At 31.1% G+C, this 230,686-nt stretch carries 214 protein-coding genes, 2 tRNA genes, 1 other RNA gene and 1 pseudogene (1 of these 218 cut by a window edge); 105 read left to right on the top strand and 113 right to left on the bottom strand.

Annotated features, from left to right (window positions below):
• From LPB136_RS01090 to LPB136_RS01070, 5 genes are all read right to left on the bottom strand, one after another.
• On the bottom strand, positions 1-228 hold the 5' portion of the coding sequence (locus tag LPB136_RS01090) for a ComEA family DNA-binding protein (protein ID WP_072554369.1). Its footprint begins 483 nt before the window's first position; only the first 228 of its 711 coding nucleotides appear in the window; it begins with the start codon at positions 226-228; its stop codon lies beyond the left edge, outside the window.
• Between the two features lie 10 nt (positions 229-238).
• Positions 239-1,870, bottom strand: a complete 1,632-nt coding sequence (locus LPB136_RS01085) for an alanine/glycine:cation symporter family protein (RefSeq protein WP_072554368.1) — start codon at positions 1,868-1,870, stop codon at positions 239-241.
• 91 nt (positions 1,871-1,961) lie between these two features.
• Positions 1,962-2,858, bottom strand: a complete 897-nt coding sequence (gene rfbD, locus LPB136_RS01080; RefSeq protein WP_072554367.1) for a dTDP-4-dehydrorhamnose reductase — start codon at positions 2,856-2,858, stop codon at positions 1,962-1,964.
• Positions 2,858-3,859, bottom strand: a complete 1,002-nt coding sequence (locus tag LPB136_RS01075) for a potassium channel family protein (protein ID WP_072554366.1) — start codon at positions 3,857-3,859, stop codon at positions 2,858-2,860. Before LPB136_RS01075 ends, rfbD begins: the two co-directional genes overlap by 1 nt.
• Positions 3,856-4,080: a PspC family transcriptional regulator gene (locus tag LPB136_RS01070; protein ID WP_072554365.1), complete on the bottom strand. Its 225-nt coding sequence runs from the start codon at positions 4,078-4,080 to the stop codon at positions 3,856-3,858. Before LPB136_RS01070 ends, LPB136_RS01075 begins: the two co-directional genes overlap by 4 nt.
• Positions 4,081-4,189: 109 nt before the next feature.
• On the opposite strand from LPB136_RS01070, the gene uvrA reads away from it, so the two are divergent.
• The 4 genes from uvrA (at position 4,190) to LPB136_RS01050 (ending at position 13,207) form a co-directional block, all read left to right on the top strand.
• Positions 4,190-7,015 (top strand): excinuclease ABC subunit UvrA, encoded by a 2,826-nt coding sequence (uvrA, locus tag LPB136_RS01065; protein ID WP_072556865.1) that lies wholly within the window; start codon positions 4,190-4,192, stop codon positions 7,013-7,015.
• Between the two features lie 45 nt (positions 7,016-7,060).
• Positions 7,061-7,768 carry an LOG family protein gene (locus tag LPB136_RS01060; protein WP_072554364.1) on the top strand — a complete coding sequence of 236 codons (708 nt, stop codon included), beginning with the start codon at positions 7,061-7,063 and terminating at the stop codon, positions 7,766-7,768.
• Between the two features lie 59 nt (positions 7,769-7,827).
• Positions 7,828-10,632, top strand: coding sequence for a gluzincin family metallopeptidase (locus LPB136_RS01055; protein ID WP_072554363.1), 2,805 nt, complete (start codon positions 7,828-7,830; stop codon positions 10,630-10,632).
• Positions 10,633-10,753: 121 nt separating this feature from the next.
• The gene (locus LPB136_RS01050) at positions 10,754-13,207 is read left to right on the top strand and encodes an alpha-ketoacid dehydrogenase subunit alpha/beta (protein WP_072554362.1); all 2,454 of its coding nucleotides are present in this window, start codon (positions 10,754-10,756) and stop codon (positions 13,205-13,207) included.
• A 266-nt stretch (positions 13,208-13,473) separates the two neighbouring features.
• On the opposite strand, the gene LPB136_RS01045 is transcribed toward LPB136_RS01050, so the two are convergent.
• The 3 genes from LPB136_RS01045 to LPB136_RS01035 form a co-directional block, all read right to left on the bottom strand.
• Positions 13,474-14,031 (bottom strand): REP-associated tyrosine transposase, encoded by a 558-nt coding sequence (locus tag LPB136_RS01045; RefSeq protein WP_072554361.1) that lies wholly within the window; start codon positions 14,029-14,031, stop codon positions 13,474-13,476.
• 174 nt (positions 14,032-14,205) lie between these two features.
• Entirely contained in the window at positions 14,206-14,517 is a 312-nt protein-coding gene (locus tag LPB136_RS01040) for a transposase (protein WP_072554360.1), read from the bottom strand.
• 218 nt (positions 14,518-14,735) lie between these two features.
• A complete protein-coding gene (locus LPB136_RS01035; protein ID WP_072554359.1) occupies positions 14,736-16,007 on the bottom strand; it encodes a DUF2851 family protein in 1,272 nt (423 codons plus the stop codon).
• Between the two features lie 121 nt (positions 16,008-16,128).
• Between LPB136_RS01035 and LPB136_RS01030 the strand changes: the two genes are divergently transcribed.
• From LPB136_RS01030 to LPB136_RS00990, 9 genes are all read left to right on the top strand, one after another.
• The gene (locus tag LPB136_RS01030; protein WP_072554358.1) at positions 16,129-16,761 is read left to right on the top strand and encodes an NAD(P)H-dependent oxidoreductase; all 633 of its coding nucleotides are present in this window, start codon (positions 16,129-16,131) and stop codon (positions 16,759-16,761) included.
• A gap of 24 nt (positions 16,762-16,785) precedes the next feature.
• Positions 16,786-18,249, top strand: a complete 1,464-nt coding sequence (locus tag LPB136_RS01025) for an aminoacyl-histidine dipeptidase (RefSeq protein ID WP_072554357.1) — start codon at positions 16,786-16,788, stop codon at positions 18,247-18,249.
• A gap of 177 nt (positions 18,250-18,426) precedes the next feature.
• Positions 18,427-19,191, top strand: a complete 765-nt coding sequence (locus tag LPB136_RS01020) for a ParA family protein (RefSeq protein ID WP_072554356.1) — start codon at positions 18,427-18,429, stop codon at positions 19,189-19,191.
• A 1-nt stretch (position 19,192) separates the two neighbouring features.
• Complete coding sequence (locus LPB136_RS01015; RefSeq protein ID WP_072554355.1) at positions 19,193-20,080, top strand: ParB/RepB/Spo0J family partition protein; 888 nt, start codon at positions 19,193-19,195, stop codon at positions 20,078-20,080.
• Complete coding sequence (locus tag LPB136_RS01010; protein WP_072554354.1) at positions 20,081-20,659, top strand: DUF5683 domain-containing protein; 579 nt, start codon at positions 20,081-20,083, stop codon at positions 20,657-20,659.
• On the top strand, positions 20,660-21,361 hold the full coding sequence (gene dapB / locus LPB136_RS01005; RefSeq protein ID WP_072554353.1) for a 4-hydroxy-tetrahydrodipicolinate reductase: 702 nt from the start codon (positions 20,660-20,662) through the stop codon (positions 21,359-21,361).
• Positions 21,362-21,429: 68 nt separating this feature from the next.
• Positions 21,430-23,013 carry a signal peptidase I gene (gene lepB, locus LPB136_RS01000; protein ID WP_072554352.1) on the top strand — a complete coding sequence of 528 codons (1,584 nt, stop codon included), beginning with the start codon at positions 21,430-21,432 and terminating at the stop codon, positions 23,011-23,013.
• Between the two features lie 2 nt (positions 23,014-23,015).
• Entirely contained in the window at positions 23,016-23,633 is a 618-nt protein-coding gene (locus LPB136_RS00995; RefSeq protein WP_072554351.1) for a WbqC family protein, read from the top strand.
• A gap of 25 nt (positions 23,634-23,658) precedes the next feature.
• A complete protein-coding gene (locus LPB136_RS00990; protein ID WP_072554350.1) occupies positions 23,659-24,234 on the top strand; it encodes a Crp/Fnr family transcriptional regulator in 576 nt (191 codons plus the stop codon).
• 137 nt (positions 24,235-24,371) lie between these two features.
• Here the strand turns inward: LPB136_RS00990 and LPB136_RS00985 are convergent, their stop codons facing one another.
• The 6 genes from LPB136_RS00985 to LPB136_RS00960 are packed head-to-tail and all read right to left on the bottom strand — an operon-like array spanning position 24,372 to position 32,015.
• Positions 24,372-25,826 carry a lipopolysaccharide biosynthesis protein gene (locus LPB136_RS00985; protein WP_072554349.1) on the bottom strand — a complete coding sequence of 485 codons (1,455 nt, stop codon included), beginning with the start codon at positions 25,824-25,826 and terminating at the stop codon, positions 24,372-24,374.
• A 1-nt stretch (position 25,827) separates the two neighbouring features.
• Complete coding sequence (gene wecB, locus LPB136_RS00980; protein ID WP_072554348.1) at positions 25,828-26,913, bottom strand: non-hydrolyzing UDP-N-acetylglucosamine 2-epimerase; 1,086 nt, start codon at positions 26,911-26,913, stop codon at positions 25,828-25,830.
• Positions 26,910-28,190: a glycosyltransferase family 4 protein gene (locus tag LPB136_RS00975; RefSeq protein ID WP_072554347.1), complete on the bottom strand. Its 1,281-nt coding sequence runs from the start codon at positions 28,188-28,190 to the stop codon at positions 26,910-26,912. Before LPB136_RS00975 ends, wecB begins: the two co-directional genes overlap by 4 nt.
• Positions 28,187-29,377: a glycosyltransferase family 4 protein gene (locus tag LPB136_RS00970; protein WP_072554346.1), complete on the bottom strand. Its 1,191-nt coding sequence runs from the start codon at positions 29,375-29,377 to the stop codon at positions 28,187-28,189. The genes LPB136_RS00975 and LPB136_RS00970 overlap by 4 nt, the downstream gene beginning before the upstream one ends.
• On the bottom strand, positions 29,377-31,767 hold the full coding sequence (locus LPB136_RS00965; RefSeq protein WP_072554345.1) for a YfhO family protein: 2,391 nt from the start codon (positions 31,765-31,767) through the stop codon (positions 29,377-29,379). The genes LPB136_RS00970 and LPB136_RS00965 overlap by 1 nt, the downstream gene beginning before the upstream one ends.
• A gap of 2 nt (positions 31,768-31,769) precedes the next feature.
• Positions 31,770-32,015 (bottom strand): DUF4834 family protein, encoded by a 246-nt coding sequence (locus LPB136_RS00960; protein WP_072554344.1) that lies wholly within the window; start codon positions 32,013-32,015, stop codon positions 31,770-31,772.
• A gap of 136 nt (positions 32,016-32,151) precedes the next feature.
• Between LPB136_RS00960 and LPB136_RS00955 the strand changes: the two genes are divergently transcribed.
• From LPB136_RS00955 to LPB136_RS00925, 7 genes are all read left to right on the top strand, one after another.
• On the top strand, positions 32,152-33,369 hold the full coding sequence (locus tag LPB136_RS00955) for a transporter (RefSeq protein WP_072554343.1): 1,218 nt from the start codon (positions 32,152-32,154) through the stop codon (positions 33,367-33,369).
• A gap of 9 nt (positions 33,370-33,378) precedes the next feature.
• Positions 33,379-34,497 carry a GTP cyclohydrolase gene (locus tag LPB136_RS00950; RefSeq protein ID WP_072554342.1) on the top strand — a complete coding sequence of 373 codons (1,119 nt, stop codon included), beginning with the start codon at positions 33,379-33,381 and terminating at the stop codon, positions 34,495-34,497.
• Complete coding sequence (locus tag LPB136_RS00945) at positions 34,497-35,204, top strand: 16S rRNA (uracil(1498)-N(3))-methyltransferase (protein WP_072554341.1); 708 nt, start codon at positions 34,497-34,499, stop codon at positions 35,202-35,204. The genes LPB136_RS00950 and LPB136_RS00945 overlap by 1 nt, the downstream gene beginning before the upstream one ends.
• Before the next feature lie 145 nt (positions 35,205-35,349).
• Positions 35,350-36,366, top strand: coding sequence for a helix-turn-helix transcriptional regulator (locus LPB136_RS00940; protein WP_072554340.1), 1,017 nt, complete (start codon positions 35,350-35,352; stop codon positions 36,364-36,366).
• Positions 36,367-36,674: 308 nt separating this feature from the next.
• On the top strand, positions 36,675-37,316 hold the full coding sequence (locus LPB136_RS00935; RefSeq protein ID WP_072554339.1) for a DUF4159 domain-containing protein: 642 nt from the start codon (positions 36,675-36,677) through the stop codon (positions 37,314-37,316).
• Positions 37,300-38,223 (top strand): bile acid:sodium symporter family protein, encoded by a 924-nt coding sequence (locus tag LPB136_RS00930; RefSeq protein WP_072554338.1) that lies wholly within the window; start codon positions 37,300-37,302, stop codon positions 38,221-38,223. Before LPB136_RS00935 ends, LPB136_RS00930 begins: the two co-directional genes overlap by 17 nt.
• 41 nt (positions 38,224-38,264) lie before the next feature.
• Positions 38,265-39,305 carry a lysophospholipid acyltransferase family protein gene (locus tag LPB136_RS00925; RefSeq protein ID WP_072554337.1) on the top strand — a complete coding sequence of 347 codons (1,041 nt, stop codon included), beginning with the start codon at positions 38,265-38,267 and terminating at the stop codon, positions 39,303-39,305.
• Positions 39,306-39,431: 126 nt separating this feature from the next.
• On the opposite strand, the gene LPB136_RS00920 is transcribed toward LPB136_RS00925, so the two are convergent.
• The 4 genes from LPB136_RS00920 to LPB136_RS00905 form a co-directional block, all read right to left on the bottom strand.
• Entirely contained in the window at positions 39,432-42,353 is a 2,922-nt protein-coding gene (locus LPB136_RS00920; protein WP_072556864.1) for a glycoside hydrolase family 3 N-terminal domain-containing protein, read from the bottom strand.
• Between the two features lie 20 nt (positions 42,354-42,373).
• On the bottom strand, positions 42,374-42,859 hold the full coding sequence (locus tag LPB136_RS00915) for an ABC transporter ATPase (RefSeq protein ID WP_072554336.1): 486 nt from the start codon (positions 42,857-42,859) through the stop codon (positions 42,374-42,376).
• 171 nt (positions 42,860-43,030) lie between these two features.
• Positions 43,031-43,858 (bottom strand): 3'-5' exonuclease, encoded by an 828-nt coding sequence (locus tag LPB136_RS00910; protein WP_072554335.1) that lies wholly within the window; start codon positions 43,856-43,858, stop codon positions 43,031-43,033.
• An 88-nt stretch (positions 43,859-43,946) separates the two neighbouring features.
• The gene (locus LPB136_RS00905; protein WP_072554334.1) at positions 43,947-44,801 is read right to left on the bottom strand and encodes a PPK2 family polyphosphate kinase; all 855 of its coding nucleotides are present in this window, start codon (positions 44,799-44,801) and stop codon (positions 43,947-43,949) included.
• 128 nt (positions 44,802-44,929) lie between these two features.
• On the opposite strand from LPB136_RS00905, the gene LPB136_RS00900 reads away from it, so the two are divergent.
• The 14 genes from LPB136_RS00900 to LPB136_RS14050 all read left to right on the top strand — a co-directional run bounded on the left by LPB136_RS00900 (position 44,930) and on the right by LPB136_RS14050 (position 56,539).
• A complete protein-coding gene (locus LPB136_RS00900; protein ID WP_072554333.1) occupies positions 44,930-45,433 on the top strand; it encodes a flavodoxin family protein in 504 nt (167 codons plus the stop codon).
• Between the two features lie 53 nt (positions 45,434-45,486).
• Positions 45,487-46,914 (top strand): helix-turn-helix domain-containing protein, encoded by a 1,428-nt coding sequence (locus tag LPB136_RS00895; protein WP_072554332.1) that lies wholly within the window; start codon positions 45,487-45,489, stop codon positions 46,912-46,914.
• Between the two features lie 112 nt (positions 46,915-47,026).
• A complete protein-coding gene (locus tag LPB136_RS00890) occupies positions 47,027-47,257 on the top strand; it encodes a hypothetical protein (RefSeq protein ID WP_158009580.1) in 231 nt (76 codons plus the stop codon).
• A 69-nt stretch (positions 47,258-47,326) separates the two neighbouring features.
• Positions 47,327-48,145 (top strand): DUF4412 domain-containing protein, encoded by an 819-nt coding sequence (locus LPB136_RS00885; RefSeq protein ID WP_072554330.1) that lies wholly within the window; start codon positions 47,327-47,329, stop codon positions 48,143-48,145.
• 5 nt (positions 48,146-48,150) lie between these two features.
• Entirely contained in the window at positions 48,151-48,609 is a 459-nt protein-coding gene (locus tag LPB136_RS00880; RefSeq protein WP_072554329.1) for a hypothetical protein, read from the top strand.
• A gap of 11 nt (positions 48,610-48,620) precedes the next feature.
• Positions 48,621-49,202 (top strand): hypothetical protein, encoded by a 582-nt coding sequence (locus LPB136_RS00875; protein WP_072554328.1) that lies wholly within the window; start codon positions 48,621-48,623, stop codon positions 49,200-49,202.
• 23 nt (positions 49,203-49,225) lie between these two features.
• Complete coding sequence (locus LPB136_RS00870) at positions 49,226-49,837, top strand: hypothetical protein (protein WP_072554327.1); 612 nt, start codon at positions 49,226-49,228, stop codon at positions 49,835-49,837.
• 1 nt (position 49,838) lies between these two features.
• Positions 49,839-51,521 (top strand): OmpA family protein, encoded by a 1,683-nt coding sequence (locus LPB136_RS00865; protein ID WP_072554326.1) that lies wholly within the window; start codon positions 49,839-49,841, stop codon positions 51,519-51,521.
• Positions 51,522-51,539: 18 nt separating this feature from the next.
• Positions 51,540-52,433: a hypothetical protein gene (locus LPB136_RS00860; protein WP_158009579.1), complete on the top strand. Its 894-nt coding sequence runs from the start codon at positions 51,540-51,542 to the stop codon at positions 52,431-52,433.
• Positions 52,434-52,515: 82 nt separating this feature from the next.
• Positions 52,516-53,358 carry a PD40 domain-containing protein gene (locus tag LPB136_RS00855; RefSeq protein WP_072554324.1) on the top strand — a complete coding sequence of 281 codons (843 nt, stop codon included), beginning with the start codon at positions 52,516-52,518 and terminating at the stop codon, positions 53,356-53,358.
• A gap of 61 nt (positions 53,359-53,419) precedes the next feature.
• The gene (locus tag LPB136_RS00850) at positions 53,420-54,976 is read left to right on the top strand and encodes an NAD(P)/FAD-dependent oxidoreductase (protein ID WP_072554323.1); all 1,557 of its coding nucleotides are present in this window, start codon (positions 53,420-53,422) and stop codon (positions 54,974-54,976) included.
• A gap of 58 nt (positions 54,977-55,034) precedes the next feature.
• Positions 55,035-55,472 (top strand): ATP-dependent zinc protease family protein, encoded by a 438-nt coding sequence (locus LPB136_RS00845; protein ID WP_072554322.1) that lies wholly within the window; start codon positions 55,035-55,037, stop codon positions 55,470-55,472.
• Complete coding sequence (rimK, locus tag LPB136_RS00840; RefSeq protein WP_072554321.1) at positions 55,472-56,347, top strand: 30S ribosomal protein S6--L-glutamate ligase; 876 nt, start codon at positions 55,472-55,474, stop codon at positions 56,345-56,347. The genes LPB136_RS00845 and rimK overlap by 1 nt, the downstream gene beginning before the upstream one ends.
• Before the next feature lie 30 nt (positions 56,348-56,377).
• Positions 56,378-56,539, top strand: a complete 162-nt coding sequence (locus LPB136_RS14050) for a hypothetical protein (protein ID WP_204218353.1) — start codon at positions 56,378-56,380, stop codon at positions 56,537-56,539.
• Positions 56,540-56,717: 178 nt separating this feature from the next.
• Here the strand turns inward: LPB136_RS14050 and LPB136_RS00835 are convergent, their stop codons facing one another.
• The 3 genes from LPB136_RS00835 to LPB136_RS00825 all read right to left on the bottom strand — a co-directional run bounded on the left by LPB136_RS00835 (position 56,718) and on the right by LPB136_RS00825 (position 58,043).
• A complete protein-coding gene (locus LPB136_RS00835) occupies positions 56,718-56,975 on the bottom strand; it encodes a DUF6952 family protein (protein ID WP_072554320.1) in 258 nt (85 codons plus the stop codon).
• Positions 56,976-57,024: 49 nt separating this feature from the next.
• Positions 57,025-57,333 (bottom strand): thioredoxin family protein, encoded by a 309-nt coding sequence (locus tag LPB136_RS00830; RefSeq protein ID WP_072554319.1) that lies wholly within the window; start codon positions 57,331-57,333, stop codon positions 57,025-57,027.
• A gap of 68 nt (positions 57,334-57,401) precedes the next feature.
• Positions 57,402-58,043 carry a peroxiredoxin gene (locus tag LPB136_RS00825; protein ID WP_072554318.1) on the bottom strand — a complete coding sequence of 214 codons (642 nt, stop codon included), beginning with the start codon at positions 58,041-58,043 and terminating at the stop codon, positions 57,402-57,404.
• A gap of 303 nt (positions 58,044-58,346) precedes the next feature.
• On the opposite strand from LPB136_RS00825, the gene katG reads away from it, so the two are divergent.
• Complete coding sequence (katG, locus tag LPB136_RS00820) at positions 58,347-60,521, top strand: catalase/peroxidase HPI (RefSeq protein ID WP_072554317.1); 2,175 nt, start codon at positions 58,347-58,349, stop codon at positions 60,519-60,521.
• A gap of 62 nt (positions 60,522-60,583) precedes the next feature.
• Positions 60,584-61,084, top strand: a complete 501-nt coding sequence (locus tag LPB136_RS00815; RefSeq protein WP_072554316.1) for an ankyrin repeat domain-containing protein — start codon at positions 60,584-60,586, stop codon at positions 61,082-61,084.
• Here LPB136_RS00815 and LPB136_RS00810 read toward each other — a convergent pair.
• The 4 genes from LPB136_RS00810 to LPB136_RS00795 are packed head-to-tail and all read right to left on the bottom strand — an operon-like array spanning position 61,062 to position 65,357.
• Positions 61,062-62,225: a sigma-54-dependent transcriptional regulator gene (locus LPB136_RS00810; protein ID WP_072554315.1), complete on the bottom strand. Its 1,164-nt coding sequence runs from the start codon at positions 62,223-62,225 to the stop codon at positions 61,062-61,064. The two genes, LPB136_RS00815 and LPB136_RS00810, sit on opposite strands and share 23 nt — an antisense overlap.
• Positions 62,226-62,268: 43 nt before the next feature.
• On the bottom strand, positions 62,269-63,093 hold the full coding sequence (locus tag LPB136_RS00805) for a mechanosensitive ion channel family protein (RefSeq protein WP_072554314.1): 825 nt from the start codon (positions 63,091-63,093) through the stop codon (positions 62,269-62,271).
• A 9-nt stretch (positions 63,094-63,102) separates the two neighbouring features.
• The gene (locus LPB136_RS00800; RefSeq protein WP_072554313.1) at positions 63,103-64,422 is read right to left on the bottom strand and encodes an ABC transporter permease; all 1,320 of its coding nucleotides are present in this window, start codon (positions 64,420-64,422) and stop codon (positions 63,103-63,105) included.
• A gap of 5 nt (positions 64,423-64,427) precedes the next feature.
• Entirely contained in the window at positions 64,428-65,357 is a 930-nt protein-coding gene (locus LPB136_RS00795; protein ID WP_072554312.1) for an ABC transporter ATP-binding protein, read from the bottom strand.
• 188 nt (positions 65,358-65,545) lie between these two features.
• On the opposite strand from LPB136_RS00795, the gene LPB136_RS00790 reads away from it, so the two are divergent.
• The 5 genes from LPB136_RS00790 to LPB136_RS00770 all read left to right on the top strand — a co-directional run bounded on the left by LPB136_RS00790 (position 65,546) and on the right by LPB136_RS00770 (position 72,233).
• Positions 65,546-66,004, top strand: a complete 459-nt coding sequence (locus tag LPB136_RS00790) for a MarR family winged helix-turn-helix transcriptional regulator (protein ID WP_072554311.1) — start codon at positions 65,546-65,548, stop codon at positions 66,002-66,004.
• Positions 66,005-66,021: 17 nt separating this feature from the next.
• On the top strand, positions 66,022-68,427 hold the full coding sequence (locus LPB136_RS00785) for a 3-hydroxyacyl-CoA dehydrogenase/enoyl-CoA hydratase family protein (protein ID WP_072554310.1): 2,406 nt from the start codon (positions 66,022-66,024) through the stop codon (positions 68,425-68,427).
• Positions 68,428-68,431: 4 nt separating this feature from the next.
• Positions 68,432-69,622: an acetyl-CoA C-acyltransferase gene (locus LPB136_RS00780; protein WP_072554309.1), complete on the top strand. Its 1,191-nt coding sequence runs from the start codon at positions 68,432-68,434 to the stop codon at positions 69,620-69,622.
• Positions 69,623-69,727: 105 nt separating this feature from the next.
• On the top strand, positions 69,728-71,542 hold the full coding sequence (locus LPB136_RS00775) for an acyl-CoA dehydrogenase family protein (protein ID WP_072554308.1): 1,815 nt from the start codon (positions 69,728-69,730) through the stop codon (positions 71,540-71,542).
• Positions 71,543-71,786: 244 nt separating this feature from the next.
• Positions 71,787-72,233: a KTSC domain-containing protein gene (locus LPB136_RS00770; RefSeq protein ID WP_072554307.1), complete on the top strand. Its 447-nt coding sequence runs from the start codon at positions 71,787-71,789 to the stop codon at positions 72,231-72,233.
• A gap of 123 nt (positions 72,234-72,356) precedes the next feature.
• Here LPB136_RS00770 and LPB136_RS00765 read toward each other — a convergent pair whose 3' ends face one another.
• Both LPB136_RS00765 and trxB read right to left on the bottom strand, forming a co-directional pair.
• The gene (locus LPB136_RS00765; protein ID WP_072554306.1) at positions 72,357-72,899 is read right to left on the bottom strand and encodes a hypothetical protein; all 543 of its coding nucleotides are present in this window, start codon (positions 72,897-72,899) and stop codon (positions 72,357-72,359) included.
• 333 nt (positions 72,900-73,232) lie between these two features.
• Entirely contained in the window at positions 73,233-74,180 is a 948-nt protein-coding gene (gene trxB / locus LPB136_RS00760) for a thioredoxin-disulfide reductase (protein WP_072554305.1), read from the bottom strand.
• 183 nt (positions 74,181-74,363) lie between these two features.
• Between trxB and LPB136_RS00755 the strand changes: the two genes are divergently transcribed.
• The 13 genes from LPB136_RS00755 (at position 74,364) to LPB136_RS00700 (ending at position 84,607) form a co-directional block, all read left to right on the top strand.
• Positions 74,364-74,438, top strand: a tRNA-Pro gene (locus tag LPB136_RS00755).
• A gap of 165 nt (positions 74,439-74,603) precedes the next feature.
• Positions 74,604-74,828, top strand: a complete 225-nt coding sequence (locus LPB136_RS00750; protein WP_072556863.1) for a hypothetical protein — start codon at positions 74,604-74,606, stop codon at positions 74,826-74,828.
• A 4-nt stretch (positions 74,829-74,832) separates the two neighbouring features.
• Complete coding sequence (locus tag LPB136_RS00745; RefSeq protein WP_072554304.1) at positions 74,833-75,312, top strand: glutathione peroxidase; 480 nt, start codon at positions 74,833-74,835, stop codon at positions 75,310-75,312.
• Between the two features lie 61 nt (positions 75,313-75,373).
• Positions 75,374-75,736, top strand: coding sequence for a nuclear transport factor 2 family protein (locus LPB136_RS00740; RefSeq protein WP_072554303.1), 363 nt, complete (start codon positions 75,374-75,376; stop codon positions 75,734-75,736).
• Between the two features lie 119 nt (positions 75,737-75,855).
• A complete protein-coding gene (locus LPB136_RS00735; protein WP_072554302.1) occupies positions 75,856-76,305 on the top strand; it encodes a GbsR/MarR family transcriptional regulator in 450 nt (149 codons plus the stop codon).
• A gap of 83 nt (positions 76,306-76,388) precedes the next feature.
• Positions 76,389-76,769: a hypothetical protein gene (locus tag LPB136_RS14105; protein ID WP_237267407.1), complete on the top strand. Its 381-nt coding sequence runs from the start codon at positions 76,389-76,391 to the stop codon at positions 76,767-76,769.
• Between the two features lie 54 nt (positions 76,770-76,823).
• On the top strand, positions 76,824-77,480 hold the full coding sequence (locus tag LPB136_RS14100) for a mechanosensitive ion channel family protein (protein ID WP_237267406.1): 657 nt from the start codon (positions 76,824-76,826) through the stop codon (positions 77,478-77,480).
• Positions 77,464-78,489: a hypothetical protein gene (locus tag LPB136_RS00725; protein WP_237267405.1), complete on the top strand. Its 1,026-nt coding sequence runs from the start codon at positions 77,464-77,466 to the stop codon at positions 78,487-78,489. The genes LPB136_RS14100 and LPB136_RS00725 overlap by 17 nt, the downstream gene beginning before the upstream one ends.
• A gap of 144 nt (positions 78,490-78,633) precedes the next feature.
• Positions 78,634-80,046, top strand: a complete 1,413-nt coding sequence (locus LPB136_RS00720; RefSeq protein WP_072554301.1) for an FAD binding domain-containing protein — start codon at positions 78,634-78,636, stop codon at positions 80,044-80,046.
• Positions 80,046-82,316: a xanthine dehydrogenase molybdopterin binding subunit gene (locus LPB136_RS00715; protein ID WP_204218351.1), complete on the top strand. Its 2,271-nt coding sequence runs from the start codon at positions 80,046-80,048 to the stop codon at positions 82,314-82,316. Before LPB136_RS00720 ends, LPB136_RS00715 begins: the two co-directional genes overlap by 1 nt.
• Before the next feature lie 133 nt (positions 82,317-82,449).
• Positions 82,450-82,824 (top strand): hypothetical protein, encoded by a 375-nt coding sequence (locus LPB136_RS00710; RefSeq protein WP_204218344.1) that lies wholly within the window; start codon positions 82,450-82,452, stop codon positions 82,822-82,824.
• On the top strand, positions 82,821-83,771 hold the full coding sequence (locus tag LPB136_RS00705) for an XdhC family protein (protein WP_072554299.1): 951 nt from the start codon (positions 82,821-82,823) through the stop codon (positions 83,769-83,771). The genes LPB136_RS00710 and LPB136_RS00705 overlap by 4 nt, the downstream gene beginning before the upstream one ends.
• 125 nt (positions 83,772-83,896) lie before the next feature.
• Entirely contained in the window at positions 83,897-84,607 is a 711-nt protein-coding gene (locus LPB136_RS00700) for an aspartyl/asparaginyl beta-hydroxylase domain-containing protein (RefSeq protein ID WP_072556860.1), read from the top strand.
• 6 nt (positions 84,608-84,613) lie between these two features.
• On the opposite strand, the gene LPB136_RS00695 is transcribed toward LPB136_RS00700, so the two are convergent.
• The 9 genes from LPB136_RS00695 to LPB136_RS00655 form a co-directional block, all read right to left on the bottom strand.
• On the bottom strand, positions 84,614-85,276 hold the full coding sequence (locus LPB136_RS00695; RefSeq protein WP_072554298.1) for an HAD family hydrolase: 663 nt from the start codon (positions 85,274-85,276) through the stop codon (positions 84,614-84,616).
• Between the two features lie 53 nt (positions 85,277-85,329).
• The gene (locus LPB136_RS00690) at positions 85,330-85,962 is read right to left on the bottom strand and encodes a tetratricopeptide repeat protein (RefSeq protein ID WP_072554297.1); all 633 of its coding nucleotides are present in this window, start codon (positions 85,960-85,962) and stop codon (positions 85,330-85,332) included.
• Positions 85,963-86,065: 103 nt separating this feature from the next.
• A complete protein-coding gene (locus tag LPB136_RS00685) occupies positions 86,066-88,222 on the bottom strand; it encodes a TonB-dependent receptor (protein ID WP_072554296.1) in 2,157 nt (718 codons plus the stop codon).
• A 131-nt stretch (positions 88,223-88,353) separates the two neighbouring features.
• Positions 88,354-88,710, bottom strand: a complete 357-nt coding sequence (locus tag LPB136_RS00680) for a hypothetical protein (RefSeq protein WP_072554295.1) — start codon at positions 88,708-88,710, stop codon at positions 88,354-88,356.
• 1 nt (position 88,711) lies between these two features.
• Positions 88,712-89,020 (bottom strand): hypothetical protein, encoded by a 309-nt coding sequence (locus LPB136_RS00675; RefSeq protein WP_072554294.1) that lies wholly within the window; start codon positions 89,018-89,020, stop codon positions 88,712-88,714.
• A 6-nt stretch (positions 89,021-89,026) separates the two neighbouring features.
• A complete protein-coding gene (locus tag LPB136_RS00670; protein ID WP_072554293.1) occupies positions 89,027-90,322 on the bottom strand; it encodes an NAD(P)/FAD-dependent oxidoreductase in 1,296 nt (431 codons plus the stop codon).
• Between the two features lie 232 nt (positions 90,323-90,554).
• Positions 90,555-91,079 (bottom strand): hypothetical protein, encoded by a 525-nt coding sequence (locus tag LPB136_RS00665; RefSeq protein ID WP_072556859.1) that lies wholly within the window; start codon positions 91,077-91,079, stop codon positions 90,555-90,557.
• 74 nt (positions 91,080-91,153) lie between these two features.
• Positions 91,154-93,055, bottom strand: a complete 1,902-nt coding sequence (dnaK, locus tag LPB136_RS00660; RefSeq protein WP_072554292.1) for a molecular chaperone DnaK — start codon at positions 93,053-93,055, stop codon at positions 91,154-91,156.
• Between the two features lie 138 nt (positions 93,056-93,193).
• The gene (locus LPB136_RS00655; protein WP_237267404.1) at positions 93,194-93,799 is read right to left on the bottom strand and encodes an NUDIX hydrolase; all 606 of its coding nucleotides are present in this window, start codon (positions 93,797-93,799) and stop codon (positions 93,194-93,196) included.
• A gap of 10 nt (positions 93,800-93,809) precedes the next feature.
• Here LPB136_RS00655 and pyrE point away from each other — a divergent pair, with 10 nt between their 5' ends.
• Entirely contained in the window at positions 93,810-94,451 is a 642-nt protein-coding gene (pyrE, locus tag LPB136_RS00650) for an orotate phosphoribosyltransferase (protein WP_072554291.1), read from the top strand.
• A 51-nt stretch (positions 94,452-94,502) separates the two neighbouring features.
• The gene (locus LPB136_RS00645; RefSeq protein WP_072554290.1) at positions 94,503-94,892 is read left to right on the top strand and encodes an SRPBCC domain-containing protein; all 390 of its coding nucleotides are present in this window, start codon (positions 94,503-94,505) and stop codon (positions 94,890-94,892) included.
• A gap of 77 nt (positions 94,893-94,969) precedes the next feature.
• Here the strand turns inward: LPB136_RS00645 and LPB136_RS00640 are convergent, their stop codons facing one another.
• Positions 94,970-95,701: a biotin--[acetyl-CoA-carboxylase] ligase gene (locus tag LPB136_RS00640; protein ID WP_072554289.1), complete on the bottom strand. Its 732-nt coding sequence runs from the start codon at positions 95,699-95,701 to the stop codon at positions 94,970-94,972.
• A 98-nt stretch (positions 95,702-95,799) separates the two neighbouring features.
• Here LPB136_RS00640 and rsfS point away from each other — a divergent pair, with 98 nt between their 5' ends.
• The 7 genes from rsfS (at position 95,800) to LPB136_RS00605 (ending at position 106,956) form a co-directional block, all read left to right on the top strand.
• Positions 95,800-96,168, top strand: coding sequence for a ribosome silencing factor (rsfS, locus tag LPB136_RS00635; protein ID WP_072554288.1), 369 nt, complete (start codon positions 95,800-95,802; stop codon positions 96,166-96,168).
• A 24-nt stretch (positions 96,169-96,192) separates the two neighbouring features.
• Complete coding sequence (gene ftsH / locus LPB136_RS00630; protein WP_072554287.1) at positions 96,193-98,151, top strand: ATP-dependent zinc metalloprotease FtsH; 1,959 nt, start codon at positions 96,193-96,195, stop codon at positions 98,149-98,151.
• Between the two features lie 21 nt (positions 98,152-98,172).
• Positions 98,173-98,757, top strand: a complete 585-nt coding sequence (locus LPB136_RS00625; RefSeq protein ID WP_072554286.1) for a hypothetical protein — start codon at positions 98,173-98,175, stop codon at positions 98,755-98,757.
• 2 nt (positions 98,758-98,759) lie between these two features.
• Positions 98,760-99,554, top strand: a complete 795-nt coding sequence (locus LPB136_RS00620) for a phosphatidate cytidylyltransferase (RefSeq protein ID WP_072554285.1) — start codon at positions 98,760-98,762, stop codon at positions 99,552-99,554.
• Entirely contained in the window at positions 99,551-99,829 is a 279-nt protein-coding gene (locus LPB136_RS00615) for an acyl-CoA-binding protein (protein ID WP_072554284.1), read from the top strand. Before LPB136_RS00620 ends, LPB136_RS00615 begins: the two co-directional genes overlap by 4 nt.
• The gene (locus LPB136_RS00610; protein WP_072554283.1) at positions 99,826-100,434 is read left to right on the top strand and encodes a YceI family protein; all 609 of its coding nucleotides are present in this window, start codon (positions 99,826-99,828) and stop codon (positions 100,432-100,434) included. Before LPB136_RS00615 ends, LPB136_RS00610 begins: the two co-directional genes overlap by 4 nt.
• Before the next feature lie 144 nt (positions 100,435-100,578).
• Entirely contained in the window at positions 100,579-106,956 is a 6,378-nt protein-coding gene (locus LPB136_RS00605; RefSeq protein WP_072554282.1) for a T9SS type A sorting domain-containing protein, read from the top strand.
• Positions 106,957-107,152: 196 nt separating this feature from the next.
• Here the strand turns inward: LPB136_RS00605 and LPB136_RS00600 are convergent, their stop codons facing one another.
• The 13 genes from LPB136_RS00600 to LPB136_RS00540 form a co-directional block, all read right to left on the bottom strand.
• On the bottom strand, positions 107,153-108,235 hold the full coding sequence (locus LPB136_RS00600) for an amidohydrolase family protein (RefSeq protein WP_072554281.1): 1,083 nt from the start codon (positions 108,233-108,235) through the stop codon (positions 107,153-107,155).
• Positions 108,236-108,766, bottom strand: a complete 531-nt coding sequence (locus LPB136_RS00595; RefSeq protein WP_072554280.1) for a 3-hydroxyanthranilate 3,4-dioxygenase — start codon at positions 108,764-108,766, stop codon at positions 108,236-108,238.
• A gap of 307 nt (positions 108,767-109,073) precedes the next feature.
• Complete coding sequence (locus tag LPB136_RS00590) at positions 109,074-109,871, bottom strand: SDR family oxidoreductase (RefSeq protein ID WP_072554279.1); 798 nt, start codon at positions 109,869-109,871, stop codon at positions 109,074-109,076.
• 41 nt (positions 109,872-109,912) lie between these two features.
• Positions 109,913-110,230, bottom strand: coding sequence for a GIY-YIG nuclease family protein (locus LPB136_RS00585; protein ID WP_072554278.1), 318 nt, complete (start codon positions 110,228-110,230; stop codon positions 109,913-109,915).
• A gap of 33 nt (positions 110,231-110,263) precedes the next feature.
• Positions 110,264-110,482, bottom strand: coding sequence for a DUF6500 family protein (locus tag LPB136_RS00580; RefSeq protein WP_072554277.1), 219 nt, complete (start codon positions 110,480-110,482; stop codon positions 110,264-110,266).
• A gap of 116 nt (positions 110,483-110,598) precedes the next feature.
• Entirely contained in the window at positions 110,599-112,071 is a 1,473-nt protein-coding gene (locus LPB136_RS00575; RefSeq protein WP_072554276.1) for an aldehyde dehydrogenase, read from the bottom strand.
• Positions 112,058-112,381 carry a GIY-YIG nuclease family protein gene (locus LPB136_RS00570; protein WP_072554275.1) on the bottom strand — a complete coding sequence of 108 codons (324 nt, stop codon included), beginning with the start codon at positions 112,379-112,381 and terminating at the stop codon, positions 112,058-112,060. Before LPB136_RS00570 ends, LPB136_RS00575 begins: the two co-directional genes overlap by 14 nt.
• On the bottom strand, positions 112,381-112,806 hold the full coding sequence (locus LPB136_RS00565) for a RidA family protein (protein ID WP_072554274.1): 426 nt from the start codon (positions 112,804-112,806) through the stop codon (positions 112,381-112,383). Before LPB136_RS00565 ends, LPB136_RS00570 begins: the two co-directional genes overlap by 1 nt.
• Before the next feature lies 1 nt (position 112,807).
• Positions 112,808-113,326, bottom strand: coding sequence for a DUF1697 domain-containing protein (locus tag LPB136_RS00560; RefSeq protein WP_072554273.1), 519 nt, complete (start codon positions 113,324-113,326; stop codon positions 112,808-112,810).
• A 216-nt stretch (positions 113,327-113,542) separates the two neighbouring features.
• The gene (locus LPB136_RS00555; protein ID WP_072554272.1) at positions 113,543-114,937 is read right to left on the bottom strand and encodes an FAD-dependent oxidoreductase; all 1,395 of its coding nucleotides are present in this window, start codon (positions 114,935-114,937) and stop codon (positions 113,543-113,545) included.
• A 191-nt stretch (positions 114,938-115,128) separates the two neighbouring features.
• The gene (gene kynU, locus LPB136_RS00550; protein WP_072554271.1) at positions 115,129-116,406 is read right to left on the bottom strand and encodes a kynureninase; all 1,278 of its coding nucleotides are present in this window, start codon (positions 116,404-116,406) and stop codon (positions 115,129-115,131) included.
• Between the two features lie 69 nt (positions 116,407-116,475).
• On the bottom strand, positions 116,476-118,368 hold the full coding sequence (gene serA / locus LPB136_RS00545) for a phosphoglycerate dehydrogenase (protein WP_072554270.1): 1,893 nt from the start codon (positions 118,366-118,368) through the stop codon (positions 116,476-116,478).
• A gap of 135 nt (positions 118,369-118,503) precedes the next feature.
• Positions 118,504-119,328 (bottom strand): UbiA prenyltransferase family protein, encoded by an 825-nt coding sequence (locus LPB136_RS00540; protein WP_072554269.1) that lies wholly within the window; start codon positions 119,326-119,328, stop codon positions 118,504-118,506.
• A 116-nt stretch (positions 119,329-119,444) separates the two neighbouring features.
• On the opposite strand from LPB136_RS00540, the gene gcvP reads away from it, so the two are divergent.
• Entirely contained in the window at positions 119,445-122,339 is a 2,895-nt protein-coding gene (gene gcvP, locus LPB136_RS00535; protein WP_072556857.1) for an aminomethyl-transferring glycine dehydrogenase, read from the top strand.
• Between the two features lie 105 nt (positions 122,340-122,444).
• Here the strand turns inward: gcvP and LPB136_RS00530 are convergent, their stop codons facing one another.
• Positions 122,445-123,956, bottom strand: a complete 1,512-nt coding sequence (locus LPB136_RS00530; protein ID WP_072554268.1) for an FMN-binding glutamate synthase family protein — start codon at positions 123,954-123,956, stop codon at positions 122,445-122,447.
• Between the two features lie 198 nt (positions 123,957-124,154).
• Complete coding sequence (locus LPB136_RS00525; RefSeq protein ID WP_072554267.1) at positions 124,155-124,406, bottom strand: type B 50S ribosomal protein L31; 252 nt, start codon at positions 124,404-124,406, stop codon at positions 124,155-124,157.
• A gap of 167 nt (positions 124,407-124,573) precedes the next feature.
• Between LPB136_RS00525 and LPB136_RS00520 the strand changes: the two genes are divergently transcribed.
• Positions 124,574-125,614: a glutaminyl-peptide cyclotransferase gene (locus LPB136_RS00520; protein WP_072554266.1), complete on the top strand. Its 1,041-nt coding sequence runs from the start codon at positions 124,574-124,576 to the stop codon at positions 125,612-125,614.
• A gap of 98 nt (positions 125,615-125,712) precedes the next feature.
• The gene (locus LPB136_RS00515; protein ID WP_072554265.1) at positions 125,713-127,212 is read left to right on the top strand and encodes a hypothetical protein; all 1,500 of its coding nucleotides are present in this window, start codon (positions 125,713-125,715) and stop codon (positions 127,210-127,212) included.
• A 139-nt stretch (positions 127,213-127,351) separates the two neighbouring features.
• Here LPB136_RS00515 and LPB136_RS00510 read toward each other — a convergent pair whose 3' ends face one another.
• Positions 127,352-128,632 carry a metal-dependent hydrolase family protein gene (locus LPB136_RS00510; protein ID WP_072554264.1) on the bottom strand — a complete coding sequence of 427 codons (1,281 nt, stop codon included), beginning with the start codon at positions 128,630-128,632 and terminating at the stop codon, positions 127,352-127,354.
• Positions 128,633-128,707: 75 nt separating this feature from the next.
• Between LPB136_RS00510 and LPB136_RS00505 the strand changes: the two genes are divergently transcribed.
• From LPB136_RS00505 to LPB136_RS00490, 3 genes are all read left to right on the top strand, one after another.
• The gene (locus tag LPB136_RS00505; RefSeq protein ID WP_072554263.1) at positions 128,708-129,388 is read left to right on the top strand and encodes an SDR family NAD(P)-dependent oxidoreductase; all 681 of its coding nucleotides are present in this window, start codon (positions 128,708-128,710) and stop codon (positions 129,386-129,388) included.
• A 257-nt stretch (positions 129,389-129,645) separates the two neighbouring features.
• A complete protein-coding gene (locus LPB136_RS00495) occupies positions 129,646-130,245 on the top strand; it encodes a SprT-like domain-containing protein (protein ID WP_072554261.1) in 600 nt (199 codons plus the stop codon).
• Positions 130,246-130,323: 78 nt separating this feature from the next.
• Positions 130,324-131,400: a mannose-1-phosphate guanylyltransferase gene (locus LPB136_RS00490; RefSeq protein WP_072554260.1), complete on the top strand. Its 1,077-nt coding sequence runs from the start codon at positions 130,324-130,326 to the stop codon at positions 131,398-131,400.
• A 75-nt stretch (positions 131,401-131,475) separates the two neighbouring features.
• On the opposite strand, the gene LPB136_RS00485 is transcribed toward LPB136_RS00490, so the two are convergent.
• From LPB136_RS00485 to LPB136_RS00465, 5 genes are all read right to left on the bottom strand, one after another.
• Positions 131,476-132,936, bottom strand: coding sequence for a DUF389 domain-containing protein (locus LPB136_RS00485; protein ID WP_072554259.1), 1,461 nt, complete (start codon positions 132,934-132,936; stop codon positions 131,476-131,478).
• 68 nt (positions 132,937-133,004) lie between these two features.
• Complete coding sequence (locus LPB136_RS00480; RefSeq protein WP_072554258.1) at positions 133,005-135,410, bottom strand: TonB-dependent receptor; 2,406 nt, start codon at positions 135,408-135,410, stop codon at positions 133,005-133,007.
• Positions 135,411-135,523: 113 nt separating this feature from the next.
• Positions 135,524-135,596: transfer RNA gene (locus LPB136_RS00475), tRNA-Lys, on the bottom strand.
• Between the two features lie 68 nt (positions 135,597-135,664).
• Positions 135,665-136,429 (bottom strand): ABC transporter ATP-binding protein, encoded by a 765-nt coding sequence (locus tag LPB136_RS00470; protein ID WP_072554257.1) that lies wholly within the window; start codon positions 136,427-136,429, stop codon positions 135,665-135,667.
• 1 nt (position 136,430) lies between these two features.
• Positions 136,431-137,171, bottom strand: coding sequence for an MlaE family ABC transporter permease (locus LPB136_RS00465; RefSeq protein ID WP_072554256.1), 741 nt, complete (start codon positions 137,169-137,171; stop codon positions 136,431-136,433).
• 93 nt (positions 137,172-137,264) lie between these two features.
• On the opposite strand from LPB136_RS00465, the gene pafA reads away from it, so the two are divergent.
• From pafA to LPB136_RS00440, 5 genes are all read left to right on the top strand, one after another.
• Entirely contained in the window at positions 137,265-138,908 is a 1,644-nt protein-coding gene (gene pafA / locus LPB136_RS00460; RefSeq protein WP_072554255.1) for an alkaline phosphatase PafA, read from the top strand.
• 97 nt (positions 138,909-139,005) lie between these two features.
• On the top strand, positions 139,006-139,470 hold the full coding sequence (locus LPB136_RS00455; protein ID WP_072554254.1) for a MarR family winged helix-turn-helix transcriptional regulator: 465 nt from the start codon (positions 139,006-139,008) through the stop codon (positions 139,468-139,470).
• 10 nt (positions 139,471-139,480) lie between these two features.
• Positions 139,481-140,593 carry an efflux RND transporter periplasmic adaptor subunit gene (locus LPB136_RS00450; protein ID WP_072554253.1) on the top strand — a complete coding sequence of 371 codons (1,113 nt, stop codon included), beginning with the start codon at positions 139,481-139,483 and terminating at the stop codon, positions 140,591-140,593.
• Between the two features lie 4 nt (positions 140,594-140,597).
• Complete coding sequence (locus LPB136_RS00445; RefSeq protein WP_072554252.1) at positions 140,598-143,798, top strand: efflux RND transporter permease subunit; 3,201 nt, start codon at positions 140,598-140,600, stop codon at positions 143,796-143,798.
• Positions 143,785-145,104, top strand: coding sequence for a TolC family protein (locus tag LPB136_RS00440; RefSeq protein WP_072554251.1), 1,320 nt, complete (start codon positions 143,785-143,787; stop codon positions 145,102-145,104). Before LPB136_RS00445 ends, LPB136_RS00440 begins: the two co-directional genes overlap by 14 nt.
• Positions 145,105-145,167: 63 nt before the next feature.
• Here the strand turns inward: LPB136_RS00440 and LPB136_RS00435 are convergent, their stop codons facing one another.
• The 38 genes from LPB136_RS00435 to rpsL form a co-directional block, all read right to left on the bottom strand.
• Complete coding sequence (locus LPB136_RS00435; protein ID WP_072554250.1) at positions 145,168-145,839, bottom strand: PrsW family intramembrane metalloprotease; 672 nt, start codon at positions 145,837-145,839, stop codon at positions 145,168-145,170.
• Positions 145,840-145,894: 55 nt separating this feature from the next.
• On the bottom strand, positions 145,895-146,830 hold the full coding sequence (ctlX, locus tag LPB136_RS00430; protein WP_072554249.1) for a citrulline utilization hydrolase CtlX: 936 nt from the start codon (positions 146,828-146,830) through the stop codon (positions 145,895-145,897).
• Between the two features lie 21 nt (positions 146,831-146,851).
• Complete coding sequence (locus LPB136_RS00425; protein ID WP_072554248.1) at positions 146,852-147,766, bottom strand: dimethylarginine dimethylaminohydrolase family protein; 915 nt, start codon at positions 147,764-147,766, stop codon at positions 146,852-146,854.
• 68 nt (positions 147,767-147,834) lie between these two features.
• A complete protein-coding gene (locus tag LPB136_RS00420) occupies positions 147,835-149,121 on the bottom strand; it encodes a citrate synthase (protein ID WP_072554247.1) in 1,287 nt (428 codons plus the stop codon).
• Positions 149,122-149,303: 182 nt separating this feature from the next.
• Positions 149,304-150,593, bottom strand: coding sequence for a phosphopyruvate hydratase (eno, locus tag LPB136_RS00415; protein ID WP_072554246.1), 1,290 nt, complete (start codon positions 150,591-150,593; stop codon positions 149,304-149,306).
• A gap of 80 nt (positions 150,594-150,673) precedes the next feature.
• Complete coding sequence (gene carA, locus LPB136_RS00410) at positions 150,674-151,792, bottom strand: glutamine-hydrolyzing carbamoyl-phosphate synthase small subunit (protein WP_072554245.1); 1,119 nt, start codon at positions 151,790-151,792, stop codon at positions 150,674-150,676.
• A 104-nt stretch (positions 151,793-151,896) separates the two neighbouring features.
• Positions 151,897-152,379, bottom strand: a complete 483-nt coding sequence (rplQ, locus tag LPB136_RS00405) for a 50S ribosomal protein L17 (protein ID WP_072554244.1) — start codon at positions 152,377-152,379, stop codon at positions 151,897-151,899.
• Positions 152,380-152,442: 63 nt separating this feature from the next.
• Positions 152,443-153,435 carry a DNA-directed RNA polymerase subunit alpha gene (locus tag LPB136_RS00400; RefSeq protein ID WP_072554243.1) on the bottom strand — a complete coding sequence of 331 codons (993 nt, stop codon included), beginning with the start codon at positions 153,433-153,435 and terminating at the stop codon, positions 152,443-152,445.
• A gap of 97 nt (positions 153,436-153,532) precedes the next feature.
• Complete coding sequence (gene rpsD / locus LPB136_RS00395) at positions 153,533-154,138, bottom strand: 30S ribosomal protein S4 (protein WP_072554242.1); 606 nt, start codon at positions 154,136-154,138, stop codon at positions 153,533-153,535.
• An 81-nt stretch (positions 154,139-154,219) separates the two neighbouring features.
• Positions 154,220-154,603, bottom strand: coding sequence for a 30S ribosomal protein S11 (gene rpsK / locus LPB136_RS00390; protein ID WP_072554241.1), 384 nt, complete (start codon positions 154,601-154,603; stop codon positions 154,220-154,222).
• Positions 154,604-154,683: 80 nt separating this feature from the next.
• Positions 154,684-155,049: a 30S ribosomal protein S13 gene (gene rpsM / locus LPB136_RS00385; RefSeq protein ID WP_072554240.1), complete on the bottom strand. Its 366-nt coding sequence runs from the start codon at positions 155,047-155,049 to the stop codon at positions 154,684-154,686.
• The gene (ykgO, locus tag LPB136_RS00380; RefSeq protein ID WP_072554239.1) at positions 155,049-155,165 is read right to left on the bottom strand and encodes a type B 50S ribosomal protein L36; all 117 of its coding nucleotides are present in this window, start codon (positions 155,163-155,165) and stop codon (positions 155,049-155,051) included. The genes rpsM and ykgO overlap by 1 nt, the downstream gene beginning before the upstream one ends.
• Positions 155,166-155,195: 30 nt before the next feature.
• Positions 155,196-155,411 carry a translation initiation factor IF-1 gene (gene infA, locus LPB136_RS00375; protein ID WP_072554238.1) on the bottom strand — a complete coding sequence of 72 codons (216 nt, stop codon included), beginning with the start codon at positions 155,409-155,411 and terminating at the stop codon, positions 155,196-155,198.
• A gap of 4 nt (positions 155,412-155,415) precedes the next feature.
• Complete coding sequence (gene secY / locus LPB136_RS00370; RefSeq protein ID WP_072554237.1) at positions 155,416-156,735, bottom strand: preprotein translocase subunit SecY; 1,320 nt, start codon at positions 156,733-156,735, stop codon at positions 155,416-155,418.
• A gap of 15 nt (positions 156,736-156,750) precedes the next feature.
• Positions 156,751-157,200: a 50S ribosomal protein L15 gene (gene rplO / locus LPB136_RS00365; protein WP_072554236.1), complete on the bottom strand. Its 450-nt coding sequence runs from the start codon at positions 157,198-157,200 to the stop codon at positions 156,751-156,753.
• 13 nt (positions 157,201-157,213) lie between these two features.
• Positions 157,214-157,396, bottom strand: coding sequence for a 50S ribosomal protein L30 (gene rpmD, locus LPB136_RS00360; RefSeq protein WP_072554235.1), 183 nt, complete (start codon positions 157,394-157,396; stop codon positions 157,214-157,216).
• 11 nt (positions 157,397-157,407) lie between these two features.
• Positions 157,408-157,932: a 30S ribosomal protein S5 gene (gene rpsE, locus LPB136_RS00355; RefSeq protein WP_072554234.1), complete on the bottom strand. Its 525-nt coding sequence runs from the start codon at positions 157,930-157,932 to the stop codon at positions 157,408-157,410.
• Positions 157,933-157,940: 8 nt separating this feature from the next.
• The gene (gene rplR, locus LPB136_RS00350; protein WP_072554233.1) at positions 157,941-158,291 is read right to left on the bottom strand and encodes a 50S ribosomal protein L18; all 351 of its coding nucleotides are present in this window, start codon (positions 158,289-158,291) and stop codon (positions 157,941-157,943) included.
• Between the two features lie 11 nt (positions 158,292-158,302).
• Positions 158,303-158,848, bottom strand: a complete 546-nt coding sequence (gene rplF, locus LPB136_RS00345; protein WP_072554232.1) for a 50S ribosomal protein L6 — start codon at positions 158,846-158,848, stop codon at positions 158,303-158,305.
• Between the two features lie 12 nt (positions 158,849-158,860).
• Complete coding sequence (gene rpsH / locus LPB136_RS00340) at positions 158,861-159,259, bottom strand: 30S ribosomal protein S8 (protein ID WP_072554231.1); 399 nt, start codon at positions 159,257-159,259, stop codon at positions 158,861-158,863.
• A gap of 169 nt (positions 159,260-159,428) precedes the next feature.
• A complete protein-coding gene (gene rpsN, locus LPB136_RS00335) occupies positions 159,429-159,698 on the bottom strand; it encodes a 30S ribosomal protein S14 (protein WP_072554230.1) in 270 nt (89 codons plus the stop codon).
• 3 nt (positions 159,699-159,701) lie between these two features.
• Positions 159,702-160,253: a 50S ribosomal protein L5 gene (rplE, locus tag LPB136_RS00330; RefSeq protein ID WP_072554229.1), complete on the bottom strand. Its 552-nt coding sequence runs from the start codon at positions 160,251-160,253 to the stop codon at positions 159,702-159,704.
• Between the two features lie 8 nt (positions 160,254-160,261).
• On the bottom strand, positions 160,262-160,564 hold the full coding sequence (rplX, locus tag LPB136_RS00325) for a 50S ribosomal protein L24 (RefSeq protein WP_072554228.1): 303 nt from the start codon (positions 160,562-160,564) through the stop codon (positions 160,262-160,264).
• An 11-nt stretch (positions 160,565-160,575) separates the two neighbouring features.
• Positions 160,576-160,944, bottom strand: coding sequence for a 50S ribosomal protein L14 (gene rplN, locus LPB136_RS00320; protein ID WP_072554227.1), 369 nt, complete (start codon positions 160,942-160,944; stop codon positions 160,576-160,578).
• A gap of 1 nt (position 160,945) precedes the next feature.
• On the bottom strand, positions 160,946-161,203 hold the full coding sequence (gene rpsQ, locus LPB136_RS00315; protein WP_072554226.1) for a 30S ribosomal protein S17: 258 nt from the start codon (positions 161,201-161,203) through the stop codon (positions 160,946-160,948).
• A 20-nt stretch (positions 161,204-161,223) separates the two neighbouring features.
• Positions 161,224-161,415, bottom strand: coding sequence for a 50S ribosomal protein L29 (rpmC, locus tag LPB136_RS00310; protein WP_072554225.1), 192 nt, complete (start codon positions 161,413-161,415; stop codon positions 161,224-161,226).
• 11 nt (positions 161,416-161,426) lie between these two features.
• Positions 161,427-161,858 (bottom strand): 50S ribosomal protein L16, encoded by a 432-nt coding sequence (gene rplP, locus LPB136_RS00305; protein ID WP_072554224.1) that lies wholly within the window; start codon positions 161,856-161,858, stop codon positions 161,427-161,429.
• Positions 161,859-161,877: 19 nt separating this feature from the next.
• The gene (gene rpsC / locus LPB136_RS00300; protein WP_072554223.1) at positions 161,878-162,597 is read right to left on the bottom strand and encodes a 30S ribosomal protein S3; all 720 of its coding nucleotides are present in this window, start codon (positions 162,595-162,597) and stop codon (positions 161,878-161,880) included.
• 11 nt (positions 162,598-162,608) lie between these two features.
• Positions 162,609-163,013 (bottom strand): 50S ribosomal protein L22, encoded by a 405-nt coding sequence (rplV, locus tag LPB136_RS00295; protein ID WP_072554222.1) that lies wholly within the window; start codon positions 163,011-163,013, stop codon positions 162,609-162,611.
• Between the two features lie 10 nt (positions 163,014-163,023).
• Positions 163,024-163,302 (bottom strand): 30S ribosomal protein S19, encoded by a 279-nt coding sequence (gene rpsS / locus LPB136_RS00290; RefSeq protein WP_072554221.1) that lies wholly within the window; start codon positions 163,300-163,302, stop codon positions 163,024-163,026.
• Positions 163,303-163,305: 3 nt separating this feature from the next.
• The gene (gene rplB / locus LPB136_RS00285; RefSeq protein WP_072554220.1) at positions 163,306-164,130 is read right to left on the bottom strand and encodes a 50S ribosomal protein L2; all 825 of its coding nucleotides are present in this window, start codon (positions 164,128-164,130) and stop codon (positions 163,306-163,308) included.
• A 14-nt stretch (positions 164,131-164,144) separates the two neighbouring features.
• The gene (gene rplW / locus LPB136_RS00280) at positions 164,145-164,435 is read right to left on the bottom strand and encodes a 50S ribosomal protein L23 (RefSeq protein ID WP_072554219.1); all 291 of its coding nucleotides are present in this window, start codon (positions 164,433-164,435) and stop codon (positions 164,145-164,147) included.
• A gap of 6 nt (positions 164,436-164,441) precedes the next feature.
• A complete protein-coding gene (rplD, locus tag LPB136_RS00275) occupies positions 164,442-165,071 on the bottom strand; it encodes a 50S ribosomal protein L4 (protein WP_072554218.1) in 630 nt (209 codons plus the stop codon).
• Positions 165,071-165,688 (bottom strand): 50S ribosomal protein L3, encoded by a 618-nt coding sequence (gene rplC / locus LPB136_RS00270; protein WP_072554217.1) that lies wholly within the window; start codon positions 165,686-165,688, stop codon positions 165,071-165,073. Before rplC ends, rplD begins: the two co-directional genes overlap by 1 nt.
• A gap of 289 nt (positions 165,689-165,977) precedes the next feature.
• Positions 165,978-166,283, bottom strand: coding sequence for a 30S ribosomal protein S10 (gene rpsJ, locus LPB136_RS00265; RefSeq protein WP_024740605.1), 306 nt, complete (start codon positions 166,281-166,283; stop codon positions 165,978-165,980).
• A gap of 18 nt (positions 166,284-166,301) precedes the next feature.
• A complete protein-coding gene (fusA, locus tag LPB136_RS00260; RefSeq protein WP_072554216.1) occupies positions 166,302-168,419 on the bottom strand; it encodes an elongation factor G in 2,118 nt (705 codons plus the stop codon).
• 3 nt (positions 168,420-168,422) lie between these two features.
• Positions 168,423-168,899: a 30S ribosomal protein S7 gene (rpsG, locus tag LPB136_RS00255; protein ID WP_072554215.1), complete on the bottom strand. Its 477-nt coding sequence runs from the start codon at positions 168,897-168,899 to the stop codon at positions 168,423-168,425.
• A gap of 63 nt (positions 168,900-168,962) precedes the next feature.
• Complete coding sequence (gene rpsL / locus LPB136_RS00250; protein WP_072554214.1) at positions 168,963-169,337, bottom strand: 30S ribosomal protein S12; 375 nt, start codon at positions 169,335-169,337, stop codon at positions 168,963-168,965.
• 246 nt (positions 169,338-169,583) lie between these two features.
• Here rpsL and LPB136_RS00240 point away from each other — a divergent pair, with 246 nt between their 5' ends.
• The 7 genes from LPB136_RS00240 (at position 169,584) to rlmB (ending at position 182,270) form a co-directional block, all read left to right on the top strand.
• The gene (locus LPB136_RS00240) at positions 169,584-171,257 is read left to right on the top strand and encodes a POTRA domain-containing protein (RefSeq protein WP_162272271.1); all 1,674 of its coding nucleotides are present in this window, start codon (positions 169,584-169,586) and stop codon (positions 171,255-171,257) included.
• A gap of 133 nt (positions 171,258-171,390) precedes the next feature.
• Positions 171,391-174,624, top strand: a complete 3,234-nt coding sequence (locus LPB136_RS00235; RefSeq protein ID WP_072554211.1) for a SusC/RagA family TonB-linked outer membrane protein — start codon at positions 171,391-171,393, stop codon at positions 174,622-174,624.
• 11 nt (positions 174,625-174,635) lie between these two features.
• The gene (locus LPB136_RS00230) at positions 174,636-176,090 is read left to right on the top strand and encodes a SusD/RagB family nutrient-binding outer membrane lipoprotein (RefSeq protein WP_072554210.1); all 1,455 of its coding nucleotides are present in this window, start codon (positions 174,636-174,638) and stop codon (positions 176,088-176,090) included.
• A gap of 177 nt (positions 176,091-176,267) precedes the next feature.
• Positions 176,268-179,312 carry a SusC/RagA family TonB-linked outer membrane protein gene (locus tag LPB136_RS00225; protein WP_072554209.1) on the top strand — a complete coding sequence of 1,015 codons (3,045 nt, stop codon included), beginning with the start codon at positions 176,268-176,270 and terminating at the stop codon, positions 179,310-179,312.
• Positions 179,313-179,318: 6 nt separating this feature from the next.
• Positions 179,319-180,692, top strand: coding sequence for a RagB/SusD family nutrient uptake outer membrane protein (locus LPB136_RS00220; RefSeq protein ID WP_072554208.1), 1,374 nt, complete (start codon positions 179,319-179,321; stop codon positions 180,690-180,692).
• Positions 180,693-180,710: 18 nt separating this feature from the next.
• Complete coding sequence (locus LPB136_RS00215) at positions 180,711-181,445, top strand: DUF1735 domain-containing protein (RefSeq protein WP_072554207.1); 735 nt, start codon at positions 180,711-180,713, stop codon at positions 181,443-181,445.
• A gap of 78 nt (positions 181,446-181,523) precedes the next feature.
• Positions 181,524-182,270, top strand: coding sequence for a 23S rRNA (guanosine(2251)-2'-O)-methyltransferase RlmB (gene rlmB, locus LPB136_RS00210; RefSeq protein ID WP_072554206.1), 747 nt, complete (start codon positions 181,524-181,526; stop codon positions 182,268-182,270).
• A 3-nt stretch (positions 182,271-182,273) separates the two neighbouring features.
• Here rlmB and LPB136_RS00205 read toward each other — a convergent pair whose 3' ends face one another.
• On the bottom strand, positions 182,274-182,963 hold the full coding sequence (locus LPB136_RS00205) for a rhomboid family intramembrane serine protease (protein WP_072554205.1): 690 nt from the start codon (positions 182,961-182,963) through the stop codon (positions 182,274-182,276).
• 76 nt (positions 182,964-183,039) lie between these two features.
• Here LPB136_RS00205 and LPB136_RS00200 point away from each other — a divergent pair, with 76 nt between their 5' ends.
• Complete coding sequence (locus LPB136_RS00200) at positions 183,040-184,311, top strand: replication-associated recombination protein A (RefSeq protein ID WP_072554204.1); 1,272 nt, start codon at positions 183,040-183,042, stop codon at positions 184,309-184,311.
• A 93-nt stretch (positions 184,312-184,404) separates the two neighbouring features.
• Here the strand turns inward: LPB136_RS00200 and LPB136_RS00195 are convergent, their stop codons facing one another.
• Both LPB136_RS00195 and LPB136_RS00190 read right to left on the bottom strand, forming a co-directional pair.
• A complete protein-coding gene (locus LPB136_RS00195; RefSeq protein WP_083426157.1) occupies positions 184,405-185,178 on the bottom strand; it encodes a hypothetical protein in 774 nt (257 codons plus the stop codon).
• A gap of 29 nt (positions 185,179-185,207) precedes the next feature.
• Entirely contained in the window at positions 185,208-185,891 is a 684-nt protein-coding gene (locus LPB136_RS00190) for a YjjG family noncanonical pyrimidine nucleotidase (RefSeq protein ID WP_072556855.1), read from the bottom strand.
• A 74-nt stretch (positions 185,892-185,965) separates the two neighbouring features.
• Here LPB136_RS00190 and LPB136_RS00185 point away from each other — a divergent pair, with 74 nt between their 5' ends.
• Both LPB136_RS00185 and LPB136_RS00180 read left to right on the top strand, forming a co-directional pair.
• The gene (locus LPB136_RS00185; RefSeq protein ID WP_072554203.1) at positions 185,966-187,102 is read left to right on the top strand and encodes a glycosyltransferase family 4 protein; all 1,137 of its coding nucleotides are present in this window, start codon (positions 185,966-185,968) and stop codon (positions 187,100-187,102) included.
• Position 187,103: 1 nt separating this feature from the next.
• On the top strand, positions 187,104-188,369 hold the full coding sequence (locus LPB136_RS00180) for an MATE family efflux transporter (RefSeq protein WP_158009578.1): 1,266 nt from the start codon (positions 187,104-187,106) through the stop codon (positions 188,367-188,369).
• Here LPB136_RS00180 and LPB136_RS00175 read toward each other — a convergent pair.
• The 3 genes from LPB136_RS00175 to radC all read right to left on the bottom strand — a co-directional run bounded on the left by LPB136_RS00175 (position 188,359) and on the right by radC (position 191,332).
• Entirely contained in the window at positions 188,359-189,264 is a 906-nt protein-coding gene (locus tag LPB136_RS00175) for a hypothetical protein (protein ID WP_072554201.1), read from the bottom strand. The genes LPB136_RS00180 and LPB136_RS00175 overlap by 11 nt on opposite strands.
• 2 nt (positions 189,265-189,266) lie before the next feature.
• Positions 189,267-190,571, bottom strand: coding sequence for a polysaccharide deacetylase family protein (locus LPB136_RS00170; protein WP_072554200.1), 1,305 nt, complete (start codon positions 190,569-190,571; stop codon positions 189,267-189,269).
• A gap of 74 nt (positions 190,572-190,645) precedes the next feature.
• Positions 190,646-191,332 carry a RadC family protein gene (radC, locus tag LPB136_RS00165; RefSeq protein WP_072554199.1) on the bottom strand — a complete coding sequence of 229 codons (687 nt, stop codon included), beginning with the start codon at positions 191,330-191,332 and terminating at the stop codon, positions 190,646-190,648.
• A 213-nt stretch (positions 191,333-191,545) separates the two neighbouring features.
• Between radC and trkA the strand changes: the two genes are divergently transcribed.
• The 3 genes from trkA (at position 191,546) to LPB136_RS00150 (ending at position 195,437) form a co-directional block, all read left to right on the top strand.
• Entirely contained in the window at positions 191,546-192,892 is a 1,347-nt protein-coding gene (gene trkA, locus LPB136_RS00160) for a Trk system potassium transporter TrkA (protein WP_072554198.1), read from the top strand.
• Positions 192,893-192,942: 50 nt separating this feature from the next.
• A complete protein-coding gene (locus tag LPB136_RS00155; protein WP_237267403.1) occupies positions 192,943-194,388 on the top strand; it encodes a TrkH family potassium uptake protein in 1,446 nt (481 codons plus the stop codon).
• Positions 194,389-194,465: 77 nt separating this feature from the next.
• Entirely contained in the window at positions 194,466-195,437 is a 972-nt protein-coding gene (locus LPB136_RS00150; protein ID WP_072554196.1) for a T9SS type A sorting domain-containing protein, read from the top strand.
• 53 nt (positions 195,438-195,490) lie between these two features.
• Here the strand turns inward: LPB136_RS00150 and LPB136_RS00145 are convergent, their stop codons facing one another.
• Positions 195,491-196,843, bottom strand: coding sequence for a UDP-N-acetylmuramate--L-alanine ligase (locus tag LPB136_RS00145; protein ID WP_072554195.1), 1,353 nt, complete (start codon positions 196,841-196,843; stop codon positions 195,491-195,493).
• A gap of 188 nt (positions 196,844-197,031) precedes the next feature.
• Here LPB136_RS00145 and LPB136_RS00140 point away from each other — a divergent pair, with 188 nt between their 5' ends.
• Both LPB136_RS00140 and LPB136_RS00135 read left to right on the top strand, forming a co-directional pair.
• Entirely contained in the window at positions 197,032-203,457 is a 6,426-nt protein-coding gene (locus LPB136_RS00140; RefSeq protein WP_072554194.1) for an alpha-2-macroglobulin family protein, read from the top strand.
• Between the two features lie 37 nt (positions 203,458-203,494).
• Positions 203,495-203,941, top strand: coding sequence for a porin family protein (locus tag LPB136_RS00135; protein ID WP_072554193.1), 447 nt, complete (start codon positions 203,495-203,497; stop codon positions 203,939-203,941).
• 36 nt (positions 203,942-203,977) lie between these two features.
• Here the strand turns inward: LPB136_RS00135 and LPB136_RS00130 are convergent, their stop codons facing one another.
• The 4 genes from LPB136_RS00130 to LPB136_RS00115 all read right to left on the bottom strand — a co-directional run bounded on the left by LPB136_RS00130 (position 203,978) and on the right by LPB136_RS00115 (position 207,645).
• On the bottom strand, positions 203,978-204,334 hold the full coding sequence (locus tag LPB136_RS00130; RefSeq protein ID WP_072554192.1) for a TfoX/Sxy family protein: 357 nt from the start codon (positions 204,332-204,334) through the stop codon (positions 203,978-203,980).
• The gene (locus LPB136_RS00125) at positions 204,334-204,858 is read right to left on the bottom strand and encodes a DUF4136 domain-containing protein (RefSeq protein ID WP_072554191.1); all 525 of its coding nucleotides are present in this window, start codon (positions 204,856-204,858) and stop codon (positions 204,334-204,336) included. The genes LPB136_RS00130 and LPB136_RS00125 overlap by 1 nt, the downstream gene beginning before the upstream one ends.
• Before the next feature lie 190 nt (positions 204,859-205,048).
• Positions 205,049-206,551, bottom strand: coding sequence for a S8 family peptidase (locus LPB136_RS00120; protein ID WP_072554190.1), 1,503 nt, complete (start codon positions 206,549-206,551; stop codon positions 205,049-205,051).
• A gap of 101 nt (positions 206,552-206,652) precedes the next feature.
• Complete coding sequence (locus LPB136_RS00115; protein WP_072554189.1) at positions 206,653-207,645, bottom strand: M28 family peptidase; 993 nt, start codon at positions 207,643-207,645, stop codon at positions 206,653-206,655.
• A 197-nt stretch (positions 207,646-207,842) separates the two neighbouring features.
• Between LPB136_RS00115 and LPB136_RS00110 the strand changes: the two genes are divergently transcribed.
• From LPB136_RS00110 to LPB136_RS00100, 3 genes are all read left to right on the top strand, one after another.
• Positions 207,843-209,015 carry an OmpA family protein gene (locus tag LPB136_RS00110; RefSeq protein WP_072554188.1) on the top strand — a complete coding sequence of 391 codons (1,173 nt, stop codon included), beginning with the start codon at positions 207,843-207,845 and terminating at the stop codon, positions 209,013-209,015.
• Positions 209,016-209,156: 141 nt separating this feature from the next.
• Positions 209,157-209,975 carry a 3-deoxy-8-phosphooctulonate synthase gene (gene kdsA / locus LPB136_RS00105; RefSeq protein ID WP_072554187.1) on the top strand — a complete coding sequence of 273 codons (819 nt, stop codon included), beginning with the start codon at positions 209,157-209,159 and terminating at the stop codon, positions 209,973-209,975.
• 41 nt (positions 209,976-210,016) lie between these two features.
• Positions 210,017-210,973 carry a transglutaminase domain-containing protein gene (locus tag LPB136_RS00100; RefSeq protein ID WP_072554186.1) on the top strand — a complete coding sequence of 319 codons (957 nt, stop codon included), beginning with the start codon at positions 210,017-210,019 and terminating at the stop codon, positions 210,971-210,973.
• A gap of 3 nt (positions 210,974-210,976) precedes the next feature.
• Here LPB136_RS00100 and LPB136_RS00095 read toward each other — a convergent pair whose 3' ends face one another.
• Genes LPB136_RS00095 through LPB136_RS00085 form a run of 3 tightly spaced genes read right to left on the bottom strand, consistent with a single transcriptional unit; the run spans position 210,977 to position 212,772 of the window.
• A complete protein-coding gene (locus LPB136_RS00095; RefSeq protein WP_072554185.1) occupies positions 210,977-211,345 on the bottom strand; it encodes a DUF1801 domain-containing protein in 369 nt (122 codons plus the stop codon).
• Complete coding sequence (locus tag LPB136_RS00090) at positions 211,345-211,560, bottom strand: DUF3820 family protein (protein WP_072554184.1); 216 nt, start codon at positions 211,558-211,560, stop codon at positions 211,345-211,347. The genes LPB136_RS00095 and LPB136_RS00090 overlap by 1 nt, the downstream gene beginning before the upstream one ends.
• 3 nt (positions 211,561-211,563) lie before the next feature.
• Entirely contained in the window at positions 211,564-212,772 is a 1,209-nt protein-coding gene (locus LPB136_RS00085) for an NAD(P)-dependent oxidoreductase (protein ID WP_072554183.1), read from the bottom strand.
• 207 nt (positions 212,773-212,979) lie between these two features.
• On the opposite strand from LPB136_RS00085, the gene ssrA reads away from it, so the two are divergent.
• Positions 212,980-213,372: a transfer-messenger RNA gene (gene ssrA, locus LPB136_RS00080) on the top strand.
• Positions 213,373-213,540: 168 nt separating this feature from the next.
• The gene (locus tag LPB136_RS00075) at positions 213,541-214,623 is read left to right on the top strand and encodes a glycosyltransferase (protein WP_072554182.1); all 1,083 of its coding nucleotides are present in this window, start codon (positions 213,541-213,543) and stop codon (positions 214,621-214,623) included.
• Here LPB136_RS00075 and LPB136_RS00070 read toward each other — a convergent pair whose 3' ends face one another.
• A complete protein-coding gene (locus LPB136_RS00070; protein ID WP_072554181.1) occupies positions 214,624-215,442 on the bottom strand; it encodes a 2OG-Fe(II) oxygenase in 819 nt (272 codons plus the stop codon).
• Positions 215,443-215,498: 56 nt separating this feature from the next.
• Between LPB136_RS00070 and LPB136_RS00065 the strand changes: the two genes are divergently transcribed.
• Positions 215,499-216,611 carry a glycosyltransferase family protein gene (locus LPB136_RS00065; protein WP_072554180.1) on the top strand — a complete coding sequence of 371 codons (1,113 nt, stop codon included), beginning with the start codon at positions 215,499-215,501 and terminating at the stop codon, positions 216,609-216,611.
• On the opposite strand, the gene LPB136_RS00060 is transcribed toward LPB136_RS00065, so the two are convergent.
• Positions 216,604-217,290: a cell division ATP-binding protein FtsE gene (locus tag LPB136_RS00060; protein ID WP_072554179.1), complete on the bottom strand. Its 687-nt coding sequence runs from the start codon at positions 217,288-217,290 to the stop codon at positions 216,604-216,606. The two genes, LPB136_RS00065 and LPB136_RS00060, sit on opposite strands and share 8 nt — an antisense overlap.
• Positions 217,291-217,413: 123 nt before the next feature.
• Between LPB136_RS00060 and LPB136_RS00055 the strand changes: the two genes are divergently transcribed.
• The 10 genes and pseudogenes from LPB136_RS00055 to LPB136_RS00015 all read left to right on the top strand — a co-directional run bounded on the left by LPB136_RS00055 (position 217,414) and on the right by LPB136_RS00015 (position 229,115).
• On the top strand, positions 217,414-220,431 hold the full coding sequence (locus tag LPB136_RS00055) for a tetratricopeptide repeat protein (protein ID WP_072556854.1): 3,018 nt from the start codon (positions 217,414-217,416) through the stop codon (positions 220,429-220,431).
• Positions 220,432-220,487: 56 nt separating this feature from the next.
• Complete coding sequence (locus LPB136_RS00050) at positions 220,488-222,257, top strand: TonB-dependent receptor (RefSeq protein WP_158009577.1); 1,770 nt, start codon at positions 220,488-220,490, stop codon at positions 222,255-222,257.
• Between the two features lie 61 nt (positions 222,258-222,318).
• A complete protein-coding gene (locus LPB136_RS00045) occupies positions 222,319-223,752 on the top strand; it encodes a M20/M25/M40 family metallo-hydrolase (RefSeq protein ID WP_072554177.1) in 1,434 nt (477 codons plus the stop codon).
• A gap of 2 nt (positions 223,753-223,754) precedes the next feature.
• A complete protein-coding gene (locus LPB136_RS00040) occupies positions 223,755-224,117 on the top strand; it encodes a DoxX family protein (RefSeq protein ID WP_072554176.1) in 363 nt (120 codons plus the stop codon).
• A complete protein-coding gene (locus LPB136_RS00035) occupies positions 224,114-225,727 on the top strand; it encodes an amidohydrolase (protein ID WP_072554175.1) in 1,614 nt (537 codons plus the stop codon). Before LPB136_RS00040 ends, LPB136_RS00035 begins: the two co-directional genes overlap by 4 nt.
• A gap of 258 nt (positions 225,728-225,985) precedes the next feature.
• Positions 225,986-226,525, top strand: coding sequence for a sigma-70 family RNA polymerase sigma factor (locus LPB136_RS00030; RefSeq protein WP_072554174.1), 540 nt, complete (start codon positions 225,986-225,988; stop codon positions 226,523-226,525).
• 110 nt (positions 226,526-226,635) lie between these two features.
• Entirely contained in the window at positions 226,636-227,142 is a 507-nt protein-coding gene (locus tag LPB136_RS14095; protein ID WP_237267402.1) for a class I SAM-dependent methyltransferase, read from the top strand.
• The gene (locus tag LPB136_RS14090) at positions 227,079-227,324 is read left to right on the top strand and encodes a hypothetical protein (protein ID WP_237267401.1); all 246 of its coding nucleotides are present in this window, start codon (positions 227,079-227,081) and stop codon (positions 227,322-227,324) included. Before LPB136_RS14095 ends, LPB136_RS14090 begins: the two co-directional genes overlap by 64 nt.
• Before the next feature lie 51 nt (positions 227,325-227,375).
• Positions 227,376-228,825, top strand: a pseudogene (locus LPB136_RS00020) (FAD-dependent oxidoreductase).
• A gap of 71 nt (positions 228,826-228,896) precedes the next feature.
• Positions 228,897-229,115, top strand: a complete 219-nt coding sequence (locus LPB136_RS00015; RefSeq protein ID WP_072554173.1) for a tRNA pseudouridine synthase A — start codon at positions 228,897-228,899, stop codon at positions 229,113-229,115.
• A 1,309-nt stretch (positions 229,116-230,424) separates the two neighbouring features.
• Here LPB136_RS00015 and LPB136_RS14185 read toward each other — a convergent pair.
• A complete protein-coding gene (locus tag LPB136_RS14185) occupies positions 230,425-230,559 on the bottom strand; it encodes a hypothetical protein (protein ID WP_257785993.1) in 135 nt (44 codons plus the stop codon).
• Positions 230,560-230,686: the final 127 nt, after the last annotated feature.

Below are 230,686 nucleotides of genomic sequence, written 5' to 3'. Positions count from 1 at the left end.
ATTGAATGGATATGTTTTTGGTTTTCTCCTTTCAATTTCAATAGCTTTTAAGCTATCAATTTGATTTTGAAATACAAGTAATTCTGAAGTGTTTACATCATGTATTTCTTCAGAAGAAAAATCAACAAATACATATGTTAATTGAAGAACAACAATAAGTATTATTAAAAAGAAAATCCCATTTCTTTGGCTTTTGTTATACCAGAAATGGGATTTAAATATGTTCATAAAATATGTTTTATGCTTTCGCTTCTTTTATAGCGTCTGTATACCTCTTTAATTGTTTTTTAACAACTGGGAATAAGAAATATAATCCTACCATATTAGGGAATACCATTGCAAAGATCATTGCATCAGAGAAATCCCAAATAGATTTCATACTCGCTGCTGCTCCAATAACTACAAATAATAAAAATAATAATTTGTACGTTAAATCTGCTTTTTTACCTCTTCCAAATAAATATTTCCAAGACTGTAATCCGTAATAAGACCAAGAAATCATTGTAGAAACTGCAAATAAAACAACTGCAATAGTTAAGAATACATTAGAAAAAGGAATATATTCTGCAAATGCTGCTGAAGTAATTCCAGCTCCTTCTAATCTTGCTCCGTCAATAAATACTCCACCACTTCCGTCTCCTCCATATTGGAAAACTGTTGCTCCTGAAGCATCACCTCCGAAGTTAAAAATAATAATTACTAAGGCTGTCATTGTACAAATTAATACTGTATCAATAAACGGCTCTAATAATGCCACTAAACCTTCAGATGCTGAATATTTTGTTTTTACTGCTGAATGCGCAATTGATGCAGAACCTGCACCTGCTTCATTTGAAAATGCAGCTCTTTTAAAACCTACTAATAATACACCTATAAAACCACCAACTCCAATAGCTGTTGGATTAAATGCTTCTCTAAAAATTAAAGCAAATGCATCATCAACTAAAGAAAAGTTAGAACCTAAAATATATAAACAAGCTAACACATATAATCCTGCCATAAATGGAACTACTTTCTCTGTAACCTGTGCAATTCTTTTAATTCCTCCGATAATTATAATACCTACTATAATTGCTAAAATAACTCCAATTATTGCTCCAGCGGCAGAACTTTCTAATCCTAATAATTCTTTTAAAACTACAGTTGCTTGGTTAGATTGAGCTGCGTTACCACCACCAAAAGAACCTCCGATACAGAAAATTGCAAAAATTACTGCTGCAATTTTTCCAATCATTTCAAATCCTCTTTCTTTTAAACCTTTACTTATATAATACATTGGACCACCATAAACAGTACCATCTTCTCCTACATCTCTATATTGAACTCCTAATGTACATTCAACAAATTTTGTAGACATTCCTAAGAATCCACAAACTACCATCCAAAATGTTGCTCCTGGACCACCTAAAGCAATTGCTAATGCAACACCTGCAATGTTACCATTACCAACGGTTCCTGAAACGGCTGTTGCTAAAGCTTGGAAGTGTGTAACTTCTCCTTCTGCACTTTCATCTTTAATTGTTTCTCTAATATCTCCTCCTGGAGTACTATCTCCATACGCATCATCTACACCATGACCTTCATCTAAATCATCATATTTACCTCTAACAACATTAATTGCAGTTTTAAAATGAAATAAATTCGGAAACTTAAAATAAATTGTAAAAAATGCAGCACTAAATACCAATAAAAGAAGTACAAATGGAATTTCTACACTTTCATTTTTGTAAATTGGAAAGAAAATTACGCTACTAAAAAAATCTGATATCGGCTTAAATGCCTCGTCTATACGTTGGTCTATACCTTTTTCTTGAGCAAATGTAAACATTGGCGCTAAAATTGCTAGCAACGCTAGTAGTTGTTTCTTCATAATATAATTATTGTGTTAGTTTTTGAATTAGTAGCTCGCAATATCATAAAAAATTGCACTTTTGACAAGTTTTGAGCGTTAAATATGAAATTTACGTTAGGTTTTCTTTAAATTTTTGCAAGTTTTCTTTAAAAGATTTTGACTGAAAACCAAGAACCCTAATAGATTTATCTAAATTAAAACCTGTTTTTGGTGGTCTTCTTGCTTTTTGATTTAAAGTTGCCGTAGAAATGGGTTTTATCAAGTTTTTATCTAACTCAAACACCTCAGTAATTTGTTGTGCCATTTCATAAATACTCAATAGCTTGTTAGATGAAATATTAAAGATTCCTTTAGCTTCTTCTTGCATTGCTAACAAACATGCCCTTGCTAACTCTTCTACATAGGTTGGCATTCTATATTGATCATCAACTATAGTAACTTCATCTTTGTCTTCTAACTTTTCTTTTAGCCATAAAACAAGGTTTCCTTTATTCATTTTTGCTACTTTACCAAAAACTAAAATAGTACGTAAAATAGTATAATCTATAGTTGAGTTTACAATTGCTTCTTCAGCTAATAATTTTGATTTTCCGTAGTAGTTAACTGGGTTAGGAATATCAGTTTCCTTATAATTTCCTTTTGTTCCGTCAAAAATAAAATCGGTTGAGATATGTATTAAATGCGCATTTAATTCTTTAGTAACAGCTACTAAATGTTTTACTGCTTCTACATTTACAGCATCGCACAATTCTTTATTATCTTCACAAAAATCTACATTTGTAACTCCTGCTGCATTAATAATAAAATGTGGTTTTACAGCTTTTATTGTGTTTAATAATAAGTCTGTATTTGTTATATCAATTCCAAAATAATGATATCCATCTTCCGTAGGAAATCTATTTTTACCTTTAGAAATTGCAATAACATTACAACGTGTATCTAACAACTGTTTTAACAGTGTTTGCCCTAATAAACCGTTACTTCCTGTGATGAGTACTTTTATCATTAAAACAATTCTCTAAGTTTTGTAATCTGTTCTGGACGTCCTAAAATAATTAAATTAGAATCTAAAACTAACTCCGTGTTTGCTTCTGGGTTAATTATATATTCTTTACTTGGTGTTTTAAAGCCAATTACTGTACAACCAGTTTTCTTACGCAAGTCTAAATCTAAAATAGTTTTACCAATATACTTTTCTGGAAGGTTATTTACATCAATTTCCTCTAAATTTGTAGTAGTTTCTCCCGAAATGGTTAACTGATCTACAAATTCTATAACATCAGGTGTTACCACCAAAGATGCCATGTGTGCTCCACCTAACTTATCAGGCATAATTACATTTTCTGCTCCAGCAATTTTAAGTTTACTTGAGGATGATTCTTTAGAAGCTCTACTTATAATTTTACATTCTTTATTTAATTGACTTGCTGTTAACACCACAAATAAGTTATCTGCGTCCGAAGGTAAAGCCGTAATTAAATTGGAAGCTTTATCTATACCTGCACGCAACATGGTTTCATCTGTAGTTGCATCTCCTTGGATATTTAAAACTCCTTCAGCATCTAATTTCTTAATAAGTGTTTGATTTTTTTCAACAACAACAAACTCTTTATTATAATTTTTAAGCTTTGCAATAGCTTGTTTTCCGTTTCTACCATAACCACAAACAATAGTGTGTCCATTAAGTTTTGCTATTTTTTTCTCCACTTTTTTATGTTTAAAATGTTCAAATAATTGTCCTGTAATTAAATATTCTGAAAATGATGAAATTGTATAACCAACTACAAGCACACTTGTTAAAATTAAGAATACTGCAAAAATTTTATCTGCATCTGTAAACGGATGTACTTCACTAAAACCAACAGTTGATATTGTAATTACAGTCATGTATAGCGCATCTATAAAACCATAACCAGAAATTACCATAAAACCAAAAACACCCAATAATATTATTATAAAAAAGAGTGTTAAAGCGCGGTATAATTTAGATTCGAATATTTTATTCATAAATCGAAAACTGAACTTCTTTTAGTGTAAATCATATCTTTTAATTTCAATAAAAAAGCCAACGTTAAGTACAAACCAAAAGACAAACCAACGGTTACAAAAGAGATGTAGATAAAGAATATTCGTACATTTTTTGCACGCATACCCAATTTATCTGCAAATCGAGAAAAAACACCAAATCCGTGTTTTTCAAAAAAATGTCTTACTGAATTTACTCCCATCAATACTTTTATTATAACTGCAAGATACTATTTTCAACTGATTTGTTTGCAACATACAAACCAAAACTCAAATCAAATTGGTAACTTTGCTTTTTTCCAAAAAACACCAATGGCTAAAGAGCAAGAATTTATAGAAGTTTATGGAGCAAGAGCTCATAACTTAAAAAATATTGACGTTAAAATTCCGAGAGAAAAACTGGTTGTAATTACTGGTTTAAGCGGAAGCGGTAAATCTTCTTTAGCTTTTGACACCATTTATGCTGAAGGTCAAAGACGTTATATTGAAACCTTTTCCGCCTATGCGCGTCAATTTTTAGGTGGATTAGAAAGACCAGATGTTGATAAAATTGATGGGCTTTCGCCCGTTATTTCCATAGAACAAAAGACTACTAATAAAAGCCCGCGTTCTACCGTTGGTACCATTACAGAAATTTACGATTTCCTTCGTTTATTATTTGCAAGAGCTGCCGATGCTTACTCATATAATACTGGTGAAAAAATGGTGAGTTATGCCGATGAGCAAATTAGAGACTTAATTTTAAAAGATTTTGACGGAAAAAGAATTGCCGTCTTAGCTCCTTTAGTAAAATCAAGAAAAGGACATTATCGTGAGCTTTTCGAGCAGATTTCTAAACAAGGTTTTGTGCGTGTTCGTGTAGATGGAGAAATAAAAGAGATTGAAAAAGGAATGAAACTAGATCGTTACAAAACACACGATATAGAAGTAGTTATAGATAGATTGGTTGTTAATGAATCTGCTGAAAAAAGATTAGAAGAAACCATAAAAACCGCCTTATATTCTGGTAATAATATTTTAATGGTTATTGATGTTGATGCTGAAAAACCACGTTATTTTAGCCGTGAGCTAATGTGTCCAACTTCAGGAATTGCCTATCCAAATCCAGAACCAAATACGTTTTCATTCAATTCTCCAAAAGGAGCTTGCCAAAGCTGTAATGGTTTAGGAATTACAAATGAAATCAACCAACAAAAAGTAATTCCAGATACTTCAATTTCTATTAAAAACGGAGGAATTGTTCCGTTAGGAGAACAAAAAGGAAGTTGGATTTTTAAGCAACTTGAAAATATTGCAGAACGTTATAAATTTAAATTAACCGACCCTATTTCTAAAATTCCGAAGGAAGCAAAAGAAATTATTTTAAACGGAGGAAAAGAAACTTTTAAAATTTCTGCCAAAGCTGCTGGTGTAACTAAAAATTATGAAATTGACTTTGAAGGAATTATTTCTTTCATTGAAAATCAATATAAAAATGCCGAAAGCACCACAATTAAACGTTGGGCTAAAGGTTTTATGGATGAAGTTTCTTGTTCTACCTGCGGAGGAAAAAGACTTAAAATAGAAGCACTTCATTTTAAAATTACAGATAAAAACATCAGTGATTTAGCACAAATGGATGTTACTGAATTGGCTAATTGGTTCAAAAACATTGAAAAAAACTTATCAGAAAAACAACTTACAATTGCTGCTGAAATCCTAAAGGAAATAAGAACTCGTATTCAGTTTTTAGTAGATGTTGGTTTAGATTATTTAACCTTAGATAGAACTTCAAAATCACTTTCTGGAGGAGAAGCACAACGTATTCGTTTGGCAACTCAAATTGGCTCTCAATTAGTTGGTGTTTTATACATTTTAGATGAACCAAGCATTGGTTTACACCAACGCGACAATCAAAAATTGATTGATTCTTTAGTGAAATTGCGTGATATTGGAAATTCAGTTTTAGTAGTTGAACACGATGAAGATATGATTAAAAGTGCCGACTTTGTCTTTGATATTGGTCCTGGCGCAGGAAGACATGGTGGTGAAATTGTAAGTCAAGGAACGTTTGATGAAATAAAGAAAGAGAAAACATTAACAGCAGATTATTTATCGAAACGAAAGCAAATTGAAGTTCCGAAGGAAAGAAGAAAAGGAAACGGCAAAACCATTAAACTTTCTGGGGCTACTGGAAATAATTTAAAAAATGTTTCGGTTGAATTTCCGCTCGGAAAAATGATTTGCGTTACTGGAGTTTCTGGAAGTGGAAAATCGACTTTAATCAACGAGACTTTATATCCAATACTTAACGCACATATTTATAGAGGTGTTAAAAAACCAATGCCGTATAAAAAAATAACAGGTATAGAACATATTGATAAAGTAATTGACATTGACCAATCTCCAATTGGAAGAACGCCTCGTTCCAATCCTGCAACCTACACAGGAACTTTTGGAGAAATTAGAAGTTTATTTGCTAAAATACCTGAAGCAGCAATTCGTGGTTATAAACCAGGAAGATTCTCCTTTAATGTAAAAGGAGGTCGTTGTGAAACTTGTCAAGGTGGCGGAGTTCGTGTTATTGAAATGAATTTTTTACCTGATGTTCAAGTAGAATGTGAAACTTGTCAAGGAAAACGTTTTAACAGAGAAACGCTAGAAATTAGATACAAAGGAAAATCAATTTCTGATATCTTAAATATGACTATTGAAGATGCTACAGATTTCTTTGAACATATACCAAAGATATTCAGAAAACTAAAAACCATTAAAGATGTTGGTTTAGGTTATATAACACTTGGACAACAATCAACCACGCTTTCTGGTGGAGAAGCACAACGAATAAAATTGGCTTCAGAATTATCTAAAAGAGACACCGGAAATACATTTTATATCTTAGACGAACCTACAACTGGACTTCATTTCGAAGATATTCGTGTTCTTATGGAAGTGTTAAATAAGTTAGCCAACAAAGGAAATACAGTACTTATTATTGAGCATAATATGGACGTTATTAAACTTGCCGATTATATTATTGACATTGGTATGGAAGGCGGAAAAAATGGCGGAAAAGTATTAACATCTGGCACACCAGAACAAGTTGCAAAACATAAAACAAGTTATACTGCCGAGTTTTTGAAAAAAGAATTACTTTAGCAGGCTTGCTTTTATGCAAGAAATATTAAATTTAAAAGGATAATTATGACGCAAGAAGACAGAAAAATAAAAGAAAAATTACAAACAAAGACTTGGAACGAAATAAAAACAAATGATTCTTGGGCTATATTTAAAATTATGGCTGAGTTTGTTGAAGGATACGAACGCTTAAGTAAAATTGGACCTTGTGTTTCAATTTTTGGATCTGCACGTACAAAACCAGATCACCCATATTATAAATTAGCAGAAGAAGTTGCTTTTAAATTAACCCAAAACGGTTTTGGTGTTATTACTGGTGGCGGGCCTGGAATTATGGAAGCTGGTAATAAAGGTGCACATAGAGGAAAAGGTGTTTCTGTTGGATTAAATATAGAATTGCCTTTTGAACAACATGACAACCCATGGATTGACCAAGGAAAAAGTTTAGACTTCGATTACTTCTTTGTAAGAAAAGTAATGTTTGTAAAATACTCACAAGGTTTTATTGTAATGCCTGGAGGTTTTGGAACAATGGATGAACTATTTGAAGCAATTACTTTAATTCAAACTAATAAAATTGGACGTTTCCCAATTGTTTTAGTTGGAAAAAAATTCTGGGGTGGTTTGTTAGATTGGATTAAAAACACACTTTTAGAAGAAGGAAATATTAGTGAAAAAGATTTAAACTTATTTAGAGTTGTAGACACTGCAGATGAAGCTGTAGAACATTTAAATAATTTCTACGCTAAATATCAATTAAAGCCAAATTTCTAAAAATAATAAATTATCTAAAAAACTCGTTGTACATTGTGCAACGAGTTTTTTGTTTCCATATGAATTTTAAGAAAGCACTCCTTATTCTTTTATTATTCAGTTGTAAAATACTGTTATCGCAAACAAACGCGATAAAAATTGATGCTCACTTACTAGACAATTCAGACAAGTTGCGTGTTGTTCAAGAAATTACATTCCACAACAAAACAAACACTACACTTAACAATATATATTTACACAACTGGGCAAATAGCTTAGCAAATAATAACACTCCGCTAGCAAAACGCTTTTTAGAAGACTATAAAAACACATTTTATTTTTCAAAGGATAAAGAAAAAGGTTCTACTACTATTCATAATCTTCTAGTAAACTACCAGAAAGTAGAATACAATGAAGTTATAAACCATCAAGATATTCTTAAAATTGATTTAAACACTTCTTTAAAACCCAATGACAGCATTGTAATTACGGCAAATTATACTGTTAAAATACCTGATGCAAAATTTACCAGATACGGAAAAACCAAAACTGGTTTTCATTTACGTTATTGGTATTTAACTCCTGTGGTTTATGAAAATGGTTGGCAAACCATGAGTAATTTAAACTTGGATGATTTGTATATGAACATTGCAAATTATAATATTAACATTTCTGCTCCTAAGCCTTATTTTATAGAAAGTAATTTAAAAAACACTCTTAAAAACAACCAAACGACAACTAATTTTACAGGAAACAACACCAAAGATGTAATTATAAGTATAGATAGTATCAATAAATTTACTACGTTAAAAACTAAAAAAACTTTAGTAAAAACGGATTTATTAGAAGATTTTTTAGACCCAAGAGTTGCCACAGATATTGTTGACAGAGAACTGAATTTTATTGAAGATTTTCTTGGGAAATATCCTAATAAAGAAATATTTATTGATAGAAATTCGGTTGGAAAAAACTCTTTGCATGATATTTATGGTTTACCAAAATGGCTAAAACCGTTTCCTGAAAATTTTAGATGGGAAATGCGTTTTTTCAACTCGCTAACAATTAAATATTTAGACGACGTTTTACTATTCAATAAAAGAAAAGATTACTGGTTAAAAGACGGTATTCAAACTTTTTTAATGATGGAATATGTGAAAAAATATTATCCAGATATTACCATTCTAGGGAAGTATTCTAAATACTGGGGAATAAAAAGTTACAACATTTCAAAATTAAAACAGAATGATAAATATCAATTTGTGTATCAATTTAGTGCTCGTAAATTCTTTGACCAAGCTTTAAATGTTAGAGCAGATTCTCTATCTAATTTCAACAGAAAAGTAGTTAGTAAGTATAAATCCGGTTTAGGTTTTAGGTATTTACAAGATTTTGTTGGAGATAGTATTTTAAAAAATTCATTCAAAGAATTCTATGCTAAAAATCAATTAAAACCAACAAATAGTCTTCAATTTGAAAAAATATTAACCTCAAAAACTGATAAAAATCTTGATTGGTTTTTTGGAGATTATATTTCAACAGACAAAAAAATAGATTATAAAATAAAGAAAGTTGTACAAACTGAAGATTCTTTAAGAATCACCATAAAAAACAAAAGAGAAATGACTGCGCCCGTTGCTTTATACGGCGTAAAAGACAAAAAAATTAAATTTAAAAAATGGATAACTGGAGTAGATTCTACTAAAACTATAACAATTCCTAAAAACGGGTTTGACAAACTAGCCTTAAATTATGAGCAATTATATCCTGAATATAATTCGTTAGATAACTTTAGAAAAACAAACAACAGTTTACTACACAAACCTTTTCAGTTTAGACTCTATAAAGATGTTGGAGACCCTTATTACAATCAACTTTTTTATAGTCCAAACATAAGATACAACCTATATGATGGATTAATTTTAGGTATAAATCTAAACAACAAACCAGTTTTAGCTCATAACTTTGAGTTTAGTTTAACTCCAAATTACAGTACAAAAAGTAAAAATTTAACTGGTGGTTATGCGCTAGGTTACAATCATTTTTTTAAAAGTGATAAAATTTACAAAATTAAATATGGCGTTAGCGGCAGCAACTTTCATTACGCTCCTGAATTAGGTTATAACAAATTTTCTCCATTTGTAAACATTCAATTTAAAAGGAATAGTTTACGAGATGTTGGTACAAAATTTTTACTTACTCGTTTAGTTTACATTAACAAAGATATTCCAGATAGCTTACAAATTTCGGAAAGAGATAAGTACACAATTTTTAATGTTAGATATGTAAATAGCAAACCTAATGTTGTAAAACGTTTTCAATATGCTTTAAATGCTGAATTCGGAAATAACTTTACAAAGTTCTCAACAGACGTTCGTTACAGAAAAGAGTTTAATAGAAATCAAAATTTTGAACTTCGCTTTTTTGGAGGAATATTTCTTAACAACAAATCTAAAGGAGACTATTTTAGCTTTGGATTAAACCGAGGATCAGATTATTTATTTGAACAAAACCTATTTGGAAGATCAGAAAGTTCTGGTTTATTTAGTCAGCAATTTGTGGTTGCAGACGGAGGTTTTAAATCGAATTTTAATCAAGATGTTTTTGCTAACCAATTAGCAACTTCTGTAAACACTAGTATCGGTATTTGGAACTGGCTAGAAGTCTACAATGATGCTGCAATGCTTAAAAACAGGAATCAAAATCCACGTTTTTTCTATGAAAACGGAGTCCGACTCAATTTTATTCCTAATATTTTTGAATTCTATCTTCCGGTTTATACAAACGAAGGATTTCAGCTAAATGACAATTATAGCAGTAAAATACGTTTTGTTATCACCACAAGTTTTGACAGAATTTACAACTATATCAGAAGAGGATTACTATAATATACACAACAAAACACTCTTAAACCACTATAATATTACGATATTCGTAATAAAGCTTTTATATTTCTAAAATTCAACTAAAAAACGTACTTTTGCATTGAAGCAAAAAATATAGACATCTATGGCTACAAAACACGCAAACCTTACCGCTGAACAAATATCTTTTAACGATTTTAAAAACGAAGTCTTAAAAGATTACAAAATCGCAAGACTTAGTAGAGAATGTAGTTTATTAGGACGTAGAGAGGTTTTAACTGGTAAAGCTAAGTTTGGTATTTTTGGAGACGGTAAAGAAGTACCTCAATTAGCTATGGCCAAGTCTTTTAAAAACGGAGATTTTAGATCTGGTTATTATAGAGATCAAACTTTTATGATGGCAATTGGTGAGTTAAATCCACAACAATTTTTCGCTGGTTTATATGCGCATGCCGATATTAAGATTGAACCAATGTCTGCAGGTAGGCAAATGGGCGGTCATTTCGCTACACATTCTCTAGATGAAAATGGCGATTGGAAAAACTTAACTCAGCAAAAAAATTCTTCATCAGATATTTCTCCAACTGCAGGTCAAATGCCTCGTTTATTAGGTTTAGCACAAGCTTCAAAAATTTATAGAAACGTAAAAGGATTAGAAAATTTTACTGATTTTTCTGATAAAGGAAACGAAGTTGCTTGGGGAACAATCGGTAACGCAAGCACATCTGAAGGTTTATTTTTTGAAACAATAAATGCCGCAGGAGTTTTACAAGTACCAATGGTAATGAATGTTTGGGATGATGAGTACGGAATTTCTGTACACGCTAAACACCAAACAACCAAAGAAAGTATTTCAGAAATATTAAAAGGTTTTCAAAAAGAAAAAGACACTAACGGTTACGAAATCTTTGTAGTTAATGGATGGGATTATGTACAACTTATTGATGTATATAACAGAGCTTCAGAAATTGCAAGAACACATCATACACCTGTTTTAATTCATGTTAAAGAATTAACACAACCTCAAGGGCACTCTACTTCTGGCTCACATGAAAGATACAAAACTCCAGAACGTTTAAAATGGGAAAAAGATTTTGACTGTATTACACAAATGCGTAATTGGATTTTAAATTTTGAACTTGGTGATGGAAACGGAGGAAGTTTAAAATTTGTAGATTCTGAAGAAGAATTAATCAATATAGAGAAAAGCGCTAAGAAAGAAGTTTCTGCAGCAAAAAGAAACGCTTGGAACTCTTATTTAAATGAAATTAAAGTAGAATTAATTTCTGCTGGAAACTTATTTGAAAGAATTGCTAAAAAGAGTAGTAACGGTACTTTTATAACAAAATACAAAAACGACCTTGAAGCAATAATAGAACCTGTAAGAAAAGATGTTTTGGTTGCGTGTCGTAAAGTACTACGTTACTTAAGAGAAGAACATTTTGCTGAGAAAATTGAATTACAGAATTTTATTAAAAATGCAACCAAAAACGCCGAAATTAAATACTCTTCACATTTAATCAGTGAAACATCATATAAAACAACCAATGTAACTCCTGTAAAGCCAACCTATGGAGCAGAAGAAAATCTAGTTGACGCTCGTGTAATTATGAGAGACAACTTCAACGAAATTTTATCTAAACACCCAGAAGTATTAATTTTTGGAGAAGATGCAGGTTATATTGGAGATGTAAATCAAGGTTTAGAAGGTTTACAAGAAAAATTTGGAGAACTTAGAGTTTCAGATACCGGAATTAGAGAAGCAACTATTTTAGGTCAAGGAATAGGAATGGCAATGCGTGGTTTACGCCCAATTGCAGAAATTCAATATTTAGACTACTTATTATATGCTCTTCAAATTATGAGTGATGATTTAGCAACGCTTCGATACCGAACTTTCGGAAAACAAAAAGCGCCGTTAATTATTAGAACTCGTGGACATAGATTAGAAGGTATTTGGCATTCTGGTTCTCCAATGGGCGGAATAATTAACAACCTTCGCGGAATCCACGTTTTAGTTCCAAGAAACATGACGCAAGCTGCTGGTTTCTATAATACATTATTAGAAGGAGACGATCCTGCTTTAGTAATTGAGTGCTTAAATGGGTATCGTTTAAAAGAAAAAATGCCAACAAATATTGGTAGGTATAAAACTCCAATTGGTGTTACTGAAACTCTTAAAGAAGGAAGTGACATGACAGTAATTTCTTACGGTTCTACATTAAGAATTGTTCAAGAAACAGCTAAAGATTTATCGCAAGTTGGTATTGAAATTGAAATTATTGATGCGCAAAGTTTATTACCTTTTGATATTAATCATGATACTGTAAAATCTGTAGCAAAAACAAACAGATTATTAGTTATTGACGAAGATGTTCCTGGTGGAGCATCAGCATATTTATTACAAGAAATTTTAGAAAATCAAAATGGTTATCAATATTTAGATAGCAAACCACAAACATTAACAGCCAAAGCGCATAGACCTGCTTATGGTACAGATGGAGATTATTTCTCCAAGCCTTCCGCAGAAGATATTTTTGAAAAAGTATATGAAATGATGCATGAGGTAAACCCTAATAAATTTAAAAGTTTGTATTAAATTATCATTTTTAACTTATTTTAGAATTTCACCAAAACAATTAAAATACGCATTTAAACATCGTTTAAAAGCCTAAATAAGGAGTCATACACAAAACAAAGCACTTTAATTTTTATTAATTGGGCGTTACCTAAAGGTCGGGCTTTCCGTTATATCTTTTTGCAAAAAAAACAAAAAGGATGCCACTTCAATCCCTAACGCGCTTACTCTTATATAATCAACATTTAGTTAATACTAGTATATTTGAGAGTAGTAACCTATTAATTTTATGCTAAAAAACCAGTTTCGTCAATTTGTAAAACGGTATGGTCATCTTGAAAATTTCTTGCACTAGAATATTTCCAATCTATTGGGCTTGTTACAAAACCAAGGGCTACAGGATTTTTATGAATGTAATCTATTTTTTGTTTAATTACTTTCTCACTCCATAATTCTATTGGTTGATTGTTGTGTTGCCAAAATTGATATTTTGAAACATTACCTTTCTTTTTACCAGCTCTTTCAAACAACCATAACAATAATTCTTTTCTACTTTCTTGAGGATTGTTTTGTATAGCTTCTATTAGTTTTTTTGCAGTGTGTTTTTTAAAATCTCTTAATAACTCCATAGGTTGTTCATTAGAAGACCTAAATAAAAGATGGACATGACTTGGCATAAAACAATAGGCATATAATTCCATACCTTTTTTTGATCTACAGAAATCTACACTCTCTGCCAATACATTAAAATAGACTTGTCTAGTAAAAACTTCCATCCAATTTACGGTAGCAAAACTTACAAAATACAATGCAGATTTATTATGAAATTTATATTTTCTACTCATAGCACTTAAAAATACAAAAAAAAATATTTTAAGTTTAATTATTTCACGTAAAAGCTAGTGCTCGTTTGTAACGAGTACCGTTAATGCTTTTTAAGCTAATCTTTATGGTCACTCGTAACAAACGAGCGCTAGCGGGGATATTTAGACACATTACCTTTCTTTTTTCCTACTCTTTCAAACAACCATAACAGTAATTCTTTTCTGCTTTCTTGTGGATTGTTTTGGATAGTTTCTATTAGTTTTTTTTGCAGTATATTTTTTAAAATCTCTTAATAATTCCATGGGTTGCTCATTAGAAGATCTAAATAATAAATGTACATGGCTTGGCATAAAACAATACGCATATAATTCCATTCCTTTTTTAACTCTGTAAAAATTTATACTTTCTGCCAAAACATTAAAATAGACTTGCCTTGTAAAAACTTCTATCCAATTTACAGTAGCAAAACTTACAAGGTATAATGCAGATTTATATTTTCTGTTCATAGAATCTAAAAATACAAAAAAAATAATTTATTGTTTTAAGTTTATTTATTTCACGTAAACGCTAGTGCTCGTTTGTAACGAGTACCGTTAATACTTTTTTAAACCAATCTTTTTGGTCACTCGTTGTAAACGAGCGCTAGCGTTGCGTATAACAAAATACCATTACAGAGATTGTTTAGCCAAAATTAATTCAATTTTAGACCCTAAATAACACATTATTATTTCTTAAGAATAGTTTTTCCTATTGCGCACTGTAAACATTGTTTCGGTGCGCAATAGTTGTTTTTAAGCTCTAACAAAGCCTGACTTTCAAAAGCATTTTTAGCACTAATTTTTAAATCAGAAAACTTAGATATAATTGTGTTTTTCTCAGGTTTTAATTGTTGAATTAACTGTAAAAAGTCTTCTTCATCTACTTCTCCTCTACTGTTTAAGTATTGAAATTTTAACGGAATAATTGTATTAATCAACAGTAAATCTATAAACGATTTTGTTAGTTTTTTGGGCGATTTTTTTGAAGTTGTTTCAAACGTATAATGTGTTTTCCAAAATTCATTTACTTCAACAGAAAGTAAACTGTAGAAATCTTCCATTTTGGTAACTTCAATCAATTTAGAAAACAAATTTTGATGTTTATTGAATAAGGAAACTAATTGTGCAATTCTAATTGTTGGGAAATTATTTGGGCGCATTCTGAAGAACTGAAATTGTCGATTAGCAATTGGAGATAATTTGTGTTTATGTTTTAAATATTCGTATTCTTTCTTTAATTCATTTTGATAATTTTCTTCAGCAACCTCTTCTAAAAAACCAGCTTGCCCAAACAACAACGCCTCCAAACTTTCAGCATTAAACGACTCTTTTCTAACTACAGAAAAATCTAACGAAGTCGCCAAACTTAAAAAAGCTTCTGCATTTGTTTTCAATCCAAAGTTTTTAGCTAATAATTGAAATAAAACAGCTTCGTAATCTGAATTAGATTTATTTAAAAGCTCCTCAATAACACTAGATTTTCGTTCTAAACGTTCAAAATACAAGCGCTCTAACCAATTATTAACAACAAATTTATCGACCTCACTAATTTGATTTTCACAAGGAATCCAACGTTGTTGTTTAGAAAATAAATTCTGATAGCTTTTAAGTAAATTGTTATCAATTAATCCTTTTAATTCTAAAGTTGGTATTGGCGAATTATCCTTCATAAAAACTTCAACATCGTGCTGCCAAACAACATGTAAAATTACAGCGTCATAATTAACATCCTCTTCATGTTTGTGCAAGTACCAATCTGAAGAATTTAAATGAATTTCGACATTACCAACCCAAAGTTGCTTATTAATTTTTAACTGAGTATTCAAAAAATCGGGTCCAGAATTTGTATTATAGACTCCTGGATTTAAAATTTCAATTTCTTCATTTTTAGTAGTTTCAATTTCAGCAGAAGCAATTAATTTATACCGCCAAACGTAGTGCAGAAAATCTTCTTTCATTTTATAGCTTTTTGATAGTCAATTTACAAAAAATAAATTTATAGGCATATCAACTTAAACAATACCAATCTGTTTTTAGGTTGAGTAATATTAGCTTATTTTTGCAGCATAAAATTATACAATGAATAGTATAGAAAGTTTACAATGGCGTTATGCTGTTAAAAAATTTGACGATAAAAAACTGCTTTCTTCTGCACAAATCAATACCTTAAAAGAAGCGTTTAACTTAACGGCAACTTCTTACGGATTACAACCCATTAAGTTAGTTGTTGTTCAAAATAAAGACATTCAGAAAACATTAGTAGCACATTCTTGGAATCAACCACAAGTGGAACAAGCATCGCATGTTTTAGTTTTTTGTATTCCAAAAAAATATTCAAATGCTGCTATTGAAGAATATTTTGATTTGGTAAAAAAAATTAGAAATACGCCAGATGAAATAATAAATCCATTTAAAGAATATTTAATGGGCGATATTGATAAAAAAACACAAGAAGAGCTATTTCAATGGAATAAAAACCAAGCTTATTTAGCTATGGGGAATCTTTTAACCGTTTGCGCTATTGAACAAATAGATTCTTGCCCAATGGAAGGTTTTATTGCAGAAAAATATGACGAAGCTTTAGGCTTAAATCAACAAAACTTAACATCAATCTTAGTTTTACCAGTTGGTTTTAGAGCTGAAGACTGCTATATGAAAGACCTAAAAAAAGTTAGAAAAGAAACGAATGATGTTATCATCGAAATCAACTAAATTTACACGTAAAAATTTATTACAATGAGTTCAGAAATAAGAAATATAGAACCAACAATAGTTTGGAATCACTTTGCAGATTTAAACGCAGTTCCCCGTCCCTCAAAAAAGGAAGAACGTGTAATTGAATTTGCCGTTAACTTCGGAAAAAGTCTTGGTTTAGAAACTTTTACCGATAAAGTTGGAAATGTAATCATAAGAAAACCTGCTTCTGCCGGAATGGAAGACAGAAAAATGGTGGTTATGCAAGGGCATTTAGATATGGTGCACCAAAAAAATTCTGATACCATTTTTGACTTCGACAAAGAAGGAATTAAAATGTTTATTGAGGGAGATTGGGTTAAAGCAAAAGGAACAACTTTAGGCGCTGACAACGGATTAGGAGTTGCAGCAATTATGGCAATTTTATCTTCAACAGACATTGTGCATCCAGCAATTGAAGCGTTATTTACTATTGATGAAGAAACAGGAATGACAGGTGCAATGGGTCTTGAAGCTGGTGTTTTACAAGGTGAAATTTTATTAAACCTTGACACGGAAGAAGACGATGAAATTGGAATGGGTTGCGCTGGAGGAATAGATCTTACAGCAACAAGAAATTACACAGAAGAAGAAACCCCAAAAAACACAACTGCTTTTTCTATTTCTGTAACAGGTTTAAATGGCGGTCATTCTGGAATGGATATTATTAAAGGCTTAGGAAACGCCAACAAAATTATGAATCGTTTATTATACAACGGTTTTGAGCATTTTGGTTTACGTGTTGCTGAAATTAACGGAGGAAGTTTACGTAACGCAATTCCACGTGAAAGCTTTGCTTCCGTAGTAATTGACACGGTTTCTAAAGAACCTTTTTTGTTTGAATTAAATGAACTTATCAACACTATAAAAAACGAGTTCTTAACATTAGAACCAAATCTTTCTGTAGAATTAAAAGAAATTTCTTCACCAGAAAAGGTAATGGATTTAGGAGTTCAAGAAGGGTTTATAAAAGCTATTTACAGCGCTTTAAATGGTGTTTATAGAATGAGTCCAGATATTGAAGGTCTTGTTGAAACTTCGAACAATATTGCACGAGTTATCGTAAAAGATGGAGCAATAAAAATTGGATGTTTAACGCGTTCTTCTTCAGAAACTAATAAATATGATTTAGCAAATTCTCTACGCGCTGCTTTTGAATTGGCTGGTTTTTCTGTAGAACTTTCCGGTAATTATCCTGGTTGGCAACCTAATGTAAATTCGGAAATTGTAAATCTTGTAGCCAATATTTACGAAGAATTACATGGAGAAAAAGCGAACGTTGCTGCATGTCATGCAGGTTTAGAATGCGGAATTTTAGGACAAAATTACCCAAATGTAGACATGGTTTCTTTTGGCCCAAATATAAAAGGAGCTCACTCTCCTGATGAACGCGCTCAAATTTCTTCAACTCAAAAATTTTGGAAATTCTTATTAGAAATTCTTAAAAACATTCCGAAGAAAAATTAAAAAAACAACTCTAAAACCGAAGTTAACACTTCGGTTTTTTTTGTACTTAAATTGTTTACAAATCAACACAACGTGTTGATTTTTAGCACCTTATGTTTTTGTAATTTTATTAACATCTTTCTCTTTAAAAAACTACAATAAATTGTATTTTTACTGTTTAGTAATCGAACTATTTTAATGGGAAAAATAATAGCAATAGCAAATCAAAAAGGCGGTGTTGGAAAAACTACAACTACCGTTAACCTCGCTGCGTCTTTAGGTGTTTTAGAAAAGAAAGTTTTATTAATTGATGCAGATCCACAAGCAAATGCTTCATCTGGGTTAGGTATTGATGTAGAAAGTGTTGAATTTGGAACCTATCAGGTTTTAGAACATACTATTTCTGCAAAGGAAGCTATTATAGAAACTAACTCGCCTAACGTAGATATTATTCCTGCGCATATTGATTTAGTTGCTATTGAAATTGAATTAGTAGATAAAGAAAACCGCGAATACATGCTTAAAAAAGCGGTTGAAGAAATTAAAGACAATTACGATTATATTTTAATAGATTGCGCACCATCATTAGGTTTAATCACTTTAAACTCATTGGTTGCAGCAGATGCTGTTATTATTCCAATTCAATGTGAATATTTTGCTTTGGAAGGTTTAGGAAAATTATTAAACACTATAAAAAGTGTACAAAAAATACACAACCCAGAATTAGACATTGAAGGTTTATTATTAACCATGTTCGATTCTCGTTTACGTCTTTCTAATCAAGTTGTAGATGAAGTTAGGAAACACTTTAGCTCTATGGTTTTTGACACAATTATTAGAAGAAATACACGTCTTGGGGAAGCACCAAGTTATGGAGAAAGTATAATTGCATACGATGCAACAAGTAAAGGTGCTGTAAATTACTTAAATTTGGCAAACGAACTTTTAAAAAAGAACGCATAAAATGGCAAAGGCAACTAAAAAACAAGCTTTAGGAAGAGGATTATCTGCCTTATTGAAAGAAACTAGTAACGTTATTGCAGCTTCAGATGAAAATGCAGATAAAGTTGTTGGAAGTATTATTGAAATAGATTTAAATCTTATTGATGTAAACCCGTATCAACCAAGAACTTATTTTGACGAAGAAGCACTTAGAGAATTAGCGAGTTCTATTAGAGAACTAGGTGTAATTCAGCCAATTACAGTTCGTAAATTAGCAGAAGACAAATTTCAATTAGTATCTGGAGAACGTAGATTTAGAGCTTCAAAATTAATAGGAAACAAAACGGTTCCTGCTTACATAAGAATTGCAAACGACCAAGAAATGCTAGAAATGGCATTGGTTGAAAACATACAACGTAAAAATTTAGATCCAATTGAAGTAGCACTTTCTTACCAACGTTTAATTGATGAAATTAATTTAACGCAAGAAGAAATGAGTGTGCGTGTTGGTAAAAAAAGATCAACAGTAACAAACTACTTAAGATTGTTAAAATTAGATCCAATTGTACAAACAGGAATGCGAGACGGATTTATTTCAATGGGTCATGGAAGAGCTCTTATTAACGTTGAAAGTACGGAAGACCAATTAAATATTTACGAGAAAGTTTTACGAGAAAAATTATCGGTTAGACAAACTGAAGAATTAGTAAAAACTTTAAAAACAGGAAAAGTTACAAAACCAGCTAAAAAGAAACAACTTCCTAAATTTGTTAAGGAAAGTGTAAAAGATATTAGCGAATACTTTGGACACAAAATTGACGTTTCTGTAAGTAGTAATGGAAAAGGTAAAATCTCTATTCCTTTTCATTCTGAAGAAGATTTTAATCGAATTAAAAACTTATTAAAATAAGTGAGTTTCACGAAACACATATTCGTTTTTTGCTTTTTATGTTGCAGTTTATTTGCCAACGCACAAATTGATACTACAGCAATAAAAATAAAAGAATTATCTATCCAAGAAGGTATTTACAATCCACTTTCACCTTCTAAAGCTGCTTTTTATTCCGCAGTTTTTCCTGGAGGTGGGCAGATTTACAATAAAAAGTATTGGAAAGCGCCATTAGTTTGGGCAGCAATTGGTACTGCTACTTATTTTTACATCGACAACGGAAACGAATACGACAGATACAGAACAGCTTTTAAACTTAGAGCACAAGGTTTACAAGATGAATTTACAAGAGACGATGGTTCTCTAATTTTATCTACAGCAAGTTTAGAAAGCGCACAAACAACATTAAGAAAAAATAGAGATTTATCTCTTTTAACGGGTATTTTATTATACGTTTTACAAATTGTAGAAGCAAGTGTAAACGCACACCTTTTACAGTTTAATACCGATGATAATTTATCTATAAGACCAACTTTTCAGCCAGATAAAATGCTTGTTGAAGCTCCAAAAGTTGGACTTTCATTAAAATATTCTTTTTAAATGAAGATTGCATTACTAGGTTACGGAAGAATGGGAAAAGAGATTGAAAAAATCGCAATTTCTCGAGGACATGACATTGTTATAAGAAAAGACAAAGATGATGTTATTGACATTACCTTAGCAGATGTTGCTATTGATTTTAGTGTCCCAACATCAGCTTTTAATAATATTTCAGATTGTTTTAACAACAATGTTCCAGTAATTTCTGGAACTACCGGTTGGTTAGAAAAATATGATGAAGCTATTAATCTTTGTAAAGAAAAAAAGGGTGCTTTTATTTATGCTTCTAACTTTAGTTTAGGCGTAAACATCTTTTTTGAGTTAAATAAACAACTCGCTAAAATGATGAATGCTTTACAGGATTATAACATTTCTATGGAAGAAATTCATCATACAAAAAAACTAGATGCTCCAAGCGGAACAGCTATAACTTTAGCGGAAGGTGTTTTAGAAAACACCAACAGAACTAAATGGGAGCTAGACGGCGAAGCTTCCGAAGAAATTGTTCCTATTATCGCTAAAAGAATAGCAGATGTTCCTGGAACACATACCGTTTCTTATACTTCTGAAGTAGATACTATTGATATTAAACATACAGCGCATAACCGCCAAGGATTTGCATTAGGAGCAGTTATTGCGGCAGAATGGCTTCAAAATAAAACAGGTGTTTTCACAATGAATGATGTGTTAAACATTGGTTAAAAAACGTAACAATTAGCAATTTAAAACTACTAATTGACATCCTTTAAAAGGAATAAAAATTTAGAATTATGACATTTTTTGAATGGTTTATATTTTTCCTAATAGTACAAGTAGTACACTTTTTAGGAACTTGGAAATTATATGTAAAAGCTGGAAGACAAGCTTGGGAAGCAGCTGTACCAGTTTATAATGCAGTTGTTTTAATGCAAATTATTAACCGACCAAAATGGTGGGTAATTTTACTTTTTATACCAATTGTAAACTTATTAATGTTTCCAATAATTTGGGTAGAAACCTGTAGAAGTTTCGGTTTCAATAAAAGGCTACACACAATTTTAGCTATTATAACTTTTGGTTTCTTTATTTACTATATCAACTATTTTACAAATACAAAACACAAAGAAGGCAGAAGTTTAAAACCACAATCTAATCTTGGTGAATGGGTAAGTTCTATTTCTTTTGCAATTATTGCTGCTACTTTAGTGCATACTTATTTTATGCAACCGTACACAATTCCAACTTCATCTTTAGAAAAAACTTTATGGGTTGGAGATTATTTATTTGTAAGCAAGTTTCATTACGGAGCTAGAGTTCCAATGACAACAGTAGCTGCGCCAATGGTACACGATACACTTCCTGTAATTGGAAAATCTTTTATATCTGATGATACTGATAAAGAGGGCTTTTTAAACAAACTGTCTTTACCATATATGCGTGTTCCTGGTTTTCAAAAAATAAAAAGAAACGACATAGTTGTTTTTAGTTGGCCGGTTGATAGTTTAGCTTCTATGTGGGGAGATAGATCTGGAAAACACACGTATAAACCTATTGACAAACGTACAAATTACGTGAAACGTTCTGTTGGTATTCCTGGCGATAGTTTGGAAGTTAGAAATGGGTATGTTTTTATAAACGGAAAAAAAACTGTTTTACCTGACAGAGCAAATCCGCAATGGTTTTTTGAAGTTGATACAGAAGGGAAACAATTTAGCCAAGCTTTTATTAAAAGGTATAATGTTAGAGAAGGTGGCACAAGAGATGGAAAGTACATTCTTAATTTAACGGATGATGAAGCAGCTGCAATGGCTGATAACTCATTGGTAAAAAGCATAACAAAAGAATTGAAACCTGCTGGATTTTATGATAAAGCAGTTTTTCCTCACAATCCACAATACAAATGGAGTTCAGATAATTTTGGACCAATTTATATTCCGAAGAAAGGAGTTACTGTTGCCTTAGATTCAAAATCAATTCCGTTTTATGAGCAAATTATTGGTCGATACGAAAACAATAATTTAGTTGTTATGAATGATAAAATTTACATCAACGGAAAAGAAGCTAATAGCTACACTTTTAAACAAGATTACTATTGGTTAATGGGAGATAACAGACAAAACTCTTTAGACGCTCGTAATTGGGGTTATGTTCCGTTTGACCACGTTGTTGGTAAACCTGTAATGATTTGGTTGAGTTGGGATCCTAATATTTCTATATTTAACTTTTCTGATAAAATAAAATCTATTCGATGGGATAGAATGTTTACAACTGTTCATGGAAGTGGAGAGCCTGTTTCTTACTTATGGGTTGTGATTTTATTATTTGCAAGCTACTTTGGGTATAGTTTTTATAAAGGAAGAAAAAAAACTGACTAACTTTGAGTTTATTTTTACCAACATACTTCTCTCCTATTTCGCAATATTCAGCAATCATAAATGCTGAAAATATTGTTTTTGAGGTTGAAGATAATTTTCAAAAACAAACGTACAGAAACCGTTGTTATATTTATGGTGCAAATGGTAAACAGCTTTTAAATATTCCTGTTAAACACCCAAAAACGGAAGGAAGAAAGAAGACAAAAGACACATTAGTTGAAAACGTTACACCTTGGCAAAGTCAGCATTTAAAATCGCTACAATCTGCTTATAGAACTTCACCTTTTTTTGAGTTTTACATTGATGATTTAATGCCAATTTTTACAAAAGAATACACCTTTTTAATTGATGTAAATATTGATACTTTTTCAATATTAACGGATGCATTACAATTACCATCAAACTATTCAATAACTACAGAATACGAGTTACTTCCGAAGGAAAAAGATTTTAGAAATTTAGCTATTGATAAAAAGGGAATTGAAATTACAATACCTCAATACATTCAAATGTTTGATGACAAACATGGTTTTCTACCCAACCTTTCTCTGTTAGACTTACTTTTTATGGAAGGTCCAAACGCGATTAGTGTTTTAGAAAAAATTAAGCTACATTTGTAGATAACCTCTTCGTTATCAGCTACAAATGAGTTCAGTTAAAAAATACGCTTCTTCAATAGTAAAATTATCAGATGAAGCAATAAAGGATTTAGAAAATCTTTTCTCTTTAAAAAAATACAAAAAAGGAGAAATAATAGACGCAGCTGGCAAAACACCAAAAAACACTTTTTTATTAATAGAAGGCATTGCTAGAAGTTATACTTTAGATAAAAAAGGTAAAGAACATATTAGATCAATATTTATTCCAATATCAGTTTTTTGCTCGCTTACCTCATTATTATTAAAAACACCAGCAACTTCTACTTATGCTTGTATTACAGATTGTACAGTGTTTGAAGGGAATTGGGATACTTTTATACTACTCACCAAAAAGCATCATGACATTGCACTTTTACATATTAAAAATTTAGAGAGTGCTTTTATAAATATTGAAAGAAGAGTAAATTCTTTAAGCACCTTAAACGCTACTGAACGATATCTTGAACTTAAAAAAGTTGCTCCAGATATTGAAAAACACATACCGCTATATCAAGTTGCAGCTTATTTAAACATAACTCCTATACAATTTAGCAGAATTCGAAAAGCTTTATACTCTAAGTAACTTATAAACTTATGTTTAGAACAATACTTAAGTTATGTCCTATATTTGCAAACCCGTTTCTAAAAATATTAGAAATAGGAGTTTCCCCTTCAAAAGGTCTATCTTAATTGATAGGCCTTATTTTTTTGCTAGAAAAACTACTTTCTAAAACGTTTAATTAGATTATCTATTTCTGGTGAAATATTCATTTTTAGAACCACAAACAAATAACTTGTTACAATTAATATACTTTTAAGAACAATGTTCAATATTGGATGAAATGGAAAATCCCAGAAATAAAAGGCTGAAAATAAACACAAAATAATCAATATCAATTGTACCGATTTATTAGTAAAAGGAGTCATCTTAAATTTAGATTTTACAAAAAATATTTTTAGCGTATTAAAAACTAAAATAGTTATTAATGTTGCTAATGCAAATCCATCTGTTCTAAAAAATTCGAATAAATAGTTATTTAAGAAATACACAGACAAAGCCATACCAACACCAATTGGTAATGCAATTCTATAGAATTTTGAGTTATTAATAATTGCCCCATTATTTCCCAGGAACATGTTATACAATTTAGCTACAGAAATCATTAAAACTACTAAAACACCTTCTGAATAGCCTTTTTCTGGCATTAATTTAAAAAGCTCAACAACACCACAATTAACTAGTAAAAAGAATAACCCACCAATTAACAATAAGTTTATAGAACTCTTTTTATATAAATTTTCAACTTCGAAATGATTATTTTCATTTAAAGTTTTTGAAGTTAAAGGCTGTAATATTTGAGACATTGCCCTACTTGGAGCTTCAATAAATGAACCGATAAATACCGCAACCGCATAATAAGCAGCCACATTAACAACCTCTTTACTTGGTATCATCACCTTATCTATATCTAAAATTATGGCTCCGGCACTTCCTGCTAAAATAATATACCCTGAATAACGAAGTACTTCTTTAAAGTTATCTGGTAGTTGAAATGTTAATTTTGGAGCATATAATTTGAAAGCATAAAACATCATTAACAGTGTTCTTAAGACATAAAAACCTGTTAAAACCCATATAAATTGAGGCTTTGTAATCCATCCAAAAGAAATTGAAAGCAACAATAAACACACAACAGCTCTATTATAAAATTCCTTTAAAACATTACCAAAGACCGATTGTAACTGAACTTTAGCCCAAGAATAAAAAACTTCAAAATAAGCACAAGAAATTGCAATTATATATATCGATAGCGTATAACTTTCTACAATTTTATTCTCTGTTGGTAATTTAGTTAAAATCCAATTTTGAATTTCATTCCAAAAAAAACCTAGTGGAATTGCAATAAAAAGGGGTAAAATAATAGCAATTGATAAAAACCTATCTTGTTGTTCTTTGTCACTATATGATGAATAAAATTTAACAATGGTATTATGAATACCAAAAGCAGCCAAAGGCATTATTAAATTAGAAGCTGAAAGCAAATACACAACCAAACCATAAAATTCCGATTTTAAAATCTCTGGATATAAAACAAGAACGTTTATACCACCAACTATAAACCCAAGATATATTATGAGTGAATTTTTAAGAGACTGTTTTAAAATTATTCCCAATTTATTCTTCTATTAAATTAATTATAGACTGATGAATTTTCCCCCCCACATTAGAACCGTATAATTCTTTATTAAAACTTAAAGCAGATTTATCAAACTTAACATAAGCATCCATTATTTTTTCTGGATTACTTCCAGTTAGATCCGCAAAACCATGTTCCACTAACTCAATCCATTCTGTTTCTTCTCTTGCTATAATACAGTGTTTTTTATTAAAAAACGCCTCTTTTTGTAGTCCACCACTATCTGTAACAACCATTTTACAGTTCTTTAATAAAACTAACATATCAAAATATCCAACAGGATTTATAAAAGTAATTTTAGGCTGTAAATTATATTTGTCTAGAACTTTTTTTGTTCTTGGATGCAAAGGTAAAACAACAGTCTTTTCTTTATGAATCTCCTCTAAAGCAGAAAATATATCTTTTAGTTTATTGATATCATCTGTATTTTCTTGTCGATGAATTGTTGCTAAAACAAATTCGTTTTTTTGCAAATTTTCATCTTCCATTATAGCTGATTTTTCTGCTGCCATTTCACTATAATATTCAACAGCATCTTTCATAATATCGCCATGTTTTTCAATACAACTTGGCAAATTATTAAATCCTTCTTTTTCTAAATTTTTAATTGCAGTATCTGTTGGACAACTTAATAAATCAGAAATTCTATCCGTTAAAATTCTATTAACCTCTTCAGGCATTTGCATATTATAAGAACGCAAACCCGCTTCTATATGCACAACTTTTATCTGTAATTTCTTTGCTGCTAAAGCCCCAGCGATTGTAGAGTTAGTATCTCCATAAACCACGACAGCATCTGGCTTTTCGGTTAGTAAAATTTCTTCAATCTTTTCAAGCATTTTGCCAGTCATAGCTCCATGACTAAGACTATTTACATTAAGGTTGTATTTTGGTTTAGGAATATTCATTTCATTGAAGAAAATAGCACTCATATTTTCATCAAAATGTTGACCTGTATGTATAATAACCTCTTCAATAGACTTATATTTTTCTATAATTCTACTTAAAACAGCTCCTTTTACAAACTGAGGTCTTGCTCCTAAAATAGTTACTATTTTTTTCAAACCTTATTTACTACGTCTTTAATTACTATTGACAATTGTTCCGTTAAATTCTTACGATGAAATTGTTCAATATTACTCGATTCTATAGTTAAATCTCCATTTTTATAAGCAGAATATAATCTTAAAATCGTTAATTTTAATTGGTCTTTATTTTCAAAATCAACAGTACTACCTGAATTAGTAGAATTTAAAACTTCCGCTAAATCTCCATCTTCTGGTCCAATTGCTAAAATAGGTCTTTTAGCTTGTAAATACTCAAATATTTTTCCTGTTAAAATACCTTTTGCACTTGGCACATTATTTATAGCTAGCAATAAAACTTGCGATTTCCGTTGATATTCTTTTACTTCATTATGAGGTAAATAATCGATTTTTACAATATTTTTAAGTTGATATCCTTCTAAAGATTCATCAATTTCAGAAGCTATTTTACCAATTAATTTTATTTCTAAATCTTGTTCAAACTCCTTATTTTCTTTACATAAATCTGATAAAACCTTCCATAAAACTAGAGGGTTTCTATCAGCATTCATCATTCCAATATGCGTTATTGAGAATTTTTTATCTAATGCAACCTCTTTTATTTCATTTAATTCGGAATCAAATCCGTTTGTAATGACATGAATATTATCAGAAAAGTTTTTATAATTCTCTTTCATTGTTTTACCAACAACTAAAACAGCATCAGAGTTTTTTAAAACTTCTTGCTCTAGTTGATGATGTTTGGCTCTAGCTTTTTCTGATAATGGTAATTGATGAAAATAATCGATATCTGTCCAAGGATCTCTAAAATCTGAAATCCATTTTACACCTAATTCTTTTTTTAATTGAAGACCAATTAAATGTAAACTGTGTGGCGGACCTGTTGTTATTACAACATCTATATTATTTTTTGAAAGATAGTTTTTTAAGAATTTAACCGAAGGTTTTACCCAGAATTTACGTGCATCTGGAATAAAATAATTTGCTCTTATTTTTTGTAAAATTGAACCAACAAAACTCGGATTTGGATTTAAAAAACCCGCACTTTGTTTACTATCTTTTTTAAATAATGATAAAATGCTATTTGGTTCCCAAATTGGTAGTTTTAGAATTTCAATATTTTCAGGAATATCCTTTTCTAAGGATACATCTTTAATAGGATACTGTGCATTCTCAGGAACATAAACAATAGGTTCAATATCAAAATTTTGTAAATATTTTACAAACTTCAACCAACGCTGCACACCGCTTCCTCCTGCTGGAGGCCAATAATATGTAATAATTAAGGCTTTCAATTCTTAAGGTTATCGTATAACTCTATTAACTTCTTTGATGTTTGTTCCCAAGAAAACTCTTCTTTCACAAACCTCTCTCCGTTTTCACCTAAACTTGTTCTTAAGTTTTCGTCATTATAAAAAGTTATGACTTTTTCAGCAAAATCTACTTCATCTTTTTCTAAATGCACTAAACCACAATTATTTTCTTCAACAATTTTCTTCTGTGCAATTGCATCACTCACCAACAATGGTTTAGCAAAACTCATATACTGAAAAATTTTATTAGCATACGCAACATCATGTTGCTTGTTTCTATGCAAAGGTGAAATACAAACCGAACTCGACATAATATAACTTGGAAATAAAGATACATTTTTCCAACCTTCAAAATCTACAAATTGTTCAACTTTTAAATCTGCAACTTGCTTTTTTAAAATTGGATCTGTTGTGTTTTTACCAACAACTACCAATTTAATATTTTTAATTTTATCTTTTAATAACGGAATTGCGCTAATTGCGGTTTGTAAACCTCTTCGCAGATGAGTATCTCCAACATATAAAATAACAAAATCAGTTTTATACTTATTAAGAATTGATTCTTCAATTTTAGCATCCTCAAAAAACGATTTCCGAATTGTATTTGGCACTAAAACGAATTTACTTGAAGCCGAAGGAATTCTATTTTCCAAGCTGTCTATAAATTCTGGAGAAACAGAAATAACTTTGTCTGCATTTTTAATAAACTCCTCCTCTTTTTGCTTCCATTTTTTAGGTGAAATAATATATTTTCCTGGAAATTTCTGCAAATGCGGATACAATTTCATCACTTCAGGCATATTATCATGCAAATCTAAAACAATAGGTAATTTGTATTTTTTATTCGCTTTAAAAACAGATTTTGCAATTCTTATATCATGGATATGCAATGCTTCTATCTTATTTTGTTGAATAAAATCCGCTATTTTTGGTTGCATAAAAAACCGATAAAAAGAAACTGTGTACGCTAATGCAGATAATTTATATTCCAGCTTATTAGAGTTATAACGCTTTACTTCTATTCCATTTATAATTTCTTCTGAAGGTTCATTTCCATAAGTTAAACAAAACAACAATACCGAATGACCATGTTTTATCAATTCAATAGCTTCGTTTTCCACCCTTGGATCTGGCGGAAAATTACTATCTAAAATCATTCCTATTCTCATTATTGCTTTCTTTTTTCAAAGAAAAACCAACCAATTGGAACTAATAATAACAACGCGTACGAAATTAAAGAAATGGTATTTCCTGTTTTAATAACAGTAGGTTCAAACTTAAATTCTATGGTATGATTTCCTGCTGGAACAACCATTCCACGAAGCACATAATTAACTTGATAATGTGGCGTTAATTTCCCATCAACATAGGCATTCCAACCATTTTTATAATAGATTTCTGAAAAAACCGCAAACTGTTCTTGGCTTGCTTTCGATTCATACGTTAAGGTATTAACATCATATTTTATTAAGCTTATAGTTGCGGTTGAATCTTTTTCAAAAAATGATTTCCCAACCAAATCACCTTTAATTACAGCTTGGTTTTTCGTTTGTAAACTATCCAACGCTTGCATTTCTTCATTAGTAGAGTTTACAATTTTTAAATTCTGAACAAACCATGCATTTCCATTTACATCTGGATTAAATTGCACTTGATCTGCGCCAACAATAAAGTATTTAGTATTTAACATATTTAATACTTCCATGTTATTTTTGGCTATTTGATAATCAAACAACTCTTGATAACGTCCCATTTTTGCAGCATGATAACCACCAATTGATTGATGGAAATACGATGTTCTACCGTCGTTTAATGGATTTACTGTAAAATTAGCAACTCTATAATGTGTTTTATCTTCTAAAATCTGCTTGTCTGCTTCTGACGCTGTAAATGGTTTTAAAACTTTTCTTGCTGCAGTAAAATCGTCTTTATTTACATAATTTATATCAACCGAAACTAAATCAAATAAAATTAAAGCGCCCAAAACCAATATTACTGGCAACTGCTTTATTTTGTTTTTTAAGAAAAACCATAGCAATCCTGCTGATAAAACAATTAAAACTAATGAACGTAAGCTGTCATTAAATAACATTGATTTTCTATCAGAAATTAAAGCATCAATCAATTCTGGTAATTCTGCATATTGTGAATCTCTTAAACCTTCAAAAGCAAACAAACTTGACCCAAAGAGCATAAAAAACAATGCAATTCCACCTCCAACATATAATGCTTTTTTAAGCGCACTTCCCTTTTCTTCTGAAGAAATTTCTGATGAGAAAAAGTTTCTAAGTGCTAAAACTCCTAATAAAGGAACACATAATTCTGCAATTACTTGTATGGATGAAACCGCTCTAAACTTGTTATAAAGAGGGATATAATCAATAAAAAAGTTAGTGATTCCAGCAAAATTCTTCCCCCAACTTAATAGAATCGAAAAAATAGTTGCTGCTACTAACCAGTATTTTAATTTTCCGCGAACTAGAAAAATTCCGAGAAAAAATAAGAAGAAAATTATAGCTCCAATATAAGCTGGCGCTTCTACTATTGGTTGATTTCCCCAATACGTAAAAACTTGTTCGGAATAATCTCTAGCTGTTTTTGTTCCTGCTTTTGCTTTTAATGTTTGATAAAACTCAGAACTTTCTCCTAATTCTTCAATAGTTCCTCCTCCCATAAAACGAGGAATCATTAAATTAAATGTTTCTGCAATTCCGTAGCTGTATTCAGTAATATAAGCTTTATCTAAACCTTTGGATGCTTCTTTTTTACTTCCATCTGGGTTTATTGTTAACTCGGATTTTCCACGAGTACTATAATCTGCATATTCTTTCATAGAAAGCAAACGGGTTGCATTTACGCTAATTCCTAAACACATTGCGGCAACAATTATTGCAGCTTGTTTGGCAAAAGTTTTTATCGCTTTTTTCTTTATTGCTTCAACAAACTCCACAACACCTAAAATCAACAAACAAAACCCCATATAATAGGTCATTTGTGGGTGATTTGCATAAATTTCTAGCGCCATTGCTAAACCAACAATTACAAATCCGAGTAAATATCTTTTTTGAAAAACATATAAAACACCTGCAATTACAGCTGGTATATAAGCTATTGCATGCGCCTTAGCATTATGTCCAGCTCCAAAAATTATAATTAAATAAGTTGAAAATCCAAAGGACAATGCTCCTAGAATTGCCAATTTCCATTCAACTTTTAAAGCTGTTAATAGTAGAAAAAATCCGAAGAAATATAGAAAAACATAATCTGCTGGTCTTGGTAAAAAGCGTAATAGTTTATCTATTGATCGTATAAAATCATTAGGAAAGTAAGTACTTACCTGATATGCTGGCATTCCGCTAAAAGCACTTCCTGTCCAATAAGGTTCTTTATCATTGTGCTTTAACCTGTAATCTTTTATTTCTTTTGCCATTCCAGAGAACTGTGTAATGTCGCTCTGTTTAATTTTTTTTCCGCTTAAAACTGGGTTAAAATAAATTAAAGAAGCAATTACAAAAACTGTAACAGCTATAAAATAAGGTACTAGTTTTTTAAAATCCATAATTAATCAACTTCCTCAAAATCAACATACTCACCAACATCATTACTGCTTTGTTGATTTTTCTGTGGATTTTTATCAATTATTGTTTCTCCTTCTTTTACAATTGGTTGTGTTTTCTTACCTCCGAATTGTTGTTCTGCTTTTTGTTGCATTTTCTCTGCCATTTTCTTCATTAAAAATGGTGCAAATAATCTGGCTAAATATTTAAATGCAATGTAAATAAGTAGTATTATAAATAGTGTTTTCAAATCTTAATCTTATAAAATAATTCTTTCAAAAGTAACAATTTGAGCGCAATTTAAACGTTAAGAAGTTACAAAACTTACATTGTAGAATGCTTTTTTTTAATGTATGTTTGTAAAGCTTCAAAATTTTGAACTCATTATGGTAAAAAAAGGTTGGTTATTATTAATTATTTGTTTTTCGTTAACAATTCAGGCACAATACACTGAAGTTATAAACTCTAACAGACCAGGATTTTCTGAAAGTCCTTATAGTGTTGGAACAGGTGTTTACCAATTAGAATCGACATTATTTTACCGAAAAGCAGATCCAGTTCCTTTGTTTAGTAATCCAGAAGCAATGGGTGTAAATTTACTTTTTAGAACAAGCTTTTTTTTAGATAAACTAGAGCTAAATGTAAATACAACTTTCGAAAAAGATAAAATTGCTTTCAAAAATGTTTTTGAATCTTCTTATAATGAAACAGGTATAAGTCAGCTAACATTGGGCGCTAAATATCTTGTTTATCAACCTACTTATGCCGATAAATCTAAAGAAATTAGAAGCTGGAAAAAGCGTATGGCTTTTGATTGGAAAAGAGTAATTCCTGCTGTAGCAGTGTATGCTGGAGCAAATTTTGGAAGCGTATTAACAGATTATCATAACCGTGGTGGAATAACACCAAAAGCCGGAGTTTTATTACAAAATCAATTTTCTCATAAATTTAATTTAGTAACTAATTTTTATTACGATTACATTGGAAGTGATTTACCAGAGTTTTCTCATATTGTAACAGCAACCTACAATTTTGACGATTATTGGTCTGGTTTTGTTGAACATCAGGCATTGTATAACGATGTAGAAAGCAAAAGTAATTTAGGTGTTGGAGCGGCATATTTATTCAGTAAAAATTTACAATTTAACGCATCAGCAAGAGGAACTTTTCAAGAAAATGTTACTGGTTTTTATGGTAGTTTAGGGGTTTCTTATCGAATTGACAGACATCAAGATGGTTTTATTGAAATTGATGAATTTGGAAATGAAATTAAAAGAGATAACACTACTGAGTTTGGTGCTAAAAAAGGATTCTTTGGCCGTTTATTTAATGGTTTTGGTTTATTTTCTAAGAAAAATAAAACGACAACAAGTTCTAAAACTGATGGAACAAGAGATAGACCTACAAGACAACGTAAAAAAGCTGTAACAAAAAAAGAGAAAAAAGGCGGATTTTTCTCAAACTTATTTGGAAAGAAAAAGAAAAAAGATGAAACCGAAGAAGAAAAGCTAGAAAGAGAAGTAAAAGAACTCGAAAAACAAATTAAGAAAGACGAGAAAAAAGCTAAAAAAGAAGCCAGAAAAAATAAAAAGAAAAACGGTTAATACCATTAAATGATAACCTTAAAAGAAATAACTACAAGAAAGGAAATGAAACAATTTGTTACGTTTCCTTTTTCACTATATAAAGATAATAAATATTGGGTTCCACCAATAATAAAAGACGAAATAGCAAACTTTGACAAAACTAAAAATCCTGTATTTGAAAATGCAGATGCTCGTTTTTTTATTGCTATAAAAAACAAAAAAATAGTTGGTAGAGTTGTTGCAATTATCAATAACTACGAAATTGAACAACAAGGCATTAAAAAAATGCGTTTCGGTTGGTTTGATGTTATTGATGACATTGAAGTTTCAAAAATTTTATTAGAAAAAGTAAAAGAAATTGGCCATCAAAACAATTTAAAATTTGTTGAAGGTCCAATTGGCTTCAATAACTTAGATAAAACTGGTGTTTTAACTGAAGGTTTTGATCATATTGGCACAATGATTACTTGGTACAACCATCCATATTATAAAGATCATTTAGAAAAACTTGGCTTTATAAAAGAGAAAGAATATCTAGAGAATAAGTTTAAATTTAATAATGTTGATGGCGTTTATTTTAACCGAATTAGCAACATTATTAAAAAAAGATATGAGTTAACGGCATTAGATTTCACTAAGACAAAAGACATTATGCCTTATGTAGATGAAATGTTTGAAGTCTTTAGCGCCGCTTACTCTAAACTATCAACTTTTGTCCCAATATCAGATTCTCAAATTGCATTTTTCAAAAAGAAATACATCAGTTTTATAAACCCTGAGTATATTAAATTTGTTGTAGACAGAAATAATAAACTAGTTGCTTTTGCCATTGTAATGCCTTCGTTTTCTGAAGCGCTACAAAAAGCAAAAGGCAAATTATTTCCTTTTGGCCTTTTTCATTTATTAAGAGCAAGAAAAAAAGCTAAAGACGTAACTTTTTACTTAATTGGTGTGCATCCAGAATATCAAAACAAAGGTGTACATGCAATTATTTTTGACCAATACACTAAAACATTTGCTCCTTTAGGAATTGAAAACTGTATTAGAACTCCAGAATTAAAAGACAATGAAGCTATTCATAAATTATGGAAAGATTTTAATCCAGAAACACACAAAAGACGTAGAACCTATAGATTAAATTTATAATGCAACTTTTTTATAATTCAGACATAAATGAGGCAACTCAACAATTAACCTTCTCTAAAGAAGAAAGCAGACACATTGTTAGAGTTTTAAGAAAAAAAGAACGTGATATTTTACATATTACAAACGGAAAAGGTTTTTTATTTTCTGCTGAAATTAGCATTGCTAGTGACAAAAAATGCATTGCTACTATTGTAAATACTGAAACTAAGTCAAAACCATGGAACTACTACTTACACATTGCCATTGCACCAACTAAAAACAACGACCGTCTAGAATGGTTTTTAGAAAAAGCTACTGAAATTGGTATCGATGAAATAACGCCAATTATTTGTCAAAACTCAGAAAGAAGAGTTGTTAAATTAGAACGATTAGAAAAAATTGTACAATCTGCTATGAAACAATCGTTAAAATTCACTTTACCCAAACTAAATGAACCTATTAAATTTAACGATTTTATCAATCAAAATTCTGATGAAACAATGTGTATTGCTCATTGTGAAGAAGGAGAGAAAAAATTATTAAAAGACACCGTAAAACCTTCAGAAAAAACTATAATTCTCATTGGACCTGAAGGAGATTTTTCTTCAGAAGAAATAAAAAGGTCTTTAGAAAAAAAACTACAACCTATTTCACTGGGAGAAAGCCGATTACGAACAGAAACTGCTGGCTTAGTTGCTGTTCAAACAATTTCTTTAATAAACCAATAAGAATAAATTGTATATTGCACCTTGAAAAAGAACTTTAAAATTGCATATAACAACCCTATTCAACCACTTCTTAATAGTAAGTGCTATACTTGGTATAAGTTATAGTATTGCCCTACACTTTTCCAAAATAGGAAGAGTAAAAAGTATGGTTTACCTAAGCCTTACTATACTTTCCATTTCTTTAAATAATTTACAATCTTGGATTTTAGCAAAAGAGTTATTCCAACATAAATTTATGCTGGACTATATTCAAGTGCCTTGGCATTTTTTATTTGCACCTTTTTTCTATATGTTTTTAATACATTATTTAGAAATTGTAGATAAATCAATAAAAATTATACGGATAATATTACCACTATTTTTCTTAGCAATACTATTACAAATTTCTTTTATTCTAATCTACTCTGGAACTTCAAACATTGAAAAACTTAACTTTTTGTATGAAAAATACACTTCTATTGAAGAAATTTTTAGTTTTATAATATCTATAGGAGTTTTTGGATACTCATTTTATGTTTTATATAAGAAGGAAAACTTGTTTCCTAAAATTCTATCATTTGATAATTTACGTTGGATTTATCTGTTTTTTGTTATTGGAGCATTAGGCTATCTACTTTGGTTTGCAGCTTTAGCAATAAAAGTAAAAATGAATTTTACTGGGTTTATTTTTTCCTATTATCCTTTAAGAGTTTACACTACTTTATTAATTTTCTGGTTAGGTTATCAATCAATTAAACAATATAGTTTACTAAAAGAAAGGAGAAGTTTAAGAGCAATTTTAAGAACAACCGATACAACTAAAGAAACCACCTCTATTGAAGATAAATACGATGAAGAATTTACAATAATTCATAACTATATTTTATCCAATAAAAAGTTTACAGAAAGTAAAATTACTCGAGAAATATTAGCTGAAGAACTTGGCATGAGTAAAAGTAAATTCTCTGCAATTATGAATTCTAGTGCACAAAAATCATTTACAGAATACATGAATGAATTGCGGGTAGAACAAGCCAAAAAACTTCTTACTGACAGTAATTACAATCAATATACAATTACTGCCGTTGGCCTAGAATCTGGTTTTAAATCAAGATCTACATTTTACACGGTCTTTAAAAAACACACTGGAAAGACTCCTGCTGAATTTAGAGCTAAAAAATAATACACGTTATTTTAATGTGAAATTTGTCCGAAAACGTCCAATTTGGACGTTTTCGGACATCTATATTTAAAATTATCCTTAAATTTGATGTAGATAAAATAATTAGAAAAGCTGAAGGGGTTTAAATTTTCGATTATAATATCTAAATAACGCGTTGAGGAATTTCTCAAATATGAAAAAGGAGAGTTTTGCGCAAAACACCATTTGCTATGATGGTGTTTTTTTATGCCCTAAAATTACTATATTGCTTCATATATAAAAAAACGTTGTAGACGTTTAGTTAAAATTTATGAATACTAAAATTTAATATGCGCTTTATTTTCACTTTCCTTTTACTCTTATCAACATACATAATTAACGCACAAGAAGTTGCAATTTTAAAATATAATGGTGGTGGAGATTGGTATTCAAATCCTACTGCGCTTCCAAATTTAATTGCTTTTACCAATACAAATTGTAAAACATTAATTAACAAAAATATACAAACTGTTTCTGCGGAAGATGAAGATATTTTTAATTACCCAATATTATTTTTAACTGGACATGGTAATGTTTTCTTTTCTGATGATGAATCACAAAACTTAAAAAACTATCTTATTTCTGGTGGTTTCCTTCATATTTCTGATAATTATGGATTAGACAAATACATTAGAAGAGAACTGAAAAAGGTTTTTCCGAAATTAGAATTACAAGAAATACCAAGCAGTCACCCTATTTATAATCAGACTTTTTCATTTCCAAACGGATTACCAAAAATACACGAACACAATAAACAACCTCCACAAGGTTTTGGTTTATTTTACGAAGGACGATTAATTGTCTTTTACGATTACGAAACTGATTTAAGTGATGGTTGGGAAGATGCTGTTGTACACAATAATCCTAAAGAAGTAAGAGAAAAGGCTTTAAAAATGGGCGCAAATATTATAGAATATGCTTTTAAAAACTAATCCGACAATAAATATAGACGATATTAAAATTAATTTTGATTCCGAAGGTCTTTGGTTATTAAATATAGCAATTGCTATTATTATGTTTGGAGTTGCATTAGGCATAAAAATTGACGATTTTAAACGCCTTTTTAAAAATCCTAAAATTGTTTTTGTCGGTGTATTATCTCAGTTTATATTATTGCCTGCAGCAACATTTTTGGCAATATTAATTATTCAACCTCACCCTAGTTTTGCTTTAGGAATGATGATGATAGCGGCTTGTCCTGGTGGAAATGTTTCTAATTTCTTTAGTAAAATGGCTGGTGGAAATGCAGCTTTATCTGTAAGCTTAACGGCTTTTGCAACACTTATCTGCATTTTTATGACTCCGATAAATTTACATTTTTGGGGAAGTTTGTACGAACCTACTAATGCAATATTAAAAACGGTTGAATTAAATCCGTTTGAGTTATTTAAATTAGTTTCGTTAATTCTTGGAATTCCTTTAATAGTTGGTATGCTTATAAAACATTACCATAATGAAATGGCTGAAAAAATTGAAAAAGTTTTAAAACCACTTTCAATGACCGTTTTTATTTTATTAATTGTAATAGCATTTTCACAGAATTTAGACATTTTCACTAACCATATTCATCATGTTTTATTCTTGGTTATTTTTCATAACATCTTTGCTTATATTTTAGGGTTTTCAACTGCCAAAATATTTAGACTTAATAAAGCTGATTCTAAAACAATAGCTATTGAAACCGGAATTCAAAATGGCGGATTAGGCTTATTATTAATCTTTGGTTTTTTTGAAGGTTTAGGCGGAATGGCTTTACTTGCAGCTTTTTGGGGCATTTGGGATGTTTTTTCAGGAATGGTTTTAGCAACCTATTGGGGAAGAAAAAGCAGTAAGCAGTAAGCAGTAAGCAGTAAGCAGTAAGCAGTAAGCAGTAAGCAAAAATGAAAAACATATTTTACTTCTTTGTTAAAACAGTTATTTCTGTCGGGTTATTTTTTTACACTAAAAGAATAATTGTTAAAGGCGAAAAAAACATTCCAAAAAAGGGTGCTATTTTGTTTATGGCTAATCATCCAAATGCTTTAATTGACCCATTAATAATAGCTACTTCCACCAAAAGAAAAACTCATTTTTTAGTTCGTGCTGCAGTTTTTAAAAAAACTATAATTGCTAAAATATTTGGTTTGTTAGGCATGATGCCAATTTACAGAATTAGAGATGGTTTAAAAGAAATTTCTAAAAATGATGCTATTTTTGAACAGTGTGTAAGCTTATTTAAAAGCAAGAAAGCAATACTTATTTTTCCTGAAGGAAGTCATAATATAAAAAGAACCATTAGACCTTTAAGCAAAGGTTTTACGAGGATTCTATTTAGAGCACTTGACAAACATAAAGATTTGGAAATACATATTGTTCCTATTGGATTAACTTACCAAAACGAATCTATTTTACCCACAAAAGTCGCAGTTAATATTGGAAAGCCAATATTAACGAGCTCTTTTTATAACCCTAACGAGATTAACAACTCAGTAAATAAACTTAAAGAACAAGTTTCTAACCAATTAAAAGAATTAAGTGCACATATAGATGCTGAAAATTACGAAGAAACAGTCACTAAACTAAATGCTGCTCAAGTTGATTTTACAGATACTGAAACTGTAAATTGGATTGTAAAAAAGAAAACATTTCCGCCAATTGAAAAGCCTAAAAGGGAATTTAAATTTATAAAACTATTGCTTATTATTAATAGTATTTTCGCTTATATTATTTGGAAAAAAACGGCTAAAAAAATACCTGAAATTGAGTTTGTAGATACCTTTCGGTTTGGCTTAAATTTAGTTTTAATTCCGTTTTTTTATAGCTTACAGGCTTTAATTATTTCTTATTTATTCGGAAATAAAATTGGCGTTATCTATTTTTTAACTTCATTAATTCTAGTGCTGATTTATACGAAATTATCTCCAACAAATACAGAAAGTTAGCAAACTAACTTAGCCCTGATTGAAGCGGCATCCTTTTTTGTTTTTCTCAAAAAAGATATAGCGGAAAGCAGGAAATAGCTTCTAACAATTAAACTACGCCAAACGAAAGACAAAATAACAAAACAACTATTTTATAATAGCGTCTTGAATTACTTGTTGGATTTTGGTTCGCATATTACTTCTTACCAAACCTCGATTATCCATGTTTGGATATACTCGATTTGATAGGAAAACATAGACAATTCCGCTTTGTGGATCTGCCCAAGTATAAGTTCCTGTAAAACCACTATGACCAAAACTTTCTTCGGAAACACAACCACAAGTTGCCTTAACTTTTGGATTTAATTGCGGCTTATCGAAACCTAAGCCTCTACGAACTTTTTTGTCCTGAAAATAACGCTTATTAAACTTTTCTACCGTTTCAGGATACAGGTATTGTCTGCCTCCATATTCGCCTTTTTGCAAGTACATTTGCATAATCTTGGCAACATCATTAGCATTTGCAAATAAACCCGCGTGACCGCCAACTCCACCTTGCATTGCTGCGCCCATATCATGCACGTAACCTTGCAATAATTGATTGCGATAATAAGTGTCTTTTTCTGTTGGAATAATTTCTGATTTTCTAAATTTTTCTAAAGGTAAATAAGAGGTTCTATTTGCTCCTAAAGATTGATAAAACTCTTCATCTACCAAAGTATTTAATGGTTTATGATATGTATCTTCTAATGCTTTCTTGAATAAATAATATCCTAAATCGCTATATTTATAACGCTTGCTTTCTCTTTGATCTGCATCTTTTATATATTTATAAATACTGTCTTGGTAGCTTTTATTCATATATAAATTCTGAGCTATCTTAATTTGATATTTATCTGATTTTTTCTTGCTATAAAATTTTGATAAATTTCTACCCGTTACACTATCTTGAGTGCCTTTATAGAATGGAATCCATGCTTTTAAGCGTCCAAAATGCGACAAGATTTCTTTTACAGTTACTTTTTCTTTATTTGAGTTTTTAAAAGAAGGTAATATATCTTTTAAACTTGCCGACAATGGTAAAACCTGCTCCTCTTCTGCTTTCATAATTAAAGGTAGGGAAGCCAATATTTTTGTTAGGGAAGCCAAATCATACACATCGGAATTTTTTACTTTTAGCTTTTTACTATGCGTGTGGTATCCGAAACTTTTATTGTAAATAACTTTTCCATGACGAGCCACCAAAACCTGAACTCCAGGAGCCATTTTTTGCTTTAAAATTGTATCGACTCTTTTATCTATTCCTTCTAAAACCAAAGAAGACATACCAACATCTTCTGGCGTAGAGTATTCAAATCTTTTTAAACTATAGGCTAACAAACCATGCCCTTCTCCAAACTCATTCTTTATTGAAACCGGTAATTTTCCGTTTACATCTAAAGCTCCAAAAATTGCTTGCGCAGAAAGTTCTTGTGCCAATTTACTGTTTTGATAAGAAACCAATAAACCTTCAATATTAGTAAATGATTTAACTTGTAATAAACTGTATGGACTTGCAAAAACATCTAAAATAACATTTTTTTCTCGTGCAATTTCTTGCAACCAAACTAGTTCTTTGTTTGTGAATTTATATCCTTTCCAAGGATGGTCATTAGATTTATGAAAACCAATAATTACTAAATTGTATTTTTCTAATTTTTGTTGAAGAGTTGCTAAGTTTTTATCTGAAACCACATCAACTTTTGCATAATTCTGCAACATATTTACAAAATGAGTTCCTTTAGAATCTCCCATTGAAACATAAGCAATTTTACGTTTTTCTAAATTTCTAACCGGAATATCTCCGTTTGTGTTTTTTAGAATGGTAATAGAATTTTTAATCAATTTTCTATGTAAAACCTCATCTTTTGGAGCATTTAAATCAGCTTGTAAATTGTCTTCTGAAACTGGTTTATACTTATTTAAACCAACTAAATACTTTGCTCTTAATATTTTACGAACAGAATGCTCTAATCTTTCTTCGGTTAGCATTCCGTTTTTAAGTGCATTTTTCATCAATTTTACAGAACCTGGAACATCTTGCGGAATTAACAACATGTCGTTTCCTGCAAGTATTGCGGCTAAATCTATTTCTGCTGAAGTAGAATAATTTGCAGCGCCTTTCATGTTTAATCCGTCGGTTATAACCAACCCTAAAAAACCTAACTTTTCTTGTAATAACTTTGTGGTTACGTTATAAGAAAGTGATGTAGGTAAAGCAGGATCTTGCTCTAAACTAGGAATACTTAAATGCGCTGTCATAACACTTGCTACACCTGCATCAAACATTCTTTTGTATGGATACAATTCTATTGAATCTAAACGTTCTTTTGTAAAGTTTAAAACTGGTAAAGTATGATGAGAATCTGACGCTGTATCTCCATGTCCAGGAAAGTGTTTTGCATTTGCAAGCACACCAGCTTGTTGCATTCCACGAGTAAAGGCAATTGCTTTTTGGGTTACATTCTCTTTGCTTTCTCCAAAAGAACGATTACCAATAATTGGGTTTTCTGGATTTATATTCACATCTACAACAGGCGCAAAATTCATGTGAATTCCTAATCGCTTACAATGCTCTCCTATTCGTTTACCAAATTCTTCAACCAGATTATTATCTCTAATTGCGCCTAAAGTCATGTTCCAAGGAAATTTATATACGTTTTTTAAACGCATATCTAAACCCCATTCTCCATCAAAACCAATCATTAACGGAACTTTAGATAGTTCTTGATATTTATTATTCAGTTTTGCTTGTTTTTCTGGCGTTCCTTGCATAAAAATTAAATTACCAACATGATATTTCTCAATCATATTTGTAATAGTTTTTTCATGCTTAGCATCTAAATTAGAATAAGCTTGTACCATAAATAGTTGACCAATTTTTTCTTCAACAGTCATGTTATTTATAATACTATCTACCCAAATTTGTTGCGCAGCTGCATCAGTTGCTCTTAACGGATCTACACTTTGTGCTTGCGCACTTAATAAGAAAACGTTGAATAAAAATAAAAGGAATATTCTTTTTTGCATAGTTGTTTTTAATTCAATTTTTATACCAAAAAGCGTTTGTGCCAACTTTCTTTTGCTGGAACTTCCCATTTAGTTTCAAAATCTTCTTTTGTATTTACCATGTTGTTAAAAACAATGGTTTCAGCATTTATTTTTTTATCTTTTGCATATTGCTGAAAATCAGTTAATTTCACAATATTTATATTATCGTTATCTTTAAATGATACGTTTAATTTGTTCATTAAATCTAACTGCAATTCTTTTTCTAATTCCTGTACAAATTTAACTGAAGAATCTATAGAACAACCAGAAACATTGTTAAATCCTTCATCTACTGCCAACACTAAAAATTGATTGTATTTTATAGTAAATGATCCTTTTAAATCGTCTCCATGACGCGTCCATTGGTCTATAAACAACAACGCTTTTGCACTTATGTGTTCTATTTCTTCTATTTGAAATTCTCTATCTGCTTGGTAAATCCAAACGCGTGAGTTATCTGGTAAATTTTTATATTCTGTGAACATTTTTTGAAATGTTTAATTGTTTAATTGTGTGTTTGTTTAAGTAGTCAGTTCTTTTATCTGATTTCGTTTTTTAACGAATATAATTCCATAAAAAACCAACGCTCCTTAATCATTTGTTAATTTAGAGTACTTTAACAATAGATTCCTGCCTGCGCAGGAATGACAAATTGTTTACCTCAAATTAAATTTTTGCTGTAACGCGTTCAACTTATCCTCATCACTCATGGTATCTTTTGGCGCAGACATTCTTTCTTTTATTTGTCTTAATACCTTTTTTGTGTACAATGGAAAATCTGCATTCTGAATCCAATTGTTATAACCTGGGTTTTCTTTTAACACCTCTTCTACTGTTCTTCCTTTGTACTTTCCGAAAGAAAAAATTTCTTGATCTTCTTCATTCATTAAAATAAAACCAGCAAAATCAGCTCTTTTTCCGTGAGTTGAAAATTCACTTAACGCATCAATACTATTTTCTATATCGTCGTATTTATCTAATTGCGCTAACAAAATTTCATAGGTTGCGTTGGTATCTGCTTCTGCTCCGTGCGCTCCTTCCAATTCTCTTCCGCAGTAAAATTGATAACCAGCACTTAATGTTCGTTGTTCTTTTTTGTGAAAGATTACTTGAACATCAACCGCTTTTCTGTTATTCATATCAAAATCGATTCCTGCTCGCATTAATTCTTCTGCTAACAAAGGAATATCGAATCTATTAGAATTGAAACCCGCTAAATCACAACCTTCAATCATTTTGCTAACTTCTGCAGCTAATTCTTTAAAAGTTGGTTCGGTAACTACTTTTTCGTTTGTAATTCCATGAATATCGATGGCTCCTTGCGGAATTTCAATTTCTGGATTTACCAACCACGTTTTACTTTCTTTATTTCCGTTTGGATGCACTTTTAAAATTGCAATTTCTACAATTCTATCGGTTGCAATACTTACTCCTGTAGTTTCTAAATCGAAAAATACGATTGGTTTTGTTAAGTTTAATTCCATATTTCTGTCATTCCTGCGTAGGCAGGAATCTATTTAATTTTTATTCTTATATTTTCTGAGATTCCTGCTTTCGCAGGAATGACAAACTTTATTCATTATTTAATTGTGCTTTAAATTCTTCTACTTGCGCTTGTATTTTTGCAGGTAACGTTGGTTCTTTAAAATTATATTTTTCCATTTCTTCTAATAATATTTCTGCTAAAATAAAACGCGCAGAAGGCTTATCATCTGCAGGAAGTACAAACCAAGGCGCATTTTCTTTAGAAGTTCTGTTTAGCAAATCCTCATAACAATCTTGGTATTTATCCCACAATTTACGCTCTTTTAAATCGCCTGCAGAAAACTTCCAATTCTTTTCTGGGATATTTAATCTACGCAATAATCTGTTTTTTTGTTCATCTTTAGATAAGTTTAAAAAGAACTTTAAAACAATAGTTCCGTTTGCGGCTAAATGATTTTCAAAATCATTTATTCTATCCATTCTATCATGGTAAAAAGCATCATCCAAATCGGCTAAACTTTTTACAGACGGAATATTTTCTCCAAAAATATACTCCGGATGCACTCTTGTTACCAATACATTTTCATAATGCGTTCTATTAAAAACTCCTACTTTTCCTTTTGCAGGAAGTGCAATGTAATGTCTCCATAAAAAATCGTGTTTTAATTCTAATTCCGTAGGAACTTTAAAACTATACACTTCTACTCCACGCGCATTAAATTGTTTAAAAACCTCACGTATTAAGCTATCTTTACCAGAAGTATCCATTCCTTGCAAGCAAACCAATACACTATATTTACCTTCCGCATACATAGCGTCTTGTAATTTTGCTAACTTTTTACGTGTCTTTTTTAGTTTCTTTTCTGCATCTTCAACCACTTCTTTTGTAACAGAATTTTTAAGTTGAATAGCGCCAGAAACTTTATATTTTGATAAATTCATTTAAATCTATAATTAAAACCTAAAGATAGAAAAAATACTTGTTTTTCTATTGATTTTTTCTTGGGTTTAATTGATATTTATTATCAGCTTTTCAACATTATTATAACTATTTTTCACACTTTTATTAAATGAATAAAACAGTAATAATACAAGGAAGCTCCAACAGTTTTGGCAACACTCATAAAGTAGTAAACTATTTAAACAAAGACAAAAAGTTTGATGTAATCGACTTAAAAACCAAAAACATTGGTGCGTTTGAATATGATTTTAGCAATGCAAATGATGATTTTTTACCATTGATGGAAAACATTATAGCAAACTATGACACTATTATTTTTGCAACACCGGTTTACTGGTACACAATGAGCGGAATGCTAAAAGATTTTTTCGACAGAATGTCTGATTTACTGCACTACAAAAAAGAGTTAGGAAGACAGTTACGTGGTAAAAATATGGCTATGCTTAGTAATTCTGCAGGAAACGATAGACGAAATGGTTTTGAAATGCCCTTTGTGGAAAGTGCAAAATACTTAGGAATGAATTATCTTGGAGATACGCACGCTTTTTTTAATGGAAAAGAGATTTCTGAAAATGCTAAAAAACAAATTAATGATTTTAGAAAGTTAATTTAGTTTGTTACTATTTTTATTTTTCAAAGAACGTTAATATGTTATATTTGTTTCCAATGAAAAATATTAAACTAATATTCTTTTTTACATTTATTTTTACTATCAACGCAGTTATTGGTCAAGAATCAGCGCAGATTCAACAAAAAATAAACCAATATATATCTCAGGCTAAATTAGATTCAGCTAAAATTTACATAAAAGCTAACTTAGATAAACTACCTAAAAAGCAAGATAAAAGTGCTTTAAATTATCAGTTGGTAAAGGTGCTTTTTATGCAATCTTCTTATAATGAAGCGTTAAAAATTGCTTTTAATTCGTTAGATACTATAAAAGATGAACAAAAAAGAGTCAATTTTAATTTTATGATTGGCGCAATTTATTCTGCAATTACAGATTATGACAAATCTATTGAATACTTTGATTTAGTAGTAAAACACAACAAAAACAATTCTTTATCAGTACAAACACATCTTTTACTATCTAGCCTTTATCAAAACAAAAAAGATTCAATTAATGCAAAAAACGCTATAATAGAAGCATACAAAATAACTAAAGACTCAGATTTAAATCCTATCACAAAAAATCATGTTGCCATGCAATATAATTTTTTTAACAAAAACTACGAGTTATGTAAAAAGTTAAACTTCCAAACTATTAGAGATACCGCAAGTTTTATAAATTCTAAAAGTTATGCGTACTCAATGATTGGAGATTGTTTAGTAAAACAAGACTCTTTATTAAAAGCTACAGCATACTTTAACGAGCATTTAAACCTTACTATAGAAACAAAAGACCCAGAACAGATTAAGGTGGCAGCGAATAAATTAATTGAAGTTTATGAAAATTTAGGTAATCAAGAAAAAGCTAATGCTTATCACAAAATATACAACGAGGCTATTAACGATTCCTTAAGTTTTTCAGCTGAAAAGTACAGAGAATTGTATAACGTTGAAAAAAAACGCGAATTGGTTAATGCTAAAAATAAAGATTTAAAAGAATATTTATTTTTTTGCATCATTTTAATAGCTTTAATTGCCTTCGGAATTTACTTTTATTTAAATAATAAGAAAACAAATAAAAAATTATCTAACTTACTTACAAAAGCACCAGGAAAAAAAATAGTAGTTAGTGAAAGTGAAATTGAAAAAATTGAGGTTGCATTAAAAGAATTAAAAGAAAAACAATTATTCTTAAAACCAAAGAGTACAAGAAAAACTGTTTGCTTAGAAAACGGCATAAAATCTGAACGTTATTTAAGTCATTATATTAACGAGAAGTATAACAAATCATTTTCTGTTTTTATAAATGATTTACGTATTGAATATGCTTACAATCGCATTCAAAAAGACAAAAAATTTAGAAATTATAAGATTGGTGAGATTGCCAGAGAGTCTGGTTTTGGGTCTAAAAAAAGTTTTGAACGCGCTTTCGTAGCTAAATACAGCGAAACACCTTACAAGTTCATCAGCAACTTAACCCACTAATTACATTACACTTATAGGAAGTCAATTCGAGAATTGACGCAACAAAAATATAAATCATTTCTTTTTAACAGCTCCCTAAGCTTCTCTTTTCTGTAGATTTGAGTTAAAAATAATGATGAAAAAAATCACTTTTTATCCTTTAATTCTTATAGTATTTTTTTGTTTTAAAATACAGGAACAAACTCCTTCTGAAAATAATGAATGTGTTAATGCTATAGAATTAACCTTAGAAGAATCTTTTTTTAGCCTTACACTTGAAGCTACAAACTCTCTAAAAACCGAAGTAGATTTTTCTGATTTAAAACCTGACTTTACACTAGTTAAAACACTCTCTAACAAATAGTTTAAAACCTTCAAGATTGTTGAAAACTAATAATTATATTAAAAACTAACTATTTAAAAAATTAAATTTATGAAAAAATCAACACTCATTATCGGCCTTCTTTTATGCTTTTCTGGAACTGCAAATGCTCAATTCTTTAAACGATTAGGTAAGAAAGTTAAAAAAGCTGCCGAGAAAGCTGTGGAAAGAAAAGTAGAACAAAAAACAACCAAAGAAACCGAAAAAGCTTTCGATTCTACCTTTAACAACTCTAAAAAAAAGAAAAAAAGAAAAAAAACTAGCATTCCCGGATTCTCTAATGTAAAACCAGCAAATAGCTATGCATTTAACCACAAAGCGGTAATGCAAATTTCATCTGGAAAAGAAGTTACTAAAATTGACTATTACCTACCAAATACAGGTAGTTTTTTTGGAATGGGAATTAAAGACAAAAGGGTCAAAGATGATTTTATGACGGTTTATGACGTGGAACGTGAAGCTATGTTTACGTTTATGCAAAATGCTGGTAAAAAAATAAAAATGGGTATCGAATTTAAAACCGATGACGTAGATGTAGATAATACCGATTTTAACATTACACCGACTGGAAACACTAAAGTTATTTTAGGTTACAATTGTAAAGAATATAAAATGTCTGGTAAAGAAATGACCGCTACAATTTGGGTTACCAAAGAAGTAGATTTTCGTTTTCCAAGTGTCATGTACAATGGCGCTAAAAACAAAGCTAACAATCAACAATGGATGAATAACTTAGATGGTTGGGCAATGGAAATGGAAATGATAGATAGCTCTAAAAGAAAACCTCGTACTATTCTTATGAAGTGTTTATCTATAGAAAAATCTTCGTTAAAAATTGATTCAAATAACTATCAAAATATTGGCTACTAATTAATATGAAAAAAATAATCTTATTACTAATTATTACATCTTTAACAATAAGTTGTAGTAATTTAACTGGAAAAGAAGTTGCAAGACTTAAAATTAATAAAGTAAGTACAAAAGGAAATGTTTTTTCAGAAGAAACTACACTCTCTTTAAAAAAAGGAGATGAAATTGCTATTTGGTCTGATATGGACTATGAATATAAAGGAAATGTTAAACTTCGTTTTAAAGTGAAAATTTTTATCGGTAAAACAAAAATTTCAGAAATTGAAATTGATCCAACCAACAAAAACATAACTGTTGACGAAGTAAAAACGGCTTTAATGGGAAAAACTAAATGGCGTTTTACAGGTAAAAACTACAAGTTAAACATAAAGAAAGATGAATCTTATACTTTTAAATCTATTTTAATTGCAACCAAAAACCCAGATTTAAAAATTACTAAAGCAGAATTGGTCTTAAAAAAGTAAAAAATATAAAAATGAAAAAACTCACACTTATATTAATTTGTATTTCAGCTTTTTACTGCTGTAAATCTGATCCAAAAGCAAAAAGCACAGGTTCTTTAATTGAAGAACTCGAAAACAAGAAGCAAAAGATGATAGATAAAGCTTCAAAAAACATTGAATTATTAGATTGTAAAGATTATTTTAAAAAAGCAGATTATTCAACAATTTGCTTTATTGAAAGTGAAAACCCAAATTACACTGTTGTCTCCTCCAATAATATGGGTTGTACATTTCGTTTTGCCAAAGTTGATAATTTTGATGAATATTTAGACATAAGCATAACTACCTACAAAAACAAAAAAGATGCAGACGCTATGTATAATATATTTTTATTGGAAATGAGCGATACTATAGACTCTATAAAAAACCTTGGAGATTTAGCTGGATTAGAAAAAACAGATAAGGTAAGTTCAAATAGATCTTTATACATAAAACACAACAATAGTTTTATTCAAATTCAAGCCAATCGTGTTGTAGGAACCAGAGCAACACCTTGCTTTTTCTCTAAAGATGAAATTATAAAATTTGCCAAACTTTTTATAAGTGAACTATAAAGAAAACTTAATATTTTAAACAAATGAAAAAACAAATTTCATACTACTTAATTGCTTTTTTAACCATATATGCTTGTGGAAAAAAAAATAAAATTAATAAAAACCATATAAATAATTCAGAAAAGAAAATATCTAAAACCTATATTAGGAAAGGAAACTGTGATAATTTAATTGCGAATATTGATTTCTCATCATTTTGTTTTACATCAAAAAAAACTCCAAAATATAGGTTAGTTCAGAATAGTGAAACAAATTGTCAATATGAAATATATAATGATGCTGGACATCAAAACATAGATTTTAGTATCGTTTTTTCAGATTTTCAAAAAGTATTTGGTAAAGAAGCACAGCCCGAATTAGCCAAACAAATTTTCACAACAATATTTAACAAAAAGAAGAAAACTAGAATGATTCCTTCTGGATCTAAAGAAATTACTGGTTTAGGTGATGATGCTTATATTGGCTTCAGTCAAAGTAAAAACAATAAAGACCAATATCTTGGAGTAAGAATTGGTAATGTGGCTTTTACTTTTGTATTTCATCATGGAAAAAACAAATCAAGTCAATCTTGTATGCAAACTGAAAAAGATTTAATTAAAATTGGACAGTTAGTAGTAAAAAATATAACTAAGTAAGATGAAAAAACACTTAATTATTCTAATAGTACTTTTTGTGTTTTATGGATGTAAAGAAGAATCAAAAAAAACTAAATCTTCAACTCCTGATACTCACGAAACTCAAACACCAAAAACGTCTAAAAAACCAAAAGAAGCTACTGAAAAAATAAAAGAAGTTATACAGGATGTTGATAAAGTAATAACTAAAGACGTTGATATTAAAAATGTTGTATCTAAATCTGTAGATAAAGTTTATATTGAAAAACTCTTTCAATTTAGTGGAATACCAAAGGACGAATATTCAGAACAAATTAACAATCCAGATTCATTAAAAAAGTTAATAAAACAGGTAGCAAAAAACAATAAAAAACGACTTCCAAGACGTAAATTTCCTTTAAAAGGACCAATTTCAGTAGCGCAATTAACTTCAAAAGATACACCAACAGGTGTTTCAATAGAAGAAGCAGTATTATTATTACAAAACGAATTAAAAAGAGATATAACTCCTACAAAACTAAAAAAAGTAGATTCAATTTCTGGAACTAATTTAATTTCTAAATTAAGCGAGAAAGAGGCTAAATATATAATCCGTTATGCAAATATTTATGAAGGCTATAAACTTAGAAAGCTATCTAATTACGCAGACAATTTACACAGTAAAAAGGAAGTTACATTATTTATAGACTCCATTAAAAGCGAATTAAATAATTACAACTCAGGAAAGATAAAAGCGAGTCCTAAGTACAAAGATAGATTAGTGCGCTTTATAAAAAGCGGTGTTTCTACGCTTAAAAAAATGAAAAAGAAGGAGAAGATTGCACAGCGTGAATTTAAAAAATTAAATCCCAACTTATATTTTGGTGATGAAGTTGGCGAAACCTTTTTTAGCAGCAGAGTAAGAGCAGCTGTTTATTTGCCTTTAGGAAAACTATCTTTTGCAGATAAAGTTATAAAAGCCCAACATCCAAATTTAAATGTTTTAAACTTAAATAACGTTTTAGGAACTCCAGATGTTATTGAAGATCTTGGCGCACAAACCATAACCGGAGAATATAGTTTAGGAAAAGCAGGAACGCTTGTTGTTCAATTTATAGACAATGCTTTAACCGATGTTAATGGACCCGATTTATACATTTTTGAAATAGGAAAAGTAGAACCTACTAATCTTGAAATTTCAAAAGATGGTACTAACTGGATAAGTGTAGGTAAAATTGATGGTGGAGTTTCTGAAGTAGATATTGCAGAGTTTGTAGCACCAGATGATTTATTTTACTATGTTAGACTTACCGATTTAGAAGAATACAGCGCATTACCAGGAGCAGATGTAGATGCTATAGCTGCAATTGGTGCAGCCATGCGATTAAAATTAGATAGCAAAGTATTGTTTGAAACAGGAAAATCTGAATTAAAACCAGAAGGCTTTGAGGCTTTAAAAGAATTAGCCGAAAGTATTAAGGTCTTAAAGAAAGGAAATGTAATTGTTGAAGGACATACAGATGATGTTGGAGATGCAAACTTCAACAAAAAATTATCTTTAGCGCGTTCTAAAAATGTGGTTATTGAGCTTAAAAAGCTAATTCCTAGCAATCAATTTAAATGGAAGGAAAAAGGAATGGGAGAATCTAAACCAATAGTTAAAAATGATTCTGACGATAATAGAGCAAAAAACAGGCGTGTAGAAGTATTAGTAGTTCCAAATTAATTTAAAATTTAATAGATTATGAAGCTAATTAACATGTTTATTATTTATCAACTTGTATTTTTTACTATATGTTTTAGTGATGTAATACCTGTAAAAAAAAATGGAAATCAATTTCAAAATAACCAAACACAGGTTTTATTAAAAAACAAGCTAAACAAAACAACACCATCTGGAAATGGTAAGGCTTTACTGCTACTTCCTTTTCAGCATGAATTTAAAGAAAACAAAAAAACACTAGAGCGTTATTTTAACAATGCAGGTTATAAAACAGAAGTATATGAAGATGGCGATGCCAATATAGACAAGTTTAGAGGTTCTTTTTTAGCAGATTTTGATGTTGTTTATATTAGTACTCATGGGCATAACAATATTGGTTTAAGCAAAACAGATAACAAAAAATTTGCCCCTCAAATAGCTGTGGGTATCAATTCTGTTGAAATAGACAGAAAGGCTTTTGACAAACTATCATTAGAAGAACAACAAGCCACAGGAAGAATAGATGAAGGAGCAAATGGTTCCTTCGGGTTATCTGCAAAATGGTTTAAAATTACAAGCGAAGGTAAAACCTTTAACAACACTTGGATTTTTTTAAATGCTTGCCATTCTGCAGGTGTAACTAGTGGAGAAAACTCATTTTCTAAAACTTTTTTAGATTTGGGAGCTGCTGCTTTTAATGGCTATTCAGACTTTATAATAATACCATTAAGCAACGCTATTTCTGAAGCTACAATTGCTATTTTTACTTCTGGTAGTAGTTTTAAACAAATGAATAAAAAAGTTAAAAGTAGTATAAGACTTAAACTTATCCAATTTCGCATTTATATGAATGCAAGAAAAAGCAGAAAAAAATATGCAAACATTAATTTATTTGTATCTAAAAAAGGAATTACAGATGGTTTTTATTTAAAATAAAAATTTTAACTCTTTTCAAACTGTTTACAAACCTTCTTTTTATCAATAAAATTCTATGCAAAGTTTTCCGTAATTTTGCAGTATGATAAAAGAATTGCAATTCCGAGTAAATCTTATTGAAGAAAGAAGTATAAAAAAAACACTTTTTTCAATTCTAATTCTGATAAATTTTACATTTTTAGCTCAGAATAGTTATAACATTAAATTTGAATTAGTCAATTTCACTAACGTAAAATATAATGACTTTGCTCCTACCGTTTATAAAGATGGAATATTATTTGTTTCAGACAGAGATGGAGAATTTTATAATTTATACTACTCAGATTTCAAAAATAATCTCAAAAAGATTAAAATAAAAAAACAAAAACATCATATTGGGCAAGTCTTTTATGATAAAAAAAACAAACTTATTTACTTAACAAAATCTTCAGGTAAAAAATCGAGTAATAATAAATTTAATTTAGCTGTTTACAAAGGAAAAATAAAGAAAAATAAAATATTTGACTTAAAGAAACTAAGTTTTTGCAATCCCGAATTCAGCTATGGACATGCTCAGATACTAAATAATAAACTATTAATTCACACAAATGAAGGAGGAGTTTATTCCTTGAATGAATATAGTTTAAAAAATGACCAATGGGTAAAAACTAGAACCATTTTTACTGACACTTCACCTATTCTAAACCCAATATTTAAAGATCATTCAACTATTATTTTTGCATCAAAAAGAATTGGAGGTATTGGTGGAATTGATTTATACAAAATAACAAAATCTAAAGAAGAATGGTCTAAACCTATAAACTTAAAAAAATTCAACACTCCGTTTGATGACCTAAGCCTAATCTTTACTGACAAAAACAAGGGATATATTTCATCAAATAGAATAGATAATAAAGATCATATTTTTAAATTTTCATTTCAATAATTCTTTAATTTTATACTTTTAAATTTCAAAGTGACTAATTAGTTTTCCGTAATTTTGCAACATGATAAAAGAATTACAACTCCGAGTAAATCTTATTGAAGAAAGAAAAGAAGATATCTTACTTTTTAAAGCTGCTAAGAAATTAGACATCGCTAGAACTGAAATTAATGCTGTAAAAGTTTTACGAAAATCTATTGATGCTCGTAAAAAGGACATCATTTTCAACTATAAAGTTGCCGTTTATATCAACGAAAATATTCCTGAAAAATCAGACTACACTTTTGATTACAAAGATGTTTCTAACGCAAAAGAAGTTCATATTATTGGTTTTGGGCCAGCAGGAATGTACGCTGCATTACGTTGCATTGAGTTAGGTTTTAAACCAATTGTTTTAGAGCGTGGTAAAAATGTACAAGATAGAAGGCGTGATTTACGCGCAATAAATCAAGAACATTTTGTAAACGAAGATTCTAATTATTGTTTTGGCGAAGGTGGTGCAGGAACTTATTCTGACGGAAAATTATACACGCGTTCTTTAAAACGTGGTGATGTAAGACGAATTTTTGAAAACTTGGTTTTTCACGGTGCAACAGAACAAATTTTGATTGATGCGCATCCACATATTGGAACTAATAAATTACCAAAGATTATTCAGAATATTCGAGAGCAAATTATAAAGTTTGGTGGCGAAATTCATTTTGAAAGCAGAGTTACAGATTTTGTAATTAAGAACAACAAACTACAAGCTATCCAATTGCAAAACGGAACAGAAATGGCTGTAAATTCGGTTATTTTAGCAACAGGACATTCCGCAAGAGATATTTACGAATTATTACATAAAAAAGACATCGCCTTAAAAGCAAAATCTTTTGCAATGGGAGTTCGAGTGGAACATCCGCAGGAAATAATTGACCAAATTCAATATAGTTGTTCAGGAGAAAGAGATGAGTTATTACCTGCTGCTGCTTATAGTTTAGTACACCAAGTAAATAACAGAGGCGTATATTCTTTTTGTATGTGTCCTGGCGGATTTATTGTTCCCGCAGCAACTGCAAATGGCGAAGTTGTGGTAAATGGAATGTCGCCTTCACGTAGAAATAATAAATTTGCTAATTCTGGTATTGTTGTAGAATTAGATATTGATAAAGATTTTAAGAAATACGAGGATTTTGGTGCTTTAAAAGGCTTAGAATTTCAGAAAGACTTAGAAAAAATTGCTTTTTTCGCAGGCGGAAGAAGTCAGGTTGCCCCCGCGCAACGTTTAGTTGATTTTGTTGATGGAAAAACCTCAACAAATTTAAATGAAACTTCGTATCAACCAGGATTAAAATCGGCGCCTTTACATTCACTTTTACCAAAAATTATCGGTGGAAGATTGCGAAAAGGCTTTGCTGCTTTTGGTGAAAAAATGCATGGTTATCATACCAACGAAGCCAATATTATTGGTGTAGAATCTAGAACTTCATCTCCAGTAAATATTCCGAGAAAAGAAAATTTAGAACATCCAGAAATTGAAGGTTTATTTCCTTGCGGAGAAGGTGGCGGTTATGCTGGTGGAATTATTTCTGCGGCAATGGACGGAGAACGTTGTGCTGAAGCTGCTATTGCTAATTTGTAAAAAATTTTGTTTTAATTGAATTAGTATACCTAATTTTACTTTTTATTAATTTAAATAAATGAAAATAACAATTGGTCGTTTTGATAAAGGAGATTTTCCTGAATTATCATTATTTGACATTGATTTAAAAATTGATTCTGGTGCTTATACCTCATCAATACATTGTATCAATATTAAAGAAATTAAAAAAGACGAAGAGTCTTTAATTCAATTTACGTTATTAGATCCGGAGCATCCTTTATATAACAATAAAGAATTTACCACAAAAAACTACACCTCCAAAATGGTAAAAAGTTCTAATGGTATTGCTGAAAAACGTTTTATGATTCAGACTGAAATCTTCATTTTTAATAAAAGTTTTCCAATTGATTTAACATTAAGCCAACGTAAGGAAATGAAATTCCCTGTATTATTGGGAAGAAAATTTTTGAACAAAAGATTTATAATTGACGCCATTAAAAAAGATGTATCCTTCAAACTAAAACAAAAAAACTAATGAGAATTGTAATATTATCTAGAAATCCTAACTTATACTCAACAAGAAGATTAGTTGAAGCTGCTCAAAAAAGAAAGCACGAGGTTTTAGTTGTAGATCATTTAAAGTGTAATATTGAGATTGAAAAAAAGTCTCCAAAAATATTTTATAAAGGTGAATATTTAGAAAATATTGACGCAATAATTCCACGAATTGGAGCTTCAGTAACTTTTTATGGAACTGCTGTAATTCGTCAATTTGAAATGATGAAAGTTTTTTCTTCAGTCTCTTCTCAAGCATTGGTAAAATCTAGAGATAAACTAAGCAGTTTACAAATTTTAGCAAGAGCTGGTGTTGGTTTACCTAAAACCGTTTTTACAAATTATACGAAAGATGTAGAGCACGTTGTTGAGTCTGTTGGTGGAGCGCCTTTAATTTTAAAATTACTAGAAGGAACACAAGGTTTAGGTGTTGTTTTAGCAGAAACTAAAAATGCTGCAACTTCTGTATTAGAAGCATTTAATGGTCTTGGAGCTAGAGTAATTGCCCAAGAATTTATTAAAGAAGCTGGCGGAGCAGACATTAGAGCATTTGTTGTAGATGGAAAAATAGTTGGAGCCATGAAACGTCAAGGAAAAGAAGGAGAATTCCGCTCTAACTTACACAGAGGTGGAAACGCAACAGTTATAGAATTAACAGATGAGGAAGAAAAAACAGCTTTAAAAGCTACTAAAGCATTAGGTTTAGGTGTTGCAGGTGTAGATATGTTACAATCTTCTAAAGGCCCTTTAGTTTTAGAGGTAAATTCTTCGCCAGGATTAGAAGGAATTGAAACTGCAACAGGTAAAAACATTGCTAAAGAGATTATTCGTTATTTAGAAATTCACGCAGAATAAAATATTATTCTAAAAGAGAAAACATATTTTATGCCTAAAAAAGGAAAAGCAAAAAACACTGTTAACAAAGCTAAACACACCAAGTTGATGAATCAGAAAATCAATAAAGTAAAGCTAGATAAACAGCGAAATAAAGAACGTTTGAAGGCAATAATAAAAAAAGTAAACGAGCAAAAAGATAACGAATTATAAGTTTGTGACGCCCTAAAATAGCGTTACAAAATTAATAAATTATGGGTTGTGGTTTTTTATCACTGCCCTTTTTAAAAAATAAGGCTACTTTTTCAGTAACCTCACTATTTTGTTCAGTTTTTTTTATATCAAAATTAGCTATTGAAAACTTCTGATGTTGAGAAGACGATATAAAAAACTATTTATCAATAGATCCTAGAACACGCTTCATAAAAACATTTAAAGCTTCTTTCTGCGGTGTTCCTTCTTTTATCATTTTATCTACTTCTAACGCTCCATACATATTAGATATTAATTCTCCTATTACATCTAATTCTTCGTCTTTTAATGACGAAACTTCAGTTAAAGCTTCTAGCGTTTCTATAGTTTCAATCAAATAATCTTGATCGTTTTCTTCTATAAAATTTGTTAAGTGTTTAATTACAGGTAATTTCATATTACATTTTCTTTAATGAGATTCTGAAACAAGTTCGGAATGACATAAATTATACTATCTCTGCCACCAATTCTTTTAAAGAATCAAATTTGTTCGTTTGTACTTGATTTACAAATTTACCATCTACAAAAGTTGCAAATGTTGGTAAATTACTTACATCTGCTAATTTTCTACTTTCAGGAAATTTTTCTGCATCTGCAATTACAAAAACTACGTTTTCATTTTCAGAAGCTAATTTCTTAAATTTAGGCTTCATAATTCTACAGTTTCCACACCAAGTTGCAGAATATTGAACTATAACTGTTTTATTTTCTGAAACTAATTCAGCTAAATTATCTTGACTTAATTCTTGTACCATAATAATGATGAATTTTAAATTATGAATTACGAATTAAACATTCGCAATTCATAATTTGTAATTAAATTTTAGTGTGAAGCTAAATATTCAGCTGTACCTTTTGCATTAGGTTTCATTGCATCTTTACCTTCTTCCCAGTTTGCAGGACAAACTTCTCCGTTTTTTTGAACATGAGAATAGGCATCAATTAAACGTAAAAACTCATTTACATTTCTACCAACTGGCATATGATTAATTCCTTCATGAAAAACAGTTCCTTCTTCATCAATTAAATAAGTAGCTCTATACGTTACATTATCTCCAACAACCTGTACTGTTTGAGTAGCTTCATCATAAACTTCTTCAGAAATATCTAAAATACCTAAAATTGATGATAAGTTACGGTTACTATCTGCTAATAAAGGATAAGTTACACCTTCAATTCCTCCGTTATCTTTAGATTGATTTAACCAAGCAAAGTGTACTTCTGGAGTATCACAAGAAGCTCCAATTACAATTGTATTTCTTTTTTCAAACTCTCCTAAAGCTGCTTGAAAAGCGTGTAATTCCGTAGGACAAACAAAAGTAAAATCTTTTGGATACCAAAATAACAACACTTTCTTATTATTATTTTTTGCTTCTTCTAAGACGTTAATTTTGAACGTATCTCCCATTTCGTTCATTGCGTCTACGTTTAAATCTGGAAATTGTTTACCAACTGCTGTTGCCATTTTTTATAATTTTAATTATTAATATTCTATTTTTAACAGGTACAAAGATAAAAATAAAGCAAAATAAAATTAGTTATTTTAATGGTAACTTTTGATACTACTATAGCTTTTAACTATAACTTCAGATAAAAAACATAGAAGTTAATTATTCAAAATATGATAAAAGGGAATATTTATTTTCAAAGAATTATTTAATAAAATAGATTTTACTTATTTTAAAATAAAAACAATAGATAAAAATTATTTAAAAAGATATTGTAGTTTTGTCAAAAATTAAAACATAAAATTTAAAATATATAACCAATGGAAAACTTAAAACATGGCTCTGGCGATATTACAAAATGTCCTTTTATGGGAGGAAACACAACGAATGAAACAAATAACGATTGGTGGCCAAACTCTTTAAATTTAGATATTTTACACCAACATGACACAAAAGTAAATCCACTTGGTGAGGAATTTAATTATCGCGAAGCCCTTAACGGTTTAAATATTGATGCATTAAAAGAAGATGTAACCAATTTAATGACAGACAGTCAAGATTGGTGGCCTGCAGATTGGGGACATTATGGAGGATTAATGATTCGTATGGCTTGGCACTCTGCAGGCTCTTACAGAACTAGTGATGGCCGTGGAGGTGGTGGAACTGGAAATCAACGATTTGCTCCCTTAAATTCTTGGCCAGATAATGCAAGTTTAGATAAAGCAAGACGTTTACTTTGGCCTGTTAAGAAAAAATATGGTGACAAATTAAGTTGGGCAGATTTAATCATTTTAGCAGGTACAATTGCTTATGAATCTATGGGGCTAAAAACATTTGGTTTTGCTTTTGGTAGAACAGATATTTGGCAACCAGAAAAAGACACTTATTGGGGTACAGAAAAAGAATGGCTAGCACCTAGTGATGAGCGTTATACTGATGTAGAGTCTCCTAGCACAATGGAAAATCCATTAGCAGCTGTACAAATGGGATTAATTTACGTAAACCCAGAAGGTGTTAACGGTAAATCTGACCCTGCAAAAACTGCCTTACATATTAGAGAAACTTTTGCTCGTATGGGAATGAATGATGAAGAAACTGCAGCATTAACTGCAGGAGGTCATACAGTTGGTAAAGCCCACGGAAATGGAGATGCAAGTGTTTTAGGACCAGAACCAGAAGCTGCACCAATAGAAAGTCAAGGTTTTGGTTGGGAGAACCCAAATGGATCTGGAGTTGGTAGAGACACCGTAACAAGTGGTATTGAAGGTGCGTGGACAACAGAACCAACAAAATGGGATAATGGATTTTTCGACCTTTTATTTGGGTATGAGTGGGAACTTACAAAAAGTCCTGCAGGAGCTACACAATGGGCACCTATAAACATTAAAGAAGAAGATAAGCCTGTAGATGTAGAAGATCCTTCAATTCGATTAAACCCAATGATGACTGATGCAGATATGGCTATGAAAGTAGATCCTATTTATCGTGAAATCTGTGAAAAATTCAGTAATAATCACCAATATTTTTCTGAAACTTTTGCCCGTGCTTGGTTTAAATTAACGCATAGAGACATGGGACCAAAAGCTAGATATTATGGGCCAGATGTACCTAAGGAAGAATTAATTTGGCAAGATCCAATTCCTGCAGGAAACAAAAAATACGATGAAAACCATGTAAAAGAAAAAATTTCTAATACAAATTTAACCATTGCAGAATTAGTAGCTACTGCTTGGGATAGCGCAAGGACTTATAGAGGTTCAGATATGCGTGGTGGCGCAAATGGAGCTCGTATTCGTTTAGCGCCTCAAAAAGATTGGGCTGGTAACGAACCTGAAAGATTAAATAAAGTCTTAGACACCTTAGCTCCAATTGCTACCGAATTTGGAATTAGTATTGCTGATACAATTGTTTTAGCAGGTAATGTTGGAGTAGAAAAAGCAATTAAAAATGCTGGATTTAATACAATTGTTCCTTTTACTCCAGGTCGTGGTGATGCTACGGAAGAAATGACAGATGCGGCTTCTTTTGAACCTTTAGAACCAATTGCAGACGGATATAGAAACTGGTTAAAACAAGAATACATAGTAAGCCCAGAAGAATTGATGTTAGATAAAACACAGCTTTTAGGATTAACTGCTCCAGAAATGACAATTTTAGTTGGAGGAATGAGAGTTTTAGGTACTAATTACGGAGGAACAAAACATGGCGTTTTTACAGATAATGAAGGCGCTTTAACTAATGACTTCTTTGTAAATTTAACAGATATGGCAAACACATGGAACTCTGTTGGCGAAGGTTTATACGAAATTAGAGACCGTAAAACAGGTACCTTTAAATGGTCTGCAACTAGCGTAGATTTAGTATTTGGCTCTAACTCAATTTTACGTTCTTATGCAGAAGTGTATGCGCAAGATGATAACAAAGAAAAATTTGTAAAAGCATTTGTAAAAGCTTGGACAAAAGTGATGAATGCTGATAGATTTGATGTAAAATAATTAATAAAAAAAGGGATAAGCTATTTTATTAAAGCTTATCCCTTTTTATAAATACAATACTTATGAATATTTTAAATACTTTTTTTGAAGCAATTCAATCAGTAAATATTAATTTAATAGAAACGCTTTTAAAAAGATTTCCAAAACTTGCAAACGCACAAGATAAACGAGGATTTACTCCCTTAGTTTTTGCTACGTATTTTGATAAAATAGAAATTGCTAAAACTTTAATTAAAAAAAATGCCAATGTAAATCATAAAGATGCAAAAGGTAATACTGCCTTATTAGGTGTAGCTTTTAAAGGCAATGTTGATATAGCTGAACTTTTATTAAATAACGGTGCAAACATTAATGAACAAAACAATCTTGGTTATTCTCCTTTAATTTTTGCTACAATGTATAACCAAACAAATATGGTTTCTTTTTTATTAAAAAATAATGCAGACTTGTCATTAAAAGATAATGAAAACAAATCTGCATTAGATATAGCAATTGCTAAAGATTATAAAGAAATTATTTCTCTATTAAATGTTAAAGAAATTATTTACTCGCAAATAATTTAATATCGTTTTTAGAAACTTCTTTTTCACCAAGAATAATTAAACGTTCTACAACATTTCTTAATTCTCTAATATTTCCTGTCCAATCATATTCTTGTAACAATTGTATTGCATCACTAGAAAATGATTTCATAGGAGTTCCTTGTTCCTTAGAAATTTTTTCAGCAAAGAAATCTACCAATAAAGGTATATCTTCTCTTCGGTCATTTAATGCCGGAACTTTAATTAAAATAACTGCTAAACGATGGTATAAATCTTCTCTAAAACGACCTTCAGAAATCTCTTTCTTTAAGTCTTTATTAGTTGCAGCAACTATACGAACGTTTACTTTTATATCTTTATCAGACCCTACTCGTTGAATTTTATTTTCTTGTAAAGCACGTAAAACTTTTGCTTGTGCTGACAGGCTCATATCACCAATTTCATCTAAAAAAATTGTTCCGCCGTTGGCAGCTTCAAACTTACCTGCTCTATCTTTATTTGCCCCTGTAAAAGATCCTTTTACATGTCCAAAAAGTTCACTTTCTATTAATTCTGAAGGAATTGCAGCACAGTTTACCTCAATCATGTTAGCTTTTGCTCTGTCTGACTTTTCATGTAACCAGTGCGCAACCAACTCTTTTCCGGTTCCGTTTGGCCCCGTAATTAAAACTCTTGCATCTGTTGCAGCAACTTTTTCAATGATTTCTTTAATGTGAGAAATTGCGTCGCTTTCGCCAATCATTTCGTAGTTCTTGCTAACTTTCTTTTTTAGTCGTTTGTTTTCTACAACCAACTCTTTTTTATCAAGCGCATTACGAACTGTATTTAACAAACGGTTTAAATCTGGTGGCTTAGAAATATAATCAAAAGCACCCAAACGCATTGTATTTACGGCTGTATCTAAATCTCCGTGACCAGAAATCATAACCATTGGAACTTCTGGCTTTATTTTTTTAGCTTTCTCTAAAACCTCAACACCATCCATTTTTGGCATTTTAATATCACATAAAACTAAATCGTAATCTTCTTTAGCAATCATTTCTATTCCCACTAAACCATCTTCAGCTTCTTCAACTTGATAGCTGTCGTTTTCTTCAGAAATGATCTTTTTTAAAACTCTACGTATTGCAGCTTCGTCTTCTATAATTAATATTTTACTCATATCTTTTTGTATACTTTAAAGTCTTCAATAATTAAGCCAAAATTTATTCTTTAACAATATGAACTGTTCTTTGAGGAAATGGAATAGAAATATTATTTTCTCTAAATTTTTTATCTATTGCAAAACGAATGTCGCTTTGAGGAATAACCGCTTGGTAACTATCACTTAATGTAAAAACTAACTTAAATTCTAAAGCATTGTCTCCAAAGTTTTGAAAAATCACTAGCGGTGCTGGATGATCGTATACTTTAGGATGTTCTTTAGCAGCTTGAATTAAAAGACTTTTAACCAACTCCACATCACTTCCATAAGCCACACCAATAGTTACATTTTCTCTAGTTGTTTTTCCGTTTTGTGTCCAATTATATAAACTATTAGTTAAGAATTTATGGTTTGGGATTATCAAAACTTTATTATCAATTGTTACAGCTCTTGTTGTTCGCAATCTTATTTCTTCAACTTTACCAACTTTTCCTTCAATTTCTATAATATCATTTACATGTAAAGATTTGTCAATCAAAATAAAAACACCCGACATTATATCTTGAAATAAAGTTTGTAATCCTAAACCAATACCAACTAATAACGCTGCAGAACCCGCTAAAAGAACACTTACATCTATCCCAGAAGACTCTAATGCTACAATTAAAACAATAGTGTAAACAAAGTATTTAATAAAAGAATAAATAGCTTTGAATTTGTCTTTGTCTTCTTCGTTTAATTTTCTATTAACAATTCTCTTTACAGTTTTTAATACTATTCCTGTAATAAAGAAAACAAATAATACAAATAAAATTGTTTTAATATCAATATGAATTGTATCATTAATCTCAAAAGAAAGATTTAAAAATTCTTTAAGTGTTTTCATAAGATATGATTATCCGTTATAACGAATCCATTTCCATAAGTCTTTATATGTTGGCTTTTTACCATACATCAAAATACCTACTCTATAAATTTTTGCTGCCAACCAAACTACTGCTAAAAATGTTACAATTAAAATTGCCATAGAAATTACTATTTCCCACCAAGGCACTCCAAAAGGAACACGCATTAACATTACAATTGGACTTGTTAATGGTATGTGGGAAAACAATACAGCAATTGGTCCATGAGGATCATTTATTACAGTAAAAGCACCTACATAAACTGCTAACATTAATGGCGCCATAATTGGCATCATAAATTGTTGTGTATCTGTTTCATTATCAACAGCGGCTCCAATGGCTGCAAATAAAGAACTGTACAACATATAACCTCCTAAGAAATAAAATACAAACAAGAAGAATAATGTCATCCAAGGTAATTTCCTGATTTCTAAAAACACATCTGCTTTATTTCCTAATAACTCTTTCATTTTTGCCGCTTGCTCAATATCTACATCTTGAGAAAACACTTTAGAAGCATCAATTCCTAAGAACATAGAAACTGCAATAGAACCAATCATTAATAAAATTCCCCAGATAAAAAACTGTAACAAACCAGCAGAAGCGTTACCAATAATTTTACCCATCATTAATTGAAATGGTTTTACTGATGAAACTATAACTTCTATAATTCTACTTGTTTTTTCCTCAATTACACTTCTCATTACTGATGTTCCGTAAATAATTACAAACATCATTAACATATAACCCGCTAAAGAACCAACACCTACTTTCATTCCGTTGATCATTTTAGAAGATTTTTCTCCAGAAAAATTATACATTTTTATGTTTGAAGTAATTCTTGAAGCAGCTATTTTTTCTAAATTGATACCTAATTTAGTCATTTTTAGGTTTCTTAAATGTGTATTTACATTACGTTCAATATTTTCTATTGTGTTTAAACCTGGAGTATCTTTTGAATAAAACTCAACCGACTTTGCTAATACTTCTAAGCTATCTAACTTCGGAATAAATAAAACACCATAATGATTACCTTCTTCTACTTTCTTTTTAGTTGCTTCAATTCCAACTTTGGTATAATCTTGATATTTTATAGTTTCTGTATCTTCAAAATTCTCTTTTGAAAAGATTCCTGAATTGTCTACATAAACAATTTCTTTAATTTTTTGGTCGTTCTTTTTCATTAAGAAAACAACCAAAACCATCATACCAATCATTATTAATGGACTTAAAAAAGTCATCATTATAAACGATTTATTTTTTACTTTCGCATTAAACTCGCGCCCTATAATTAATTTTAACTTATTCATTTTTCTTAGCTGTTTTTATTTACTGCCTGAATAAAAATATCGTTGGCACTTGGTATTAATTCTACAAAATGTTGCACTTGACCTCTGCTTGTTAAAAACGATAATAAATCGTTAGCAGAATTTCCTTCCGTTAATTTAACATTCATTGTTAAACCATCGTTTAGCAATTTAAAATCCGCAGGAAAAACCTCAAAACTTTCTTTTAGTTTTTGCTGAACTTCCGCTGGATTGTCTGTATTTAAACCAATTTGAAAAGTATTTGTTCTAAACTGACGTTTTATATCCGCTAATTTTCCATCTAAAATTTTGTTAGATTTATCAATTAATGCAATTTCATCACACATTTCTTCAACAGATTCCATTCTATGTGTAGAAAAAATAATGGTTGCGCCTTTATCTCTTAATTGTAAAATTTCTTGCGCAATTAATTGTGCATTAATTGGATCGAATCCAGAAAAAGGCTCATCAAAAATCAATAATTTTGGCTCGTGTAAAACAGTAACAATAAATTGTACTTTTTGCGCCATTCCTTTAGAAAGTTCTTCAATTTTTTTATCCCACCAAGTAGAAATATCAAATTTATCGAACCAATATTTTAAGCGTTTTTTTGCTTCAGCTTTACTCAAACCTTTTAATTGTGCCAAGTATAATGCTTGCTCACCTACTTTCATAGATTTATATAAACCACGCTCTTCTGGTAAATAACCAATATGTTCTACGTGGTTGGGAGCTAACTTTTCTCCATCTAAAATTACCTCACCACTATCTGGCATTGTAATTTGGTTTATAATTCTAATAAGTGATGTTTTACCTGCTCCATTTGGTCCAAGTAACCCAAAAACACTTCCTTTTGGAATGTGAATAGACACATTATTTAATGCGGTAAAATCTCCATATCGTTTTACTACATTATTAATTTCTAATAAGTTATTCATTGATTTCTTTTGTTGATTAGTTGCTGATGTAAGTTTTTCAACAAAGACAAACTTACATATTTTACAACTAATTAGTAGTACTTACATTCAATTTGTTACATAAAAAGTTATGTTAAATTTACTATGCATGCATAACTTTTTTACAATTTACTATGCGTGCATAGTAAATTTAACTATATTTGTCGATAATGAGTAAAGACACAACAATAGATCATCAATTAAGAGCTACTTGGCAAGCAGTTGCAAAAATGTATAATGAGCAGGCTGCTAATCATAATAGTACAATGGCAACCGCTTTTGTATTGCTTAATATTGATAGTGAAAATGGAACACCTTCTACTTCATTAGGACCTTTAATGGGAATGGAACCAACTAGTCTTTCGCGTATTTTAAAAGCAATGGAAGACAAAGGTGCTATTTCTAGAGAAAAAAATCCTGACGATGGAAGAAGCGTAATTATTAAACTAACCGATTATGGTAAAGAAATGCGTGAAGTTTCTAAAGGACACGTTTTTCAGTTTAATAATAAGATAAGAGAAAATGTTACCGAAGAAGAAATAGCATGTTTCTTTAAAGTAACAAGTACAATTAACAAACTAATTGCAGACAAGTTAATTTATAATGAAGTTAACAAGAAAGCAGTATAAAATAAATTAATATCAAAATGACTAGAAGAATAAAAAAAGTAGCAATTATAGGTTCCGGAATTATGGGATCTGGTATTGCTTGTCACTTTGCAAACATTGGCGTAGAAGTACTTTTATTGGACATTGTTCCAAGAGAATTAAACGACAAAGAAAAAGCAAAAGGATTAACATTAGAAGACAAAGTTGTTCGTAATCGCTTAGTAAACGATGCTTTAACAGCTTCATTAAAATCGAAACCTTCTCCTATTTATAGTAAGAAGTTTGCTGAAAGAATTACAACTGGTAATTTAGAAGATGATATTGCTAAAGTAGCAGATGTAGATTGGATAATGGAAGTTGTTGTAGAGCGATTAGATATTAAGAAAATCGTTTTTGAAAAATTAGAGAAGTACAGAACTCCTGGAACTTTAATTACTTCTAATACTTCTGGTATTCCAATTAAATTTATGAATGAAGGAAGAAGTGAAGATTTCCAAAAGCATTTTGCGGTAACTCACTTTTTTAATCCACCAAGATATTTAAAACTTTTTGAAGTTGTTCCAGGCCCAAATTGTGATCCTGCTGTTACAGATTTCTTAATGGAATATGGTGATAAGTTTTTAGGTAAAACTTCAGTTTTAGCTAAAGATACGCCTGCTTTTATTGGAAACAGAATTGGAATCTTCGGAATTATGAGTTTATTCCACGTTGTAAAAGACATGGGCTTAACTATTGAAGAAGTAGATAAATTAACAGGACCAGTTATTGGCCGCCCAAAATCGGCAACTTTCAGAACAATTGATGTTGTTGGTTTAGACACATTGGTTCATACGGCAAATGGAGTAAAAGACAATTGTCCTAATGACGAAATGAGAGATCAGTTTGTAATTCCTGATTTTGTGAACCATATGATGGAAAACAAAATGTTAGGAAGTAAAACCAAACAAGGTTTTTACAAAATGACAAAAGATGCTAATGGTAAAAGAAACATCTTATCATTAGATTTAAATACATTAGAATATAGAGAAAAGAAATCTGCAAAATTCGCAACGTTAGAGTTAACGAAAACGATTGATAATGTTACAGACAGATTTAAAGTATTAGTTGCTGGTAAAGATAAAGCTGGTGAGTTTTACAGAAAATCTTTCGGAGCAATGTTTGCGTATGTTCAAAATAGAATTCCAGAAATTTCTGACGAATTATATAGAATTGATGACGGTTTAAGAGCTGGATTTGGTTGGGAACATGGACCTTTTCAAATTTGGGACGCAGTTGGTATTGCCAAAGGTGTTGAGATTATGAAAGCAGAAGGACATGAAGTTGCTTCTTGGGTTACTGAAATGTTAGAAAAAGGAGAAACTTCTTTTTATTCAGTAAAAGACGGAGCAACATATTATTATGATATTCCTGCAAAAGCACAAGTTAAAAAACCAGGTCAAGATTCATTTATCATCTTAGACAACATCAGAAAATCAAACGAAGTTTGGAAAAACTCTGGTGCAGTAATTGAAGATTTAGGAGACGGAATTTTAAATTTAGAATTCCAATCTAAAATGAACACAATTGGTGGTGATGTTTTAGCAGCAGTTAATAAAGCAATTGATTTAGCTGAAACAAATTATCAAGGTTTAATTGTAGGAAATCAAGCAGCAAATTTTTCAGTTGGAGCAAATATCGGAATGATATTTATGATGGCTGCAGAACAAGAATATGCAGAATTAAATCAGGCAATTAAATACTTCCAAGATACAATGATGCGTATGCGTTATTCTTCAATTCCAACTATTTCTGCTCCTCACGGAATGGCTTTAGGTGGTGGTTGTGAAATTTCATTACACGCAGATAAAGTAGTTGCAGCAGCAGAAACGTATATGGGATTAGTAGAATTTGGAGTAGGTGTTATTCCAGGTGGTGGTGGTTCTAAAGAAATGGCATTACGTGCTTCAGATACGTTCCGTAAAGGAGATGTTCAGTTAAACGTTTTACAAGAAAATTTCTTAACAATTGGTACGGCAAAAGTAGCAACTTCAGCTTATGAAGCATTCGATTTAGGATTACTTCAAAAAGGAAAAGATGTTGTTGTAGTAAATAAAGACCGTCAAATTGCAGTTGCAAAGAAACATGCAGTCTTAATGGCAGAAGCAGGTTATACACAACCAGCTACTCGAAATGATGTATTAGTTCTTGGTAAACAAGCTTTAGGTGCCTTTATGGTAGCTACAGACTCTATGCAAGCAAGTAGATTTATTTCAGAACACGATCAAAAAATAGCAAACAAATTAGCCTATGTAATGGCTGGTGGAGATTTATCAGAACCAACAAAGGTTTCTGAACAGTATTTATTAGACTTAGAACGCGAAGCTTTCTTAAGTTTATGTACAGAGCGCAAAACATTAGAGCGTATTCAACACATGTTAAAAACTGGTAAACCATTAAGAAACTAAGAAGATGAAAACAGCATATATAGTACAAGGATATAGAACCGCCGTAGCAAAGTCTAAAAGAGGTGCGTTCAGATTTAAAAGAGCTGATGAATTAGCTGCTGAAACGATTCAGCATTTAATGAAAAACTTACCAGAATTCGATAAAAAACGTATTGACGACGTAATCGTTGGTAATGCAATGCCAGAAGGTTCTCAAGGATTAAATATGGCTCGTCTAATCTCTTTAATGGGATTAGAAATTGAAGATGTTCCTGGTGTAACCGTTAACCGTTTTTGTTCTTCAGGACTAGAAACTATTGGTATGGCAGTTGCAAAAATTCAGTCAGGAATGGCAGAATGTATTATTGCAGGTGGAGCAGAAAGCATGAGTTCTGTACCAATGACAGGTTTTAAACCAGAATTAAACTACGATACAGTTGCTGCAGGTCATGCAGATTATTACTGGGGAATGGGAAATACTGCGGAAGCAGTTGCAGATAAATTTAATGTCTCTCGTAAAGATCAAGATGAATTTGCTTTAAACTCTCATTTAAAAGCTTTAAAAGCACAAGCTGAAGATCGTTTTCAAGATCAAATTGTTCCAATTGAAGTTGAAGAAACATTTGTGAATGCAGAAGGAAAAAAAGTAACAAGAAAGTATACTGTAAACAAAGATGAAGGACCAAGAAAAGGGTCTAACATTGCAGGTTTAGAGCGTTTACGTCCAGTATTTGCTACTGGCGGAAGTGTTACTGCTGGTAATTCATCTCAAACAAGTGATGGTGCAGCATTTGTAATGGTCATGAGTGAAGATATGGTGAAGGAATTAAACATAAAACCAATTGCAAGAATGGTAAGTTATGCTGCTGCTGGTGTTCCTCCAAGAATTATGGGAATTGGACCTGTTGCTGCTATTCCAAAGGCATTAAAACAAGCCGGATTAAAACAAGAAGATATTAGCTTAATTGAATTGAATGAAGCATTTGCTTCTCAATCTTTAGCTGTAATTCGTGAGTTAGGTTTAGACGCAGATATCATTAATGTTAATGGTGGTGCAATTGCATTAGGACATCCATTAGGTTGTACAGGAGCAAAACTATCTGTTCAGTTATTTGATGAAATGCGTAAGCGTAACATGCAAGGAAAATACGGAATGGTAACAATGTGTGTAGGTACAGGTCAAGGTGCTGCAGGAATTTTTGAATTTCTAAACTAAAATAAATTATGTCTGGTCGAGCGCAGTCGAGACCTTAATATTCCAGACACTTAAACATAGTTCTCGACTGCGCTCGAACTGACAAATAATAAAATATAAAATAAAATGAGTACTGAAACTACAAACAAAGACATTTTACGTGGTGGGCAATTCTTAGTAAAAGAAACTGCTTGTGAAGACGTGTTTACTCCTGAAGATTTTTCAGAAGAACAACTAATGATGAAAGAAGCTGTAACAGAATTCACAGAACGTGAAATAGTTGCACACAGAGAGCGTTTTGAAGCTAAAGATTACAAACTTACTGAAGAAGTAATGAAAAAAGCTGGAGAACTTGGCTTTTTAGGTGTTGCTGTTCCTGAAGAATATGGTGGATTAGGAATGGGCTTTGTTTCTACAATGCTTACTTGTGAGTATATTTCAAGCGGAAATGGTTCTCTAAGTACTGCTTTTGGTGCGCATACAGGAATTGGTACAATGCCAATTACTTTATACGGAACTGAAGAGCAAAAGAAAAAATACGTTACTAAACTTGCTACTGGTGAGTGGATGGGCGCTTATTGTTTAACAGAACCAGGTGCAGGATCTGATGCAAATTCAGGAAAAACCACGGCAACTTTATCTGAAGATGGTAAATCCTATAAAATCAACGGACAAAAAATGTGGATTTCAAATGCAGGTTTCTGTAATTTGATGATCGTTTTTGCTCGTATTGAAGACGATAAAAACATTACTGGTTTTATTGTAGAATATGACCCAGCTAATCCAAACGGAATTACTTTAGGTGAAGAAGAACATAAATTAGGTATTAGAGCAAGTTCTACACGTCAAGTATTTTATAGTGATACTGTTGTTCCTGCAGAAAATATGTTATCTGTAAGAGGTGGTGGATTTAAAATTGCCGTAAACGCATTAAACGTTGGTCGTATTAAATTGGCCGCAGCTTGTTTAGATTCTCAAAGAAGAGTTACAACTACTGCTTTACAATACGCAACAGAAAGAAAACAATTTAAAACTCCTATTGCAAACTTTGGAGCTATTAAAGCAAAATTAGCTGAAATGGCCACAAATACCTATGCAGGTGAGTCTGCTAGTTATAGAGCTGCTAAAAATATTGAAGATAGAATTGCAATGCGTTTAGAAGCAGGAAATTCTCATTCTGAAGCAGAATTAAAAGGTGTAGAAGAATATGCAATTGAATGTTCTATCTTAAAAGTAACTGTTTCTGAAGATGTACAAGCTTGTGCAGATGAAGGAATTCAGATTTTTGGAGGAATGGGATTCTCTGAAGAAACGCCTATGGAAGCTGCTTGGAGAGATGCAAGAATTGCTCGTATTTACGAAGGAACTAACGAAATTAACAGAATGTTATCTGTTGGTATGTTAGTGAAAAAAGCAATGAAAGGGCACGTAGATTTATTAGGACCAGCAACTGCTGTTGGAAATGAATTAATGGGAATTCCTTCTTTTGATACGCCAGATTACTCAGCTTTATTTGCTGAAGAAAAAGAGATGATTGCTAAATTAAAGAAAGTCTTTTTAATGGTTGCAGGTTCTGCAATTCAGAAATTTGGACCAGATTTAGACAAGCACCAACAATTATTAATGGCGGCTGCTAACATTTTAAATGAAGTATACATGGCAGAATCAACCATCTTACGTGCTGAGAAAAACGCAAAACGTTTTGGAGAAGATGCACAAGCAGGACAAATTGCAATGGCAAAATTATACTTATACAACGCTGTAGATATTATTACTAAAAACGGAAAAGAAGGTATTGTTTCTTTTGCTGAAGGTGATGAGCAACGTATGTTATTAATGGGGTTAAAGCGTTTTACTAAATACGCAAACCATCCTAATGTAGTTGCATTACGTAATTCTATTGCAGAAAAATTAACAGCAGAAAACAAGTACTGCTTCTAAATTTAGTAGGCAGTTTGCAGTAGCAGTATTCAGTCTCACAACTGCAAACTGCAACTGAATACTGAATACTGAATACTGAATATTGACATAAAGATTTTCTTAAACTTTTAAAGGTTTTAGAATTTAGTTGTTTGTTTGAAACCGCTTCTGAAGAGAAGCGGTTTTTTTATGTAAACAAAACTAAAATAACGCGTTATAATTAATTAAATATCAATACTTTTGCACGAAATTTGAAAACATACAGATGAAACGCATAAAACAATACAAAAAACTTTTTAACGTAGAAGGAGCTATTGATTTGAAAGAATTAAAGAAAACCTACAGAGGTTTAGTGAAGCAATGGCACCCAGACAAGTTTACTGACGAAGATAAAAAGGAAGAAGCAGATGTTATGAGTACTCAAATTATTGATGGTTATCATTTTTTAGTAAGCATTGCTCCTGAAACTAAGGAAGCTAATTTAGACGCTTATAAAACTACAATTACTGAATTTCAAGTAGCTGATTGGCATCATAAAAGTATGTTGTTAGAAGTTACTTTTACTGATGGAAATAAATATGAATACTTTGGTGTTAGTAAAATACTTTTCGGAAAATTCATCAATGCTAAATCTATGAATAACTTTGGTAAAAGAAATATTTTTAACAAATTTATTTATAGAAAATCTATGAAAGCTTCTGTTGAAGTTTAAAATACATATTTATAAAATTGAAAAATCCCAAGCTTTTGCTTGGGATTTTTTTTATGGTGATTTGTTTAAAAAAAAAGTAAAATTCTATTTGTTATATCCGTTGTTAGCAAAAGTTTTTTGTTTTCAGTTATATCTTTGAAATTTATTTATTGAATGTGAGTGATTAAAACCATTCCTTTTTTCATCTGCTGTAGTTATAACAATCCAAGAATTTCTTAAGTCCATATATTTGTCATAATAAGGTATTTCAAATTTTAGTTTTGAGATATCAATGGAGTCTTTCAAAGAATTAATTGTTTTTCCAATATTTATTGGTTCACTATGATTATAAATTGTCCAATTTCCTTTTTCCTTATTAGTATATCTTCCTAAACTTAAAAAGATTTCTCCAACAGTATAAGTCTTGTTATTAAATTTTGGATTGATTTTTATACTACCTTTTTCAATGGTTATTTTTAGTTTTTTTTCATAAACTTCTATTTTCCCATTTCCTTTTATAAGAGTAGCTAAGCAACAATTGTCAAAATAAAAAGGAATATTTTTTGAAATTATTTTCCCGCCATTTATCCTTGTTGTTGAACAATTAGATAGAGTTAATAATAAAATTAGGTTTATAAAAATAAATTTTATTTGTTGCGTTAAGTTATTGAATGGAGATTTTTTCATTTTAATTTTTGCTAACTCGTTTTATAGTAACTTTTATTACTTATATCCCGTAAATTTAACAGGATAAAATACTTTTTAGATTACTGTTTTCACGTAAATATAATTCTTTAATTTTTGTTATGCAATAGAAGATTTAAACAATAATTAGGAAATACTAAAATAATATTCAGCAATTAATTGGCAAGTACGTTTAGCCCAGATTGAAGTGGCATCCTTTTGCTTTTTCAGCAAAAGATATAACGGAAAGCTGGAATTAGCTTCAAAAAAAATATACACAAAACAAAAAAGAGACAGCTTTCGCAATCTCTTTTTTATATAATGTAAATTAAAAGCTTACTCTAAAGCTCCTAAATAACGCTCTGCATCTAAAGCTGCCATACAACCTGTTCCCGCTGCTGTAACCGCTTGCCTGTATTCTTTATCTTGAATATCACCGGCGGCAAAAACTCCTGGTAAATTTGTTTTGGTAGATTTCCCTTTGGTGATTAAATAACCTACTTCATCCATATCTAAAACACCTTTAAATAAATCTGAATTTGGTTTATGACCAATGGCAATAAAAGCACCTGTAATAGCAATATCGTGTTTCTCTTTTGTTTGATTATTTACAAGGCGAGCACCTTCTACAACAGATTCACCTAAAACCTCATCTAATTCCGTATTGTATAAAACTTCAATATTTCCCGTTTTATTAACGCGATGTTGCATTGCTTTTGAAGCACGCATGTGATCTTTACGTACCAACATAGTAACTTTATTACAGATATTAGCTAAATAAGTAGCTTCTTCTGCTGCGGTATCTCCTGCTCCAACAACAATTACATCTTGTCCTTTATAGAAAAATCCATCGCAAGTTGCACAAGCAGAAACTCCACCTCCAATTAAACGTTGTTCACTTTCTAAACCTAAATATTTTGCGGTTGCACCTGTTGAAATTATCACTGTTTCTGCTTCTAATTCTTTAGACTCATCAACAATTACTTTATGAATTCCGCCAACTTTGTCGCTTAACTCAACTTTAGTAACCAATCCAAAACGAACTTCGGTACCAAAACGTTCTGCTTGTTTCTGTAAATCATTCATCATCGCAGTTCCATCTGTACCGTTTGGATATCCTGGATAATTATCAACTTCTGTAGTTGTTGTTAATTGACCTCCCATTTGCATTCCTGTATACATAACAGGCTTCATATCTGCTCTTGCAGCATAAATTGCTGCAGTATAACCTGCAGGTCCAGAACCTATAATTAAGCATTTTATTCTTTCTATTGTATCTGACATATTCGAGTTCTTATTTTAAACGATTACAAATGTAATTTTTTTTACCTTTTAAAAGATTTATTGTGAATATCTTTTGACAATTAGACGATAAGAAAAAGTAATCTTACACTTAATAATTTAAACCAAAAATAGTTTGTAAAGTTAATAAAAGATGTATCTTTGCAGTCCGAAATTTATATTTTTCGGGGTGTAGCGTAGCCCGGTCATCGCGCCTCGTTTGGGACGAGGAGGTCGCAGGTTCGAATCCTGCCACCCCGACTTAAAATCCAGCTTTTTTAAGCTGGATTTTTCATGTAATTTAACATGTAAGTTATTTTTCTGGTATAAAAATTTGCTTTTTAACTAAACATTTTTATATTTACGTGTTAAATCTTTCAACTTACCAACTTTAAATTGAAAGTAAAATTATTAAAAAAAGAATCTATGAAATTGATAGACAAAGCTTTAGAGTTTGAAAATAGAAAATTTAGTTTCCCTACAACTAGTGATAGAATACTAGCATCTAGAGAGGTAAAAGACCTAATTTTAAGCTTAAATGAAGTTTACAAAGAAACTAAGGACGCAGAAATAATGGATATTATGAAACGTTTAACAGTTATTAAACAACGTATTGAAAAACGACTAAAAGGAAAACCTTTAACGTCATAAAAATATGAAAGAAAATATATCTATTTACGATATAAAAATTAAAAGTCTGCAAGGTAAACTTGTAGACTTTTCTGTTTTTAAAGGAAAAAACATACTTTTTGTAAATGTTGCTTCTAAATGCGGATTTACACCACAGTACAAGGCACTACAAGAATTAAATGATACTTACAGTGATTTAGTGGTTGTTGGCGTTCCGTGCAATCAGTTTGGACAACAAGAAAAAGGTACCTCAGAAGAAATAGAAGAATTTTGCGAAGTAAATTACGGTGTTACTTTTTTAATTACTGAAAAGATTGATGTAAAAGGAGACAATCAACATCCTTTATATTCTTGGTTAACCTCTAAAGAATTAAATGGTAAAAAGAATTCTACCGTAAAATGGAATTTTCAGAAATACCTTGTAAACAAAAACGGTGAGTTAGTTGATTATTGGTATTCTTTAACTAAACCTGATAGCAAAAAAATTGTTAAACATTTTCTTTAAACTACTACTCTATTATTTTTTTGCTAACTTTAAATCTGAAATTTTTAAATTTAATTAAGTTATGAATACACAGGAAGTAGCAAACAAATGGTTAGAAATGTGCCAACAAGGAAAAAATTTAGAATGTGTTTCTGAATTATACGCAGACAATATAGTTAGTAAAGAAATGCCAGGTTACCCAGCTGGAGAATTAGTTTCTGGAAAGCAAAATGTTTGGAACAAAAGTAAAGAATGGCTAGACAATATAGCCGAATTTCATTCTAATGAAATTTCAGAACCAATAGTAGCAGGAAATCATTTTTCTTCTAAAATGACTTTTGACATAACTTTTAAAGATAGAGGAAGACAACAAATGGAAGAAGTTTGCGTTTTTGAAGTACATAATGGTAAAATTGCTAGTGAGCAATTTTTCTATTCAATGTAAAATAATTTATTTTTCTTTTATAAAAGCACTGATTGTTGTTAGTGCTTTTTATATTATATTTTAGTTCTCTAAAAACAGAACTAAAAAAACTTCATATATTTGCATTAGAATTTTTAAAGATGTTATCAGAAAAACAAAAAGACCTTATTGAAAGCTTTGGAGTAATCCAAGAACAAATGGGCTTAACACCAGCTGCAGCTAGAGTTAATGCTTTACTTACAATTTCTGAGGAATTACATTTAAGTTTTGATCAAATAAAAGAAGCATTACACCTAAGTAAAAGTGCAACTAGCAATGCAATAAACATGCTTTTAACACTTAATAGAATAGGTTATAAAACAAAACCTGGAGACAGAAAAAGATATTTTTATTCTAAGCTAGACCAATGGAAAGAGTTATTTAAAAAAGATATGCAAGGCTTAAACCATTATAGAGATATACTGTCTGAAATAATTAAAAACAGATCTACTAAAAATGAAGATTTTAACAATCAATTAAAAGATTTAAATGAATTTATGGAATACTTTATAAGAGAAAGTATTAAACTGATTGATAACTGGAAAAAATAAGCCTTTTTTTTTAAACCAACTTAGTTCTTTTAATTCAGAACCAAACACACTACAAGAAATCCTAGTAAAATATTCTAATAAACATGATTGATTTTTTAAAACAACATTCCCTTCAAATAACTTGGCTGCTTGGAATATTAATTCCAGCAGTCTTTTTATATCTATTTATTGACAAGGGCTCAAAAAAACTAATAAATAAAGCCTCAGCAAAAGGTTATGAAGACTTCTCTTTTATTGTTTTAATAAGACGAATATTAAAAATATTTATCATCCTTTTTGTCTTATTATTTTTAGCCTATTTTTTTGTTGAAAAATCTAATTATGCTTTTATAACTGACAATATTAAAACAATTGCATGGTTGGCGTTTGTTTCAGTATTTACAATAATATCTATTAAATTTTCTAATACAATCTTTAATAGAACTATAAAAAAGAAAATTAAAGAAAAAGAAAATCCAACTTAATATAAATTCTTAAAATATGTAAGTACATTTTCAATACTAATAATAGGTATTGCATTGGCAGCTTATATATTCCCTACTCTTAGAGGTTTAGCACAAACCGCAGTTGGTGGCGCTGGTATTTTAGCCGTAATAATTGGTGTTGCATCTCAAGAAGCACTTGCTAATTTAGTTGGTGGTTTTTTTATCATCATTTTTAAACCTTTTCAAGTACATGATGTTATCAAAATAAGTAATGAAATGGTAGGTGAAGTTACAGATATCACTTTAAGACATACTGTTATAAGGAATTATGAAAACAAAATGATTGTTATTCCAAACGCAATTATTAACAAAGAAAAAGTAATTAATTACAATCTTGGTGAATTAAAATGTTGCCAATGGGTAGAAATTGGAATTTCTTATGATAGCGATATAAGTCTTGCAAAACATATTATTAGAGAAGAATGTGAATCTCACCCAAATTTAATTGACAACAGAAGCGAGTTAGATAAATATAATAATGTTAAAAAAGTAATTATAAGAGTAATAAGTCTTGGCGACTCTGCCGTAACAATAAGAGCTTGGGCTTGGGCGGCAGATTTTCCATCTGCATTTGTATTAAAATGCGATGTTTATGAATCTATAAAAAATCGATTTGATAAAGAAGGAATTGAAATTCCTTTTCCTCACAGAACACTGGTTTTTAAAAATAAAAATGAACAAGAAATTTAAACAAAAAAGAACAACAAACATGACACGATTAATAATATTCATTACTTTTATATCTATTTCTACATTCTCCTTTTCACAAAAAAAGAATAACGAGTTTAAAAAAGAGGCCGATAGCATTATTAGAGCAGAATTTCCAAGAGCTAGAACTTTTAATATTGAATACGAAAATGCTTTTGCAAGAGATTTTGATTCAAAGTTATTTGATGAAAATTTTCAAACAGGTACTATTGAGAACCAGAAAAGAATAAATTTTTCTGCAAATATTCCCTTTTATAAATACAAAAAATGGACATTTACTGCTTCGGCTAATTATGCTTATCATCAATTTGATTTCAAAAATATAGAAAACGTTTCTACTACTGCTGCTTTTAATCAAAATGAAACAGCAGATTTTCATCAAATTTCTGGAGCAATTAGCACAACGCTTTTTTCTAGCCTTTTTAAAAAACCATTAATTTACAACGCCAGTTTAATTATTGATGGAAATGAAAAAGGATTAGAACGAATAAAAGGATTAATTGGCGCTTCAATAATTTTAAAAAGAACAGCAAACACAACTATTACAACTGGTTTAATAGTTTTTGTAGATCCAACAGCACAAATTCCGTTTTTTCCAACATTTTCTTACAATCATAAATTTAAAAACTCTGATTGGGAGTTCGATTTTATCTTACCACAACGAATTCTATTTAGAAAACCAATTGCTACAAAAGGACGTTTATCAGTAGGTGCAGAATTTGGCGGAAATGGATTTTACGTAAATGTTGATGCTCCTAATTTTCCTTCCGTTTTTGAATATAGTCAACTCGAATTAAAAAGCGGCTTAACCTATGAACATAAAATAACCGACAATGTAATTGCAACATTTAAAGGTGGTTTAGTTAATTACATTAGTAATAGATTAACTGAAAAAGGAGAGCCAAATAAAGATTACATATATGAAAACGATCAAGATATGACTGGTTATTTTAATGTAGGAATCTCATTTAATCCGTTCAGTAAAAAATAATAAAATTTGTAGTCCCCTTTTGTTTCAGGTCCCCTTTTTAAAAAACCGTCTCGTATTTCGAGACGGTTTTGCATTATTATAGTTTTACGAAAACAAAACTAATCTTGATTTTATTTTAAAAATTACTACCTTGCTATTATACTTATGATACAATTTATACTTAATAATAAAACAATAAAAACTTCAGAGAAAACTGGAGTTACTCTGCTCGATTTTATTCGAGAAAACCAACAGTTAAAAGGCACAAAAATTGGTTGTCGCGAAGGAGATTGTGGCGCTTGTACCGTTTTGGTTGGCGAGTTAAACAATGATAAAATTAACTACCAAAGTATTACTTCTTGCATTTCACCGTTAGGTAACGCACACGGTAAACATATTGTAACTATTGAAGGAATTAATCTTCCAAAAAAATTGAATAGTGCGCAAGAAGCAATGAGCAATAATTACGCAACACAATGTGGTTTTTGTACTCCAGGCTTTGTGGTTTCTATGACTGGTTTTGCTTTAGAAAACGATAAAAACAAAACTTGTAATAATGCTGTTAGCGGAAACATTTGTAGATGTACAGGTTATAAATCCATTGAAAAAGCAGGTTTTGAAATTGAAGAAAAACTACTTCAAAAAGATGAAAATAATAAAATAGCTTGGTTGATACAAGAAGGTTTCATTCCTAATTATTTTGAAGAGATTCCATCGAAACTACAAATGTTCCTAGATGTCACTTCGAGCGCAGTCGAGAAGTCTTTAAAAGGAACAAAAGTGGCAAACGGAACTGACTTATATGTTCGTTATGCAGATGATTTATCAGAGGAAAACGTTCAGCTAATTTCAGCACAAAAAGACCTAAAAAACATTATTTTTTCTAACGGAATTTGCTCAATAGGCGCAAATGCAACCGTTACAAACATGGATGAAAGTTTGCAATTAAAAACACTTTTCCCAAAACTAAAGCAATTTTTAAAACTAGTTTCTTCTGAACAGATTAGAAACATGGGAACTCTTGGCGGAAACTTTGTAAATGCATCACCAATTGGAGATATGTCTATTTTCTTTTTGGCATTAAATTCAATACTTACAATTCAAGATAAAAACGGATTAGAAAGAACAATCCCGTTTCAAGAATTTCATCAAAACTATAAAAAATACGATTTACAAGAAGACGAAATTTTAACTTCAATTTCTTTTCCTGTTCCTACAAAAAATACTTTTTTCAATTTTGAAAAAGTAAGTAAACGAACACATTTAGATATTGCTAGCGTAAATTCCGCAGGAAGCATAACTATTGAAAAGAACACCGTTACCGACGCACATTTTTCCGTTGGTGGTGTTGCGGCAATTCCAAAATACTTATATAAAACAGGTGCCTTTTTAGTCGGAAAAGAAATAAACAACAAAACTATTAAAGAGGCTGAGGCTATTTTACAATCAGAAATCGCTCCTATTAGTGATGTTCGTGGAACTTCAGCATACAAAAGGTTACTTGCAAAACAATTATTCTTTGCGCATTTTATTGAGTTATTTCCTACTAAAGTTGAACTTCAAAAATTAATCGCCTAATGAAAACAATGAAAAACATAGACAGTTTTACACATGTTCGTGGCGAATCTCTTTTTGTAGATGATGTAATTACAAGAAAAGATACTTTATACGGCTTGGTTTTTGACTCGCCAAAAGCACACGGAAAAATAAAATGGGTAGATTACACAAAAGCGGAAGCGCTTGAAGGTGTTGAGAAAATATTTACATATAAAGATATTGTAGGCGAAAATCAAATTGGAGGAATTCTTCCTGACGAACCACTTTGGGCGGAAGATGAAGTCCATTTTTGGGGACAACCTATTGCTTTTATCGTTGCAGAAAGTGAAGCTATTGCTAAAAAAGCACGTAAATTAATTAGCATAGAAATTGAAGAATTACCTGTAATTACAACAGCAAAAGAAGCAAAAGAAAAAGGTAGTTTTATTAATGCTCCTCGTTCTTTTTCACTCGGAAATTCAACGGAAGCATTTAAAAATTGTGAACACGTTTTTGAAGGAGAAACTTTTTCTAACGGGCAGGAACATTTGTATTTAGAAACACAAGGTTGCTATGCAATTCCACAAGAAAATGGTAATATAAAACTGATTTCTTCTACGCAAGGACCAACAGCTGTTCAAAAAATAGCAGCACGTGTTTTAGGCGTTTCTATGCATAAAATTGAAGTTGATGTAACAAGACTTGGAGGCGGTTTTGGCGGCAAAGAAGATCAAGCAACACCTTGGGCAGTTATGGCCGCAGTTGCTACGAAACATTTAAACAAACCTGTAAAATATATACTAAATCGTCATGATGATTTACGAATGACAGGGAAACGTCATCCCTATTCTTCATTCTATAAAATAGGCTTAACAAAAGACTTAAAAATTAAAGCTTTTGAAGTTGAGTTCCTACAAAATTCTGGAGCTGCCGCAGATTTATCTCCAGCAATTGCAGAACGAACTTTGTTCCACGCAACCAACAGTTATTTTGTTCCCAATGTGGCAACAACCGTTTACAGTTGCAAAACAAATTTACCGCCAAACACAGCGTTTAGAGGTTTTGGTGGTCCACAAGGAATGTTTGTTATAGAAAGTGCCATTGCTGCTGTTGCAGATAAATTAAACATCAATAGACGCTTAATTCAAGAAGCAAATCTGTTTGATGAAAAAGATACATTCTCTTTCGGGCAAGTTGCAACTGAAGTACAAGCAAAAAAGGCTTGGTTTTCTGCAAAAGAGAAATTTGAACTAGAGAAATTAGAGTTTGAAATTGAAGCTTTTAACAAAGAAAATCAATTGTATAAAAAAGGAATTTCGTTGATGCCAATTGCATTCGGAATTTCATTTACCAACACACCAATGAATCATGCGAGAGCATTAATTCATATTTATCAAGACGGAAGTGTTGGCGTTTCTACTGGCGCTGTGGAAATGGGTCAAAGTGTAAATACCAAAATGTTGCAAGTTGCCCAAGATATTTTAGGAATTACTGCCAATAAAGTAAAATTAGAAACAACCAACACAACCAGAGTTGCAAATACCTCGCCAACTGCGGCAAGTTCTACGGCAGATTTAAACGGAAAAGCGGTAGAAATGGCATGTAATTCTTTAATTGAAAGATTAACAAAAGTAGCTGCTACGATGCTTTCATCCGAAGAAAAAAATATTTCTTTTAAAGATGATTTTGTTTTTCAGAATGATAAAAAAACAACACTTTCTTGGGAAGATGTAGTTGCGCAAGCAATGTTAGAAAGAGTTGCACTTACGGAAAACGCGCATTACGCAACGCCAATTATTCATTTTGATAAGAGCAAAGAAAAAGGACATCCTTTTGCGTATCATGTATATGGAACTGCAATAACAACGGTTACTGTAGATTGTTTACGTGGAATTTATGAAATTGATAGCGTAAAAATTGTGCACGATTTTGGAAAATCTATGAACTTAGGTATTGATGTTGGTCAAGTTGAAGGTGCTTTGGCGCAAGGAATTGGTTGGATGACCATGGAAGAAATTTCGTATAATGCTGATGGCAAATTATTATCGAATGCGTTATCTACGTATAAAGTCCCAGACATATTTTCTGCACCAAAAACCATTGAGACAATTCCGTTAGAAACGGAAGGAAACGACTTGGCAATTAAAAAATCTAAAGCTGTTGGAGAACCTCCTTTAATGTATGGAATTGGAACTTATTTCGCTATTCAACAAGCGGTAAAGGAATTCAACCCTAATTATACATTGAAATTTCATGCACCATTTACACCCGAAAAAGTGTTAATAGCTTTATACGAGAAGCCGAATAATTAGCATTTAAAATTACAATCCTATCCAACTACAACTCACAAAACAAAACGTATTAAAAGGCGCTATAATCTATAGCGCTGGAGATACTATTGCCGCTATTTTACTAAACGAATTCTCTATTTATAGATTATTAGGAATGATATTAGTTGGCGCAACTATTTATGCTCTTGAAATTCCGAATTATTTTGCTTGGATTGATAAAAAAACGGTACAACTTTCTGGAATTAAACAAACATTATCAAAAACTGGATTGGCAATTGCGTATTTTAATCCACTGTGGATTTTTAGGCATTTGGCTTTTATAAAACTATTTTCAGGTAATTTTTATGATATCAATTTCAATTTATTAGAAATAGCCTGTTTGTCTTTTTTAGTGAATATTCCGATTTCTTTTATTGCAAATTTTTTAATTCAGAATAAAATAAAACTCAATTGGCGTTTTCTTACAAGTGCTGTTTTCTCTGCAATAATGGCTATTTATTACGCATTAAGTGAAACAATTTTTCAATGATTTTCTGGCAACACATACTAAATAAACTCAAAGACAATCAAAAAATATATGTTTTAACCGTTATTGAAAACCACGGAAGTTCGCCTGGTAGAAAAGGGTTTAAAATGTTGGTTGCACAAGACGGATTTATATTTGGCTCCATTGGTGGCGGCGTTATGGAATTTTCTCTGGTTGAAGAAGCGCAACGTTTATTAACAGAAGAAAAATCGCCAACATTTATAAAGAAACAAATACATAAAGGAAATATAAAAGACGGCTCTGGTATGATTTGTTCTGGTGAACAAACCGTAGCTTTTCACTGTTTAGACAACAAGCACATTTCCGTTGTTAGAGATATTTTAAATTGCCTTAAAAATGGCGAAAAAAGAACATTAAGGTTAACACCCAATTCTTTTGATTTATCCCATAAAATTTTAGAAAACCGATTTGATTACCAAATAACCTCAACTACAAATTGGTTTTTTGAAGAACACATTGGTTCTAAAGAAACCTTGTACATTGTTGGTGGCGGACATGTTGGTGTTGCTGTTTCTGAACTGTTTATAAAACTTGGTTTTTACGTAGTTGTTTTTGATAATAGAAAAAACTTAAACACGTTAAAAAACAACACGTTTGCTAATAAAAAAATGGTTATTAACTATGAAAAAATAAACAACTACATTACAAAAGGAAACACAAGTTATGTTGCCATAATGACCAACAAATACACAGATGATAAATTAGTTTTAAGTAAACTTCTTAAAAACGATTATAAATTTTTAGGCGTTTTAGGCAGCAAAGCAAAACTAAAAACCATGTGGGAAGTTTTACTAAAAGAAGGTTTTACACAAGAAGAATTAAACACGATTTACGCACCAATTGGAATCTCTATAAAAAGTGAAACCGTTGAAGAAATTGCAGTTAGTATTGCTGCACAGATTATACAGATTAAAAATTATGGCAAATAGTTTTGTTTGTTTCTAGACCCATTATTAAGTAACTTCGCTAACGCTGAATATATAATATTAAAAATTAGTATATTTTTTTTTACATTGTGTTTCATTAAAAACGTCTAATAATCTTAAGAATGATTATGCAAAATAGAACCAAGTATTTAAAACTCCCTTTTCAGTTTGACACAGAAAAACTTGTCCATGATTTATCATTAATTTTTGATAAAAAATGGGTTTCACACTTTAACACTACGGGATATACTGGAGATTGGAAGGTGATTTCACTTTATGCCGTTGATGGAAATGAATCTAATATTTTTGCGCTTTCAAATTCTAATTCAATTATATCGGAAACATTAATACTTAAAAAATGTCACTATTTTAAAGAGGTTATTGACTCTTTTAAGTTGCCAATACTTACTGCTCGTATTTTGCGACTAGGTGTTGATGCTGAAATTAAACCACACAGAGATCATAAGTTAGGGTATGAGGATGGAAATTTTCGATTACACATACCAATCATTACAAATTCTGATGTCCAATTTCTTCTAGATGGTACAGAATTAAAAATGCTAGCCGGAGAATGCTGGTACACGAATGTTAATTACGTACATAGTGTTAAGAATTCAGGTACCGTAGATCGAGTTCATTTAGTTATTGATTTTGAGAGAAATGAATGGTCAGATAAATTGTTTTTCTCATTGGCGCCTGAAGAAAGTTTCCTGCCAATACCTAAAGAAAAAGATTCTCCAGAAACCATTAAACGAATAATTGAAGAATTAAAACGCAGTAATGAACCCATCGCTGAACAATTAATTAAAGAATTACTACAAAAACAACAGAAAGCCTAAAAAACTTTAAAAATGCTTCTCCATAACCTCAAACCTAATTTCCCTATAATCAGAAATCACTTTTTGAGCTAAGGTATAATCTTGTGCTTTTGAGTGTTCACTTTTATAGGCTACACAGTAAATTCCTGCATCGTAAGCCGCTTTTATTCCGTTTGTAGAATCTTCAATTACAATACATTCTTCTCTCTTAAAACCAGCTATTTCCGCCGCTTTTATAAAAATTTCTGGGTGTGGTTTAGATGCTTTTAAATCGGCTCCGCTAATTTTTCCTTTAAAATACTGATTCAAATCAAACTTATTAAAAACATTATTAATGGTAACCATAGAAGCAGAAGACGCTAATACTAAGGTAATTCCGTTGTTATAATAATTTTTAATTAAATCTAAAACGCCATCTAACAATTGTAAATCGTTGGTATCAGAAAAAAAGAGCTCTTTAAAAAAGGCTCTTTTATAGGCTACCAATTCCTTAGCTTCTAAGGTTAAATTAAATTTCTTTACTAAATCCTTACAAATATCAATTGTAGATTGACCTGTGTAAGAATTGTACAATTCTTGAGAAACGACAATCTCTACTTTTTTAAACATTAAAAAATAGGCTTGTTTGTGTAAAGGTTCTGTATCTACAATTACACCGTCCATATCAAAAAGCACTGCTTTAAAAGCCATCTGTTTAAATTTATATTGAAGCAGTAAAAATAGTTATTTGAGATGATTTAATACTATTTTCCTTCACACTGTTTTAAAACTTGTTCAGCTCTTTCAACACCAAATCTAGGGTAAAATGCTTCTGTAACTTTTTCTACTTTACCAAGCTCTATTGCTCGTTTAATATCTTTACAATAAGGTTCTAAAGATTGACCAAAGAAACGCGCAGTTCCCATTCCCCATTCCGCTTTTCCTAAAAGAACTCTTGGGTTGTTTGGCGCAATCTCTAATGCTTTTGCATACAATTGATTATTCTTTCCAGATAAAGTCATTCCATATTTTTGACCATCAAAAGCAATATATCCTAAATTTAAGAATGCTTGCGTAATTATAATTTCAGGATTATTTTCTGAAATTGATTTTGCTTCATCTAAAAACCCTTGTGCTTTATTCAATTTAGCAGTTAGTTTTGCTTCATCTTTTAATCCGAAGCTTCCTAAAATCTCTACAGTTGCTGCGTAATAAGATGGCAACCAATTGTCTTTTTCTGCTTTTGAAATTCGCTCAAAAAGTTGAGATGCTTCATCCATTTTTCCTGCTTCCCACATTGCAAATGCTTTTTCCATTCCTTTTTCATATTGACCTTGTGCAGTAATTGTTCCTGTAAAAATTAGTGCTAATACTGTTACTATAATAATACGTTTCATATTGTTGTTTTTTAATTGATAATTCAAATATCTACTCTTTTTCATCCTTAAAAATATAATTCTAACCGAACTGTCGTTTTAAGTTTCTGAATCGTAAATTAACCTACAAATTCTTTAATTGATTGTCTTTTTTGTTATCACTAATTGTCCAAAATAAACCTACAAAAAAGAATCTATCAGCGGAAGGAACAATTGCCTGACGCTCAAAAGAACCGCTCATATTTGGTGTATCTTTATAATTATAGCCAAACACATTTTGTGTACCTAAAACATTGTTTACTGAGAAATACAGTATTTTTTGTTGACTTAATAAATACGCCCAATTTAAACTTACAGAATTGTAATTCTTAGTTTCTTGATTTAAAAATCCTGTTTTATTCGGGTTGGTATAATTTCTCCCAGAAGCAAAACTGTAACTTACACCAACTTGACTTTTCCAGTCTTCCATCCAATATTTACCAACGATTGATAAATTGTGTTGCGACGCAAAATTAGGTCTTGCTTTTACTGGATAATTTCTATAATCTCGTTTTGTATCTAAATAAGAATACGAAACCCAATATTCTAAATTCTTAATGTTCTTTCCATCTCTCCAAAAAACATCAACTCCTTTTGCAAATCCATTTCCGTTATTCGAAAAATTAGTATTTGGATCTACAAAATCGGTATCATATTTAACCAAGTCTTTGTAATCTTTATAATAGGCTTCCACTCTAAAAATTTGATTATTTTTTACATATTGATAATTAGCAATAATATGCGAAGTATTTTCAGCTTCAAAATTGTCACTAAACTTTAAATATTCACTTTTCGGATTTTGATAAAAACGTCCATAAGCCAATGAAAATTGAGAATTTTCCCCTGATTTATAAGCCAATGAAGCTCTTGGAGAAACGGTAAACTGATTTAATAAATCTGAATTTTCTACACGAACTCCAATTTTAGAAGCTAACTTTTTGGAGAAGAAAATATCAGTTTCAGCAAAAGCACCAAAGATGTTGTTATCGAATCCGTAGTTAAAGTTTCCTGCCGTATTTCCAATAAAATTCTCATCAAAATCTGTTGTAAAATACTCTGCGCCAAAGTTAAGTTTGAATCTATTTGAAAATCGATTTTTCAACTTCACTTTTACATGCATCGAGTTTTCATCATTCTTAACAGCATCTTCAATTATTGCAATGTCAGAATTATCGTTTGTAAAACTTGCACCACCAGAAATTGTCCAATCGTTTCCAAGTCTTGACTTGTATGAAGTATTAAAATATAGATTTCTGTTTTTTAATCCAAAGTGCAAACCATCATCAAAATTAATATCATCTTGTAAGATATCAAAATCACTGTAACTAAACGCTCCGTATAATTTTAACATGCTATCATTGTCAAATTTATATCTATAAACCATTTCTCCGCTAAATGATTGATACGGTTTATTCCACTTATTTCTATCCGGAAACAACTCTAAATAAGGTTGTAAATTAATATAAGACATATTAACACTTAACGAACTTTTGCCCCAAATCTGGGTGTTTCCAACTCCTAAACCAACTGTCATAAAAGATAAATCGGTTTTTTCTTCAACTGGTTCGTCAATTGTATTTAATAACAAAACACTTGACAAAGCTTGTCCGTATTCTGCAGAATAACCTCCAGTTGAAAAAGTAATTCCTTTAAACAAGAATGGCGAATAACGACCTCTAGTGGGCATGTTATTGGTTGTTGGCGTGTATGGTGTAAAAACACGAATTCCGTCTATAAAAATTTGCGTTTCTTCCGCTTCTCCTCCACGCACAAAAAGTCGACCGTCTTCTGCAACTGTAGATGTTCCTGGAAGTGTTTGCAAGGCGCCAACAAAATCGCCCAAAGCACTTGCTGTTGTTACCACATCTAATGGTTTTAAAGCCGTAACTTTTGCGTTATCTCCAGCTTCAAAAGTTCCTGCATTTATAGTTACTGCGTCTAAGGTATTTACATCTTCTCTTAATTTTATTTGTAAATTTTTCAGTTTAGAAACATCCGATGTTTTAGTGAAGTTTTCAAATGAAATAAAAGAAACAACTAATGTTTTTACTCCTTTTTCTGATGTTGAAAAAGAAAAATTCCCATTTTCATCAGATGAAGTTCCATCGTAAGTACCGTCTAAGTAGATATTTGCACCTAAAATTCCGATTCCTTTATTATCGGTAACTTTTCCTGAAATTGTTGTTTGTGCAATTAATGAAAATTGACAGATAGTGAATAAAATAAATAGTATACGTTTCATCAGTTTGAGTTTTTGATGATACAAAGATGTGGCGTTATCAGTTTTTAAAATAAAAACAAATACCGAGTTGTAATTTTTAAATGATGAATTGTAATAAGTAATTCTAAATTAAACCTGATTACAAAATTAGGTTAATTGATGGTTTCTTTTTGAAGATAGAAGAATACCAATCCACTTGCAAAATAAACAATAACATCTATAAAGTCTTTGGTATATCTTGCTAAATATTTTGGAAAAACATACTCAAACAAAACGCTATATAGTAAACAAACGTATAAAATTATTGGTAAGCTCAACCTGTAGTTTTTATCATTTTTAGACCATTTTAAAACTCTTAAACAGCTATATAAAACTATAGGAATGATTAAAAAATCGTTCACATAAAAACGAATAATTCTTGGTAAAGGAATTGAAAAGTATTGCAGAAAATAAATTAAGGTTCCAGCAAATAATGAAAAGAGAAAATAATATAAAAGTGTTTTTTTCATTTTACCCAGCTGCAACCATTGCTATAAACCAAGCTAAACCTGCTCCAATTAAACTAACAACTGTTATTACTGAATATAAAATCCAACCAAAAATTCTATACAACAAAAATGGATGTGCTTTTAGTCTTTTAGCAAAACCTGGGTTTTCCATTTCATGAATTACCTCATCAATATGCTTTTGTTCTACAGCTATTTTTTTGAGCTCTCTTTTCTTTTTATCAGAAATAAGTGTATCACAGTTTTTACAATATTCTCTATCTGTGTTAAAGACACCACAGTTTGGACATTTAATATTTCTTGTGACTTTCATAGTAATTTACTCTTTAAAACTATGTTTATTCTTGTTTTTATAAGGACGAATAATTAGACGCGTTTCTCTATCAAAACGAATGTAATTATACACCCAATTCATAAAAACAATTGCTTTATTTCTAAATCCTATTAAAGAAAACAAGTGTACAAACATCCAAACAAACCAAGCGAAAACTCCTTGAAATTTCCATTTTGGTAAATCTACAACGGCTTTATTTCTACCAATTGTAGCCATTGAACCTTTGTCGTTATATTCAAATTCTTTTAGACTTTCCCCATTTAAACCTAAGAGAATGTTTTTAGCTAATAATCTTCCTTGCTGAATGGCAGGTTGTGCCATCATTGGATGACCATACGGATATTTTTCAGATTTCATACAAGCAACATCTCCAATAGCATAGACGTTTTTGTAACCTATAACGCTGTTAAATTCATCTACTTTAAATCTATTTGCACGTTCAATTAAACATTCGTTTTGCAAACCAGAAACCGATTCACCTTTAACTCCAGCAGCCCAAATTACAGTTTCTGCTCTAAAATGATCTTCGCCATTTGTGGTTACCTTTTTCCCATCATAATCTAAAACACGAAGATTTTTCCAAACATCTACACCTAACTTTACAAGAAAATCTTCTGCTTTCTCTGAGGCTTTATCACTCATTCCTTTTAAGATTTCACCAGAACTTTGTATCAAATTAATTTTCATTAATCGAATATCTAAATCCGGATAATCTTTTGGTAAAATTCCTTTTTTCATTTCTGCCAAAGCACCAGCCAACTCTACTCCAGTTGGCCCTCCTCCAACAATAACAAAGTTCATTAAGGCTTTACGTTCTTCTAAATCTGAAGTTAACAATGCTTCTTCAAAGTTTTCTAAAATTAAGCTTCTAATATTTAAAGATTGCGGAATTGATTTCATTTCCATTGCAAAGTTTTCTACATTTTTATTTCCGAAGAAATTAGTTGTAGAACCTGTTGCGATAATTAAATGATCGTATTCTAAGCTACCAATTGTAGTTTCAATTTCGTTTTTTTCTGAATTAACATTCGTTACTTCTGCAAGGCGGAAATAGTAATTTTCCACATCATTAAAACGTTTCCTTAATGGAAAAGCAATAGAATCTGGTTCCAAACCTCCTGTGGCAACTTGATATAATAAAGGTTGAAATGTGTGGTAATTATGTTTATCAATTAAAACAACTTGTAATTCTTGTTTTTCAAGTCCTTTTGCAGCAGCTAAACCTGCAAATCCACCTCCAATAATTACAACTCTTGGAAAACTAGTTTGTGGTATGTTCATCTCGGGTTTCTAGACTTTTAGATTGTTAAAATTTCAGATTGCAAATTTACGGAAAATGAATTTATTGATTGAAATAAAAAAGGTTTGAATTTTATAGACTTCTCGATACAAAATTCTTGAAAAAAGAATTTTACTCGAAGTGACAGTATATTTATTAGGAAGATTATACACACTGTCACTTCGAGTGATTTTGATTTTTATCAAAATTGTATCGAGAAGTTTTTGTGTGCAATTAATTAAATCCTTTTTTAACTTCTTGTAAAGTTTTATTTGAACTGATAAACTCTGAAATAACTTTAAACTGTAATTCTTTAATTTCTAAATCGAAATATTGCGCCCATTTATCATCTTTAAGTAAATGATTAATCTGTTTTATTCTTTTTTGAGCTTCAGAATATGTAAATAAATAATTTGTAGTATTTGCTGTTTTAGTTTGAATTTTTACTGTTTTTTGCTCAAAATTAACTTCAATAAAAAAGATTTTATCTGCTGAATTTACTGGATAAAAAGCATTCCATTTAGCAAAACCAACAACAATCTCTTGGTTTTTATATTTCTCTTCAGTTATTAATTTCCATCTGCAATTAGCTACTCTTCCCCAATGATTCGATTTTCTATAAACACCTTCATCTGTATAAAAATACAAACTCTCTGATTTACTTTTATAGCTGGTATTTTCTGGAAACTGAAAATCATCCACTTGTGTAAATTCGCAAAAAGTATGTTTAAAGAAATTGGTTTTGTTATAGGTTTTCAAAAGAAAATAGATTGAATTAAAAAACGCAACCAAATTAATGATTGCGTTTTTGTTTATGATAAATAATTAAAAAATTATTTTACTTCTTCGAAGTCTACATCTTCAACATTGTCTCCTTGATCTGCTGCACTTGCTGCTTCTGGTTGACCTTGTTGTGCTCCTGCTCCTGCTGCTTGTTCTGCTGCATACATTTCTTCAGATGCTACTTTCCAAGCTTCGTTAATCTTTTCCATTGCAGCATCAATTTGTGCAATATCTTTAGCTTCATGAGCTGCTTTTAATTCAACTAATGCTGCTTCAATTGGACCTTTTTTATCATCAGATAATTTTTCTCCAAATTCTTTCAATTGCTTTTCAGTTTGAAAGATCATTCCGTCTGCACCATTAATTTTTTCAGCAGTTTCTTTTGCAGCTTTATCTGCTTCTGCATTTGCTTCTGCATCTTGTCTCATTTTTTCGATTTCAGCATCAGATAAACCTGAAGAAGCTTCAATTCTAATTTCGTGAGATTTGTTTGTTCCTTTATCTAATGCAGAAACTTTAATAATTCCGTTTGCATCAATATCAAAAGTTACTTCAATTTGTGGAACTCCTCTTTGCGCTGGTGGTAAACCGTCTAAGTGGAAACGACCAATTGTATTGTTATCTGCAGCCATTGCTCTTTCACCTTGTAAAACGTGAATTTCTACTGATGGTTGGTTGTCTACTGCTGTAGAAAACACTTGCGATTTCTTTGTAGGAATTGTTGTGTTTGCATCAATTAACTTTGTGAAAACATTCCCCATAGTTTCAATACCTAAAGATAATGGCGTTACGTCTAATAATAAAACGTCTTTTACCTCTCCAGTTAAAACTCCTCCTTGAATTGCTGCTCCTAAAGAAACAACCTCATCTGGATTTACACCTTTACTTGGTGATTTTCCGAAAAACTTTTGAACCGCTTCTTGTACAGCAGGAATACGAGTTGAACCACCAACTAAGATAATTTCATCTATCTCAGAAATTGATAAGTCTGCATTTTTTAATGCTGTTTGACAAGGTTCAATTGTTCTTTTTACTAAATCGTCAATTAACTGCTCAAATTTTGCTCTACTTAACGTACGAACTAAGTGTTTTGGCCCGCTTGCTGTAGCTGTAATATAAGGTAAGTTAATTTCTGTAGACGTTGTAGAAGATAATTCAATCTTCGCTTTTTCAGCAGCTTCCTTTAAACGTTGTAAAGACATTGGATCTTTACGTAAGTCCATTGCTTCTTCTGCTTTAAACTCTTCAGCTAACCAGTTAATAATTTTTTCATCTACATCATCTCCACCTAAATGCGTATCTCCATCAGTTGCTAAAACCTCAAAAACTCCGTCTCCTAATTCTAAGATAGAAACATCATGTGTTCCTCCTCCAAAATCAAAAACAACAATTTTCTTATCTTCATCTGCTTTATCTAAACCGTATGCTAATGCAGCTGCAGTTGGTTCGTTTATAATTCTTCTTACTTTTAAACCTGCAATTTCACCTGCTTCTTTTGTAGCTTGTCTTTGAGCATCGTTAAAGTATGCTGGCACAGTAATTACTGCTTCTGCAACTGAAGTTCCTAAATAATCTTCAGCAGTTTTTTTCATTTTCTGTAATACCATTGCAGAAATTTCTTGAGGCGTATATAAACGTCCGTCAATATCTACACGTGGCGTGTCATTATCTCCTTTAACAACTTTATAAGGAACTCTTCCTGCTTCTTTAGAAGATTCAGAAAATTTATTCCCCATAAAACGTTTAATAGAATAAACTGTTTTTGTTGGGTTAGTAACTGCTTGACGTTTTGCTGGATCTCCAATTTTACGTTCTCCACCTTCTACGAAAGCAACTACAGATGGTGTAGTTCTTTTTCCTTCTGAATTAGGAATTACAACTGGCTCATTACCTTCCATTACAGAGACACAAGAGTTTGTTGTTCCTAAATCTATTCCAATAATTTTACTCATAATTATATGTATTAATTTTTAATTCAATTTTACGAGTAATCAATAGGCAAAGTGTGTGCCAATAGCTTTTAAAAGGGTTTTTGGCAGAAATGTTAAAAAATAAATAGGAATTAAATGACATGATGTCATAAAAAGAAGCTAATCCAATCCTTTTTGATAGGCTTCATACACCAAACCAATATTTACAAAAGTGTTTTGTAATGCTTGTAATGTACTTGTATGGTCTTTAAAAACGGCTTCAACGATGCCTTCTTCTTTTTGCGGAATAGGTTTACCTGTAAAATCTGTATGCATTAAAAACCAAAAGGTTTCTTTTAGCTTGGCTTTGTTATTTTTATAAAATATATGATATGTAGCTGTTAAAAAAGAATCTATTTTTAAGTTAAAAACGCTACATTCTTCTTCTATCTCTCTAATTGCTGTAGTTTCAATTTCCTCTCCTTCTTCTACACGTCCTTTTGGCAAATCCCATTTATTACCTCTATAAATAAATAAAATTTCTTTGTTTTGGTTAAAAACCAATCCGCCAGCAGCTTTAACTACCTTAAAATTTTCTCTGAAATTACGCCAAGCTTGTTCTAAATTATTTGTGATTAGGTAAACTCCTTTTATGTTTTCAGTTTTAAATCGATAAATAATTTCATCAATAATTACCTCATCAAAAAAATAGGTAAGAAATTTTTTATCCTTTTGTGAAGAATCTGTAATAATTATAGGCTTATCATTTACAAAAACTTTATACATTTGCAGCACTATGAGTTTAAACAAAGATACATCAAAAAAAACTGCTGAATTATTACTGCAAGTTAAAGCAATAAAGCTAAGTCCTAATGAACCATTTACTTGGGCGTCTGGCTGGAAATCTCCAATTTATTGTGATAATAGAGTAACATTATCTTACCCTCCTGTTAGAAACTTTTTAAAAGAAGAAATTGCTAAAATAGTAGAACTAAAACATGGAAAACCAGATGTAATTGCTGGTGTTGCAACAGGTGCAATAGCTATTGGAATTTTAGTTGCACAAGAATTAGGTGTTCCTTTTATTTATGTTAGGCCAGAGCCAAAAAAACATGGAAGAAAAAACCAAATTGAAGGACATTTAGAACGTGGTCAAAATGTTGTTGTAATTGAAGATTTAATAAGCACAGGAAAAAGTAGTTTAAATGCTGTAAAAGCACTTAAAGAATGTGACGCCAATGTAAAAGGAATGGTTGCTATTTTCTCTTACGGATTTGATATTGCTACAGAAAATTTTAAAGAAGCAAACGTAGAACTAACTACACTTAGTAATTACGAGTTTTTATTGGAGCAAGCTCTAGACAGTAAATACATAAACGCTGAAGAATTAAGAACATTGGAAGATTGGAGAGTTAATCCAAGTAAATGGAAACAATAGTTTGGCAACATTTTTGAAATAAAGCAAATCATAACACTTAAAACAAAAAAAATGAACATCAAAGGAAATACAGTAGCGGTAAAGAAATCTCAAAAAGAAATGTTTGAATTTTTAACTGATTTGCAAAATTTTGAACAACTAATGCCAGAAAGCATTCAAAAGTTCGAAGTTGATGGAGATTCATTTATTTTTGGATTAAAAGGAATGCCAGAAATTAGGTTAGTTTTAAAAGACACCACGGAATATTCTAACATTACTTTAGGTGCAGCAAGTAGTAAATTAGATTTTGAACTAGTTGCAGATATTGAAGAAATTGACGACAATTCTAGCAAAGTTACTTTAGATTTTAACGGTAAGTTTAATATGATGATGGCAATGATGGTAAAAAAACCATTAACAAGCTTTATTGAAACATTAACTGACAATTTAGATAAATTATAAAATAAATTTTTAGGCTTCCACTACGTGGGAATAATAATTTAAGCGAAAAACTGACAAATAACTTTGTCAGTTTTTTTTTATAAAAATTTTATTTCTTTTAAACCAAAATCTTTCACCAATTCATCTTCTAACTCAACCTGTAATTTTCCTTCTAAAGAAACACCTACTATTTTACCCATAAATAAGTGTTGGTTAATTTCATCCCTAAACATTGAAGGCTTATTAAACTTGTATAAAGAACTCAAGTAGTCCCTTTCCAACAGAGCGAAGTTCTTCTGTGCTAAATTTCTAATCTGATTTTTTAAGTTAACAACAATCTTTTCTAACAATTTATCTAAATCAAAATTGGTTTGTTTAATTATTTTCAAGGAAATTGCATCTGGCAATTCATTAAAAATAAGTTGATTCACATTTAAGCCAATTCCAATTACTGAAGAATTAATTTTATCCTTTTTAAGTTGATTTTCTATTAAAATACCACACAACTTCTTATTATCTGACAGAATGTCGTTAGGCCATTTTATAGTTAACTTAGGTAAATCTAAAGATTCTAGGGTGTTAAAAACTGCCGAACTTACAGCAAAATTTAAATATTTTTGATGTATAATCTTTAAATCATTAAAAGAAACAAAAACACTGAATGTCAGATTATTAAAAGGTTCAGATTGCCATTTTTGTTGTACTTGACCACGTCCTAAAGTTTGTTCATCTGTAAGAACTACTGTAAAGTTATCTAACCGTGTTTCTTTGCTTAATTCTTTTAAAAAAGAATTGGTAGATGTAGTGGTATGAAGTTTGATTAATTTCAAGTGTAAAATAGACTGTTAAATAAAGACTAAACTAGTGTAATATTACACAAAAAACTAACAAAAAAACAGTAAATTTGCACTAAACTTAAAATTTCTGAATGACTAAAAAGCAAGTAAGTACAGACGAGTTAATCTCCGCTATAATTAAAGGAATTGATGATGTAAAGGGAGAAGATATTCAACTTTTAGACTTAAGAGAAATAGAAAATACTGTTTGCGATTACTTTATAATTTGCAGCGGTACTTCAAATACACAGGTAAATGCCATTTCTGGTTCTGTGCAAAAAGGTGTAAGTAAAGAACTTAAAGACAAACCTTGGCACATTGAAGGACAAACAAATTCTGAATGGGTATTAATGGATTATGTAAACGTTGTTGTTCACATTTTCCAAAAACAAGTACGTGAGTTTTACGACATAGAAAGTTTATGGGGTGATGCAAAAATCACTAAGATAAAATCTGTGTAAAACTTAATTTTTCAAAAAAAATTTATGAGCCAAGATAAAAAAGACACTAAAAAAAATGCGCCTTTTAAATTCAATTCTTATTGGATTTATGTGCCAATTATAATTTTCCTTTTAAGCTTAAGCCTATTTAATTCAGGTAGCTTAGGAACAAAACGAATTTCTAAAAACGAATTCTTTAAAGTTCTAAAAGATAATGAAGTCTCTAAAATTGTTGTAGAAAACAACAGTTTAGCTCAAATTTATCTTAAAGAAGAAGCGCTTAAGAAAGCTGATTATCAAAAGCAAACTGAATCTGTTTTATACAAATCAGAAGCTCCTTTTTTTGAATATAATTTTGGTGATTTACAAAATTTTGAAAATGAAATTGCAAAAATTAAAACTGAAAGCAATTTAGATTTCGACAAAGAAAATATTGAACGCACAAGTATGATTGACACTATAATCGGTTTTTTACCGTTTATACTTTTAATAGGTATTTGGCTATTTTTTATGAGAAGAATGTCTGGTGGAGCTGGCGGTGCTGGTGGTGGCGGACAAATCTTTAACATTGGTAAGTCTAAAGCAAAATTATTTGACAAAGACACTAAAGTAAAAACTACTTTCGAAAATGTTGCCGGTTTAGAAGGAGCAAAAGAAGAAGTTCAAGAAATTGTTGACTTCTTAAAAAATCCAGGAAAATATACCGCTTTAGGTGGTAAAATACCAAAAGGAGCATTATTAGTTGGACCTCCAGGGACAGGAAAAACGTTATTAGCAAAAGCAGTTGCAGGTGAAGCAGATGTACCATTTTTCTCTTTATCAGGTTCAGATTTTGTAGAAATGTTTGTTGGTGTTGGAGCCTCTCGTGTTAGAGACTTATTCAAACAAGCACAACAAAAATCTCCTTCAATTATATTTATTGATGAGATTGATGCAATTGGTCGTGCTCGTGGAAAAAATAGCATGACAGGTGGAAATGACGAAAGAGAAAACACATTAAATCAGTTATTAACTGAAATGGATGGTTTTGGAACTGATACAAATGTAATTGTATTAGCTGCTACAAACAGAGCAGACGTTTTAGATAGCGCATTAATGCGTGCTGGACGTTTTGATCGTCAGATTTATGTTGATTTACCAAACATAAATGAACGTGAAGAAATTTTTAAAGTACATATAAAACCTTTAAAATTAGCCGACGATGTTAATGTAAAGTTTTTAGCACAACAAACTCCTGGTTTTTCGGGTGCAGATATCGCAAACATGTGTAATGAAGCTGCTTTAATTGCTGCTAGAAATAGTAAAAAAGCAATTCATCATCAAGATTTCTTAGATGCTGTTGATAGAATTGTTGGTGGTTTAGAAAAGAAAAATAAAGTAATTACACCAAAAGAAAAGAACGTTATTGCTTTTCACGAAGCTGGTCATGCAACCGTTAGTTGGATGCTAGAACACGCTGCTCCATTAGTTAAAGTAACAATAGTTCCTCGAGGACAATCTTTAGGGGCCGCTTGGTATTTACCTGCAGAAAGAATGATTGTTCAAACAGAACAAATGTTAGATGAAATGTGTGCTACTATGGCAGGTCGTGCAGCAGAAAAAATAATGTTTAATAAAATTTCAACTGGTGCATTAAGCGATTTAGAAAAAGTTACCAAACAAGCTAGAGCAATGGTTACTGTTTATGGATTAAACGATGAAGTTGGAAATGTAACTTATTATGATTCTTCTGGTAATGACGGTTTTGTAAAACCTTACAGTGAAGCAACTGCTAAGAAAATTGACGAAGAAATCTCTAAAATAATTGAAGGTCAATACATTAGAGCAATAGAAATCTTAAGTTTACACAAAGATAAATTAACTATTTTAGCTGATAAACTGCTAGAAAAAGAAGTTATCTTTAAAGACGATTTAGAAAAGATTTTTGGGAAAAGACCTTTTGACAAAGAAGAAACGGAAACTAATAACCAACTTCCTAAAGAGGAAAAAGAGCTATTAGATTAGTACAATTTTGTAATTAATAGTATGAATTTTTTAAAAAAAATATTTAAAACTACCGCTCAAGAGAAAGAGGAAATTAAACAACAACCTGTAAATCTTTCTCTTGACGATAATTTTGTGCATCATTTTATTAACAAAGGCGGTAAGTTTTTATACTGTACTAATAAAGATGAGGTTATTTCTAACTTGAAAAATATTTTATTAGAAAATAATTGGAAAAAATTAATCTGTACAGATATTGATTTACCAAAATTCTTAGCTAAGATTGATGTTAATTTAACAGATTCACTTAAAACAAACGCACCCTTTTTTACAACCTGCGAACACTTAATTGCAGATAAAGGAGATATTTTATTTTCATCCAACCAACTAAGAAGTAAAAAGTTAACAGAACTATCAGATCATTTTATTGTATACGCAACAACTAGTCAATTTGTAAAAAATACTGGTGAAGCATTAACAGGTATTAAAACTAATTTCGGTGGAAATATTCCTACAAACATTAGTGCTGTTAAAAAATATACACTCAAAAAAAATGACGATAATTTTATGAATTACGGCAACAGTAATTCTAAAAACTTATATTTGCTACTCTTTGAAGATTTATAAGAATGAGCAACCTTATTACTCGAGCCACTTCAGGTGTAATTTATATTTTACTTTTTTTAGCAGCAATTCTTTACTCTAAAGAATCGTACGTTATTTTAATTACAATATTTGGATTATTATCTGTTTGGGAATTTTCCAAACTTGTTAAATTAAATAGTATTGTCCCATATTTATTTGTAGGTTTTTTAGGATATGCAGCTTATGCAAAAAATGACAATAAATTAATCTGGATTCTTCTAGCGTTTTGTTTAATTTGTGGTATCAGATTAATAATCTATCTATATTCTAAAAAAAACAGCTATCCTACGCACAATTTTGAAAAACTAGACTTATCTGTAAGGTATATTGCATTTTCATTTTTCTTTTTAATCTTAATTCCATTTACTACAGGCAACTACAATCCATATATAATAATTGGTATCCTAGTACTTATTTGGGTTAATGATAGCTTTGCTTATCTTATTGGAAAAAATTTTGGAAAACATAAACTTTTTGAAAAGGTCTCACCAAGAAAAACTATTGAAGGTTTTATTGGCGGATTAATTTTCTCAAGCTTATCAGCAATTATATTGTCTAAATACATTCCTGTTTTTTCAACATTAAACTGGGTAATTATTGCTTTAATAACTTCAGTATTTGGAACTTTAGGAGATTTAGTAGAGTCTAAATTTAAACGTCAAGCCAAAGTTAAAGATAGCGGAAGTATAATGCCTGGTCATGGAGGAATTTTAGATAGACTTGACAGCTTGTTTTTCTTGGCTCCTTTTGTATATTTATACATTAATTATTTTATATGATTATTCCAGAAAACTTAAACACAGCATTTGAAAATGCTTTCGAGAAGGTTTCTAAAGTTAGATTTGAAATGGCACCAGATATACGCCTACAATTTTATGCATACTATAAACAAGCAACCTCAGGAGATAACTTTGCTCATAATAGAGAATCAAATGTAATAAGTGCTTTTAAATTTAATGCTTGGATGCAGTTAAAAGGAATGCCTGCAAAAGAAGCTAAGAAAGCATATATAGAGTTAGCAAATAATGTTTTAACTAAAAATAAGAACCAATGAAAAAATTAATAATCTTACTAATTGCAGTATCTTTTTCTGTTCAATTTACGGCTTGTAAATCAGAAGAAAAAAAAGAAACAAAAACAGAAAAAACAGCTAAATTTTCTTTAGAAAATGCTGAAAACAATATTGGATGGACAGCCTACAAAACAACTGAAAAGATAGGCGTTAATGGTCAATTCAATAAAATTAACATTACCAATAATGGAGAAGGAAATTCTATAAAAGAAGCTATAAACAATGTAGAATTTTCAATCCCTGTAAGTAGTATTTTTACAAAGGATAAAAGTAGAGATTTTAAAATTCAGAAATTCTTTTTTGGAATCATGGAGAACACCTCATTACTTTCAGGAAAATTATCTTTAACAGATGAAACAAATGGAGTTGCTGAAATTACAATGAATGGTGTTACTGAAAAACTTCCTTTTACATATACAATTTCGGGCAAAACATTTTCAATGACATCAACAATGAATATAGAAGATTGGAAAGCTAATAAAGCTTTAGCTTCATTAAACGAAGCTTGTAAAGCTTTACACTCTGGTGCGGACGGCATATCAAAAACATGGAATGAAGTTGCTATTAATATTACTTCTACATTCTAAAATAGGTTTAAAAAATATATGTACAAAAAAAGGTTTAGATAACTTCTAAACCTTTTTTTGTACATATATTTTAGAATCATTTTTTTTTTGTATTTTTCACTCATTATTTTATTAAATATTTAAATCAACAAAATCATTCCCTAAATGAAGAAAATTACCCCTAATTTTTTAAGGTTAAGCCTTGTCTTAACTTTATTTTTTATCTCTCAAAACAACTTAGCTCAAACTCAACCAGCACCTTCTCAGTATTTTAATACTAGTAAAAAATATATAGAATATATTCCTGGTAATATGCCAGTTATTATTTCTGCCCCACATGGTGGTATGCTACAAGGTGGAGGCGAATCAGGAGTTAGTAGTTCTCTTTACCCAAAAAATGATTCTTCTTTACCAGATAGAACTTGTTCAGGGAGAACTAAAGAGAGAGATGATAATACTGACATTTTAATAAGAGAAATACAACGATTATGTTATGAACAATATGGTTTGTACCCTCATATTATTATTAATAATCTTCATAGAGTAAAATTAGATCCTAATAGAAATGAAAGCGAGGCAACATGTGGAAATGCAACTTCTAAATTATATTTTGATGCTTTTCATAATTTTATTGATATTGCAAGTGCCGATGTTACAGTTAAATATGGTAAAGGACTATATATAGATTTACACGGGCAAAGTTCTGCACCACCTAGAATAGAAGCTGGATACAACTTACCCTCTAATGCATACAATGCTACTGACTTAAACTCGGCTACCAATTTACAAAGAGTTACAATTAAAAACCTTATTGAAGACAACATACAAAACTTAGGTTTTGATGATTTAGTTAGAGGCTCACAAAGTTTAGGTGGCCTTTTACAAACTACAGGTGGTTCAGAATATGCAACTTTAAGGTATGCTGGTTGTAGTAGGACAGAAGGTTATAGAACTGTACCAAGCCATATAAGTAGTGCTGGAAGTTCTTGTAATGACACAAACCCTTCTGGTTTTGGGTATTTTGCTGGTGATTACTATAATAACGTACGTCATGGTTCAGGAGATGAGACACATGATAATGATATTTCTGGCGCAGGAGGCAATCTAAGTGGTGGTGGTGGTACTATTGATGGTATTATGACTGAAGTTAACAGAAGAGTGAGAGATGTGGGGAATTTTTATGAAAGTTATCCATATCCATCTGTTAGAGCTGATGATGGAAGAACAGCAACTATACCATATTTCGCAAGAGATTATGCTACTGTAATTAGAGATTTTATAGATTTACATTATAACGATTTTTCTAATTTTTCTTACGGAAACTCCAGCTATGACACAAGTAGTTCAGATCCGACACCAACAATAACTGGGATTTCTGGAGGAGCATTTTCTTCAACTAGCGGATTAACCATAAATAGTTCTACAGGTTTAATTGATGTTTCAACAAGTACTCCTGGAGATTACACTGTTACCTATTTAGCTCCAAATATTAACGTTTATTATAAAAAAACTTTTGAAATTGAAATAACAAGCTCTTTAGATGACGCGTCTTTTACTTATGCAAAGAATAATTATTGCAAAGGAGAAAGCAATCCAAAAGCTACAATAACTGGAGAAACAGGTGGTACCTTCTCTTCAACAAGTGGTTTAAATTTCAATAACACCTCTAACGGAAGAATTAATTTAAACACATCTACACCTGGAACTTATACAATAACTTACACAACAACTGATCCAGGTCAGAACACATCAACTTTTGATTTAACAATAACCGCTTTAGATGACGCTTCGTTTAGCTATAGCGCAGCAACATATTGTGTGGATGATACAGACCCAACACCAACAATTACAGGTCTTACTGGCGGAAGTTTCTCTTCTACTTCTGGATTAACAATTAACACTTCTTCTGGTGCAATTGATGTGTCAACTTCAACACCAGGAACATATTCTGTAACTTATACAACGAGTGGAACGTGTCCAAATTCAAGTACCGTTTCAGTAACAATAACCGCTTTAGATGACGCTTCGTTTAGTTATAGCGCAGCAGCATATTGTGCTAATGGTTCTGATCCAGCACCAACAATTACAGGTCTTACAGGTGGAAGTTTCTCTTCTACTTCTGGATTAACGATTAATGCTTCGTCTGGTGCAATTGATGTGTCAACTTCAACACCAGGAACCTATTCAGTAACTTATACAACTAGTGGAACTTGTCCGAATTCAAGTGCAGTTTCTGTAACTGTGAACGCTTTAGATGATGCTTCGTTTAGTTATAGTGCAGCAGCGTATTGTGCAGATGATACAGATCCAACTCCAACAATTACTGGTCTTACAGGTGGAAGTTTCTCTTCTACGAGTGGATTAACAATTAATGCAAGTTCTGGTGCAATTGATGTATCAACTTCAACGCCAGGAACGTATTCAGTAACCTATACAACTAGTGGAACGTGTCCAAATTCAAGTGCTGTTTCAGTAACAGTGAACGCTTTAGACGACGCTTCGTTTAGTTATAGCACAGCAGCGTATTGTGTGGATGATACAGATCCAACTCCAACAATTACTGGTCTTACAGGTGGAAGTTTCTCTTCTACTTCTGGATTAACAATTAATGCTTCTTCTGGTGCAATTGATGTATCAACTTCAACGCCAGGAACGTATTCAGTAACTTATACAACTAGTGGAACTTGTCCGAATTCAAGTGCAGTTTCTGTAACTGTGAACGCTTTAGACGATGCTTCGTTTAGTTATAGTGCAGCAGCGTATTGTGCAGATGATACCGATCCAACACCAACAATTACAGGACTTACTGACGGAAGTTTCTCTTCTACTTCTGGATTAACAATTAATGCTTCTTCTGGTGCAATTGATGTATCAACTTCAACGCCAGGAACCTATTCAGTAACCTATACAACGAGCGGAACGTGTCCAAATTCAAGTGCTGTTTCAGTAACAGTGAACGCTTTAGACGACGCTTCGTTTAGTTATAGCACAGCAGCGTATTGTGTGGATGATACAGATCCAACTCCAACAATTACTGGTCTTACAGGTGGAAGTTTCTCTTCTACTTCTGGATTAACAATTAATGCTTCTTCTGGTGCAATTGATGTATCAACTTCAACGCCAGGAACGTATTCAGTAACTTATACAACGAGCGGAACTTGTCCGAATTCAAGTGCAGTTTCTGTAACTGTGAACGCTTTAGACGATGCTTCGTTTAGTTATAGTGCAGCAGCATATTGTGCAGATGATACCGATCCAACACCAACGATTACAGGTCTTTCGGGTGGAAGTTTCTCTTCTACTTCTGGATTAACAATTAATGCTTCTTCTGGTGCAATTGATGTGTCGTCTTCAACACCGGGAACCTATTCAGTAACCTATACAACGAGCGGAACTTGTCCGAATTCAAGTGCAGTTTCTGTAACTGTGAACGCTTTAGACGATGCTTCGTTTAGTTATAGTGCAGCAGCGTATTGTGTGGATGATACAGATCCAACTCCAACAATTACAGGACTTACTGGCGGAAGTTTCTCTTCTACTTCTGGATTAACAATTAACGCTTCTTCTGGTGCAATTGATGTGTCAACTTCAACACCAGGAACATATTCTGTAACTTATACAACGAGCGGAACGTGTCCGAATTCAAGTGCCGTTTCAGTAACTGTGAACACTTTAGATGACGCTTCGTTTAGTTATAGCGCAGCAGCGTATTGTACGGATGATACAGATCCAACTCCAACAATTACTGGTCTTACAGGTGGAAGTTTCTCTTCTACTTCTGGATTAACAATTAACGCTTCTTCTGGTGCAATTGATGTGTCAACTTCAACACCAGGAACGTATTCAGTAACTTATACAACTAGTGGAACTTGTCCGAATTCAAGTGCAGTTTCTGTAACTGTGAACGCTTTAAATGACGCTTCGTTTAGTTATAGTGCAGCAGCGTATTGTGTGGATGATACAGATCCAACTCCAACAATTACTGGTCTTACAGGTGGAAGTTTCTCTTCTACTTCTGGATTAACAATTAACGCTTCTTCTGGTGCAATTGATGTGTCAACTTCAACACCAGGAACATATTCTGTAACTTATACAACGAGCGGAACGTGTCCGAATTCAAGTGCAGTTTCTGTAACTGTGAACGCGTTAGACGACGCTTCCTTTAACTATGGTACTGTAGCTTATTGTGCAGATGATACGGATCCAACACCAACAATTACTGGTCTTACAGGTGGAAATTTCTCTTCTACGAGTGGATTAACAATTAATAGTGAAACAGGTGCAATTGATGTATCAACTTCAACACCAGGAACGTATTCAGTAACTTATACAACGAGCGGAACTTGTCCGAATTCAAGTGCAGTTTCTGTAACTGTGAACGCTTTAGACGATGCTTCGTTTAGTTATAGTGCAGCAGCGTATTGTGTGGATGATACAGATCCAACTCCAACAATTACAGGACTTACTGGCGGAAGTTTCTCTTCTACTTCTGGATTAACAATTAACGCTTCTTCTGGTGCAATTGATGTGTCGTCTTCAACACCGGGAACCTATTCAGTAACCTATACAACGAGCGGAACTTGTCCGAATTCAAGTGCAGTTTCAGTAACTGTGAACACTTTAGATGATGCTTCATTTAGTTATAGCGCAGCAACATATTGTGTGGATGATACAGACCCAACACCAACAATTACAGGTCTTACTGGCGGAAGTTTCTCTTCTACTTCTGGATTAACAATTAACGCTTCTTCTGGTGCAATTGATGTGTCAACTTCAACACCAGGAACATATTCTGTAACTTATACAACGAGCGGAACGTGTCCGAATTCAAGTGCCGTTTCAGTAACTGTGAACGCTTTAGACGATGCTTCATTTAGTTATAGCACAGCAGCGTATTGTGTGGATGATACAGATCCAACTCCAACAATTACTGGTCTTACAGGCGGAAGTTTCTCTTCTACTTCTGGATTAACAATTAACGCTTCTTCTGGTGCAATTGATGTATCAACTTCAACGCCAGGAACGTATTCAGTAACTTATACAACGAGCGGAACTTGTCCGAATTCAAGTGCAGTTTCTGTAACTGTGAACGCTTTAGACGATGCTTCATTTAGTTATAGCACAGCAGCGTATTGTGTGGATGATACAGATCCAACTCCAACAATTACTGGTCTTACAGGCGGAAGTTTCTCTTCTACTTCTGGATTAACAATTAACGCTTCTTCTGGTGCAATTGATGTGTCGTCTTCAACACCGGGAACCTATTCAGTAACCTATACAACGAGCGGAACTTGTCCGAATTCAAGTGCAGTTTCTATAACTGTGAACGCGTTAGACGACGCTTCCTTTAACTATGGTACTGTAGCTTATTGTGCAGATGATACGGATCCAACACCAACAATTACTGGTCTTACAGGTGGAAATTTCTCTTCTACTTCTGGATTAACAATTAACGCTTCTTCTGGTGCAATTGATGTGTCAACTTCAACACCAGGAACATATTCTGTAACTTATACAACGAGCGGAACGTGTCCGAATTCAAGTGCCGTTTCAGTAACTGTGAACGCTTTAGACGATGCTTCGTTTAGTTATAGTGCAGCAGCATATTGTGCTAATGGTTCTGATCCAGCACCAACAATTACAGGTCTTTCGGGTGGAAGTTTCTCTTCTACGAGTGGATTAACAATTAATGCTTCGTCTGGTGCAATTGATGTATCAACTTCAACACCAGGAACATATTCTGTAACCTATACAACTAGTGGAACGTGTCCAAATTCAAGTACCGTTTCAGTAACTGTGAACGCTTTAGACGATGCTTCGTTTAGTTATAGTGCAGCAGCATATTGTGCAGATGATACAGACCCAACACCAACAATTACAGGTCTTACTGGCGGAAGTTTCTCTTCTACTTCTGGATTAACAATTAACGCTTCTTCTGGTGCAATTGATGTGTCAACTTCAACACCAGGAACCTATTCAGTAACTTATACAACTAGTGGAACTTGTCCGAATTCAAGTGCAGTTTCTGTAACTGTGAACGCTTTAGATGATGCTTCGTTTAGTTATAGTGCAGCAAGTTATGATGTAAATGATTCTGACCCTACTCCAACTTTTTCTGGTTTAACTGGCGGAACATTTACTTCTACATCAGGAATAGTTTTGAGTTCTAGTGATGGGACAATTGATTTATCAGCTTCTGATCCTGGAAACTATGTTATTACTTATACAGTTACAGGAAGTTGTAACACAGTTATGGAAACACAAGATGTAGAAATTACAGGAACTGTTTTAGGTATAGATGATGAAGTATTAGCAACTACATTTACAATTTACCCGAATCCAACTATAAATATTGTTAAAATAAAAAGCAATAAAACAATTACAAAAGTAATTGTGCATGACATGCTTGGACGTAAAGTAAAAACTGTAAAATTAGACGCAAATAAGCAGGTTGATTTATCTGATTTAGATAGAGCAACGTATTTACTAACATTCTTTAACGAAGGTAAAATGCTAGGCAGTAAACCTGTTATAAAGAAATAAGTTATAACTTAATTGAAAAAACAAAAGCCTGTGTTTAAATGCACAGGCTTTTGCTTTGCGTTAAGGATTGAGCCTTTCGACTTCGCTCAAGATAAACTATTTGTTTGAGCTCTTTTTTGAAGTATGAAAAAAAGCGAGTAGTGAAACCTCACTTTAGTCCTATATGCATTCAGGATAAAGTAACCCCCAAATAAAACTACCCTAAAATCTTATTTATTAATTCTTGTTTGGCTTTTTCATCATCGCCAAACAACCATTGTAAAACATTGTCTTCCCAAATTTGACCTTTTTCAGTTTCTGTAATAATATTTTGTTCAATAGCTAAATCTAAAATTTTTCCTGGATACGAAGATTGTCTATCACTTTCCATTTCACCTAAAGGATACGGATCATCTAAGCCCATTAAAACCTGACTTGTTCCTTGCCTTTTAAACATTAATTTTAACGAATCGGTATCGTGAACCAACGTGTCAAAAAAAATATTTTTATGCCCAACTGCTTTTCTAGGATGCGTTTTTCCTTCAAACAAATCTGGTCTTCCATCAAAACCTTGAATACGTCTTCCTAAATTCATTTGTGCCAATTGACCTCCGTGTGCAAAACAAGTTCTAATGTTAGGAAAGCGTTCTTGCATTCCGTTTAAAGTATAAAAATGATACGCATCACCACATTGTGCCAACATCCAAATTAGATGAAAACGCCAATTGGTATTTTCTAATTTTATCATTTTATCTCCATCATACGGATGAATTTCAATTGCCAATTTGTATTTGTCTGCTAATTCAAAAATTCGATCATTTTCTTCGTCAAAAACACAACGCCATTGCCCAATTGAATCCATAAAATGCGTTGGTAAGCACAAAACTTTTAATCCCAGTTCTTCCACACAACGTTTCATTTCATCTAATGCTCCGTATATAAAACCTGGATGCACCACAAAACCACAGGTAAACTTACTTGGATGATCATGCTGAACTTTAGCGTTAAAATCGTTTTGAAAACGCAATGCTTTTTTCATTTCCTCTAAACGTAATCCGTTTCCGTATAACTGAGAAAGATTTAAAACCACAGCGTGATCTAGCTTGTTTTTTTCCATCCACAATAATTTCTCATCTAAGAAAAAACTTGAATCGGTTACGGGACGTCTCCATCCTTTTTGTAACATATGTTTACGTTCATCATCTACCCAAAAAATTTCCTTTTCCTTCATAAAATCAGGAATTTGTTCTGGATAAGGCAATAAATGTGAATGTCCGTTTATGCGTAGTTTACGTTTCATTTATTTAATTTTCTTTGGTGATTCCATTACAGTTCCACAATTAGAACAGGTACATTTCTTTTTGTCAGAATAATATGTATCAAAAATAATAGGCATATCTGTTTCTATATTATCCAATGCAAATTCTTCTCTGTATAAAGGATTTCCACAGTTTTCGCAATACCATTCTAAAGCATCTAACATTCCTTCTGAACGTGGATATTCGATAACCAAACCAACGGTGTTTTCTTTTCGTTGTGGAGAATGCGGTACTTTTGCTGGCAGTAAATAAATATCGCCTTCGTTGATTTCCACATCAATCATTTCTCCTTTATCGTCTATGATTTTTAAAATCATATCGCCTTCTACTTGATAGAAAAACTCAGGAGTTTCATTATAATGATAATCTTTTCTGCTATTTGGTCCACCTACAACCATAACAATATACTCGCCATTATCCCAAACTTGTTTGTTACCTACTGGTGGTTTTAATAAATGACGATGTTCATCAATCCACTTTTTAAAATTTAAAGGTTGTACTAAATTCATGATATAGATTTTTAGATTATTGGTTCTTTAGATTGTTAAACTTTAAAATTACTCTTTTTTTATTACTTCATTTCGCAAACAAGTTTAGCCCTGATTGAGCGGCTTGTTTGAGCTCGTTGAGGAACGAAACAGCGAGTAGCGAAAGCAGGAAATAGCTTCTTATAACCATTTTGGCGTTACCTAAAGGTCGGGCTTTTCACTATATCTTTTTATTTGTTCTCGATACAAATTTGTTCATGCTTCACAAATTCACTCGAACTGACATAAAAAGGATGCCGTTTCAATCCCTAACGCGGGTTACGTTATAAATTTACAAAGATTTTGTTCTTCCGCCATCTACAGGAAGGTTAATTCCGTTGATGTAACTTGCCTGTTCGCTTGCCAAAAAGGTAACAGCCGCAGCAGTTTCCTCTGGTTTTGCAAACCGTGCCGCAGGAACATAACTTTTTAAAAGTTGCTCCATTTGCGCTTCAGTTGTATTAGCTTTCTCTGATTTTATCTTGATAATTTGGTCTAAACGCGCCGTGTTTGTGAATCCTGGCAATACATTATTTACCGTGATATGAAATCCGCCAAGTTCTGTTGCTAAGGTTTTTGCCCAATTTCCAACCGCATTTCTAATAGTGTTTGAAACGCCTAAACCCGGAATTGGCTCTTTTACCGACGTGGAAATTACGTTGATAATTCGACCAAATTTCTCTGATTTCATAAATGGAACAACCGCTTGCGTTAAAATTTGATTGCAAACAATATGCATTTGAAATGCGTTTATTAAATCGGTTGGAGTTGCTGTTAGTAACTCTCCTCCTTTTGGTCCGCCAGTATTATTTATTAGAATATGAAACTTTAAATCAGTTGTTTCTATGGCTTTTTTTAATTCTTCTGGTTTAGAAAAATCGGCAACTAAATAACCATGACATTGTTCTCGGCTGCGCTCGAACTGACAGTTTTCTCTTATTTCTGCCAAAACTTCTTTAAGTTTCTCTTCGTTTCTCGCTACCAAAGTAACGTTTGCTCCTTCGTTTGCTAAAGCGATTGCTGTTGCTTTTCCGATTCCTTGTGTGCTTCCGCAAACTAAGGCGTTTTTGTTTTGTAATTCTAAATTCATATTTTTATTTCTATGTCTGGTCGAGCGCAGTCGAGACCTATTTAATTATCTGGTTTATATTTATGATGTGTTGCATTTCTGCATTCTGATAAAATTTCTAACATATCAAAATCTTCATTTGCTAAAGCTAACTTTTTCTTTGCACTCCATTTTTTTATTTTCTTTTCAAAATAAATCGCTTGTTCTATATCGTTAAATACCTGATAAAAGATTAATTCAAGAGGTCTTCTTTTAAAAGTAAAACAACTTTTATTTAAACCTTTCTGATGTTCTTCAAATCTTCTTTCAATATTATTGGTTACTCCAACATAGAGTAAATCATCTGAACATTTTATTATATAAACAAAATAGGATTTCATATTAACCTCTCGACTGCGCTCGAGGAGACACGTTTATTTATTCTCTAATATCATTTGCTTAATCTTCACTGCTTTTTCAAAGTGATCTAATTTGTGAGTTTCTATCCACCAAGTTGCTGCTTCCATTAACAACTTCGGGTTGTCATTTTTATTTTTGAAAAATGCATAAAAAGACAAACCTACATTTGTTCCTTTTTTGGCAATTTTATCATCGCAAACTTGAATGATTTTTTCTTTTAATTCTTTATTCATTTCTATCCCTAACCCTTTCCTAGGGAAAGGGAATTTGTTTTGTATTAGTAATTTTATTTTAATAAGCTAATAAATCTTTTTTTAAAAACCTCAACAGTTTCCCTCCTTCGGAGGGATTAAGGGAGGAATTTTATACAAATATTTTTAGGTTCAGTAAAGAAACGTAAGGCTTCAAAACCTCCTTCTCTACCAACTCCGCTTTCTTTTTGCCCACCAAAAGGAGTTCTTAAATCCCTCATTAGCCATGTATTAACCCAAACAATTCCGCTATGTAATTGTTTGGAAAATTGCATGGTTCTATTTAAATTACTTGTCCATAAAGTAGCTGATAATCCGTATTTTACATCATTTGCTAATTGTAAAGCTTCTCCATCTGTTTTAAATGACATTATAGTTACAACAGGTCCAAAAATTTCTTCTTGATTCAATCTACATTTATTACTCACAACTTCAATAATTGTTGGTTGTAAATAATAGCCCTTTTCACTTCCAGCAACCTCAACTTTCTTTCCTCCAAAAAGTATTTTTCCGCCTTCATTTTCTGCTATATCAATATACGATTTCACTTTTTCTAAATGTTGTTTAGAAACCAAAGCGCCAATATTTGTACTTTCTTCTGATGGATTTCCGACTTTCAATTCTGAAACTTTCTGAACAAAGTCTATCTTGAATTGCTCGTATATTTTCTCTTCCACAAAAATTCTACTTCCGCATAAACAAATCTGACCTTGATTTGCAAACGAAGAGCGAACTGTGGTTTCTAACATCTTATCATAATCGCAATCTGCAAAAATGATATTCGGGTTTTTTCCGCCTAATTCTAAGGATAATTTCTTAAACATTGGTGCTGCAATTCTTGCTATATGTGCGCCGGTTGCTGTTCCGCCAGTAAATGAAATCGCTTTTATATTTGGGTGCTCTACAATTGCTTGTCCTGTTGAAGTTCCTAATCCGTGAACGATGTTTAAAACTCCTTTTGGAAGACCTGCTTCGTTACAAATTTCGCCTAATAAATAAGCTGTCATTGGCGTAACTTCACTCGGTTTTGCGACAACGCAATTTCCTGCGGCAATTGCTGGAGCAATTTTCCAAGTGAATAAGTATAAAGGTAAATTCCACGGAGAAATACAACCGACAACTCCTATTGGTTGTCTTAATGTAAAATTAACTGCATTTAAACCAACACTTTCATGCGCTTCCGAAGAAAACTGGGTAATTGCATTTGCAAAAAACTGAAAGTTGGACGACGCTCTTGGAATATCTATCGCTTTGGCTAAACTTAAAGGTTTTCCGTTGTCTTTAGATTCTGCTGCTGCAAGTTTGTCTAAATTCTGGTGGATTAAATCGGCAATTTTAGACAATATTTTACTTCTTATTGCTAATGTTGTGTTAGACCAACTTGGAAATGCTTTTTCTGCTGCTTCAACAGCTTTTTCTACATCTTCTTTTGTAGAATCTGGTATTTGCCCATACACTTCACCAATTGCTGGATTATAGTTATCAATATAATTATCCGAAATTGGATTTACAAATTCTCCGTTTATGTAGTTTTTAATTCCTGCGCAGGCAGGAATCTTATCTTTTTTCATGCCTAAATTTATTAGTGTTAAAATTCCAGTTCATACTTAAATCCATCCAACTAGGGTTCATATCTTCAATTAACTTAGTTTTCCAATTTCTCTTCCATTTTTTCATTTGTCTTTCTCTTTCATTCGCTTGTACTGCTTTCAATATTTCTTCAAAATACACCAATTTATTACAATTATACCTTGCTGTAAATGAATTAGGGTATAGTTTAAGTTTATGTTCTTTAACTCTTTCTTCTATATTATCTGTAACTCCAATATAAATAACACCTTTAGGTTTGTTTGCCATAATATAGACATACCAAACGCTCATTAACTTTTATTTTGAGATTCCTGCCTACGCAGGAATGCCGTAACTTTAATTTCCACTACCAAATCTGGATGTGGTAATTGATGTACAGCAACGGTTGTTCTTGTTGGTCCTGTTTCTTTGTCAAAAAATTCTGCGTAGGCTTTATTATATCCTGCAAAGTCGTTCATGTTTACTAAAAATGAAGAAACATCAACTACATCTTTTAAACTTGCTCCAACAGTTTGTAGCGTTTTATCGATGTTTTTTAAAACTTCTCTTGTTTGGGTTTCCGAATTTAATCTTTTTGTTCCCATTTCGTCAATAACATCAACTCCTGCAATGGTGTTATCTGATCGTCTTGAACTTGTTCCTGAAACAAAAATAAAATCGCCCACAACTTTTACATGTGGATATGCGCCTCTTGGTGTTACTTTTTTTTCTGACATATTATTTTGTTAATTCTAACAGTTTTAATGTAGTTCTTAAATTTCTTGTTGTTGCAATTACATTGAGTTTCTTCTCAATACTATTATTAGTCAATTTTGTTTTACCAAAACCTGATGGACAATTTAAATACACAACATCATTATCAATTTTGTATCTGTCTTCTCCTATATTTTTAATCTCAATAGTTGTTGCTTCTGGCACTTTATTTAAAAACGAAAAAGCAACTATTTTTTCATTTTCTGTTGAAAAAGGGTAATTAGCAACTGCTTTTCCCCATTCCAAAATTGTTCTTGTAATTACAGGAACATCATATCCAAATTTAGTGAAAATTCCGTCTTTTATTATTTTACAAATTTCTGATTTCGTTTTTTCTGATTCTAAAATGATATTTCCACTTTGGATATAGGTTTGAATATTTTGAAACTGTAAATCGTTTAATAACTCACGTAGTTCTGCCATTGGAAGTTTGTTTTTTCCTGACACATTTATTCCGCGTAATAAAACGATGTATTTCTTCATTTATTTATTGTTTGTCATTCCGCACTTGATGTGGAATCTAAACTATCTTTTTTATGGATTCCCGCTTTCGCGAGAATGACAAATTAATTTAATATTCTATTAGCCTCGATATGTAACTATCTTCTATAAAGAGGTCTAGCCCTGATTGAAACGGCATCCTTTTTTATTTTTCATAAAAAAGATATAGTGGAAAGCAGGAAATAGCTTCAAAAAAAACTACAATCCTGCTATTTTATCTTCTTGTAAAATTTCATTCGTTTCTTCTTGTACTCTTTTTAATACAGATTTTAAATCTGAAATATTTTCTAAATCATTATCAGCAACCATATTTAACAATGCTTTGTCTTGCGCACGTCCTTTTTTCATTGCTTCTGCATACGGAATATCTTCATTAAAAGTTACCATCGAATATTTAGAAAAATACTCATTCGGAAACATTTTTTCTAAAGTCATTTCTAACTTTCTTTTTTCTTTAAAAACCGGATTTGCAACATGATCTTTCATCTCGTGAAAGTTGTCAATCGCTAAATCTGCAATGGCATCTGTATCTTCTTTTCTTGAATTTTGATAGGTTTTAAAAACCGCTTCCCAACTATCTAAATCTTGATTTAAAATTTCATCAAAAACTGTAACATCTTCAAAGGAAGCGTTCATTCCTTGTCCGTAAAACGGGACAATTGCATGTGCAGCATCTCCCATTAAAATAGTTTTGTTTTGATACATCCAAGGCGAACATTTTACAGTTCCTAACGCACCTGTTGGATTGTTAAAAAACTCGTCTTTTATACTCGGAATTAATTTTAAAGCATCTGGAAATTGTTCTTCAAAAAATGCAGTAATTTTTTCTTCAGAAGTTAAATTCTTGAAGTTGTATTCGCCTTCATCATAACTTAAAAACAAGGTTACAGTGAAACTTCCATCCATATTTGGTAATGCGATTAACATATATTCGCCACGAGGCCAAATGTGTAAATGTCCATCACTTATTTGATGTTTACCATTTTTATCAGCTGGAATTTCTAATTCTTTATATCCGTGCGTTAAATAATTTTGTGAATAGCTAAACAAGAATTTCTTCTCTAAATAATAGCTTTTGCGCAATGCAGAACCAGCGCCATCTGTTCCGAAGATAACATCAGCATCTATGGAAAATTCTTCTTTTGTCGAATAACTTTTAAAATGCGCAACTGTATTTTCAATATCAACAGAAGTACATTTTGAATTGAAATGTATGTTTACATTTTCGTGTTTTTCTGCTTCAGTAAGTAAAATTCCGTTTAAATCGCCACGAGAAATTGAATTTATATATTCATTTTCTCTTCCTGAATAATTAGACGCAAATGTATTTCCTTCTTTGTCATGCATTAATCTACCATACATCGGAATACAAATTTCCCTTGCCTTCTCTTCTACTCCACATAAACGCAAAGCTTTAAATCCACGATCTGACAATGCTAAATTGATGCTTCTTCCTGCGGAAATATCTGTAGTTCTTAAATCTGGTCTACTTTCGTACACCTCAACTTTGTAACCTCTTTGCGCTAATCTTAAAGCTAGTAAACTTCCGCAAAGTCCTGCTCCTATTATTAGTATATTATCTTGTTTTGTCATTTATTTTTTCTTTTTTCTTACATTCATTTTGTCTTGATACAAAACGAACCAAAAAATCATATTGAATTGAGGAAATTCCTTCGGAACATTCTCTTTCGGAATTCCGTGCTTAAAACTGCGTTTTGCATCTCCATTCCTTCGTTCATTATTTCTGCAATTCAAATTTCAATTCTACGAATTGATTTATCACTCTAAACCTCCTTTCCTTCGGAAAGGATTGAGGATAGGCTATTAACCATTCTATAAACATCTTCAAACGAATTATACATTGGCGTTGGCGCACAACGTATAACATCTGGTTCTCGCCAATCTGTAATAATATTATTTTCTGTTAACTTTTTGTGTAAACTTTTGTCAGCATTTTTAACTTGAATAGATAATTGACAACCTCTTTCTTTTGGATTTGATGGTGTGATAATTTTTATATCTTCTGAACCAATTTGGTTGATTAAAAACTCAAAATATCCTGTTAGTTTTTCTGATTTTTCTCTTAACGCTTCCATGCCAACTTCTGCAAACATATCTAAAGACGCTTTTATTGCTGCCATTGATAATATTGGCGGATTGCTTAATTGCCAACCTTCTGCTCCATCCATTACATCAAATGGTTGACGCATATTAAAACGTGTGTCTTTATTATGATTCCACCAACCTGCAAAACGTGGTAAATCTTTATTTTTTGAATGTTTTTCGTGAACGAATAATCCGCCTAAACTTCCTGGTCCGGAATTTAAGTATTTGTAGGTACACCAAGCTGCAAAATCTACTCCTGAATTGTGTAATTCTGGTGAAATATTTCCTGCTCCATGTGCTAAATCGATTCCGACGACGCAATCTTTTGAATGACCAATTTCTGCAATTCGTTTTAAATCTAAATATTGACCAGTGTAGTAATTTACGCCACCAATTAACAATAAAGCTATTTCATCTCCTTGTTCAGAAACGATGGTTTCTAAATCATCTATATTTAATAATTCTTCTCCTTTTCTTGGTTTCCATTCAATTACATCTTCTTCAGAAAAACCATGAAATTTTAATTGCGATTGTACCGCATATCTATCTGAAGGAAAAGCATCCGACTCAATAACAATTTTATATTTTGTTTTTGTTGGTCTGTAAAACGAAACCATTAACAAATGAAGATTGGTTGTAAGTGTATTCATAACCACAACTTCAATTGGTTTTGCGCCTACAATTTTAGCCATATTTCCAGTAAGAAACTCATGATAAGGCATCCAAGGGTTTTTGGCTTCAAAATGACCTTCTACTCCGTAATTTGCCCAATCATCTAATTCTTGTTGAATATATTCTTTGGTAGCTTTTGGTTGTAACCCTAAAGAGTTTCCTGTAAAATAAAGCCAATTATTCCCCTTTTTGTCTTTAGGAATATGAAATCGATTTCGTAAATAAGATAATTTATCTTCCTTATCTTGCTGTTGTGCGAATTGTAAAGTGTTTTGATATTTCATTAAATAAAAAAATGATTGTCTTCAAATATAAAACAATCATTTTTTAGATAATAATATTTACTATAGATTTTAATACAATACTCTAAACTTAATAGTTCCTTCTATTTTTCTTAATTCGTCTAAAACTTCTGTATTATACTCTTTATCTAAGTCTGTAATTACATATCCAACTTTAGGATCTGTAGATAAATACTGACCAGTTATATTCAAATTGTATTCTGCCAAAACCTTATTAATCTTAGCCATTACACCCGGAACATTTTTATGTATATGTAAAAATCTGTGCGCTTTTGTTTGCCTTGGTAAACGAATATTTGGGAAGTTTACAGCATCTACAGTATTCCCAGAATTAATATATGCCATAATTTTACTTGGTACAAAATCTGCAATATCTCTTTGTGCTTCTTCTGTGCTTCCACCAACGTGCGGTGTTAAAATTACATTTGGTAATCCTTTTAATTCCGTAAAGAATTCTCCGTTTTTCCTTGGTTCTTCTGGATATACATCTACTGCTGTTCCAGCAATTTTACCTGATTTTAAAGCTGCTACTAAAGCAGGAATATCCACAACAAAACCACGAGAAAGATTTACTAAATGTGCGCCATCTTTCATCTGAGAAATTTCTTTTTCTCCGAAGAAGTTTTTATTTGCAGCATTATCATCAACATGCAAAGTAACTACATCAGAAAGTGCTAATAAATCTGATAATTCATCTACTTTAGTTGCGTTTCCTAATGCTAATTTATCTTCAACATCATAATAATAAACGTCCATTCCTAAAGCTTCAGCTAAAATAGAAAGTTGCTTACCAATGTTTCCATAACCAACAATACCTAGTTTTTTACCACGAACTTCTCTAGAACCTTCTGCTGTTTTATTCCATTGACCGTTATGAATTTCTGTGCTTCGTTGAAAAACAGAACGCATTAACATAATAATTTCTCCAATAGCTAATTCAACTACTGAACGTGTGTTACTATATGGTGCATTAAAAACTACAATTCCGTTTTCTTTACACGCTTCTAAATCTATTTGCTTTGTACCGATACAAAATGCTGAAACCACCATTAATTTTTCAGCAGCATCAACAACTTTTTGAGTAACATGGGTTTTAGATCGAATTCCTAAAACGTGTACATCTTTTATTTTTTCAATTAATTCGTCTTCAGACAAACTTTTTGAAACTGTTTCTACTGTAAAACCATCTTTAGACAACTTCTTAAAAGCGTCTGAGTGCACGTTTTCTAACAATAAAATTTTAATTCTGTTCTTTGGGTATGAGATATTTCTTGGCAAATCGTTTACGTATAAAAATTCATCTAAATTAGGTGCAATATGGTCTGCGTTTTCTGTTGTTTTATCTCTTGAAACATTTTCTGTGTAAGCAAAAAACTTATCTGCCACACCAGCTTCACGAGTTACATAATCGCTGTAACCATCTCCAATAACTTGTATTTCTCCTTCTAAATCCATGTCTTTTAGACATTTAATTTTTCCGTTGTGTTGCGATAATGGATTAGTAGCATCAAAACCAATAATCTTACCGTCCGCTGCAAACTCAAATGTGTTTGCGTACACTCTTTCTGAAGGTATATTGTATTCTTTTACAATAGGATCTATAAATTCTTTGAATCCGCAAGAAATAACATAAATATCATCAGCAAATTCTTCAAAAAATTCTTTATTATTTTCTATGGATTTAGAAACTTGCTTTTTTAATGCAACAACCAAACCATCTAAATCTGCTTTGTTAGCATTTAAAAGCTTAATTCTTCTCTCTAAAGACTCTGTAAAAGAAATCTCTCCGTCTATTCCTAAATTAGTTATGTCTATAATTTCTTGAATTATAGCTTCTTTTTTAGGGTTATCAATCAACGTAATTTCTGCTAAAACATCTAATGCTTCTACTTTTGTTAGCGTACTATCAAAATCAAAAACATAACTTCTTTTCTTGGTAATCATTATTTAAACCTTGGTTGATATATGAATGGTAAATCTACAAATATAGTAGGTTATTAGAAAGTGATTTTAAAGTTTTGTGATATCCACTGTAATTCACAATAATTATTTTAATGTCAATAAAAAACAAGTAAAATTCTATAGAAAATTATCAAATCCTAAAAGAAGCAACCACCAAACTATTGGTAAAGATTCTACCCAAACAGCGCTATAGTATTTAGATTGTCTAATTGAAGCTCGCATTAATAAAAATAACGCTAAAAAAAAGACTATTAAAAACACTGACCTAAAGCTTGAATTTGGTGTTATTAAAAACTCTAAAAACAAACAAAAAGCTAACAAAACAAAACCTGCTTTTTTAGTTTTTTCCACACCTATTTTCTGCGGAAGGGTTTGTAAGGAAATTGCATCAAATTGTAAATCTCGAATATCGAAAGGTAAAATTAAAACTATAACCAATAAGAAACGTTGTATTACTAATAAATAAATAGTTATACTGAATGATTTTCCCACATTATAAACTGGTAACAAAACTGTAAAACCTGCCCAAACCAATGCAACTACAATAATTTTTAAATGACTTATGTTTCGTAAATTCTTTTGAAATCCACTTAAAAAAGGAACTGCATACAAAAGTGTTAATATTGCTAAAGGCGATAAAAACAACAAGGTTTTAAAAGGTAATTCCCAAGCATAAAAGCACATCAACAAAAAACAAATAAGTGAAAAAATCTGTATTATTTTTAAGTTCTTGGTTAAACTTCTATGATGCAATTTTGCAACACCTGCATATTTTACAAAGTTATAACCTGTAATTGTTCCGAAGAAAGCAAAAAAACCAAATGATTCATTATAAGGTAAATCAAAATACAATTCAGTAATTCTAACAAAAGAAAAGACAGCTAATGCAACATGAATACTTGAATTTATATAGAAATTTAATATTTTTTTTAAGAACAACATATCACAAAAATACTTAATTGTTTATAACCTAAAAAAAAGGTTGATAAATATCTAATTTGTCAATCTAAAATTCTCTGATTTTGGTTATTTTTACACACGGAAAAACACATAACCTAATGAACACAACTTCATTTCAATTAAGACATATTGGACCTCGTAAAAAAGACCAATCTAAAATGCTAGAAACTATTGGTGTAAATTCTTTAGACCAATTAATATTCGAAACAATTCCTGATGATATTCGCCTAAAAAGTGAATTAAATTTAGCACCAGAAATGAGTGAATATGAATATTTAAATCATATTAACGAATTGGGTGCTAAAAACAAGGTTTTTAAATCGTACATCGGTTTAGGATATCACGAAGCAATTGTGCCAAGTGTAATTCAACGAAATATTTTAGAAAACCCAGGTTGGTACACCGCTTATACACCTTATCAAGCCGAAATTGCGCAAGGTCGTTTAGAAGCTTTGTTAAATTACCAAACTATGGTTTGCGATTTAACAGGAATGGAATTGGCAAACGCATCTTTGTTAGATGAAGGAACTGCAGCTGCAGAAGCAATGGCGTTATTATTTGATGTTCGAGAAAGAGCTCAAAAGAAAGCCAATGTGAATAAATTCTTTATTTCTGAGGAAATTTTGCCACAAACTTTATCGGTTTTACAAACGCGTGCAATTCCAATCGGAATTGAATTAGTGGTTGGAAATCATGAAGATTTTGACTTTTCTACGGATTTTTTCGGTGCAATTGTTCAATATCCAGGAAAACATGGTCAAGTTTATGATTATACTGACTTTGTTGCCAACTGTAATAACAATAATATAAAAGTAGCAGTTGCTGCCGATATTTTATCATTAGTAAAATTAAAAGCTCCAGGAGAATTTGGCGCAGATGTAGTTGTTGGAACCACACAACGTTTTGGAATTCCGTTAGGTTATGGAGGACCTCACGCTGGTTATTTTGCAACCAAAGAAGCATACAAACGTAGTATTCCTGGTCGTATTATTGGAGTAACTAAAGATGTTGATGGCGGGCGAGCATTGCGTATGGCGTTACAAACTAGAGAGCAACATATTAAACGAGAAAAAGCTACTTCAAACATTTGTACTGCGCAAGTTTTATTAGCGGTTATGGCAGGAATGTATGCTGTATATCACGGTAAAGATGGTTTAAAATTTATTGCTGACACTGTACATCATAAAGCAAAAATATTTGCAAAATTTTTAGAAGACAAGAACATCAAACAATTAAATTCTTCATATTTTGATACTTTATTAATTGAAGTTGATGCTAAAAAAGTCAAAGAAATAGCAGAATCTTTAGAAGTAAATTTTAACTATGTAGATAATAACCATATCTCTATTTCTTTTAACGAAGCAACTACAAATAAAGATTTCACCAAACTTTTTAAACTTTTTAATCACTTTAAACCCACTCTGAATAAAGGTGAGGGGATTTCCACTACAGTAGGCGAGTTAAGCAGTACTGCTTACTCAAATTCTTTTAACTCTAATTTTGAAGTAATACCTCAAAATGCTCAAAGAAATACAACCTTTTTAGAGAACAAAATATTTAACAAGTATCAATCAGAAACTGATATGATGCGTTATATTAAAAAATTAGAACGTAAAGATTTAGCGTTAAATCACTCAATGATTTCTTTAGGTTCTTGTACAATGAAGTTGAATGCTGCTTCCGAAATGTTACCTTTAAGCAATCCACAATGGGGAAACATTCACCCATTTGTTCCTTTAAATCAAGCAGAAGGATATCAATCAGTTTTAAAAAACTTAGAAGAACAATTAAACGTTATTACAGGTTTTGCAGGAACTTCTTTACAACCTAACTCTGGAGCGCAAGGAGAATTTGCTGGTTTAATGACAATTAGAGCATATCATCAATCTAAAAACGATTCACATAGAAATATCTGTTTAATTCCTGCTTCTGCTCACGGAACAAATCCTGCGTCAGCAGTAATGGCCGGAATGAAAGTGGTGGTTACAAAAACAGATGAACGAGGAAATATTGATGTTGAAGATTTACGTGCAAAAGCAGCATTACACAAAGATAACTTAGCGGCATTAATGGTTACATATCCTTCTACTCACGGAGTTTATGAAAAAGCTATTATGGAAGTTACCAAAATTATTCATGATAATGGCGGACAAGTGTATATGGATGGCGCAAATATGAATGCACAAGTTGGATTGACAAATCCTGCAACAATTGGCGCAGATGTTTGTCACTTAAACTTACATAAAACATTTGCTATTCCTCACGGAGGTGGAGGTCCTGGAGTTGGACCAATTTGTGTCGCTCCACAGTTAGTTCCGTTTTTACCAACAAATCCTGTTGTTGCAACGGGTGGCGAAAATGCTATAACAGCAATTTCTGCAGCGCCTTGGGGTTCTGCTTTAGCTTGTTTAATTTCTTACGGATATATTACAATGTTAGGTGCAGACGGATTGACAAACTCAACAAGAAATGCCATTTTAAACGCAAACTATATTAAAGAACGTTTAAACGGACATTACCCAACATTATATACAGGTGAAATGAACCGAGCAGCACATGAAATGATTTTAGATTGCCGTTCGTTTAAAGAAAACGGAATTGAAGTTGTTGATATCGCAAAACGTTTAATGGATTATGGATTCCACGCACCAACGGTTTCTTTTCCGGTAGCTGGAACTATTATGGTAGAACCTACAGAAAGTGAAAGTGTTGAAGAATTAGACCGTTTTTGTGACGCAATGATTGCTATTAGAAAGGAAATTTCTGAAGCTGAAAAAGACAATGCAAATAATCCGCTAAAAAATGCACCGCACACACAAGCAATGCTAACTTCAGATGAATGGTCTTTACCTTACTCAAGAAAGCAAGCAGCTTTTCCTTTAGCATATATCGCTGATAATAAATTTTGGCCATCTGTTCGTAGAGTTGATGATGCTTTTGGAGATAGAAATTTAATGTGTTCTTGTAATCCTATTGAAGATTATATGGATTAATGATGTTTAAACGTGTAATTGTTTATGCGTTTATTTAAAAGTTAAAACCAACTTGCAAATTTTGTAAGTTGGTTTTTTTAATATTATTATTTAAGTTAAGCTATTTTAACTATAAACCTCTTCTAAAGTTTCAATTTTACCATTATCTACAGACCTTCTAAATACTTCAGTGGCTTTTACATCTGCTATAGAATTTTTACCCATAGCCGCAACTAGTTCTTTAGTTGCCAAAATGGTTTTTTCATGATAATTTTTTACACGAACATTCTTATCTCCTACAACCAAAGCTTTTACCAAATCGTCATCTTGCGTAGCTACACCAACTGGACAGGTATCTAAGTTACATTCTCTTGCTTGTATACAACCTAAACTTAACATAAAGCTACGAGCCATTCCTATTGCATCTGCGCCAAGTGCAAAATATTTTACAATATCAAAAGCATCAATTGCTTTACCACTTGCAATAATTTTTATCTCATTTCTAAGCTTATACTTCTTCAATGTTTTATCTACAAAAGATAATCCATCTAACAAAGGTGTACCTACATAATTAGAAAATTCTAACGGCGCGGAACCTGTTCCTCCTTCTCCTCCATCTACAGAAATAAAATCGGGATAATTATTTGCTTCTGAAAAAGATTTAATCATTTCTTCAATCTCTTCGTTATTACCAACACAAAACTTAACTCCAATTGGTTTCCCTCCAGATAAATCTCTTACTTTTTGTAAGAAAACAATCATTTCATCGAAATTAGAAAAAGCCGAATGTCCTGGAGGAGAATCTACTTGTGTAAACGGAACAACTCCACGAATTCCCGCAATTTCCTCTGTATTTTTCTTTGCTGGAAGAATTCCGCCATGACCAGGTTTTGCTCCTTGAGAAAATTTGATTTCAATCATTTTTACTTCTGGACGAATTGCATTTTTTCTAAAAGCTTCATCATCAAACAAACGTTTTCCATTAATATCGTGTTTTCCTGCACCAAAATAACCTGTTCCTACTTGAAAAATTAAATCACCTCCTTGTAAATGGTATGGTGAAATTCCTCCTTCTCCTGTATTGTGTGCAAAATTTGCCATTTTTGCTCCTTGATTTAATGCTTTTATAGCATTTTTACTCAATGAACCAAATGACATTGCAGATATGTTTATTATAGAAGCATCGTATTTTTGAGAACATTTATCTGAACCAATTAATACTCTTTCTCCGGTAACTTTATGGTGATCTGTTGGAAATAAAGAGTGTTTTACAAACTCATACCCTTTTGCATACACGTTATGCTGTGTTCCAAATGGAACTGTATCTTTTTGCAATTTTGCACGTTGATAAACAATAGATCTTTTTTCTCTGTTTATTGGTGTTCCATTTAAATTATCTTCAATAAAATATTGTTGAATTTTCTCTCTTTCATCTTCAAAAAGCCAACGTAATCTTGCAATTAAAGGAAAGGACCTTAATAAAGAGTGCTTGTCTTGAAAGGCATCAAAAAGTGCAACTATAGTTAAAATCCCTGTAATTGATAGTAAAATAATATTACCAACATGTGGTAAAAAGTAAACTAAGACTCCGCAAGCTACCGTTGCAGTTATTAAAATAGCAAGAATTGTATTTCTCATTTTATTGAATTTATTTGACGGATAAAAGTACAAAAATCACTTTGAATTTAAGCACAAAATATATAGATAGGTTTAGCCCAGATTGAAGTGACATCCTTTTGCTTTTTCTGCAAAAGATATAACGGAAAGCTGGAAATAGCTTCCATAAAAAAAGCCCTAACAGAAGTTAGAGCTTTTAATAAATTGCAATCAAAAAAATTATTTTTTGAATTTTGCGTATTTTGTTTTGAACTTGTCAATACGACCAGCTGTATCTACTAATTTAGATTTACCAGTGTAAAATGGGTGAGAAGTTCTTGAAATCTCTAATTTGATTAATGGATATTCTGTACCCTCAACATCTAAAGTTTCTTTAGTGTTTGCAGTAGATTTAGTTAAAAAAACATCTCCGTTAGACATGTCTTTAAACGCTACCATTCTATAATTTTCTGGATGTATACCTTTTTGCATCTTGTATAATTTTAATATCTTACTTTTGTATAAAACTGTTTAAATTGGTAAAATTAAAACGTTTTATTTATCAAAAACCTGCAATGGCTATTTGAGTGCGCAAATTTAACCCTTTTTTTGAATTTGCAAACAAATAAATTGTTTTATTTGTAGTGAAAATTATAATTATGTATAAATCTAAACTATTATTGGTTGTTTTTACAGCAACTATCTTACTTTCAGCTTGTAAAAGCGGTTATAAATTTAAATTAACATCTCCTAAAAAAACCACACTTGGTAAAAGTGTTGCTGTTTCTTTGGAAGAAATTAATGGAAATGCGGTAGATTCTATTCAGTTTTTTGTGAATAACAAGAAAATTGCATCTAAAGGAGCTACTGCAACAATTAATACTACTAATTTGGGTGTTGGTAAACATGCTGTAACTGCCGTTGCTTTTTATCCTGAGAAAGCGAAAAAAGTTAACAATACAATTGAGGTTTTTGCTACAAAAGCACCTGATGTGTATTCTTATAAAATTGTAAACACATTTCCGCATGACAAAAAAGCCTATACGCAAGGTTTAGAATTTAATAATGGTTTTTTATATGAAACTACCGGTAGAAAAGGACAATCTTGGTTGCGTAAAGTGGATTATAAAACAGGAGAAGTTTTACAACAAGAAGACTTAAGCAGCACATATTTTGGTGAAGGAATGACTATTTTTAATGATAAAGTATTCTGGCTTACTTGGCAAGCTGGTAAAGGTTTTGTGTATGATGTAAACTCATTTAAACAAGAAAAAAGCTTTGAGTATTTTAATAGTAAAGAAGGTTGGGGTTTAACGCATAATGATACTGAATTAATTAAATCTGACGGAACTAATAGAATTTGGTTTTTAGATCCAGTAACTCTAAAAGAAAAACGTTCTATACAAGCTTACACAAACAAAGTTTCTTTACAAAGTTTAAACGAACTAGAATATATTAATGGTAAAATTTATGCTAATTACTGGCAAAAACCTTTAATTGCAATTATAAATCCAGAAAACGGAACTGTTGATGGAATTGTAGATCTTACCAACCTAGTTAAAGAAATGAAAAAAACTCAAAAGTTAGATGATGCTGATGATGTTTTAAACGGAATTGCCTTTGACGCAAAAAACAATAGAATGTTTGTTACCGGAAAACATTGGAGCAAATTATTTGAAATTGAATTGGTGAAAAAATAAGTCCATAATGGACATTTAATTATAAATATCAGGTCGAGCGCAGTAAAGACCTTAATTAACCTCTCAACTGCGCTCGAGGAGACAGAAATTAAAAAAACATGCGTAACTTTCTAATATTAGTACTTGTAATTATTCTTGCTTCTGTAACATCTTGTCGTAAAGATTTTACAACCGTGCAGAGTTTTGGAAGCCTAGAATTTTCTAAAGACACCGTTTTTTTAGACACTGTTTTTAGTAATATTGGTTCTGCAACGTATAATTTAAAAGTATATAATAGAGGAAGCAAGGCAATTACAATTCCGTCAATTCAATTAGAAAACGGAATGACTTCTAACTATCGTTTAAATGTAGACGGAATTGCAGGAGACACTTTTCAGGACATCGATATTCTTGCCAACGATAGTATGTATGTTTTTATTGAAACTACAATAGATTTTAATACAGTTCCAAATCCGCTATACACAGATAAAATTTTGTTTGATAATGGAAACAATCAACAAGATGTAGATTTGGTTACTTTGGTACAAGATGCCGTTTTTCTATTTCCTGATAGAAATCCGGTTACCATGAAAATTGATAGCTTAACTTTAGATGGAGAACCAACAACCATTAGAGGTCGGTTTTTAGAAGATTCAGAATTAACTTTCACCAACGAAAAACCGTATGTAATTTATGGTTACATGGCAGTTCCTAACGGAAAAACAGCAACAATTGAAGCTGGAGCAAAACTGCATTTTCATGACAATTCTGGTTTTATTGTAGATAATGGAGCAACCTTAAAAAGCAACGGAACATTAACCGAAAAAGTAGTTTTTGAAGGCGATAGATTAGAGCATTCTTTTAGTGATATTCCAGGACAATGGGGAACACTTTGGATGCGCGCAGGAAGTAAAGACAACGAACTACACAATACTCAAATTAAAAACGGAATCATAGGTGTTTTAGTTGATAGCATCAATGGAACAAACCCTGTTTTAACCCTAAAAAACACAGAAATATATAACAATTCTAACTACGGAATTCTTGCAAGAGAAACCAATATTTTAGGAGAAAACGTTGTTATCGGTAACGCAGGTCAAGCTTCTTTAGCAGCAACTATTGGCGGAACTTACAATTTTACTCACAGTACATTTGCCAACTATTGGAGCAATAGTTTACGTCAATTACCAACCGTTTTGGTAAACAATCATTTCACGTATTTAAATGCAAACGATCAAGAAATTACCGAAACAAGAGATTTACACGCGGCAAACTTTACTAACTGTATAATTACTGGAAATAACAACATTGAATTCATTTTAGACAAGGTAGACGGAAGCGCATTTAACTATTCTGTAGCAAACAGTTTAATTCAGTTTGAAGATGTTAGCGGAACATTTTCAAACAATGCCGAAATGGATTTCACAAACTCAAATTACAGTAACATTATTCGAAACGGATTCCCACATTTTAGAGACACCTCAACTAACGACTTTATCATTGGTGAAAATTCTGATGCTATAAACGCAGCAGCTCCAAGTTCAATTTCTGAAGACATTTTAGGAGTTAGTAGAATTGCAAATCCTGCAATTGGCGCGTATCAAGATATTATTTTTTAGAAGCTATTTTCTGCTTTCACTACTCGCTTTTTTTGGTATTTCGACTACCCTCAATAACAAAAAAGAGCTCAAACAATTAGCCTGTCTTGAGCGCAGTCGAAAGGCTCAATCAGGGCTAAACTTGTTTGCTAACTAAAGCTTATTTTTTATACACTTTTCCGCCTTTCATCACAAAAACAACATTTTCCATAGTTGATATGTTTTTGGTTGGATCATCATCTACAGCAATAATATCAGCGAAAAAACCTTTTTTAACTTGACCAATTTCATTTTCCATTTTTAACAACATAGCATTTGTAATTGTTGCAGATTGTAATGTTTCCATTGCTGGCATTCCAGCTTCAACCATATAACCAAATTCTTTTCCGTTATTACCGTGTTTAAAAACTCCAGCATCGGTTCCAAAGGCAATTCCAACGCCTTTCTTATACGCTTTTGCAAAAGTTCCTTGTATTTGTGGACCAACTGCCAATGCTTTTGGCACAACAATATCTGGGTAAAATCCTTTTATTGCAGCTTTCTCAGCCACCTCTTTTCCTGCTGTAATTGTTGGCACTAAATACGCGTCGTGTTTCTTCATCAACTCCATGGTTTTATCACTCATGTACGTTCCGTGCTCAATAGTTTTTACACCTCCAATAATTGCGCGTTGCATTCCTTCATCTCCATGCGCATGAGCCGCAACATGCATTCCGTAATCTTTTGCCATATCACAAATTGCTTTTACCTCTTCTATTGTAAATTGCGGATTATCACCAGATTTAGCAACACTTAAAACACCGCCTGTTGCCGTAATTTTTATACAATCGGCCCCATTTTTATAACGTTGTCTTACTGCTTTTTTAGCATCTTCAACCGAATTTACAACGCCTTCTTTAGGTCCAGGGTTTCCAATTAATACTCTACTACTTCCGTTTGTTGGATCTGCATGACCTCCCGTTGTTGCCAACGATTTTCCTGCTGTAAAAACTCTTGGCCCAGGAATTTTACCAGCTTCAATTGCTTTTTTAATAGAAATATTTACACCTGTTCCTCCTAAATCTCTAACCGTTGTAAATCCATTTAACAAGGTAGATTTTGCAAAACCAACCGAATTATAAGCAACATCGGCTTCGTTTAACGTGTATTTATTAATTCGTGTTTTATTATCGTATTCCATTTCAATATGAACATGCATGTCAATTAAACCAGGCATAACTACTTTGTCTTTCAACTCAATGGTTTTGTCAACTGCATTTCTTGGCATAACATAGCCATCCATAACATCAATTATTTTATTTTGATTGACAACAATAGTTTGTTCAGTTTTAATATTTCCAGATTTGGTGTCTATCAATTTTCCACATAAAATATAGATGTTTTGAGATTGCGCGTTGCAAATCATCAACAGAAAACAAAAAATAAATGTTAGTTTTTTCATGAGTAAAAAGTTTAGTTCAGTTGATAAAAGTACGTATTTTTTAAGTAGCTTGCTACTTTAAATTATAAGTACCTAATGAAAAACGTTGTAATAACCGGAACAAGTAGAGGAATTGGTTTTGAATTAGCAAAACAATTTGCCGAAGCAGGCAATAATGTTTTAGCTTTATCAAGAAATACAGAACCTTTAGAAAGTTTTAACCATAAAAACATCACTACAATTTCTGTAGATTTATCTCAGAATGACGATATTAAAAAAGCGGTTGGATTTATTAAAACCGAATGGAAACAGGTCGATATTTTAATAAACAACGCAGGAAAATTAATAAACAAACCGTTTACAGAATTAACTTCGGAAGATTTTTTAGAAGTATATAAAGTGAATGTTTTTGCAGTAGCAGAATTAACAAAAAGCTTGATTCCCTTTTTACAAAAAGGAAGTCATGTTGTTACCATAAGTTCTATGGGTGGAATTCAAGGAAGTTTAAAGTTTCCAGGTTTAGCGGCTTATTCCTCAGCAAAAGGAGCTGTAATTACGCTTTCTGAATTATTAGCGGAAGAATACAAAGAGCAACAAATTTCATTTAATGTATTGGCTTTAGGAGCTGTACAAACTGAAATGTTAGAAGAAGCTTTTCCTGGTTATGTCGCACCAATTTCTGCTGAAAACATGGCTGAATATATTTTCAATTTCGCTTTAACAGGAAATAAAGTGTATAACGGAAAAGTGTTGCAGGTTTCATCAACTAATCCTTAGAATGATAATTTTAATAACCTTATCCTTTTTTCAATTTTTTCTTTTTTATTTAAAGAGCAAATTCAAACATAAGTATCCTGATTTTTATATTTCAATTTTATTTTTGATAATATATTATTTTGTTTTCTATAAAAGTCTCAGTTTAAAGTATGAAGTTGGAAATACTAATTTTGTTGTAATCTATTTAACTTTTGCTGTTATTGGTACAATTTTTACTTTGCTAACACATTTATTATGGTTTTTAATAAAAAGAAGACTTGAAAGAAACTCTTAAAAAATACATTCCAGAAAAAGCAATTCCGTTAGTTGAATATTTAATTAATGAACATAACATTAATTTAAAAATTGTAAATCAACGGCAAACAAAACATGGCGATTTTAGAAAATTAGCCAACGGAAAAATGCAAATTACCGTTAACAATAACTTGAATGAATATCAGTTTTTGTTAACATTAATTCATGAAATTGCACACCACGTTGCACACGTAAAATTTGGCAGAGTGCAACCGCACGGGAAAGAATGGAAAACGGTTTTTCAGCATTTAATGTTACCTTTTTTACAGCCAGAAATTTATCCGAAGGAAATAGTTCCTTTTTTGGCAAAATATCTTAAAAATCCAAAAGCAAGCACTGACGCAGATGTTAAACTTTCGTTAGCATTGCGTGGTTTTAAGGCTGAAACAGGAAAAAATTTTATCTTTGAAATTCCAAACGGAAGTGTTTTTCAGTTTAAAAACAAATTGTACAAACGCGGGCCAAAAAGAAGAACTCGTTATGAGTGTTTACAAATACAGACTAAACGTGTGTATTTATTTAATCAAAATGTAGAAGTAATATTAATTGATAATTCTATTTAATCTGTCATTCCGTACTTGTTACGGAATCTCATAATAAAAGATTCCTGTTTTCACAGGAATGACAAAAATTACAACATAATGAAAGAAAATTATTACGCAGTAATTATGGCAGGTGGAGTTGGTTCAAGATTTTGGCCAGTGAGCACACAAGAGTTTCCTAAGCAATTTCATGATATGTTAGGAACTGGACAAACGTTAATTCAACGAACTTTTGAGAGAATTAACGAGTTAGTTCCTTCAAAAAATATTTTAATTGCCACCAATGCTCGTTACGAGAAATTGGTTTTAGAACAATTACCAAAAACAACAAAAAAACAACTATTATTAGAACCTGCAATGCGCAATACAGCTCCTTGTATTTTGTATTCAGCATTAAAAATATATGCACAAAATCCTGACGGAATCATGTTAGTTGCACCTTCCGATCATTGGATTGACAATGAAAGTGAGTTTATTAAAAACATTAAAACTTCGTTTGACGCTTGTGCTAAAGAAGATATTTTAATGACTTTAGGTATTCAACCAGACAATCCGAATACAGGTTATGGTTATATTCAATTTGAAGAAAACTCAACTGAAATTAAAAAAGTAAAAAACTTTACAGAAAAGCCAAATTTACCAACTGCAAAACAATTTTTAGCAAGTGGAGATTATCTTTGGAACGCTGGTATTTTTGTTTGGTCGGTTAAGAGTATTTTAAAAGCTTTTAAAAACTATTTACCAGAAATGGTTGACCTTTTAGATGATGGAAACAATGTTTACAATACAGATTTCGAAGACGATTTTATAAATAGTAACTACGTAAAATGTCAAAATATTTCTATTGACTTCGGAATTATGGAACATTCTAAAAACGTACATGTTTTACCTGTAGATTTTGGTTGGAACGATCTAGGAACTTGGGGTTCTTTATATAACAAACTAGAAAAAGATTCAACAAAAAACGCAAGCATTGGCGCACAAACTATTTTTAGAGATGCCAACGGAAACATGATTAGAACACAGCCTGGTAAACGTGTTGTAATTCAAGGATTGAGTAATTATATTGTTGTTGAAAAAGACGATGTATTACTTATTTGCCCCAAGGAAGACGAACAAGATATTAAGCAAATTTCACAAGAAGTAAAAGATACTTTTGGTGATGAGTTTGTATAAATAGTTTTCAGTATTTAGTCGCAGTTTTCAGCTAGCAATGAAACTGAAAACTGTTACTAACAACTGCTACTGATACTAATCTCTTTTAATAAAGAGCGTATCTAATTCCATTTCTTTTTGTAACCAAGTACGCAATTCTCTTTCTTTTGGACTTATAATACTATCTGGCAAACTTCTATTCCATTTTAAAGTTAGTACAGGAATTGTATCAATTTTAATAAAATCTTTCGATAATAAAACGTTTGCAAAACCAATTTCCTGAATATCGTTATATCTGATTTTAGCATCTTTTGCAATAGTACTAAACGCAACTACTTTTTGATTTTTATTTTGTGCATTTAATTCAATTCTTTGATTTAAAGAAGATACTGTTCCTTGTAAATCTTCAATCTGTTTTTGTAACCCAGCAATTATATTTTTACTTTCTTGTAATTCTTGACGCTTCTCTTTATAGGCAGTAGTTATCATGTCAAAACTCTTTGTATCACTTCCTTTAATATTAAGTGTAAAGTCTTTTATATGATTATATTTAGTATCACTTACTAATTCATTTTCTAAATCATTTTTTGTAGCATCAGTTATTTCATTAAAAAAGTTTAAATCAATTGTCTTTTTTTCTAAGTTAGGCTCAAACTCTATTAACTGTAAAGAAATATTACCTTTTATTTCATTCTGAATAAAACTCTTTACTTCCTGATTCATTCTTGTTTCACTCAATAAAGTTAAAAAGGTTAAAACAGCTGGTATCATAGCTATTAAGCCAAAAAAGGCTGCTATCTGTGCTATTCTCTTTCTTTTTTGAGAATTTGCGTATTTTAACATAGGGAAGCTTAATACTTTTAAAACGATAAAAGTAGAAAGTGCAATAAAAGTGGTATTAATTGTAAACAAGTACATAGCCCCAAAAAAGAAACTAAAATTACCAATTGCCAACCCATAACCCGCAGTACATAAAGGCGGCATTAATGCTGTAGCAATTGCTACTCCAAAAATAACAGAAGCAATAGTTCCTTTTTTGGTTCGCGCAACTATTAAAGCTAATCCTCCAAAAATTGCTATCAGTACATCAAGAATATTCGGCGATGTTCTAGCTTCTAGTTCAGGAGTTAACTCTGTAAGTGGAGATATCCAAAAATATAAATATGCTGTTAAAACACTTAAAACAACCATTACTAGAAGATTAATGAATGAACTTTTTAAAGTATCAATATCATTAATTGCAAGCGACATACCTATTCCTAAAATTGGTCCCATTAAAGGAGAAATTAACATGGCTCCAATTACTACAGCCGTAGAACTTACATTTAAACCAATAGATGCAACAAATATTGCAAAAATAAGAATCCAAGCTGTAGCTCCTTTTAACGGGATATCATTTTTTATTGCTAAAATTGTAGCGTCATGATCTGTGTCATGCCTAAAGTCAAAAATACCCTTTATAAATTTCTTAACACTTTCAATTAATCCAATAGCATCTTCTCTAACCTCCTGCTTAGATTGCTCAATTTCCTGTTCTTTTAATTTATCTTCTTCCATAAAAACATGCTTAAATAATGTGCGAAATATACAAAAAGAATTTCTAGTTATTTATTGATTTATTTTAATTAAAAATCTACAATAAAACCAAAACCAGGCAATAGATTTCCTTGAGAGTTTTCTACCTCTTCTAAGATATATTTTGAAGAATCATTGGGATTTACAACTTTATTTCCGTTTGCATCTAACACAGGAACCAAAAAGGCTTGCTGTATAGATTCTGAACCTAAAGCATTCTGAATATCAATATAAAAGTTAAGTGACGTCTTTTTCCAATACCAAGTTTTGTCTATTCTAAGATCTAACTGCGTAAAAGTGTCAAATCGTTCTGTATTTAATTTTGAAAAATCTAAAACTCCTTGGTTATTGGCATCGTAGTTTTCAATAATTGCAGATTTCTCTAAATCGTAAGGTGTATAAGGTCTACCTCCAACTAATCTGAATTTTGCTCCAATTTCCCAATTTCGATTTAATTTTTTTCCTCCTGTAAAAGTTAACAAGTGTTTGTTGTCCCAAGTTGAAGGAACATAGTTGCTATTAACATCCTTAAATTCACTTCTTACAAAAGTATACGATAGAATTCCGTAAATACCATCAAAAGATTTTTTTTGAGCAAGCAACTCGAAACCGTAAGACCTACCTTGATTGTTAGAAATAACAGCTTCACTTCCAACAACACCAAAATCGTTTCCTAAATTAGCTAAACTCACTTGATCTTTTATTGAAAATGGATACTTATCATAACTTTTATAAAAACCTTCTAATGTGATTTTTGAATTATTTTCTGGTCTAAATTCCAATCCTGCAACTGTATGTGCTGAAGAAATATAGCTTGTTGTTGGCTGATTAACCAGAACATTATTATTGTCTCGATAGCCTAAAACTGTATAAGCTGGCAATTGATAATATTTTCCTAAAGATGCATTAACAAACCATTTATCTGACAAAGAATAAGAAGCCGAAATTCTTGGTGAAAATTGATTGAAAGGGTTTTTCATTTCTGAATTGTAGTTATTAGCATCTGCTCTCACTCCTACTGAAACTTGTAAATTTTCATTGAAAAAACCTTGAGAAGCTTGTGCAAAAACCGCATAACTAAACATAGAAAATTCAGAATCGAAGTTAAATGTTTGCAATCCATCTGTATTTGCAAATCGTTGAAACGTTTTATTTTGATATTTGGCTTGTTGTAAACTAACACCAAAATTCAACTTTATACCGTTATTTAATCGCATATCATTTTCAAATCTGAATTTATTTTCAATCTCTTTTGAAGAATAATCTAATAACAAATCATTAGGATTGTTAGTGTTGTCAAAATATTTTACTGCATTATTTTTCCATTCATTTCTACTTAAAACATAGGTTTGTGTACTATTTTCAGCATAATGTTTGTAGGAAGCACCAAAAGTATAATTCCATTGCGTTTGAATTGGAATTCTACTTAAAGAGTAGTTGTTCTTTTTTAATGTTTCTTCATCTGTAACACCATCATTAACTTCTTCATTTAATTCAAAATCATCAATTGCTGCAAGAGCAAAAACAGCAATTTCATCATTATTATCTAATTTAGATTTTACATTTAATTGAAAATCATTGTAAGTTGGTAAAAACGGCAATTTTATTAGTTTAAATAAGAACTGTAAGTAAGATTGACGCGCAGAGAACATTACACTTGTATTCTTTGATAATGGTCCTTGCAAGGTAATTCCTGCATCAGAAGTTCCAAGTGTGGCTCTACCTTCAAAAGATTTTGTATTTCCAGTTTTCTGAGTAAACTCAATAACAGAACTTAACGTATTTCCCCTATTTGCAGGAAATGCGCTTGAATAAAAATCTACTTTTCTAATTAAATCTGTATTTATAATTCCAACAGGTCCTCCAGACGCACCTTGTGTTTGAAAGTGATTTATTACAGGAACTTCAATTCCGTCAACGTAAAATTTATTTTCTGAAGTTGCGCCACCACGAATAATAATATCGTTTCTAAAACCAGGATTTGATGCAACTCCAGGTAAAGATTGAATTACTTTTAAAACATCTCTATTTCCTCCTGGATTTTTTTCAATTTCGGCAACTCCTAAATTTTGTAAAGAAAGAGGACTTTCTACTTTCCTTTTGAACAACGAAGATTGAATTATTACCTCGTCTAACTGAGAGCTATCTTCTTCTAATTCTATAACTATAAAAGGCGACTTATCTCTCGTGACTAAATAATCTTCTGAAACTACTGTTGTAAAACCTACAAATGAGGCGCTAACTTTAATATACCCTAAACTTACATTTTTTATTTCAAAAGAACCATTATTATCTGTGGTTGCTCCTTTCTGAGTTCCTTCAACAATAATGTTTACAAAAGGTAAAACCTCTCTTGTTTGCTTGTCTATTACTTTTCCTTTAACAACACCTATTTCCTGTGCAAAACCAGTTAATGTAAAAACTATCAGAATAATTAATAATACTACTTTCTTCATGTTATTTTTTTTTCAAATATACAATTTTGTTTAACAAATTATAAAAAATAATAAACAAAAACATTTTTTGTTAAAAAAAAAGAGATTAACTTTAATAGTTAAACTCTTTTTAGTGACCGGGCTGGGGCTCGAACCCAGGACCCTCTCCTTAAAAGGGAGATGCTCTACCAACTGAGCTACCAGGTCATTTTCCTTTTGCGCTTAGCGGGTGCAAATATATATCCTAATAATGGATTCTACAACAAAAAAATTAATTAATTTTCATTTAAATACGCTTCTCTTACTTTCTTAAATAAGTTTGATGAATACACAAAATTCACAACTGCTTCATTATCAGTTTTAAAGATTTCCTCATTAGTACCTTCCCAAGCTTTTACACCATCTTTTAAAAAAATAATTTTTTCTCCAATTTCCATTACAGAATTCATATCATGGGTATTAATTACAGTTGTAATTTGATATTCGTCTGTTATTTCCTGAATTAAATTATCTATTACAATAGCTGTATTTGGATCTAAACCAGAATTTGGCTCATCACAAAATAAATATTTAGGGTTCATAACAATTGCTCTAGCAATTGCAACACGTTTTTGCATTCCTCCAGATAATTCTGCTGGAAATTTTTTATTCGAATTTTCTAGATTAACACGAGCTAAAACAAAGTTTACTCGTTCTAACATTTCTTTTTCAGATTGTTTGGTAAACATTTTTAAAGGAAACATTACATTTTCTTCCACCGTTTGAGAATCAAATAATGCAGATCCTTGAAAAACCATACCTATTTCTTGTCTCCATTGTCGTTGTTCTTCTATCGTAAATTCTGTATTAACTCTTCCATCAAAAGCAATTGTACCTTCTTCAGGTGTATGCAAACCAATTAACGATTTTAAAAAAACAGTTTTTCCTGATCCACTTTGCCCAATTATTAAGCTTGTTTCTCCAGGATTAAAAGTTGTTGTAATTCCTTTTAACACTTTTACATTTCCAAAACCTTTATGTAAATTATTTACTTCTATCATATTATGTAAGTAAGAGTTGTGTTAAAATATAATTGGCAATAACTATTAATATTATGGTCCAAACCACTGATTGGGTACTAGCTTTACCAACAGCTATAGAACCACCTTTAACATAATAACCGTGATAAGAAGGAACTGTAGCAATTAAAAAAGCAAAAATTATTGTTTTTATAAATGCATAAAAGACTAAGAAACCATCAAATTCCATTTGAACTCCGTAAATATAATCAACAGAGGAAAACATTCCTGAAACAAAACCTGCAAAATACCCACCTAAAATTCCTAAAAACATTGCTAAAATCAATAAAAAAGGATAGAAAAATAGCGTGGCAATTACTTTAGGAAAAACTAAATGATTTAATGAGTTTATTCCCATAACTTCTAACGCATCAATTTGCTCAGTTACACGCATTGCTCCTATACTTGAAGTAATATAAGACCCTACTTTTCCTGCTAAAATAATTGAACAAAATGTAGGCGCAAATTCTAAAATAATCGAACGTTTTGTAGCAAAACCAATTAAATATTTTGGTATAAATGGACTTGTAATATTTAAAGCCGTTTGTAATGCAATTACACCTCCAATAAAAAAGGATATAAACATAATTATACCAAGAGATTTTAAGCCTAACTCGTCAATTTCTCGCATAACAGCTTCGTAAAAAACGCGTCCTCTTTGTGGTTTTTTAAACACCTGGCGCAACATAATAAAGTATTTACCAATATGTTCTATATAGTTCATTTGTTTAATTTAATAACGCTAAAGTAATAAACTATTTGGTTTCTTTTATGATGATTTGTGTACATTTGATTTTATCAAAAAAGAAACTTCAAAATGAAAAAAGTATTTTCTATTTTAATCTTGTGTATAATAGTATTAACTGGTTGTGAAAATGAGAAAAAAAATACAACTAAACCCAAATTAGTAATTGGTATCGTTATAGACCAAATGCGCTATGATTATTTAACTCGTTTTGCAGATAAGTATGGAGAAGGTGGTTTTAAGCGTATATTAAAGGGTGGTTTTTCTCTTGAAAATGCGCACTATAATTATATTCCTACTTTTACCGCTGTTGGTCATACATCTATTTATACAGGAACAACTCCAACTAACCACGCAATAATTTCTAACAATTGGTATGACAAATACTTGAAAAAAGAAATTTACTGTGTTGATGACGAAAATTATAACACCATTGGAAATGATGGTGATGGCGGAAAAAAATCTCCTTACAGAATGCTTACAACTACCATTGCAGATCAATTAAGGTTATCGCAAAACATGAAAGGGAAAACAATTGGAGTTTCCATAAAAGATCGTTCTGCAATTTTACCAGCTGGTCATACTGCAAATGCTGCTTATTGGTTTGATGGTGGAGCACAAGGAAAATGGATTTCTTCTTCTTATTATATGAATGAATTACCAAATTGGGTAAACGAATTTAATACTAACGGAAATGCAGATGCGTATTTAAGCAAACCTTGGACTACTTTGTATGATATTAATACTTATACAGAAAGTGTAGAAGATGATAATAATTTTGAAGTGACTTTTAAAGGGCAAGAAAAACCAATATTTCCTCATGATATACCAACTTTAAGAAGTAAAAACAACAATTATAGTATTCTAAAAGCAATACCTGCAGGAAACTCTTTTACTACAGATTTTGCAAAAGCAACAATTACAAATGAACAATTAGGAAAATCTAATTACACAGATTTTATAGCAATAAGTTATTCTTCAACAGATTATGTTGGACATCAATTTGGTGTTGCCTCTAAAGAAATTGAAGACACTTATCTACGTTTAGATAAAGATTTAGAAAACTTATTTAATTTTCTTGATACGGAAGTAGGAAACGGAAATTACACTTTATTTTTAACAGCGGATCATGCTGCGGTACAAGTTCCTTCTTATTTAAAATCAGTAAAAATTCCAGCAAATTATTTTAGCGTTACTAAATTCAAAAATTATTTAAACGAAGTTTGTAAAGAACATTTCAAGTCGGATAAGCTAATTGAAAACGTTTCTAATTATCAAATTTTCTTGAATAAAGAAAAAATAAAATCAATAAATCTAGACGAACATTTGGTTGCGCAAAAATTGGCAGATGAAGCAATTAACTACAAAGGGATTTACAAAGCGGTAACAGCAAAAACTTTACAAACAACTACTTTTACTGCCGGAATTTTAAATAAACTACAAAACGGATATAATCAAAAATTTTCTGGAGATGTATTATTAATTCCAAATCCGTCTACATTAAGTACGTATTATAAAAAAGGAGGAACATCTCATGGTTCTGGTTACTCTTACGACACACATATTCCAATTATTTTCTATGGAAATGGAATAACAAAAGGTTCTTCAAAAAAGAAGTATGAAATTGTTGATATTGCTCCTACTATATCAAATTTATTGCAAATTGAATTCCCGAACGGAAATACAGGAAAAATAATTGATGAAGTTTTAAAATAATAAAGCAATACTTCTCTAAATAATTTTATGACATTTTTAACAAAACCCAATATAGTTGCATACGCAACTATATTGAGTTTTGTTGTATTTTTGCAACATGAAATCTAACGAAAATAATATTGACTTCGAAAATTCTATTGGTCCTTGGTTAGGACAAACAGGAAAAATCGTGGATTATTTCTTTCAAGAAACCTTTAAATCAAATAGCCTTGATCTTACAAAGGAACAAATGATTGTGCTAAAAAAATTACACGATCAAGATGGTTTAAATCAAAATGAATTGGCTTTTTTAACATTAAGAAATAAATCTTCATTAACACGTTTATTAACGAAGATGGAGGCAAAAAATTATATTTTCAGAAAACAATGCAAAGAAGACAAACGCATTAAAAATGTATATCTAACCGAATTCGGAAAAGAGGTATTTGAAAAAACCAAACCTGTTATTCAACATATAATAACAACTATGGAGCAAAATATTTCATCAGAAGAAAAACAACAAATCATAAAAATCTTTAAAAAAATTCAAACTAATTTTCGCTCTAAAATAGGACACATTTAATAAACAGTATATGAGAAAAATAATTCTTTCAGTATTAGGAATACTATTAATTGTAGGAGCTTTTCTACTTGGTAACTACGTTATAGAAAGCAAACAAAAACCAAAACCTAAGTTCAATAAAGTTATAAAAACTGCCTTTGTAGAAAATGTTACAAACAAAGAAATTCCTATTGTGTTAACTGCAAGCGGAAATTTAATTGCAAAAAATAAAATTGAAATTTATTCTGAAGTTTCAGGTGTTTTAAAATCATCAGCTAAACCATTTAAAAGCGGAACAAATTTTTATAGCGGACAAACATTATTAAGCATTAATAGCGATGAGTTTTACGCAAGTTTACAATCGCAAAAAAGCAACTTATTTAATTTAGTTACTTCAATAATGCCAGATTTACGTTTAGATTATCCAAATGATTTTAAAAAATGGGAATCTTATTTACAAAGTTTTGACATTAATAAAACTACTCCTAAATTACCTGATTTTTCATCAGACAAAGAAAAATATTTTATTTCTGGAAGAGGAATTAACACCGCATATTACAACGTTAAAAACTTAGAAGTTAAGTTAGGGAAATATAGAATTAGAGCTCCTTTTAGTGGAATATTAACAGAAGCGTTGGTTACGCCAGGAACTTTAGTTAGAGTTGGTCAAAAATTAGGTGAGTTTATAGATTCTTCAGTTTTTGAAATGGAAGTTTCGTTAAATTCGGCTTATGCAGATTTATTAAAAATTGGGAATTCGGTTTCTTTATCAAACTTAGAAAAATCAAAGAATTATACAGGTAAAGTTATTCGTGTAAATGGTAAAGTAGATCAGGTTTCTCAAACTATAAAAGCATTTATACAAGTTGCACATAAAGATTTAAAAGAAGGTATGTTTTTAGAAGCAGACTTAGTTGCAAAATCGGAAACTGATGCTATTGAAATTCCAAGAAAATTATTAGTAGATAATGAAGCTGTTTATACGGTTAAAAACGACAGTATTTTAACTTTAACAACAGTAAATCCTGTTTATTTTGGAGCAGAGAACGTTATTATAAAAGGCTTAGAAAACAATCAAAAAATGTTATCACAAGTTTTACCTGGTGCTTTTGACGGAATGATTGTAAAAATTAATAAAGAGTAATTAGATGAAGAAATTAATTACATATTTTATTAAATACCCGGTAGCAGTAAATATTTTTATTATTGCATTTTTAGTATTTGGTTCTGTGGGAGCATTAAGTATGAAGTCTTCTTTTTTCCCTTTAACAGATTCCGAATTAATAAATATTTCCCTAACGTATCCAGGAGCTTCACCTGCAGAAATAGAAGAAGGCGTAGTCTTAAAAATTGAAGACAATTTAAAAGGAATTGTTGGTGTAGAACGTGTTACATCAGTTTCTAGAGAAAATTCTGCAACAGTAAGTATAGAAGTAGAAAAAGGGAAAGATATAGATGTTGTTTTATCGGATGTAAAAAATGCGGTAGACAGAGTTCCCTCATTTCCTTCCGGAATGGAACCTGCAGTAATTGCTAAGGTAGAAAACATAAGGCCAACTATTAGTTTTACTGTAAGCGGACAAAACCTGTCTTTAAAATCGATTAAACAATATGCTAGAAATGTAGAAAACGATATTCGTGGTTTAGAAGGAATATCTCAAGTTGCTATTTCTGGTTTTCCAGACGAAGAAATAGAAATTGCAGTAAGAGAAAACGATTTAAGAGCTTATAATTTAACCTTTGCAGAAGTTTCTAGTGCAGTAACTAATTCTAACCTTTTGGTTACTGGTGGTAACATAAAAACTGCCGAAGAAGATTATTTAATTAGAGCAAGTAACCGATTTTATTATGGTTCTGAATTGAGAAACTTAATTGTTAGAACAGAATCGAACGGAAATATTATCCGACTAAAAGACATCGCAGAAGTTAGAGACTCTTGGTCAGAAACACCAGACAGATTATATTACAACGGAAATTTAGCAATTGATGTTACAGTAAGTAACACAAATAACGAAGATTTACTTTCATCTGCAGAAAAAATTAAAGAATACATACACAAATACAATCAAGAAAACCAAAACGTACAATTAAGTATTACTAGCGATAGAAGTGTAACTTTAAACGGAAGAACGCAATTATTGATAGAAAACGGTGTGGTTGGTATTTTATTAGTACTCTTCTTTTTAGCACTATTTTTAAACTTACGTTTAGCGATTTGGGTAGCTTTTGGATTGCCAATTGCCTTTTTTGGGATGTTTATTTTTGCAGCTCAATTTGATGTTACTATCAATATTTTATCGCTATTTGGGATGATTATAGTAATTGGTATTTTGGTAGATGATGGAATTGTAATTGGAGAAAATATTTATCATCATTATTACGATTTAGGAAAATCTAAAATTCAGGCAGCAATAGATGGTACAATGGAAGTTATTCCACCAATTGTTTCGGCAATTTTAACTACAATTATTGCTTTTTCAACATTCTTTTTTGTTGATGGAAGAATCGGTAATTTCTTTGGAGAAGTTGCTACAATTGTACTAATTACATTATCGGTTTCTTTAATTGAAGCTTTAATTATTTTGCCAGCGCATATTGCACATTCTAAAGCATTAGATAGGGATCGTTTAGAAAATGGACAAGTAAAAAAGAAAAATGCTATTGATGCTTTTTTTAAAAATGTAAATAAATGGGCAGATAAGTTTTTAGTAAAAATAAGAGATACTTATTATGTGCCTTTTTTAAAGTTTTCATTAAACAACAAAATATTTTCATTCTCAATTCCTATTGCTTTGGTAATTTTTAGCATAATGGCAATGAATGCAGGTATTGTAAAACAATCCTTTTTTCCAAAAGTTGCAAGTGATAGCGTTAAAATTACTTTAGTAATGCCGCAAGGTACCAACGAACAAATTACAGATTCTATTATATCATCTATAGAAGAAAAAGTTTGGTTGATAAATAAAGAATATTCAGAAAAACAATCTGGAGATTTAGATGTGGTAGAAAACGTAATAAAACGTGTAGGACCAGGAAGTGCAAATGCAACGTTAACAGTAAATTTATTACCTGGTGAAGCAAGAGATTTTTCATCGCCAGAAATAACAAATGCTATCACAGACAAAGTTGGTAAAGTAAACGGCGTAGAAAGTTTAGTTTTTGGTTCTGGGGGAAATTTTGGTGGTAGTCCAGTTGCAATTTCTTTATTAGGGAATAATATTAATGAACTAAAATCTGCAAAACAAGACTTAAAACAAGCGTTAGAAAACAATCCACTTTTAAAAGATATTTCTGATAATGATCCGGCAGGAATTAAAGAAGTAAGCATCGTTTTAAAAGACAATGCATATTTATTAGGCTTAAATTTACAATCTGTAATGGCACAAGTACGTGCTGGTTTCTTTGGTTTTCAGGCACAGCGTTTTCAACGTGGACAAGACGAAATTAAAGTTTGGGTTCGTTACGATAAAAAAGACAGATCGTCTATTAAAAATTTAGATGATATGCGTATTGTTACTCCAACCGGAACAAGAATACCGTTTTCTGAAATTGCAAACTATACCATAGAAAGAGGAGATATTGCAATTAATCACTTAGACGGGAAAAGAGAAATTCAAATAACGGCAGATTTAAAAGATTTAGAATCTAGTGAAACCGAAGTTTTAGATAACATTAGGCAAAATGTAATGCCAGATATTTTATCTAAATACCATAGTGTAACACCATTGTATGAAGGTCAGAATAGAGAAGCAAAGAAAACCACAGACTCTGTTGCAGTTATTTGGCCAATTATTTTAATGTTAATATACATTGTAATTGCATTTACATTCCGTTCTTACAGCCAACCAATATTATTAATTATAATGATTCCTTTTAGTATGATTGGAGTAGTTTGGGGACATTATATTCATAATTTTTCAATAGGAATTTTATCCTTTTTAGGAATAATTGCACTTATTGGTATTATGGTAAATGACGGTTTGGTGTTAATAGGTAAATTTAACAATGCCTTAAAAGAAGGATTAAAATTTGATGATGCAATTATTAACGCGGGGCAATCTCGTTTTAGAGCCATTTTCTTAACAACTTTAACAACTGTTGCTGGTTTAGCACCATTAATGTTAGAAAAAAGTAGACAAGCACAATTTTTAATTCCGATGGCTATTTCTATTTCATACGGAATTATGATAGCAACAGTTTTAACCTTAGTAATGCTACCATTATTACTATCGGTTTCCAACTCTATAAAAGTGGGAATAAAGTGGTTAAAAACAGGAGATAACATTACTAAAGAAGAAGTAGAAAGAGCAATTATAGAATCTAAATTTGATGAAAATGAAGGTCATTAAAAACACAATACTAATAGTCGCTTTTTTAACGACTTTAAAAGGAATTTCTCAAGAAATTTTAACAAAAAAAGAAGCACTAGCAATAACCTTAGAAAACAACTTTGGTGTTAAAATTGCAAACAATAATTTAGAAGTTGCTAAAAACAATACAAGTATTTACAATACTGGTTTTTTACCAACAGCTTCTATTTCTTCAGGTGCAAATTATAGAAATGAAAGTCAGACTATTAATAGACAAGACGGAACTTCTACAACAATTAACGGAGCAATTACAAAAAGTTATAATGCTTCTTTAAATTTAAATTATACAATTTTTGATGGTTTGGGTAGAAAGTATAACTATCAGCAATTAAAAGAAACCTATAATTTAACGGAATTACAAGCCAAAAAAACTATTGAAAACACCTATTTACAGTTGTTTACAACGTATTTTCAAATAGCAAGATTGGCTGAAAATAGCAATAATTTAAGTGAAGCTTTAGCTATTTCTAAACAACGTTTAAAACGTGCAACCTATCAATATGAATACGGACAATCTACAAAATTAGAGTTGTTAAATGCTGAAGTTGATATTAATAATGATAGCATTACATTGATAAATGCTAAACAACAATTAAGCAATGCAAAACGTGGGTTAAATGTAATTTTAGGTGTAGAGAAAGAGGTTAATTATGATGTAGAAACTGAAGTAGCTTTTAATAAAATGTTGAATTTTGATGATCTACATCAAAAAACAATTGCTAATAATGCTACTTTAAAACAAAATGAAAAGAACATTGCAATTAGTGAATTCAATATTAAAATAAATAAGACTAACTACTTACCTACTTTAGGTTTAAATACTTCGTATGGTTGGAATAAAAGCGAAAACCCTTCAACTTCTTTTTTAGCAGCCTCTACTTCCAACGGATTAAATGCTGGTTTAAGTTTATCTTGGAATTTATTTGATGGAGGAAGTACTAAAACACGTGTTGCAAATGCCAAAATTGCCTTAGAAAACCAAGAAATACTTTTAGAACAACAAAAAATAACAATAGGTAATACATTAAAAAACACTTGGGAGAATTACCAAAATCAATTATTTATTCTACAAGCTCAAGAGAAAAACGTGTTAACTACTCAAAACAATTTTGAAAGAACACAAGAGCGTTATAAATTAGGACAAGTAACTTCTATAGAATTTAGACAAGCTCAAATAAATTTAATTAATTCTAAAACTGCTTTAAACAATGCTAAATTTGATGCAAAATTAATTGAATTACAATTGCTTCAATTAAGTGGACAGATATTAAATGTAGCGTTTTAAATAAACTACAACTTATATTAAATAAAGCAGCTAAATAGCTGCTTTATTTTTGGATTCTATAAATTAGAGAATATGTTCTTCTCTTGTATGCTTTTTAATTGCTTTGTTTGATAAGAAAACCCCAATAGCAAGAGATATAAATGCACCTGTTGCAATACCAGGAACAAAATCTATAAATAGGAAGAAATCATAAGCACCATGAAATAATGTTGCTGCTAACAATCCAAATAAGTTAAGTGTTGTTTTGTTTGAAGAAAATTTAGCTTTCCCCATAAAATACCCCATTAAAATTGCAAATGTTGCATGTGCTGGAACTGCTGTAAATGCTCTTAAAACTCCGGTTGATGCTCCGTGCTGAAAAGTATATAGTACATTTTCTAAAGCTGCAAACCCCATGGAAACCATTACTGCATATACAATACCATCAAAAGGTTCGTTAAACTCTTTATTGTTTTGAGCGTAATATTTTACAATTACAAACTTAGCAAACTCTTCTACTAAGGCAACTACTACAAATGCTTGTATAAATTGCTGAATAATGCTTTTAGAATCTGTTAAAGGTATTAAGTTGATTAATATTCCGCTTAAAATTGCTGTAATTAGAACGCTTACTGTTGCTCCTAACATAAAGTTTTTAAATAAAAACTTTATAGGTTCTTTTTCAAACTTATCTTTAAAATAGATGTATAAAATAATGACCATTACTGGCGCAACTGCTAAAAGTAGTAAGTTCATTTTGTGAATATACGGATTTTAAATATTGAGATTCCTGTTTTCACAGGAATGACAGTTATTTCTTCGGGAGAAAAACTTCTGCCATCATACAGCGTGCGCTTCCGCCTCCACAGGTTTCTATAGTTGTTAAATCGGAATGAATTATAGTAGCGTGTTTTTCTATTTTTTGTAATTGCATCGCTGTTAGCGAATTGTATGCAGAAGTACTCATTATTAAAAACTTTTTATTGTCTTTTCCAATAACCTGTAACATATTTCCGGCAAATTGCTGTACCTGTTTTTCGGTAATATCAATAACTTCTTTACCGTCTGACTTTAAGTTTTTCACAACGTTTTTACGTTCTTTTTTATCGTCAATAGAACTTAAACAAATTACCGCAAAAGTTTCTGCAATACACATCATAACATTGGTGTGGTAAATTGCTTCTCTGCTATCTTGCACGGTTTGATTTGCTGTAAAAATTATTGGAGTATATTCAAAATCTTCACAAAATTCTATAAATAACTCCTCTTCAGCTCGTGGAGAAATGGCGCAATATGCTTTTCTATTTTGTCTGTCTAAAATCATACTTCCAGTACCTTCAAGAAAAATTTGTTCTTCTTCGGCTTCTGTATAATCTATTACATTTTCTATTTTAAAACCTTCTTTTTCTAAAGTTTCTAAAACGTCTTCTCTTCTTTCTAATCTTCTATTTTCTGCAAACATTGGGTAGATTGCTACATCTCCGTTTTCGTGAAAAGAAATCCAGTTATTAGGAAAAAGTGCGTCTGGAGTATCTGGCTCTTTGGCGTCTTCAACAACAATAACTTTTATTCCGTTTTGTTGTAATTTGACTACAAAAACATCAAATTCTTGTTGTGCTTTAGCATTAATAGCAGCTGGCAACATGTCTTTTAAAGATTGTTGATAATAGTTATTTACTGCTGTTTGTTCATTCATCCTAAAACTTGCTGGACGAACCATTAAAATAGTATTGGTAGTTTGTTGCATTTTCTATTGTTTGATAAAAAATTAATCTCTAATTAAAGGCATTGTACTACAACGTAACAAACCTTCTTGTTTAGAAATTTCTGAATATGGTACTTCTTCTACAGTAATTCCGTTTTTACGTAACCAAGTGTTTAATCTTGTAAAGTTCTTTTCCGAGATAACTACATCTTCAGAAATAGAAAAAATATTACTATTCATATTATACATTTCTTCTTTAGAAATGATAAAACAATTTTCTTTTCCGAAGTAGTTTAATAACCATTCATATTCTTCTTCTTCTAAGAAACCTTCTTTATGTAAAATTGCTTTATTTTTCCCTACTGGTTGAAAGCAACAATCTAAATGCAAGGCATTATCTCTTGGATTTGTTTGAGATTTTCTAAGATTAAATGATTTTACTTTTTTATGTGGAAAGGTTTTCTCAATAAATTCAACCCCTTGCGTGTTTGTTCTTGCTACAATATAATCTGGATAATCTTCACCTCTATAAGTTCCTATAAAAATGTAATCATTCCAAAGCATAACATCTCCTCCTTCAATATGTACTTCTTCTGGAGGCCGAATAACTTTGACCGGATTAATTTGATCTATAACATATTGTAATGCCTCTAACTCTACTTCTCTATCTGGTAAAATATTTGCTTTAACAAAAACATCGTCAATAACAAACGCTATGTCTCTTGCAAAAATTTGGTTACAATTTTCTATTAATTCAGGTCTATAAACTTTTACGTTGTATTTCTTAAAAACAGCAGCAACAGCTTCCATTTCTTTTACCATATCTTCTTCTAAAGGATATGTTCCTGCTTTTATATGTTCTAACGATTTAGGATCATAAGCTTCTTCCAAACTAGGTGTTGGACCATTACTTTTAGCAGTTCCAAGAACTACAGCTCTTAATCTAGAAATTTCGTTTTTTACGTTTAATTTTAGCATGGGCAAATATAAAAAAAAAGCTTCATGTTAAACATGAAGCTTTTTTTAAAAAATTTGTTAAATATATCTTATCTATTAGAGATATCTTTAAATGGTCTAAAGTTTTCTCCTGTATAAACTTGACGTGGACGTCCAATTGGCTCTTTACCTAAACGCATTTCTCTCCATTGAGCAATCCAACCTGGTAAACGACCTAATGCAAACATTACTGTAAACATTTCTACAGGAATTCCCATAGCTCTATAAATTATACCTGAATAAAAATCTACATTTGGATATAATTTACGTTTTACAAAATAATCATCATTTAATGCTTCTTGTTCTAAACCTTTTGCTATATCAAGAATAGGATCATTAACTCCTAATTCTTTTAAAACTTCATCAGCTGCAACTTTAATGATCTTTGCACGAGGATCAAAGTTTTTATATACTCTATGTCCAAAGCCCATTAAACGGAAAGGATCATTTTTATCTTTTGCTTTTGCCATGTACTTCTTAGTATCACCGCCATCTTCTTTAATTGCTTCTAGCATTTCTAAAACTGCTTGGTTAGCTCCACCATGAAGTGGTCCCCAAAGTGCAGATATTCCAGCAGAAAGAGAAGCAAATAAACCTGCGTGAGAAGAACCTACAATTCTTACTGTAGAAGTAGAACAGTTTTGCTCGTGATCTGCATGTAAGATTAATAATTTATCTAAAGCATTTACTAAAACTTCATTTTGAACATACTCTTCATTAGGTTGTTCAAACATCATTTTTAAAACATTTTCTACGTATCCTAAAGATTTTGATCCATAGTTTAATGGTAAACCTTGTTTTTTACGCATAGTCCAAGCTACTAATACAGGAAATTTTCCTAATATTTTAACTACAGAATTATACATATCCTCTTCTGAATCTACATTGACAGAGCTAGGATTAAAAGCTGTTAAAGCAGAAGTTAATGAAGATAAAACTCCCATTGGATGCGCATTTTTAGGAAAAGCATCAATGATTTTTTTAATATCATCATCTACAATAGACTTATCTTTTATATCTGAATGAAATTTCTCTAATTGTTCTTTAGTTGGTAATTCTCCAAAAATTAAAGCATAAGCAACTTCTAAAAAGTCAGCTTTTTCTGCTAATTCTTCTATAGAATAACCTCTATAACGTAAAATACCTTCTTCACCATTTAAAAAAGTAATAGCACTTTGGCAAGAACCTGTGTTTTTATAACCTGGATCTATAGTGGTAACACCACCAGTTGCGCCTCTAAGCGTTTTTATATCAATTGCTACTTCATTTTCTGTTCCTGTAATTAAAGGAAACTCATATTGATTATCACCTATTTGTAATTTTGCTATATCTGACATTTTTTAAACTTATTTTTAATATTGAAGTGAAGCACGAAGATACCAAAATTAAAGCATTTTAAAAATATCCTTGCATAGATTTTTAGTATCTCTAAATTGTTTATTCTTATTTATTCAATTCATAAAAAAACCTCACTATTCTAGGGTTAGAATGTGAGGTTTATAAATTTACTTAATTTAATTTATAATTTAAAAGCTTTTTCCTGTGGAAAATAAGCTACATCTGCTAATTGTTCTTCTATACGAAGTAATTGATTGTACTTTGCCATTCTATCTGAACGAGATGCAGAACCAGTTTTTATTTGTCCACAATTTAAAGCAACTGCTAAATCGGCAATTGTATTATCTTCAGTTTCTCCAGATCTATGACTCATAACTGAAGTATAACCTGCATTATGTGCCATGTTTACAGCTGCAATTGTTTCTGTTAAAGTTCCTATTTGATTAACTTTTATTAAAATTGAATTAGCTGTATTTGTGCTTATCCCTTTAGATAAACGCTCTACATTAGTGACAAATAAATCGTCTCCAACTAATTGTACTTTATCTCCAATCTTTTCGGTTAAATACTTCCAACCTTCCCAATCGTTTTCATCCATACCGTCTTCAATAGAAATAATAGGGTAATTTTCAGAAAGCTCAGCTAAATAATCTGCTTGTTCTTTACTTGTTCTTATTTTCCCTGTACTTCCTTCAAACTTAGTATAATCGTATTTTCCGTCTACAAAAAATTCTGCTGCAGCACAATCTAAAGCAATCATAACATCGTCTCCTAACTTATAACCTGCATTATCAACAGCTTTTTTAATAGTATCTAAAGCATCTTCTGTTCCACCTTCTAAATTGGGTGCAAAACCTCCTTCATCACCAACTGCTGTTGATAAATTACGGTCATGTAATACTTTCTTTAAATTATGGAAAATCTCAGATCCCATTTGCATAGTATGCGTAAAATTCTTCGCTTTTACTGGCATAACCATAAACTCTTGGAATGCAATTGGAGCATCTGAATGAGAACCTCCATTAATAATATTCATCATTGGAACTGGCAACGTATTTGCTGAAACCCCTCCAACATATCTGTATAATGGCATTCCTAATTCATTTGCTGCTGCTTTTGCAACTGCTAAAGAAACACCTAAAATTGCATTTGCTCCTAATTTAGCTTTGTTTGGAGTACCATCTAAATCAATCATTGCTTGATCAATTGCGTTTTGTTCAAAAACAGAAACTCCTAATAAGTTTTCAGCTATTAATGTATTTACATTTTTAACAGCATTTAAAACTCCTTTACCCATATAATCTTTTCCTCCATCACGTAATTCTACAGCTTCGTGTTCTCCTGTAGAAGCTCCAGAAGGAACTGCAGCTCTACCTAAAACTCCATTATCTGTAGTTACATCTACTTCTATAGTTGGGTTACCTCTTGAATCAAAGATTTGACGTGCGTGAATGTTAATTATAATACTCATAATAGTTGTTATTTTTTACTTGCAATTTAATAAAAGCTATGTTTTATTCTATTTTTTAAATGTAATTTCTACGAAAACGTTTACGCTTGTACCTGTTTTGTCTTTTTTATATTCTCTATAAATTGATCAAATAAATATTCCGAATCGTGAGGTCCAGGACTTGCTTCTGGGTGATATTGTACAGAAAACACATTTTTAGATTTCATTTTAATACCTGCAACTGTATTATCATTTAAATGTACATGCGTAATTTCTACATCGGAATGTGCCTCAGTTTCTTCTCTATTAATAGCAAAACCATGATTTTGAGAAGTTATTTCTCCTTTACCCGTTAATAGGTTTTTTACAGGATGATTGATTCCTCTATGTCCATTATGCATTTTGTAGGTTGAAATTCCGTTTGCTAACGCAATAACTTGATGTCCTAAACAAATTCCAAATAAAGGAGAATCGCTCTTTATAATTTCTTTTGCGGTATTAATTGCATCGGTTAAAGGTTCTGGATCTCCAGGGCCATTTGAAATAAAATACCCATCTGGATTAAATGAACTTAATTCTTCGAAACTTGAATTATAAGGATACACTTTAATATATGCTCCTCTTTTTACTAAGTTTCTTAAAATATTCTTTTTAATTCCAATATCTAAAGCAGCTATTTTAATTTCGGAATTTTCATCACCAACAAAATAAGGTTCCTTCGTAGATACTTTAGAGGCAAGTTCTAAACCTTCCATATTTGGAGTTCCAGCTAACTGTTTTTTTAATTCATCAATGTTATCAACATCAGTAGAAATAATAGCATTCATTGCTCCATTATCTCTTATATAAGAAACTAATGCACGAGTATCTACATCAGAAATTGCTACTAAATTGTGTTCTTTAAACCAATCAAATAAATTTCCATCAGAATCTACACGAGAATGTGTAAAACTAAAGTTACGGCAAATTAAACCTGAAATTTTAATTCCATCAGATTCAACTTCGTTATTATTAATTCCATAGTTACCTATATGTGCATTGGTTGTTACCATTAACTGTCCAAAATAAGATGGATCAGTAAATATTTCTTGATAACCAGTCATACCTGTATTAAAACAGATTTCACCAGTAGATGTTCCTTCTATTCCTACAGATTTTCCATAAAAAATGGTTCCGTCTGCTAATAAAACTAGGGCTTTTTTACGTGATTGATATTTCATTGGATGTGTTGTGTTGTTGTGTGTTTGTTGCAAAAATAATATAAAAAAAAGGATAAACTAAATAGTTTATCCTTTTGTATATGTGAATTATAAAAATTTCATTTTTATTCTTCAGTTTTCTCTTCAGTCTTTGTATCAACTGATTCCACTGCTGCTTCAGCTTTGCTTCCTCCACGACGGCTACGACGAGTAGTTTTCTTAGCTTTGTTTCCTTTAGGGTTATATAATTCGTTGTAATCAACTAATTCTACCATTGCCATTGGAGCGTTATCTCCTTGACGGTTTCCTAATTTGATAATACGAATATATCCTCCTGGACGATCAGCAACTTTTACAGATATTTCTTTGAATAATTCTGTTACAGCATGTTTATCGCGTAAGTAACTAAATACTGTTCTACGATTGTGTGTTGTATCTGATTTAGACTTAGTAATTAAAGGCTCAATATACTGACGTATAGCTTTAGCTTTTGCTACTGTTGTGTTAATACGCTTGTGTTCTATTAAAGAACATGCCATATTTGCTAACATTGCTTTTCTATGCGCTGTTTGCCTTCCTAAATGATTAAATTTCTTTCCGTGTCTCATGACCTTTGTGTGTTTGCTTTCATCTTGCTTCTACTCATTATTGAGGAGCAAAGTTATGAAAGGTTAATCTTTATCTAATTTGTATTTGCTTAAATCCATTCCAAAACTTAGGCTTTTATTAATCACTAACTCTTCTAATTCAGTTAATGATTTTTTACCAAAGTTTCTAAACTTCATTAAATCACTTTTGTTAAATGATACTAAGTCTCCTAAAGTATCTACTTCTGCAGCTTTTAAACAGTTTAATGCACGTACAGATAAATCCATATCGATTAAACGAGTTTTAAGCAACTGACGCATGTGTAATGATTCTTCATCATATGTTTCAGTTTGTGCAATTTCATCTGCCTCTAAAGTGATACGCTCATCAGAGAATAACATAAAGTGGTGGATTAAAATTTTAGCTGCTTCTGTTAATGCATCTTTAGGGTTAATAGAACCGTCAGTATCAATATCGAAAACTAATTTTTCGTAATCTGTTTTTTGTTCTACTCTAAAATTTTCTACTGCATATTTTACATTCTTTATAGGAGTGTAAATAGAATCAGTAAAAATAGTTCCTAAAGGAGCATTTGCTTTTTTATTTTCTTCTGCTGGAACAAATCCTCTACCTTTTTCGATAGTGATTTCGGCGTTAAACTTAACCGACTTGTCCATATTACAAATAACTAAATCTGGATTTAAAACTTGAAATCCTGAAGTAAATTTTTGTAAATCACCAGCTGTAAGCTGATCTTGACCTGATACTGAAATTGATACAGTTTCTCTGTCAGACTCTTCTATTTGTTTCTTAAAACGAACTTGTTTTAAGTTTAAGATAATTTCAGTTACGTCTTCTACAACACCTTTAATTGTTGAAAATTCGTGCTCAACACCATCAACTCTTAATGATGTAATTGCAAAACCTTCTAAAGATGATAATAAAACTCTACGTAAAGCATTACCTACTGTTAAACCAAAACCTGGTTCTAGAGGTCTGAATTCAAATCTACCAGAAAAATCTGTAGATTCGATCATAATTACTTTATCGGGCTTTTGAAAATTTAAAATTGCCATTATTTTTCTTCTTTTTAATTGTCATTCAGTTGCGCGGTTTATAAGTGTGAAGAATTACGAATAAACCCTTTGGCTGAATTTCAATATTATTAAATTATTACTTAGAATATAATTCTACGATTAATTGTTCTTTGAATGTTTCTGGGATTTGTAATCTTTCTGGAGCTTTTACAAATGTTCCAGATTTTTGATCGTTGTTCCAAGTTAACCATTCATAAACTGCACTGTTAGACGCTAAAGCATCTTCAATTGCTACTAATGATTTAGACTTTTCTCTTACAGCAATTACATCTCCTGCTTGTACAGAATAAGAAGGGATATTTACAATCTCTCCGTTTACAGTAATGTGACGGTGAGAAACTAATTGACGAGCTCCACTTCTAGATTTTGATACACCTAAACGGTATACTACATTATCTAAACGAGCTTCACAAAGTTGTAATAAAACTTCACCAGTAATACCTCCAGCAGCTTGTGCTTTCTTAAATAAATTACTGAATTGACGCTCTAATATACCATAAGCATATTTAGCTTTTTGCTTCTCCATTAATTGAGTTGCATATTCAGATTTCTTACCTCTTCTTCTAGCGTTTCCATGCTGTCCTGGTGGGTAATTTCTTTTTTCGAAGTTTTTATCATCTCCGAAGATTGCTTCGCCAAACTTACGAGCAATTTTAGTTTTTGGTCCTGTATATCTTGCCATTTCTTTTTGTTTTTGATAGGGATTATGAATTAAGGCTTAATCCTTCGATAATCTAATTCCTATCTATTAAAATATTAATTATTAAACTCTTCTTCTCTTTGGTGGACGACATCCATTATGTGGCATTGGAGTAACATCGATAATTTCTGTTACTTCTATACCTGCATTATGAATAGATCTGATTGCAGATTCTCTACCGTTACCAGGTCCTTTAACATACACTTTTACTTTACGTAAACCCGCTTCTTTAGCTGGTGCCGCACAGTCTTCTGCTGCTAATTGAGCTGCATAAGGAGTATTCTTTTTAGAACCTCTAAAGCCCATTTTACCTGCAGATGACCAAGAGATTACATCTCCTTTTTTGTTTGTTAAAGAAATAATAATATTGTTAAAAGATGCAGTTACATGTGCTTCTCCAACAGATTCTATTATAACCTTACGTTTTTTTGAACTTGATTTTGCCATAATTTTTAAGTTTTAGTAATTTAGTTTTCTAACTTGAAAGTTTAATAACTTCTATTAGATCTTTATTACTTTATCTAACTTTATTTTTTCTTGTTAGCTACAGTTTTACGCTTACCTTTTCTTGTACGAGAGTTGTTTTTAGTTCTCTGACCTCTTAAAGGAAGACTCATCCTGTGACGAATTCCTCTTTGACATCCGATATCCATTAAACGCTTAATGCTTATCTGAACTTCAGAACGTAATTCACCTTCAATAGTGAATGTACCTACTTGTTCACGGATTGCCGCGATTTGATCATCTGACCAATCTTGAACCTTTACACTTTCGTCAATTTTTGCGTTAGCTAAAATTTCTTGTGCTCTACTTTTTCCTATTCCAAAGATGTACGTTAATGAAATAACACCTCTTTTATTCTTAGGAATATCAATACCTGCTATTCTTGCCATTACCCTTGTCTTTGTTTAAATCTAGGATTTTGTTTATTAATTACGTATAATCTACCTTTTCTGCGAACTATTTTGCAGTCGGCGCTTCTTTTCTTAATAGATGCTCTTACTTTCATCGTTTTAAACTTTATATAGATATTAAAAAATTAATATCTATAGGTTATTCTTGCCTTTGTTAAATCATAAGGACTCATTTCTAACTTTACCTTGTCTCCAGGTAAAAGCTTTATATAATGCATACGCATTTTACCAGAAATGTGTGCTGTTACAATATGTCCGTTTTCTAACTCTACACGAAACATAGCATTAGACAATGCTTCTGTTATGCTTCCGTCTTGTTGAATTGCTGGTTGCTTAGCCATCCTTTTATAATGATTTTCTATTAGTATTACCTGTCTTCATTAAACCATCGTAATGGCTATTTAACAAGTAAGCGTTAATTTGTTGTAGAGTATCAATTGCTACTCCCACCATAATAATTAACGATGTTCCTCCATAAAATAGCGCCCAATTTTGTTGTACTCCAAATTGATATGCTACTGCTGGTAAAATAGATAAGGCAGCCAAGAAAATTGAACCTGGTAAGGTAATTCTTGATAATACTGAATCTAATCTATCTGCTGTATCCTTTCCTGGTCTAATACCTGGAATAAAACCTCCGCTTCTTTTTAAACCTTGAGCCATTTCATCTGTACGAACCGTAATGGCAGTATAGAAATAACTAAAGATTATAATTAATAATGCGAAGATTACGTTATACCACAATCCGTTAATGTCTTGTAAACTAGCTAAAGCTGGAAAACGTTGCGCTAATGCAATTGGCAAAAACATAATTGCTTGTGCAAAAATGATTGGCATTACACCTGCTGCGTTTAACTTTAATGGGATATAATCTCTTGATCCTGCTACATTAGAAATACTTCCTGCAACTGTTCTTCGGGCGTATTGTACCGCAATCTTACGAACTGCTGTAACCAATAACACGGTTAAGAGAATTACTACAAACCAAATAATGATTTCAATTAAAATCATCATTACTCCACCTGCACCAGCGTTTGTTGTCTTAGAAACAAACTCTTGTAAAAATGCTGCTGGAAAGTTAGCAATAATACCAACAGTAATTAATAACGAAATACCGTTACCAACTCCTTTATCAGTAATACGCTCACCTAACCACATAGCAAATATAGTACCTGCACTTAATAAGATTATTGATGAAACCCAAAAAGTAGCACCTCCAACTAAAAATGCAGATTCTGGTAAACCAAATTGCGTTTTAATTGCTGTGATGTATGTTGGTGCTTGAAACAATGTTATTAAAATTGTTAACCAACGTGTTATTTGTGTAATTTTCTTACGACCACTTTCACCATCTTTTTGTAGTTTTTGTAAATAAGGAATTGCTATTCCCATTAACTGTACCACAATAGATGCCGAAATATATGGCATAATACCCAAAGCCATTACAGATGCTCTTGCAAAAGCCCCTCCTGTAAATGCATTTAAAATTCCTAAAAGACCAGAAGATGTACCCTCTTTTAAAGCTGAAAGTTGTAATGGATCTATACCAGGTAATGGTACAGCTGCCATAAAACGATAAACAGCAATTAAACCGATTGTAAGAAGAATTTTGTTTTTCAATTCTTCAATCTTAAATATGTCTCTTAAAGTATTTATAAAATTCATCATTTACATTTAGTATTATAAACTTACTGCTTCACCTCCAGCAGCTTCAATAGCAGCTTTAGCGGTAGCAGTATATTTATGAACAGTAATATTTAATTTAGCTTTTAATTCTCCACCACCTAATATTTTAACTAAGTCGTTCTTACGAACTAAACGGTTTTCTATTAATACTTCTAAATTAATTGTGTCCTCGATTTTTTTAGCGTCAACTAAAGATTGTAATTTATCTAAGTTGATTCCTACATATTCTTTACGATTGATGTTTGTGAAACCGAATTTAGGCACACGTCTTTGTAACGGCATTTGCCCACCTTCGAAACCAATCTTACGAGAATATCCAGAACGAGATTTTTGTCCGTTGTGACCTCTAGTAGCGGTACCACCTTTACCAGAACCTTCACCACGTGCAATTCTCTTAACTTTCTTAACAGATCCTTCTGCTGGTTTTAAGTTGTGTAAACTCATGATTTTTCTTGTCTTATTTAACTTCCTCTACAGAAATTAAGTGTTTAACTGTATTTACCATACCAATAATAGAAGGAGTTGCCTCATGTTCTACTGTTTGGTTCATTCTTCGTAAACCTAATGCCTCTAATGTTCTCTTTTGATTTTTAAGGCGACCAATTTTACTTTTTACTTGTGTAACTTTAATTTTACTCATCGTCTTAAATTTTATCCGTTAAAAACTTTCTCTAAAGAAACTCCTCTTTGCTTAGCAATAGTTGCTGCACTACGTAATTGTAATAAAGCATTAAAAGTTGCTTTTACAACATTGTGAGGATTAGATGATCCTTGAGATTTTGATAATACATCATGTATACCTACAGCATCTAACACCGCACGTACAGCACCACCGGCAATAACTCCAGTACCATGAGAAGCAGGCTTAACAAATACTCTTGCTCCACCAAATTTCCCTTTTTGTTCGTGTGGTAAAGTACCATCTAAAATAGGAATTCTAACTAAATTTTTCTTTGCGTCTTCAATTGCTTTTGCAATTGCTGAAGCAACATCTTTAGATTTTCCTAAACCATGACCTACAACTCCGTTACCATCTCCAACAACAACAATTGCTGAAAAACCAAAAGCTCTACCACCTTTAGTTACCTTAGTTACACGTTGTACGCCTACTAATTTATCTACAAGCTCTAATCCGCTTGGTTTTACTCTTTCTACGTTTTTATATCCTTGCATAATATAACTTCTTAAAATTTTAAACCAGCTTCTCTAGCAGCATCTGCTAAAACTTTAACTCTACCGTGATATAAATATCCGTTTCTATCAAAAGCAACAGTTTCAACACCTGCTTTAGATGCTTTCTCTGCAATTGCTTTACCAACTGCTACTGCTGTTTCTGCTTTAGAACTTGCTGTAATTTCTTTATCTCTTGATGATGCAGCTACTAATGTAACACCGTCAACATCATTTATTATTTGAGCATAGATTTCTTTGTTACTTCTAAAAACCGTTAATCTTGGTTTTATAGCTGTACCAGTAACAATTTTTCTAATTCTATACTTAATACGTTGTCTTCTTTCAAGCTTTGATAATGCCATAACTCTATAAATTATGCAGATTTACCTGCTTTTCTTCTTAATACTTCTCCTACAAACTTAACTCCTTTTCCTTTGTAAGGCTCTGGGCTACGGAAGCCACGGATCTTAGCGGCAACTTGACCAACTAATTGCTTATCATAAGAAGTTAATTTAACTAATGGGTTCTTACCTTTTTCAGATACTGTTTCAACTTTAACTTCTGGAGCTATTTCTAAAACAATATTGTGAGAGTAACCTAATGCTAAATCTAGTTTTTGACCTTGGTTTGAAGCTCTATAACCTACACCAACTAATTCTAATTCCTTAGAAAAACCTTTTGTAGTTCCTTCAACCATGTTATTTATCAAAGCTCTCATTAAACCGTGTTGGGCTTTATGAGTTTTACTTTCTGATGCTCTATCTAGAACGATTTGTGCATCTTCTATCTTTACGGTAATTCCTTCAGAGATAACTTGTGTTAATTCTCCTAATTTACCTTTTACTGTAACCACGTTATCGTTTACTTTAACTTCAACACCTTGTGGTAATGCGATTGGATTTTTTCCTATTCTACTCATTGTACAAAGTGATTAATAAACGTAACATAAAACTTCTCCTCCAACATTCTCTAAACGGGCTTTCTTGTTAGTCATAACACCCTTAGAAGTTGAAACAATAGCAATACCTAAACCATTTAAGACTCTTGGCATTTCTTTTGAGCCTACGTACTTACGTAAACCTGGAGTTGAGATTCTTTGAATCTTTCTGATTACTGACTCTTTTGTGTCACGGTCATACTTTAAAGCTATCTTAATTGTTCCTTGAACTTTATCGTCATTGAACTGATAACTTAAAACGTACCCTTGATCAAACAAAATCTTAGTCATTTCCTTCTTCAAATTTGAAGCAGGAATTTCTACTACTCGGTGTCCTGCACTAATTGCATTTCTTACTCGAGTTAGAAAATCCGCGATTGGATCTGTATACATATTAAATTGATTTGCGATTTTGGTTTTTAATTACCTCTATACTACTTACAGAAAGTGTGTCTTCTGTGATAATTAAACCTTAAATCTGTTAAAATTTGTTATACTCAAAAAAATAGAGCGTGCAAATATACACATTCTATTTTTTATTTTGAGATTTATTTTTTGTTGATTACCAACTTGCTTTTCTAACACCAGGAATTAATCCTTGGTTAGCCATTTCACGAAATGTAACACGTGATATTCCAAACTGACGCATATACCCTTTTGGACGTCCAGTTAATTTACAACGATTGTGCATTCTCACTGGTGAAGCATTCTTTGGTAACTTCTGTAAACCTTCATAGTCTCCAGCTTCTTTTAAAGCTTTACGTTTTTCAGCATATTTTGCAACTGTTGCTGCTCTTTTACGCTCACGTGCTTTCATTGATTCTTTAGCCATCTTCTAGTTCTTTTTAAATGGTAAACCTAATTCAGTTAATAACGATTTAGCCTCCTTATCAGTTGCTGCAGATGTTACAAAAGTAATATCCATACCGTTAATCTTCTTAACTTGGTCTATGTTAATTTCTGGGTAGATGATTTGTTCAGTAACACCTAATGTGTAATTACCTCTACCATCAAAACCATTCGCTTTAATTCCGTTAAAATCTCTTACACGTGGTAAAGAAGCTGTAACTAATCTATCTAAAAATTCGTACATTTTTTCTCCTCTTAACGTAACTTTTGCACCAATTGGCATTCCTTTACGTAATTTGAAGTTTGCAACATCTTTCTTAGATAAAGTTGAAACTGCTTTTTGACCTGTAATAGTTGCTAACTCTTCTAAAGCGTAGTCTATTAATTTCTTATCAGCTATTGCAGCACCAACACCTTTACTTACAACTATCTTTTGTAATTTAGGTACTTGCATTACATTCTTATAACTGAATTCTTCAGTAAGAGCACTTATTACTCTTTCTTTATATTCTGCTTTTAATCTTGGTACGTAACTCATGATTATTATTATTTTTTAGTTTTTTTAGAGACTCTAGTCTTAGTATCTCCATCAACTTTATAACCTACTCTTACAGCAACACCATCTTCTACTAACATAACATTAGAAATATGAATAGAAGCTTCTTTCTTTACGATACCACCTTGAGGATTTGTAGCACTTGGCTTAGTGTGTTTAGACACCATGTTAGCACCTTCAACTATTACTCTATTCTTATCTTTAAGAATTTGTAATACTTTTCCTTCAGTATTTTTACTAGTACCTGTAATTACTTTTACAGTATCTCCTGTTTTTATTTTGAACTTTTGCATCTTATTGGATATTAAAGCACTTCAGGTGCTAATGATACTATCTTCATAAATTGTTTCTCACGTAATTCACGTCCAACAGGTCCAAATACACGTGTTCCTCTCATCTCCTCAGTTGGATTTAAAAGTACACAAGCATTATCATCAAATCTGATGTATGATCCGTCTTTACGTCTTACTTCCTTTTTAGTACGAACAACTACCGCTCTAGAAACTTGACCTTTTTTAACAGATCCGTTAGGAGTTGCAGACTTTACAGTAACTACAATTTTATCTCCTACTCTAGCATAACGCTTTCTTGTTCCTCCTAAAACTCTTATCACTAAAACTTCTTTTGCTCCAGTGTTATCTGCGACTTTTAATCTTGATTCTGTCTGTAACATATTATTTAGCTCTTTCTAGGATTTCTACTAATCTCCAACGTTTAGATTTACTCATAGGACGTGTTTCCATAATCCTAACTGTATCTCCTTCGTTGCAATCATTCTGTTCGTCGTGTGCAACATACTTTTTCGTCTTTAATACGAATTTACCGTACATTGGGTGCTTTACTCTCTTTACTTCTGCAACAACAATAGATTTCTCCATTTTGCTACTAGAAACAACACCTATTCTCTCTTTTCTAAGATTTCTTTTTTCCATCTTTAAAATTGACTATAGAATTATTGTAATTCTCTTTTGGTTAATTCTGTTGCAATTCTTGCAACCGATTTTCTTAAGCTTCTTAACTCCAAAGGATTTTCTAATGGAGTAATGGCGTGAGCCATCTTAAGATCCGAATAATTTTTCTTCAACGCTCCAAGCTTTTCTTGTAAGTCAGCTGCAGATAATTCTTTAATTTCTGATTGTTTCATATCTATTAGAATTAAGCGTTAATATCAAAATCTCTTGCGATAACAAACTTCGTTCTTACAGGAAGTTTTTGTGCAGCTAAACGTAAGGCTTCTTTTGCTACATCAATTGGCACTCCACCAATTTCGAACAAAACTCTACCTGGTTTAATTACTGACACAAAATGGTCTGGTGCTCCTTTACCTTTACCCATACGAACCTCTAAAGGTTTTTTGGTAATAGGCTTGTCTGGAAATATTTTAATCCAAAGCTGACCTTCTCTTTTCATGTGACGAGTTGCCGCAATACGAGCTGCCTCTATTTGACGAGAAGTAAGAAGGTTCTGATCTAAAGATTTAATCCCAAACATTCCGTTAGAAAGTTGAGTTCCTCTACCAGAGTTACCATTCATATTCCCTTTCGCCTTTTGTACCTTACGGTATTTTACTCTTTTTGGCTGTAACATTTTTAATTTCTTTTAAAAATTATTTTCTTCTGCGAGGTTGACGTTTAGAGTTACCACCACCTTTAGGACCACCTTTTTGTTTAGATAAACCTACTAATGGAGATAATTCACGTTTTCCATAAACCTCACCTTTCATAATCCATACTTTAATACCTAATCTTCCGTATTGTGTATGAGCTTCTACAAGTGCATAATCAATATCTGCTCTAAAAGTAGATAATGGAATTCTTCCTTCTTTATAGTGTTCAGAACGCGCCATTTCAGCTCCGTTTAAACGACCAGAAAGTTGGACTTTAATTCCTTCTGCATTCATTCTCATGGCTGCTTGAATAGCCATTTTAGTTGCACGCTTGTAAGAAATTCTATTTTCAATTTGACGAGCAATACTAGCTGCAACTAAATTTGCATCTACTTCTGGACGTTTAATTTCAAAAATATTAATTTGAACTTCTTTACTTGTAATTTTCTTAAGCTCTTCTTTTAACTTGTCTACCTCTTGACCACCTTTCCCAATAATAATACCAGGTCTTGCAGTAGTGATAGTAACGGTTACAAGTTTAAGCGTACGCTCAATAATTACACGAGAAACACTTGCCTTAAATAATCTAGCACGAACGTACTTTCTTATTTTATTATCCTCAGCTAATTTATCTCCGTAGTCATTTCCACCATACCAGTTAGATTCCCATCCTCTGATAATTCCTAAACGATTTCCTATTGGATTTGTTTTTTGTCCCATATCTACTTTGATTAATTGCTTTTAGTTTTAGTACCTAACTCTAAAGTAACGTGATTAGAACGCTTACGAATTCTGTGTGCACGACCTTGTGGAGCTGGTCTTAATCTTTTTAACATACCTGCGCTATCTACACAAATCGATTTTACGAATAATCCTGCATCTTCGATGCTTGCATCTTCATTTTTAGCTTGCCAGTTTGCAATTGCAGACATTAACAATTTCTCTAAATTACGTGATGCTTCTTTTGGACTAAACTTTAAGATTTGTAAAGCTTTTTCAACCTCTACACCTCTTACCTGATCTGCTACCAAACGCATTTTTCTTGGTGATGTAGGACAATTAGTTATTTTAGCGAAAGCTCTAGTCTTTCTAGCTTCTTTTAACTGTGTTGCCATGTTATGTTTACGACTTCCCATAATTTCCTACTTATTTTTTTCCTTTATTTTTTGCACCTGCATGTCCACGGAATGAACGTGTTGGTGAAAATTCTCCTAGTTTATGACCTACCATATTCTCTGTAACATATACAGGAACAAATTGACGTCCATTATGCACTGCTATTGTTTGCCCAACGAAATCTGGAGTAATCATACTTGCTCTTGACCAAGTTTTAATCACAGATTTGCTTCCAGCCTCAATACTAGCTTGCACTTTTCTATCTAATTTATAGTGAACGTAAGGTCCTTTTTTTAATGATCTTGCCATGGTTTATTTTTTTCTACGTTCTATAATATACTTATTACTCGCTTTGGTCTTAGATCTTGTCTTATAACCTTTAGCAGGTATACCGTTACGAGATCTTGGATGCCCACCAGAAGCACGTCCTTCACCACCTCCCATTGGGTGATCAACTGGATTCATACGTACTGGGTTAGTTCTTGGTCTTCTACCTAACCATCTGCTTCTACCTGCTTTACCAGATACAAGTAATTGATGATCTGAATTAGATACAACTCCAATAGTTGCCATACAAGTTAACAAGATTAATCTTGTTTCACCTGAAGGTAACTTAACAGTTGCATACTTACCATCTCTTGCCATTAATTGAGCAAACGAACCTGCTGAACGAGCCATAACAGCTCCTTGACCTGGACGTAACTCTATACAAGAAATTGTAGTTCCTAAAGGTATATCACTTAAGTATAAAGCATTTCCAATTTCTGGAGTTGCTTCTCTACCTGAAACGATAGTTTGACCTACTTTTAATCCGTTTTGTGCAATTACATAACGTTTTTCTCCATCAGCATAAAAAACTAATGCAATAAATGCAGTACGATTTGGATCATACTCAATAGTTTTTACTGTTGCAGGAATACCTTGCTTATCTTTCTTAAAATCGATAATACGGTATTTTTGCTTATGACCACCACCTATATTACGTGTTGTCATACGTCCTTGACTGTTTCGACCTCCAGATCTTTTATTCGGTGCCAATAATGACTTCTCCGGCTTATCAGTAGTTATGGCGTCGAACCCATTTACTACTCTAAAACGCTGACCTGGTGTTACTGGTTTTAATTTTCTAACTGACATTTGTGTCTTTTTTCTTAAAGATTGTTATAAAAATCAATGCTTTCTCCTTCAGCTACTTGTACAATTGCTTTCTTGTATCCGCCAGTTAATCCTGTAACCATACCTTTTTTGGTAAATTTGGTCTTTCTTTCGATAGGATAATTCATGGTTTTTACCGAATTGATAGTTACTCCATAAGCAGCTTCAACAGCTCCTTTAATTTGTAACTTATTAGCTCTCTTATCTACTACAAAAGTAAAACGGTTAAATAACTCGCTGTCACTTGTAGCTTTTTCTGTAATAATAGGTTTTATTAAAATACTCATACCTTCTTATTTACTTAAATTAGATTCAATTCCTTCTAAAGAACCTTCAGAAATAACAACTTTGTTTGCATTTAATACATTGTAAGTGTTAATTCCTGTAGCGTTAACTACTTTAGAACCTTTTAAGTTACGAGATGATAAATACACGTTTGTGTTTTCATTACCTAAAACAAATAAAGATTTTTTAGCGTCTAAGCCTAATCCTTTTAATACACTAACAAACTCTTTAGTCTTTGGAGTTTCAAAATTGAAATCTTCAATTACTACTAAGTTGCTATCTTTTGCTTGAATACTTAAAGCAGACTTACGTGCTAAACGCTTTAAGTTTTTATTCAATTTGAAAGAATAATTACGTGGTCTTGGCCCGAACATACGTCCTCCACCTCTAAAAACTCCAGACTTGATAGAACCTGCTCTTGCAGTACCAGTTCCTTTTTGTTTTTTAATTTTTCTTGTACTTCCTGCTATCTCAGCTCTCTCTTTTGCTTTGTGAGTACCTTGACGCTGGTTAGCTAAATATTGCTTTACATCTAAGTATATAGCATGATCATTTGGCTCTATTCCGAATACCTCTTTAGAAAGTTCAACTTTCCTTCCAGTATCTTTTCCTGTAATATCTAAAACTGCTACCTTCATTATTTCTGAATAGTTACAAAAGCATTTTTGTGACCAGGAATTGCTCCTTTTACAACAAGTAAGTTCTTTTCAGCAACTACTTTTAATACTTTTAAGTTTTGAACTTTAATTGTGTCTCCACCCATACGACCTGCCATGCGCATTCCTTTGAATACTCTTGCAGGGTAAGATGCAGCACCAATAGAACCTGGTGCTCTTAAACGGTTATGTTGACCGTGAGTAGCTTGACCGACACCGGCAAAACCGTGACGCTTAACAACTCCCTGAAAACCTTTACCTTTTGAAACTCCAGATACATCTACGAATTCTCCTTCAGTAAAGTGATCTACTGAAATTGAATCTCCTAATTTGTACTCTTGATCAAATCCTTGAAATTCAACGACTTTCTTTTTTGCAGTTGTGCCAGCTTTTTTAAAGTGACCATCTAACGCTTTGTTAGAGCTTTTTGCTTTTTTGTCATCGAAACCAAGTTGTAATGCATTATATCCATCAACTTCTTCAGTTCTGACTTGGGTAACAACACAAGGACCTGCTTCTATAACGGTACAAGGAATATTCTTCCCGTTCTCGTCAAATAAGCTGGTCATCCCAATTTTTCTACCTATTAATCCAGACATTTGTTTAGATTTTAGACGTTAGATATTATAAATCCAGCGCGTCTATTAATAATTAATTGTTTGAAACTAATGTTTCATTTTTTCCTTTGGATTTATTCAAAAAAAAAGAGCGTAAAAATAATTTTCATGCTCTGAATATTATTTTACCGTTTTTCCTTCGCGAAACCCTCTGGACATGTTGTTTTTACTGATTATAAACTCAATAAAAACTTTACCCCGAACTAATTCGGAGTGCAAAAATATAAAAAACTTTCGGTTTAACAAAATTAAACCGAAAGTTAGATACTACTTAAACTTTAATTTCTACTTCTACTCCACTTGGTAATTCAAGTTTCATTAGCGCATCAATAGTCTTCGAAGAAGAACTATAGATATCTAACAAACGCTTGTAAGCAGATAATTGAAATTGTTCTCTAGATTTTTTGTTTACGTGTGGTGAACGTAATACAGTGAAAATCTTTTTATTTGTTGGTAATGGTATTGGTCCGTTAACTACAGCACCAGTACTTTTTACCGTCTTTACGATTTTTTCAGCAGATTTATCTACTAAATTGTAATCGTAAGACTTTAATTTTATTCTAATTTTTTGACTCATCTTAATCTATTTAGTAAATTATCCTTTAGCTTTTGCAATTACTTCCTCTGATACATTAGAAGGTGTTTCTGCATAGTGAGAAAATTCCATAGTAGAAGTTGCTCTACCAGAAGACATTGTTCTTAATGCTGTAACATATCCAAACATTTCTGATAATGGAACTGTTGCTTTTACAACTTTAGAACCTGCTCTATCTGACATATCAGATACTTGACCACGTCTTCTATTTAAATCTCCTACAATATCTCCCATGTTTTCCTCAGGAGTTAACACTTCTAACTTCATGATTGGCTCCATAATTTTAGCTCTTGCAGCTTTAGAAGCAGCTTTAAAGCCCATTTTTGCAGCTAATTCAAAAGATAATTGATCAGAATCCACAGGGTGGAAAGATCCATCTTTTAAAGTTACTTTCATAGAATCCATTTCATAACCTGCTAAAGGACCATTGTTCATAGCTTCTTTGAAACCTTTCTCTACAGAAGGAACAAATTCTTTAGGGACATTACCACCTTTAATAACAGATTCAAACTGTAAACCTTGTACACCTTCATCTGCTGGCTCCATTGTAAATACAATGTCAGCAAATTTACCACGTCCACCAGATTGTTTCTTGTAAACTTCTCTATGATCTGCAGAAGCAGTAATAGCTTCTTTGTACTCTACTTGAGGTTGACCTTCGTTAACTTCAACTTTAAATTCACGTTTTAAACGATCAACAATAATGTCTAAGTGCAACTCTCCCATTCCTGAGATAATAGTTTGCCCTGAAGCTTCGTCTGTTCTAACAGTAAATGTTGGATCTTCTTCAGCTAATTTTGCTAAAGACATACCTAATTTATCTACATCTGCTTTAGTTTTAGGTTCAACCGCAATACCAATTACTGGATCTGGGAAGTCCATAGATTCTAAAACTATTGGATGTTTTTCATCTGATAATGTATCTCCAGTTTTAATAGATTTAAAACCTACTGCTGCACCAATATCTCCTGCTTCGATATAATCAATAGCATTTTGCTTGTTAGCATGCATCTGATAGATACGAGAAATACGTTCTTTTTTACCTGAGCGGTTATTTAAAACGTAAGAACCTGCGTCTAAACGACCAGAATACGATCTAAAAAATGCTAAACGACCTACGAAAGGATCCGTAGCAATCTTAAATGCTAATGCTGCAAATGGTTCTTTTACATCTGGTTTACGAGAAATCTCTTCACCATTATCTGGGTTTGTACCTACAATTGCTTCCTTATCTAAAGGAGAAGGTAAATAACGACACACAGCATCTAATAAGAACTGAACACCTTTATTTTTAAATGCAGATCCACAAACCATAGGAATAATTGCCATATCCATTACAGCAGCTCTAAGTGCAGCATGCACTTCTTCTTCTGTAATAGAATCTTCATCTTCCATGAATTTTTCTAAAAGATTCTCATCATAACTTGCTACTTCTTCAATTAAAAGTGCACGGTACTTACGAGCTTCTTCTTTCATATCCTCAGGAATTTCGATAATATCGAAAGTTGCTCCTTGAGTTGCATCGTGCCATACGATAGCACGGTTTTTTACTAAATCAATAACACCTTTAAATTCGTCTTCGTCACCAATATTTAAAACGATTGGCACCGCGTTAGATTTTAACATGTCTTTTACTTGTTGACAAACTCCTAAAAAGTCAGATCCTTGACGGTCCATTTTATTAACGAAACCAATTCTAGGTACTTTATAATTATCAGCTAATCTCCAGTTAGTTTCAGACTGAGGCTCAACACCATCAACTGCACTAAACAAGAAAACTAAACCATCAAGAACTCTTAATGATCTATTTACTTCTACTGTAAAATCAACGTGACCTGGAGTATCAATAATATTAAAGTGATATCCTTTAGTTTCTGGAGTTGCTTCTCCATTTTCTAATGGAAACTTCCACTCACAAGTTGTAGCTGCAGAAGTAATTGTAATACCTCTTTCTTGCTCTTGCTCCATCCAGTCCATTGTAGCTGCACCATCATGTACTTCACCAATTTTATGTGAAACACCTGTATAGTACAATACACGTTCTGTTGTTGTTGTTTTTCCTGCATCAATATGTGCAGCAATACCAATATTTCTTGTAAATTTTAAATCTCTAGCCATTTCTTAGAATCTAAAGTGTGAGAATGCTTTGTTTGCTTCAGCCATCTTATGCGTATCTGTACGCTTTTTTACCGCTGCACCTTCTTCTTTAGCTGCTGCTAAAACTTCTGCTGCCAAACGTTGAGCCATTGTTTTCTCGTTACGCTTACGTGTGTAAGTGATCATCCATTTAATTGCCATAGATACTTTACGATCCGGGCGAATTTGCATTGGAATCTGGAATGTTGCTCCACCAACACGACGAGATCTTACTTCTACGTGAGGCATTACATTAGATAAACCTTCTTTCCAAATTTCTAGTGCTGACTTCTCTTCGTCAGTCTTTTTTTCTTCTACGATATCCATTGCATCGTAAAATACTTTAAAAGCTACAGATTTCTTACCGTCCCACATTAAGTTGTTTACAAAACGTGTAACTAACTGGTCGTTAAACCTTGGATCTGGTAAAAGCTCTCTTTTTTTCGCTTTTCTTTTTCTCATGTCTTTACATTAAAAAAGTTAATTAATTTTAGTTATTAATACCTACGTACCTTTAACCTCTTTTTACTTCTTTGGGCGTTTAGCTCCGTATTTTGATCTACGTTGCGTTCTTCCTTCAACTCCTGCAGTATCTAAAGCTCCACGTACTACGTGATACTTTACACCTGGTAAGTCTTTTACCCTTCCACCTCTAACTAATACTATCGAGTGCTCTTGTAAGTTATGTCCTTCACCGCCAATATATGCGTTGATCTCGTTACCATTTGTTAACCTTACACGCGCTACTTTACGCATTGCTGAGTTAGGTTTCTTTGGTGTTGTAGTATATACACGAGTACAAACTCCACGACGTTGTGGACAACTTAATAAAGCGGCCGATTTACTCTTCTTAGTTATTTTGGTTCTTCCTTTACGAACTAATTGTTGAATAGTTGGCATACTAAATTGTTGCTAATTTTCGTTCTACTTAAATCTTTTTTCTCTTAATTATAAGAGTGCGCAAATGTACAACTAATATCCAATTAAGCAAATATCAGGTAGTTATTTTTTTAAAATGATTTTTCAACAATAAAAAACACATATAAAAAGAAGTGTTTCAAAAACGATAATTCCTCTGTAATTGCCTTTTTTGATAGCTTTGATTTAGTACATTTACCAATAATTTTCACCTTATTACTTTTCCTTTTGACAAAAAAAATAATAACATATATATGTATAACTTTTTTTTCAACAACTTTTAACGGAGTTTTTGGACAAGAATTATTATTGAAAATTAAAGCAAAAGACAGTTTAAACAACATCTTTTTAAAACAAGTAGTTTTTACAGAAAATCAACAATCAGAAAAAGACATATATAATGAAGTAAATGTTATCTCAGAAAAACTAAAGCAATTTGGTTACTTTTTAAACTCTATAGATAACATACAGAAAAAGGATACTATTTACACTTCCCACTTCACCCTAGGTAACAGAACAGAAAAGGCCTTTATAAAACTAATCGACAACAAAGAACTAATTAACAAAGCTTATTTAACTAAAAATGACACTGCAATTATATCAATTGAACAACTACCTTCGCTTCTCACATCCATATCCAATAAGTTAGAAAATAGCGGAAAATCTTTTTCAGAAGTTAAATTAAAAAACATTCAACTTAAAGAAAACTTCTTATATGCTGATTTAGATATTTATAAATCAAAAGAAAGAACAATTAATAAAATTGTAGTTAAAGGATATGATCAATTTTCTAAACCTCAGTTAAAGCGTTTTCTAAATTTAAAGAAGGAAACTGTTTTCAATCAACAAAAAATAGAAGAAATTTCTTCTACAATTAATTCTTTAGATTTTATTTCAGAAATTAAACCACCCGAGATTTTATTTAGCAAAGACTCCACCTCATTATACATCTATTTAAAAGAGGAAAAAACGAACAGTTTTGATGGCTTATTAAATTTTGCTTCAAAAGAAAACGGAAAAGGCTTACTTTTTAACGGTCATTTAGATTTAAAATTAAATAACATTTTACACACTGGAGAACAATTCAAATTATTTTGGAAAGCAAGTGGAGAGGAAAGACAAGAGTTTAAATTAACAACAGAGATACCTTATATTCTTAATTCTCCTTTTACACCAGACTTATCTTTTTCTATATATAAACAAGACTCCACTTTTTTAAGCACAAGATTCCACACAGGTTTAAAATACAACATAAAACCTAGAATGAATATAGCAATAACTTATGATTCTGAAACATCAGAAAACACACTTCAAAACAACAATAATGAATCCGTTAAAGATTTTGAAAACACTTTTATTGGAGGTCAGTTCACTTATCGAAAACCAAATAACGATACTTTCTACAATGATAAACTTCTAATAAGATTAAACCCTTCATTTGGTTACAGAAATACTGAAAACACCAAAACAAATCAATTTAAAATAAATATTGAAGCATCCTATCTATGGAACATAAACACCAGAGGCTCAATTTATATAAGAAACGAAACAGGATACTTAAATTCAGACAATTTCATTGACAATGAATTATATAGAATTGGAGGAGCAAATTCTATTAGGGGCTTTAATGAACAGAGCATTTTTACATCTCAATTCAGTTATCTAAACATAGAATACCGATATTTAACTTCTCAAAAGTCTTATTTATATTCTATTACAGACTTCGGAAGCGTAAAAAGTTCAAATTCTACTAATGAAAATTTGTATGGGTTAGGTTTTGGTTATTTATTTAAAATTAAGAATTCTCAAATAAATCTTGGCTATGTATTAGGAAAAACTTCGAGCCAAAACTTTGACTTTAACCAATCTAAACTAATTATAACCTTTTTGAGTTATTTTTAACTTAATAACTTTAGTCTTAAATTAAAACAAAAACTTACAGGAAAAACATCTTTTTTTACATTTAATTAACAATTTGGTTGGTTATTTAAGATTAAATTAAGAATTTAGCACTAAATAATTCAAACAATTTAATATGAAAACAAAGTTTAAAGGAATTTTGACGCTATTATTAGCGTTCATTGTGCATACCTCATTCGCACAAGACAGAACTGTTTCCGGAACAGTATCTGACAGCACAGGTGGTTTACCTGGTGTTGGAGTATTAATTAAAGGTACAACTCAAGGAGTTGAAACAGATTTTGATGGAAAATACTCTATTAAAACAAAAACAGGAGCTACATTAATTTTTAGCTATGTAGGAATGAAAACTGTTGAAAAAACCGTTACAGCATCAGGCATGATAAACATTATTATGCAAGATGATGAAAACGTTCTTGATGAAGTAGTAGTAACTGCACTAGGTATCTCAAGAGACAAAAAATCTCTAGGATACTCAACTCAAAAAGTAGGTGGTGAAGAATTAACTACAAACAAAAGTGGTAATTTTGCGAATGCTCTTTCAGGTAAAGCCTCAGGTATCCAAATTAGAAAGAACAATAATATGGGAGGTTCTACTAACGTAGTTATTCGTGGTAACGCTTCATTAACTGGTAGTAACCAGGCTTTATTTGTAATTGACGGTGTACCAATCAACAACACAAATACAAACTCTGCAGGTCAAGGTCAAGCAGTTGGTGGATATTATGACTATGGTAACGCGGCTTCAGATATTAACCCTGAAGACATTGAATCTATAAACGTTCTTAAAGGTGCAGCTGCATCTGCGCTATATGGTTCTAGAGCTGCTAATGGTGTAATCATGATTACAACTAAAAAAGGAAAAAATTCTAAAGGAATAGGAGTAACTATTAACTCTGGAGCTACCTTCGGCTCAATTGATAAAAGTACTTTTGCTAAATACCAAACAAAATACGGTGCTGGTTATGGGCCATATTATGACGGACCTGGAAGTCACTGGTTCTTAGAAGATATTACAGGGGATGGAAATGACGACCAAGTAGTACCTTACCAAGAAGACGGTTCTTATGGTGCTGCTTTTGATGGTAGCCTTGTGTATCAATGGGATTCTTTTGACCCAGATTCACCAAATTACAGAACAGCTACACCTTGGGTAAACGCTGCTAATGGACCAATTTCATTTTTTGAAACTCCGGTTACATTATCAAACTCAGTTTCATTAGATAAATCTTTTGATGAAGGAACATTCAGATTAAACTACACAAAATTTGAGCAAACAGGTTTAATGCCTAATAGCTCTATTGATAAACACAACATATCAATGACTGGTAGCTTTAAGCTAAATGAAAAACTAACAGCTACAGGATATGCTAATTACATAAAAACAAGTGGTCTAGGGCGTAACTCTACCGGGTATGGTGACAACATCATTTCTAACTTTAAGCAATGGTGGCAAACAAATGTTGATTTAAAACAACAAAAAGACATCTATTTTGCAACAAAAAGAAATGTAACATGGAACCCTGCAACAGCTGACGCTGGATCGGCTCCAATTTTCTGGGACAACCCATATTGGAATAGATATGAAAATTACCAAAATGATTCAAGAAATCGTTTTATTGGTAACATTTCATTAAACTACGTATTAACTGATTGGTTAAACATAACTGGTAGAATTGCTACAGATACATATTCTGAAATTCAAGAAGAAAGAAGAGCTGTAGGAAGTGTTGCTTCAAGTTTTGGTGTAACAAGAGCTAATGAGACTTCTGGTTACGGAAGAAGAAACATAAGTAATACTGAAACAAATTATGATTTAATGTTTAACTTCGATAAAGATTTGAGTGATAAATTAAATCTAAAAGGTGTAATAGGTACAAATATTAGACGAAATCACTTACAAACTATCTATGCTTCAACAGCAGGTGGATTAATTGTTCCAAGATTATACTCTTTACAAAACACTGTTAACGCAAACCCAAGACCAGTTGAAAGAGATGAAAAAATTGGTGTAGATGGTATATACGCTAGTGCTTCTTTAGGATATGATGACACTTACTTCTTTGACGCAACAATAAGAAGAGATCATTCTTCTACTTTACCTGAAGACAATAGTTCATTTTATTACCCTTCATTTGCAGGTAGTTTTGTTTTCTCAAAATTATTAACTGATCAAGATTGGCTATCTTTTGGTAAATTAAGAGCTAACTATGCAGAGGTAGGTAACAGTGCTCCATTTGATTTCTTACAAGACACATATGTTATTAAAGATGATAGAGGAACTTCTGTAGCAAACACTAAAAAGAACCTAGATTTAAAACCAGAAACAACAACAAGTTTTGAAGCTGGTATAGAGATGAAGTTATTCAAAAACAGATTAGGTTTTGACTTTGCATACTACAAAAACAACTCTATAGACCAAATTTATGGTGTCCCAACAACAACATCTACAGGTTACTCTTCAAAAGTATTAAATGCTGGAGAAATTCAAAATCAAGGTGTAGAATTATCTATTTCTGGAACACCTATTAAAACAGATGACTTTAGCTGGAAAGCTAATGTAAACTGGTCTAAAAATAAAAGTAAAGTTTTATCTTTAGCTGACGGTATTACCAACTTACAATTAGGAGATTTTCAAGGAGGTGTTACAATTAACGCTACAGTAGGACAACCATATGGTGTTATTCAAGGTACAGATTACACTTACTTAAATGGAGAAAAAGTTGTTGATGAATCAAATGGACAATACATTGCAACTGGTACTTCTGACCAAGTAATTGGAGACACTAATCCAGATTGGTTAATGGGTATTTCAAATACTTTTAAGTATAAAAACTTTTCATTAAGTTTCTTAATCGATATACAACAAGGTGGAAGCATTTTCTCTTTAGATCAATACTATGGTTTAGCTACTGGTTTATATGCAGAAACAGCTTTTACTAACGATTTAGGAAACCCTGTAAGAAACTCTCTTGCAAATGGTGGTGGATTTATTAACCCTGGTGTTAATCCAAACGGAAACGCAAATACAACTCGTATAAACGCTGAGAGATTTGGAGCTTTTGGATATAGAAGAGGCTTACCTAACTCTGCATTTGTATACGATGCAAGTTTTGTTAAATTAAGAGAATTAGCTATTACTTATAATTTTTCTCAAAAAATTATAGACAAATCTTTCTTAACTGGAGGTTCTGTTAGCTTTACAGGATCTAATTTATGGATTATTCATAAAAACCTTCCACATGCAGATCCAGAGTCTGGATTATCGGCAGGAAACTTACAAGGATATTCTGTAGGTTCTTTGCCTACAACTAGAGATTTTGGTTTTAACATTAAATTACAATTCTAAAAAATAAAAAAATGAAAAAAATATTAATAATACTTGCAGCAGTGCTTCTTGCTTCATGTTCTGACAACTTAGAAAAGTTAAACCAGAACATTAAAGATCCTGCTACTGTTTCTGGTGAAAGTTTATTTACTGGAGCGCAAAAAAGTTTAGTAGATCAAGTAGTAGATTTAAACGTAAATAACAACAACACTAAACTGTGGGCACAATACTTACAAGAAACTACTTACACAGATGAAAGTAATTACGATCAAGTAACTCGTACTATACCAAAAAGTCATTGGGATGTACTATATAGAGATGTTTTAAAAGATTTAGATGAATCTAAAAAAATTATAACAGAAACCACATATGCTTTACCTAGTGATCAAGCAACAAAAGCTAATAAACTTATTGTAAACGAAATATTAACAGTTTACACATACGCACTATTAGTTGAAACCTTTGGAAACGTTCCTTACACTGAGGCTTTAGATATCAATAATTTATTACCAAAATATGATGACGGATTAACAGTGTATAAAGATCTTATTGTTAGACTAACAGCAGCAATAAACGCATTAGACACAAGTAATGGAAGTTTTGACAGTTCATCTGATTTCCTTTACAGTGGAGATACAAATTCTTGGAAAAAATTTGCTGCTTCTTTAAAATTAAGAATGGGAATTTTATTGTCTGATGTAGATAATGGTTTAGCAAAATCTACAGTTGAAGATGCTGTTGCATCAGGAGTATTTACTAGCAATGCAGATAATGCAGATTATACATACTTATCAGCTGCTCCAAACACAAACCCAATACATGATAACTTAATTTTAAGTGGACGTAGAGATTTTGTAGCTGGTAAAACAATAATAGATATGATGAATACATTAGGTGACTACAGAAGAGCACAATACTTTACAGAAATAAGTGGCGGTGGTTATCTTGGTGGAACAATTGGATCAACTTCAGGTTACGCAGGTCACTCTCACGTGTCAGCTGTTGTTGAAGAAGCAACTACACCTGGTGTTCTTTTAGATTATGCTGAGGTAGAATTTTTACTTGCAGAAGCTGCAGCACGCACATTTGCTGTTGGCGGTACAGCTAAAAGTCATTATGATGCTGGAATAATGGCATCTTTCGCAGATTGGGGAGCCTCTTCTACTGATGCAACTTCTTACTTAGCACAACCTAATGTGGATTATGCTACGGTATTAGGAGCAAGTACAGCAACAACACCTTGGAAAGAAGTTATTGGTAATCAAAAATGGATTGCCTTATACAATAGAGGTTTAGAAGCTTGGACTTCAATTAGATTATTGGATTTCCCTGTAATGGCTACACCAACTGATGCAGTATCAGGTTATCCAAACAGATACACTTATCCAGTAATAGAGCAAACTCTTAACGGAGCAAATTACACAACAGCAGCATCAGCTATTGGAGCAGATACAGCTGAACAAAAATTATTCTGGGACATGTTCTAAGAATTTTTAAGTAATTCAATTCTAAAAGCATTCTACTAATCATTTAGTAGAATGCTTTTCTATTTAACCACAATATTAACAGAATATTAAGTTATTTTTACATTTTTATGTTAAAAAAGTTGCCGCATTAAGATAAATTTAAGATTTTAGCGCCTAATTAATTCAAATAATTATACAATGAAGACAAAGTTTAATGGAATTTTAACGCTATTACTAGCGTTGGTTGTGCAGATTTCGTTTGCACAAGAAAGGACTATTTCCGGTACTGTATCTGATGATTCAGGCCCTTTACCAGGAGTAACCGTATTAAAAAAAGGAACTACATCTGGAACAGAAACAGACTTTGATGGTAACTATACTATTAAAGCTAAAACTGGAGATGTTTTAGTATTTAGTTTTGTAGAAATGAAAACAGTAGAAAAAACTGTTGGAGCTTCTAATAAAATTAATTTAAAAATGGTTAATGATAACCAACTTGAAGAAGTTGTTATCTTAGGGTATAGCTCTAGAACAAAAAATGAGTTAACAGGTAATTTAGTAACATTAAAAGCTGATGAAATAGCTAACGTACCAGTTTTATCTGTTGATCAAGCTTTACAAGGTAAAGTAGCAGGTTTACAAATATCTAGTACATCTGGTACTCCAGGTGCAGTACAAGATATTAGAATCCGTGGTGCTGGTTCTTTAACAGCTAGTAATTCACCTTTATATGTAATAGATGGTGTACCAGTAGTATCTGCAGATTTCTCAGGAAGTACAAGTAGTAGTTCATTAAGTTCTTTAGTATCTTTAAACAGTAAAGACATTGCTAGTATGACTGTACTTAAAGATGCATCTGCAACCGCAGCATATGGAGCAAGAGGATCTAATGGTGTAATTTTAATTACTACAAAAAGAGGTAAACAAGGTAAAGCTAAATTTAGCTTTTCAAGCTCTGTTGGTTTCCAAAATGAAGCAAGAAATGAAAGAAGATCATTAAACGCTGCAGAAAGAAGAGAGTTATTAGTAGAATCTGTATACAATTGGGCTGGTCCAGTATTTGGTTGGAATAACTTGCAACAAGCTGATGATTATACTATAGCTACTAATAGAGGTAGTATTAATAGTTGGGACGGAGTTACAGAACATAATTGGGGAGATTTAGTTGCAAATAAAGATGCAATGGTAAAAGACTACAACTTATCTGTTTCTGGAGGTTCAGAAAACACAAATTACTACATGTCTTTAGGATACAACAAAACAGAAATGTTAGTTATTGGAGATCCATTTAAAAGAATTTCTGGTTCTTTAAATATAAACACCAAATTAAGAGATAATTTGAAATTGAATCAGACTATTAATGTTTCTAACTCATTTCAAAATCCTGTATTAGAATTAGGTACTTTCTTCGGAAATCCTTTTTTAACAAGATATTACATGAATCCATTCTTTAGCCCATATAACGAAGATGGAACATATAACATTACTGACATAGGTTCATTACATAATACATTATACAGAAATGAAAATGATGTAAAATATAATAAACTAACAAGAATGGGTAGTAATACAAAAATTGACTACGAGTTTATTGAAAACTTAACATTCTCTACTAGAATTGGTTTAGACTTTGTTTTATCTGAATATAAATCTTATAATAACAGACACAATGGTGATGGAATTTCTACAAACGGTAGTGTTGATGTTTCTGATGAAAAAAACTTCAACTATGTAATTCAAAATTCGTTAAACTACAAGTTTAACATAGATAACCACAATTTTGATGTAACTGCATTATTTGAATACCAAAAAAACCAGAACAACTACTTATATGGTTATGGTGAAAACTTTCCAACTGATGGATTAACAAACATTTCAAGTGCTGGTGCAAACTATGACGCTAGTAATAGTTTTTCTGATTGGATAAATGTTTCTTACTTAGGTATGGTAAACTATAACTATGATCAAAAGTATATTTTAGATGCTACATTTAGAAGAGAAGGTTCTTCTAGATTTGGAACTGGTCACCGTTTCGGAAACTTTGGTTCTGTTGGTGCTGCTTGGAATTTACATAACGAAGATTTCTTAGAAGACACAAAATTTAACTCTTTAAAAATAAGAGGTTCTTGGGGTATAACAGGTAACTCTGGTATTGGATTAAATTCATACCAAGCATTATTATCTTATGATGCAGATTATGCTGGAAACGGAGCTGCTTACCCAAGTCAATTAGGTAACCCTATTTTAGCATGGGAAAAAGGTGAAACTTATGATGTAGGTGTAGACTTTGGATTATATAACAATAGACTTAGTGGTAGTGTTTCTTACTATAACAGAAGAACTTTTGACTTATTACAAGATGTACCATTACCTCCAATAACTGGACATGCTTCTCAAACAGCAAATATTGGAGAAGTAGTAAATAAAGGTATTGAAGCTGAATTAAGTTATGACATTATTAGTAATGATGACTTATTATGGTCTGTATCTGCAAACTACGGTTCAGTAGACAACAAAGTAACAAAATTAGCTAAAAACTCTATTGGTGAAGATATTGACCCGTTAGCAGGTAGTGTATATAAATCTACTGTAGTTGGTTTACCTGTATCAGGTTGGAACATGCCTACTTGGGCTGGTGTAGATCCTGCAACTGGTTCTCCATTATGGTTTACTGACGGTGTTAGTGGAGCTGTAACTTCAAAATATGGTGATGCTGCTAGAGTTTATCAAGGAGCTAGTGCATTACCTACATATAATGCTGGTATATCTACTCATTTAAAATATAAAAATGTATTCTTAGATGCTTCTATATACTTAACTGGTGGAAACAAGATATATGAACAATATGCTCAGCACTATTTTAGAACAAATAGTTTTACATTAAATAGTTATAATGGTGTTTCTGAACTTTTAGATAGATGGCAACAACCAGGTGATATAACTGATGTTCCAAAATTGGATTATGGAGGAGCAGATGATTTCCACAGAACAAGTTCAAGACACTTATATGATGGTGATTACATTCGTTTAAGAGATGTAACAATTGGATATGAAATTCCAAGAAGTGCTTTAGAAAATGTAGGAATAGAATCTGTAACTCTTACAGCTAAAGGAACTAACTTATACACATGGGTAAAAGATAGTGGATTAAAATTAGATCCAGAAGTACAAGCTACTGGTTACACTACTTTAACAACACCTCCGGTAAAGTCTATAGTATTTGGTATTAACGTTAATTTTTAAGAAAAAATGAAAAAAATAATTTATTTTATTGCTACAGTTGTACTTTTAACAAGTATGGTAGCATGTAACGATGAGGATCTAAATCCTACATTAACTGAAGATAAAGATTTAGAAACCAATATTAGTACTTACGAGGATGTCGTAGCTCTATTAAATGGTGCCTATAACCGTATCTCTAGTGGATCATATTACGGAAGAGACTACATTATAATTAATGAAGTAAGAACTGATAATACATATTCTAATGCAAATTCAAATAGATTTGTAGAAGAAGGGAGAATGAACATTTTACCAACTGCATCTAACGGGGCTTGGTCTCAAATTTATAGAGTAATAGCAGTTGCAAATGCTTTAATACAAGCTGAAGGTGTATCGGGTGATGCTGCGTTAATAAATCATGCTAAAGGTCAAGCATACGCTATGCGTGCATTAGGACATTTTGATTTAGTTAAGTTATATGGTCAGCAACACGTTAGTGGAGGAGACAATACTTTAGGTGTACCTTATGTAACTACATATAGAAACCCTGATAATTATTTCCAATCAAGAAATACGGTTGCAGAGGTTAAAACTTTAGCTTTACAAGATTTAGATACTGCTCTTTCATTAATGAGCGCTAGTTTAAATGATGCAAGTAAACAAACAATTACAACACACGCGGTTAATGCTATAAAAGCAAAAATTGCATTGTATTTCGGAGACTTGCCAACAGCTAGAGATGCAGCATTAAAAGTAATTAATTCAAATGCTTTTACTATTGCCTCTGCTTCTGGATTTGCATCTACATTTAGTACTGACTCAGCATCAAACTCAATATTTGAAATTGCTGCTTCTGGTACAGATAATTTAGGAATTAATGGTTTAGCAAATATTTATAGAGGTGCTTCTTATGGAGATATCGCTGTATTACAAGATTTAAAAGACACTTATGACTCTAATGATATTAGAGGAGGTAGTCAATTTATTTCTACTGTAGGTGGTTTTATAAGAAATGTTGGAAAATATCCTACAATGGGTACTTTTGACGACAACATCTCTGTAATTAGATATGAAGAAGTTGTATTAATCTATGCTGAATCAATCATAGCTGAAAATCCAACTTTAGCATTAACACATTTAAATAGTATTCCTCAAAATAGAAATGCTGTAACTTATCCTGTAGCAACACAAACTAATGTTTTAGTAGAAAGAAGAAAAGAGTTTGCCTTTGAAGGTATGCGTTTTCATGATTTAGCTAGAACTGGGAAAGATATTCCATTAGTAGATGCTATTAACCAAACTCATGGTGGACCTGCTTACGGTAGTTTTAACTTTGCATACCCAATTCCTAATGAAGAGGCTGGAGTAAATGCAAATGTTGTACAGAACTTTGGATATTAATATAAAAACAAAACAATCATGAAAAAATATTTATCACTTTTAGTTCTTTCGATTGCTTTTTTCACCTTTACAAGTTGTGAAGATGATAGCAATGCGACAATTCAAAATATAGATTTCGTTTCTTTTGAAACAGAAAGCTTTAATTTTGGTGTTGATATTGATGGAGCAAACACAAATGAATTTAATGTATATACTTCTAAAGTAACAGGAGCAGATAGAACATATTCAATTACAGTTAATGAGTCATTATCAACAGCAGATCCAGCATCATATACTGTACCTGCTTCTATAGTTGTTCCAAGTGGTTCTAATACGGCTTCTTTTCCTATTGAAATTAAAGATTTAAATATCGGTTCAGATGGAAAAACTTTAGTAGTTGAATTTGCTGAACAAGATGGTATAAGTACGGGTAAAGAAATGATATTAAACATATCTCAAATTTGTCCTCTTAATGATGTGAAATTTAGCATGGTATTAGATAGCTGGCCAGAAGAAGTTTACTGGAGATTAAGTGACTCTGCAGGAAACATTATTGGTACAAGTAGTGCAACACCAGGTTTCGGTGGTTATGCAGGAATGTCTGGAAGCATTGCTTTAGATTTCTGTTTACCAAATGACACTTACTTATTTGAAGTATTTGATGGTTATGGTGACGGTGCAGGAGCAATTTCTATTTCTTTAGCAGATGGTACATCATTATTTAGTTCAGACGGTGCATATGGATCAGGAACATCTGGATCATTTACACTTTAAGAAATAATTTATAAATTATTATTAAAACCACCTTTCGAGGTGGTTTTTTTATGCCTAAACTTTACATACCTTTGCAACATGCAAAATGAAACAACAAATATTTTTGGAATAAGAGCAATTATAGAAGCAATAGAATCTGGCTCAACACTAAACAAGGTATATCTACAAAAAGGATTGCGTGGAGATTTGTTTTTTGAATTAGATAAACTAATTAAAAAAAACAAAATATCTGTAAGTCAAGTTCCAGTTGAAAAATTAGATAGATTATCAAAAAACAGTAATCATCAAGGAGCTGTTGCACAAATTTCTCAAATTGATTTTTACGATTTAGAGCAATTAATAGAAAAAACAAAAGAAGACAACAAAATTCCTTTATTTCTTTTATTAGATCAAATTTCTGATGTTAGAAATTTTGGCGCAATAATTAGAACTGCAGAATGTACTGGTGTGAATGGAATAATTATACAGAAAAGTGGTAGTGCTCCTGTAAATGCTGAGACAATTAAAACATCAGCTGGGGCTGCATTTAAAGTCCCTATTTGTAGAGTAGATCATATTAAAGATGCATTATATTTATTACAAGCTTCTGAAATTAAAACGGTTGCTGCAACAGAAAAAACTGAAGATTCAGTATTTGATATAAATTTTAATCAACCAATTGCAATTGTAATGGGATCTGAACATAGAGGTGTTAATCCATCTGTATTAAAAATGGTCGATTACAAAGCTAAACTTCCTTTGTTAGGTGATATAGGTTCTTTAAATGTATCTGTGGCTTGTGGTGCTTTTCTATATGAAAATGTAAGACAAAGAACAATAAAATAAGTCCTATTTTACATTATCTGATTCTTCAGGATGATTTACATCATAACTTTCTTCCTGAAGAATTAAATTACCCTCTTCATCAAACATATCATCAAACTCGGTTTCTGTAAACTGAAACTCCTCTTTTACAATTCCTTTATCTTTATATAAAAAAGCAAAAATAATCCCTGCAAAAAATCCGGATAAGTGCCCTTCCCAAGACATACCATCTTTAATTGGTAATACATACCAAATCATACTTCCATAAAGGAAAATAACAACTAAAGAAAGTGAAATTAATCTTAAATGTCTTTTTAAGATACCACTAAAGAATATAAAACTGAATAGTAAATAAACAACTCCACTTGCACCTATATGATAGGAATCCCTAGCAATAATCCAAGTAAAAAATCCCGTTAAAAACCCGCCATAGGCCAAAACTTTTAAGGCTACTTTTTTATAAAAAAATAACAAACTAGTTAAAAATATAAATAATGGTATAGAGTTATTAAATAAATGACTTGTGTTACTATGTATAAAAGGTGATAAGAAAACACCTCTTAAACCTTTAATTGTTCTTGGAAAAACTCCAAACTTATTAAAGTTGTAATTAAAATTAATTTCTACCCAATATACAAACCAAATTATAACAACTGATAGTATTGGGATTAAAAAGGTTAGTTTAGAAAATTTAAGCTCTTTATCGTTTATCATTAAAATAAAGGTAACAAAAACTTAACCATTTACTATTTACTGAATATCTGTCAGAAATCTTTATTATTTTTACTGAATGAACGAACCTTTGGCAGAAAGAATACGACCAAAAAAATTAGAGGACTATATTAGTCAACAACATTTGGTTGGTAAAACAGGAATATTAACCAACCACATAAAGCAAGGTATAATTCCATCTTTAATTTTATGGGGACCTCCTGGAATTGGGAAAACTACGCTTGCAAACATTATTGCTAACGAATCTGGACGTCCATTTTATACGCTAAGTGCTATTAGTTCTGGTGTAAAAGATGTTAGAGAAATAATTGAAAAAGCTAAAAAAAGTGGAGGTTTATTTACTGCTAAAAATCCTATTTTATTTATTGATGAAATTCATAGATTTAGTAAATCTCAGCAAGATTCTTTATTAGGTGCTGTAGAAAAAGGTTGGGTTACTCTTATTGGAGCAACTACTGAAAACCCAAGTTTTGAAGTTATTCCTGCCCTACTCTCTCGTTGTCAAGTTTATATTTTAAATTCCTTTGATAAAAATGATTTAGTTGCTTTACTAAAAAGAGCGATGGAAAATGACGAGGTTTTAAAGGATAAAAAAATAACATTAAAAGAAACAGATGCTTTACTTCAAGTTTCTGGCGGAGATGCGCGTAAATTGTTAAATATTTTTGAACTATTAGTTATTGCAGAAGATAAAGTTACTATAACTAATAAGTTGGTTTTAGAAAAGATTCAAAAAAATACTGTTAGATATGATAAAACTGGTGAACAACATTATGATATTATTTCGGCATTTATAAAATCTATTAGAGGAAGCGATCCAAATGCTGCTGTGTATTATTTAGCAAGAATGATTGAAGGTGGTGAAGATGTAAAGTTTATTGCACGTAGATTGTTAATTTTAGCTTCTGAAGATATTGGAAATGCCAATCCTACTGCATTAATTTTAGCAAACAATACTTTTCAGGCAGTTTCTGTAATTGGTCATCCAGAATCTAGAATAATACTAAGTCAGTGTGCTGTATATTTGGCTAATTCTGCAAAAAGTAATGCATCTTATATGGCTATAAATATAGCGCAAGATTTAGTAAGAAAAACAGGAGATTTATCTATTCCATTACATCTAAGAAATGCACCTACTAAATTAATGAAAGATTTAGAGTATGGTAAAAATTATCAATATGCTCATAATTATGATGAAAACTTTATAAATCAGGAGTTTTTACCAGATGAAATTGTAAATACAAAGTTGTACGAACCTGGAAATAATACCCGCGAAAACCAATTTAGAGAAAAAATGAGGGAACGCTGGAAAGATAAATATGGCTATTAGCTGGCTTGCGTGAGGGATTGAAACGGCATCCTTTTTTTTTCAAAAAAAGATATAGTGTAAAGCCCAACCACGTTTTTTTTACGTGGGCACGCCCTAAAATTTAATTTGATACGTTTTTTGAACTAATTGTCCATTCTCATAATACTCTGCAATCCAATTATTTCCATTTTTAAAAATAACTCCATTTTTATTTTTGATAAAAAAGAACTCGTTTTTACTTGATTTTAAAATCTTAAAGACAGTCTCTGGTGTGGTATTTACTAATTGAAACCCTTGTGCTATGGGTTGAGCATACAAAATGTTTTCTGCGCTCTTTGGCATTTCTTTTTTTACCTCTTTAATTTCAATTTTATTTTTATGGATAACTTGTACACCTGGATTTACTACTGCTGGAGAAACTTCTTGCAGAATAACATTATTTTGATCTTTAACTGGAATATAAGAATAATTCAATTTTTGAATGGAAACAAAGGCTTTTCTTATGGCTTCATGATAAGCTTTTTTATAATCTTTAAGCTTACTTTTACCTTGGTTTGAAGTAAAAATAATATTATTTGAACAGTCTCTTAATATTATACTATTTTTAGTATTTAACATCCCTGAATCATCAGTAATATTGGCCGTTAAAGCTAAACATCTATCTATAGATAGATCTTTTGGAAATCCTTCATTAGTAAAAAAAGCAGTAAAACCATATTTTTTAAACAAAAACTTGGTTAAAGAATTAACTTGGTGTTTATCAGGAGAACTTAACCATTCAAACTGTGTTGGAATAATTATATATTTATAATTATTGATGTTTTTTTCTTGAGAAAATGTATTTATAGCTAGAAAAAGAAATATTGAGAAAATTATTTTTTTAATCATTTTAGTAGTTTTAAAAATAAAAATAGGCCTTAAAGATAGTCTTTTATTTCTTTTAAAGAATTGACTGAGACAATTCCTCCTATTTTGTTTTTAGCAGCTGTAAAGTTACAATGTATTGCCATCATTCCAAACTCAATAGCTCCAATAACATCCGCTTCAAAACTATCGCCAATCATAATGCTTTCTTGCGGAATAGTGTTTGCTTGGTTTAATGCAAACTCAAATATTTTTGGATTTGGTTTTTTAACACCTACACTTTCAGATGTTATTATTTTATCAAAATAAAAATTTAAGCCCGATTTTTTTACTTTTAAATGTTGTACCTCATCAAAACCATTGGTAATTATGTGCATTTTATATTTTGATTTTAGGTAATCTAACAAGTCAAAAGTGCCTTCTAACAGAAAATTATGATTCGGTAAATATTCTATGTATAAATCTGCTATTTTATTAATATTTTCATCTGAAATAGCATATTCAAGTTCATTAAATGAATCTTTTAGTCTTCCATAACGCAGTTTAGATTTACTAACTTTTTCTTCTCTAAAAAGTCTCCAATAATTTAAATTAATTGGCATATAGACTTCTAAAAAATCATTTACCTTAAATGGAATTTCTAATTCTTGAAAGACTTCTTGAAAGGTAAGTTCTGAATTTTTGTCAAAATCCCATAACGTATGATCTAAATCGAAAAAAATGTGTTTAATATTCATACGCCTAAAATACTTTAATTTGAATAATATTAGCGTATTTTCGTTTAAATTTATTGTCTTAAATCCTTTAAAAATTGAGTCAAAAACAGCATATTTTATTTCTCTGTGGATGGTATCCTTCAAAGGTTAACCTTACTAATGGTGATTTTATTCAAAGACATGCAGAAGCTGTAACTTTAGAAAATACAGTGAGTGTATTACATATTGTAACGAATAAAAATTACTCTCAAAATATTGAGTATTCTTTTGAAACAATAAATGGGGTAAAAACATATATTGCTTATATAAAAGCAACTAAAAATCCGTTTTTGAAAGGGGTTTTATTTTTGAAAGCATTTAAAACAATTTTAAGTAAAATACAATCTTTTGATTTAGTTCATCTAAATGTTTTGTATCCTTTTGGCTTATTTGCTCTGTATTTAAACTGGTTTAAAAAGAAGAAATACATTATTACTGAACATTGGACTAGATATCTTTATCCGCAAGTAAATGACATTAGTTTTATAGAAAAATACATTTCTAAACTAATATGTAAAAAGGCTTTTTTAATTTGCCCTGTTTCTACAGAATTAGAAGAATCTATGCAAAAAACTGGATTTAAAGGCAACTATAAAAAAATAGGAAATGTTGTAAATACATCCTTATTTACGCCTAAAGAAAAGACGAATACTTTTTTTAATTTATTACATGTATCTAGCTTATTAGATCATCATAAAAACATTTCTGGCATGTTAAAAGTTGCTAAACGGTTAGAAAACAAAATTGGTGAATTTACTTGGAAATTTGTTGGTGGCAAACAAGATCAATATCTGGAATTAATAAATACCTTAAATTTCTCTAAAGCCAAAATTGAGTTTATCAATCATGTTTCTCAAGAAAAACTTGTAACATATTTACAAGAAACCGACATTTATATTTCATTTAGTAATTATGAAACTTTTGGAATTGTTATGACTGAAGCATTATCTTGTGGTGTTCCGGTTATTTCTACAAATACTGGCATTTTAAACGAACTTGGACAAAACGACGAGTTTTATAAAATTATAACTATTAAGGATGAATTGGCTTTATTGGAAGAGATTCTGAAGTTTAAAAATACTTCAAAGAAAAGTAATCAACTTAAAATGCATAATTTTATCGTTGAGAATTACAGTAAAAAGGCAATATCTAAACAGTTTTCTGAGATATACCATAAATCTATAAAAGCATAATTTGAAACTCTTAAAGAACTATATTCAAAATTTCTTAAACAGATCTGGTAGTTATGTGTTTATGGCTACTATAGTTTCTAGATTTTTGTCTTTTTTAGCTTCTTGGATTGCATTACAGCTTATACCCAATAAAGAATTAGGAGTTGTATTATTTGCTTTTAACATTATATCTTTTATAATTCCGTTTAGCGGATTAGGATTAAGTCAAGGATTAATAAGATATGGTGCGTTATTAAAAACAAAACAAGAGAAAGACAAGCTATTTTCATACACTTTTAAAAAAGGAATATTTGTTTCAATATTAATGATTTTATTAATAATCATTACAAGTTATTTTATCCCTTTTCAGTTTGAAAATACTTATAAATTTTTAGCCCTTTTATCTATTCTAATACTTCCAATGTTTGCTTTTGAAATGCTAAAGATTAAATTTAGACTAGAGCATAACAACAAACAATTTGCTTTTACAGAAGTTCTTTACAATTCAATCTTAATTATTCTTGTATTTGTTTTAAGTTATTTATATAAAGAAATAGGTTATATTTTTGCATTGCTTTTAGCACCAACAATTACTGTTTTAGCATTTTATAAGAATAGAAGTTTTACTCTAAAAAAAACACAAAAACCATCAATAGTAAACCTTTCTTTTTGGAAATACGGTTTTTTTGCAAGCTTGTCTAATGTAGCAACACAATTACTTTTTGTTATTGATATTTTCTTAATTGGTTATATTTTAAAAGATGCAGAAATGGTTACAAACTATAGATATATATCTATAATTCCGTTTAGTATTTTGTTTTTACCAAGAGTTTTTATTGCAACAGATTTTGTAGCTTTTACTGAAAAAATTTACAACAAAAAATATATTTTCAACTATATAAAAAGTTACATGTTGTTGTTTTTTATTGTTAGTATACTACTCCTACTCTGTTCTGCTTTATTTTCGGAACAAATCCTTTCTATTTTTGATGAAAGTTTTATCCAATTTTCGAGTAGTTTTATAATACTTACAATTGGTGTTTGTGGAATTTTACTACTTAGAGGTTTATTTGGAAATCTACTCTCTTCTATTGGTAAGGCGCATGTAAACTATTATATTATATCAGTTGCTTTAATAATAAACATAATTAGCAACTATTATTTAATTCCGAAATATGGAATAAAAGGAGCTGCAATTACCTCTGCTTTGTTAATGTGGTTTACGGGTATTTCTTCTGCAATATGTTTTGCTATTTTATATAAAAAAGAAACAAATACTACTTCTTAAAAAAGCGTATAAACTTAGGTAACTTATTTTGTTTTAATTGCAGATACGTTTCTGTTTTGGCACCAAAACTATTAAAATATTTTGCAATAGAACTTATTGAAGAACCTCCAAAACCAAATTCTTTAAAACCATTTCTATATTTAAAAATAGCGCGATCGATTAAAAAAGTATTAGCTCCGTTTTTACGGTTTTTAAAATCTGTTGAAGAAACTAATATTGAAACCCTTTCTGCATCTTTTAAGAAAAAACCTGAAGCTACAAGTTTGTTATTGCTATCGTAAATGGAAAGCAACTCTCCTACTCTTTTCTCTATGCAAGTTTGCATAATTTTTAACAAGTTTCCGTAATCATTTTCTGTAATTCCTTTAGCTTTCTTACCTATATTTTCTTTAAAAAGTTGCACTAAATTTGCCGGATTATCATTCCATTTTTCTGTTAAATCAGCTTTATTTGCTCTTCTTAAATCTTTTTTTCTATCGCTTTTATAGTTCTTAAAAATGGTTGCATCATCTACGTCTAAGGTTAAATATTGTAATTGTCTATCTAAACAATTATCCTGAAACATTGTAAAAGCGTTTTTAGAATTCATTCTTAAATCTATGTATTTAAATTCATCGAATAATTCAATTAAAAACTCATTTTCATCAATAATTTCTGTTGAATAAACACCTAATTGTAATGTCCATAATGGTTGATACACATATTTTATGAAGTATTTCCTTCTCCAAGTAACAGGCATTACCGCTTCATAATCTTCCAAGACAAAAACACTCCAATTATCTGCTACAATATCTAAATACCACGAAAACGCAAAAATGTTGCTTTGTTGTGCATTTTTAATACAAGTATTGTATTTTTCTATGTCAATATGTTTGCGTTCTACTAAACGAATCATATTTATTTATTTACAATTTTTAACATAGAACCATACAAACGTCCCCAACCTTTCCAACGAAGATAATTACTTAAACTTTCGTTATGAAACAAGGTTATAAAGGTTCCGTTAACTCGTTTTACTTCATTCTTTAAATCACGAATTCTACCTAAAGATTGCTTTGGAGTTAACTTCATATAATCGTTTAAAGTTGTGTCCATTACTGCAAACGGAAATACTTTTAGTGGTGTTTGAATTTCAAAATCTAAATCGTAAAAATAAAACGGCGTACATGTACTTGCTCTAAAACCAACATGACTTGCGTAACCCATAGAATAATCTTCTTCTATTTCTAAATCTATTAATATTTGATAGGTTTCTGGTAAATCGAATTTTAAAAAATGCTGACGAGATCGTTTAATGGGCATATTTGTGATGCTTTCTAAACGTTTTTTTTCTTTCTTTAAAAGTTGGGCATTATTCATTGTAAAATATGAAGGATGTAAACCAACTCTTGCATAATCTACCATATCTTTAATAAGCAACCTGAACTTATTTTTAGCTGCTGAAATATTTGTATCAAATGTTGTATAATCTCCAATTAAAAAGAAGAAAATAGTTCTTACTTCTAACTCTTTTTTTAGGTTGATAATTTTCTCAAAAGTATCAAAAGGATCTTTTTTAAAACCTGCTCTAACTGCAAATCTATCCCAAATATTAAAAATCTTTAATTTGTAGAAATCATTTAAAAATCCGCCAATAGTTCTTACAAAACCTTTATGCTTGTAGGCATACGCATTATCTACATCTATTGTAGAAATATAGTTATATTCTCTTTTTTTGTAAGGATGTTCTGGAAATTTTTCTTTTAATATTGATAAAAATTTATAAGCCCAAATATCGATAACTGGTTTTTCTAAAAAACCTTCATTAAAAGCTAAACTTTGGTCTGCGGTATAACGTCCATGTTTATCTTTTACGTGTGGCAAGTATTCTTCGTAACGCGTTATTAAATAAAAACTTGCTGCAAAAATATCAAACGGAATAGCCGATTTTGCTCCAGATGGAAAAAAACAAGGAATTTCTTCCCATTTTTGAATAGAAATATCAACATCGTTAACTCCTTGCTCAAATAGCAAGTCGTTACTTTTAATAAAAAACTCACTTCCTAATGGTACTTTGGTATACGACATTTTTGCGCCACTGTGCGCCACAAAATCTTCAATTTTTGTAGTAAAATTGATAGGTATAAGCAATGTTCTTGTAAAGATATGCTTAAATATATAGCGAAGTCTTGGAGTAATTTTATGTGTGTAAACTAATATCATTATGTTCAGTTAGCAATTGGCAGTCGCAGTTGGCAGTCAGTTACATACTGTAAACTGCTACTGAAAACTGTAAATTATATTAATCCTTCATCTGCGAAGCTAAAATACGCTTTTTCGGTTATTATTAAATGATCTAGCAATGTAATATCTAAGGTTATTGCGGCTTGTTTTATTTTTTGAGTTAATGTTTTGTCTGAATTACTTGGTTGTAGTTTTCCAGACGGATGATTATGGCAAACAATCATACCAATTGCAGATAGTTCTAAAGCTCTTTTACACAACAATCTAACATCTACCAAAGTTGCTGTTAAACCACCTTTACTTATTTGATGTTTCTCTAATACTTTGTTTGCATTATTAAGATATAAAACCCAAAATTCTTCGTGAGCTAAATCTCCAATTACAGGTTGCATTATTTTAAACGCACTATTGCTACTTGTTATTTTTGGGTTTATTGAAGCTTCTTCAAACTGTCTTCTTTTTCCTAATTCTAAAGCTGTTATTATTGAAATTGCTTTGGCTTCTCCTATTCCTTTAAAAACCTGTAGTTCTTCTACAGACAAACGTGCTAATTTGTTTAAATTATTATCTACCGATTGTAAAATTCTTTTGGATAATGCTACGGCACTTTCTTGCCTATTTCCAGAGCCTATTAATATGGCAATTAGTTCTGCATCAGATAATGCTGCTTTTCCTTTTGAAACTAGTTTTTCTCGAGGTCGATCATCTAAAGCCCATGCTTTTATTGTTAACTTTTCCATCTTTTTGCTTTTTTAACAAAGATAGTAAATGAGATTTTAGTTTGCTTTTTGTACTAAAATTAGGCTAACAGGTTTAGCCCTGATTGAACGGTTTGTTTGAGCTCTTTTTTGTTTTTCACAAAAAAAGCGAGTAGTGAAAGCGGGAAATAGCTTCTTAAAAATAGTTTTGTTTATGTAAAACCGTATCTTTGCATTCTATTCTTATTCTTACTTATGAAGATTATTATAGCTGGAGCTGGTGATGTTGGCTTCCATTTAGCTAAATTACTGTCCTACGAATCTCAAGACACTTATGTGATTGATTTTGACGGAGATAAACTAAATTATATTAATAATAATTTGGATGTTATCACTAAAAAAGGTGATGCTACTTCTGTTAAATTATTGAAGGAAATTGGCATTGAAAAAGCAGATTTATTACTTGCCGTTACAGAAAGTCAGAACACAAATTTTACTATTTCAGTTATTGGAAAAGCGTTGGGTGTAAAAAAAACCATTGCTAGAATTAAAAATCAGGAGTTTTTAGAGACTAAAGATGTTAATTTTAAAGATTTTGGTGTAGATTTTATGATTTCTCCACAAGAATTGGCAGCTGATGAAATAAAAATGCTGTTAAATCAATCTTCTTTTAACGATACGGTTGCTTTTGAAAACGGACTTTTTAATGTGATGGGAACTTCACTTACGTATAAATCTCCCATTGTAGATTTAACTGTAAAAGAAGCAAAAGACAAGTTTAATATGGTAGATTTTATTACCATTGCTATTAAACGAGAAGGTGTTGCGCAAACTATAATTCCGCGTGGAGATACTGTCTATAAAATGTCTGACCAAGTTTATTTTTCTGTACCAAATTATAGTTTAGATAAATTATACCCAATAATTGGTAAAGAGCATTTAGACATAAATAATGTAATGATTTTAGGAGGAAGTGGTATTGGTCAAAAAACTGCTAGAAATCTTTGTAAAGATAATTTTAAGGTTAAATTAATAGAAAAGAATAAGAACAAAGCTATACGTTTGGCCGAAGAACTTTCTAATACTTTAGTTATTAATGGTGACGGGCGTAAATTAGAGCTTTTAGAGGAAGAATGTATTAGACAAATGGACGCTTTTATTGCGGTTACAGGAGATTCTGAAACCAATATAATGTCTTGTTTAGTAGCTAAATCTAAAGGTGTAAAAAAGACAATTGCTTTGGTTGAGAATATGGATTATATAAATATTTCTCAAACTATCGGAATTGATACACTTATTAATAAAAAATTAATTGCCGCTAGTAATATTTTCCGTCATATTAGAAAAGGGGAAATTTTGGCATTGGCAAATTTACATAATATTGATGCCGAAGTATTTGAGTTTGAAGTACAACCAAATGCTAAGGTTACTGAAAAACCTATTAAAGAACTTCGTTTTCCTAGAGAAGCCGTTTTTGGTGGAATTATTAGAAATGAAAAAGCATTAATGTCTTTTGGTAATATGCAAATACAAAATGGCGATAAAGTTATTGTATTTTGTTTACCTGAAGCTATAAGTACTGTTGAAGAATTATTTAACTAATGAACCTCAACCTAAAAATAATTTACCGCTTTCTTGGTATAACCGCAATAATGAACGGTATTTTTATGCTGTTTGCTGTTCCGTTTAGTATTTATCATGAAGAAGTTGCCAAATGGGGAATTTTAAATGCAGGAATAATTACTATTTCTATTGGTTTGTTACTGTACTTCTTTAACAAACCCGAAAGCACTAATATTCAAAAAAAAGAAGGGTATTTAATTGTTACACTTGGCTGGCTAACACTTTCTTTTACAGGCATGTTACCCTATTTATTATCTGGCGCAATACCAAACATAACCAATGCTTTTTTTGAAACTATTTCTGGGTACTCTACAACCGGATCTTCCATTTTAACAGATATAGAATCCATGCCAAAAGGAATACTTTTTTGGAGAAGTGCTACGCATTGGATTGGAGGAATGGGAATTATAGTTTTAACAATTGCCATATTACCAATGCTTGGAATTGGAGGAATGCAGCTATTTATGGCGGAAGCTCCTGGTCCATCAGCAGATAAATTGCACCCTAGAATTACTGATACTGCCAAACGATTATATCTAATATATGTAGTTTTAACTTTTGCACAATTTTTATTATTAAAAATAGCAGGAATGTCTTGGTTTGATGCCATAAACCATGCTATGGCAACAGTAAGTACAGGAGGTTTTTCTACAAAAAATGCTAGTGTTGCTTATTGGAACGGAATTCCTGCTGTACAGTACATAATTATCTTTTTTATGTTTATTGCAGGAACAAACTTTGTGTTAACCTATTTTGCTCTAAAAGGAAAAGTGCAAAAAGTATTTCAAAGTGAAGAGTTTAAATACTACCTCTTTGGTACTTTAGGTGTTTCTCTCTTAATTGCTATAATTATTTACTTTTTTCAAGATCCAAATTTACAGACAACAATTGCACATCCTAAAGTTTATGGAAATGCAGAAAGTGCAATAAGACATGCTTTGTTTCAAGTTATATCAGTTGTAACAACCACTGGTTTTGTGTCAGCAGACTTTACTATGTGGAGCTTTTTTGCAACCGGAATTTTCTTCGCTTTATTTTTCACAGGAGGTTCTGCAGGGTCAACTTCTGGAGGTATTAAAATTGTAAGACACATAGTAATGCTAAAAAACAGTTTTCTGGAATTTAAAAAAGCACTGCATCCAAATGCCATAATTCCTGTAAGGTATGACGGTAAAACTGTCAGTCAGAGTATTGTTTTTAATATTTTATCTTTCTTTATTTTATACATGCTAATATTTATAATAAGCACAGTTATATTTACAATTTTAGGCTTAGATATTATGTCTGCTTTTGGCGCTGCAGCTTCTTCATTAGGAAACATTGGCCCAGCAATTGGATCTGTAAGTCCTGTAGATAATTTTGCGCATTTATCGGTCGGTGCTAAATGGTTTTGCTCTTTTTTAATGCTAATTGGTAGGTTAGAATTATTTACAGTTTTAATATTATTTACACCTTTCTTTTGGAGAAATAATTAATATTAATTTAATATTAAAAAATTTATTCTTATCTTTTAACCCTATAAATTTGACAACTAATTTAATAACACAATTTTATGAAACAAAAATACTTTTTAAAAACATTATTAGTTGCATCACTTTTTTTGGGAATCCAAAATTCCTGGGGTCAATTAAGTATTACAACTGCTGATACAGACTTTACAATTGATTTTGATTCAACAGTTGCTGATGTTAATAACGGACAGTTTATTGCTTCAGGTTTAGATGCTTCACCGGCATCTGGACAATTAGATAGTGATGCATGGACAATTACTGGATTTAGCTCTGCTGCTGATTTAACAAGAGGAGAAAATGATGGAGGAGTAAGTACTGGTGGCTTATATGCATTTGATATTTCAAATGGTGGCACAAAAAATAACGCTATTGGAATTCAACCAGGTGGCTCAGATTTTACTCCTGGAACAATTACTTTAAAGATTGATAATAATACAGGTGCAGCGGTTATAGAAACAAATATTAGCTACAATATTTGGATTTTAAACAATGCACCAAGAGGAAACAGTTTTAACTTTTCTTATAGTACAGACAACTCTACTTACACTGAGGTTGCTGCAATGGATTTTACATCAACTGGAGACGCTATTCCAGAAGCTAGTTGGGAACAAATAGGAAGATTTAAAAATATTTCTGGATTAAACATCCCTGATGGTGGAAGCTTATATATTAGATGGACTGGAGATGATGAAGTCGGTAGTAGTTCTAGAGATGAATTTGCTCTTGATGATATAATTGTAAAAATGTCTGGAAGTGTTCTTGATACAGATTCTTTCAATAAACTTGATGTAAATGTATATCCAAACCCAGTAACTAACGGAGAGGTTTTTATTAAATCTTCAAACGGTGAAGAGAAGAATGTTGAAGTTTACAACATTTTAGGAAGAAGATTAATTTCTACTAAAGTAAATGCTAATGATAGGGTTGATGTTAGTAATTTAAATGCTGGAATTTACCTTTTAAAGGTAAATGAAGGTGATAAACAACTTACTAAAAAGATAGTAATTAAGTAATAAATCACTTTTTTAAACTAAAAAAAGAGCAACTTTAAAAAGTTGCTCTTTTTTTATACAAGGTTTTTAACTTCTTCAAAATCTAAACCACCATAATTACCAGAACTCATTAATAAAACAGCTTTGTTTTTTAAATCTTGTTCAAATAAAAAATCTTTAAATTCTTGTGAATTTGTATAAATAATTAAATCGTCTCGTTGAAAAGCATTGGCAATTTGTTGCTCAGTAATTGCTAATAATTGTTTTATTTTTACTGCATGCGGCGAGTAAAAAACAACTGCTTTATCTGCATTATCTAGAGCTCCTTTGTACTCCGCCAAAAAATCTGCATTTAAACTAGAATAGGTATGTAATTCTAAACACGCTAAAACAGTTCTATTGTTATATTGATTTTTAACCGCAGTTGTAGTTGCAGAAACTTTACTTGGACTGTGGGCAAAATCTTTAAAAATTACTGTAGCATCATTTTCTGCAATCTTTTCCAAACGCTTGCTTGCTCCTTTAAAAGTTACAATAGCTTCATAAAAATCATCTTCATCAATTCCCATGTGCTGGCAAATCCACTTTGCACCTGCTAAGTTTTGTAAATTATGATTTCCAAAGATTTCTAACGGTAAATCTCCTTCCTCAGTTTCTAAAAAAGTAATTCCGTTTTCTATAGAATGTTTTGGTGTGTTATACTCGTATTTTTTAATATGATTAGTAGAAGATTCTACCACATCTTTTACAATAGTATCCTCTTCATTATAAACCATAATTCCGCCGTTTACCAAAGAATCTGTAAAAATTGAAAACTGCTCCACATAGTTTTCAAACGTTGGAAAAACATTAATATGATCCCAAGCAATTCCGCTTAACAAAGCAATATTTGGTTTGTATAAATGAAACTTTGGACGCATGTCTATTGGCGAACTCAAATATTCATCGCCTTCTAAAACAATAAATTCGTTTTCTTCCGTTAAATGAACCATGGTTTCAAAGCCTTCTAATTGCGCTCCAACCATGTAATCTACTTTTTTATCATGGTAATTTAACACGTGTAAAATCATAGAGGTTATAGTTGTTTTTCCGTGCGAACCACCAATTACAACCCGTGTTTTATCTTTAGATTGTTCGTATAAAAACTCTGGATACGAATATATTTTCAACCCTAATTCTTGTGCTTTTAACAACTCAGGATTGTCTTTCTTAGCGTGCATTCCTAAAATAATTGCATCTAAATCTGAATCTATTTTCTCAGGAAACCAACCAAATTCTTCTGGCAACAAATTATATTTTGCTAAACGAGATTTAGAAGGATCGTGAATTGTATCGTCACTTCCTGTAATTTGGTATCCTTTTTGGTGTAATGCTATTGCTAAGTTGTGCATTGCACTTCCGCCAATGGCTATAAAATGAATTTTCATTTACTAATAATTTATAATTGATGAATTTTCAACAAAAATCAAAAATACAAAACCAAAGTAGATTTAACTATCTTTAAACCGAAACTCATTGAAAAGTTACGTTTACGTATTAAAAAGACCTATTCACGCAATTTAGATTGTGTATTTTTATAAATAATTGGTCTTTTGATTTGTAAAACATTTAGATTATGAAAAGAATTACACCTTTATTACTGATGATATTATTATTTGCAACTAACTTAAACGCTCAAGAAAACTTTACAAGTTTGTGGGAAAAAGTACACAAATTTGAAGTTGATAATTTACCAAAATCGGCTTTAAAAGTTGTAGAAGATATTTACGCTAAAGCAGAAAAGAACAACAATTCTTCACAGATTGTAAAAACGTTATTCTATAAAAGCAAGTTTGCATTAATTTTGGAGGAAGATGCACAATTAAAAGTTGTTAATCAATTTAAAAATCAGATTGAAAAAAGTAGTTTTCCAACAAAAAATGTACTACAAAATGTTTTAGCTAATTTACATTGGCAATATTTTAATCAAAATAGATGGAAATTTTACCAACGTACAAAAACAAGTGAAAAAGTTGATGAAAACGATTTTAGAACCTGGGATTTAAACACTCTTTTTACAGAAATTCATACGTATTATGAAGCATCTTTAGAAGAAAAATTATTATTGCAAAAAGTTGATGTGCATCAATTTGCAGACATTCTACATGTTGTAAAAGGTTCTAAAGAATTCAGACCAACGTTATATGATTTTTTAGCGCATAATGCATTATCATTTTATAAAACTCCAGAAAATAATATTACAAAACCAGCGTATCAATTTACAATTGATAATGCTAAATTTATAGACGAAGCAACTACATTTTCTCATTTAAATTTAGAGACAAAAGACAGTTTGTCTTTAGAGTTTAATGCTTTAAAAATCTATCAAGATTTAATTGGTTTTCATTTAGCAGATAAAAATCCAACCGCTTTGGTTGATGTAGATTTACAACGTTTGCATTTTGTAAAACAACACGCAACTTTCAATAATAAGGAAGTACTTTTTTTACAAACCTTAAAAGACTCTCAAGAGAAACATAAAAACAACCAAGAAAGCGGATTATATGCTTTTGAAATTGCGCAGATTTATCAACAACAAGCCAATTCTTATTCAGCAGAAAACAATACAGAACATCGTTTTAAAAACAAAGAAGCATTAGCTATTTGTAATTCGATTATTGAGAAATTTCCAGAAAGTAATGGCGCAAAAAAGTGTATTGCTTTAAAAGCACAAATAAAGAATAAGAGTTTACATATAACTTCAGAAAAGTATGTACCAATTGATACAAATTCTCGTTTATTAATCAGTTATAAAAACGTTGACAAGCTAAATTTTTCAGCATATAAAATCAATAAGACGCAATTAGAGAAACTAAACAGAACGCATCAAGATTCTGCTAAAATCAATTTTATAAATAAACTTGACAAAGTAACTTCTTGGAACGCCACTTTAAGAAATGAACATGATTATCTACAACACACAACGGAAGTTATTGTTCCAAAAATGGCACAAGGAAATTATTTAATTGTTGCTTCTGAAAGTACTGATTTAAATGACAAATCAATCTTTGGAACTGTAAACATGCAAGTTACCAATTTAGCATTGGTAGAAGCGAACAACAACGGGATTTATACGTATCAAATTGTAGATAGAAACAACGGGGCACCTATTAAAAATGCTTCCATAAATCTTAAAAACTACAACACAAGCAGATATAATACACCAATAAATAAAAATTTCACTACCGATAAAAACGGATTTTTCAGCTATAAAAGTGCTGCTCGTCATAATCAAGTTGTTATCACAGTCAATCATAATAATGATACTGCAACTTTTGGTGATTATTACTTATACCAACATCGCGATAACTCCAACAAAAAGGTTGATAATGAAATAGAAATTAAACCTTTTATTTTTACAGATAGAAGTATTTATAGACCTGGACAAACTGTTTATTTTAAGGCAATTGTATTAAAAAAACAAAATGAAAAATCTGAAGTTTTCACAAATGAATATGTGAAAATAATTTTATCTGATGTTAATGATCAAGAAGTAAAAAATTTAGAATTAAAACTAAATGAATTTGGTTCGGTTGCTGGAGAATTTAGACTTCCAAATAATGGCTTAACTGGAGAATATTCAATTGAATTAGAAGGAAGTGATAAAATTGACGAAAGTAAATATGACGTTGATAATATTTATTTTAATGATAATAATATTGTTATTTCAGTTGAAGAATACAAAAGACCAAAGTTTAAAACCGAATTTAAACCAACTACAGAAACCTTTAGATTAAACGATAGTATTACCATAAACGGATTTGCAAAAGCTTTTGCGGGTTCAAATATTACCGATGCAAAAGTGGTGTATCGTGTGCATAGAAAAGTACAGTATCCAAGTTGGTGGTATTGGAGAAGACCAAATTTTTCTTCTGAAGCGCAAGAAATTACGCATGGAGAAAGTATTACAGATGCTAAAGGCGAATTTAAAATCATTTTTAAAGCATTGCCTGACGAAAGTGTTTCAAAAGAAAGTTTACCAATTTTCACCTATGAAATCTCTGCCGATGTAACGGACGTAAACGGAGAAACTCGCAGCGCAACTACAACAGTAAAAATTGGTTATCATGCATTAGTAGCAAAACTTTCCATTGCTCAAAAAATTAATAAAAACGAGAAAGATAATACGGTAACTATAACAACTGAAAACCTAAATGGTGAATTTGTAGCTGCTAAAGGAACTTTAAAAATTCACAAATTACAAGCACCTAAAAATCCGTTAAGAAAGCGATCTTGGAACGCACCAGATTATCAAGATATTTCTGAAACTGAATTCAGAAAACTCTTTCCGCATGAACCGTATACAAATAATGAAGCAAATGATAAAAATTGGGAAAAAGGAGTTTTAGTTTTTAAAACTAATTTCAATACAGATAAATCTAAAGAAATTAAATTAAAAAACATAAAAAAATGGTTAGGTGGTTCAGGAAACTATATTGCCATTGTGGAATCGCAAGATAAATTTGGTCAAAAAGTAAAAGAAGAAGCGCGTTTCACTGTTTTTAGTCCTTCAGAAGAAATAGTTTCAGACAGTAAATTATTTAGTATAAATCCGAATAAAACAAATTATTTAGTTGGCGAAAATGTTGAATTAAAAATTGGTTCTGCTTCTAAAGACATTAGTGTTGTTGTACAAATTGAACGCAATCACAAAATTGAAAAAACGCATATTGTTCGTTTGAACAATGAAATTAAGACGTTAAAAATTCCTGTTAAAAAAGAAGACATTGGCGGATTTGCAATTCGTTATCATTATGTAAATTATAACGATTTTAATCGTGGAAACTTAGTTATAACTGTTCCTCATAAAAAAGAAACATCTATTGCGATAGAAACTAAAACATTTAGAGATAAGTTACAACCTGGAGCAGAACAAACTTGGAGTTTCACCATTAAAAATGACAAAAACGATAAAGTTGCTGCTGAAGTTTTAGCTTCCATGTACGATGCTTCTTTAGATGAATTTAAACAACATAATTGGCAATTTAATCCAATTCAACAACCTGCAGCGTATTATTCTTATAACAGAAGTTCTGCAAGCCATAGTTTTGGAAATACAAATTTTCATATTAGGAATAACCACAATATGTATTATTCAATTCCAAATAACCAATATGATGCTTTGAATTGGTTTGGGCTTCATTTTGGAAATAATAGAATGCGTATGATGATGCGAAAAGGAAATGTAAATATTGTAGAATCTATAGAAGAAGATGCTTTAGATGAAGTTGTAGTAATTGGTTATGGAACAACAACTAAAAAATCATATACTGGATCTGTAAGTAAAGTTTCTGATGCTCTTGAAGGTCAAGTTTCGGGAGTTTCCATAATGAATGATAGTGCTCAACCTGGAAATGCACCTAAAATAATGATTCGAGGAATTGGTTCTATTGAAAATGGAAAAACACCTCTAGTAGTTATTGACGGAAAAATAGTTAAGACTAGTGACCTTAATAATTTAAATATGGATCTTGTTGCAGAAATGTCTGTTATTAAAGGAGTTGATGCAGTGGCAATTTATGGTCAAAAAGCAGTAAACGGCGTTGTAATTATCACAACAAAATCTGGTCAAGCAAAATTAGATTCGGAGTTAGCTAATGTAAAAGCACGTAAAAACCTCCAAGAAACCGCCTTCTTTTTTCCGCAGTTACAAACAGATAAAAAAGGAAACGTGAGTTTTAAATTTACAGCTCCAGAAGCATTAACACGTTGGAAATTGCAATTGTTAGCACATACAAAAACATTGCAATCGGCAACTAAAACATTAAAAGCAGTAACGCAAAAAGAGTTAATGGTTGTACCAAATGCACCTCGTTTTTTACGTGAAGGAGATAAAATTATCTTCAGTTCTAAAATCAGTAATTTAACAGAAGAAATATTAAATGGTTTTGCGCAATTACAACTTACCAATGCAATTACTGGCGCAGAAATTAATACCGCTTTAAACAATTTAGAGAAAAACAAAAACTTTACAGTAGATAAAAACGGAAACACAAATGTTTCTTGGACATTATCAATTCCTGAAAACATTGGAGCAGTTCAATATAAAGTAATTGCAAAAGCTGGCGATTTTTCCGATGGAGAACAAAATGCATTGCCTGTTTTAACAAACAGAATGCTGGTTACAGAAACGTTACCAATGTGGATTCGTTCAAATCAGACAAAAACATTTACGTTAGATAAGTTGAAGAATAACAGTTCATCAACATTAAGTAACCATAAATTAACGTTGGAGATGACGTCTAATCCAGCTTGGTACGCAATACAAGCGTTACCGTATTTAATGGAATATCCATATGAATGTGCAGAGCAAACTTTCTCTAGATATTACGCAAATACGTTGGCTACGCATGTTGCAAATTCGAATCAGAAAATTCAAGAAGTTTTTACTCAATGGAAATCTTCGGATGCTTTATTAAGTAATTTAGAGAAGAATCAAGAATTAAAATCGTTAATCATTCAAGAAACGCCTTGGTTGCGTGATTCGCAATCGGAAACGGAACAAAAGAAACGAATTGCGTTGTTGTTCGATTTATCGAAAATGAAGGATGAGCAATCAAAATCTATTAAGAAGTTACAAGAAATTCAGATGAATTCTGGTGGTTTCCCTTGGTTTAAAGGCGGAAGATATCCGAGTGCTTTTATTACAAACTACATTGCTTCTGGTTTTGGGCATTTACAAAAATTAGGTGTAACAGATTTAGACAAAGACACACAACAAATGCTTGATAAAGCTGTTCAATTTTTGGATGAAGAAATTGTTGAAAAATATGACGATTTATTAAAAAGAGCTGCAAAAATTAAAGCTAAAAACGGTCAGAAAAAGTATGAGGAATTCTTAAAACAAAATCATCTAAGTTATTTCGCTTTACAATATTTATACATGCGTAGTTTTTATATTGATAAACAATTCAACAAGAAAACCAGAGAAGCTGTTGATTATTATACACAACAATCTGCAACTTATTGGAACGATTACAACTTGTACGCAAAAGGGCAAATTGCATTGATTCAGTTTAGAACTGGAGAAAAATCTATTGCCAATAAAATTGTAAAATCGCTAGAAGAAAATAGTATTACTTCTGATGAATTAGGAATGTATTGGAAAGAAAACACTGCTGGTTATTACTATTATCAAGCACCTGTAGAAACACAAGCATTGATGATTGAAACGTTTTCTGAAGTTGGTGTCATTCCGAATGAGCCTGAAAGTGCGAAGAGGAATCTGAATAATATCGATAATCTAAAAATCTGGCTGCTAAAGAATAAGCAAACAAATAGTTGGAAAACTACCAAAGCAACATCTGAAGCTGTATATGCATTATTATTAAACGGAAGCGATTGGATTTCTATAACTGATATGGTTGATATTAATTTAGGTGATATAAAAATTGAACCTTCAAAAATGAAAGACATTGCAATAGAAGCTGGAACTGGTTATTTTAAAACGTCGTGGAATGCACAAGAAATTACACCAAAAATGGCAGATGTAACAATTGCTAAAAAAGGAAATGGAATTGCTTGGGGCGGTTTGTATTGGCAATATTTTGAAGATTTAGACAAAATAACCTCAGCTGAAACTCCTTTAAAATTGAAGAAAAAACTATTCTTAAAAGTAAATTCAGATACAGGAAAAGAATTACAAGAAATTAAAGAGAATACCGAATTAAATATAGGTGATTTAATTACTGTTCGCATAGAACTACGTGTAGATAGAGCAATAGAATTTATTCATATGAAAGACATGCGAGCTTCTGGAGTAGAACCTATAAATGTTTTATCCCAATATAAATGGCAAGATGGTTTGGGATATTATGAAAGTACAAAAGATGCGGCAACAAATTTCTTTTTTGATCGTTTACCTAAAGGAGTCTATGTTTTTGAATACGATGTTCGTGTAAATAATGCTGGTAACTTTAGCAACGGAATTACAACAATACAAAGCATGTATGCTCCAGAATTTAGTAGTAATAGTGAAGGAATTAGAATTAATGTAAAATAGCGTTGTATATTTGCAACCTCATATTAAAAATACAATTATGAAAAAAATACTTTTAAGTTTAGGATTAATTATCGCAGGAGCTTTTTCTGCAAATGCACAAGATATTTCTGAAAACGCAATCGGTTTACGCTTTAGTGGTGGAAACGGAGTTGGTGGAGAAATTACCTACCAAAGAGCATTAGGAGAAAACAATCGTTTAGAAATTGATTTAGGTTTGGCTAATGAATTTACAAATTTTAAAGCAACTGGTTTATACCAATGGGTTTGGAATTTAGAAGACAAGTTTAACTGGTACGCTGGTGCTGGTGGTGGAATAGTTTCAGCTGGAGGAACTGGAATTTATGCTGCAGGTGTTGTTGGTATTGAATATGATTTTGATACTCCAATATTACTTTCTGTAGATTACAGACCAGAAATTGGAATTTCTGGAGGTTTAAGCGGTTTAAATTCTGATGTTGCACTTTCTGTAAAATATCAGTTTTAAGAAAACTCTTATTACAATATAAAAAAATCCTCTAAATTAACTTTTAGAGGATTTTCTTTTTTTACTTGCTTTTGCTAACGGATTAAAGTCTAATGCTAGTTGCAACCAATAATGTAAATCGTCTTCCAAATCTATGGCTTCATCACTTAAATAAACAAATCCTTTCATTTTTTTTCCTGTAAAGTCCATTGGTTTACAACCTTCCTTTAATATAGATTTTTCAAAAATATCAGGATTAATTCTAGCCATGATTTGGTCTTTCATTACTCCAACACACATTTTATTGTCTATCATAAAAACAAATCCGCCAAACATTTTTTTAGCATTAAAATGAATACTTTTTTCTCTAAAAAACTGAGCTACTCTATCAACTAAAAACTCATTATAGGCCATTATTTTTTCTTTTTTGGAGGGAATTCAGAAAACACTTTTGGTAGTAAAGATTGATAATGTTTAGTTCTTTCTTCTGGTGCTGCTTTTACTTTTAATAAACTTTCTGAAATAGATTGCCAGAATAGTTGATCTTCTTTTGCAGAAACAAAATCTATTGTTAATTGCTGTAACCTTTTTTCTGCACCAAGTGAAATACCGGTTGAAACACCAATTCCAAATCCGCCATTTCCTCCTCCAATTCCAACTCCTACATTATTGTCTTCTTCTTTTTCTAATTCTTTAGATGAATAATTAATATAAAAATCTGGTGTTTCTGATAATTTTAAACCTTGTTTATTAAGTGTATTTTCTATAGTTGATTCTATTCTTTTTATATCAAAATCGTTTAATCCTTTTCCTGCATCACTAAAAAAATTAAAGGTTTTATATGTTGTAAAATCTTCTTGTGTATCATAATCATATACAATTTTTGGTGATGAACAGGCTACAACTAAGAATAGTAAAAGGTATTTTAAATGTTTCATTTTTTTCTTTTTTTATTGATTGCTCGGTTTTGCGTTAGGGATTGTAATGACATCCTTTTTTTGTTTTTCTCAAAAAAAGATATAATGGAAAGCCCGCTCGAACGCCCAAATATAAAGCAAAAATTATTCCATAAAAATAAAAAAAGTCTTGCAATTTCTTACAAGACTTTTAGGTTCAGTTAGTTGTTTATTATTGAACCGCCTCCAAAGCGTCTATGTTTCCATAGCCATATTTAGAGTGTTTACTTGGATAAAAATCTGCAGATTGCTTCATTTTATTTAATACTTGTGTGCGCGACCAAGTTGGGTGTTTTGCCCAAACCAACGCTGCAATACCTGCTGTTGTTGCCGTTGCCACAGAAGAACCGCCTACATAATCTGCTTGACCGTTATAATAACTTAAAACTGGCACTTTATTACTTGTACCATTTGTACGTTGCATTTGTACCGTAAAATCTATTTTAGAACCTGTATGACAAACATCACATTTACTGTATTGACCTTCTTTTACACCTGTTACAGCTACCGTTTCGCTCATACTTGCTGGAAAAATTACTCCGTACCAAGTTGTAAAACTTGTTGATGTTCCGCCTGCTGCAATTATCATTTTCCCTTTACCATACGCATATCTTACGGCATCTTTTACTTTACCAATACTAAATGGAGAACCTATTGACATAGAAATTACTTTTACATCGCTACGTTTTCCTAAAGCTGTTAAAGCTTCTGAAACTCCTCTTTTTTCGTGATAATCGTTAATTATTACATTTTCTACTGCTCTATAAGAAACTAAATTTGCATTGTAAGCTACACCAACTGGTAAATTGTTATTATTTCTTGGCGCAGTTGCTACTGATGCCATGCTTGTCCCATGACCACATTTATCGTGCACACCGTCGTAATTATTAGACCAAGACCACCAAGAATCTACAAAGGTTCCATATTTTTGAACAAATCTTCCTGAAGAATCTCCATCGTTAAAATCTTGGTTCATTAAGCTTTGTTGAGGAGATAATCCTGAATCTACTACAGCTACAGTTACACCTGCTCCTGTACTATGATTCCATGCTGCAGGAATGTTATGTGCATCAAAAGACCAAGGAACTCTTGATCCTGGGGCTATAGTTCTATAATCTGCTGAAGATAAAGTTGAAGACTCATAACCGCAACCAGAACCAGATGAAGAACTAGAAGAACGAGCTTGTACTTCTTGCTCATTAAAATAATCATATCCTGTTGGTTCTATGTATCTAACTCTTCCTTGTTTTAATAATTTTTCTACAGTTGCAAAGTTTTTAATTTGAATATCAAATACATTTATATCTTCATGTGAAAATATTTCTGCTTCACTCCTAGCTTTTGTATTACTTAGCTCTTCCGTTTTGTAAATAACATTTAGAATATCATCTTTTACATCTTTTGAAGATGATGATTTAGCAAATTCATCAGAAGAATAACCATAACCAATTGTTAGAATTCCATCACCTAATTTAACAGCACTATAAATAGTTTTTGCATCGGCTTTTGACCAATCGAAATCTCCTGTAGTTTGAAGTGAATTATCTATAATTTTATTGATATCAGCTCTTGAAAGTAGTTCTTGATTATCTATTGTTTGTTGTTCTAGAATTTCATCATTAGAACATGAAGCAATAAGTAATAGTAAAGTTAATGCGTAAAGTAGTTTTTTCATAATTGAGGGTTTTAAATTAAAATCTCACGAATATAATAAAAATATTGTGAAAATTTTAACAATTTAAAAAATAACCAATACTAAAAATGCGAATTACGCAATTACTCTTTTATTACTACTCTTGTTGGTGTGTCTTTTCCGTTAATAATACTTTCAGTTCCTTTTGCAACTGCCTGTATAGTTTGGGTAACCACAGTCATGTTTAAAGTTGCTGCTTCGTCAGATACTTTATGATAATCTTTATCTACATCAATTGGTGTTGTAGAAAATGTATGAGATGGAACTCCTAAGCGCGCTAAAGAAGCATTGTCTGATCTAAAAAATAAATTAAATTTTTTATATGGATCTGGAAATAATTGATAACCTGTTCCTTCTAAGTTTTTCTGAATTATTTTACCAAAATCAGAACGTTCAAAACCTGTTAACCATGCAGTATTTGGCCCAAAACTTGGTGTTTTACCAATCATTTCTAAATTAATTCCAGCAACAAATTTAGAAGCATCAATTCCTTTTCCAAATTCTGTAGAACCAATTAAGCCCATTTCTTCACCTGTAAAAGCCGCAAAAACAATTGTCCTTTCGTTTCCAACGCTTTTAAAATATTCGGCTAACACTAAAACTCCTGCTACACCAGAAGCATCATCATTTGCTCCATTAAAAATTAAATCTCCTTCACCATCTTTTTTCATTCCTAAGTGATCGTAATGTGCAGAAACTATTACAATTTCTTCCTTTTTACTTTTACCTTCTAAAACACCTATAATATTACTACTCGTAATATCTTCTCCTGTTCTTCTATTTTTAAATGTAAATGTTTGACGATAATCTGCCAAGTCTTTAAACGTTTTTAAACCAATACGTTTAAACTCATTTTCTATATAAACTGCTGCTTTTTCTATTCCTGGAGTTCCTGTTCCTCTTCCTTCCATATCATCAGAAGCTAAAGTATACAAGTGTTTTCTTACCGTTACACTATCTATTGTAGCTTGTGCTTTTTCTACAACGTTAGATTTCTTTTGACTGGTTACACTTTTAGTTTCTTTACAAGAAATAAAAACTACTAAGGCACTTAAAATTAATGTGATTTTTTTCATTTTGAATACATTTTTAAAAGGTTAAAGATAGCTAATTAAAATACGTGTTTTTGAAGATTTTCACCTCAACAATAAAACAACTTTTTTCTTAACATTAAAGCATTAAAATTTACAAAAAAAATAATAAAATTTAACATAGTCAATGTTAACATTATAGCTATCTTTGCGCCTCGAAAATTTTTTTAAATAAAATAATTATGAAAAAAATAGTATTATTATTAGTTGTAGTATTCTGTACAATGACAGAAGCTAACGCACAAGAATTTAATCAATGGTCTATAGATTTAGGTGTTGGTGTACACAAACCAGTTTTCCCATTGTCTTCTGGATATGGAACTGATACTCCAGATTTTTGGCAAGCAAATATTGGTGGAAGATACATGATTAACGAAAAATTTGGTTTACGTGTAGATTTCGGATTTAATCAATTTTCTGAAGCTGACGGAGGAAAGCCTTTTGACACTGATTATTATAGAGGAACTATAGAAGGTGTTGTTAATGCAGGTGAAATCTTAGGATTTAGAGACTGGACGCAAAGAATTAACTTATTAATTCATGGTGGTGTTGGTTTATCTGACCTTAAAGCTTACCAACCTAATGCTCCAAAGGACAGAATGATAAATGTTGTTTTTGGTGTAACTCCACAAGTTAAATTAACAGATCGTGTTGCTTTATTCTTAGACGCTTCTGTTGTTGGTCATTTATACCAAAATATATCTTTTGATGGAAATGGAAGAACTTCTCGTAATGGTTTTAATGGTGGTTTATTTAATGCTTCAGTAGGTCTTAACATCTACTTAGGTAAAGAAAAAACTCATGCAGATTGGTATGTTGAATCTAACGAACCTACTGTTGAAGAAACTAACGAGTTAACGGCTTTAGAAAATCGTTTAAAAACTGCTGAAGCTAAAATTGCTAAATTAACAGGTGTTAAAAGCGATTATAACAAAGCTGCTTTAGTTACTGAATTAGATAATAGATATTCTAAAAAAGGAAAAACTACTGTTGCTCCTAAAGTAGATTTTATTAAAGAATTATTAAACAAAGGGTATGAAAATGTATATTTTGACTTTGGTAAAAGTACTATCCAAAAATATTCTTTAGAAGCTGTTAACTATGTAGCTAAATACTTAACTGAAAACCCTTCTACTAAAGTTGAATTAACTGGTTATGCAGATGAGTTAGGTAGCACAAATAGCAACCAATCTTTATCAACAAAAAGAGCAAAAAAAGTATACGATGTATTAGTTGCAGCGGGTATTTCTTCAAATAGATTATCATACAATGGTAAAGGTGAAGATACTTCTGTAAACAAGAACTCAGAAGAAGCTAGACAATTAGTAAGAAGAGTATCTTTTACAATTAAATAATTATTATAGCATAAAATTCTTATAATTTAGCCGCATTCATTTAATTGAATGCGGTTTTTTTTATGCTTTTTTTAAAAATTGATTTTAATATCAATTTAATAGAGCTAATTAAAATTTGTATTTTTGCATAAAATATTTACAATGAATTTATCTTTAGTTCCAAATATAAAACACACAGATTCTAATAATTTTTTTTTACTTGCTGGTCCTTGTGCCATAGAAAGTGAAGATATGGCAATGCGTATTGCTGAAAAAGTAATTTCTATTACAGATAAATTAGAGATTCCTTATATTTTTAAAGGAAGTTTTAAAAAAGCTAATAGAAGTAGAATTGATAGTTTTACCGGAATTGGAGATGAAAAAGCCTTAAAAATTTTACGTAAAGTTTCTGAGACTTTTAACGTGCCAACAGTTACCGATATTCATGAAGTGTCTGATGCTGCTTTAGCTGCTCAATATGTAGATGTTTTACAAATTCCTGCTTTTTTAGTTCGGCAAACCGATTTAGTAGTTGCGGCTGCAAAAACTGGTAAGGTTGTTAATTTAAAGAAAGGACAATTTATGAGTCCAGCTGCCATGCAACACGCGGTTCAAAAAGTAAAAGATAGTGGCTCTGATAAAGCTTGGATAACCGATAGAGGAACTATGTTTGGTTACCAAGATATGATTGTTGATTTTAGAGGAATTCCTGAAATGAGAGAATTTGCTCCTACAATTTTAGATGTTACACATTCTTTACAACAACCAAATCAAACAAGCGGTGTTACAGGTGGAAGACCAGACATGATTGAAACTATTGCACGTGCTGGAGTTGTAAATAACGTAGATGGTTTGTTTATTGAAACGCATTTTGACCCTGCAAACGCAAAATCTGACGGAGCAAACATGTTAGATTTAAACTACTTAGAGAAATTATTAACTAATTTGGTTGCTATTAGGAAAACTGTGAATAATTTATAGGCACAATTTTTGCTCAACAAAGTTGTTATATAATTTCAAATATGAAACAACTTTTCTTTTTCTTTTTTCTGATTACAATTTCTACTGCTGATGCACAATATTTTAGTACCGTTGATGCAAAAGTAAAAAGTTACCCTAAATTTATTTCTGCTGAAAAATTAGCCGACTTAATTTCAGAAGATTTTAATTCAGACACAGAAAAAGTAAGAGCTACTTATATTTGGTTAACACAAAACATCCGTTATGATTTAGCCGAATATTACAGCCCGACTAAAACCAGCTACTCATTTAGTTATTCTTCGGAAGAGGAAAAGCAGCAAAAAATAACAACGTTAAATAATCAAATTGTTTCTGAAACACTTTCTTCTAAAAAAGCTGTTTGCGAAGGTTACGCAAGAGTTTTCGCTAAAATCTGTACACTTCTTAAAATAGAAAATGAATTTATAAAAGGTTATATAAGAAACTCACCTCAAGAAATAGGAATACCTATTTTTAACGCAAATCATGCTTGGAATGCAGTAAAAATTAATGATGAATGGCGCTATTTTGATGCAACTTGGGGAGCTGGACACGAAGAAAACGGAAAATGGAAACGTAGTTTTACGAATTACTTTTTTGATATTCCGACGGAAAAATTATTCTTTACTCATTTCCCTGAACAAACTATTTGGCAATTGAGAGTAAAAAGATTAAGTAAAACAGCATTTTACAAGCAACCTATATATAATCACAAGTTTTTGAACACTAACTTAACTTTAGTTTTCCCAACAAGTGGAGTTATTAAGAAAAACAAAGAAGGTTATATTGAATTTCAGATTAAAAATTTAAAGAGTACTCAAAAAGTATTTGTTGGTTTTAAAGGTAGTAGATACTCTCAAAAACCAAAAATAAATTTTAAAGAGTCAACTGGTTTTATTAAAATAATTCCTCCTAAATCAAGCAAAGAAGCTTATTTAATTATTGACGGTAATGTAGTTTTGGAGTTTTTAATTCAGTAAAAACTATCTTTTATAAAACCCTTTGTGGCTGTGTAAGCTAACTTCTTTTAATACTTTTAAAAGAAGCTCATTATCAACATCTTCAATTGAAGTATAACGTAACGATTTTACAACAGTTCTACCTTCTGAGACCATAACATCTGAATATTCTTCTAGAATATTTTTAGCCCAAAAACCAACATCTACAAATCCTTTTTTGAGAGAAGCATTTATATAACATAATTGATGTCCATTTAAATAATAGACTGGTATTTTCCATTTAAATTTTAACTCAACTTCTGGAAAGTTTGTTTCTATTACAATTTGCAAATGCAATAAAATAGATTTAAAAGGTTCTGGGCGTGTTAAGATATATTCTTCAGCGGGTTTCATTATGCTCTTACTTTTCTAAGAATATCTTCTAATCCGTTTAGTTTTAATTCATAAACAAAACCCATCATTTTCCCGAGTTTCCCTTTTGGAAAACCATGGTTTTTATACCAAACAATATATGCTTCTGGAACGTCTGACAAATACACACCTTTGTATTTACCGTAAGGCATTTTCATTTTGGCTGTATCTATTAAAAATTGTTTGTCTTGAAGCATGAATTATTCTTTTCCGTCTACATAATCTTGTAAATAACTATATCTTTCTGAAAGTTTTCCTCCCGAAGTTGTCATTTTTGCGCGAGCTAAAATTCCGTCTTTATCTTTATTGTAAAATGCTGCTATTACATGTTTTAAAAACATCTCTCCAAAACCTTCACTTGCGTCTTTTGGTAATTCACATGGTAAATTATCTACTGCCATTACTGTAATTGCATTTTCATCTTTAAAAGTTGTTTCGGTTTCTGTTTGTGGATTATAACCATAAAAAGGATCTGCAATTGTTGAAGCTCTTAATGTTGAAGCTACTGGGCCATCTACATCACAAGAAATATCGGCTACATATTTTATATTAAAATCGGTATGTTTTGCATCTTCTCTAGTGAATAAATATGGTGCATCATTTCCGTAAAAATGACCTGCAATAAAATAATCTGTTTCTTTTGCGTACGGCATAAAATTACTTTCGTAACCTGTTGGGTCTTTGTAAAAAGCAAACTTCTCTCCTACTTTACCGTCTTTACGTTTTGCGTATTCCATAACATCTGCCATGCAATAAACTGGTTCTGTAAATTTTGAAGTTAAATACAAAGCATCTGAAACTTGCTTAATACCTAAATGATCTAAAATTTCTTTTGCACCATAAGCAACTTTTCCTGTACCGGTTAGCAAGATTTTTAAATTTGGAAGTGTAATTTTATCTAGTTCGGCTTTTACAGCATCTAAATCTGGTAAGTTTTCTACTTTTGGTAAGCTGAAGGTGTTTTCTCTTAAACCTATTGCTCTAAATCCGTTATAAGCACCTACTAAACCTGCATAACGTCCAAAACCGATTAAACGTGCTCCGTTTTCTTTTGTAATGGTTTCGTGATCAAACAGCTCTATATTTTTGTCTAACATCGCTTTTAACAACTTTCTATTATAAGGTTGTTTTTTTATGGTGTGACTGAAGAAAAAATATTTCTTATTAGGTATTAAATTTTCTAACGGAACTTCTTTTACACCTAACAAAACATCGCAATTTGTAACATCTTCTGTTACTGTAAATCCTGCTTTTTTATATTGTTCGTCTGAAAAAATACGGATATCTGAACTTTCTACCACAATTTCTGCTTCTGGAAATTGTTGTTGCATTTCTTGTAATTTTTCTGGTGAAAATACTACGCGTCTATCTGGTGGATTTTTACGTTCTTTTATAATTCCGAATTTCATACTGTCTGTTTGTTTTTGAAGTGTGGCGAATTTACTGTTTTTTATAGGTTTGTACAAACGTGTTTTGTTATCTTTGTTGCCCGCAAATAAGTTGCGTTAGGGATTGAACGGTTTGTTTGAGCTCGTTGAGGCACGAAACAGCGAGTAGTGAAAGCCCGCTCGAACGCCCAAAAAAACAGGCACAACTTTTGCTTTCTTTGACATATTGGGGACGACTGGTTTTGACAGCAAGACCAGGGATAACGTAAGCATACCGAGGACTGAAATGATGCTCGTAAAACTTATTTCAACAATTTAAACGGCGAGAATAACTACGCTTTAGCTGCTTAATCCGAATCATAGTAGGATTGGCCTAGGCACACAAGGTGTGCAAGCTTTATGTCCACGAACAGCCTTGGTTTATGGCGTTTCACTTTTGGGCATCGTAAAAATAAACATAGAAAACTTGACGCTTTGGCAGGTTTTTGAAACTAAAGAAGATAAGCTAATAACAGATTGTTCTTAATCAGTTTTTAGACGAAAATTAAGAAAGAACTAAGTATGTAGAAAGCTTTTGAACTGCTTGTTTGGACCCGAGTTCGATTCTCGGCGTCTCCACAAATAACTCTTAACTAATTTTTAAGAGTTATACTGTAAGTTTGTAAACTTACAAAAGACTTACTATTTAGAGTGCGCAATACACTCTTTCATAGTTTTTCATAGCAATTTCCCACTTCTCTTTTAGAAGTGGGTTTTCTTTTTTTTATCTTGCAGTTTTAAATCTATCTCTTGAAAAGAATAATTGTTTCTGTTACTAATGACTTGTCTACCGACCAACGTGTAGATAAAGTTTGTAATACATTACATAATAATAATTTTAATGTACTTTTAATTGGAAGAAAATTACCTAATAGTTTTAAATTAGATAGAAAATACAACACTAAAAGAATTAATTTACTTTTTAATACTGGTTTTTTATTTTATGCTGAATATAATTTTAGAATCTTCTTTTTGTTACTTTTCTCAAAAAAAGACATCTTACTATCGAACGATTTAGATACTCTTTTAGCTAATTTTTTAGTCGGTAAAATTCAACGTAAAAAACTGGTTTATGATAGTCACGAACTGTTTACAGAATCTCCAGAATTGATTAACAAACCTTTTGTAAAATACGTTTGGTTAAAATTAGAAAATCTGATCTTACCTAAACTAGAAAACTGCTATACAGTTTGCAAAAGCATTGCTGACTTCTATAACAAAAAACACAAAACAAACTTTAAAGTTGTTAGAAATTTACCAGTTAAAAAAACTATTAAAAAGGGCAAAATTTCTTTTTCTACTAAAACTAAAAAAATAATTATTTATCAAGGTTCCCTTAATATTGGTCGTGGTTTAGAATTAATGATTAATGTAATGAAACATCTTAATAACCATATCTTTATAATTATTGGAAGTGGTGATGTTTATGAAGATTTAAAAAACAAAACTACTAAAGAGAATCTTAATGACAAGGTGAAGTTTTTAGGCAAATTAACCCCAAAAGAATTGCATAAAATAACACCTTTAGCTGATCTAGGAATTAGCTTAGAAGAAAATTTAGGTTTAAATTATCGTTACGCATTACCCAATAAAATATTTGATTATATACAAGCTGAGGTTCCCGTTTTAGTTTCTAATTTACCAGAAATGAAACGTGTTATTATAGATTACAAGGTTGGTGAAATTATTAACGACAGAGCTCCTAAAAAACTAGCAAATCAGATAAAAAAAATACTTGAAAGAGATTTTTCTTCGGAATTAAAAAAAGCTAAAGAAAAATTAGTTTGGGAAAAAGAAGAACCTAAATTGCTTAGTGTTTTTGAAAACTGTTAGTTACTTCTTATATTGATGTGAAGATTTTTTTATACCATTTTTTAAAACTTTACGAATACTTGAACGTAAAAAATTATCCACCAATAAGAAAACATCTCTTATTTTTTCCTTATGATAAGCTCTAAAAGTAGTTACATGAAAAGAATCTGACTGAAACAACGGTTTTTCAGAAAAATAATAATTAGAAACACAGCACCTAACAGCATCAGAATTAACCTTACTAACAGAGTGCCACGAATTATTATGTGTTGCCATAACCACTAACCTATTAAATTTACTAACAATAGTTAATGGAGTTTTCTTTAAGCCATTAGGCCATAACTCTAAATTACCTCCATTTTCTAACTCCCATTCTGGCGATACATAATACAATAGATTTAAAACTCGCCATCTGTTTATATCTTTATCGTGAGAATTATCTAAATGCGGCTTTAAGAAGTTATCTTTTTCCATTAATGACAAGCCACCAGCATACAAATGCTCATCACCATAAGTTGATTCTAAACCACAAATTTCTGAAACTATTTCAATTATTTTTTCATCTTGAAAGGCATAAATAACTTCCTCCAAAAGCGAATCATATTTATCCATTTGAAAAGCTATAAACTTGTATTCTCTTAAATTCTTCCTTCTTACAGAAACTTTTGTCGATGGAAATTTTTGATGAATTTCTAATGCCAATTCTTCTGGCAATAAGTTATCAATGAAAAAATAACCAATAGTAGCTTTAGATTTTAAAAACTGTGCTTTTAAAATCTCTTTATTATTACTTAAATTAGCGAAAATTAAAGCTGTTATTTCCTTTCTACTTAAATTCATAATTCTTTTTAGAAAGTATAAATGTATTCATTTTTTAAATTTTATCTTTGAGTTTTATGAAAAAAAGTATACACTTAGTTTCTTTTGACAATCCTTACCCACCTAATTATGGTGGTGTAATTGATGTTTTCTATAAAATAAAAAAACTACATAAATTAGGTGTTGATATTATTTTACATATTAATGTTTTTGATACACAAAACCAACAACCTGAATTAGAAAAATATTGTAAAAAAATTTACTACTATAAGAGAAAAAATAATTTTTTATCTTTATTTTCTATATTACCTTTCAGAGTTAAAAGTAGAAGTAATTATCAATTAACTATCAATTTAAAATCTGAAACAATACCTATAATTTTTGAAGGTTTACACAGTATTTATCCATTACTTAAATTCAATTTTAAAGATGCTTATATTAGAACTCATAATATAGAACATAAGTATTTTTTTGAATTAAGTAAAAGTGAGAAAAACATTTTTAAAAAAGCTCTTTTTTATGTAGAAGCAATTAAATTAAGAAGAATTGAAACTAATTTAAAGAGAACAAAAGGAATCTTCACTATTTCACCTATTGAACAACGTTATTTTTTATCAAAATTTGGTTTAAAATCAAAATACATCCCTGCTTTTCATGAAGCTAAAAAAAACAACAACTTATTTAGTAAAGGGAATTTTATTTTATACCATGGCAACTTAAACGTTTCTGAAAATGTAACTGCTGCTATGTTTTTAATTGATGTTTATAAAAACAGTGAATTCAATTTAGTTATAGCCGGAACTTTTAAAAACAAACTACTTTTAAGAGAAATAAATAAACATGATAATATTGTTTACAATCCAATACCTAATCAAGAGGAATTGGACAAGCTTTTTGCTCAAGCCCACATAAATATATTAATCACTTTTCAAAATACGGGTATAAAACTTAAACTATTAAATACACTTTATAAAGGTAAATTTATTATTGCAAATAAGTTTATGGTTGAAAAAACTGGTTTAGAGAAACTTTGTAAAATTGCAAATAACAAACAAGAAATTTTAGCAGAAACTTTAAATCTATTCAAAAAGGAGTTCTCTTCTGAAGAAATATTAGAGAGAGAATTAATTTTAAAAGAATTTAATCCTGAAACAAGTGCGCAGAAAATAATAGATATTATTTTTAATTAACGGCTTGCTGTACAACTTCAAACAACTCGCCACCTTCACATTTTACCGTTTTTTGCTTATACTTTACTATTAATTGATAATCGTGAGTTGCCATTAAAATTGTTTTTCCGCTTTTATGAATTTCATTGAGCAGTTCCATAACTTCTAGCGAGGTTTTTGGATCTAAATTCCCAGTTGGCTCATCTGCTAAAATAAGTTCCGGATCATTTAACAATGCACGTGCAATTGCAACTCTTTGTTGTTCTCCTCCAGAAAGTTCAAATGGTTTTTTGTAGTATTTTTCTTTAATACCGACTTTACCTAAAACTTCTTCAATTTTGGTTTTTATTTCAGCTTTGCTTTTCCAACCAGTAGCTTTTAAGACAAATTCTAGGTTTTCAAAAACATTTCTATCGTTCAATAATTTAAAATCCTGAAAAACAATTCCAATTTTTCTTCTCAAAAAAGGAATATCTTTTTCCTTTAACTTCTTTAAATCGAAATCAACAATAGTTCCTAAACCTCGCTGTAGGTTTAAATCGCCATATAAAGTTTTTAGCAAACTACTTTTTCCGCTTCCTGTTTTTCCTATTAAATAGTAAAAATCTCCTTTATTAAGGGTGAAATTCACTTTTGATAACACTAAATTATCTCGCTGATAAATATCTGCATTTTCTAAATGTAAAACTGGTTGTATCATTAAAAAGTAGTTTATACAAAACTATCATTTTCTAGTTGATTTTATAGCTTTTTTGTTAATTTTGATGAAAATTATCAAACAAAAGCTAAAAAACGACGTTATCCTTTTCAGATGACAAAAAATATGAACACTATTTTTAAGAAAAACCTCCTTTGCTTTTCATTCATTTTATGTGGCCTTCTAAATAGTTTTGGGCAAGAAACTGAAATGCAGTTTAACACAACGGCAAAATACCATGAAGCTTTAACTTTATTTAACAACAAAGCTTATGCAGCATCGCAACAACTTTTTGTAAAAGTTTCTAAGTTAGCAGAAGAGAAACAAAGCCTACAAGCAAATGCAGATTATTATGATGCAATGTGCGCCATTAAATTGAATCAAACCAATGCAGATAAAAAAGTTTTAGATTTTGTTGAAAATCACCCAAATAGTAATAAAAAACAACTCGCTTATTTAAATGTTGGTAATTATTATTTTGCAAATAGAAAAGCAGCACATTCATTAAAATGGTACACAAAAGTTGATGAAAAACTTTTAAATACTGAAGATAAAAGCGATTTAAATTTTAAGATGGGTTATGCGCTCTTAGTTTCTGGTTATGTAGATGACGCAAAAAATCGTTTTGAAAAATTATTATCTAATGAACGTTATGGAGATGATGCAAGGTATTACTATGGTTATATTGCTTACAAACAAGAAGATTACGATTTAGCTGAGACTTCTTTAACAGAAATTGCAGATGTTGCTACCTATAAAAACAAAGCTAATTATTACTTATTAGATATTAGTTTTAAAGCTGGTCGATTTGAAAAATCTATTGAAATTGGAAAGAAAATTTTACCTAATTCAGATAAAAAACAACAATCAGACATTAATAAAATAATTGGTGAAAGTTATTTTAACTTAGAAAAATATACTGAGGCAATTCCGTATTTGCAAAACTATAAAGGTAAAAAAGGACGTTGGAACAATACCGATTATTACCAACTTGGCTTTGCTCATTTTAAACAAAATGACTACGGAAACGCGGTTAGAAACTTCAATAAAATAATAGATCAGAAAAACAAGGTTTCGCAAAATGCTTACTATCAATTAGCGGAATGTTATTTAAAACTAGATAAAAAACCAGAGGCTTTAAATGCATTTAAGAGTGCTAGCGAAATGGAATTTGATAAAAAGGTAAAAGAAGATGCTTTTTTAAATTATGCTAAACTAAGTTACGAAGAAGGTAACCCATACCAAAGTGTTCCAGAAGTTTTACAAGCTTATTTAAATACGTATCCAAATTCTCCTCAAACTAATGAAATAAATGAATTATTAATTACTTCTTTTTTACATCAGCAAGATTATCAAGGGGCATTAGATTATATAGAAAAGAATAAAAAATTTAAAAATGACGCCTTAAAAAATGAAGTTTCTCTTTACAGAGGAATTCAACTTTTTAACGAAGACAAACTACAAAAATCGCTGTCTTTTTTAGAAAAAGGAACTCAATCTAACGACTTAGAATTGCAAAATAAAGCTCGTTTTTGGTTAGCTGAAAGTAATTACAGATTAGGAAACTTTCAAAAGGCCTTAGATTTATTTTTAAAGGTTGATAGCTCAGAAACAATAGAAAATAACCTATTAAGTTACAACATTGGTTATTGCTATTTTAAATTAAAAGAGTATCAAAAATCGGCACATTACTTTAATCAATACACAACGCAAAGCAACAATGAAGTTGAATTAAAAGACGATGCCTTTTTACGTTTAGGAGATTCTTATTACGCTTCAAAACAATACTCAAAAGCTATTATTTCTTATGATAAAATAATTACTGATGGAGGTATTGGTGCAGATTACGCACAATATCAAAAAGCAATGAGCAACGGTTTGTCTGGTAATTATCAACAAAAAATAACAGATTTATTAGCCGTTGTAAACACAAAAACTAATTCCAAATTAAAAGACGATGCACTTTTTCAATTAGGAACAACATACACAACAATAAGAGAGAATGATAAAGCACAAGACGCCTACAATAGGTTGTTGAAAAATCATCCTAAAAGTGCTTACAATCCAAATGTTTTATTGCGTCAAGGTTTGTTATTTTACAACACAAGCGACAACAAAAAAGCTTTGTCAAAATTCAAAGAAATTGTTGCCAAATACCCAAATTCAAACGAAGCAAAACAGGCGGTAACAAATGCTAGAAATGTATATATAGATATTGGAAAAGTAGATGAATATGCTGTTTGGGTTAAAGATGTTAGTTTTATAAATGTTACGGATGCAGATTTAGACAATGCTAGTTATGAAGCTGCAGAAAACAAATTTTTAGAAAATAATACTGAAAAAGCTATTGAAGGTTTTGATAAATACTTGCAAAATTTCCCAAACGGATTACATGCATTAAAATCGCATTTTTACTTAGCGCAATCTTATTTAAAAAACAATCAATCAGAGAAATCTATACCGCATTATACATATGTTACAAGCCAAAGCCAGAGCGAATTTAGCGAAGAGTCTTTAAGCAAGTTATCTCAGATTTACCTTGAAAAAGAAGATTGGTTTAACGCAATGTCTTTGTTGGAAAAATTAGAAACTGAAGCTAATTATCCGCAAAACATAATTTTTGCACAAAGTAATTTAATGAAAGGTTATTATGAAGCCGAAGATTATAATAAAGCGGTTGAATATGCTGAAAAAGTTTTAACAACAAATAAAATTGAAAAAACTGTTGAAGCTGACGCAAAAATTATAATTGCACGTTCTGCTTTTAAAACTGGAGATTTTACTACTTCAGAAGAGTTTTTTATTGAAGTTGGAAGAACCGCAACTGGAGAATTAAAAGCCGAAACGTTGTATTATGATGCTTTCTTTAAACATGAAAATAAAGAATATGATTCTTCAACCAAAATAGTTCAAAAATTAATTTCAGATTATTCTGCTTACAAATATTGGGGAGTAAAAAGCTACGTAATAATGGCCAAAAACTATTATGCGTTAGAAGATGCTTATCAAGCTACTTATATTTTAGAAAATATTATTAAAAACTTCACGCAATATGAAGATATAATTGAAGAAGCAACAAGCGAACTCAGAACAATAAAAAACAAAGAAGCCAAAACAAACGAATCTGTAACTCCACAAAAATAGCCCATAATAGGCATTTAATAGTGTTAGTACTATTGTTAAGAATTTAAACAAAAAAAATGAAAAACTACTTTTTTATATTTCTATTGATGTTTGCTGGTAAATTTGTATTTGCTCAAGATAAACCTGCTGTGAAAAAAGTAAAAGACACTATAAAAACTGAAGTTGTAAACGTAGTTTCGTCTTACACCCCAAAGGTTACAGATGCTTTTAAAATTAAGAAAAAACCTACTATTAAACTTTCAGACAAAAGCAAAAAAAAGAAACTGAGTTATCAAATTTTTCCTGCGCCAGTAGCTTCAACTTTTACTCCAAAAAAAGGAGCTTTAAAAGGTGTAGATTTTAGCGAAAGAGAAAAACTATATAAAAATTACCTTGCTGTTGGTTTTGGGAATAACACAACACCTTATTTAGAAACTTTTTTACACCACAGCACTCGTTTTGAAAATGATTTTGGCTTGTATGCAAAATACATTTCATCTAGCGATCCGGTTAAAGACACTGATTTGGATAGTAGTTATTCTAATTTATTAGCTAACTTTTATTACAAACAAGAAGATCGTTATTTCGATTGGAAAGTTGGTTTAGATTTCGAACAAAATAAATACAATTGGTATGGTTTACCAAACACAGCTTATAACAGTAATGTTATAGAATCTATAAATGAAGAGCAAGCTTATAGTTTTATAAATTTACATGGTAAAATAACTTTTGAAGACAATTATATTAACCAAGCTAAAGTTGCTATATCTTATTTTAATGATGATTTTGACAGTAATGAAGTTTCGGTCTCTATTGCTCCACAGTTTCAGTTTTCTTTAGATAGATTTATCCGTAACTCTAACGAAATAATTTTAGATGTTTCTTTAGATTATTTAAGCGGGAGCTTTAATCAATCATACGAAAACACCAATCAGGTTGATTATAGTTTTTTTACTGCTGGTTTAAACCCTTCATACAAATTAAAGTTTTATAATTTTGACATCAACTTAGGAACCAAAATTTACTATACTTCAGATATTGAAAACAGTTTAAGTCAATTTTATGTATATCCAGATGTAAAAATATCATACCCAATAATTGCAAACTTTGCTAACTTATTTATTGGTGCTGGTGGAGATTTACACACAAATTCTTACAAACAATTTACAGATGAAAATCCGTTTATCTCACCAACACAATATATCACACAGACTAATGAAAAATATAATTTTCACGGAGGTATTAATGGAAAATTATCACAAAGTATAAGTTATAATTCTCGTATAAGTTATAAGCAATTTGAAGATAAGGCGTTGTTTTCTGTCAACAATTCCAAATCAGACGGAACAACAATTGCTTCTGGCGGAATAAACTTTTTAGGATATGAATATGGCAATTCATTTAGTGTAATTTATGATGATATTAAAAACATAAATTTCTTTGGTGAAGTAGAATGGGATGTTTCTAAAAACTTAGTAATTGGTGCTAACGGAGAGTTCAATACATACACACCAAAACAACAAGAATTTTCTTGGAATTTACCAAAACTTAAAAGCGAATTATTTGCCAAATACAAAACGGCTAAATGGTATGCAGGAACTACTATTTATTTTGCTAGCAACAGAAAAGATGTTCAATTTGCTGGTGCGTTTCCTTCACTTAGTTCTCCAATTAATTTAGGAAGATACTTTGATGTAAACTTAAATAGTGGTTATAAATTTAGCGATAATCTATCAGCATTTTTAAAAGTAAACAACATATTTAACAACAATTATCAGCGTTTTACGAACTTTAATGTTCAAGGATTTCAAGTTTTAGGAGGAATAACTTATAAATTTGATTTTTAAGAAAGAGCTGCCTAAATTCTGAGATTTATTTTTTGTAGATTTACCTTTTAAAATCAACAAAATGAAAAAACTTTCAATACTACTTTTTGGACTTATTTTAATTGTTTCATGTAAGCAAGAAAATAAAAACAGCTACAATATCAATTCTTTTTCTTCTGAAGAAAAAATAGATTCAACTAACATTAAACAACTGTTTAGTTCAGCTTTAACTGAAGGAAAATCCTATGAATGGTTACGAGATTTAACAAGCAATGTTGGAAGCAGGTTATCTGGTTCGGAAGGCGCAGCAAAATCTGTAATCTGGGGAGAAAAATTAATGAAAGAAGTTGGTTTAGATTCTGTTTGGTTACAACCAGTTATGGTTCCACATTGGGTTCGAGGCGATAAAGAAGTTGCTAACTATACTTTTAACGGGCAAAAAATAAACGTTCCTGTTTGTGCTTTAGGCGGTTCTATTGCTACACCTTCAAACGGAATTACGGGAGAAATAATTGAAGTAAAAAGTGTAGAAGAAGCTGAAAACTTAGGAGAAAAAGCAAACGGTAAAATTGTGTTTTTTAATGGTCGTTTTGATAACACTTTAATAAATACTTTTAAAGCCTACGGCGGATGTGTTGGTCAACGTTTTGCTGGTGCAGCAACTGTTGGTAAATTTGGAGCAAAAGCTGTAATCGTGCGTTCTATGACAAATGGAATTGACGATTATCCACATACAGGTTCAATGGGTTATGGAGATATTCCAGAAGAACAATATATTCCTTCAGCAGCAATTAGTTCTCGTGGAGCAGAAATTTTAAGTGCACATTTAAAAGAAAATCCGAAGTTAAAATTCTACTTAAAGCAAAGTTGTAAAACATTACCAGATGCACCATCTTTTAATGTAGTTGGCGAAATAAAAGGAACTGAAAATCCAGATAAAATTATGGTTGTTGGTGGTCATTTAGATTCTTGGGATTTGGGTGATGGCGCTCACGATGATGGAACAGGAATTGTGCAATCTTTAGAAGTTGCTTATTTGTTTAAGAAAAATAACATTAAACCCAAAAACACCTTACGAATTGTATTCTTTATGAATGAAGAAAACGGAATGCGTGGTGCAAATGAATACGCACGTTTAGCCAAAGTAAATGGTGAATTACACATTGGAGCATTAGAATCTGATGCTGGCGGACACACTCCTCGCGGTTTTTCAATTGATGCAAATGACAACAATATTCACTTATTACAAAGCTGGAAAAAATTATTAAAACCTTACGGTTTACACGACATTGTTAAAGGAGGAAGTGGTGCCGATATTGGACCATTAAAAGACGATCACGTAACACTTGTTGGTTACAGACCAGACTCTCAGCGTTATTTTGATTATCACCATGCAGCTTCAGATACCTTTGATAAAGTAAACAAAAGAGAGCTTGAATTAGGTAGTGCTTCTATGGCTAGTATTGTCTATTTAATGGATAAATATTTATACAACCAAGAAGTTTTAAAGCCATAAATATGGAGACGTTTATTTTGGTAATTCGTATAATTTTTGGGCTATTCTTAATCTATGCTGGGGTTATGCATTTTATAAAACCGAAGTTTTTTAATGGTTTTATTCCAAAGCCGTTACCTAAATTAACGGTAAATTATATTGCTGGTTTTTTGGAAATGGCTATTGGAATTGGTTTATTATTTAATCAAACTGCAAAAAATTCAGCCATTGGTTTTTTTATTTTGATGCTCATTTTTCTCCCATTACATATTTGGGATCTAACAAAAGAGAAACCAGCAATTGGTTCTAAAAAGTTAGCTATAATAAGACTTCCTTTACAATTTGTATTATTATATGCAGCTTATTTAATCTATTTACACTCATGAAAAAATTTATTTATATACTTAGTTTTTTATTAATTGCAGTTTCTTGTAAAAAAGAAAATGTAGATATGTTAGTTATCAACGCAAACTCTTATACAGTAAATTCTAATTTTGATAAAGCAGAAGCTTTTGCCATAAAAGATGGTAAATTTATTGCGGTTGGTTCTTCGGAAGAAATTCATGAAAAATATCAATCAGAAAATACAATCGATGCAAAAAATCAAACTATAGTTCCTGGTTTAATTGATGCACATTGCCATTTTTACAGAATGGGTTTACAGCAACAAAAAGTTAGTTTAGAAGGCACAAAAAGTTACGATGAAGTTTTAGAAAAACTGGTTGCTTTTCAAAAAGAAAAAAACACAACTTTTATCACGGGTCGTGGTTGGGATCAAAACGATTGGGAAGTTAAAGAATTTCCGACAAAAGAAAAATTAGATAAACTTTTTCCAACAATACCTGTTGCAGTTGGAAGAGTTGATGGACACGCATTGTTAGTTAATCAGGCTGCAATAGATTTATCAGGTATTACAAAAGACACTAAAGTTTCTGGTGGTGAAATTATGATGAAAAACGGAAAAATGACTGGTGTTTTAATTGATGCTGCAATGGATTTTATAAAATTTCCTTCAACTTCAAAAAAAGAAGCAATTCAAGGTTTGTTAGATGCTCAAAAAATATCATTTTCGTATGGTTTAACTACAGTTGATGATGCTGGAATTAGCAAAAACACAATCGAATTAATAGACAGTTTACAACAAGTTGGAAGTTTAAAAATGCGTGTGTACGCAATGGTTTCTGGTGATAATCAAAAAGAAATAGATTATTACATTAACAAAGGAATTACAAAAACTGATAGACTAAATGTCCGCTCGTTTAAAGTGTATGGAGATGGTGCTTTAGGTTCCAGAGGAGCTGCAATGCGCAAACCATATTCCGACAGAGAAAATCATTTTGGTGCTTTAATTTATTCACCTGAAAGGTATCAAGAATTGGCAAAACAAATTGCTAATTCAGAATTTCAAATGAACACACACGCAATTGGAGATTCTGCAAATACTTGGTTGTTAAAAACCTATAAAGATGTTTTAAAAAGTGTAAAAAATAGACGTTGGAGAATTGAACATGCACAAATAATATCACCAGAAGATTTCAAAAATTTTGATAATATTTTACCATCTGTTCAACCTACACATGCAACTTCAGACATGTACTGGGCTGGAGATAGAGTTGGAAAAGAACGTGTAAAAGGTGCTTATGCATTCAAAGATTTATTAAATAATTACGGTAAAATTGCTTTGGGAACAGATTTTCCGGTAGAACAAGTAAATCCGTTTTTAACATTTTACGCTGCTACAATAAGGAAAGACATTGACAACTATCCCGTAAATGGATATCAAATGGAAAATGCTTTAACCAGAGAAGAAACCTTAAAAGGAATGACAATTTGGGCTGCTTATTCAAATTTTGAAGAAAATGAAAAAGGTTCTATTGAAGTAGGAAAATTTGCAGATTTTGTTATTTTAAATCAAGATATTATGAAAGTTGAGGGCAATAAATTACCAAAAACCAAAGCTGTTTCGACCTTTGTAAATGGAGAAAAAGTATATTAATCCATTATTTTTGCATCTTTTTTATAATTGTTACGTCTATTAAGTGAACTATAAATTTAGAATCATGGAAAATTATAAAAACCAATGTAGCTGTACCTGTGTAGAATGTTTAAACGGAGATTGTAAAAATTGCACTTGTGATACTTGTACTTGCAACAATTGTAATTGTTAATTAAACCCTATTATTACGAGGAAGGAAGTAACTATCTTTATAAATTAAAAGGTTACTTCGTTTCCTCGCAATGACACAAATTTATTATGACTACACAAGAGGTTTGGACTAAATATCATACAGATTTACAAAATTTTATCATCAGCAAAGTAAAAGAAAAAACTATTGCTGATGATATTTTGCAAGACTCTTTTATTAAAATTCACACTAAACTACATACTTTAAAAGACATTACTAAATTAAAATCCTGGTGTTTTTCTATTGCTCGAAATTCAATTTTAGATTATTGGAAAACCACAAATAAAACTGTAGAAATGGCCAATTTTGAAAGCAAAACTGAGATTGAAGATAATGTCCATACAGAAAAAGATTGTCTTCGCGGAATCCTAAAAAACTTACCTAAAAAATATAGAGATCCGTTGTTTTTATCTGACATAAAAGGATTAAAACAGCAAGAAGTTGCTGAGCAATTAAAACAAACTTTACCAACTACAAAATCTCAAATACAACGTGCACGTAAATTAATTGCTGAAGGTTTTATGGATTGCTGTGGTTTTGTAATGAATACTAAAGGGAATTTAGTTGGCGAAATTCAAGAGAAAGAAGACTGTAAAATCTGTAATTAATTATCTACTTTTATCTCTTAAATTTTTAAGGTGAAAAAAGGTAAACTTATCAGTAAAGAATTAGAAAATTTCTACAACAAAGCATCTGAAGAAACTAGGCTAGAAAAGGAATGGGTATTTTTGAATTTGAAAGAATTAAAGAACTTATTCAACTTCATATTACTAAGAAAAATGCTACTATAATTGATGTTGGTGGCGGAACTGGAAAATACAGCGAATGGTTGGCTAAAAAAGAACACAAAGTTCATTTAGTAGAGCCTGTTTTAAAACACATTAAATTAGCGGAACAAAGAGCCAAAAAACTACAAAATCCATTTTCTATTACAATTGGTGAAGCTAAAAAATTACCTTTTGAAGACAACACTGCTGATTTGGTAATTTTACACGGACCTTTATATCATTTGCAAAAAAGAGAAGACAGAGTTACTGCCATTTTAGAAGCTAAAGAGTTTTTGAAAAAAGGCGGAATTATTTTAGGGTTTGGGATTAATGCAACAGCTTCAACCGTTGTTGGTTTAATGAACGGGATGATTCATGCTAACTCATTTTTGATATGTGTAAAGAGGAACTTACAACAGGAATTCACAATGCTCCAAAAGATTTTCCGTTTTTATTAGCAGACGCTTTTTATCACAAACCAGCAGGTTTAAAAGCAGAGTTTTTAGAACAAGATTTAAATTTTGTTAATCTTTTTGCCGTTGAAGGAATTATTTGGTTGGATAATGAATATTTTGCAAATATGATTGACAAACAAAAATCTAAAACTTTAAAAAGCTTTACAAAACCTCACTCAAAATGATGAGTATTTGTTACCTTTTAGTCCGCATATGATGATAGTAGTTAAGAAATAGTGAAAGAAACTAAGGACAAAGATAATTTTTGGGTTATTTGCAAAAACTGTAAAGGTGAAGGCAAAAAAAAACAACGCCTTTCAAAAAAAGCAAGACTGAACTATAAAGCGGAATTAGAAAAATTCAATAATTCAAATTCTGAAGGAACTGCTCCAATTCCACCTAAAAGTCAATTACAAACGTGTGCTAAATGTAATGGTTCTGGATTAATTTCTTCTAAACAGAAACCCAAAACTGAAACAGAAAAACACCCAAACATTGCTATAATTGGTGGCGGAATTGGAGGCGTTGCACTAGCTGTAGCTTGTTTACATCGTGGAATTCCATTTACACTTTATGAACGAGACCTCGACTTCAATGCTCGATCTCAAGGCTACGGACTTACGTTACAACAAGCAAGTAAAGCAATGGCAGGTTTAGGAATTCTTGAATTAAAAGAAGGAATAACCTCAACAAAACATGTAGTACATACTTCCAAAGGAAAAATTATTGGCGAATGGGGAATTAGAAAATGGGGAAGATCGGAAGACAAAACAGCTCCAAAACACACAAATGTGCACATTGCAAGACAATCTTTGCGTTTAGCTTTATTGGAGCAACTTGGCGAAAGTAATGCTATAAAATGGGGACATCAATTGTTAAGTTTTAAGGAATCTGATACTGAAAATGTTGAATTGAAATTTCAAGTAAATGATGAAATAAAAACGACCAAAGCAAATCTTGTAGTTGGAGCGGATGGAATTAGAAGTACGGTAAGAAAATTTCTTATTGATGAAAACACATCTCCTTTACGATATTTAGGTTGTATCGTAATTTTAGGAATTTGTCCTCTAAAAAATTTAGAAGATATTGAAAGTCCATTATTAGATTCAGCAACGGTATTTCAAACTGCAAACGGATTTGAACGCATTTACATGATGCCTTATGATTCAGAAAATATTATGTGGCAATTAAGCTTCCCAATATCAGAGAAAGAAGCAAAAAACCTGAATATTCAAGGTACAAAAGCACTTAAAGAGGAAGCTAAAAAAAGAACGCAATGGCATAATCCTATTCCACAAATTGTAGCCACTACAAACGAAGCACAAATTTCTGGTTATCCTGTTTATGATCGTGATGTATTACAACCAGAACAATTAGAAAAAGGACATAAAGCAACCTTAATTGGAGACGCTGCGCATCCTATGAGTCCGTTTAAAGGTCAAGGAGCAAATCAAGCTTTGTTAGATGCTTTGGCGTTAGCTCGCGGAATTACAAAAAACTGCAACTCTTTTATCTAATTGGAAAGAAGTTGGAATCCGAAAAAGTGTACTAACTGCTTTTGAATCTGAAATGATAAACAGAAGTACTTCCAAAGTAAAAAGTTCTGCAGAAGCTGCAAAATTATTACATTCCGAAATTGTACTAAAAGAAGGTGATGGACCAAGAGGGAAACATCGGAAATCTTAAAAAAAACAGCAAACTTTACGTCACAAATTAATATAAAAATATTTTTGTATTTTTGTTAAAAAGCCTTCGTTATGAAAACATTACAGCTAAAAGTAAACGATAAAGTTTACGATAAAGTTCTTGCTTTGTTGGGCAAATTCAATAAAGATGAAATTGAAATCATTAGTACAAATGAAAATTTTATAGCTACAAAAAAAAACTTACAAAATGAACTTTCTGAAATTGAACAAGGAAAAGCTTCCTTTGTTTCAGAAGAAGAATTAAAATGCCGGCTAGACAAAATTGTTTAATCTCTACTATGAAAATAGTATTTAAGAAAGTTTTGTTAAGAGGTTAGAAAATCAACTTAGATTTATTGCGAAAGACAAACCAAAAGCAGCAAGAAAATTTAAAAAAGATGTTTTAATAAAATCAAAACAATTGCTACCAATCCATATTTATATAGAAAATCTATTTATTTTGAAGATGAATCTATTAGAGATTTAATCTTTAGAGGCTACACAATAGTCTATAGAATTACTAAAAAACAATTGAAGTATTTGGGTTTGTAAAGTATCAAAGAAAAATCCGTAGATTAAAATCTTTTATTTACAAAATACAAGAAAAGAGAATTGTAAGGTTTGTTCGGTAGGAATATTTTCTTTCTAAAATAAATTAAACTCAAATTCGTTTATTAATTGAAAAGCTATAAAAGAATCTAAATGAAAAAAATAATTCACCTATTACTCTTAACTATTTTTATTTTTCCAATATATGGTCAAAATTCAGATAAAATTTTAGACAGACTAAAAGCTATAAAGAATAAAGATATAATACTTTACAATATAGATGGTATAGATTTTACAAGTCAGACTTTTAGTAATAATTTTTCAAAAAAAGGTTTAAAAAAGATCTTTAAAAAAATATTCAATTAGAAAAAAAGATGTTAAAATAAAGACGGAAAATTAGTTTTCAATAATCTTCACATTAGTAAAACTAAAAAAATATCTGAGAACTTAACTCAAAATAACTCATACTATTTTGTAGAAAATAAAAATAAACGAGTTACCGTTTTTTGGTTTGGTTCTATAAATAAAGAACAAAAAAAACTAGAAAGACAACTGATTCAATTAATAATTAACAATGAGTTACCCAAAAAACATTTCATCAAACTAAAATTGATAGTATTGATTTTGTTGGTAGAAAAATTAAACTTGGAAATGGTTGTTATTGGACAAATATAAACACAATTCAATGTCCTTATAAAGGAGAAATGAATTGGTCCATACATAAAAACTTAAAAAGTGCAGAAGAGTCAATTCAATATCAATTAGCAATATTAAAAGCTAAAAAAGGAGGAAAAATAACTTCTGAAGAAATTTTTAGAAATTAAATTTGAAGGCACACTAACTAAGTCTAAAAAAATTATTTATGATTTCACTGGAACTAAATCTCTTTTAGCAGGAATATCTGGGGGAAAAAATTTAACAGTTTTTTATGTTGCAACAAAGATTAGAGAAAACTATATAAGCTGTGTTTTTAAGTTTTTGGAATAATGACCAAAAAACTAAAACAGGGCTTGTTCCTTTATTAGACGAAGTTATTATTCTAAAATAAAAACTACCTTCTCCTCTTCTTAGAAGAACCTCTTGTAGCTTTCTTTTTCCTTTTATTAAAAGGAACAGCATCATCAAACGTATTTTTAGCGTTTTTAGCGCCTTTATTTTTCTTCCAAGAATTATCTTCTGGTAACAATTTTTGTAATAAATCTGTACGCCCAACAGCGTTTAATTTATCTTTAATCCACTGTTTGTTTTCCTTTTTATACCAAAAAGAAAAACTTGTGTTGATCTTCTTTTTCCTTTTTAGTTTTAGGAGTTTT

The sequence above is a fragment of the Tenacibaculum todarodis genome, assembly GCF_001889045.1.
Taxonomy (GTDB): domain Bacteria; phylum Bacteroidota; class Bacteroidia; order Flavobacteriales; family Flavobacteriaceae; genus Polaribacter; species Polaribacter todarodis.
Note: the sequence above shows the minus strand (reverse complement) of the source record. Positions and strands in the feature narration are given on the sequence as shown.

Excerpts from the sequence above, each read along its gene's own strand:
- LPB136_RS01085 (WP_072554368.1), bottom strand. The coding sequence starts at position 1,870 with ATGAAGAAACAACTACTAGCGTTGCTAGCAATTTTAGCGCCAATGTTT.
- rfbD (WP_072554367.1), bottom strand. The coding sequence starts at position 2,858 with ATGATAAAAGTACTCATCACAGGAAGTAACGGTTTATTAGGGCAAACA.
- LPB136_RS01075 (WP_072554366.1), bottom strand. The coding sequence starts at position 3,859 with ATGAATAAAATATTCGAATCTAAATTATACCGCGCTTTAACACTCTTT.
- LPB136_RS01070 (WP_072554365.1), bottom strand. The coding sequence starts at position 4,080 with ATGGGAGTAAATTCAGTAAGACATTTTTTTGAAAAACACGGATTTGGT.
- uvrA (WP_072556865.1), top strand. The coding sequence starts at position 4,190 with ATGGCTAAAGAGCAAGAATTTATAGAAGTTTATGGAGCAAGAGCTCAT.
- LPB136_RS01060 (WP_072554364.1), top strand. The coding sequence starts at position 7,061 with ATGACGCAAGAAGACAGAAAAATAAAAGAAAAATTACAAACAAAGACT.
- LPB136_RS01055 (WP_072554363.1), top strand. The coding sequence starts at position 7,828 with ATGAATTTTAAGAAAGCACTCCTTATTCTTTTATTATTCAGTTGTAAA.
- LPB136_RS01050 (WP_072554362.1), top strand. The coding sequence starts at position 10,754 with ATGGCTACAAAACACGCAAACCTTACCGCTGAACAAATATCTTTTAAC.
- LPB136_RS01045 (WP_072554361.1), bottom strand. The coding sequence starts at position 14,031 with ATGAGTAGAAAATATAAATTTCATAATAAATCTGCATTGTATTTTGTA.
- LPB136_RS01040 (WP_072554360.1), bottom strand. The coding sequence starts at position 14,517 with ATGAACAGAAAATATAAATCTGCATTATACCTTGTAAGTTTTGCTACT.
- LPB136_RS01035 (WP_072554359.1), bottom strand. The coding sequence starts at position 16,007 with ATGAAAGAAGATTTTCTGCACTACGTTTGGCGGTATAAATTAATTGCT.
- LPB136_RS01030 (WP_072554358.1), top strand. The coding sequence starts at position 16,129 with ATGAATAGTATAGAAAGTTTACAATGGCGTTATGCTGTTAAAAAATTT.
- LPB136_RS01025 (WP_072554357.1), top strand. The coding sequence starts at position 16,786 with ATGAGTTCAGAAATAAGAAATATAGAACCAACAATAGTTTGGAATCAC.
- LPB136_RS01020 (WP_072554356.1), top strand. The coding sequence starts at position 18,427 with ATGGGAAAAATAATAGCAATAGCAAATCAAAAAGGCGGTGTTGGAAAA.
- LPB136_RS01015 (WP_072554355.1), top strand. The coding sequence starts at position 19,193 with ATGGCAAAGGCAACTAAAAAACAAGCTTTAGGAAGAGGATTATCTGCC.
- dapB (WP_072554353.1), top strand. The coding sequence starts at position 20,660 with ATGAAGATTGCATTACTAGGTTACGGAAGAATGGGAAAAGAGATTGAA.
- lepB (WP_072554352.1), top strand. The coding sequence starts at position 21,430 with ATGACATTTTTTGAATGGTTTATATTTTTCCTAATAGTACAAGTAGTA.
- LPB136_RS00990 (WP_072554350.1), top strand. The coding sequence starts at position 23,659 with ATGAGTTCAGTTAAAAAATACGCTTCTTCAATAGTAAAATTATCAGAT.
- LPB136_RS00970 (WP_072554346.1), bottom strand. The coding sequence starts at position 29,377 with ATGAGAATAGGAATGATTTTAGATAGTAATTTTCCGCCAGATCCAAGG.
- LPB136_RS00965 (WP_072554345.1), bottom strand. The coding sequence starts at position 31,767 with ATGGATTTTAAAAAACTAGTACCTTATTTTATAGCTGTTACAGTTTTT.
- LPB136_RS00955 (WP_072554343.1), top strand. The coding sequence starts at position 32,152 with ATGGTAAAAAAAGGTTGGTTATTATTAATTATTTGTTTTTCGTTAACA.
- LPB136_RS00950 (WP_072554342.1), top strand. The coding sequence starts at position 33,379 with ATGATAACCTTAAAAGAAATAACTACAAGAAAGGAAATGAAACAATTT.
- LPB136_RS00945 (WP_072554341.1), top strand. The coding sequence starts at position 34,497 with ATGCAACTTTTTTATAATTCAGACATAAATGAGGCAACTCAACAATTA.
- LPB136_RS00940 (WP_072554340.1), top strand. The coding sequence starts at position 35,350 with ATGGTTTACCTAAGCCTTACTATACTTTCCATTTCTTTAAATAATTTA.
- LPB136_RS00935 (WP_072554339.1), top strand. The coding sequence starts at position 36,675 with ATGCGCTTTATTTTCACTTTCCTTTTACTCTTATCAACATACATAATT.
- LPB136_RS00930 (WP_072554338.1), top strand. The coding sequence starts at position 37,300 with ATGCTTTTAAAAACTAATCCGACAATAAATATAGACGATATTAAAATT.
- LPB136_RS00925 (WP_072554337.1), top strand. The coding sequence starts at position 38,265 with ATGAAAAACATATTTTACTTCTTTGTTAAAACAGTTATTTCTGTCGGG.
- LPB136_RS00920 (WP_072556864.1), bottom strand. The coding sequence starts at position 42,353 with ATGCAAAAAAGAATATTCCTTTTATTTTTATTCAACGTTTTCTTATTA.
- LPB136_RS00915 (WP_072554336.1), bottom strand. The coding sequence starts at position 42,859 with ATGTTCACAGAATATAAAAATTTACCAGATAACTCACGCGTTTGGATT.
- LPB136_RS00910 (WP_072554335.1), bottom strand. The coding sequence starts at position 43,858 with ATGGAATTAAACTTAACAAAACCAATCGTATTTTTCGATTTAGAAACT.
- LPB136_RS00905 (WP_072554334.1), bottom strand. The coding sequence starts at position 44,801 with ATGAATTTATCAAAATATAAAGTTTCTGGCGCTATTCAACTTAAAAAT.
- LPB136_RS00900 (WP_072554333.1), top strand. The coding sequence starts at position 44,930 with ATGAATAAAACAGTAATAATACAAGGAAGCTCCAACAGTTTTGGCAAC.
- LPB136_RS00895 (WP_072554332.1), top strand. The coding sequence starts at position 45,487 with ATGAAAAATATTAAACTAATATTCTTTTTTACATTTATTTTTACTATC.
- LPB136_RS00890 (WP_158009580.1), top strand. The coding sequence starts at position 47,027 with ATGATGAAAAAAATCACTTTTTATCCTTTAATTCTTATAGTATTTTTT.
- LPB136_RS00885 (WP_072554330.1), top strand. The coding sequence starts at position 47,327 with ATGAAAAAATCAACACTCATTATCGGCCTTCTTTTATGCTTTTCTGGA.
- LPB136_RS00880 (WP_072554329.1), top strand. The coding sequence starts at position 48,151 with ATGAAAAAAATAATCTTATTACTAATTATTACATCTTTAACAATAAGT.
- LPB136_RS00875 (WP_072554328.1), top strand. The coding sequence starts at position 48,621 with ATGAAAAAACTCACACTTATATTAATTTGTATTTCAGCTTTTTACTGC.
- LPB136_RS00870 (WP_072554327.1), top strand. The coding sequence starts at position 49,226 with ATGAAAAAACAAATTTCATACTACTTAATTGCTTTTTTAACCATATAT.
- LPB136_RS00865 (WP_072554326.1), top strand. The coding sequence starts at position 49,839 with ATGAAAAAACACTTAATTATTCTAATAGTACTTTTTGTGTTTTATGGA.
- LPB136_RS00860 (WP_158009579.1), top strand. The coding sequence starts at position 51,540 with ATGAAGCTAATTAACATGTTTATTATTTATCAACTTGTATTTTTTACT.
- LPB136_RS00855 (WP_072554324.1), top strand. The coding sequence starts at position 52,516 with ATGATAAAAGAATTGCAATTCCGAGTAAATCTTATTGAAGAAAGAAGT.
- LPB136_RS00850 (WP_072554323.1), top strand. The coding sequence starts at position 53,420 with ATGATAAAAGAATTACAACTCCGAGTAAATCTTATTGAAGAAAGAAAA.
- LPB136_RS00845 (WP_072554322.1), top strand. The coding sequence starts at position 55,035 with ATGAAAATAACAATTGGTCGTTTTGATAAAGGAGATTTTCCTGAATTA.
- rimK (WP_072554321.1), top strand. The coding sequence starts at position 55,472 with ATGAGAATTGTAATATTATCTAGAAATCCTAACTTATACTCAACAAGA.
- LPB136_RS14050 (WP_204218353.1), top strand. The coding sequence starts at position 56,378 with ATGCCTAAAAAAGGAAAAGCAAAAAACACTGTTAACAAAGCTAAACAC.
- LPB136_RS00835 (WP_072554320.1), bottom strand. The coding sequence starts at position 56,975 with ATGAAATTACCTGTAATTAAACACTTAACAAATTTTATAGAAGAAAAC.
- LPB136_RS00830 (WP_072554319.1), bottom strand. The coding sequence starts at position 57,333 with ATGGTACAAGAATTAAGTCAAGATAATTTAGCTGAATTAGTTTCAGAA.
- LPB136_RS00825 (WP_072554318.1), bottom strand. The coding sequence starts at position 58,043 with ATGGCAACAGCAGTTGGTAAACAATTTCCAGATTTAAACGTAGACGCA.
- katG (WP_072554317.1), top strand. The coding sequence starts at position 58,347 with ATGGAAAACTTAAAACATGGCTCTGGCGATATTACAAAATGTCCTTTT.
- LPB136_RS00815 (WP_072554316.1), top strand. The coding sequence starts at position 60,584 with ATGAATATTTTAAATACTTTTTTTGAAGCAATTCAATCAGTAAATATT.
- LPB136_RS00810 (WP_072554315.1), bottom strand. The coding sequence starts at position 62,225 with ATGAGTAAAATATTAATTATAGAAGACGAAGCTGCAATACGTAGAGTT.
- LPB136_RS00805 (WP_072554314.1), bottom strand. The coding sequence starts at position 63,093 with ATGAAAACACTTAAAGAATTTTTAAATCTTTCTTTTGAGATTAATGAT.
- LPB136_RS00800 (WP_072554313.1), bottom strand. The coding sequence starts at position 64,422 with ATGAATAAGTTAAAATTAATTATAGGGCGCGAGTTTAATGCGAAAGTA.
- LPB136_RS00795 (WP_072554312.1), bottom strand. The coding sequence starts at position 65,357 with ATGAATAACTTATTAGAAATTAATAATGTAGTAAAACGATATGGAGAT.
- LPB136_RS00790 (WP_072554311.1), top strand. The coding sequence starts at position 65,546 with ATGAGTAAAGACACAACAATAGATCATCAATTAAGAGCTACTTGGCAA.
- LPB136_RS00785 (WP_072554310.1), top strand. The coding sequence starts at position 66,022 with ATGACTAGAAGAATAAAAAAAGTAGCAATTATAGGTTCCGGAATTATG.
- LPB136_RS00780 (WP_072554309.1), top strand. The coding sequence starts at position 68,432 with ATGAAAACAGCATATATAGTACAAGGATATAGAACCGCCGTAGCAAAG.
- LPB136_RS00775 (WP_072554308.1), top strand. The coding sequence starts at position 69,728 with ATGAGTACTGAAACTACAAACAAAGACATTTTACGTGGTGGGCAATTC.
- LPB136_RS00770 (WP_072554307.1), top strand. The coding sequence starts at position 71,787 with ATGAAACGCATAAAACAATACAAAAAACTTTTTAACGTAGAAGGAGCT.
- LPB136_RS00765 (WP_072554306.1), bottom strand. The coding sequence starts at position 72,899 with ATGAAAAAATCTCCATTCAATAACTTAACGCAACAAATAAAATTTATT.
- trxB (WP_072554305.1), bottom strand. The coding sequence starts at position 74,180 with ATGTCAGATACAATAGAAAGAATAAAATGCTTAATTATAGGTTCTGGA.
- LPB136_RS00750 (WP_072556863.1), top strand. The coding sequence starts at position 74,604 with ATGAAATTGATAGACAAAGCTTTAGAGTTTGAAAATAGAAAATTTAGT.
- LPB136_RS00745 (WP_072554304.1), top strand. The coding sequence starts at position 74,833 with ATGAAAGAAAATATATCTATTTACGATATAAAAATTAAAAGTCTGCAA.
- LPB136_RS00740 (WP_072554303.1), top strand. The coding sequence starts at position 75,374 with ATGAATACACAGGAAGTAGCAAACAAATGGTTAGAAATGTGCCAACAA.
- LPB136_RS00735 (WP_072554302.1), top strand. The coding sequence starts at position 75,856 with ATGTTATCAGAAAAACAAAAAGACCTTATTGAAAGCTTTGGAGTAATC.
- LPB136_RS14105 (WP_237267407.1), top strand. The coding sequence starts at position 76,389 with ATGATTGATTTTTTAAAACAACATTCCCTTCAAATAACTTGGCTGCTT.
- LPB136_RS00725 (WP_237267405.1), top strand. The coding sequence starts at position 77,464 with ATGAACAAGAAATTTAAACAAAAAAGAACAACAAACATGACACGATTA.
- LPB136_RS00720 (WP_072554301.1), top strand. The coding sequence starts at position 78,634 with ATGATACAATTTATACTTAATAATAAAACAATAAAAACTTCAGAGAAA.
- LPB136_RS00715 (WP_204218351.1), top strand. The coding sequence starts at position 80,046 with ATGAAAACAATGAAAAACATAGACAGTTTTACACATGTTCGTGGCGAA.
- LPB136_RS00710 (WP_204218344.1), top strand. The coding sequence starts at position 82,450 with ATGATATTAGTTGGCGCAACTATTTATGCTCTTGAAATTCCGAATTAT.
- LPB136_RS00705 (WP_072554299.1), top strand. The coding sequence starts at position 82,821 with ATGATTTTCTGGCAACACATACTAAATAAACTCAAAGACAATCAAAAA.
- LPB136_RS00700 (WP_072556860.1), top strand. The coding sequence starts at position 83,897 with ATGCAAAATAGAACCAAGTATTTAAAACTCCCTTTTCAGTTTGACACA.
- LPB136_RS00695 (WP_072554298.1), bottom strand. The coding sequence starts at position 85,276 with ATGGCTTTTAAAGCAGTGCTTTTTGATATGGACGGTGTAATTGTAGAT.
- LPB136_RS00690 (WP_072554297.1), bottom strand. The coding sequence starts at position 85,962 with ATGAAACGTATTATTATAGTAACAGTATTAGCACTAATTTTTACAGGA.
- LPB136_RS00685 (WP_072554296.1), bottom strand. The coding sequence starts at position 88,222 with ATGAAACGTATACTATTTATTTTATTCACTATCTGTCAATTTTCATTA.
- LPB136_RS00680 (WP_072554295.1), bottom strand. The coding sequence starts at position 88,710 with ATGAAAAAAACACTTTTATATTATTTTCTCTTTTCATTATTTGCTGGA.
- LPB136_RS00675 (WP_072554294.1), bottom strand. The coding sequence starts at position 89,020 with ATGAAAGTCACAAGAAATATTAAATGTCCAAACTGTGGTGTCTTTAAC.
- LPB136_RS00670 (WP_072554293.1), bottom strand. The coding sequence starts at position 90,322 with ATGAACATACCACAAACTAGTTTTCCAAGAGTTGTAATTATTGGAGGT.
- dnaK (WP_072554292.1), bottom strand. The coding sequence starts at position 93,055 with ATGAGTAAAATTATTGGAATAGATTTAGGAACAACAAACTCTTGTGTC.
- LPB136_RS00655 (WP_237267404.1), bottom strand. The coding sequence starts at position 93,799 with ATGTATAAAGTTTTTGTAAATGATAAGCCTATAATTATTACAGATTCT.
- pyrE (WP_072554291.1), top strand. The coding sequence starts at position 93,810 with ATGAGTTTAAACAAAGATACATCAAAAAAAACTGCTGAATTATTACTG.
- LPB136_RS00645 (WP_072554290.1), top strand. The coding sequence starts at position 94,503 with ATGAACATCAAAGGAAATACAGTAGCGGTAAAGAAATCTCAAAAAGAA.
- rsfS (WP_072554288.1), top strand. The coding sequence starts at position 95,800 with ATGACTAAAAAGCAAGTAAGTACAGACGAGTTAATCTCCGCTATAATT.
- ftsH (WP_072554287.1), top strand. The coding sequence starts at position 96,193 with ATGAGCCAAGATAAAAAAGACACTAAAAAAAATGCGCCTTTTAAATTC.
- LPB136_RS00625 (WP_072554286.1), top strand. The coding sequence starts at position 98,173 with ATGAATTTTTTAAAAAAAATATTTAAAACTACCGCTCAAGAGAAAGAG.
- LPB136_RS00620 (WP_072554285.1), top strand. The coding sequence starts at position 98,760 with ATGAGCAACCTTATTACTCGAGCCACTTCAGGTGTAATTTATATTTTA.
- LPB136_RS00615 (WP_072554284.1), top strand. The coding sequence starts at position 99,551 with ATGATTATTCCAGAAAACTTAAACACAGCATTTGAAAATGCTTTCGAG.
- LPB136_RS00610 (WP_072554283.1), top strand. The coding sequence starts at position 99,826 with ATGAAAAAATTAATAATCTTACTAATTGCAGTATCTTTTTCTGTTCAA.
- LPB136_RS00605 (WP_072554282.1), top strand. The coding sequence starts at position 100,579 with ATGAAGAAAATTACCCCTAATTTTTTAAGGTTAAGCCTTGTCTTAACT.
- LPB136_RS00600 (WP_072554281.1), bottom strand. The coding sequence starts at position 108,235 with ATGAAACGTAAACTACGCATAAACGGACATTCACATTTATTGCCTTAT.
- LPB136_RS00590 (WP_072554279.1), bottom strand. The coding sequence starts at position 109,871 with ATGAATTTAGAATTACAAAACAAAAACGCCTTAGTTTGCGGAAGCACA.
- LPB136_RS00585 (WP_072554278.1), bottom strand. The coding sequence starts at position 110,230 with ATGAAATCCTATTTTGTTTATATAATAAAATGTTCAGATGATTTACTC.
- LPB136_RS00580 (WP_072554277.1), bottom strand. The coding sequence starts at position 110,482 with ATGAATAAAGAATTAAAAGAAAAAATCATTCAAGTTTGCGATGATAAA.
- LPB136_RS00575 (WP_072554276.1), bottom strand. The coding sequence starts at position 112,071 with ATGAAAAAAGATAAGATTCCTGCCTGCGCAGGAATTAAAAACTACATA.
- LPB136_RS00570 (WP_072554275.1), bottom strand. The coding sequence starts at position 112,381 with ATGAGCGTTTGGTATGTCTATATTATGGCAAACAAACCTAAAGGTGTT.
- LPB136_RS00565 (WP_072554274.1), bottom strand. The coding sequence starts at position 112,806 with ATGTCAGAAAAAAAAGTAACACCAAGAGGCGCATATCCACATGTAAAA.
- LPB136_RS00560 (WP_072554273.1), bottom strand. The coding sequence starts at position 113,326 with ATGAAGAAATACATCGTTTTATTACGCGGAATAAATGTGTCAGGAAAA.
- LPB136_RS00555 (WP_072554272.1), bottom strand. The coding sequence starts at position 114,937 with ATGACAAAACAAGATAATATACTAATAATAGGAGCAGGACTTTGCGGA.
- kynU (WP_072554271.1), bottom strand. The coding sequence starts at position 116,406 with ATGAAATATCAAAACACTTTACAATTCGCACAACAGCAAGATAAGGAA.
- serA (WP_072554270.1), bottom strand. The coding sequence starts at position 118,368 with ATGATTACCAAGAAAAGAAGTTATGTTTTTGATTTTGATAGTACGCTA.
- LPB136_RS00540 (WP_072554269.1), bottom strand. The coding sequence starts at position 119,328 with ATGTTGTTCTTAAAAAAAATATTAAATTTCTATATAAATTCAAGTATT.
- gcvP (WP_072556857.1), top strand. The coding sequence starts at position 119,445 with ATGAACACAACTTCATTTCAATTAAGACATATTGGACCTCGTAAAAAA.
- LPB136_RS00530 (WP_072554268.1), bottom strand. The coding sequence starts at position 123,956 with ATGAGAAATACAATTCTTGCTATTTTAATAACTGCAACGGTAGCTTGC.
- LPB136_RS00525 (WP_072554267.1), bottom strand. The coding sequence starts at position 124,406 with ATGCAAAAAGGTATACATCCAGAAAATTATAGAATGGTAGCGTTTAAA.
- LPB136_RS00520 (WP_072554266.1), top strand. The coding sequence starts at position 124,574 with ATGTATAAATCTAAACTATTATTGGTTGTTTTTACAGCAACTATCTTA.
- LPB136_RS00515 (WP_072554265.1), top strand. The coding sequence starts at position 125,713 with ATGCGTAACTTTCTAATATTAGTACTTGTAATTATTCTTGCTTCTGTA.
- LPB136_RS00510 (WP_072554264.1), bottom strand. The coding sequence starts at position 128,632 with ATGAAAAAACTAACATTTATTTTTTGTTTTCTGTTGATGATTTGCAAC.
- LPB136_RS00505 (WP_072554263.1), top strand. The coding sequence starts at position 128,708 with ATGAAAAACGTTGTAATAACCGGAACAAGTAGAGGAATTGGTTTTGAA.
- LPB136_RS00490 (WP_072554260.1), top strand. The coding sequence starts at position 130,324 with ATGAAAGAAAATTATTACGCAGTAATTATGGCAGGTGGAGTTGGTTCA.
- LPB136_RS00485 (WP_072554259.1), bottom strand. The coding sequence starts at position 132,936 with ATGGAAGAAGATAAATTAAAAGAACAGGAAATTGAGCAATCTAAGCAG.
- LPB136_RS00480 (WP_072554258.1), bottom strand. The coding sequence starts at position 135,410 with ATGAAGAAAGTAGTATTATTAATTATTCTGATAGTTTTTACATTAACT.
- LPB136_RS00470 (WP_072554257.1), bottom strand. The coding sequence starts at position 136,429 with ATGATAGAAGTAAATAATTTACATAAAGGTTTTGGAAATGTAAAAGTG.
- LPB136_RS00465 (WP_072554256.1), bottom strand. The coding sequence starts at position 137,171 with ATGAACTATATAGAACATATTGGTAAATACTTTATTATGTTGCGCCAG.
- pafA (WP_072554255.1), top strand. The coding sequence starts at position 137,265 with ATGAAAAAAGTATTTTCTATTTTAATCTTGTGTATAATAGTATTAACT.
- LPB136_RS00455 (WP_072554254.1), top strand. The coding sequence starts at position 139,006 with ATGAAATCTAACGAAAATAATATTGACTTCGAAAATTCTATTGGTCCT.
- LPB136_RS00450 (WP_072554253.1), top strand. The coding sequence starts at position 139,481 with ATGAGAAAAATAATTCTTTCAGTATTAGGAATACTATTAATTGTAGGA.
- LPB136_RS00445 (WP_072554252.1), top strand. The coding sequence starts at position 140,598 with ATGAAGAAATTAATTACATATTTTATTAAATACCCGGTAGCAGTAAAT.
- LPB136_RS00440 (WP_072554251.1), top strand. The coding sequence starts at position 143,785 with ATGAAGGTCATTAAAAACACAATACTAATAGTCGCTTTTTTAACGACT.
- LPB136_RS00435 (WP_072554250.1), bottom strand. The coding sequence starts at position 145,839 with ATGAACTTACTACTTTTAGCAGTTGCGCCAGTAATGGTCATTATTTTA.
- ctlX (WP_072554249.1), bottom strand. The coding sequence starts at position 146,830 with ATGCAACAAACTACCAATACTATTTTAATGGTTCGTCCAGCAAGTTTT.
- LPB136_RS00425 (WP_072554248.1), bottom strand. The coding sequence starts at position 147,766 with ATGCTAAAATTAAACGTAAAAAACGAAATTTCTAGATTAAGAGCTGTA.
- LPB136_RS00420 (WP_072554247.1), bottom strand. The coding sequence starts at position 149,121 with ATGTCAGATATAGCAAAATTACAAATAGGTGATAATCAATATGAGTTT.
- eno (WP_072554246.1), bottom strand. The coding sequence starts at position 150,593 with ATGAGTATTATAATTAACATTCACGCACGTCAAATCTTTGATTCAAGA.
- carA (WP_072554245.1), bottom strand. The coding sequence starts at position 151,792 with ATGAAATATCAATCACGTAAAAAAGCCCTAGTTTTATTAGCAGACGGA.
- rplQ (WP_072554244.1), bottom strand. The coding sequence starts at position 152,379 with ATGAGACACGGAAAGAAATTTAATCATTTAGGAAGGCAAACAGCGCAT.
- LPB136_RS00400 (WP_072554243.1), bottom strand. The coding sequence starts at position 153,435 with ATGGCAATTTTAAATTTTCAAAAGCCCGATAAAGTAATTATGATCGAA.
- rpsD (WP_072554242.1), bottom strand. The coding sequence starts at position 154,138 with ATGGCAAGATATACAGGACCAAAAACTAAAATTGCTCGTAAGTTTGGC.
- rpsK (WP_072554241.1), bottom strand. The coding sequence starts at position 154,603 with ATGGCAAAATCAAGTTCAAAAAAACGTAAGGTTATAATAGAATCTGTT.
- rpsM (WP_072554240.1), bottom strand. The coding sequence starts at position 155,049 with ATGGCAAGAATAGCAGGTATTGATATTCCTAAGAATAAAAGAGGTGTT.
- ykgO (WP_072554239.1), bottom strand. The coding sequence starts at position 155,165 with ATGAAAGTAAGAGCATCTATTAAGAAAAGAAGCGCCGACTGCAAAATA.
- infA (WP_072554238.1), bottom strand. The coding sequence starts at position 155,411 with ATGGCTAAGCAACCAGCAATTCAACAAGACGGAAGCATAACAGAAGCA.
- secY (WP_072554237.1), bottom strand. The coding sequence starts at position 156,735 with ATGAATTTTATAAATACTTTAAGAGACATATTTAAGATTGAAGAATTG.
- rplO (WP_072554236.1), bottom strand. The coding sequence starts at position 157,200 with ATGAGTTTACACAACTTAAAACCAGCAGAAGGATCTGTTAAGAAAGTT.
- rpmD (WP_072554235.1), bottom strand. The coding sequence starts at position 157,396 with ATGAGTAAAATTAAAGTTACACAAGTAAAAAGTAAAATTGGTCGCCTT.
- rplR (WP_072554233.1), bottom strand. The coding sequence starts at position 158,291 with ATGGCATTATCAAAGCTTGAAAGAAGACAACGTATTAAGTATAGAATT.
- rplF (WP_072554232.1), bottom strand. The coding sequence starts at position 158,848 with ATGAGTAGAATAGGAAAAAATCCAATCGCATTACCACAAGGTGTTGAA.
- rpsH (WP_072554231.1), bottom strand. The coding sequence starts at position 159,259 with ATGTATACAGATCCAATCGCGGATTTTCTAACTCGAGTAAGAAATGCA.
- rpsN (WP_072554230.1), bottom strand. The coding sequence starts at position 159,698 with ATGGCTAAAGAATCAATGAAAGCACGTGAGCGTAAAAGAGCAGCAACA.
- rplE (WP_072554229.1), bottom strand. The coding sequence starts at position 160,253 with ATGAGTTACGTACCAAGATTAAAAGCAGAATATAAAGAAAGAGTAATA.
- rplX (WP_072554228.1), bottom strand. The coding sequence starts at position 160,564 with ATGCAAAAGTTCAAAATAAAAACAGGAGATACTGTAAAAGTAATTACA.
- rplN (WP_072554227.1), bottom strand. The coding sequence starts at position 160,944 with ATGTTACAGACAGAATCAAGATTAAAAGTCGCAGATAACACTGGAGCA.
- rpsQ (WP_072554226.1), bottom strand. The coding sequence starts at position 161,203 with ATGGAAAAAAGAAATCTTAGAAAAGAGAGAATAGGTGTTGTTTCTAGT.
- rpmC (WP_072554225.1), bottom strand. The coding sequence starts at position 161,415 with ATGAAACAATCAGAAATTAAAGAATTATCTGCAGCTGACTTACAAGAA.
- rplP (WP_072554224.1), bottom strand. The coding sequence starts at position 161,858 with ATGTTACAGCCAAAAAGAGTAAAATACCGTAAGGTACAAAAGGCGAAA.
- rpsC (WP_072554223.1), bottom strand. The coding sequence starts at position 162,597 with ATGGGACAAAAAACAAATCCAATAGGAAATCGTTTAGGAATTATCAGA.
- rplV (WP_072554222.1), bottom strand. The coding sequence starts at position 163,013 with ATGGGAAGTCGTAAACATAACATGGCAACACAGTTAAAAGAAGCTAGA.
- rpsS (WP_072554221.1), bottom strand. The coding sequence starts at position 163,302 with ATGGCAAGATCATTAAAAAAAGGACCTTACGTTCACTATAAATTAGAT.
- rplB (WP_072554220.1), bottom strand. The coding sequence starts at position 164,130 with ATGTCAGTTAGAAAATTAAAACCAGTAACACCAGGTCAGCGTTTTAGA.
- rplW (WP_072554219.1), bottom strand. The coding sequence starts at position 164,435 with ATGAGTATTTTAATAAAACCTATTATTACAGAAAAAGCTACAAGTGAC.
- rplD (WP_072554218.1), bottom strand. The coding sequence starts at position 165,071 with ATGAAGGTAGCAGTTTTAGATATTACAGGAAAAGATACTGGAAGGAAA.
- rplC (WP_072554217.1), bottom strand. The coding sequence starts at position 165,688 with ATGTCTGGATTAATAGGTAGAAAAATTGGGATGACCAGCTTATTTGAC.
- rpsJ (WP_024740605.1), bottom strand. The coding sequence starts at position 166,283 with ATGAGTCAAAAAATTAGAATAAAATTAAAGTCTTACGATTACAATTTA.
- fusA (WP_072554216.1), bottom strand. The coding sequence starts at position 168,419 with ATGGCTAGAGATTTAAAATTTACAAGAAATATTGGTATTGCTGCACAT.
- rpsG (WP_072554215.1), bottom strand. The coding sequence starts at position 168,899 with ATGAGAAAAAGAAAAGCGAAAAAAAGAGAGCTTTTACCAGATCCAAGG.
- rpsL (WP_072554214.1), bottom strand. The coding sequence starts at position 169,337 with ATGCCAACTATTCAACAATTAGTTCGTAAAGGAAGAACCAAAATAACT.
- LPB136_RS00235 (WP_072554211.1), top strand. The coding sequence starts at position 171,391 with ATGAAAACAAAGTTTAAAGGAATTTTGACGCTATTATTAGCGTTCATT.
- LPB136_RS00230 (WP_072554210.1), top strand. The coding sequence starts at position 174,636 with ATGAAAAAAATATTAATAATACTTGCAGCAGTGCTTCTTGCTTCATGT.
- LPB136_RS00225 (WP_072554209.1), top strand. The coding sequence starts at position 176,268 with ATGAAGACAAAGTTTAATGGAATTTTAACGCTATTACTAGCGTTGGTT.
- LPB136_RS00220 (WP_072554208.1), top strand. The coding sequence starts at position 179,319 with ATGAAAAAAATAATTTATTTTATTGCTACAGTTGTACTTTTAACAAGT.
- LPB136_RS00215 (WP_072554207.1), top strand. The coding sequence starts at position 180,711 with ATGAAAAAATATTTATCACTTTTAGTTCTTTCGATTGCTTTTTTCACC.
- rlmB (WP_072554206.1), top strand. The coding sequence starts at position 181,524 with ATGCAAAATGAAACAACAAATATTTTTGGAATAAGAGCAATTATAGAA.
- LPB136_RS00205 (WP_072554205.1), bottom strand. The coding sequence starts at position 182,963 with ATGATAAACGATAAAGAGCTTAAATTTTCTAAACTAACCTTTTTAATC.
- LPB136_RS00200 (WP_072554204.1), top strand. The coding sequence starts at position 183,040 with ATGAACGAACCTTTGGCAGAAAGAATACGACCAAAAAAATTAGAGGAC.
- LPB136_RS00195 (WP_083426157.1), bottom strand. The coding sequence starts at position 185,178 with ATGATTAAAAAAATAATTTTCTCAATATTTCTTTTTCTAGCTATAAAT.
- LPB136_RS00190 (WP_072556855.1), bottom strand. The coding sequence starts at position 185,891 with ATGAATATTAAACACATTTTTTTCGATTTAGATCATACGTTATGGGAT.
- LPB136_RS00175 (WP_072554201.1), bottom strand. The coding sequence starts at position 189,264 with ATGATTCGTTTAGTAGAACGCAAACATATTGACATAGAAAAATACAAT.
- LPB136_RS00170 (WP_072554200.1), bottom strand. The coding sequence starts at position 190,571 with ATGATATTAGTTTACACACATAAAATTACTCCAAGACTTCGCTATATA.
- radC (WP_072554199.1), bottom strand. The coding sequence starts at position 191,332 with ATGGAAAAGTTAACAATAAAAGCATGGGCTTTAGATGATCGACCTCGA.
- trkA (WP_072554198.1), top strand. The coding sequence starts at position 191,546 with ATGAAGATTATTATAGCTGGAGCTGGTGATGTTGGCTTCCATTTAGCT.
- LPB136_RS00155 (WP_237267403.1), top strand. The coding sequence starts at position 192,943 with ATGAACGGTATTTTTATGCTGTTTGCTGTTCCGTTTAGTATTTATCAT.
- LPB136_RS00150 (WP_072554196.1), top strand. The coding sequence starts at position 194,466 with ATGAAACAAAAATACTTTTTAAAAACATTATTAGTTGCATCACTTTTT.
- LPB136_RS00145 (WP_072554195.1), bottom strand. The coding sequence starts at position 196,843 with ATGAAAATTCATTTTATAGCCATTGGCGGAAGTGCAATGCACAACTTA.
- LPB136_RS00140 (WP_072554194.1), top strand. The coding sequence starts at position 197,032 with ATGAAAAGAATTACACCTTTATTACTGATGATATTATTATTTGCAACT.
- LPB136_RS00135 (WP_072554193.1), top strand. The coding sequence starts at position 203,495 with ATGAAAAAAATACTTTTAAGTTTAGGATTAATTATCGCAGGAGCTTTT.
- LPB136_RS00130 (WP_072554192.1), bottom strand. The coding sequence starts at position 204,334 with ATGGCCTATAATGAGTTTTTAGTTGATAGAGTAGCTCAGTTTTTTAGA.
- LPB136_RS00125 (WP_072554191.1), bottom strand. The coding sequence starts at position 204,858 with ATGAAACATTTAAAATACCTTTTACTATTCTTAGTTGTAGCCTGTTCA.
- LPB136_RS00120 (WP_072554190.1), bottom strand. The coding sequence starts at position 206,551 with ATGAAAAAACTACTTTACGCATTAACTTTACTATTACTTATTGCTTCA.
- LPB136_RS00115 (WP_072554189.1), bottom strand. The coding sequence starts at position 207,645 with ATGAAAAAAATCACATTAATTTTAAGTGCCTTAGTAGTTTTTATTTCT.
- LPB136_RS00110 (WP_072554188.1), top strand. The coding sequence starts at position 207,843 with ATGAAAAAAATAGTATTATTATTAGTTGTAGTATTCTGTACAATGACA.
- kdsA (WP_072554187.1), top strand. The coding sequence starts at position 209,157 with ATGAATTTATCTTTAGTTCCAAATATAAAACACACAGATTCTAATAAT.
- LPB136_RS00100 (WP_072554186.1), top strand. The coding sequence starts at position 210,017 with ATGAAACAACTTTTCTTTTTCTTTTTTCTGATTACAATTTCTACTGCT.
- LPB136_RS00095 (WP_072554185.1), bottom strand. The coding sequence starts at position 211,345 with ATGAAACCCGCTGAAGAATATATCTTAACACGCCCAGAACCTTTTAAA.
- LPB136_RS00090 (WP_072554184.1), bottom strand. The coding sequence starts at position 211,560 with ATGCTTCAAGACAAACAATTTTTAATAGATACAGCCAAAATGAAAATG.
- LPB136_RS00085 (WP_072554183.1), bottom strand. The coding sequence starts at position 212,772 with ATGAAATTCGGAATTATAAAAGAACGTAAAAATCCACCAGATAGACGC.
- LPB136_RS00070 (WP_072554181.1), bottom strand. The coding sequence starts at position 215,442 with ATGAATTTAAGTAGAAAGGAAATAACAGCTTTAATTTTCGCTAATTTA.
- LPB136_RS00065 (WP_072554180.1), top strand. The coding sequence starts at position 215,499 with ATGAAAAAAAGTATACACTTAGTTTCTTTTGACAATCCTTACCCACCT.
- LPB136_RS00060 (WP_072554179.1), bottom strand. The coding sequence starts at position 217,290 with ATGATACAACCAGTTTTACATTTAGAAAATGCAGATATTTATCAGCGA.
- LPB136_RS00055 (WP_072556854.1), top strand. The coding sequence starts at position 217,414 with ATGAACACTATTTTTAAGAAAAACCTCCTTTGCTTTTCATTCATTTTA.
- LPB136_RS00050 (WP_158009577.1), top strand. The coding sequence starts at position 220,488 with ATGAAAAACTACTTTTTTATATTTCTATTGATGTTTGCTGGTAAATTT.
- LPB136_RS00045 (WP_072554177.1), top strand. The coding sequence starts at position 222,319 with ATGAAAAAACTTTCAATACTACTTTTTGGACTTATTTTAATTGTTTCA.
- LPB136_RS00040 (WP_072554176.1), top strand. The coding sequence starts at position 223,755 with ATGGAGACGTTTATTTTGGTAATTCGTATAATTTTTGGGCTATTCTTA.
- LPB136_RS00035 (WP_072554175.1), top strand. The coding sequence starts at position 224,114 with ATGAAAAAATTTATTTATATACTTAGTTTTTTATTAATTGCAGTTTCT.
- LPB136_RS00030 (WP_072554174.1), top strand. The coding sequence starts at position 225,986 with ATGACTACACAAGAGGTTTGGACTAAATATCATACAGATTTACAAAAT.
- LPB136_RS14095 (WP_237267402.1), top strand. The coding sequence starts at position 226,636 with ATGGGTATTTTTGAATTTGAAAGAATTAAAGAACTTATTCAACTTCAT.
- LPB136_RS14090 (WP_237267401.1), top strand. The coding sequence starts at position 227,079 with ATGTGTAAAGAGGAACTTACAACAGGAATTCACAATGCTCCAAAAGAT.
- LPB136_RS00015 (WP_072554173.1), top strand. The coding sequence starts at position 228,897 with ATGAAAACATTACAGCTAAAAGTAAACGATAAAGTTTACGATAAAGTT.